The organism is Massilia sp. TS11, from assembly GCF_022012445.1.
In the GTDB taxonomy this organism is placed as follows: domain Bacteria; phylum Pseudomonadota; class Gammaproteobacteria; order Burkholderiales; family Burkholderiaceae_D; genus Telluria.
Window position 1 is genome coordinate 563,685 of sequence record NZ_JAKLTS010000001.1, and the last position, 169,907, is coordinate 733,591.

Here is a 169,907-nt window from a genome sequence, read left to right on the forward strand (position 1 = left end):
TGCCCGACGTCTATCAAGGCGCGCCGACGGCCGTGACCCTGCTGCTGGGCGGTGCGCCCAAGCTGGCTGCGTTTGCCATCTGCATCCGTCTGCTGGTCGAAGGGCTGATGCCGCTGGCCCTGCACTGGCAGCAGATGCTGGTCGTGCTGGCCGTGCTGTCGCTGGCGATCGGTAACCTGACCGCCATCGCCCAGTCGAATCTGAAGCGCATGCTGGCCTATTCGACGATCGCCCAGATGGGCTTCGTGCTGCTCGGTCTGGCTTCGGGCGTGGTCGGCATCTCGAATGCCAACGCGGTCGACGCCTATGGTTCGGCGATGTTCTATGCGATCACCTATGTGCTGACCACGCTGGCCTCGTTCGGCCTGATCATGCTGCTGGCACGCGCCGGTTTCGAAGCCGACGAACTGGCCGACTTCAAGGGCCTGTCCAAGCGCAATCCCTGGTTCGCCCTGATGATGACGGTGGTGATGTTCTCGCTGGCCGGTATCCCGCCGCTGGTGGGCTTCTGGTCCAAGCTGGCCGTGCTGCAGGCCGTCGTCAACACCCAGCAGGTGTGGCTGGCCGTCCTGGCCGTGCTGTTCTCGCTGATCGGCGCCTTCTACTACCTGCGCGTGGTGAAGTGCATCTGGTTCGATGAGCCGGCTGACCAGAACGCGATCGGCGTGCCGGGCGACATGCGCTTCGTGCTGTCGATCAATGGCCTCGGCCTGCTCGTGCTGGGCCTGTTCCCGGGTCCGCTGCTCAACGCCTGTAGCGCCGCCATCGCCCGCATGCTGTCGGCCTGATGGACGTATCTTCTGCAAGCTGGTTGGTGATCATCAGCGCCCTGGTGGCCGCCAACCTGCCTTTCCTCGATGGCGTCGTGCTCGGCGTCATCCCTTTCAAGCGCAGCAAACCCTTCTTTCTGCGCCTGCTCGAAGCGACTGTTCTATACTTCGCCATCGGGGGCCTGGCCCGTCTGCTCGAGGGCCAGATCGGCACCGTGTTCAGCCAGAACTGGGAGTTCTACGCGGTCACGGCCTGCCTGTTCCTCGTGCTCGGTTTCCCCGGCTTCGTGCTGCGCTATCTGCGCCGCCGCGCCGCCTGATTCACCCACCTGGAGTTCGCATGGATCTGACCGAATCCCGGATCGACGGGACGATCGCCTATGAGGGCCATTTCCTGAAAGTGGCCAAGGACCGCATCCGCCTGCCCGATGGCAGCGAGGCCCAGCGCGAGTACATCCTGCATCCGGGCGCGGTGGTGGTGCTGCCCGTGTTCGAGGACGGGCGCGTGCTGATGGAGCGCCAATACCGCTATCCGCTGCGGCGCAGTTTTATCGAATTCCCGGCCGGGAAGATCGACGCCGGCGAAAGCGACCTCGTTTGCGCCCAGCGCGAGCTGCAGGAGGAAACCGGCTACACGGCCAGCCAGTGGCAGCATGTGTGCACAATCCACAATGCGATCGCCTATTCGGACGAGCGGCTCGAGCTGTTTCTGGCGCGCGGGCTGACCGCCGGCACGCCGCGGCTCGACGAAGGCGAATTCCTCGAAACCTATACCGCCACCGTGCCCGAACTGCTGGCCCAGGTGCGCGCCGGCCAGATCACCGATGTGAAGACCGTCATCGGCATTTTCTGGCTCGACAAACTGGCGGCCGGGAACTGGTCGCTGTGAAATGGCTTGCGCTGCTGCTGGCCGCGTGCTGCATGGCACCGGCCTGGGCGGCGCGCACGCCGTTTCAGGCGCGCTGCGAAGACAGCATCAGCAAGACCATCAGCGTGCTCAATGTGCGCCAGAACGGTTATTCGATCGACACCAGCCAGTCGTTTCGCACGCTCGGCCAGATGCACGGGCCGGACGCGCGCCATCCGTATGTGCTGGGCCTGACGCGGGCCGAGTCGCGCGTGGCCGTGAATGTCGACGGCCCCATCCTCTACGACAGCCTCAGTGGCTACGAATGTGTGGCCCCGCACATCGAGGTCTCGCTGTTCTATGTTCCAATCATTGTCTACGTGGGGCGCGAGTTCGCGCCGGGCAGTTGTGCCTACAAAGAAATACTTGCCCACGAAATGCGGCACCTCAACACCTATTTCGACTATTTGCCGAAAGTGGAGGCAGTCGTCCGCGCGGCCCTGTCCCGCCGTTTTGAGGGCAAGCCGCTGTACGCGCCGGCCGGGCAGGCCAAGGCCCTGCTGGCGCACGAAATCGATACCGGCTGGATCCCGTACATCAAGGCCGAACTGGCCAAGGTCGAGACCCTGCAGGCCGCCATCGATTCGCCGGCCGAGTATGAGCGCCTGAGCAAAGTTTGCCAAGGTGAGGTACAGTTAATTCTCCATAGCGCGACCACCAAGAGCCGTCCATGAGCAGCCCCGCCGCCCGTTATTTCGCCCTGATTCCGGCCGCTGGCGTCGGTGCGCGCATGGGCAGTGAGCTGCCCAAGCAATACCTGCCCGTGCTCGGCGAGCCGATGCTGCGCCGGACCGTGCAGGCCTTCCTGGCCAGCCCCTACATTGCCCACACCTATGTGGTGGTCAGTCCCGAGGACCCGTATATCGCCAGCGCCTTGCCGGACGGTGCCGTCAGTCTGCTGCGCTGTGGCGGGGCCAGCCGGCTCGAGTCGGTGCGCAATGGCCTGGCCGTGCTGGCGGAAACGCTCGGCCCGGCCGACTGGGTGCTCGTGCACGATGCCGCGCGTCCCGGCCTGACCCCGGGCCTGATCGCCCACCTGATTGAACGTGTCGGCGACGACCCGGTCGGCGGCCTGCTGGCTCTGCCCGTGGTCGACACCGTCAAACGCGCCGCCGACGGCGTGGCCGCGGCGACCGTGCCGCGCGCCGGCCTGTGGCTGGCCCAGACCCCGCAAATGTTCCGCTACCAGCTGCTGTGCCAGGCGCTGGCCGCCGCCACCGACCCCGAGGCCGTCACCGACGACGCCAGCGCGGTCGAGGCGCTCGGCCACGCGCCGCGCCTGGTCGAAGGACATCCCCGTAATCTGAAAGTGACGCTGCCGGCAGATCTGCGTATCGCCGAAATGTATCTGGCCGCGCCGTAACGCATTGGTGACACCATGGCTCTGACTTCCTACAACCCGACCCCGCCGCTGCGCATTGGCCAAGGCTACGACTGCCACGCCCTGGTCGAAGGGCGCAAGCTGATCATTGGCGGCGTCAGCATTCCCCATAAAACCGGCCTGTTCGGCCATTCCGATGCCGACGTGCTGCTGCACGCCATCATCGACGCCCTCATCGGCGCGGCCGGCCTGGGCGACATCGGCAAGCATTTTCCCGACACCGACCCGATGTTCGCCGGGGCCGATTCGCGCGTGCTGCTGCGCGAGGCGGCCAACCGCGTCGTCGCGACCGGCTACCTGATCGGCAATATCGACGCCACCATCATCGCCCAGGCGCCCAAGATGGCGCCGCATATTCCGCAGATGGTCTCGCGCATCGCCGAGGACATCGGCGTCTCGCCGGCCCAGGTCAATATCAAGGCCAAGACCAACGAAAAACTCGGCTACCTCGGGCGCGAGGAGGGCATCGCCGCCGAGGCCGTGGCCCTGTTGCTGCGTAATCCCAACGCTTGACGGCGCCCGGCGGGCGTTGGATGATGGCTGTTCCACATCTCAGGAGCAGTCATGTCCATCCTACTTGCCGTGGCCGTGCTGGCCGCCGGGCTGGCCGTGTGGAGCCGGCTCGCCCCCGAGGCTTGGTACCGGGCCGGAATCCAGCTCGAGCGCCGCCTGTCCGGCCTGCGCAGCGAGGCGGCCGTGGTCGAAGGCCTGCGCATCCCGTATTGCACGGGCGGGCAGGGCGAGCCGCTGCTGCTGATCCACGGTTTCGCCGGCGACCGCGATAACTTCACCCGCATCGCCCGCTATCTGACCCCGCACTACCGCCTGATCATTCCCGATCTGCCCGGATTCGGCGAGGCCGCCCGCGCGCCCGAGGCCGGATACATGATGACTGACCAGGTGCGCCGCCTGCACGGGCTGCTGACCCAGCTCGGCATCGGCCACGTGCATGTGGGCGGCAACAGCATGGGCGGCTTCCTGGCGGCGCAATATGCGGCCACCCACCCCGAGCTGGTGCGCAGCGTCTGGCTGCTCGATCCGGCCGGCACCCTGAAGGCATACGATCAGCCCCTGATCCACCACTACGAAGCGACGGGCGAGATGCCGCTGCTGCTGCAGGACCCCAGGCAGTTCGACACCCTGATCGATGCGACCACGACCGTGCGCCCCTGGCTGCCCGGATTTGCCCGGCGCGCGCTCGGCCTGCGCGCCGCGCGCGACTACACGCTGCACTGCGAGCTGATGCGCCAGATGCGCATCTCCCCGCTGCTGGACGAGCAATTCCGCGCGATACCCGCGCCAGCGCTGGTGGTGTGGGGCGAGCAGGACCGCGTGCTCAATCCCGAGGCAGCCGGCCCGACCGCCGCCTTATTCCGGGACGCCAGCATCCGCATCATGCCCGGCATCGGCCATCTGCCGATGCTCGAGGACCCGCGCAGCACCGCCGCCGACTACCTCGCCTGGCGCCAAACCAAGTCCTAAACCCGACGAAACCCGACGGGGTCAGGTCCGGCAATCGGACATCGAAGGCACTTTTTTGCCGCCTGCTTGTCACGCGAGGCGCTTGACCGCGCTGCGCCGAAAAAGTTCTCAAATGTCCGATTGCCGGACCTGACCCCGTTTGGGATGTCTTGCGGGCGTTGACCGTGAGGCGGCGAAAAAGTTCTCAGATGTCCGATCGCCGGACCTGACCCCGTTTGTGTGTAGATACACTATAATGCTCGGATGCGTGCATCTACACCTGTTTCTGCCACCTGTACCTGTAATGCCTTGCGTAAGCTGACGCGCACGGTGTCGCGCGTGTATGACCAGCACCTGGCCGCCGCTGGGCTGAAGGTCACCCAATATTCGCTGCTGGTGAATATTGGACGCACGCCGGGGCCGCTGGCTGAGCTGGCCAACCGCCTCTCGCTCGAACGCACGACGCTCTCGCGCAATCTGAAACCCTTGCTCGATGCGGGCTGGGTCCAGGTGGTGCCGGGCGCCGATAGCCGCACCCGCATCGTCAGCCTGACCGCAGCCGGACGCGCGACCGTGTGCCATGCGCGCCGCGCCTGGGAGGCGGCCCAGGCAGCCGTCCACGCGGCCCTCGGCGCCGAGCAGGTCGCGGCCCTGCACGCTATGCTTGCTTCTTCCCTGATCCAACTGAGTCCCTTGCTTGAGGAGTCCGGCCATGCCGACCCAGACTGAAATGAGCCCGCGCGCCGCCTGGCTGCTGATCCTTGCCAGCGCTGCGATCCTGATGATCACCATGGGCGCGCGCCTGACCACGGGTCTGTTCATCTCGCCGATTAACACCTCGACCGGCCTGGGCATCGCCTCGATCAGCTTCGCCGCCGCCATCGGTCAGTTCGTCTGGGGCGCGGCGCAGCCGGTGTTCGGCGCCGTGGCCGACAAATACGGGTCGGTAAGGGTGATCATCCTCGGCGCGCTGCTGCTGGCAGCCGGCACGGCGCTGACGCCCTACATGCATTCGCAGCTCGGCCTGATCGTGACGATGGGGATCCTGTCGGCCGCCGGCGCCGGCGCAGGCAGCTTTTCGATCCTGATCGGCGCCACCGCCCAGCGCCTGCCGCCCGAACGGCGGCCGTTCGCCTCGGGCTTCATCAATGCCGGCGGCTCCTTCGGCCAGTTTGTGTTCTCGCCGCTGATGCAGGCGATTATCAGCAGCGTCAGCTGGGTGGCGGCGATGTGGACGATGGCGATCGCCACGCTGGCGACGATTCCGCTGGCCTGGCCGCTGCGCCGCCGCACAGCCGCGCCGGTGGCCGGTGCGCCGGCCGCGCCGGTCGAGGGCAAGACGCTCGGCCAGCAGGTGCGCGAGGCCCTGCGCGACCCCAGCTATCTGTACCTGCACATCGGCTTTTTCACTTGCGGCTTTCACGTTGCCTTCCTGGTCACCCACTTGCCGGGCGAGGTGCAGATCTGCGGCCTGCCGGCCTCGGTCTCGGCCACGGCCCTGGGCTTGATCGGTCTGTTTAATATCGCTGGCAGCCTGACGGCCGGGGCCCTGTCGGCGCGCTACCGCATGAAATGGCTGCTGACCGGCATCTACGCGGCGCGCGCCATCATCATCAGTCTGTACCTGATCGCGCCGAAGACGGCCACCACCTTCTACATCATGGCCTGCGCGCTCGGCTTCACCTGGCTGGCGACGGTGCCGCCGACGGCCGGCCTGGTCGGCAAGCTGTTCGGCACGCGCTACTTGGCGACCCTGTTCGGCCTGACCTTGCTGTCGCACCAGACCGGCGGCTTTTTCGGCGCCTGGCTCGGCGGCCTGGCCGTCAGCCGCTACGGTGACTACAACTGGATGTTCTACGCCGATATCGTGCTGGCCATCCTGGCGGCCCTGATCAATGTGCCGATCCGCGAGGCCAAGGTGCTGCGCACGGCCATGGCCAGCTGAGCATGGCGCGCGAGCCCTGGCTGTATCGGGAAGTGGCGGTGCGTTCGGTGCGCGCCGCCGATGGCAGTGTGCGCCTGGCGCCGCTGCCGGGCCAGGCCTTTGCCAGCACCATGCGCGTGCACGCCGCGCGCGCCCTGTGCGATCTGGCGCGCTATCCGCTCGGCTCCTGCTTTCTGCTGCAGGCGCGCCTGACTGACCGCGGCGGTGAACCCTATCTCTACAGCTGGCACGGCGATCCGGTCCAGCTGCTGGGCGCCGAGGAGGCGGCGCGCTTTCTCGAGGCCTACCGGCGCCTGCGGGTCTGAGTTTTTCTGGCTATGATGGTGGTACACGCCACCCCATCAGAAAGGAGCTCCGCCATGGCTACGAAAAAAGTCGCTGTGTTTGTCGGCAGCCTGCGCAAGGATTCGTTCACGCGCAAGGTCGCCAAAACCCTGATCGCGCTGGCCCCGGCCTCGCTCAGTCTGGAGATCGTCGAGATCGGCGATTTGCCGCTGTACGACCAGGACCTCGACGTCAGCCCGCCGCTGGCCTACACGGAGTTCCGCAACAAGGTGGCCAGCGTCGACGCCTTCCTGTTCTGCACGCCCGAATACAACCGCTCGGTGCCGGCCGTGCTGAAAAACGCCATCGATGTCGGCTCGCGCCCCTACGGCCACAGCGTCTGGAGCGGCAAGCCGGGCGCCATCGTCTCGGTGTCGCCGGGAGCGCTGGGCGGCTTTGGCGCCAACCACCATCTGCGTCAGTCCATGGTTTTTTTGAACGTGCCCCTCATGCAGCAGCCCGAGGCTTACGTTAACCACATCGGCAACCAGTTCGATGGCGATCATCTGACCAATGAGGCCACGCGCGAGTTCCTGCAGAAGTACATTCTTGCCTTTGCGGCTTGGGTAGAACGCAACACTGATTAACATCCGGCAAAGCAGCAGGTAGAATGACTGCGAGGGAATTCCGTTTGATTCGTCGTCATTTTTACAAATCTAGCAATGTCATCAAACGGCCGGATATTTCGAACGCGCGAGACCCACAAGGGGATCCAGACCGACATCGCCTATTCCGAAAAGCGGGCGGCGACGCGGCGCCCCTTGGCGGTCAACGCGCGCCTGCACCGGGAAGGGGGCGCGAGCCTGCCGGCCCGCACGCTCGATGTCAGCAGTACCGGCATCAGCCTGCTGGTCGGGCAATCCCTGCCTTTCCATGAGCCCTGGACGATCAGCTTTGATATGTTTGTCGAGGGCCAGCCCCACGCCGTCAGCCTTCTGGCCGAAGTGCAGCAGATGATCGTCGGCTCCGACGGCGTGCGCATCGGCTTCCAGTTCAAACGCATGAGCATGGCGTCGATGATTGCCATTTCCCGCTATGTGGGCGAGGGCGCCACGCTCTGTCATTTCTGAGAGCGCAGCATGATTCAACTGCATGGTCTGGACCACCTGGTCCTGCGTGTGTCCGATGCCGACACGATGATCCGCTTTTACTGCGAGGTATTGGGCTGCCGGCTTGAACGGCGCCAGGACGATATCGGCCTGATTCAGCTGCGCGCCGGCATGTCGCTGATCGATCTGGTGCCGGTCGACGGCAAGCTCGGTCGCGCCGGCGGCGCCGCGCCCGGGCGCGAGGGGCGCAATCTCGATCACTTCTGCCTGCGCGTGGAGCGCTTCGATGAAGCGGCCATCCGCGCCCACCTGGCCGCGCATGGGGTGGCGGCCGGTCCGCTCGAGTCGCGCTATGGGGCCGAGGGCGAGGGCGTGTCGATGTACCTGGACGACCCCGAAGGCAATACCGTGGAGCTGAAAGGCCCGCCCACGCCGCTCGCATAGGCTGCGCCTATCGCCGCGATAGAAACGTATCGCTTGCTAATGTATCGTGCGCGATATAATATGCGTCTCATGCAATCGCACCCCGATCTCCTGAAACTCGATGCCCAACTGTGCTTTGCGCTGTACTCCGCGCAGCTGGGCATGAACAAGGTCTACCGCAAGGCCTTGCGGGCGCTCGGCCTGACCTATCCGCAGTATCTGGTCATGCTGGTGCTGTGGGAGCAGGACGGGCAGCGCGTCTCGGATATCTGCGCCCAGCTGTTTTTGGAGACCACCACGCTCACCCCGCTGCTCAAGCGGCTGGAGGGGCAGGGCCTGGTCAGCCGCCAGCGCAGCGCGGAAGACGAGCGCCAGGTCATCGTCAGTCTGACGCCGGCCGGGCGCGCGCTCAAGCAGCGCGCCAAGGCGGTACCGGCCTGCGTGGCGGAGGCGGTGTCGTGTTCGATGCAAGAGATTGCCGACCTGCGTGACAAGCTGCATGCCCTGCGCGGGCGCTTGTTCGCAGCCGATTAAACGCTGTATCAGTTTTTCTAATATATCGCACGCGATATAAGCGGGTGCGATATTGTCAACCAAGGAGAAAGTCATGTCGATCGAAAAAGTCCTCTACCAAGCCCACGCCCACAGCACCGGCGGCCGCGATGGCCGCACCACCGCCAGCGATGGCAAGTTCGATCTGCAGCTGAGCACCCCGCGTGAACTCGGCGGCGCCGGCGGCCCGGGCACCAATCCGGAGCAGCTGTTCGCCGCGGGCTACAGCGCCTGCTTCATCGGCGCGCTGAAGTTCGTCGCCATGCGCGACAAGCTGCCGCTGCCGGCCGATACCAGCATCGACGCCACCGTCGGCATCGGCCAGATTCCGAATGGCTTCGGGATCGAAGTCGAACTGCGCGTCAGCATGCCGGGTGTGGAGCGCGCCGTGGGTGAAACCCTGCTCGAACGCGCGCACATCGTCTGCCCCTACTCGAACGCCACGCGCGGCAATATCGACGTGCGTCTGCTGCTGGTCTAAACAGCCGGCGCCCCCAGGCCGAAGCAGGCGCGCAGCAGCGGAATGCGGCGCACCAGCGCGAACAGCGCAAAGCTCAGGCCCAGGGTCAGCACCATGATGACCACGCCCTCGATGCACGGCGCCAGGCGCACCGGCTTGAGGGCGTGCGCGATCACGACGATCAGGGTCTGGTGCGCGATATACACGGGGAACACGGCCTCGGTCAGATAGCGCCGGCGCGGGCTGTCGACATTCAGGTGGGTGCGCGCGAAACCGCAGGCCGCCACGATGGCGCTCCAGGCGCACAGCGCATACACGGCGCGCTGGATGGCGCGCACGGTGTCCGGCACATCTTTGATCAGCGCCTCCGGAATCGAAAAATAGATCACCAGCGCGGCCCAGCAGGTGAGGGCGGTGCCGAGCGCGGGCCAGCGCAGCTCGGCCATGCTCTGCCAGGCGCGCGCCTCGGTGGCCAGCAGCGCGCCGAGCATGAACAGCAGCCCATACTGGGCATGGTTATACCAGTCGTGCACCAGGTCGTGGGTGGACGGGTAGGCGCCGACCAGGGCGATGCGCGCCAGTGCCAGCGCCGCCCAGGGCAGCACCAGCATGCGCCAGCCCTGGAGCCAGCCGGCCAGGCGCGCACCCCAGGCGGCCAGGCGCGAAGTGGCCAGCAGGCCAAGCGCGCCAAACAGCATGCAGTACACCCACAGATAGGCCACGAACCACAGATGGTTCCAGGTCGGCAGCGTCAGACAATCGCTGCCGCGGCAGAAGCCATGGTAGGCGCTGAAGTACAGGCGCAGGAAGTCGCCGTAGCTGCCCGCATAGGCCACTTTTTCCACCACCTCCAGGTAGGGCTGGGGCGGCACCACCACCGCCATGCCAAACGCCAGCGGCAGCAGCAGGCGCAGACTGCGCTTGGCCATGAAGCGCGCCGCCGACAGCTTGTGCAGCAGGCAGCGCGCGGCCACGCCCGACACCAGAAACAGCAGGCCCAGTCGCCACGGCGAGGACAGCATCATCAGCGGTTCCAGCGCGTCCGAGGCGAACGGGCTTTTCACGTGCCAGTCCCAGCTCACGTAGTACATGCCGGTGTGGTAGGCGATCAGCAGGAAGAAGGCGAAAATCCGCACCCAGTCGAGAAAATACAGGCGTTGTGTGTTCATGGTTGTCTCCGGAATGGAATGGAGACAGCCTAAAAGCGCTGCGTGCGTGCGGCCAGCGTCGTGGGGCGAAGCGGGGGCGGGCCGGGGCGAAGCGGGGTCAGGCCGCCTGCAGACGGGCCAGCACGGCGGCGCGGAACTGGCGGCTCAATGGCGCGCGGGCGCCGCCGCGCAGGGCGATCTCGCCATCGCCCTTGTCGTCGGTGTGCAGGCGTTCGACCCAGGCCAGCTGCACGGCGGCGCGCCGGTGGCAGCGCACGAAGCCCGGGCCCAGGCTGTCGAGCAGGCCGGCCAGGCTTTGGCGCAGCAGCGGTGCGCCGTCGGGCGTATGCAGCACCACGTAGTTGTCGGCCGTCTCCAGCCATTGGATGTCGCTGGTGCGCACCACGCGGGTGGCGCCCCGTTCGCTCACCAGCAGCTGGGCCACGGCCGGCAGCGGCGGACGTGCGGCGCTGCCATGCAGGCGTTCGCGCAGGCGTGCCAGGGCGCGCGCCAGGCGCGCCTGGTCATACGGCTTGAGCAGGTAGTCGATGGCGTTGGCATCGAAGGCGGCCAGCGCGTACTGGTCGAAGGCGGTGACGAACACGATCAGCGGTGCCGGCTCGGGCAGCGAGGCCGCCAGCTCCAGGCCCGAGACCTCGGGCATCTGCACGTCGAGGAAAAGCGCGTCCGGACGCTGGCGCCCGATCCGTTCCAGCGCGTCCAGCGCGTCCGGCGCTTCCTCCACCAGCGTGATGCCGGCTTCCTGGGCCAGCATGCGGCGCAGCTTGTCGCGCGCGGGGCGCTCGTCGTCGACGATCAGCACGTGCATGGCAGGCGCAGTTCGGTCAGCACGCCGGCCGGGGCCAGCTCGCTCAGATGCAGGCTGGCCTGATCGCCATACAGCATGGCCAGGCGTTCGCGCAGGTTCTTCAGGCCCAGGCCCGGGCGTTCGCCGGGGACGAGGCGGCCGCCGTCATCGGCCAGGCGCAGCAGCAGCGCGCCCTCGGCCAGGGTGGCGCGGATCTGGATGGCGGTCGGCTCGCGCCGTTTCTCCACCGTGTGCTTGAAGATGTTTTCGATCAGCGGCTGCACGCTCATGACCGGCACCAGGCAGGCCAGGGCGGCCGGCTCGATGTCCCAGTCGATGCTGGCGCGCTCGCCAAAGCGCGCCAGCATCACGGCCGCATAGCCGCGCGCGATGCGCAGTTCGTAGTCGAGCGTGGTGGTCGGCTGGTCGCCGGCGTCGAGCGCGGCGCGCAGGGTGTCGGCCAGCTGGATCAGCACGGCGTCAGCCTTGTCGACGTCGCTGTGCATCAGCGAGGACACGGTATTGAGCGCGTTGAACAGAAAGTGCGGCTGCATCTGCTGGGTCAGGCGCGCGAGCTGGGCCTGGCGCAGCGCCGCCTTTTCGCGGGCCGCGGCCAGCTGGTCTTCGGCCCAGGCGCGGTAGCTCAGCATGCCGAAGGCGATCAGCATGAACAGCAGGTAGAACACCGAGATCTTGAGCGACTCGTAAAGCACCACCTCGCCCCAGGGTTCATGCCGGTACTCGGCGCCGGCCAGCGCATACACGCCATGGCGCAGGCTGAAGGCGGCCGGCGTGAACACCAGCCAGTACACGGGCAGCCAGGCCAGCATGCGCGCGAACCAGCGCAGCGGCTGGGCCACCAGCGGATCGAAACGGCGCGTCAGGCGGCGCTGCACCAGCAGCAGCACGGTCAGCGCCACGGCCGACGAACTCTCCCACAGCACCGGCTGCCAGTAGGCCTGGCCGCCCTGGCGCCGGTAGTCTTCCAGGGCCACGGAAATCAGCATGACCCAGAACAGCAGCCAGGCGGCGCCCAGCACGCGCAGGCTGCGCCGGGGCGAGGGGAAGGGCGCAGGCAGGCGGCTCATTCCTCGTCCAGATCGTCGTCCTTGACGGCCTTGCCGCGCTCGGCGTCGAGCGCGCCCTGCTGGCTGCGTGCCGCCGCCAGAAAGCTGTCGACAGTGCGCTCCTGGCTCACGCGCAGCGCGGGCGGCAGCAGCACCGCCATGTACAGGTCATCGGCCGGAGTGCCGAGGCGCTGCTGGTTCGACATCAGGTCGAGCCCCGCCACCAGGCCAAACAGAATGCCGCAGGCGCCGGCGAAGCGGCGCGGGTGGTGCGGCTTGATGGTGGTGAAGTGGAAGTACAGGGTGGCGCTGGCGATCAGAATCGCGGCCAGGGAGCCGAAGCGCGTGATCCAGTCCCAGGAAAACGCGAAGGCCAGCACGCTCGAAGCGTATTTGTAGACGAGGGTCGCGGCCAGCGCCGCGCCGAGGATGAACAGATGGCGCCCGAAGCGCGCGCCGCGTCCGAACAGGCGATTGGCGAAGGCCCAGACGCCGGCCCACAGCAGACCGGCCAGCACGCCACCGGCCAGCCACTGCAGATAGCGCAGCGGCTGGAAGGACTGGGTGTCGTTCTGCCAGACCGTGGCCAGCATGAACAGGGCCACCAGCAGCAGACCGCTGACGCCGGGCAGGGCGCCCTCCCAGCCGTGGTTGGTGCGGTCCACCAGCTCCGCAGCGACCGGATAATCGGCCGCGCGCACGCGCAGATTGGTATGCCCCATGCGCACCACGGTGTCGCCGTCGAGCGCCAGCTGATGCACGCGGCGGCCGCGGTGCACGGTGCCGTTCTGGCTGCCCAGGTCGCGCAGCTGCAGGCCGCCCTCGGGCGTGGCCTCGATCAGCGCGTGGTGGGCGCCCGTGTGGGCGTCGTCAAGAATGAAGTCGCAGTCGTAGGCGCGGCCGATGCGGATCGGCAGGCGGTCCACGCGCTGGCGGTGCAGCACGTCGCCATTGCGCGCCAGGACTTCGATGTGCCAGGGACCGTTCATGGCTGGCCGCCTTTCGACAGGGCGCTGAGGAAGCTGCGCGTGACGCGCATGCCATTGTCGAACGAGACGCCGTTCACATCGAGCCGGCTTTGCAGGCTGGCGCGCGGGTCGTCGACGGTGGCCGTCAGCAGGGTGAAGTCGTACAGGCCGGCGAACTTGCGGTAGGCGCGCATGCACAGCACGGCGCGCACGGGCAGGGCGCCATTGCGCACAAAGCTTTCGGTGCAGCGCGGCGCCGTCAGGCGGGTATCGCGGCCGCCGCCCAGGTTCCGTTCGCGGAACTGGCTCGAGGCCAGCGCGGCGAAGCGCAGCGTGTCGAGGGTCTTGGCGCGCAGGTAGCGGTGATGGATGTTGACGTGGCCGGTCTGCTGGTTCTCGGCGATGTAGATGGCCGACTCCATATTGCAGGCCATGCCGTCGTCGCTGAAGCTGCCCTCGGTGCGCGCGTTCGGGTAGCCCCAGCAGCGGATCTGGTCCGACTCGCGCACCGGCACCATGTAGGGCCCCAGGGCCTTGAGCGAGAACGGGCTGTCGAGCAGGCGGCTCACCAGATTCTGCTGGTGCGCCAGCAGCTGCTGGCCGATCACGGTCTTGAAGTCGGCCGGCGGCGCTTTTTGCTGCTCCACCTGGCGCAGCAGCTCCTGCGCGTGGCGGGCCGGCACCAGAAAGCTGACCAGCTCTCCGTCGCGCCGCTTGGCCACGTTGACGCCGACCACGGTGCCATCGGCCGTCACATTCGGCCCGCCGCTCATGCCGGCGTTGATCGGACCGGTGAACAGCAGCTGGTCGTAGAAACTGCGCTTGATGACGCCGTTGTAGGCGCCCTCGGAAATGGCAAAGCCCAGGTCGAGCGGATTACCGAGCGAGTACAGGTACTGGCCCTGGCCCAGACGCGCGCTGGTCTCGGGCAGATTGAAAAAGCCGCTGCCGGCGCGCGTGATGCGCACCACGGCCAGGTCGTGCAGCACGTCCACGGCCAGTAGTTCGACCGGGCCGCTGCGGCCGTCGGTATCGGAGAACTCGCCGACATAGGTCTCGGGGCTGATCGCCAGCTGCGACACGACATGGTAGTTGGTGACCACCAGGCGGCTGGTCCCGACCAGGAAGCCGGAACCGACCGAGGCCTGACTGCGCCCGCTTTTCACGAGAATGCGGATCTGCAGCAGGTCGGCCTTGGCGGCCGCATACAGCTTCTGCGCGGCCGAGGAGGGAGGCGGCAGGCTGTCGTCCACCACTTCGGCGGCGACGGCCCGGGCGCTGCCCACGCACAGGTTCAGGGTGAGGAGCAGTGCGGCAAGCGGGGCAAATTTCATGCGGTCCGGTAGTGGGGCTGGCGGTCGGTTGACGCGCCTAGCATACCGGATTTGGCGCGCTTAGAGTTGGCCGTCTTCTGCGACCGGTTCGGGCTGGGCCGACATCAGGTGGCCCAGTTTCAGCGCCTTGGTGTCGAGGTAGCGCGCGTTGAAGGCGTTGCGGTTGACCAGCAACGGCACGCGCTCGACCACCTGGATGCCGAATTTTTCGACGGCGGCGATCTTGCGCGGGTTGTTGGTCATCAGGCGCAGCTGGGTGATGCCGAAGTGGGCCAGCATCGGCTGCACGAGCGCGTAGTCGCGCTGGTCGGCGTGAAAGCCGAGCTGCAGATTGGCTTCGACCGTGTCGGCGCCGGCTTCCTGCAGGCGGTAGGCGCGGATCTTGTTGACCAGGCCGATGCCGCGCCCTTCCTGGCGCAGATACAGCAGGATGCCGCGCCCGGCCTCGGCGATCTTGCGCAGGCCGCCTTCGAGCTGGGCGCCGCAGTCGCAGCGCTGCGAGAACAGCACGTCGCCGGTCAGGCACTCGGAGTGGAAGCGCGCCAGCACTGGCTGGCCGTCGCCGACCTCGCCCAGCACCATGGCCAGATGTTCCTTGCCGCTGCCGCGCTCCACGAAGGCGTGCAGGGTGAACTGCGCCCACGGCGTGGGCAGGGCGCAGGAGGTGGCGTAATCAAGGACGTCGGTGCTCATGGACTGTGCTTCTTCAATGCGTAAGAACGGAAGTTTACCGGAAATGGGGCGAGCCGTCCCGAGTCGCCCCTCTAGCATCAGGCGGGCAGGTCGAACAGCAGCACTTCGGCGTCGCTGGCCTGGTCCAGCACCACACTGGTTTCCTCACTCAGTTTGGCGGCGTCGCCGGGGCCGAGCGCGGTGCCGTTCACGCTGATCTGGCCGCGCACCACGTGCACATAGGCCTTGCGCGCGCTGGCCAGCGTGTACTCGATGCGCTGGCCCGGCACCGGCAGGGCGGCGAACAGACGGGCGTCCTGGTGGATGCGCACCGAGCCCTCGCGCCCATCGGGCGAGGCGATCAGGCGCAGCCGGCCCAGCTTGTCGGACGGGGCGAAATGGGCCTCCTCGTAGCCGGGGGCGATGCCGCGCTCGTTCGGTGCGATCCAGATCTGCAGGAAGTGCACAGGCTCCTGGCGCGAGTGGTTGTACTCGCTGTGGCGCACGCCGCTGCCGGCGCTCATGCGCTGTACGTCGCCCGGACGCAGCACCGAGCCATTACCCATGCTGTCCTTGTGTTCGAGCGCGCCGTCCAGCACGTAGGAGATGATCTCCATGTCGCGGTGGCCGTGGGTGCCGAAGCCCATGCCGGGCGCGACGCGGTCCTCGTTAATCACCAGCAGGGGGCCGAAGCCGGTGTGCTCGGGGTCGTAATAGTCGGCGAAGGAAAAGCTGTGCTGCGATTGGAGCCAACCGTGATCGGCGCGGCCGCGCTCAGTGCTATGACGAATTTGCAACATGATGATCTCCTTGAACGGTTTCGAAGGTTTCGAAGCTATGTTTCGCAGTATAGAATCGAAACGCTTTCAAAAAAAACGGAAAATATCGGCCGCTATCATCGAAAATATCGAATATGCTGAAACTCTCGCTCGACGCCCTGCAGGTACTCGATGCCATCGCCCGGCGCGGCTCGTTTTCGGGGGCCGGGGCCGAGCTGCACCGGGTGCCCTCCACCATCTCCTACACGGTGGCCAAGCTCGAACAGGATCTGGACGTGCAGCTGTTCACGCGCCACGGGCCGCAGGTGCGCCTGACGGCGGCCGGGCGCGAGCTGCTGGCCGAAGGGCGCCAGCTGCTGCTGGCGGCCGAGGAGCTCGAATACCGCGTGCGCCGCGTGGCCCAGGGCTGGGAGACCGAATTCGCGCTCGGCCTCGATGGCAGTGTCGATCCGGCCCTGCTGGAGACCGATCTGGCCGACTTCTATGCACTCAACTGCGGCACCCGCCTGCGCATCGCCAGCGAAAACCTGACCGGCACCTGGGAGGCCCTGCTCGAACGCCGCGTCGACCTGCTGATCGGCGCGGCCGGCGAGGGCCCGCCCGGCGGCGGCTATGTGGCCGAGGAGCTGGGCAGCCTGCGCTTTGTGTTCTGCGTGGCGCCCCAGCATCCGCTGGCGAGCGCGCCCGAGCCGCTGACCGGCGCCGTGCTGGCTGCGCACCGCGCCGTGGTGGTGGCCGATTCGGCGCGCCGGCTGGCGCCGCGCACGGTGGGCCTCTTGCTCGGCCAGGACAGCCTGACCGTGCCCGACATGCGCGCCAAGCTGGCCGCCCAGTGCGCAGGCCTGGGTTTTGGCTTCCTGCCCGAGCCGACGGCGCGCGCCGCCATCGCGCGCGGCCAGCTGGTGGCGCGCCACGTGGAGCAGGGCCGCGCCGACGAACGCTTCTTTCTGGCCTGGCGCAGCGGCGACGACGGTCAGGCCCTGCGCTGGTGGCGCGCGCGCTGGCGCGGGCCGGACGCCTTCGCCCGTCTGCTGGCCCATCTCCCCGGCGTATAGCCTTCGCAAGGGGTCTCGGGGTAACATAGGCAGAGATGTCATAACTTTGGCCAGTACGATGAATACTTTGAACGCAGCACCGCTGGTGTTTTTTCAGGTTCTCGCCGACCGCAACGGCGTCCCCGCGGCCCTGCTGTTCCAGTCTGGTCCCGGCCCGGTGCAGGCCCTGACGGTGCTGGCCGAAGATGAAGCCTTCGACAGCCTGAGCGCGCAGTTCCCCTGTCTTTACCCGATCGCGTCCGACGCGGCCCTGGCCGAGGCCCTCAACGTGGCCGGCTGGAAGGCGCTCGACACCATCACCGTGCATGTCACCGATGAAGCCTTCAGCAAGGACCTGCCGCCCCAGGTGGCCTGGGTCGGCGGCGCCTGGTGCATGACGCCGCCGCTCAAGGCCCAGGGCCCGCAGGCCGCCTCGCGCGCGCTGGCCCTGCAGCTGGTGCAGAAGGTGGCGGCCGACGCCGACACCCACGAAATCGAGGCCCTGCTGCGCCAGGACCCGACCTTGTCCTATCACCTGCTGCGCCTCGTGAATTCGCTCGGCATGGGCACCGGCCGCAAGATCACCAGCTTTTCGCAGGCCATCCTGATCCTCGGCCGCCAGCAGCTGCGCCGCTGGCTCAATCTGATGCTGTTTGCGGCGCGCCAGGGCGACGTGCGCTCGCCGATGCTGCTGGCGCGCGTGGCCGTGCGTGCGCGCATGCTGGAGCTGCTGGCCAAGGCGCGTGGCCTGGACCGCAGCGTGCAGGAACAGGGCTTCATGGCCGGCATGTTCTCACTGCTCGGCGTCCTGTTTGGCATGCCGCTCGACGAGGTGCTGGCCCCGCTGGCCATCAGCGAGGCCGTGGCCGGTGCGCTGCTGCGCCAGGAGGGTGAACTGGGCGATCTGCTGAAACTGGTGGAACTGGCCGAAGCCGGCCAGTTCGAGGCCCTGGCCGCGGGCCTGGCGGCGCAGCAGATCAGCCGCGAGGATTTCAATGATGTGGTGGTCGACGCCTTCAGCTGGATGCTGGGCGTGGTGAAGGAGAGCTTGGGAAGCGGGCATGGCTGACACGACCCTCGACTTGTGCATGGCTCTGGCCCGTGCCGCGCGCTCCCAGGAGGGCGCGGCGCTGGCGCAGACATTGGACAAGCTCGATGCGGCCCTGGCCGAACTGCGCGCCGCGCAGGCGCCCGACCGGCTGCGTGCCCAGCACGCGCACACGTTTGCCTCCTCGCCCGAGCCGGTCATCGTGCTCGACATGGCCGGCTACCTGACCGGCTGGAACCGCGCGGCCGAAAACCTGTTTGGCTACACGGCCGATGAAGCCATCGGCCAGCACGTGCTGTTCCTGTATGCCGAGGATGACGACAGCCCCGGCATCAATGAACTCTTCCTCGAGGAAGCCAGCGCAGTGATGGAAGTGCGGCGCCGGAAGAAGGACGGCGAAGTGATCTGGGTGCGCATGGCGCTCTCGCTGATCAACGACGACGCCGAGGAACCGGTCGGCATGCTCGTGCATCTGACCGAGGTCGGCGCCCAGCTCAGTATCGAAGACAAGGTCCAGCTGCACGCCCGCATCATCGACGAATCCGACCAGGGCGTGCTGATCACCGACGGCCAGGAGCGCATCGTCTCGATCAATCAGGCCTTCACCGACATCACCGGCTACACGGCCGAAGATGCGATCGGCCAGACGCCCGACCTGCTGCGCTCGGGCGCCCACGACGCCGAGTTCCGCGCGCGCGTGCGCGCCGCCATGCGCGGCGAAGGCCCTTGGCGCGGCGAGATCGTCGGCCGCCGCAAGAACGGCGAGCTGTTTCCGCAGTCGGTGACGATCAGCGTCGTGCGCGACGAGCGCGGGCACATCACCCATACCTTCTCGATCTTCTCCGACATCTCGGTGCACAAGGATGCCGAGGCGCGCATGCAGCGCATGGCCAACTACGACAATCTGACCGGTCTGCCGAACCGCAATCTGTTCGGCCAGCTGATGGGCCAGGCCCTGACCGAGGCGCGCCGCTCGCACGAATACGGCGCCCTGATGATGATCGACGTGACGCGCGTGGGGTCGGTCTCGGATACGCTCGGCCACGACGTGGCCAATGAACTGATTATCGAAGTGGCGCGCAAATTCCGCGCCACCATGCGCGACGCCGACATCCTGGCGCGCCTGGAGGGGACGCGCTTCGCCGTGGCCCTGCCGCATATCGAAAAGCGCGAACACGCCGGTATCGTCGCGCAAAAGCTGATCGCCACCCTGGTGCAGCCGGTGCAGCTGGCCGCGCACACGCTGCAGGTGGGCGCCAATATCGGCATCGCCGTCTTCCCCGAGGACAGTCTGGATGCGACCTCGCTGCTGCGCTTCGCCGATGTCGCGATGGGCAAGGCGGCCCAGGCGGGCGACGCCGGCTTCCTGTTCTACCGCGAGGAGATGGACCAGCGCGCCAAGGAGCACCTGCGCCTGGAGACCGAGCTGCGCCACGCGCTGTCGACGCGCCAGCTGGAGCTGCACTACCAGCCCAAGGTCAGCCTGCGCAGCGGCCGCATCGTCGGCGCCGAGGCCCTGATCCGTTGGCGCCACCCGGAGAAGGGCATGATCTCGCCGGGCGTGTTCATTCCGCTGGCCGAGGAAACCGGCCTGATTCTCGATATCGGCAGCTGGGTGCTGGAAGAAGCCTGCCGCCAGATCAAGGAGTGGAAGGACGCCGGCCTGGCGATGCCGCCAATCGCCGTCAATCTGTCGGCGCGCCAGTTCGATCCGGGCCTGCCACGCCGGGTGTCCGATGTGCTGGACCGCTATGCCGTCAGCCCCGAACAGCTGATGCTCGAAATTACCGAGAGCCTGCTGGTGCGCGGCGCCGACACGGTCGTCTCGATCATGAATGAACTGGTGGCCATGGGCCTGGCCCTGGCGCTGGACGACTTCGGCACCGGCTATTCGAGCCTGGCCTATCTGAAGAAATTCCCGATTTCGACACTGAAGATCGACCGCTCCTTCGTCATCGGTCTACCCTACGAAGAAAACGACTGCGCGATCGCGCGCGCCATCGTCACTATGGCCCAGCAGCTGCGCCAGGAGATCGTGGCCGAAGGGGTGGAGACGGCCGAGCAGATGGCCTTCCTGCGCGACCTCGGCTGCGACCAGCTGCAGGGCTATCTGTTCAGCGCCGCGGTCACGGCCGACGAATTCGTGCGCATGCAGACCGAGGGCCAGCGCCTGGCCTTCGGGCGCTAGGCGCGCGCCTCAGCGGCGCAGCGGCTGCAGCAGGCCGCGCAGATTATTGTGGTCGAGTTCATACATGAGGGCCAGCAGCTCGCCCAGCTCCCCGCGCGGGAAGCCTTCACGCGCAAACCAGCCCAGATAATGCCCAGGCAGCTCGGCCAGCACCCGGCCCTGATAGCGGCCGTAGGGCATGGTCCGGGTGAGCAGCAGCTCGAGTTGGTGGGGCTTGAAATCCATGGTGCGCAGGTGGGGGCCGGGCGCCGAGTGTGCCCGCCGCTGCGCGCGCCGTCAAGGCGGTATAATCGCGCATCCTTTTAGCGAGACGACAAGCATGGCTTCATCCCACGACAATCTCAGCATGGCAGTGTTCTGCGACTTCGAAAACGTCGCTCTGGGCGTGCGCGACGCGAATTACGAGAAGTTCGATATCAAGCCGGTGCTCGAGCGCCTGCTCCTCAAGGGCAGCATCGTGGTGAAAAAGGCTTACTGCGACTGGGACCGTTACAAGGGCTTCAAGGCGCCGATGCACGAGGCGAACTTCGAGCTGATCGAAATTCCCCATGTGCGCCAGTCGGGCAAGAACTCGGCCGACATCCGCCTCGTCGTCGACGCGCTCGACCTGTGCTACACCAAGTCGCACGTCAATACCTTCGTGATCGTCTCCGGCGATTCCGACTTTTCGCCGCTGGTGTCCAAGCTGCGCGAGAACGCCAAGATCGTGATCGGCGTCGGCGTCAAGCAGTCGACCTCGGACCTGCTGGTGTCGAACTGCGACGAATTCATTTTCTATGACGACCTGGTGCGCGGCCGCGAAGGCGCCAAGCGCGACCAGCGCCAGTCGACCGCCAAGCGCACGCCGGAAGAGGAAAAGCGCCGCAAGGACGAAATGGAAGCGCGCCGCTCCCAGGCCATCTACCTGGCCGTGCAGACCTTCGAAGCCATGATCGCCGAGCGCGGCGACAGCGGCAAGATCTGGGCCTCGCTGCTGAAGGACGCGATCAAGCGCCGCAAGCCGGACTTCAGCGAGTCCTACTGCGGCTTCCGCACCTTTGGCAATCTGCTCGAGGAAGCCCAGCACCGCGGCATGCTGGAAGTGGGCCGCGATGAAAAATCGGGCGCTTATGTCTACCGCAGCAGCGGCGCCGCCCGCATCGAACCGCCGCAGGCCGAAGCGATGGCCGCCGAGGGTCTGCCGGCCGAAGACCTGAATCAGACGCCGGAGACGGTGGAAGCGGCCCAGGCCGACGATGCCGCGCTGCTGGCCGAGGCGCCGGCACGCGCCTTCAAGCAGCATGAGCCGCGCCGCAAGGCACGCGGCGGCCAACGCCAGGGCAAGCAGCCGACCGCCGCGACCGAGGCCGTGGAGGCCGAGAGCGAGACCGTGCCGGAAGCCGCCGTCGCCGAGGCGCCGGTCGCCGACAGCGCCGATGTACCGGCCAAGGGCCGCTCGCGCCGTGGCCGTGGCGGCCGTGGCCGCGACAGCGCCAAACCGGCCAAGGAGGAGGGCGCGCCGGTGGCGGCCGTCGCCGAGGCACCGGCGCCCGCACCCGTAGCCGACGTGCCAGCCGAAGCCAAGCCCAAGGCCGCGCGCGCACCGCGCAAACCGAAGGCCGCTGTCGCTGAAGGCGACGCCGGCGAGGCCGCGGCCAAGCCGCGCAGCCGCGCGCGCAAACCCAAGGCCGCCGCCGAGTAAGCGCCGCCCAGCCACGGACCATGTCGCCCGTTCTCCTGTTTGGCATCCTGCTGGCCTATTTCGCGCTGCTGCTGCTGGTGGCGCGCATCACGGCGCGCGGCGCCACCAATGAGAGCTTCTTCATTGGTAACCACAACAGCAACTGGATGCTGGTGGCCTTCGGCATGGTGGGCACCACCCTGTCCGGCGTCACCTTCGTCAGCGTGCCCGGCGCGGTCGGGCGCGACGCCTTTGGCTATCTGCAGATCGTCATCGGCTACGCGATCGGCTATGTCAGCATCGCCTACGTGCTGCTGCCGCTGTACTACCGGCTGCAGCTGACCTCCATCTACCGCTACCTCGAAGTGCGCCTGGGCCGGCGCGCCTATCTGAGTGGCTCGGCCTTCTTCATCCTGTCACGCCTGCTGGGCGCCACCGCGCGCCTTTATCTGGTGGTGAACATCCTGCAGGCCATCATCCTCGACAGTCTGGGCGTGCCGTTCTGGCTGTCCACGCTGGTGATTCTGGCGATGATCCTGCTGTACACCTACCAGGGCGGCGTCAAAACCATCGTCTGGACCGACACCCTGCAGACCACCTGCATGCTCGGCGGCCTGGTGATCTGCAGCTTTTATCTGCTCGATGCGCTGCAGCTCTCGCCCATGCAAAGCCTGGTGCAGATGCAGGAACGCGGCCTGGCGCGCGTGTTCACCTGGGACTGGGCCAGCCCGAACAATCTGTGGAAGCAGATCGTGGCCGGCGCCTTCATCACCCTGACCATGACCGGGATGGACCAGGAGATGATGCAGAAGACGATCTCGGTGAAGACCCTGCGCGACTCGCAGAAGAACATGCTGACGCTGACCGTGGTGCTGGTGGTCGTGCTGGCGCTGTTCCTGTTCCTGGGCGGGCTGCTGCATCTGTTTGCGGCCCAGGCAGGCGTGACGGCCAGCGGCGACAAGCTGTTCTCCGCCGTCGTCATGGGCCATATGCCGGCCGCCGTACAGGTGATCTTCCTGGTGGCGCTGATTTCGGCCCTGTTCCCGAGCGCCGATGGCGCCATCACGGCGCTGACCTCGAGCTTTTGTATCGACATCCTCGGCATCCAGCGCCGCGCCGACCTGAGCGAGGCGCAGCAGGTGGCGCTGCGCCGCCGCGTGCACCTGAGCTTTGCCGCCGCCTTCCTGCTGCTGGTGCTGGTGTTTAAATGGGTCGATGAACCGAGCATGATCGCGGTGCTGCTGAAGATCGCCGCCTACACCTATGGCCCGCTGCTTGGCCTGTTCGCCTTTGGTATCCTCACGCGCCGCACGCCGCCCGAAGCCTGGGTGGTGCCGGCCGTGCTGTCCGGCCCTGTGCTATGCGGCCTGCTGGACGCCAGCCAGCACCTGCTGTTCGCGCACTACCGCGTCGGCCTTGAAATGTTGGCCATCAATGGCCTGATCGTCTTCCTGGCGCTGCTGGCCGCGCCGGACACGTCGTCCGCTTCCCCCAAGGAGAGCCCATGAGCCTCAAGCCCCTGTCCCTGATTGGCCGCGTGTGGCGCGGTTTCTGGAGCGCCGTCGATTCCACCCGCCGCGCCACGATGAATCTGCTATTCCTGATTCTGGTGGTGGCGATCGGCTGGGGCATGTTCGCCGGCGGCGTCAAGCCGCTGCAGGACAAGACGACGCTGGTGCTGCGCCTGTCGGGCGTGGTGGTAGAGCAGCACACGCTGAACGTGCGCGAATCCCTGCTCTCCAGCGTCAACGGCGACGGGCGCAAATCGATCCAGCTGCGCGACGTGCTGACCGTGCTCGATAAGGCTGCGGCCGATCCGAGCATCGGCATCATCTTCCTCCAGCTCGATGAACTCGATGGCGCCAGCATGCCGCAGCTGCGCGAAATGGGCCTGGCGCTGGAGCGCGCCAAGCAGGCTGGCAAAAAGGTGCTGGCCTGGGGCGGCAATTTCGACCAGCGCCAGTATCTGCTGGCCGCGCATGCCAGCGAGGTCTATCTGCACCCGATGGGCGCCGTCGTCATCGAAGGTCTGGGCCGCCACCGCAACTACTACCGCGACGCGCTCGAGAAACTGGGGGTGACCGTCAACGTGATGAAGGTCGGCACCTACAAGAGCTTCGCCGAGCCCTACATCGGCAACGGTCCTTCGCCGGCGGCCGCCGAAGCCGACGCCTTCCTCTACAACGGCCTGTGGAGCACCTACACGAGCGAGGCCGAAAAGGCGCGCAAGCTGACGCCGGGCGCGGTGATGGCCTATATCGACGGCATGCCGGCCCTGATGGAGGAGTTCAAGGGCGACGCGGCCAAGGCGGCGCTCAAGGCCAAGCTGATCGACGGCCTGAAAACGCCCGACGAAATGCGCGAGTACGTGATGAAGCTCGGCGCGCGCGACGCCGAGGGCAAGAGTTACCGCAAGATCGCTTTCGATGAATACCTGATGCGCCAGCGTCCCAAGCTGTTTGGCGATGCCGTGGCCGTGATTGTCGCCCAGGGCAATATCGTCGATGGCGTCAGCGGCCCCGGAAATACGGGCGGCATTTCCACCGCAAGCCTGATTCGCCGCGCGCGCGAAGACAGCCAGGTCAAGGCCGTGGTGCTGCGTATCGACTCGCCTGGCGGCAGCGCGTTTGCGTCGGAACTGATCCGGCGCGAACTGGAAATCACGCGTGCGGCCGGCAAACCCGTGGTGGTGTCGATGGGCGGCGTCGCAGCCTCGGGCGGCTACTGGATTTCGATGGCGGCCGACGAAGTCATCGCCGACCCGGCCACCATCACCGGCTCGATCGGTGTTTTCGCCATCCTGCCGACGCTGGAGAAAACCATCGACAAGCTGGGCGTGCACACGGCTGGCGTCACCACCACCTGGCTGGCCGACGCCTACAACCCGCTGCGCCCGCTGGACCCGAAGGTGGCCAGCCTGATTCAAAGCAGCGTGGGCCACATCTACGACGAATTCACGCGCCGTGCCGCGCAGGCCCGCAAAACCACGCAGGACAAGATCGACGCCGTCGGCCAGGGCCGCGTGTGGACCGGCGCCCAGGCCAAGGAGCGCGGCCTGATCGACCGCCTGGGCAGCTATCAGGATGCGATCAAGGCCGCCGCCCAGCGCGCCAAGCTGCCCGAGGGCTACCGGGTCAGCTACGTCGAACGCGAGACCTCGCGCCTGGAGCGCGTGCTCGAAATGCTGGGTGTGTCGCAGACCCTGGCACTGAAGATCGAAACGACGCTCGGCCTGGGGCCGGTGCAGCTTCCGCTGCCGGGCGCCGCCAGCGAAGCCGTCGGCCGCGATCTGCGCTGGCTGGCCGACGTGACCGAACACCGCAAGCCGTTTGCCGTGAGCGCGCACTGTCTGTGCGAACAACCATAAGACTATCCACACCACCGGAGAGAATCGATGATCAAGTCCATCCTCGTGCCTGCCGTCCTGCTCGGCGCCGCCACCAGCGCGCTCGCGGACGAAGGCCAGTGGCAGCCGCACCAGCTGCCGCAGCTGAAAGCCGAACTCAAAAAGATCGGCATCACCATCCCGGCAGAGAAGCTGGCCGATTTGTCCAAGCACCCGATGAGCGCCATCGTCTCGCTCGGCGGCTGCTCGGCCTCCTTCGTCTCGCCCGATGGCCTGATCGTCACCAACCACCATTGCGCTTACGGCGCCATCCAGCGTAATTCCACGGCCAAGAACAACTACATCGTCAACGGCTTCCTGGCCAAGACGCGCGCCGAAGAACTGCCGGCCGGCCCCAACTCCCTCGTCTACGTGACCGACAAGGTGGAGAACGTGACCGAGCGCGTGCTCAAGGACCTCGGCCCGAAAATGAGCGGTCGTGAGCGCTACGAGACCGTCCAGAAGCGCATCAAGGCCCTGATCGCCGAGTGCGAATCGGACAAGGCCTACCGCTGCTCGGTGCCGAGCTTCCACCGCGGGATGGAGTACTACCGCATCCGCCAGATGATGATCCGCGATGTGCGCCTGGTGTACGCGCCGTCCGACCAGATCGGCAATTACGGCGGCGAGACCGACAACTTCGAGTGGCCGCGCCACACCGGCGATTTCTCCTTCATCCGCGCCTACGTGGGCAAGGATGGCCGTCCGGCCGATCCCTCGCCGGACAATGTGCCTTACCGTTCCAAGGACTTCCTGGTCGTCTCGGCCGAGGGCCTGAAGGCGGGCGATCCGATTCTGCTGGCCGGTTATCCGGGCCGTACCAGCCGCTATCGTCTGCCGGCCGAAGTGCGCTGGAACCGCGACGTGAACTTCCCGCTGCGGATCGCCGAAATGCAGGCCGATATCGACACCATGCACGCCGCCACCAAGGGCAACAAGGAACTCGACGTGCGCTACGCCAGCGTGGTGAAGGGCATCTACAACACGCTCAAGCGCACCACCGGCTTCCTCGACGGCTTCAAGCGCAAGGACATCGCCGGCATCAAGGAGGCCCAGGACGCCGAGTTCCGCGCCTGGCTGGCCAAGCAGGGCGACGGCGGCAAGCAGATGCTGGCCGAACTGGAAGCCGTGATCGCGGCCGATATCGCGCTGCAGGGCGAGGAATTCGCCTGGTCGGTGGCGACCAATAGCGACCTGCTGAAGTCCGCGCGCACCCTGTACCGCCTGGCGCTCGAGAAGCAGAAGCCCGATGCCGAGCGCGAAGGCGGCTACCAGCAGCGCGACGTCTTCATGATCAAGGCGCGCATGACGCGCCTGGAGCAGTCGTTTGACGCCGGCGTCGACCAGGCCCGCTTCGGCGCGGCGCTGGCCCGCTACAGCAAGCTGCCGGCCCACCCGCAAGGGCTGGATGCGCTGCTGCCGAAAGACGTGGGCGCGCTGTACCAGGGCTCGCAATTGGCGCAGACCGCGCGCCGCCTGGAGTGGATGGAGAAGGCGCCGGCCGACTTCAGCGCCGCGAACGACGCCTTCATCCAGCTGGCCGTCAAGCTGCATGACGTCGGCATGAACCTGGAAAACCGCCGCAAGGAAGTGGACGGCAACCTGGAACGCGTGATCCCGCAGTACATGGCCGCCGTCATCGCCTGGAAGAAGTCGCAGGGCAAACCGGTCTACCCGGATGCGAACGGCACGCTGCGCGTCACCTATGGCACGGTATCGCCGTACTCGCCGCGCGACGGCGTGAGCAAAGGCCCGTTCACCACGGTGGAAGGCATCGTCGAGAAGTACACGGGCGAGGGCGAGTTCATGGCCCCGGCCAATCTGCTGCAGGCCATCAAAGAGAAGCGCTACGGCCAGTTCAAGGACCCGGTGCTCGGCACCGTGCCGGTCGACTTCCTGTCCAGCGCCGATACCTCGGGCGGTAACTCCGGTTCGGCCGTGATGAACAAGCGCGGCGAGCTGATTGGCCTGAACTTCGATTCGACCTACGAATCGGTCAGCAAGGACTGGTACTTCGATCCGCAGATCACGCGCGCCATCCACGTCGACATCCGCTACATGCTGTGGGTGATGAAGGAAGTCGACCATGCCGACAACCTGCTGAAGGAAATGCGCATCAAGTATCCGGCCAAGCCCTGATGGATGCGCTCAACGCCAGCATCGTCCTGCTTGGCTTTGCCACCACGCCGCTCGAGCTGGTGGCCTTTGTGCTGGCCTTGGCCACGGTCGCGCTGAACATCCGCCAGGTCCATTGGGCCTGGCTGTTTGCGATCCTGTCCTCGCTGCTGTACGGCGTGGTGTTCTACGACGCCCGCCTTTACGGCGACATGGGCCTGCAGGGCGTGTTTGCGGCGGTGTCGGTGTGGGGCTGGTACCAGTGGCTGCGCGGCGGGCCGCAGCAGGACACGCTGCCGGTATCGGCGCTGGACCGGCGCGGCATGGCCCTGTCGGTCGGCGCCTGGCTGCTTGGCTATGTGCTGCTGGCGGCTTTTCTGGCCCGCTTCACCAATACCGACGTCCCGCATATCGACGGTTTTCTGACGGCGGGCAGCCTGGTGGGCCAGGTTCTGCTATCGCGTAAGAAGATCGAAAACTGGCATACCTGGATCGTGGTCGACGTGCTCTACGTCGGCCTCTACGTGTACAAGCATCTGGCCCTGACCGCCATTTTGTATGGCGTGTTCGTGGTGCTGGCCGTGGCCGGCCTGCGCGCCTGGCGCAAGGAGCTGCCCCAGTGACGGTGCGCCGCATCGCCATCCTGGGCGCCGAATCGACCGGCAAATCCACGCTGGCCGAGGCCCTGGCCGCCCACTACGGCACCGTGTGGGTGCCCGAGTATCTGCGTGAATTTGTCGAGACGACGGGGCGCGTGCCCTTCGAGCACGACCAGTACCCGATCGCGCGCACCCAGATCGAACGCGAAGCCGCGGCGGCCGCCCGCGCGCGCGGCTACCTGTTCTGCGATACTACGCCGCTGATGACGGCTCTGTATAGCCTGCATTACTGGGGCAGGGTGGACCAGCAGCTGGCGGCGCTGGACGCGCGCCACGACTACCATCTGACCGTCGTCACCGCGCCCGATCTGCCGTGGACGGCGGACGGCCTGCAGCGCGAATCCGAGGCCGTGCGCGACCGTGTGCATGGCGAAGTGCTGGCCACACTGGCCGCGCGTGCGATTCCCTACGTGCTGGTGCGTGGATCGTTGACAGAGCGGGTAGCAACTGTGGTGGCTGCCCTCAGTATGCGGTAATTGGGCTTCCTCAATCCTACTCGGCGAAAATCAGCGGGAAAAATTGCGTATTAGACATCTTCAGTGTTAAGAAATTAGAATTGTTGAGCAAAAGTATTTATTTCTCCTGTACTATGTTCAATATCTAGCTCTCTTCGTCGATCCCTGTCAGTGGCATGTGGCGAATACAGCTCAATTCCAAACTTCACTGAAAGCTGCCTTGTATGAAGAAGGTCTTCTTGTCGTATAGCTGGGATAGCACTATTCACCGCGAATGGGTCCGTAAGCTTGCCGATGCTTTAGAAGAATACGCGGAATTGCATGTCATCTGGGATGGCTATGACCTCGACGCACTAGTCGATAAGAATAAATTTATGGAGTCGGGGATTTCCGACGCCGATTTCGTCGTCGTTGTCGCGACAGCTAATTACAAAGCCAAAGCAGATAGCCGTGCTGGTGGTGTCGGGATCGAAACTTATCTCGCATCAGCTGCCCATTGGGAATCGCTGCAAACATCGGGGAAGACCAAAGTATTGGTTGCTCTGCGTGAGAAAGGGGCGACCCCTACCTATCTCGCGGGGCAGCTGTATATCGACTTCAGCGATGATCAGAAGTTTCCTGACGCGCAAAGCGAGTTGCTTCAGCTCTTTTCGAGTATGCGGCGAGTGAGCCGTCCACCGAAGCGCCGTACTTTAGCTGCGGATGAGCATCAATATAGCTTCACCAAGGTAGAAGATCTGATTCGAATTTGCCATCCAAGACGACGGCAAATTGTCGGCAGTGTGACAGGCACAGATTTTTCTGGCGGCAATCGCATTAAATACGAGTTGTGGGAGACGAAAAATCCGCTGGTCGGATATTTTTTGGCGCTTTCGTCGAGTAGTAATATCACCCAGACGACCAATCATGCGATTGACCAGTTACGGCAAGCAGACATCAATCCAATTGAAATCACAGTATTGCGCCCGCGTGCTGCCCGTGGCGAGACTTCGCTTATCTCTGGCTTGTTCGCTGCTGCTGGCTTCCGCACCAAGGTGCACGAGTACACCTATAAAGACTACCTTTGGGAATTCTGTATTGATGATGATCTAAAAAGCGTTGATGAGCCTGCAGAAATTCCGAACTATACCGATCAAAGTGTAAAGTTCGTCAGTGAAGATGGTGACGATTGTGTAGCGCCCTCGGCCGCTGATCATATTGTCAGTTTGTTGACGACGCCTTCATCTACCTGTGCGCACCTGGTTGTGGCACCCGGTGGGATGGGGAAGACCTCACTTTGCCTTTCTGTTGCCGTGAAACTGCACAGTCGGAAGGACTTGAAGTCGACCGTGGTGCTTATTCAGGCTGAGTCAATTCGCCGTCATGTGGCCGAAAATGGTGCGATTTCTGGCCGCATCGATTCAATGTTCTCGTTGTACGAAATGTATGCAAAGTGCAATCATTTCGACCATATTTTCGACAGAAATACTTTCGAACTTGCTTTCCTAAGCGGAAACCTAATCGTCATTATCGATGGTTTGGATGAGTTTGTATCATTGTTTCCTGAGCGCTTCAATCTCGACACTTTCCTCCAATCCCTTGAGAACTTTCACAACGAGCTTGGCAGCAGCGCGGTTCTTCTGACCACTCGAAATTCCCATTTGGTGGATGAAGTAAAGCTGGACGAGTTGGGAATCTTGAGACTCGACTTGCTGGGATTTGATCATGCAGCCTGCCAGCGCTACTTGAGCCGGCGTTTTCGACCCTATGGCGAGATTGGGCACGCCATCGCCGATAGAGTCCAAAGCCGGATTGACAAAACCCTATTTCTAGATCCCGAGAGTCGGGTTGTTCCCTTCTTTGCCGATATTGCGGCGACGGTAGCTGAGGACGGGTTCAAGAGCGGGGACTCAGAGGAGTTCGCCGTCATACAGGATAAGACGCCTTATCCGTCCAATAATGAATTGACTGACCACATCATCTTTTCTGTGATGCGCAGGGAGCAGATTCGCCACGGTCTTGATTTGTCGGTGGCGGACGTCGTGCATCTGATCACCGAGCTTATCGTCGAGAATCCCAAGGGATGGCCACGTCAGGAGTTGCTTGAGCGTTTGATGCTCCTCTACGATTCGCGCGGCCCGGCACTCGCTGAAAAGATCGCGCTGAACCCGCTCTTGCTCCACAACGGAGAGATGCTGGAGCTCCGTTACTCGTTCTTGTCGTCATATTTTGACGTCATTGGGATATTGAACGGTATTGAACAAGTCAGCGTCGAACGGACCTTCGTCCGATCCTTGGCGCGCCTTTCTGTCGAGTCCAATGAGTTCCGCGACGTGCGGCGCTATTTCGCTCAGCGCGTGACCGCCTCCTTCGCATGCTTTCATCACCTGATTTCGAGGTTGCGGAGCGAATACCAGCGCCTGCAAGGCGGAAGCCACCCCAATGGTCAACTTGAAATCGAGCAGTTCCGCCGCGCGATTGCTGCCTTACTGTGCATCGCTGCAATTTCCCGCGGCGGGTCGGCTCAGCACACGACCGACCTTCTTCTTCAGCTGTATGACGTGGAGCGGAAGTCCCCGGAAACGGCAGTCACTGTGAGTGGTCTATTTTTGCATGGCGAGTTTCCGCCAATTGATTTCTCTAACCTGACAATATCAGATTCGCGCTTTGGAAATTACAGGAACTTCCTTGCGTCTAAGTTTTCAGAGACTAAGTTCATCTATTGCACTTTCGAGCACTGCTACAACCCGGCAATCCATTCATCTTCCTTATCGCCTTCCTGTTTTGATCCTACCTGCGATGTGGGCGACTTGAATGAGTTTATCGCCTTGGTGAAGGCAGGCAAGCATGATGAGGGGAAGTTGCTCGAAACCGAGGTTCGACGATTCCTGCATTCCTTTTTCAAAGGTGATCGTTTTACCGACAACAAGACTGAGTACATCAAATTCTCTAATCGGGTGCCTGGACTGAGTGAAAAAGGCTTCTCCAAAATGGTTGCAGAGGGCTTTATAGAGGTGAAGATTCACAAGGAAGTTGCCACATTTTATGAAATCGCCAACGGTTTTAGACCTAGCGTCCGAAGGCTGCTCGCCGATAATTATCCAGATGCCACGATGAAGAAGTTCTTCGCATTTGTACGAGGGTGATTCACAGCGCGAAATTTGTGCGCTTCAAGGTTCGGTGATAAATTCGGCAGTTATATACTGAGATTTGCCAGGCTTTGGAGATGTGCATGCGCCTACTTTCCGCAGGTTGTCTGCTGCTTCCCGCCCTGGCCTGGGCCGACACCGGCTACTATCTGGTGACGACCTATCCGGTCGAAGGCGAAAAGACAGTCGACTACAAATACTGGAAGGCGCGTCCGACGGGCGTGCCGCAGCGTAGCTCGCCCGAAGTCGGCGTGAGCCTGAACGTGAACGGGCGTTGGTACACGGAGTTTGGCGGCGTGTGGTTCGACTGCGCCTGCACCGGCGGCCGCAGTTTCGCCTCCTACTACTGGCAGAACGACGTGATGCTCACGCAGGGCCAGTACGATGTCGACGTCGCCTTTCACACCAAGATCGACCGCATGCACGACAGCGCGCGCGGCTATGGCTTCGAATGGGGGCCGGTGCTGCAGACCGAGATCGGGCGCACCCAGCTGAACTTCAACCTCTTCATCCAGCGCGATCTGCGCGGCGTGGCCAATGTGCCGGCCGAACTGGTCTACCAGGCGCAGGTCAAATACCATCACAAGCCGGCGCTGTCGTTCGGCGTGCAGGCCTTCGGCGAGGTCGGCCCGTGGCAGCACTGGCTGCCGCGCGCGCGCCAGTCGCACCGCATCGGCCCGGCCATCTTCAGCGAGATCGACGAAGGCGGCAAGCCGCGCTGGAAGCTGGAGGCGGCCATCCTCACCGGGAAGAATTCGGGCCGCACCGCCAAATCGCTGACGGCGCGCGTGCAGTACCTGTTCTGATCCGGAGCGCCCTGGCCGGGGCCAGGGCGTTATCCGCGCCCGATCAGAAGTCGAGCGTGGCCGACAGCTTCACGGTCCGCGACAGACCCGGCATCAGGTAGCCGCCCAGCGCCGGCGTCACATCACGCCAGTAGAACTTGTTGAAGGCATTGTCGACAAAGGCGCGCACCGTCACGGCCGAACCGCCGACGCGGGTGGCGTAGCTGGCGCCCAGGTTGACCACGTGGTAGTCGGGCACGAAGGTGGTGTTCTCGACGTCGAAGGCCTTCTTGCCCGAGTACTGCCATTGGGCCGACAGCTTCAGGCCAGGCACGCCGTCCACCTCCAGGTCGCCCCATACCAGCGAGCGTAAGGCCGGCACGTCGGTCACGCGCTTGCCGTCCATGCTGGCGATACCGGTGCCCGATTCGCGCGTATTCAGCGCCGTGGCCGACACGCCGTAATCGATCGCCCCCTGTTTGCCCTGCACGGCCAGTTCCAGGCCGCGGTGGCGGTCTTCGCCGCTGCGCACGAAGGTGTTGGCGCTATTCGTAAATTCCAGGCCCTTGCTGATGTCGAACAGTGCGGCCGTCACGGCCAGGTCCTTGCCCAGCTGCGCCTTGAGGCCGATTTCAGCCTGCTTCGAGCGGCTCGGCGACAGGGCCTTGTTGGCGTTGGTGGTGCCCACCGGCGCCACGCCGCCGTGCTCCATGCCCTGGGCGACGCTGGCGTACAGGTTCAGACCCGCGGCCGGCGTGAATACCAGCGCGGCATTCGGCAGCACGAAGCTTTCGTCGGTGTGGGCCTTGGCGTCGATGTCGTCGCGCCCGGCCTGCACCACGCGCACGCCTGCGTGCAGCTTCCATTGGTCGTTCAGGGTCAGGATGTCCTGGGCGAACAGGGCCGACTCCTTTTCGGTGCGGCGCGTGTAGACCGGGCCCGTATGCGGATTGCCCGGCGCCGGCGGCACCACGCGGTTGCGGTAGATGTTGGAGACGCCGGCGTAGTCGTAGACGTAGTCGCCATACTGGTCCTTGCGGCGCAGGGTGGAGGCGCCGAAGCTCAGGGCGTGCGCGCCCAGGCTCCCGCGCAGCATGGCCTGCAGGGCCCACGGCGATTTCTTTTCGCCTTCGCTCTGGTAGTCGTAGACATCATAGTCGCCGTTGGCGCAGTAGCCGGGCCACAGTTCGGCGCTCGAGCAGCCATACGGGAAGGCGGTGAAGTCGTCGCGCTTGAACCAGTGGCGGTTGGCGCTGAAGCTGGCCTGCCAGCCGCCGTCGAGGGCGATCTCGAGGCGCGCGCCGAGGTTGCCGCTGCGGGTGTCGACCGGCTTGGTCCAGGGCTGATTGTTCAGCAGCGTGTCGGCTGACACGCCGCGCGGCAGGCTGCGGTTGTTAATCAGCTGGTAGCCCGGCACGGTGATCTGCGATTTATGCTGGTAGTCGCCATCGATGGCCAGCACGACGCCCGGCGCCAGGCGGAAGTCGAAGGCGGCCGAGACGAACTGGCGCTCGCCGTCGGCACCCTTGACCTGCGAGCGGATACGTTCGGCTGCGGCATTGAGGCGATAGCCGAAGCGCGTGTCCTCGAAGCGGCCGCCCAGGTCGAGGGCGGCATACAGGGTGCCGCGCTCGCTGACCGAAGCCGTGGCCGAGCGCAGGGTGCTGGCCGTGGGACGCTTGGTCACGTAGTTGATGATGCCGCCCGGCGCAGCCACGCCAGCCTGCAGACCGGCCAGACCTTTGAGCACCTCGATGCGCTCCTTGTTTTCGAGCGGGATCTGGGCGTCGGCCGGGATCGCGAAGCCGTCCTTGCGGTAGCTGCTGGCGTTATCGAGCGTGTAGCCGCGGATCGAGAACTGCTCCGCGTAGCCGACCGCGTTGTAGGCGTCGCCCACGCTTGCGTCCAGGCGCATGGCCTGGGTGGCGAGGGTGATGCCGAGGTCTTTCAGCTGCTCGCCGGAGATCACCGTGATGGCGGCCGGGGTCTGCATGACCGGGGCGTCGCCGAAACCGCCGACGGAGGCGCGTTCGCTGGCGGCGGCTTTGCTGCCGGTGACGATCACTTCGGGCAGGGTTTGCTGGGCGGCCGCGTGGGCGCAGACGAGCTGGGCGATGGCGAGGGCCAGCAGGGTGGGGGTAAAGCGGGTTTTCATGGTGTTTGCTCTCAAAACGGCCAGCGCAGGAGCAAACAAAGAAGGGTGACAGACTTTGCGCTTTCCTTCGCTGGCATTATCCAGATCAGGTACGGAGGGTATTTCTCACCCGGCGCGAACAAAGCGCGCCAGGACCCCTAGCGAATGTCTATTTTAACACGGGCGCGGCGCGCCCGCCGTTCAGCGTGCCAGTTCGAGCGCCTGGCGCGCCACATCGGGCGTCACGTCGCGCGCTTCGCCCAGCTTGGTCAGGCGGTGCGCTTCGAGCGCCTGCACGACGCCGTCGACGGCGCTGGCGTCGAGGCCGTAGTCGGCCAGGCGGGTCGGCACGCCCATCTGGGCGAAGAACTGCTCGGTGCGGGTGATGGCCGCTTCGATGCGGGTGTCCTCGTCGCCGGCGCGCAGGCCCCACACGCGTTCGGCGAACTGCAGCAGCTTGGCGCGCTTGGCCGCTTTACGCACGCGCAGCATGGACGGCAGCACGATCGCCAGGGTCTGGGCGTGGTCCAGACCATACAGGGCGGTCAGCTCGTGGCCCAGCATGTGGGTGGCCCAGTCCTGCGGCACGCCGACGCCGATCAGGCCATTCAGGGCCAGGGTGGCGCTCCACATCAGGTTGGCGCGTACGGCGTAGTCCTCGGGCGTGGCCAGGGCCTTGGGGCCTTCTTCGATCAGGGTCTGCAGCAGACCTTCGGCGAAGCGGTCCTGCACCGGCGCGTCGGCCGGGTAGGTCAGGTACTGCTCCATCACGTGCACGAAGGCGTCCACCACGCCATTGCCGACCTGGCGCGCGGGCAGGCTGAAGGTCTTGCTGGGGTCGAGGATGGCGAAGCGCGGGAACACGGCGCGGCTCATGAAGGCGCGCTTTTCCTGGGTGGCGCGGCGCGTGACCACGGCCGCGCTATTGGTTTCGGAGCCGGTGGCCGGCAGCGTCAGCACCACGCCCAGCGGCAGGGCACGCTGCACGGCGGCGCCGCCCTTGTCCATGATGGTCCAGGGTTCGCCGTCGAAGCACAGGGCGGCCGCGACGAATTTGCTGCCGTCGATGACGGAGCCGCCGCCCACGGCCAGCAGGAAATCGACCTGCTCGCGGCGCGCCAGCGCAATCGCGCCCTCCAGGGTTTCGAGCGTGGGATTGGGCTCGATGCCGCCGAACTCAAACACGGTGTGCCCGGCCAGGGCCGCGCGCACTTCCTCGTAGGTGCCGTTGCGCTTGATGCTGCCGCCGCCATAGAGCATCAGCACGCGTGCGCCGGCCGGCACCAGGCGCGCCAGCGCGCTGATCTGGCCCTGGCCGAACAGGACCTGGGTGGGATTGTGGAAGTCGAAATTAAACATGGTGGACACTCCTGAATTCGATCCCGCTATTTTATCGCGCCGTCTTGCCTGAGGTGGGAGCGTGGGCTAGGATGGCGCTTCACTGTAAGGAGGACGCCGCATGGCGCATCAGGAATACCACGAAGACGCCGAGGCCCTGCCGGCCCCGACCCGCGACATGCACCGCGCGCTGCAATCGCTGCGCGCCGAACTCGATGCGGTGGACAGCTACAGCCAGCGCTTCGAAGCCTGCACCGACCCCGAACTGAAACGCGTGCTGGCCCACCTGCGCGAGGCGAAAAAAGAGCATGCAGCGATGCTGATGGAGTGGATCCGCCGGCGCGATGTGCCGTTTGCCACGCGCATGAAGGATAGCCTGTTCAAGGCCGGGCCGATCACCGCCCAGTACCGCGACGACGAGGACACGCCGGCCGAATAAAGCCTCAGTGCAGGCCGAAGCGGGCCAGGTAGTCGGCGTGCGGCCCCAGGCCCACGCGTGAGCGGCGCACGTCGATATTCTCGGGATCTTCCACCGGATACAGGTGCAGCTTGCCGCTGGCATCGCCGCGCAGCTGGGTGCCGTACAGCTGCGGTGCTCCTTCGTTCATGCGGACGCGGTCTTCAGCCAGGGCCAGCAGATCGAGCGCCAGCTCGTTGGCTTCGGCCGCTTCGCGCATCAGCGGCAGGCAGCGGCGCAGGAAATCGGCCTCGCCGTGCTGGGCGATGAAGAAGGCCGCCTGCGCGCCATTGGCCCCGACCACGCTCTCGCGCGGCCAGCCGATGCGGGCGATGATCGCTTCCAGCTGCTTCTGGTTGGCGCGGTCGATCTGGCGCATACGCTCGTCGTTGCCGTCCTCGTTGCGGTTCTGGCGCACGGCGCGGTCCTGGCGCAGCATGGCTTCCAGTTCGGCGGCGGTGGCCGCTTCCGGCGCAGGACTGCGGTAGGCGCGCAGACGCGGACCGTGCAGGCCGGGACCGACCATGAAGCTGCGCGCCCCGGTCTGCATGCCGGAGCCGCTGGCGATGGCCGCATAGTAGCCGGGTTCGAGGTCGACGCGGAACACCCCGTCGACAGCGTCGGCATACACCGGGCGCCCTTCGTTGACGCGGAAGATCACGGCACGCATGCGCAGCGGCGCCATCCCGGGCGGGAAGCTGATGTGGCCCAGCACCTCGGTCGCCCAGGCCGGCAGGGCCAGCGCGGCCAGCAGGGCGGCCAGCGCGCGCCTCATGCGACGAAGCGCGCGAAGGCAGGCAGGTCGACGTTGCCGCCGCTGATCAGCACCCCGACGCGCAGGCCGGCCACCGGCACCACGCCATGCAGGGCGGCGGCGGCCGCCAGGCAGCCGGTCGGCTCCACCACGATCTTCATGCGCTCGGCGAAGAAGCGCATGGTCTCGATCAGCTGGGCGTCGCTGACGGTGACGATGTCGTCCACCAGACGCTGGATCACGCGGAAGTTATGTTCGCCCACGTGGGTGACCTTGGCGCCGTCGGCGATGGTGTCCGGCACCGGGATGTGGATGATGCGGCCGGCGCGCAGCGACTGCTGGCCGTCGTTGCCCAGCTCGGGCTCGACGCCGATCACGCGGCAGGCCGGATTCAGGGCCTTGGCCGCCAGTGCGCAGCCAGCCAGCAGGCCGCCGCCGCCGAGGCAGACCAGCAGCAGGTCGAGCGCGCCGGCGTCTTCGATCAGCTCCTTGGCGGCCGTGCCCTGACCGCAGATCACGTCCGGATGGTCGTAGGGCGGAATCAGGGTCATGCCGCGTTCGGCCGCCAGGCGCCGGCCGATCTCCTCGCGGTCTTCCTTGTAGCGGTCGTAGGTGATGACTTCACCGCCGTACTCGCGCGTGGCGGCCACCTTCAGGGCCGGCGCGTCGTGCGGCATGATGATGGCCGAACGGATTCCGAGCAGGCTGGCCGACAGGGCGATGGCCTGGGCGTGGTTGCCGGACGAGTAGGTCAGCACCCCGGCCGCGCGCTGGGCGGCGTCAAAGCGCATCAGCGCGTTGTAGGCGCCGCGGAACTTGAAGGCGCCCATGCGCTGCAGGTTCTCGGCCTTGAAGAACAGCTGGCCGCCGCTGCGCGCATTGGCGGTGCGCGAGGTCAGCACCGGCGTGCGGTGGGCGGCGCCGCGCAGGCGTTCGGCGGCGGCTTCGATATCGGCGTAGGTCAGGTCAGTCATGGATACGGGCGGTGGGGTTCAGCGCTGGCGCGCCATACGTTCGAGCAGTTCGCGTTCCTCGTGCGCGACCTCGGCGCCGAAGTCTTCCGGTTCGAAGACCTGGCGCAGTTCGACCATGTCGGCGTCCGAGGCGGGGATCTTGCCCAGCCAGGACAGGGCTTCCTCGCGCGAGGCGACCTTGATCATCCAGTAGCCGCCGAGCAGGCGCTCGCCGGGGAAGGGGCCGGGCGTGATGCTGGCGACGCCATCCCGGAAGGTGGCGCGCGCGCCCAGCGCCGAGGGCTGGAGGCCGTCGCCGGCCAGCAGCACACCGGCATCCACCAGGGCCGCGTTGTACTGCATCATGGCCTGAATCTGGGCTGCGCTCGGCATCGCGCCGGCTTCGGCCTGGGGGCCGGGGTACATCAACATCATGAATCGCATGCGGGTCTCCTGAGTGAGGCCGCGTCTCAGGCTGCGGGCGGGAAGGCGAGATCGATCGCCAGGCCGCCGCCGGCGCGGTTGCGCAAGTGTAGCTCAGCTTCGTGACGCGTGATCACCCGGTTCACAATCGCCAGGCCCAGACCGGCGCCGTTGGCCTGGCCGCGCGCCGTGTCGAGGCGGGTGAACGGACGCAGCATCTGCTCGAGCTGGTCGTCCGGCACGCCGCTGCCGTGGTCCTGCACGGTGACCAGCACGCGCTTGCCGGCCGCCGTGGTGCTCAGGCGCGCGAAGATCTCCATCTCGACGAAGTCCATGCCGGGCGTCTTGCCGTAACGGCGGGCGTTTTCGATCAGATTGCTGATCACGCGTTTCAGGTCGGTCGGATTGCCCTTCACATGCAGGTCCGGATCGATGTCGACCAGCAGCCGCAGCTCGCTGATGCGGCTGGCCTCCTGGGCCACCTCGGCCAGCAGGGCCGACAGGTCGAGCACGGCGAAGCTGCTGCTCTCGGTCGGTTTGGCGTAGTCGAGGAACTGGGCGATGATCGCGTCCATCTGGGCGATATCGGACTGCATGCCCTCGCGCGCCTCGGGCGGCAGGTCGGCCATTTCGACTTCGAGCTGCATGCGCGCCAGCGGCGTGCGCAGGTCGTGCGAGATGCCGGCCAGGATGACGGCGCGGTCGGACTCGATGCGCGCCAGGTCGTCGACCATCTGGTTGAAGCTGCGGTTGGCTTCCTGCACCTCGATCGGGCCGGTTTCGGGCAGCGGGGTGGGGCGCTGGCCACGCGCGATGTCGCGCGCGGCGGCCGTCAGGCGCGCCAGCGGCAGGTTGACCAGGCTGGTGAGCAGGGCCGCGACGATCAGCGACAGGCCACCGACCAGGGCCGCCCAGCCGACCCATTGGGCGCGGCTCAGGCCATCGATGCGCTCGCGGTCGACCATCAGCCAGTATTTGTCGTCGTCGATCTTGAAGCTGACATAGAAGCCGGGCACGCCGTTGACGCGGCGCGAGAAGCGCGTGTCGCGTCCGAGTTTGGCCTTGACCAGGGCTTCGATGTCTTCCATCAGCGGGGTGTCGGGCGGCGGCTCGACCACGTCGGTCGGCTCCAGCAGGGTGATGCGGATGCCCTCGTTGGACACCAGCTCGAACAGCAGTTCGCGGCGCAGCTCGGGCGCCGAGTGGGTGAGGGCGGCGTGGGTGATGGTGACCACCGAGATCACCTGGGCCGCCATCTGCTGCGCCTGCGGGCCGCGCTGGACGACACTGATCATGCCGATCCAGGAGGCCATCGACACCGAACACAGCAGGGCGAGCAGGGCGAAGGTCCGCCAGAACAGCCCGCCGCTCAGCCAGCGCAGGCGCAGGGCGGCGGTACGCGATCCAGGCACTAGCGCGGCTGCCCTTCAGGAATGAAGACATAGCCCAGACCCCAGACGGTCTGGATATACAGCGGGCTGGACGGATCGGGTTCGATCAGCTTGCGCAGGCGCGAAATCTGCACGTCGAGCGAGCGGTCGAACACTTCATATTCGCGCCCGCGCGCCAGTTCCATCAGCTTTTCGCGGCTCAGCGGCTGGCGCGCATGGCGCGCGAACACTTTCAGCACCGAAAATTCGCCGGTCGTCAGGGGCACGGTCTGGCCGCTCTTTTTCAGCGTGCGCGTGCCCAGGTCGAGCACGAATTCGCCAAATTCGAAGGTCTGCGGGGTTTCCGAAGGCGCGCCCGGAATCTCGTCCGGCCCCTTGCGGCGCAGCACGGCGCCGATGCGGGCCACCAGTTCGCGCGGGTTGAAGGGCTTGGGCAGGTAGTCGTCGGCGCCCATTTCGAGGCCGACGATGCGGTCCACATCCTCGCCCTTGGCGGTCAGCATGATGATCGGGGTCTGGTCGCCGGCGCCGCGCAGGCGGCGGCAGATCGACAGCCCGTCTTCGCCGGGCAGCATGAGGTCGAGCACGAGCAGGTCGTAGCGTTCACGCAACCACAGCTTGTTCATGGACGGGGCCGAGTCGGCCGTCACCACCTGGAAACCCTGTTCGGTCAGGTAGCGGCGCAGCAGGTCGCGCAGGCGCACGTCGTCGTCCACCACCATGATCTTGGCCGAATGGGCCGGAGTCGTTGCAGTACTCATGTTTTCGGAATTGTCAGAAAGAGTGGCGCTATGGTAACTTCTAAACGCGTTCGCGTCTGACGCTGCGCAAAGGCATTACAAAGTGTTACAAACTTTACCCCTTTGCCCTTCTGCCCGTCGCGGAATACACATACACTGGCACTGAAGCATCGAGGCAAGACAGTTTAATTGTTTATATGGCATCAAGGAAGAGGCACAGCATGAAGACCGCAGCACAGCAATCCAGCGTCAGCCTGCCGGCGCGTGGACAGGGGCGTCAAAGCGCCTGGCTGCTGTTGGCCCTGCTGAGCGCCAGCCTGCCGTCCTGGGCCGAACCGGGACGCGACGAACGCCAGCCGCCCCAGCGTCAGGAAGCCGCGCGCGAGCGCCCGGCCCCGCGCCAGGACAATCCGCCGCCCCAGCGCGCCGAACGCCAGCCCCCGCCCCAGCAGCAACAGCCGCAGCCGGACGTGTTCCGCCGCGACGGCCGTCTGACGCCCGACGAACGCGGCGACCTGCGCCGCCAGATCAAAGAGGCCGGTCAGGAACTCTACCAGTCACAGCCCCAGCGCCGCTGAACTGCGCGCGTTTCAGATGTTGTCATGGCGTCTGTTGTAATGACGCCAAAGCAAGACTTCTTAAAAATTTCGGAAACTTTGTGAATTCGTGCATTTGCTCGCCTTGACGTGTTACGCTACGCAAAACGTAGAATCACGGGTTGCATGAAAGCTAAGTTCAAGGTGTTGGATGGCGATCAATACTGAAGTTGGCCAGGCGCCAGCGGCAGATGTGGGCCGCCCCGCGCCAGGCGGGGCCGGGCACGGTATCGTCAAACGACGCGATGGCGTGTTTGTCGATCCGGCGCTGCTCGGCGCCGACTTCCAGGCGGCGGTCAACGACATCTTCTTTTCCAACCGCTATTTCGCCGGCCTCAATTACACGGTCTTCATCAAGGTGCTGTACGACTGCGGCCCGGATTTGCCGCGCTCGCGCACCGGCGACGCGCTGATCCGCTTTGCGGCGGACATCATGGACTTCCTGCCCGAGCGCCAGGCGCTCTATCACGCGGTGAAGATCGACAGCGGCTCGGCCGACTATTATTTCCAGCCCGTCTACCTGGCCGATCCCGATAATCCGGAACGCGAAGGCGCGCCGACCCAGCTCGACTTCGACGAATTCGTGGCCGATATGTGGGTCAAGGGCATCCGCTTCGGTATTGACGAGAACGCCGTGCGTGCGGCGATTGCCTCGGGAAAGACCGACCGCGTCGTGGTCGCCCGCCGGCTCGAGCCGGTGCCGGGCCGCGACGCCCAGATTCTCGAAGTCTCGACCGATATCCACCGCAATGACGCGCCGCGTCAGCTGGCCAATGGCCGGCTCGACCTGCATTCATTCCAGAACCGCTTCCCCCAGGTAAAGAAGGGCGAGCGCCTGCTGCGCAAGGTCCCGCGCGAGGCCGGCACGCTCGGCTTCGAGATGTCCGGCATGCCGATCGAGCCGCCGGTCCCCAAGGACGTCGACCTGCACCAGCTGGCCGGTCTGGGCACGGTGGTGGAGAATACGGAAGAGGGCGAATTCCTGCTGTCCCAGCTGACCGGCTTCCTGTCGATCGACCGCAAGAGCAATCAGCTGTCGGTGGACGATAAGATCGTCAGCCGCGATGGCGTGTCGGTGCGCACGACCGGCAATCTCATGCTCAAGGGCAACTTCGAGGAGTTTGGCGAAGTCCAGGAAAAGCGCATCATCGAGGGCGAAAGCATCACCGTCCATGCCGACGTGTTCGGCAACATCATCTCGCGCGGCGGCTTCATCATGCTGCACCAGAACCTGATCGGCGGCACGGCCACGAATGCCGACGGCGACATCAAGGTGCTCGGCATCGGCTCCAATTCCACCCTGCAGACGGTCCAGGGCGAGATCTCGCTCAAGCGCGCCGAAAGCTGCGTGATTTCAGGCACGCGCGTGGTGATTGAACAGGCGGCCAATTGCGAAATCATGGCCGACGAGGTCGTGATCACGCGCGCCGAAGGCTGCTCGATCGCGGCGCGCAAGGTGACGATTGAAGCGGCCGGTCCGCGCAAGCAGAGCGAAATGACGGTCAGCGTGATGGTGCCCGACAGCGCCCGCCTGGACGAGGAAATCGCCGAGCTGACCCAGCGCGTCAACGATTTCGACGCGATGCTGCAAAAGCGCAAGGCGGAAATGGACGCGCTGACCAATCTGCCCGATGTCCGCAAGTATCTGATGCTGGCGACCAAGGTGCGCAAGAAGGAACTGGTGCTGACGCCCGAACAGGTGCCGCAATTCCAGAAGATGGCCGTGGCCGTCGGGCCGGCGCTGAAGGCGATCGGCAAGATTTCACTCGACGTCAAGGCGCTCGAGGATGGCAAGCAGGCCGGCACCGAAAAGATCACCGAGCTGGTGCTGGCCAAGAATGCGGTGTCCGGCGGCAGCATGGTGCAGATCAAGGAAGTGTTCGGCGACACCATCGTGCGCAAGATGAAGATCGCGCCCGACGCCGAGCGTGTCTATGATCTGCCGGCCAAGGACATCAAGGTCCGTCTGCGCGGTCCGGGCAGTGTCAAGGACACCATCTTCAACGGCGCGCGCGGCAGCGTCCAGTGGGACGCCGACGCCCATCTGTGAGCCGGCTCAGTCCGCGGCCGGCGCGTTGAGCGTGGCAAAGCAGGCCAGGGCCTCGGGCGACAGGCCGCGGAACAGGCGCGGGTCGCCGGTGGCCAGACGCTCCGCCTCGGCCAGCAGCTTCATCTTCGACAAATAATCCGACAGGGCCAGCAGCTGGCCCAGCGGCGAGAGGCGCGCGCCTTTCTGTACATTCCCCTGTTCGCCCACGGCCGCGATCACGGCGGGCGGGAAATCCCACTCGCGCCCGATGTTGACGGCCAGTTCGCGCGCAATCCCCATCAGCTGCGAGGTGAACAGGACCGAGCCGATGCCCTTGCCATCCTTGGCGCTCTGGTCGAGGATGCGCAGGCTGACGATCAGGCCGACATTCTGCAGCAGACCAGCGAGAAAGCCCTCGAACGGGTCGGCGCCGAGGCTGGCGGCCAGGCTACGGCTGGCGACGGCGCAGCGTTCCGACTGGTCCCACAGGCGCGGCGCGATGCTGCGCGTGAACGGGCCGGAGTTGACATCGATAATCGGGCGGAAGGCCACCGTGGTGATCAGCTGGCGCAGCCCCTCCTGACCGATGACCATGACGGCGTGCTCGACGCTGCCGATGTGCTGCCCATTGCCCAGAAACGAAGAATTGGCCAGGCGGATGATGGCTGCGACCAGCACCACATCGTGCGAGATCATGCGCGAGAGCTGGGCGCCGGAGAAGCTGTCGCTGCGCAGGCTCTGCATCAGTTGCGGAATCAGGCCCGGCATGCGGCGCACCAGAGCCGCGCCCGACTGCTGGCCCTGCAGGATGGCGAGCAGAGCATCGATGACCTGGGTTTCGACGGGCGTCAGATCGAAGCCGCCGCTCTCGGCGGTGTTAAACAGCCAGTGATAGAAGTTCTCGTTGACCGTATCGCGCTGGTCGAATTGCAGCTGACTGGGCGTAGCGGCCGGTGCCAGCGTGGGCGCAGGCGCCGGTGCGGGCGCCACCGGCCGGGGCGCCGGGGCAGGCGCGCGGGCGCCGGAGAACAATCGTTTGACCCACTCGTACATGATGCTCACGCCTGCAGATGTTGCTTGCAGCGTAACACCCGCAATTGACCACAGTCAACGGCTGTTGGCAGCGCTGTGGCTACCATGGCCCGTGGCGTTTTGCACTATGGAAAGGGGGACGGCATGCACGATTACCTGAGTTTCCATTTGGGCGGGCTCGAGTACGGAGTCGCATTTGCGCAGGTGCGCGAGTTGCGCATGCTGCAGTCGCTCGAGCGCTTCATGGCCGATGGCGAGGTGATCAACGGCGTGGCGGTCTCGCGCGGCGTGGTGATACCGCTGGTCGACATGCGCGTGGCGTTCGGCAGCCAGGGCAAGGGGCCGACCGACGTGATCGTGCTGCAATTGCGCGATTGCGTGATCGGCGTGGTGGTCGACGGCGTGACCGATGTGGTGCGGATCGACCCGGCCCAGGTGACGCTGGTGAGCGGCGCACCCGACTACCTGCCCGGCATCGCCGAGGTCCAAGGGCGGCGCCTGATCCTGGTCGACATGGACCGCCTGATGCAGGTACGCCGCCGCGCCGCCAAAGCCGCCTAAGAAACCAAACGGTGTCAAACCAAACGGTGTCAGGTCCGGCAATCGGACATCGCCGAACTTTCTCGCCGCGGGAAGGTCAGCGCTGGATGAAGACCGTAATTTGTGACGGAAGTTCGACGATGTCCGATTGCCGGACCTGACACCGTTCAGGATTGATTGCCGGACCTGACACCGTTCAGGATTTAGCTGAGGGCGTCGAGTTGCTCTTGCAGGCTCAGCCACTCTTCTTCGAGCTGCTCGAGCTGCTTGCTGATGCTGGCTTGCTCGGCCAGCGTGGTCTTCAGGCGCTCTTTTTGGTCGGCTTCGTAGATGGCGCTGGCGCCGAGCTCGGCGTCGAGCGCGGCCTTGCGCGGGCTGAGCTTGGCCATCTCGGCGTCCACCTTCTTCAGGCGTGCTTCGAGCGGCTTGCGCTGGCTCGACAGGCGCTGGCGCGCTTCCGCTTCGAGGCGTTTCTGCTCCTTGCGGTCGAGCGCCGGACCGCCCTGCGGGCGCGACGCCTCGGCCGCCGCCTGGGCCTGGGCCAGCTTGGTCTCGAATAGCCATTGCTTGTAGTCGTCGAGGTCGCCGTCAAACGGCTGCAGCTGGCCGTCGCTGACGATCATGAATTGGTCGGTCGTCGCGCGCAGCAGATGGCGGTCGTGCGAGACCAGCACCAGCGTGCCCTCGAACTGGGCCAGGGCCATGGTCAGGGCTTCGCGCGTTTCGAGATCGAGGTGGTTGGTCGGTTCGTCCAGCAGCAGCAGATTGGGACGCTGCCAAACGATCAAGGCCAGCGCCAGGCGCGCCTTTTCGCCGCCCGAGAAGGGGGCGATCGGGCTACTCACCATCTCGCCGGGGAAGTTGAAGCCGCCGAGGAAATTGCGCAGCTCCTGCTCACGCACCTCGGGCGCGATCTTCATCATGTGCCACAGCGGCGACTCGTCGTGGCGCAGCATCTCGACCTGGTGCTGGGCGAAGTAGCCGATCTGCAGACCCTTGCCCAGTGTGGCCTTGCCGGCCAGCGGTTCGAGCGCGCCGGCGATGGTCTTGATGAAGGTCGATTTGCCGGCGCCGTTCTGGCCCAGCAGGCCGATGCGCTGGCCCATCTGCAGCGTGAAGTTGATGCGCTTGACGACCACGCGCTCGCCGTAGCCGGCGTCGACATCCTCCAGCACCAGCAGCGGATTGGGCGCGGCGGCCGGCTCGCGGAATTCGAAGGAGAAGGCGGCGGCCGCGCGCAGCGGCGCCAGCTCCTCCATCTTGGCCAGCGCCTTCATGCGGCTCTGGGCCTGGCGCGCCTTGGTGGCCTTGGCGCGGAAGCGGTTGATGAAGGACTCGAGGTGGGCGCGCTCGCGCTGCTGCTTTTCGATGGCGGCGGCGGCCAGCACCAGGTGGGCCGCGCGCTGGCGTTCGAAGTCGGTGTAGTTGCCGCTGTAGCGTTTGAGCTTGCGCTCGTCGATGTGCACGACCACATTCACGATCTCGTCGAGGAAGTCGCGGTCGTGCGAAATGATGATCAGGGTGCCGGCATAGCGCTTGAGCCAGTCCTCGAGCCAGATGATGGCGTCCAGGTCCAGGTGGTTGGTCGGTTCGTCCAGCAGCAGCAGGTCGGAGGGGCACATCAGGGCCTGCGCCAGATTCAGGCGCATGCGCCAGCCGCCCGAGAACGAGGCCACTGGCATCTGCATCTGGGCCAGGGTGAAGCCGAGGCCGAGCAGCAGCTGCTCGGCGCGCGAGCTGACCGTGTAGGCGTCGGCGTCGGCCAGGGCGCTGTGTACGTGGCCGAGGGCGATGCCGGTCTCGGTGCTGTGCGGCGCCGACTCGAGCTGCGCCAGTTCGGCCTGCAGGCGGCGCAGTTCGGTGTCGCCGTCGATCGCATAGTCGAGGGCCGTGCGTTCGAGCGCCGGGGTCTCCTGGGCGACGTGGGCCACGCGCCATTTGGCGGGGAAGTCGATGTCGCCCTGGTCGGCGTGGATGTCCCCGCGCAGCATGGCGAACAGGCTGGATTTGCCGGCGCCGTTGGCGCCCACCAGGCCGATGCGGTCGCCCGGATTGAGCGTGAGATCAACCGATTCGAACAGCGGCTTGGTGCCGCGCATCAGGCTGACATTGGTAAATCGGATCATGCGGCTTACAGCTTCAGTTGGTCGGCGGTCAGCAGGAATACGGCGCCGTCGCCGGCGCTGGTGGACAGCCAGGTCAGGCCCATGTCGCCAAAGGCGGCTTCGGCAAACGCGGTCTCGTTGCCGATTTCGACGATCAGCAGACCGTCATCGGTCAGGCGCTCGGCGGCACCGGCCACGATGCGGCGCACCAGGTCCATGCCGTCGGCGCCGCCGGCCAGTGCGAGCTGCGGCTCTTTCAGATACTCGGGCGGCAGCTTGGCCATCGAGGCGCTGTTCACGTAGGGCGGGTTGGTGACGATGATGTCGTACTTGCGCGCGGGGAGGGCGGCGTACAGGTCCGACTGGTGCAGGCTGACGCGCTGCTGCAGCTGGTAGTCGGCCACGTTGCGGCGCGCGACGTCGAGCGCGTCCGGCGAGATGTCGACCGCGTCCACCTGGGCATTCGGGAAGCAGTCGGCCAGCATGATCGCCAGGCAGCCCGAGCCCGTGCACAGTTCGAGGATGGCGGTGACTTCCTCCGGCTCCGGCACCCAGGGCGCAAAGTGGTCGGGAATCAGTTCGGCGATGAAGGAGCGCGGCACGATGGTGCGCTCGTCGACATAGAACTTGTAGTGCCCGAGCCAGGCCTCGTTGGTGATATAGGCGGCCGGTACGCGCTCGCTCACACGGCGTTCGATCACGGCCAGCACGTGGGCGATTTCCTCGTGCAGCAGCACGGCGTCGAGGAAGGGATCGAGGCGGTCGAGCGGCAGCTTGAGCGTATGCAGAATCAGGTAGGCTGCTTCGTCAAAGGCTTCGGCGCTGCCGTGGCCGAAGAACAGCTTGGCGCCGTTGAAGCGGGTGATCGCGTAGCGCAGCAGGTCGCGAACGGTGGTGAAAGGGGTCGTATTCATGGCGTTAGCAGGTTCTCCAGCGTGCGGCGGTAGATATTCTTCAGCGGGTCGATGAAGCGCAGTTCGATGTGTTCGTCGATTTTGTGGATCGAGGCATTGGGCGGGCCGAATTCGATCACCTGCGGGCAGATGCGGGCGATGAAGCGGCCGTCCGAGGTGCCGCCCGTGGTCGACAGCTCGGTGTGCACGCCGGTTTCGGCCAGGATGGCGCCGGACAGCGCGTCCGACAGCGGCCCCTTGGGCGTGAGGAAGGGCTGGCCGGACAGCTTCCAGTCGATCTCGTAATCGAGATTGTGCTGATCGAGGATGGCGTGTACGCGCGCCTGCAGGCCGTCGGCCGTGGACGCGGTCGAAAAGCGGAAGTTGAAGTCGATGTGCAGGGCGCCCGGAATGACGTTGTTGGCGCCGGTGCCGGCATGGATATTCGACATCTGCCAGGAGGTCGGCAGATAGTAGGCATTGCCTTCGTCCCAGCGCTCGGCCACCAGGTCGGCCAGGGCCGGCGCGGCCAGGTGGATCGGGTTGCGCGCCAGCTGCGGATAGGCGATGTGGCCCTGCACGCCCTTGATGGTCAGCTTGCCATTGAGGGAGCCGCGCCGGCCATTCTTGATCATGTCGCCCAACACGTGGGCCGAGGTGGGCTCGCCCACCAGGCAGTAGTCGATGCCGATGCCGCGTTCTTCGAGCGCGTCGACGACGACCACGGTGCCGTCAGTGGCGGGGCCTTCTTCGTCGCTGGTGATCAGAAAACCGATCGAGCCGCGGTGGTCCGGATGGGCGGCGAGGAACTCCTCGCAGGCCACCACCATCGCTGCGATCGAGGTCTTCATGTCGGCCGCACCGCGCCCATACAGCTTGCCCTCGCGCCGGGTCGGCGTGAACGGGGCCGACTGCCATTGCTCGAGCGGGCCGGTGGGCACCACGTCGGTGTGGCCGGCGAACACGAACAGCGGCGCGGCCGTGCCCTTGCGCGCCCACAGATTGGTGACGCTGCCGGAGACGATGGTCTCGCACACGAAGCCGAGCGGCTCGAGCAGGGCGATCAGGCGCTGCTGGCAGCCTTCGTCCTGCGGCGTGACCGAGGACAGGGCGATCAGCTCCTCGGTCAGAGCCAGCGTGCGGGAGGGCGCGTGGCTCATACGAACAGCGCCGCGTACTGGGCGTCCTTGAAGCCGACCGTGATGCGGCCATCGCAATCGAGCACGGGGCGCTTGATGACGGAGGTCGTTTCCAGCATCAGCTCGAGCGCGCTGGTGGCGTCGACCACGGCGGCCTGGCGCGCCTCGGGCAGGCCGCGCCAGGTCGTGCCTTTTTTATTCACCAGGACTTCCCAATCGACCTGGGCGAGCCAGGCGGCAGCTGTGGCGCGCTCCAGGCCCTGCTTTTTGAAGTCGTGGAAGACGGCCTCGTGGCCGTGTTCGGCCAGCCAGGTGCGGGCCTTTTTAACGGTGTCGCAGTTCGGGATGCCGTAGAGGGTGATGCGCATGGTGATGGGGGAATGGTGCCGGTTTTTGTGTAACCCGGCAGGATACCATAGCGCGCATGCAGACACGATTTTGATGTCGCCCGGCGCGCGCTTTCGCTATATTGGCGCCTTCCGTTTGCTACCTCGACTCCGTATGCAGTCTTGTCCCATCTTATGCCGTGGCGTGCGCAAAGCCTTCGGGCCGCACCAGGTGCTCGCCGACGTCGACCTCGCCGTCCCCGAGGGCAGTATCTTCGCCTTCCTGGGGAATAACGGGGCCGGTAAATCCACCCTGATCCGTTTGCTGACCGGCCTGCTGGCCGCGGATGCGGGCGAGATCGCCATCTTCGGGCGCGACGTGCAGCGCGAGCGCGAAGCCGTGCTGCGCCAGATCGGCGTGATCGTCGATGCGCCGGTGTTCTATCCGAATCTGCATGCCACCGAATTCCTCAGCATCGTCTGCATCGCCAAGGACCTGGCGCGCAGCGAGATCGGACGCGTGCTGGCCTTGGTCGGCCTGGCCGATGTGGGGAGGCGCCTGATCGCCAATTACTCACTCGGGATGAAGCAGCGCCTGGCCTTGGCCGCGGCCCTGCTGGGCAATCCGCGCCTGCTGGTGCTGGACGAGCCGACCAATGGCCTCGACCCGGAGGGCATGCTGGCCATGCGCGAGCTGATTGTCGGCCTGCCGCGCGCGACCGGCTGTACGGTGTTCGTCTCCAGCCACCTGCTCGATGAAGTGGAGAAGATGGCGACCCACGTGGCCCTGCTGCGTGCAGGCCGCATCCAGGTGCAGGCGCCGCTGGCCGAACTGCATGCGGCGGCCGGCGAGCTGCACCTGCAGGTGGCCGATGCGGCTGCGGCCTGCGCGGCGCTGGCCGGCTTCGCGGTCGACGCGCTCGGTCCGGACGCGGTGCGCGTGCGCGCCATCGAGCCGCTGGCGGCCAGCCAGGTGCATACGCTGCTGGTGCAGGCGGGCGTGCCCTTCTATCAGTCCGTGCACCGCCGCCCCAGTCTGGAAACCTGGTTCATGGAGGCCCACCATGCTTAAGCTGCTGCGTATCGAACTGCTGAAGATCCGGCGCTCGCTGGCCCTGCTGATGCTGGTGGCGATTCCGCTGGTGGTGGTGGTCTTCAATGTGCTGGTGCTGACCCACCGCGGCAATCTGGCCGCGCTGCGCGCCGAACAGGTCGGCGGCTTCTGGATGTCGCTGGTGGCGCTGTGGGCCTTCTTCATGCTGCCGCTGTTCGTGGCCCTGACCACCGGCCTTCTCAACGGGCAGGAGCACCGCAACCAGAGCTGGCGCCTGATGCTGACGCTGCCGCTGTCGGCGCGCCGCCTGTATCTGGCCAAGCTGCTGCTGGCCTGGGCGTTTGCGGCGGCCGGCTCGGGCCTGCTGCTGCTGATGGGCGCACTGGCCCTGCTTGGACTGAGCGCCTTTGGCCTCGATGTGCGCAGCATGTGGGATACGCCGCTGCTGACGATCTGGGGCCAACTGGCCCTGGGCTGCCTGCCGGTGGTGGCGATCCAGCATGCGATCGCCTGGCGCGTGGCCAATCTGGTGGCGCCGCTGGCGACGGCCGTGCTGGCGACGATGATGATCACCCAGGTGGCCAGCTCACGCTACTGGGTCTGGCTGCCCTGGGACTATGCGCTGATGGCGGTGGCCGGGCGCAAGACCGGTGCGCCCGAATTTGCGATGGTGCTGGCCGCCTGCACCGGCATCGCGGCCATCACGCTCGGCTGCTTCGCCCTGGCGCGCCGGGTGCGCGCCTGATTCACACGTTGAGGGTGAACTCGGTGAATGAGGTCGACGAGGCGGCCGGCGGCGGCGCCTCGCTCGCGCTGGGCGCGGGCGCCTGGCCCGCCTTGTCGGCGCTGCCCGCATTCTGATTGTTCAGCAGCCAAAGCAGGTTGGTGGCCGAATCGGCATTCGCCAGCGCCTCTTCCTGGCTGATGGCGCCGTCGTTGACGAGCTTGAGCAGGGCGGCCTCGAAGGACTGCGAGCCCGGCGACAGGCTCTTTTCCATGGCCTCCTTGATCTGGCCGATCTCGCCCTTTTCGATCAGGTCCGACACATAGCGCGTGTTGACCATGATTTCGACGGCGGCCTTGCGCAAGCCGCCGTCCTTGGTTTTCACCAGGCGCTGCGAAACGATGGCCTTGACCGTGGTCGACAGGTCCTGCAGCAGGGCCGGGCGGTTCTCGATCGGATAGAAGCTGATGATGCGGTTAAGCGCGTTGTACGAGTTATTCGCATGCAGCGTGGCCAGCACCAGGTGGCCCGACTGGGCGTAGGCGAGGGCGGCGGCCATGGTTTCGCGGTCGCGGATTTCGCCGATCAGGATGCAGTCCGGCGCCTGGCGCATGGCGTTCTTCAGGGCCGTGTAGAAGCTCTTGGCGTCGCTGCCGACTTCGCGCTGGTTGACGATCGACTTCTTGTTGACGAACTGGTATTCGATCGGGTCTTCAAGCGTCAGGATGTGGCCCGCTTTTTCCGCATTGCGGTGGTCGAGCATGGCCGCAATCGTGGTCGATTTGCCGGAGCCGGTGGCGCCCACCAGCAGCAGCAGGCCGCGCTTTTCCATGATCAGTTCGGACAGCACGGGCGGCAGGTCGAGCGATTCAAGCGCCGGTATATCCTGCGGGACGAAGCGGAATACGGCGGCGAAGGTGCCGCGCTGGACAAAGGCCGACAGGCGGAAGCGCCCGAGGCCGGGCACCGATACTGCCATGTTCAGCTCATGCTCTTTTTCCAGCTCCGCCATCTGCTCGGCCGTGGCGATTTCGGCCAGCAGGGCGCGGATATTCTCGTTCTCGAGCTTCTGCTGGTTGACCGGCACCATATTGCCGTTCAACTTGATATTCACGGGAGAGCCCACCGAAAAGAACATGTCCGACGCGCCCTTGTCCTTCATGAGCTGGAACAGCCGCTCCATCGCCATGATCCACCCTCCCGAAATGTTGTAATGGCGTTATCTTACACGCCACGCAGCAGTTCGTTAATCCCCGTTTTGGCGCGCGTCTGGGCATCCACGCGCTTGACGATGACGGCGCAGTACAGGCTGTGCGAGCCGTCGGCCGCCGGCAGCGAACCGGACACCACCACCGAGCCGGCCGGCACGCGCCCGTACATGACTTCACCGGTGCTGCGGTCGTAGATCTTGGTGGACTGGCCGATGTACACGCCCATCGAGATGACCGAGTTCTCTTCGACGATCACGCCTTCGACGATTTCCGAACGCGCGCCGATGAAGCAGTTGTCTTCGATGATGGTGGGGTTGGCCTGCATCGGTTCGAGCACGCCGCCGATGCCGACGCCGCCCGACAGGTGCACGTTCTTGCCGATCTGGGCGCAGGAGCCGACCGTGGCCCAGGTGTCGATCATCGCGCCTTCATCGACATAGGCGCCGATGTTGACGTAGGACGGCATCAGCACCACGTTCTTGCCGATGAAGGAGCCGCGCCGCGCCACGGCCGGCGGCACCACGCGGAAGCCGCCCTTGGCGAAGTCCTCGGCGCTGTAGTGGGCGAACTTGGTCGGCACCTTGTCGTAGAACTGCATGGCGCCGCCTTCCATCGGCACGTTGTTATCCAGCCGGAAGGAGAGCAGCACGGCCTTTTTGATCCACTGGTTGACGACCCACTGGCCGCTGTCCTTCTGGGCCACGCGCAGGCTGCCGGCGTCGAGCCCGGCCAGCACTTCGGCCACGGCCGCGCGCACCTCGGCGCTGGCATTGGCGGGCGTGATCTCGGCGCGCTGGTCCCACGCCTGTTCGATGATGGTCTGGAGAGTCATATTGGTTTATGCAGAAAGGGTTTGACAGAATTGGACGATGCGCTGGGCCGCTTCGAGGCCTTCGGCGGTTTCGGCGACAAGCGCCATGCGCACGCGCCCGGCACCGGGGTTGATGCCGTGGGCTTCGCGTGCCAGATAGCTGCCCGGTAGGACAGTGACATTATAGTCGGCGTACAGACGGCGCGCGAACTCGGTGTCGCTCAAGCCGGTGCGGCTGACATCGGCCCACAGGTAGAAGCCGGCGTCAGGCAGCTGCACGTCCAGCCAGGGCTGCAGCAGCGGGGTGATGGCGGCGAATTTGGCGCGGTACTGGGCGCGGTTCTCTTCGACGTGGGCCTCGTCGCTCCAGGCGGCGATCGAGGCCTGCTGCACCGGCGGGGCCATGGCGCCGCCGTGGTAGGTGCGGTACAGCAGGAACTGCTTGATCAGGCGGGCGTCGCCGGCCACGAAGCCGGAGCGCATGCCCGGCACGTTCGAGCGTTTGGACAGGCTGGAAAACACGATCAGGCGCGCATAGTCGTCGCGCCCGAGCTGGCGCGCGGCCTGCAGCGCGCCCAGCGGGGCCGTGTCGCCATGGTAGATCTCGGAATAGCATTCGTCGGACGCGATCACGAAGCCGTGGCGCTCGGACAGGGCGAACAGCTCGCGCCAGGCATCGAGGTCGAGCACGGCGCCGGTCGGATTCCCGGGCGAGCACACGTACAGCAGGGCCACGCGCTGCCAGACCGCGTCCGGCACGCTGGCGTAGTCGCAGCCGAAATTGCGGGCCGGGTCGGAATTGACGAAATAGGGCGTGGCGCCGGCCAGATAGGCGGCCCCTTCGTAGATCTGATAGAAGGGGTTGGGGCAGACCACGAGCGACTGGGCGGCCGGGTCGATCACCGTTTGGGCCAGGGCGAACAGGGCCTCGCGCGAGCCGTTCACCGGCAGCACCTGGGTGGCGGCGTCGGGCGCCGGGATGCCGTAGCGGCGTGCGATCCAGCTGGCGATGGCGGCGCGCAGCGCTTCGCTGCCGGCCGTGGCCGGGTAGGCCGCCAGACCGCCCAGATGGTCGGCCAGGGCCTGTTTGATGAAGGCCGGGGTCGGGTGTTTGGGTTCACCGATGCCCAGGCTGATCGGCTTGAGCGCGGGGTTCGGCGTCACGCCGGCAAACAGCTGGCGCAGTTTTTCGAACGGGTAGGGCTGGAGTTTCGCGAGATGTGGGTTCATAGCCGATCCATTATAACGACGGGACCGGATTGCTGCTGACGGCCCCGTGCTAGCCGCGCGCGGCCTGTTCGCGCCAGGCGCCGGGGTTCATCCCGGCCCACTCCTTGAAGGCGTGGCTGAAGGCGCTCTGTTCCTGATAGCCGAGCAGGAAGGCGATATCGACCAGCGACAGGCCGGGTTGGCGCAGATAGTCCTGGGCCAGGGCGAAGCGGGCCTGGTCGAGCACCTGCTGGAAGCTGGCCCCGGCCTCGGCCAGCTTGCGCTGCAGGGTGCGCGGCGACAGCTCGAGCGCCTCGGCGATGCTGGCCAGGCGCACCCGGTCCTGGGCCAGGTTGCGGATCACGGCGGCGCGCACCTGGGCCACGATGTCGTCCTGTTCGAGCGCGCGCCGCGCCAGCAGCTGTTCGGCGTGCTGCTGCAGGATCGGATACAGGCCGACGTCGGCATTCGGCACCGGCCAGGCGAGGATGGCGGCGTCGAAGCGGGCGCTGTGGCTGGGGGCGTCGAATTGCGGGGCCACGCCCAGCACGCGCACGTATTCGTCGAGCGGCGCGCCGGGGCCGTGCATGAACGATATCGCCGCCTCGGGCAGGGTCTGGCCGGCCAGCCAATTGCCAAACGTGCGGATGCCGGCGAAGACGCTTTCGGCCAGGTGGCGCGAGGCGCTGCCGAAATTGCTGGTCCAGGTGTAGCAGGCGCGCTCGCCGTCCACGCTCAGGGCCGAGCGGCCCAGGTCATGCGCGAGGATTTCATAGCGCGCCGTCTGCTGCAGGGCCTGGGCAAAATCGCGGCAGGACAGCAGGATCAGGCCATACACGGAATAGGTGCCGAGTTTGACGCGTTCGCCCACGTGCAGGCCGAAATGCGCATCGTCGGCCAGCGTGGCGCCCACTTCCAGTAGCTGCACATAGGTGCCGGCGGCGAGCGAATCGGGCAGGGGATCGAGCGCGCCCGCGGGCAGGCCGGCGGCCAGGGCCAGGGCCTGCGGCGTGACGCCGCGCGCGGCCGCCGCCTCCAGCAGCGGCTGCAGATAGGACCCGGTCACGCGGCGTTTGTCAGGCAGCGCGGCTGGCATGATCGAACAATTCCAGTGTCATGAAAGCGCAATACGCCGCATCGGCGAATCCCTAAGCTATCGGTGGGCGAAGTATAAGGGAAATTGCACATGAAACGATGGAATGGCTGGGGCGATGAAAGCATCGCTTTCGCACTCAATCCGCAGGCGCTGGATTTTCTGCGCGCGCAGGTCGGGCCGGGCCAGGCGCATGAGGACGCGGCGCTGGCGGCCGTGTGCGCGGCGCTGCCCGCATCGCGTCTGGCGCCGCATCCGCTGTTCGACCAGAGCGCCGAGGCGCGCGTGCGCCACGCGCTTGGCCAGAGTCTGCCGGACTGGCTGCGCCTGCGCTATGGCCGCATCGGCGCCGTGCCGGACGCCGTGGCCTATCCGGAGAGCGCGGCCGAGGTGCGCGCCGTGCTCGATCTGGCGGCCGCCGCCGGTGCGCTGGTGATCCCCTACGGCGGCGGCACCAGCGTGGTCGGCCATCTGAGCGTGCCGGAAGGCGGCGCGCCCGTGATTTCGCTCGACATGGGGCGCATGCGCGCGCTGCGCGAGCTCGATCGCGAGGCCCGCCTGGCCACCTTCGAGGCCGGCGTGCTGGGGCCGGACCTGGAGGCGCAGCTACGCGCCCACGGCTACACGCTGGGCCATTTTCCGCAGTCGTTTGAATACTCCTCGCTCGGCGGCTGGGTGGTCACGCGCTCCTCGGGCCAGCAGTCGCTGCGCTATGGCCGGATCGAGCAGCTGTTCGCCGGCGGGCGCGTGGAAACGCCGCGCGGCCCGCTGGTGCTGCCAAGCTTTCCGGCCTCGGCCGCCGGGACTGACCTGCGCGAGATCGTGCTCGGCTCGGAGGGCCGCATCGGCGTGCTGACCGAGGCCACGGTGCGCATCTCGCCGCTGCCCGAGGCCGAAGTCTTTCACAGCGTGTTCTTCCCCGACTGGGGCAGCGCCCAGGCCGCGACGCGCACGCTGGCGCAGGCGCGCCTGCCGCTGTCGATGCTGCGCCTGTCGAATGCCACCGAAACCTTGACCATGCTGGCCCTGGCCGGGCATCCGCGTCTGGTCGGTCTGCTGGAAAGCTGGCTTGCGCTGCGCGGCTGCCGCAGCGGCAAATGCATGCTGATGATCGGTGTGTCCGGCGCAGCGGCGCAGGTGCGCCAGACTCTGCGAGCGGCCCTGGCCAGCTGCCGCCGCCACGGCGGCGTGGCCATGGGGCGCGCGCTGGGCGAGAAATGGAAGCAGAACCGCTTCCGCAATGTCTACCTGCGCAACGCGGCCTGGGAGCACGGCTACGTGATCGACACGGTGGAAACGGCCGTCGACTGGCCGCGCGTGACGCCGATGATGCAGGCGCTGGAGGAGGCCGGGCGCGCCGCGCTGGCGGGCTTTGGCGAGCGCGTGCACACCTACACCCACCTGTCGCACCTGTATGCCGAAGGCGCCAGCGTCTACACCACCTATGTCTACCGGCTGGCCGGCCGCTACGAGGAGGATCTGGCGCGCTGGAGTGCGCTCAAGGCGGCCGCCTGCGCCGCCATCGTGGCCCATGGCGGCACCATCAGCCACCAGCACGGGGTGGGGCTCGACCATGCGCCGTATCTGGAAGCGGAAAAGGGCGCGGCCGGACTGGCGGCGATGCGCGCCGTCTTCCAGCATTTCGATCCCGAGGGGCGCATGAACCCGGGCAAACTGGTGCAGCCATGAGGCGCCCGCCCTTGTCCGAGCTGGCGCGCCAGCCCTGGGACCTGCTGGTGATCGGCGGCGGCATCACCGGCGCCGGCATCGTCTTCGAGGCCGCGCGGCGCGGCCTGCGCGCGCTGCTGGTGGAGCAGCGCGACTTCGCCTGGGGCACCTCGAGCCGCTCCTCGAAACTCGTGCACGGCGGCCTGCGCTATCTGAAGCAGGGCCAGTTGCACCTGACGCGGGAATCGGTGCGCGAACGCCAGGCCTTGATGCGCAGCGCGCCCGGCCTCGTGCAGGCGCAGGGCTTTGCCTTTGGCGATTACGCCGACGGCAAAATGTCGCGCCGCCTGTTCCTGCTGGGCCTTGCCATCTACGATTGGCTGGGCGGCCTGCGCGAACGCCACTATCTGGCGCTGCAGGACTTCCTGATGCTGGCGCCGAATGTGGCGCGCGGCGGTCTGCTCGGCGGCATGCGCTACACCGACGCCAAGACCGACGACGCGCGCCTCGTGCTGCGCGTGCTGCAGGAGGCGCGCGCGGCTGGGGCCAGCGTCATCAATTATGTGGCGGCCGATGCGCTCGTGCGCGATGCGGCTGGCCGCGTGGCCGGCGCCCGCCTGCGCGATGTGCGCAGCGGCGAGGACGCGCAGGTGGCGGCGGCCGTGGTGATCAACGCCACCGGCGCCTGGGCCGAGCGCCTGGGCAGCGCCCCGCAGGCGGGTCTGAAACTGCGCCCGCTGCGCGGCAGCCATCTGGTGCTGCCGGCCTGGCGCCTGCCGCTGGCCCAGGCCGTGAGCCTGATGCACCCGGCCGACGGCCGCCCGGTGTTCGCCTATCCGTGGGAAGGGGCGACCCTGGTCGGCACCACCGATGTCGACCACGGCGCCGACCTGCAGCAGGAGGCGCGCATCACGCGCGCCGAACTCGATTATCTGCTGGCGGCCCTGCGGCACCAGTTCCCCCAGCTGGCCCTGGGCGAGGACGATGTGCTGGCCAGCTTCGCCGGGGTGCGCCCGGTGCTCGACAGCGGCCAGGCCGATCCGTCCAAAGAGACGCGCGAGCATGCGCTGTGGCTGGAGCCCGGCCTGCTGACGGTCGCGGGCGGCAAGCTGACCACCTTCCGTGTGATCGCGCTCGACGTGCTGCGCCGGGTGGCGTCGCAGCTGCCGCACTGGCACGGCGACCTGCGCGCGCGCCCGGTGTTTGAGCGCGCGCCAGTCCTGCGCGATGCGCGCGGCCTCGGTCCGCAGGCGCAGGCGCGCCTGCTGGGGCGCTATGGCGCGCAGGCCCAGGACCTGATCGACGCCGCCGCCCCGGATGAACTGGAGCCCATCCCCGGCACAGAGACCCTGTGGGCCGAGCTGCGCTGGGCCGCGCGCCACGAGGACGTGCAGCAGCTGGACGACCTGCTGCTGCGCCGCACCCGGCTTGGCCTGCTGCTGCGCGCGGGCGGGGCCGCGCATGCCGAGCGCCTGCGTGCGATCTGCCAGCCGGAGCTGGGCTGGAGCGCCGAGCGCTGGGCTGCCGAGTGGCGCGCTTATCTGGCATTATGCGAACAAAACTATAGCCTGCCCAAGGTAGACGACCATGGCTGATCCCCTGATTCTCGCGATCGACAACGGCACCCAGAGCGTGCGCGCCATCCTGTTCGACCTGCGCGGCGAGATCGTGGCCAAGGCCCAGGTGCCGCTGGAAGCCTACTTCTCCGTGCATCCCGGCTGGGCCGAACACGATGCCGAGGCCTATTGGGAGGCCGTGTGCGAAGCCTGCCGCCGCCTGTGGCAGGACGCGCCGCAGGAGCGCGCGCGCGTGGCCGGCGTGGCGATTACCACCCAGCGCGCCACAGTGGTGAATCTGGATGCCGACGGCCGTCCGCTGCGCCCAGCCATCACCTGGCTCGATCAGCGCCGCACCGAGTCCTATCCGCCGATCGGCCCCTTATGGCGCGCGGCCTTCAAGCTGGCGCGCGTCGAGGACACGATCGCCTACTTCCGGGGCGAGGCCGAAATCAACTGGATCCGCGCGGAGCAGCCGGACATCTGGGCGCGCACCGATAAATTCCTGCTGTTGTCCGGCTATCTGAACTACCGCATGACGGGGCGTTTCGTCGACTCGACCGGGGCTCAGGTCGGCTACATCCCGTTCGACTACAAACGCCAGCGATGGGCCGGCGCGCGCGACTGGAAATGGCAGGCGCTGGCGGTCAAGCCATCGATGCTTCCGGAGCTGGTGGCGCCCGGCACCAGCATCGGCAGCATCAGCGCTGCCGTCGCCGCCCAGACCGGGATTCCCGAAGGCCTGCCGGTACTGGCCGCCGCCGCCGACAAAGCCTGCGAGGTGCTTGGCGCCGGCTGCGCCGAAGCCCACATCGGCTGTCTGTCCTACGGCACCACGGCCACCATCAACACCACCAGCGCGCGCTATGTCGAGGTGACGCCGTTTCTGCCGCCGTATCCGGCCGCGATCCCGGGCATGTATTCGACCGAAGTGCAGATCTTCCGCGGCTACTGGATGGTCAACTGGTTCAAGGAGCAGTTTGGCCACCACGAGCAGCTGCGCGCCGGCGTGCTCGGGGTGGCGCCCGAGGCGCTGTTCGATGAACTGGTCGACGCCGTGCCGCCCGGCTCCATGGGCCTGATGCTGCAGCCCTACTGGAGCCCGGGTATCCGCGTGCCGGGGCCGGAGGCGAAGGGCGCGATCATCGGCTTTGGCGACGTTCACACGCGCGCCCACGTCTACCGCGCGATTCTGGAGGGGCTGGCCTACGCGCTGCGCGAAGGGAAGGAGCGCACCGAAAAGCGCAGTGGAGTTGCGATTCGCGAGCTGCGCGTCTCCGGCGGCGGCTCGCAGAGCGACGCGGCGATGCAGCTGACGGCCGATATTTTCGGCCTGCCGACCGCGCGCCCGCACGTGTACGAAACCTCGGGTCTGGGCGCGGCCATCGACGCCGCCGTGGGCCTGGGCCTGTATCCGGATTTTGCCCACGCCATGCGGGCGATGACGCGCGTCGGCCGCGTGTTCATGCCCAACCCGGAGCACGTGCGCACCTACGACGCCTTGTACAAGCAGGTCTACCAGAAGATGTATGCGCGCCTGCAGCCGATGTATGCGCGCATCGCCGCCATCACCGGCTATCCGAAGCGCTAGCTGACCAGGGACTTGACGGCTTCCCAGGCGGCGCTGTTCGAGCGCACGCCTTCGACCCGATTGCGCCCGCCTTCCTTGGCGCTGTACATGGCGCGGTCGGCCGCTACGAACAGCGACGCGACTTCGTCCAGCGCGCTGGGCAGCATGGTCGCCACGCCGATCGACAGCGTGACCCAGGGCGAACAGGTGGAGCCCGGATGCGGGTGGCGCAGGCCTTCCACGTGGGCGCGCACCTTTTCGGCCAGGGCCAGCGCGTCCTCATGCCCGGTTTCGGCGAACAGGATCACGAACTCCTCGCCGCCGTAGCGCGCCGCCAGATCGGTCGGGCGCGCCGCGAACTGGTCGATGGCCTGGGCCACCTGGCGCAGGCAGGCGTCGCCGGCGGCGTGGCCAAGGCCATCGTTATACAGCTTGAAGTGGTCGACATCGAGCACCAGCAGCGACAGCGGGCAGCTGGAGCGCACGGCGCGCTGCCATTCGTGCTGCAGCACGGTGTCGAAATGGCGCCGGTTGGCGATCCCGGTCAGGTCATCGAGGCGGGTCTCGCGCTGCAGCGCGTCCTTGCTGCGCTGGTGGTGGCTGATATCGTGCAGCAGGCCGAGGAACAGCTGTTCGCGCCCGAACATCGGCGTCAGCGTGAAGTCGATCGACAGGGCGCGGCCGTCGCGGTGATTGACCGTGACCTCGCGCGCGCCATGCTGGTGGGCGGTGCCCGGGTCGGCCGCATAGCGCTTGAAGAAGCTCTGGTAATCGGCCGCCACGGCCGGCGAAAACAGGGCGCTGATCGCTTGCCCGCGCAGCTCGCCCGGCGCGTAGCCGAGGAAGCTGTCGCAGGCCGGATTGGTGGCCTGCACGCGGCCGTCGGCGTCAAAGATGATCAGGCCCTCGGCCATGCTGTTGACGATGGTGCGCAGGCGCTCGGCCTGTTCGCGCTGCAGCTCGGCGAACTGGCGGATCTGCAGCTGGGTGCGCACGCGCGCGCACACTTCGGCCATGCGCAGCGGCTTGGCGATGTAGTCGACGGCGCCGCTGTCGAAGCCGGCCACGACATCGTCGGCCTCGTTCTTGGCGCTCATGAAGATCACCGGTATCTGGGCCGTGGCCGGATGCGCCTTCAGGCGCTGGCAGGTGGTAATCCCGTCCAGGCCCGGCATCACCACGTCGAGCAGGATCAGGTCGGGATGGACGCGGCGCGCGATGCTGAGCGCGCGCTCGCCGTGGTCGGCCACGAAGGTCTGATAACCCTGCTGGGCCAGCATCTTGCGCAGCAAGGCCAGATTGGCGGGCGCGTCGTCCACGATCAGAATCGTGGCATCGCGCGCGGGGGCGGTGGACGTCAGAAATTCCATGTTCCGGATCATACCTTGCCTGCTCGATAGTTGGTTGCCGAAATGTAAGAAAATCCTGTGGGCGCGGCGGGGCTTGCCAAGCGCGGGCCTGAATGCCATGCTGGCGCCCCGTTTCGCATCAAGGAAAGCCATGCATAAACTCGAAGGCAAAGTCGCGCTGATCACCGGCGGCAGCAGCGGCATCGGTCTGGCCAGCGCCCGCCTGTTCCGCGCCGAGGGCGCCAGCATCGTGCTGACCGGGCGCGATCCGCAGGCGCTCGCGCAGGCGGCCGCGGAACTCGGCGGCGACACCCTGGCCCTGGCCAGCGATGCGGCCGACCTCGCTCAGATCGATGCGCTGATGGCGGCCGTGCAGGCGCGCCATGGCCGGCTCGACGTGCTGTTTCTGAATGCCGGTGTGGCCACGGCCGGACCGATCGAGACGGTCACGCCCGCGCAGTTCGACAGCATGATGGACACCAATGTGAAAGGCGTGTTCTTCACGATTCAGAAGGCCTTGCCGCTGATGGGCAAGGGCGCCAGCATCGTGGTGACGACCTCGATCACCAATCAGCTCGGCTCGCCCAACTTCCCCGTGTACGGGGCCAGCAAGGCGGCCCTGCGCTCGCTCGTCAAATCGCTCGGACTGGCGCTGATCGGGCGCGGCATCCGCATCAATGCCCTGAGCCCGGGGCCGATCGCCACGCCGATCTTCGACCGTTTCGGCCTGCCGCCGGGCGGGGCCGATGCGGCGCGCGCCGCGATCACGGCCAAGTCGCCCAGCCAGCGCTTTGGCGAGCCGGAGGAAGTGGCGCGCCTGGCCCTGTTCCTGGCCAGCAGCGACGCCAGCTATCTGGTCGGCGAGGAAGTCGTGATCGACGGCGGGATGAGCCTGCTGTAAGCCTCAGAAGTTGTAGATCGCCTGCAGCGTCAGCGCGCGCGGCGCCATCGGCAGGTCGTTCGGAATCGACAGGCCAGGCGCCAGGCTCGGCTCGCGCACATCGGCATTGAAGACATTGCGCAGCGCGGCGGCGACGTCCCAGCGCTGTTTGCCGCGGTTGCTGCGCAGGCTCAGGTCGGTCGTGGTGTAGTCGGCGATCGGCTTGCGGGCGTCGCCGGCGGCGCGTGCGCGCCCGCCCACATGGTTGAGCTGCACGCTGGCCACCATCGCGGCCAGCGCCTGCCAGTCGGCGCGCAGATAGGCATGCGTGTGCGGCGCATAGCCGGCGTCGGTATTGGTCGCCTCGTCGGTCGAGTGCTGGCGCGCCAGGTTGAAGATCAGGCGCAGCGCGTGGCTCGGGGTCCAGGTCGCCTCGAGCTCGCCGCCGCGCCCGTTCTGGCCGCCCGTATTCGCATAAGTCGAGCCGGTGCCGGCGATGGCATTCGGTACCGTGCGGATGATGTTGTCCATCGCATAGCGGTACAGGTTCAGGTTCACCTGCAGCGTGGGCGCCGCCTGCCAGGCCACGGCCATCTCGAGGGTGCCGTTCTTCTCCGGGCTCAGATTCGGGTTGCCCAGCGAGACGGGATTGCCCTGACCATAGGCCTCGACGAAGGAGGGCGCGCGGAAGGCGCGCCCGTACAGCAGCTTGGCCGTGACATTCAGCGAGGCGTCCCAGACCAGGGCCAGGCGCGGATTGGTGGTGCCGCCGAAGTCGGAATAGCGGTCATGGCGGATGCCGGCCGTCACCGTCCAGTCGGGGGCGAACTGCCATTCATCCTGCAGATAGGCGTAGTCGATGCGGCGCAGGTGCGGCTGCACAAAGGGCGAGACCAGCGAGGTTTCGATCACGCTCGGCAGCGGAATCGGCGTGCCGCCCTTGGTGTAATTGAAGTTGCGCGTCTCGTAGACGCGGTACATGTTCAGGTCGTCGTGGCCGACGCCGAGGCGCAGATTGTGGCCGACCCAGCCGGCGTAATTGACGAAGGCCTGCAGGCGCCACTGGCGTTCCCAGGTATCGGGGCCGCCGAACATCCCGGCCGGGAAGCTGCCGGTGGGCAGGGTCGCGCCCGGCGGCAGCAGCTGGAAATCGACGGGCGAGGCCTGCAGATACTTCATCGTGCTCAGCACGGCGCCGGCCGTCCAGTCCTTGTCGGCCAGATTGTCCTGCCAGGACAGGTCGGCCATATAGCGTTCGCTGCGCGCGCGCCCGACCGGGTCGAGCGCCTGGGCCACCCCGGCCCCGCTGCCGAGGTCGTAACGCACCTTGGCGCCGGCGCGCAGGCGCCATTTGTCGTACTGGACGTCGAGATTGGCGTCGAGCGCCTTGGCGCCGACATTCACCGGTCCCGGAGCCAGGCTGGCGCGGGTGCCGAACAGGCTGTCATTGCGGCTCTGGGCATCGGCGCCGACGATGCTGCGAAAGCCATCGGTGCTGCCGGCGCGCAGATAGGCGGCGACGCTGGCCGCGCCGACTTTGCCGCCATGCTGGAGCCAGACGTCGCGCGTCTGGAAGGCGCCGGCGCGCACGCCGGCTTCGGTGCCGCCGATGTCGGCCGCATTCTTGGTGATGATATTGATGACGCCCGAGAAGGCGTCCGAGCCGTACAGGGCCGAGCCGGGGCCGCGCAGAATTTCGATGCGGGCGATATGGTCGACCGGATAGCCGCCCCACAGATTGCCCTTATTCCCCTGGAACAGGGTGGTGATCGGCACGCCGTTCTGCAGCACCAGAATCTGGGGCGTGAACTGGCTGACGATGCCGCGCACCACGTACAGCGGCGAATACATATTCGCGCCGCGGTTGACATGCACGCCCGGCACGGTCTCGAGCACCTGGTCGAGGTCGGTGGCGCCCATGGCCGCGATGTCCTGGGCCGTGATCACGGTGGCCACGGCCGGTGCACGGCGCAGCGACTGCTGGGCGCCGGTGGCGATCGACACGGTCGCCTTGTCGCCATACACGAGGGCCAGCTCCTCCTCGTCCGTGCCGCCGGCCTGCTGTGCCTGGGCTGACAGGCTGCAGCCGAGCATGGCGGCCAATACGCTCAGACGGAGGTGTGCGGTAGTGCGGCTCATGTACTCTCCCAGACGGTGATATCGTGATTTTTGATTAATTGTATCTACAGGGCGGGATTTGTCACTATGCAATTTGTCACGTGTCGGCCGGGGGCCACGTTCGCTCGGCCAGGCCGGCGTAGGCAACGGCCGCGCAGGGCACCGGAAACAGGCTGGCTTCGGGCTTGGCGGCGGCATCGGCCGCGCACGGCGGCATGCCGGCCAGGAAGGTCGGCACGCGCAGCATCTGGTAGTCGCGCAGGCCCAGGCCCATGTCGGCCAGCAGGGCCGCATGCAGGGCCGCGAAATTCATGCGCAGCTTGGGATAGCGCGGCTGCAGCACGGCCTCGACCTGCCAGGCCAGGCGCACATGCGGGCCCTGGTCGAGGCCATTGGCGCGCGCCAGGTCCATGATCACCGGCAGGCGCTCGTCGATATTATTGATCGGGCGGCCGTAGCCGTAGATGCGGCGCTGGGCCTTCTCGGCCAGCACCCAGGCGCCCAGTTCGGCGCCGCCGTCGACGGCGCGGCCCAGGCGCAGCAGGAAGTCGAGCGCGCGCAGGCCGGCCTGGCCGCCGTACAGCGTGGCCTCGGACAGGGCCAGGCCGGCGGCGATGCCGAGGTTGCTGCTGCTGCGCTGGCTGGTGGCCAGGGCGGCCACGCGGTTATTCCACAGGCGCGTGTCGGGATAGCTGGTGACCACCCAGATGCCGTGCACCATGCGGATCTGCTGGGGCGTGAACTGGCGGCCGGTGATGGCGAACAGATACAGGCCGACCCAGTCGCTGTCGCGCAGTTCGGCGTGCAGGTCGCGCCCGCGGAATACCGTGTGGCTGCCCGGGTAACAGGCGCCCATGGCCGTGTGCAGGCGCCCGGCCTGGCTGGCGAGAAATTCGGGCCCGCGTGTCATGCGTCCTCCGCGTCGTCGAGCTGGATCTGGTAGAAGGGGAAGCGGCGGTAGCCCTCGGCGCGCTGTTCGAGCGCGTGGGCGGCCGCACCGGGCAGGCGCAGCAGCAGAAACAGCAACTCGCCCGCTTCCGGGCTCAGCTCCAGGTCGGCAAACGCGGCCGCGGCGATGCCGCTCAGCGCGAGCGGATAACCGATCTGCGCGGCCAAGGTGTCGGCCTCGGCCTGCAGCCATTGCAGGCGCGGGGTGGCGGCCGTGTCGGCCAGCACCTGCAGCAGCTGGCGCCGGCTCAGCGGCAGGCTGCGCCCGTGCGGGTCGAAGCCGGGCACATGCTCGCGGTCGGGAAAGGCCTCGACCGGATCGCAGGGCGCGGGTGCGGCCAGCGCGGCCCAGGCCGCATGATGGGTGCCGCACTGCTGCCAGGCCTGCATGGCATCGAACACCTCGCGCGCGCCACCGCTGCGGCCGGCGCCGACGGCCAGCGCCGCCATCAGGCTGGCCGCCGCCATCGAGCCGCCGACGCCGCCGCACATGGCGGCATGCACGGACGGGTCGCGCGGGCCGGGATTGGCCAGCGCCAGGGCCAGCTGTTCCAGCATGTCGCGCTGGCGCCGCGGCGGCAGCGTGTCGCGCCACAGCAGCAACAGCATATCGACCCAGCGCGCCTGGCCGAGCATCTGGCCGAACACGTCGTAGCCGCGGCACAGCGCGCGCCGGGTGGCGAAGGGATTATCGGGTTCCGGCTCCTCGTGCCAGATGCGGGTGTGGATGACGTCGGCGGGATCGATATCGCTCATGGGGGTCTCAAAGATTGCCGTCGGCCAGCACGCGCATGCGCGCATTCATCGGCGGGATTTCTTCGCCATCGAGGCGCACGTCGAGCACGGTCGGGCCGTCGCGCAGCAGCAGGGCGTCGACGTCGAGCGCCTGCAGGTCGGCCGCGCTGTCGATCACCACGCCGTGGGCGCCGAGGGCGCGCGCCAGCAGGGCGAAATCGGTGAACGGCATGTCGCAGCCGATCTGCTCGGCCTTGGCCAGGCGCTGGCCGTGCTTGACCATGCCGAGCGCGCGGTCGTTGAGCACGACGAAGATCACGGCCAGGCGCTCGGCCACGGCGACCGAGATCTCCTGCCCGTTCATCAGCACGCTGCCGTCGCCGGTGATGCAGACCACCGGCGCCAGCGGATTGGCCACGGCGGTGCCGACGGCCGCACCAATGGCCCAGCCCATGGCGGCGAAGTTCATGGTCTGGCGCAGCCAGCCGCCGGTGGCCTGGCGCTGGCCGGGGCCGCGCTTGCGGTTGCCGCCGCCGAGGCGGCGCTCGCCCATGCGGCGGTCGGGCGGCATCAGGTAATGGGTGGCCCAGGCGATCGAGTTGCCGGTGTCGGCCAGGAAGCGCGTGGTCGGCGGGAACATCTGCGACAGCTCCTTCATCAGGCGCTGCGGCTTGATCGGCACCGCATCCGAGTGGTAGGCGGCCGGGGCCGCGAACAGGCTGTCGCGCTCGAACGGCACTTCGGCCGCCATCGGCTTGACGCCGTCGATGTGCACGCGCGCCTCGTGGATGCGTTCGACCAGGCGGTTGAAGATGGCGCGGATATTGCCGCGCAGGTGGTAGCGCGCCATCGGCGTGCGCGCCAGATTGTCTTCCGACTCGTCGATGTGGATCAGGCGGTCATTGAGCAGGGCCTCGCACCAGCCGCCGGTATTCCATTCGCCCATGCTGGAGCCGATCGCCAGGATCAGGTCGACCTCGGGGTCGCGCAGCAGGGCCTCGGCCGTGGCATGGCCGCCGAAACCGAACACGCCGCGAAACAGCGGATGCTGGGGACTGGCCAGGCCCTTGCCGTCCGGGGTGGTGACGAAGGTGGCCTGGGTCAGCTGGGCGAACTGCAAAATCGCGTGGATGCCTTCGCCGCAGCCGCCGCCGATCAGCAGCACGATATTGCGCGCGCCGTCGATCAGTTCGCGCAGCTGCTCGACCTGCTCGTCGTCGATCAGGGCCGAGGGGCGCAGCAGGGTCTGCAGATTGTAGATGCTCTCGTGCGGCGCGCAGGGCTTGCGGAACACGTCGACCGGCACGGTCAGGTGGACCGGGCCGCGCGGCGTGCGCAAGGCGCGCTGCAGGGCCGTGACCAGCTTGGCCTCGAGCTGCTTGGCATGCGAGACCAGCGAGTTGTAGCGCGTGCAGTGGCGGAACATGCCGAGCACATTGACGCCCGTGCAGGCCGATTCCTGCAAGGGATTCTTGCCGAACGAGGGCAGGGCCGGCTGGCCGGTGATCACCAGCAGCGGCACATTATTGTCGAAGGCATTGGCCACGCCCGTGATCAGATTGGTGGCACCCGGACCCGAGGTGGCGATGCAGACGCCGAGCTTGCCCGTTTCGCGCGCATAGCCGTCGGCCATGAAGGCGGCCCCGGCCTCGTGGCGCGCCAGCACGTGCTGGATGCCGCCGCGGCGGGCGCTGCGCGCCAGCGCGTTGTAGACCGGCTCGATGGCGCCGCCCGGAATGCCGAACACGTGGTCGACCCCGAGCTGTTCGAGATAGGAGACCAACAGGTCCGCCATGTCCACCGGTGATGTGTGCGGCGCGGCCATAGGCGGCGCGGCCCGTGACATCTGGCCGATGTCGGGCGTGATGAGGTCTAGCACAGACACTCCCCCTGTTTTGACAGAAATCGAATTTGTTTTGAAGCAAGTCGCTTGTCAGACGAATCTTACAACAAAACAGGGGTTAATTTAGAGGAAAAATAAAATTTACCGATTTCGCAACACCGGTTTGGACGCAGGGCGCCAGCCACACGGACCGGCGCCCTGGGGGGGGGCTTACAGCATGTCGGCGATCAGTTTGCCGAGGATGGCGATGCCTTCGCGGATGCGCTCGGGCGGCACGGTCACGAAGGACAGGCGCAGGGTATTGGTTTCCGGCGCATTCGCGTAGAAGGGCGCGCCCGGCACGAAGGCGACCTTGTGTTCGATGGCCTTGTCGAGCAGCTTCATGGCGTCGATCTGCTTGGGCAGGGTGACCCAGATGAACATGCCGCCATCCGGGCGGGTCCAGGAGGCGCTGGCCGGGAAGTGCTCATCCATCGCCTCGAGCATCACGCGGCACTGGTCGCCGTAGAGCTTGCGGATGGTCGGGATGTGCTCGTCGAGGAAGCCGTCTTTGACGACCTCATGCACGACCATCTGGGTCAGCTGGGCCGTGTGCAGGTCGGTGGCCTGCTTGGCCAGTTCGATGCGGCGCGCCAGCGCGGCCGGGGCCACCACATAGCCGAGGCGGATGCCCGGGGTCAGCACTTTCGAGAAGGAGCCCATGTAGATGACGCCTTCCGGATTCATATTCAGCATCTTGGGCGAGGGCGCGCCCGTGTAGGACAGCGAACCGTAGGGATCGTCCTCGATCAGCGGCAGGCCGAGCTTGGCGCAGGTTTCCACCAGTTCCAGGCGGCGCTCGACGGACAGCGAGCGGCCGGTCGGGTTCTGGAAGTTGGGCAGGGCGTACAGCAGGCGGGCGCCGTCGGCCACGGCGTGCAGCGAGGCCGGCACCAGGCCGTGCTCATCGGTGGCGACCGAGGCGAATTCCGGGCGGTAGACCGAGAAGGCCTGCAGCGCGCCCAGGTAGGACGGGGTCTCGACCAGCACCTTGCTGCCTTCGTCGACCAGCACCTTGCCCAGCAGGTCGAGGCCCTGCTGCGAACCGGAGACCATGATCACCTGCTCGGTCTTGATCGTGCAGGTCGGGGTCGAAAGCGAGGCGGCGACCCATTCGCGCAGCGGGGTGTAGCCGTCGGTCGGGCCGTACTGCAGGGCGACCTTGCCGCTTTCGCTGAGCACCTTGTCGAATGCCGCCTTCATGCGTTCCACCGGGAAGGTGGCGGGCGAGGGCAGGCCGCCGGCGAAGGAGATGATCTCCGGACGCTGGGTGACCTTCAGGATCTCGCGGATGAAGGAGCTTTGCAGGGCGGCGGCGCGTTCGGAAAAGCGCCACTGGATCGGGTTCGGGTTCTCGATTTTCATACAGGTCTCTCGTGTTATCGCAGGCTTGTGGCCGCTGGTGGTGCGGACGCCACCGGGTAGGCAACGCCCGGGGATACGGTTTATTCGATTTCGGCGATCATTTCAATTTCGACGCAGGCGCCCATCGGGATCTGGGCCACGCCGAAAGCCGAGCGCGCGTGCTTGCCGGCCGCGCCGAACACTTCGCCCAGCAGCTCGGAGCAGCCATTGGTCACCAGGTGCTGCTCGGTGAAGTCGGGCGTGGAGTTCACCAGGCTCATCACCTTGACGATGCGCTTCACCCGGTTCAGGTCGCCACCGCAGGCGGCCTGCAGGGTGCCGATCAGGTCGATCGCGATGCTGCGCGCGGCCTGCTGGCCCTCGGCGGTCGTGACATCCTTGCCCAGCTGGCCAGCCCAGACCGTGCGGTCGGCGCGGCGCGCGATGTGGCCGGAGATGAACACGAGGTTGCCGGTCTGGACGTACATCACATAGGCGGCGGCCGGGGTGGCCGGCGCGCTCAGGGTGATGCCAAGGGCCTGCAGTTTGTCGGTGTAGGACATGGTGGCTTCCAAAAAAATCGGGGAAAAGGCTTATTTTACACCTGGCCGGCGCACCTGGGCCCGCCGCCCGGCGGCCACCGTGGCGATCACGCCGAGGGCGAACAGGGCATGCACTGGCTGCAGACGCTCGCCAAGAAGTACGGCGGCGCCGAGTAAGCTGAAAAACGGCTGGAGTAGCTGCACCTGCCCGACCCGGGCGACCCCGCCCAGGGCCATGCCGCGGTACCAGAAGAAGAAACCGAGGAACATCGAGAAAACGCTGACGTAGGCAAAGCTGGCCCAGGCGGCGGCGCTGGCATGCGGCTGCCATGCGGGTCCAAGCTGCCAGAGCAGGGCGGTCAGTGCGAAGGGCGCGCTCAGCACCAGCGCCCAGCAAATGACCTGTTCGCCGCCCATTGTCGATGACAGGCGTCCACCTTCGGCGTAGCCGGTGGCGGCCAGCAGCACGCCGCCGAGCAGCAACAGGTCGGCCGCATGCAGACTGCCGCCGCCTTGGAACAGCGCGAAGCCGACCACCAACAGAGAGCCGAGGAGCGCGAAGATCCAGAAGCGCCGCCCTGGACGTTCGCGTCCGCTCAAGGTCACCAGGACTGCCGTGGCAAGCGGCAGGACACCAATCAGAATGGCGCCGTGGCTGGCCGGCAGGCTGTGCATGGCAATCGATGTTAGCCAGGGAAAGCCGATCACGCAGCCGCCGGCAATCAGCGCGAGCGGGCGCCAGGTGTTACGCGGAGGCAGAGGCGCACGCACGATCAGTAGCCAGACCGCGCTCAGCAGGGCTGCGACGAGCGCGCGCCCGAGTGCGACAAATGCAGGGTCGAGTTCGGCAACCGCCAGACGCGTCAGCGGCATGGTCATGCTAAAGATGAGTACGGCAACGAAGCCATACAGCAGTCCGAGGGTGTCCGGCGCCAGGCCGGGACGGGTGGCAAGGGCGGCGCGCATCTCAGTCTCCGAGCAGGACATCGCGCATCAGGCTGGCGTCGACATTGGCGCCGGTCAGCGGCAGGCCGACGCGCAGGCCCTGCAGGCGTCCGGCCGCCTGCCACTGGAGGGCGGCGGCGGTGGCGGCCGCGCCGGCCCCTTCCGCCAGATTATGGGTGCTGCGGTAGAGCAGGCGCATGGCGCGCGCCACCTCGTCGTCGCTGACCTGCACGATCTCATCCACATGGGCCTGGATGTGGACCCAGGAATCGGGATCGGGCACGCGGCAGGCCATGCCGTCGGCCAGCACGGTGCTGACCGGGGCTTCGCACAGGCGGCCCTCGGCCAGGCTCAGCGCATAGGCCGGGGCGTGCGCCGAGACCACGCCGACGATGCGGGTGCGCAGGCCGAGCGCCTGGCGCGCGGCGATGGCGGCGCAGATGCCCGAACCCTGGCCGATCGGCACGAACACCAGGTCGAGGCCGGGCTGGGCGCGGAACAGTTCGAGCCAGTAGCTGGCCACGCCGGCCACCAGGTCCGGGTGGTAGGACGGCACGATGTGCAGGCCGTGAGCGGCGGCCAGCGCACGCGCATGCTCGCGCGCTTCCTGGAAATCGGCGCCGTGCTCGATCAGGGTGGCCCCGAGCGCGCGCATGGCAGCGTTCTTTTCCAGATTATTCCCGCGCGGGACGACGATGGTGGCGGCCAGGCCGACCCGGCGTGCGCCATTCGTCACGGCCTGGCCGTGGTTGCCGCGGGTGGCCGAGATGATGCCGCTGCAGTGCGGCTCACGCGCCTGCAGCCGGGCCGTGTAGACGACGCCGCCGCGCGCCTTGAAGGCGCCGAGCGGGGTATGGTTCTCGTGTTTGAGCCAGGTCTCGGTGCCGAGCGCGGCATTGAGCAGGGGCCAGCTGTACTGGGGCGTGGGCGGCATGGCGGCATACACCAGGCGGGCGGCGGTCTCGATCTCGGTCAGGGTCGGCAGGGTCATCATGGTCTCGCGGTCTTGCGGGTGTTCCCACCCGCGGGGTTTATTGCTATCCTAGCGAAAAACACCGATACACCACCAGTACAGTTCATCGTATACTTCTCAACACTGTGACGGTCAAATGACCAATACACCGGGAAACCTGCTACCCGCCCTGTCGCGCGAATCGGGCGAGGCCTTGTCCGAGCAGATCGTGCGCGCCGTGGCCGCCCGCATCGACGACAAGCTGCTGCGCGCCGGCGCGCGCATGCCTTCGATCCGCCAGTTCGCCAGTCTGCACGCGGTCTCGGCCTTCACTGTGGTGGCGGCCTACGACAAGCTGGTCGCCCAGGGTTATCTGGAAAGCCGGCGCGGGGCCGGTTTCTTCGTGCGCGAGCGCGCGCCCCTGCTGCACCAGGCCGGCAAGGGGCGGGCGCGCGAGGCGCTGGGCCAGCCGCTCGACGTGGTCTGGCTGGTGCGCAATATGTTCCGCCAGGTGCCGCTCGAGCGCGTGCCCGGCGCCGGGGTGCTGCCGGTCGAGTGGCTCGACGGCCAGGCGGTGGCGGCGGCCCTGCGCGACATCAGCCGCCAGCACAGCAACCACCTGCTCAATTACGGGCTGCCGCAGGGCTTTCTGCCGCTGCGCCAGCAGCTGCAGCTGAAGCTGGCCGAGATTGAAATCGCCGCCGCGCCCGAACAGTTTGTGACCACGGTCGGGGTGACCCAGGCGCTCGACCTGGTCGCGCGCGAGCTGCTGCGCCCGGGCGACACGGTCTTTGTCGATGATCCGGCCTGGTTCCTGATGTTCGGCTCGTTTGCGGCCCTGGGCGCCAAGGTGATCGGCATTCCGCGCCTCGGCGACGGGCCCGACCTGGCGCAGCTGGCCGCCCTGGCCGCCGTGCACAAGCCGCGCATGTATGTGATCAACTCGATCCTGCACAACCCCAGCTCGTCCTCGCTGTCGGCGGCCAAGGCCTTCCAGGTGCTGAAAATTGCTGAGGAGCATGATTTCGTCATCGTCGAGGACGACATCTACTGCGATCTGCACCCGGGTGCGGCCGTGCAGAGCGCGATGCGCCTGGCCGCGCTCGACCAGCTGCGGCGCGTGATCTACCTGGGCGGCTTTTCCAAGAGCATGGCCGCGAATTTGCGCGTGGGCTTCATCGCCACCAGCCGCGAGCGCGCCGAGCGCCTGGCCGACCGCAAGATGCTGGCCACCCTGACCACCTCGGACATCGGCGAGCGGGTGGTCTACAAGATTCTGTCCGAGGGCCTGTACCGCAAGCACACCGAGCGCATGCGCGCCCGGCTCGACGCCCTGCGCGCGCCGACGCTGCGCCGCATCGAAGCGCTGGGCATGCGCGTGGTCAACCCGCCCACGGCCGGCATGTTCGCCTGGGTCGATACGGGGCGCGACACCAATGTGCTGACCGAAAAGGCGCTGGCCGAGGGCTGGCTGCTGGCCCCGGGCAGCCTGTTCTCGCCACGCCAGCTGCCGTCGACCCTGATGCGCCTGAATCTGGCCAATCTGGGGGCGGAAGGGCTGTGGCAGTTCTTTGCCCGCGAATTTGCGCGCAGCCCCTATTGAAATGGGCGCACACGCCCCCATATGCGGCGCGTCTGCGTAACCCTTAAAAGAGGAAATGAGAATGGGCGTTGTTGCCGAAAAAGAAACCCTTGGATTCCAGGCTGAAGTCAAACAGCTGCTGCACCTGATGATTCATTCCTTGTACTCCAACAAGGAAATTTTCCTGCGAGAACTCATTTCGAATGCCTCGGACGCGGCCGACAAGCTGCGCTTCGAAGCCATCAACAACGATGCCTTGTACGGCGACGACCACGAACTGGCGATCCGCGTCAGCTTCGACAAGGCGGCGCGCACGATCACCATTTCGGACAACGGCATCGGCATGAGCCGCGAGGAGGCGATCAACCACCTGGGCACGATCGCCAAATCGGGCACCAAGGAATTCTTCGGCAAGCTCTCGGGCGACCAGCAGAAGGACGCGGCCCTGATCGGCCAGTTCGGCGTGGGCTTCTACTCGGGCTTCATCGTGGCCGACAAGATCACGGTCGAAACGCGCCGCGCCGGCACCGAGGCCAGCCAGGGCGTGCGCTGGGAGTCCCAGGGCGAGGGCGATTTCAGCGTCGAAATGATCGACAAGCCGAGCCGCGGCACCGACATCATCCTGCACCTGCGCGAGGGCGAGGACGAGTTCCTCAACACCTGGAAGCTCAAGTCGATCATCCAGCGCTATTCGGACCACATCTCGCTGCCGATCCGCATGCGCAAGGAAGAATGGGACGAAGAGAAGAAGGAAACCGTGCTCAAGGATGAGTACGAGGCCGTCAACCAGGCCAATGCCCTGTGGGCGCGCAGCAAGAGCGAGATCACGCCCGAGCAGTACGAGGAGTTCTACAAGCACGTCTCGCACGACTACCAGGCCCCGCTGACCTACACCCACAACCGCGTCGAAGGCCGCAGCGAGTACACCCAGCTGCTGTACGTGCCCAGCCACGCTCCCTTCGATCTGTGGGACCGCAGCAAGCGCGGCGGCATCAAACTGTATGTGAAGCGCGTGTTCATCATGGACGACGCCGAACAGCTGATGCCGACCTATCTGCGCTTTATCAAGGGCGTCATCGATTCCAACGACCTGCCGCTGAACGTCTCGCGCGAAATCCTGCAGGAGTCGCGCGATGTGCGCGCGATCCGCGAAGGCTCGACCAAGCGCGTGCTCGGCATGCTCGAGGAACTGGCCAATGCCGACGAGCAGGACAAGAAGGACAAGTACACGCGCTTCTGGAAGGAATTCGGCCAGGTGCTGAAGGAAGGCATCGGCGAGGACAGCATCAACAAGGAGCGCATCGCCAAGCTGCTGCGCTTTGCCTCGACCCACAATGACAGCGACGAACAGTCGGTGTCCTTCGGCGATTACCTGGGCCGCATGAAGGAAGGCCAGGACAAGATCTATTACGTGACGGCCGACTCGTTTGCCGCCGCCAAGAACAGCCCGCATCTGGAAATCTTCCGCAAGAAGGGCGTCGAGGTGCTGCTGCTGACCGACCGCGTCGATGAATGGATGCTGTCCTTCCTCACCGAGTTCGACGGCAAGGAGCTGGTGTCGGTGGCCAAGGGCGGCCTCGACCTCGGCAAGCTCGAGGACGAAGCCGAGAAGAAACAGCACGAAGAGACCGAGACCCAGTACAAAGAGCTGGTCGAGAAGATGAAGACGACCCTGGCCGACAAGGCCAAGGACGTGCGCGTGAGCTTCCGCCTGACCGATTCGCCGGCCTGTCTGGTGGCCGACGAGCACGACCTGTCGGGCAATCTGGTGCGCATGCTGAAGGCCGCCGGCCAGCAGGCGCCCGAATCCAAGCCCATCCTCGAGATCAACCCGAACCACCCGCTGGTGACCCGTCTCAAGTACGAAGACGCGGAGAGCAGCCAGTTCGGCGACTGGTCGCACATCCTGTTCGACCAGGCCCTGCTGGCCGAGGGCGGTTCGCTGGCCGATCCGGCCGCGTTTGTGAAGCGGATCAACGAATTGCTGCTCAGCAAGTAACATTCCGTTACATTTCTACGACAGCGTGGGCGCCTGCGGGCGCCCTTTTTTTTCGTCTTTCTCTAGGGGAAACGGAGATGTCTTACAGATAAAGACAATCTTTAAGTAAAAACACTTAGAAACATTGCGTGCTTTTGGCTTTACATAACTTTACAATAGGACGGAATTGATATTTACGCTGTAGAGCTTGCCCGTGATCGAGTTTGCCCCGTCGCCCCTCATTGCCCTGCCAGAGCAGTCCCGCCCGCGTGGCTTTCGCGCCTGGCGCGATCAGGCCAAGCTGCGCCTGCGCGAGTGGCAGAACCCGCTGGTGGCGCGCCGCTGGAAGGGGCTGCGCGCCGATCTGCCGGTGCTCAGCGAATGCTGCGCGATCGTGCCGCGCATGCCCTACAAGCTTTATGTGCCGTATTTCTCCACGCGTCTGTCGCCCCATTGCCGCCTGGACGCCCTGGCCGTGCACTACCGGCTCATGGATCAATGGGGCGTCGGCGGCCTGCTGCTGCGCGCGGCGCGCCAGGCCGTGACCCTCGGTCATTTGCCGGGCAAGAGCGGCCAGGCCTATGCGCTGCGCCTGCAGGCCTGCCATGCCTTGATGCGCGAAGGCGAACTGGTGCTGCAGCTGGCGCTGGACGGCTGCATGATCTATGCGGTCGCCTTCACCTTCATGGAAGAGCGCGGCGAACGTGTGCTGGCCCTCGGTTGCGTGCAGGGCGGCAATAGTGAGGATGCGCAGGAACTGGTGCGCCAGGCCACGCGTGATCTGCACGGTCTGCGCCCGAAGAATCTGCTGATGCGCGTGCTGCGTGATCTGGCCGCGCGCGCCGGCTGCGCGCGTCTGGTCCTGGTCGGCAATGCCAACCGCGCCGTGACGCGGCCCATCCGCGATGGCAAGGTGTTTGCCGATTACGATGCATTCTGGGAAGAATGCGGGGCCAGCCGCCGTGCCGACGGCGACTATGCGCTGGCGCCCGAGCGGGCCGGCGCCAGCGACCTGAGCGAGGTGGCCTCAAAGAAGCGCGCCGAAGTGCGCCGCCGCGACAGCCTCGCCATCGAGGCCAGCGCCGCCGTCGGCAGCGCCCTCCATCTCGACTGAGGCGGTCGCCTCAGAGCGCCGTGCGCAGGGCGAACAGCTCGGGGAAGAGCACGACGTCCAGCATCTTGCGCAGATAGGACACGCCGGCCGTGCCGCCGGTGCCAGTCTTGAAGCCAATCACCCTTTCGACCGTCGTCACATGGCGGAAACGCCAGAAGCGGAAGGCGGTCTCCATGTCGACCAGTTTTTCGGCCAGCTGATACAGGGCCCAATGCGTGTCCGGGTCCTGATACACGGCCAGCCAGGCGGCCTTGACCGACTCGTCGGCCGCGGTCGGGCGCGTCAGGTCCGGCTGCAGGCGCGCCGCGTCGATGGCAAAGCCCTGGCGCGCCAGCAATTGCACGGCCTCGTCGTAGAGCGAGGGCGTGTGCAGTTCGCGCTCGAGGCGCGCATGCACCTCGGGCAGCTTGGCGTGCACGGCCAGCATCTGGGCGTTCTTGTTCCCCAGGATGAATTCGATTTCGCGGTACTGGTAGGACTGGAAACCCGAGGACGCGCCCAGATAGGGGCGGATGGCCGTGTATTCGGACGGGGTCATCGTGGCCAGCACATCCCAGGCGTGGTTCAGCTGGTCCATGATGCGCGCCACGCGGGCCAGCATCTTGAAGGCCGGCTCGAGCTGGTCGGCGCGCACCAGATCGCGCACGGCGTGGATTTCGTGCAGCATCAGCTTCATCCACAGCTCGCTGGTCTGGTGCTGGATGATGAACAGCATCTCATTGTGGTTGGGCGAGCGCGGGTGCTGGGCCGTCAGGATCTGCTCCAGCCCCAGGTAGTCGCCATAGCTCATGGCCTGGCTGAAGTCCATCTGGGCGCCATGCCAGTGGGCGCCGGGTTTGCTCGTATCAGTCATGCTGGTCCTCAAGTCACCGCATGGCGGTGGGCGTGGATATCGTAGTCTTGCTGGTCGAGCAGGGTGTGAAGGATGTCGACCGCATCCCAGACGTCGCTGTAGCGCGTGTACAGCGGCGTGAAACCAAAGCGCATGATGCCCGGCTCGCGGTAGTCGCCGATCACGCCGCGCCCGATCAGGGCCTGGATCAGCGCATACGCATGCGGATGCGCGAGGCAGACCTGGCTGCCGCGCTGGGCATGGGCGCGCGGCGTCACCAGGCTCAGCGGGTAGGCCGCGAGGCGCGTCTCGACCAGCTCGATGAACAGGTCGCTCAGGGCCAGGGACTTGGCGCGGATGGCCGTCATGTCGGTGCGGGCAAACACGTCGAGCCCGCATTCGACCAGGGCCAGCGACAGCACCGGCACCGTGCCGCACAGGGCGCGCCGGATACCGTCGACCGGGGCGAAGCGGCTGTCCATCGCGAACGGGTTGGCATGCGACCACCAGCCCGACAGCGGCTGGCGGAAGGCGGCCTGGTGGCGCTGCGGCACCCACAGGTAGCCGGGCGCGCCCGGGCCGCCGTTCAGATATTTATAGGTGCAGCCGACCGCCATGTCGGCCCCGGCCGCATGCAGGTCGACCGGCACCGCGCCGGCCGAGTGGGCCAGATCCCAGATCACCAGGGCGCCGCGCGACTGGGCTGCGCGCGTAAGGGCGGCCATATCGTGCTGGTAGCCGGTGCGGTAGTTCACATGGGTCAGCATCAGCACGGCCGTATCGGCATCGACGGCGTCCAGCACCTGTTCGGGCGTGTCGACCAGCACCAGCTCATGGCCCTGGCCGAGCCAGCCGGCCAGGCCCTCGGCCATGTACAGATCGGTGGGGAAATTGGCGCGTTCGCTGACGATGCGCTTGCGCCCGCTCGCGGCCTGCATCTGCAGACAGGCGGCCAGGGCCTTGAACAGATTGACCGAGGTGGTGTCGGTGATCACGATCTCGCCGGGCGCGGCGCCGACCAGGGGCGCCAGCTTGTCGCCCAGGCGGGCGGGCAGGGTGTACCAGCCGGCCGTGTTCCAGCTCTTGATCAGATCGCGTCCCCATTCCTCGCTCACCAGCTGGGCGGCGCGCTGGGCGGCGGCTTTCGGGCGCGCGCCCAGCGAGTTGCCATCTAAATAGATCACGCCCTCGGGCAGGTCGAAGGCGTGGCGCAGGGCGGCCAGCGGATCGCTGGCGTCGCGGTCGAGACAGTCTTGACGGGTCGTCATCATCGGCTTTCAGAGAGAACGCAGGATGGCGCGCACGGGCGAGGCGTCCATGCCGGCCAGTTTCAGGGGCAGGGCGACCAGTTCATAGTCGCCCGGGGCAATCGCGTCGAGCACCAGGCCTTCGAGGATGGCCAGGCCATGGCGGCGCACGGCATGGTGGGCGTCCAGGGTCTTCGAGTCTTGCGGGTCGAGCGAGGCGGCGTCGGTGCCGATCAGGCGCACCCCGTGGCTGGCCAGCAGGGCGATCGCGGCCGGGCTGAGCGCGCAGAAGCCGGCATCCCAGGCCGTCTGCGGGGCCGTGCGGTAGGTGCGCAGCAGCACGCGCGGCGGACAGCCGTCCAGCTGGCCGGCCAGATCTGGCACATCCACGAGCTTGTTGTCCAGACAGTGAATCACACGACAGGGGCCGATATACGGCTCTAATCCCACCTCGGCAATGCTCTGGCCTGCGGCATCATAGTGACTGGGCGCATCGGCATGGGCGCCCAGATGGGTCGTCATCGTCATCTTGCTCACATGAACTGGGCAGGACGGGCCGATCGCCCAGGTGGCGCTGGCGCTGAAAGGCGTGTCGCCGGGCCAGACGGGCAGGGCGGGTGAAATCGTGGGGCTGATGTCCCACAAACGGGCGGTCTCCATCGTTTTTTGGATGAAATTTTAGTTGAGGCCTGAAATAAGCCGCGAAGTGTGCCCAGTTTAACAAGATTCTTTTCGGCCGGGGTGAATTCTTGTTCGCCTTATTCGGGAATATAGCCAAATAAAATGCGGCATTTAGGCTTATTTAGAGAATATTGTAGTTTTGTGCGTTTTTTTTCGATTTCACCCTAAAGTTCCCGCCAGGGCTGCCGTTACCCGAATCAGATACGGCGCAAAGTGTTGCGAAAAGGCTTCACAAAATTATTTTAAAAATTTTTTTGCGAAACCCTAAAGTTCTCAAAATCGCTGCCGTTAACCGTATCGAACATCGCATTCCTTTCCCTGTTTTCATAGGGAAAATCCTCCAGTCGGGTGGGGTCTGTAAGACAGATTCCTACAAGGCCGTCCGCCGTCATTCCTACCCAATTTCCAGACTTCGGCCTATGGCTGAAAATTTCCTGCGCAAGCATGATCTGTCTCACCGGCAACCGACACACACAAACTGACAGCCGGAACCAATGGATCGAAGGAGATGGAAATGACTGCGAATGACATGATGGCTGAAATCCGCGACGCCAATCTCAGCTACCTGATGCTGGCCCAGCAAATGATCCGCGCCGACAAGGCCACCGCGATCTTCCGTCTGGGTGTTTCGAAAGATATCGCCGACCTGATCGAAGGCATGAGCAATGCCCAGATCCTGAAACTGGCTGGCGGCAATATGATGCTGGCCCGCTTCCGCTTCGATGACGCGACCATCCTGTCGATGTTGACCAACTACAATAAGGATCGTCAGCTGGCCCAGAGCCACGCCGCCATCCTGATGGCTGGCCAACCGGCGGAAGAAATCGCCTAAGCAGACTGATAAGCGAGCGGGAGAGAAAAATGAGCAAGAAGAGCGTCGTGACCGAAGCCCAGGAAATTCAGCTGGCCATCGAACTGATCAACCTCGGGGCGCGCCTGCAGCTGCTCGAAACCGAAGTCTCGCTCTCGCGTGAGCGTCTGCTCAAGCTGTACAAGGAACTCAAGGGCGTGTCGCCGCCGAAAGGCATGCTGCCGTTCTCGACCGACTGGTTCCTGACCTGGCAGCCGAATATCCACGCCTCGCTGTACATGAATATTTACAACTTCCTCGTTGAGCACGCTGGCATCAGCGGCATCGAGGCAGTGATGAAAGCTTACAAGCTGTATCTGGAACAGATGCCGCCGGAACCCGGTGAAGAGCCGCTGCTGTCGCTGACGCGCGCCTGGACCCTCGTGCGTTTCTTCGGTAGCAAGATGCTGCTGATGGCCCCGTGCAAGTGCTGCCAGGGCAAGTTCGTGGTCGACGCCATGGACCTCAACCACGATTACGCCTGCGGCCTGTGCCATATGCCCTCGCGCGCTGGCAAGACCAAGAAGGCCAAAGAGGCCGCGCTCGCCGCCTGATGCCGGCCCCGTTTCCCTCCTCTTCGAAAGGCGGCGCGTGAGCGCCGCTTTGTCGTCCTCGCTGGCACGCTTTTGGCGGGCGCCGGCGGTCCAGGCCCTGTACATCCAGGCCTGCATGTTTCCCGTCACTTTGCTGATTGTGTATGCACTGGCGCGCCAGTTCGGCCCCTTGTCCTATCTGGCCGTGGCCCTGGTGCAGGGCGTGCTGGCCATGGGCATGACCTGGCTGCGCGGCCTGGCCAGCTGGTGGCGCCCGATCCAGTTCGCCTTTCCGCTCTGTCTGGTGGTGGTGGACGCCTATGATCTGCCGCCCAGTCTGTTCCTGACAGCCTTCCTCGGATTAGTCCTCGTCTACTGGTCGACCTATCGCACCCAGGTGCCTTACTACCCGTCCGGCGCGGCCGTGTGGGAAGCCGTGCTGGCCGAACTGCCGCCCGGACCCTGCCGGGTGATCGATATCGGCAGCGGCCTTGGCGGTGTTTCCCTGTTCCTGGCCGCGCGCCGTCCCGATGCCGAGGTCTGGGGCGTCGAACTGGCGCCGCTGCCCTGGGCCGTGGGCGCCGTGCGTGCGCGCCTTGCCGGCAGCCGCGCGCGGATGTTGCGCGGTGATTATGAACAACTGCATTTCGGCGATTTCGATCTCGTCTTCGCCTATTTATCGCCGGCCGCCATGCCGGCTCTGTACGACAAGGCGCGCGCCGAAATGCGCCCGGGCAGCCAGCTGTTCAGCTATGAATTCGCGGTGCCCGGCCACCCGGCCACCCGCATCCTGAATGTTGGCAAAAGGAAACCTTTGCTTCACGGATGGAAATTCTAGGCGCCGAGAAACCTTTTTCACTTGCCGGGCGAGCCAAGTCCAGTTATTGTAGTTTCCGAGGCAAAATTTGTTGAATCGGAGCGCTATTCGCGATACAGTCGGCGCGCTTTTTGCCTGAAAAGCGTATCGCATCGCGTGATAAAGGAGAAGCGTACTTGTTCGTTATTGTCGGATACCTCATCGTTTGCGGTTCCGTCTTCGGTGGCTTCGCCCTGTCGGGCGGTCACCTGGCCGCGCTGTTTCAGCCGCTGGAGCTGCTGATGATTGGTGGCGCCGCCGTCGGCGCTTTCCTGGTCGGTAACAATACGAAGGCGATCAAGGCCACGCTCAAGGCCCTGCCCACCGTGTTCAAGGGCTCGCGTCACAACAAGGACCTGTACATGGAACTCATGTCCCTGTTGTTCGACGTGCTGTCCAAGGTGCGCAAGGAAGGTCTGATGTCGATCGAAGGCGACATCGAAAAGCCCGAAGACAGCCCCCTGTTCTCGAAATATCCGTCGGTACTGGCCGACCACCATATCGTCGAATTCATGACCGACTATCTGCGGCTCATGGTGTCCGGCAATATGGATGCCTTCCAGATTGAAAACCTCATGGACAATGAGATCGAGACCCACCACCACGAAGGCGCGGTGCCGGCCCACTGTATCGCCAAGCTCGGCGACGGTATGCCGGCCTTCGGTATCGTGGCCGCGGTGATGGGCGTCGTGCATACGATGGAGTCGGTCGGTATTCCGCCGTCCGAACTGGGGATGCTGATCGCCCACGCCCTGGTCGGTACCTTCCTCGGGATTCTGCTGGCCTACGGCTTCGTCGGTCCGCTGTCCTCGCTGCTCGAACAGAAGCTCGAAGAAGAAGCCAAGATGTTCCAGTGCGTGAAGGTCACGCTGCTGGCTTCGCTCAATGGCTATGCACCGGCCCTGGCCGTGGAATTCGGCCGCAAGGTGCTGTACTCGACCGAGCGCCCGACCTTCGCCGAGCTGGAAGAGCACATCAAAAAATCCAAGTCGAAGTGATGGTGAGCAGTCATGGCTGAAGAAGGCCTCCGGCCGATTATCGTCAAGCGCATCAAGAAGGGCGGCGGTGGACACCACGGCGGCGCCTGGAAGATCGCTTACGCCGACTTCGTGACGGCGATGATGGCCTTCTTCCTGCTGATGTGGCTGCTCGGTTCGACCACCAAGGGCGACCTCAACGGGATTGCTGAATATTTCAAGACGCCGCTCAAGGTGGCCATGTCGGGCGGCGAGGGCAGTGGTGACAGCTCGTCCGTGATCCAGGGCGGCGGCACCGATCTGACGCGCCGCACCGGTCAGGTGAAAAAGGGCGAGACCACGCCCGTGAAGAAAACCTATGACCTGATCGCCGCCAAGGCCCAGCTGGAAAAGGAAGAAGCCCAGAAGCTCACGGCCCTGAAGTCGAAGATCGAGGCGACCATCGACGCCAGCCCGCAGCTGAAGAAATACAAGAAGCAGTTGTTGATCGACATCACGATGGAAGGCTTGCGCATCCAGATCGTTGACGAGCAGAATCGACCGATGTTTGCGGCCGGCCGTTCCGAACTGCAGCCTTACATGCATGACATCCTGGTCGCGATCGGCGATCTGCTCAACGAGGTGCCGAACAAGATCGGCCTGTCGGGCCACACCGATGCGACGCCCTTCCTGTCGGAAGAGGGCTACAGTAACTGGGAGCTGTCGGCCGATCGCGCCAACGCCTCGCGGCGCGCGCTGATCCAGGGCGGCATGAAGGAAACCAAGGTGCTGCGCGTGGTCGGTCTGGCCTCCGCCGTGCCGCTGAACAAGGTCGATCCGTTTGAGCCGATCAACCGCCGCATCAGCATCCTGGTCATGAATAAACGCACAGAAGAAGAAATCACGCGCAAGGCTTCCCTCCACACGGAAGAGGAAGACGACAGCGTGGCGCCGCCGGCCGCGCCCTCGAAATGAGGGTGGCTGCCAGGCCATTTTGTAGGGGAGTCCGATGAGTAAGAAAAAGGTGTTAGGCCCGCATGTTCGGCGGCTGATGTCCGGCATTTCCGAACACGGCAAAAAGCACTTGACCGAAGCGGAAACCGACCTGATCCAGACCGAGCTGCTGCTGGAAGAGGCGATTGAAAAGCTGACCAGTAATTTCATGGCGATTCATCAGGCGGTCACGGCACGCCAGCAAAGTATCGATACCTTGCTCGCCGGCGGCAGCCTGAGCGAGGAGGAGCGCGCCGCCCTGGCCGGGATGAGCAGCGAGATCGGCGGCTATGTGAATGCCGCCATCACCAGCATGCAGTTCCAGGACATGACGGCCCAGCTGCTCGACCGCACGCTGAAACGCGTGACCGGCCTGCGCGAATTCCTCGGCACGCTCGGCGTGCACGGCGCCGATCTGGTGCCCGAAAGCGGTACCGATGAAATCGTCGATCTGATCGGCAAAGTCAGCATGACCCTGGCGATCCAGTCGCTCGAATTGCGCAGCGAGCTGCGCAAGGCGGTCAATCAAAAACATTTGGAAAGCGGCGACATCGAACTGTTCTGAGTTCGTGATCACTCGTGATAACAAGGGCCCTGCCCGGATTTGATAGTGGGAGCAAAGATGGCTAAAACAATACTCGCAGTCGACGATTCCAGTTCCCTGCGCCAGATGGTGGCTTTTAGCCTCAAGGCCGCAGGCTATGCGGTGATCGAAGCGGTCGACGGCCAGGACGGTCTGGAAAAGGCCAAGAACCAGACGGTCGATCTGGTCCTGACCGACCAGAACATGCCGCGCATGGACGGCCTGTCGCTGATCAAGCTGCTGCGTGGGCTGCAGTCCTACCAGAAGGTGCCGATCCTGATGCTGACGACCGAGTCCTCGGACGAGATGAAGGCCAAGGGCCGCGCGGCCGGGGCCAATGGCTGGCTGGTCAAGCCGTTTGATCCGCAGCGCCTGATCGAGGTGGTGAAAAAGGTCATCGGCTAAAGCGCCGCCACGAGAAGAAGAAACGACGGAGTGTCACCATGAGCATCGACATTAGCCAGTTCTTCCAGGTCTTCTTTGATGAAGCCGAGGAACTGCTGGCTGAAAAAGAAAGGCTGCTGCTGGGCGTGGACGTGGAAAATCCGGATCCCGAGGATCTGAACGCGATTTTCCGTACGGCCCACTCGATCAAGGGCGGCGCCTCCACCTTCGGCCTGACCGATATGACCGAGGTGACCCACGTGCTGGAATCCCTGCTGGACCGCATCCGCAAGGGCGAAATGGCGCTCACGTCAGAACACGTGGACGCCTTCCTGGCCGCCAAGGACATCCTCAAGATGCAGCTCGACGGCCACCGCAATGGCGCCGCCGTCGATCAGGACGCGGTGGCGAATGTGCGCATGATGCTGCAGGAATTGTCGGAAGGGGCGGGCACGCCGCCGGCCCACAGCAGCACCCCGTCCTTCATCGCCTCCGGCATGGAAGCGGCCGAACACCACCAGGGCGGCGCGCACCGCTACCGGATCGAGCTGCCGCAGGTGCCGCAGCGCGACATCAATGCCCTGGCCGCCGAACTCGGCCTGCTGGGCCGCATCAGCGTGATGCCCCTGCCCGAAGACCGCACGGCCCTGACCCTGACCACCAATGAGCCGCTGGACAACATCATCGCGATCTGCTCGTTCGTGCTCAATCCCGACGACCTCAAGATCTTCGAAGCGCCGGCCCTGACGCCGGAGCAGGAAGCCAAGGAAAAAGCCGAGCGCGACCGCATCGAGAACGAGCAGGGCTATGGCTTCTTCGATCCGGTCGCCCCCGACACGGCCAAGGCCGACGCCGACAAGAGCGACGAGGAGCGCGGCTACGGCTTCTTCCAGCCGATCGAACAGATCCGCGCCCAGGCGGCCCAGGCCGCCGCGCCGGCGGCCGCCCCCACGCCCGAGGAAGCCGAAGCGAGCAAAGCCGCGGCCGAGGCCGCCCACGAGAAGAAGGCCGCCGCCAAGGCCGCGGCCGGCAATGCCGCGCATGGCGCCGGCGCCGAGTCCTCGTCGATCCGGGTGTCGGTCGAAAAGGTCGACCAGCTGATCAACCTGGTCGGCGAACTGGTGATCACCCAGGCCATGATCGAGCAGCGCTCGGGCAGCCTCGACCCGATGGAGCATGAACGCCTGCTGTCCTCGGTGTCCCAGCTGACGCGCAATACGCGCGACCTGCAGGAAGCCGTGATGTCGATCCGCATGATGCCGATGGACTTCGTGTTCTCGCGCTTCCCGCGCATGGTGCGCGACCTGGCCCACAAGCTGGGCAAGAAGATCGACTTCATCACGAATGGCGCCGCCACCGAACTCGACAAGGGCCTGATCGAACGCATCGTCGATCCGCTGACCCACCTGGTGCGCAATTCGATCGACCACGGCATCGAAATGCCGGAAGTGCGGCGCGCCGCCGGCAAGAGCGAAGCCGGGCGCCTGTTCCTGTCGGCCGGCCATCAGGGTGGCAATATCATCATCGAAGTGTCCGACGATGGCGGCGGCCTGAACCGCGAGCGCATTCTCGCCAAGGCCCAGCAAAATGGCCTGCCCGTGTCCGACAGCATGAGCGACGAGGACGTCTGGCAGCTGATTTTCGCGCCCGGCTTCTCGACCGCCGAAGTGGTGACCGACGTGTCCGGCCGCGGGGTCGGCATGGACGTGGTCAAACGGAATATCGCCCAGATGGGCGGCACCGTCGACATCCGCTCGGCCAAGGGCTTCGGCACCACGATCACGATTTCGCTGCCGCTGACCCTGGCCATCCTCGACGGCATGTCGATCCGCTGCGGCGAGGAGATCTACATCCTGCCGCTCGGCTTCGTGGTCGAGTCGCTGCAGCCGGTCAAGGACGACATCAAGGAAATCTCGGGCAAGGGCCGCGTCATCAAGGTGCGCGGCGAATACCTGCCCCTGATTCCGCTGTACCAAATGTTTGACATCACCCCGCGTTTCACCGATCCCTCGGAAGGCATCATCGTCATCCTTGAATCGGATGGACGCAAGGCCGGCCTGTTTGTGGACGAGCTCGTGGGCCAGCAGCAGGTGGTGGTCAAAAACCTGGAATCGAATTACCGCAAGGTCACGGGGATTTCCGGGGCCACCATCCTGGGCGATGGCGGCGTGTCCCTGATTCTGGATGTGTCGGCCGTGATGCGGTCCTCGCGCCAGCTCAGCGATGAAGTGATCTATTCGTAAGCAGAATTTTTTATAAGAAGGAAAACACTATGTCCCTTAGCGCACAATCGGCCATCAAGTCCACCGACGGTCTGGGCAACGAATTCCTGGCTTTCAAGCTGGGCTCGGAAGAATACGGCATCGACATCCTCAAGGTGCAGGAGATCCGCGGCTATGAAGCCCCAACCCGCATCGCCAATGCGCCCGAGTTCATCAAGGGGGTGATCAATCTGCGCGGCATCATCATCCCGGTGGTGGACATGCGCATCAAGTTCAACCTCGGCACCCCGACCTATGACCAGTTCACCGTCGTGATCATCCTGAACATCTCGGGCCGCGTGATCGGCATGGTGGTCGATTCGGTGTCCGACGTGACCACCCTCACGCCCGAACAGATCAAGCCGGCCCCGGACATGGGCGCCGCCTTCGACGCCCAGTACATGATCGGCCTGGGCACGATCGAAGAGCGGATGCTGATTCTGGTCGATATCGACAAGCTGATGTCTTCGAGCGAAATGGGCCTGGTCGACAAGCTGGCTGCCTGAATCACACCGCCAAACAACACACACAAAAGGGGAGTGGGTGATGGATTTGCGTAATTTTAAGATCGGTACACGGCTGGGCATGGGCTTCGGCGCCATCCTGCTGATTCTGGTGGTGACGGTCGCGATGACGGCCTTCCTGAACTACAACAACAAAGCCACCTTGCGGAAAAACCTCGATGTCACCGGCGCCAAGCTGCTGCAGGCCTCGAACATGAAGAGCGCCATGCTGGAAACCGGCCTGGCCATGCGCAACATCGGCCTGCAGGCCGACGTCGAGCTGATGCAGAAGGAAGAGCAGAAGGTCAAGGAACAGCGCAAGAAGTACGACAGCGCGCGTGACAAGCTGCAGAGCCTGGGCCTGGACGATGGCGAGAAGAAGATTCTGGCCGATATCGCCAAGCTCGACGCCGACGTCGACGCCGCCTTCAAGGAAGCGATCGGCCAGGTGCTGGCCTTCAACTCCGAAGGCGGGGCCAAGGTCATCGCCACCCGCATCGACCCGCTCAACAACCAGACCCTGGCGGCCCTGAACAAGCTGGTCGACATCCAGCAGGCGGCCGAGAAGGACGCCGTCGACAAATCCGTCAAGTCCGACAACCAGCTGCTGATGCTGCAGCTCGGCCTGACCCTGGCCGCCGTCGCGCTCGGCGTGGTCGGCGCCTACGCGACCACGCGCTCGATCACGCGGCCGCTGGCCGGCGCCGTCGAAGTGGCGCAGAAGGTGGCCAATGGCGATATCTCGATGAATATCTACATCGCCGGCAATGACGAGACGAGCGAACTGTTCCAGACCCTGAAGGACATGACGGGCAGCCTCGCGCGCACCGTCGGCGATGTGCGTCTGGGCACCGAGACGATCACCGTGGCCTCGCAGGAAATCGCCCAGGGCAATGCCGACCTGTCGGCGCGCACCGAATCCCAGGCCTCCTCGCTCGAAGAAACGGCGTCCTCGATGGAGGCGCTGACCTCGACCGTCAAGCAAAATGCCGACAATGCGCGCCAGGCGAATCAGCTGGCCGTGTCGGCCTCGTCGGTGGCGGAGAAGGGCGGTACCGTGGTCAGCCAGGTGGTCGAGACCATGGGCGCGATCAAGGACTCCTCGCGCAAGATCGTCGACATCATTTCCGTCATCGACGGCATCGCCTTCCAGACCAATATCCTGGCCCTGAATGCGGCCGTGGAAGCGGCGCGCGCGGGCGAGCAGGGGCGCGGCTTTGCCGTCGTCGCCGGCGAGGTGCGCAATCTGGCCCAGCGTTCGGCCAGCGCCGCCAAGGAGATCAAGGCCCTGATCGACGACTCGGTCGAGAAGGTCGACTCCGGTTCCAAGCTCGTCGATGAAGCCGGCCAGACGATGGAACTGATCGTCACCTCGATCCGCCAGGTGGCCGACATCATGGGCGAAATCACGGCCGCGACCGCCGAGCAGAGCGCCGGCATCGAGGAAGTCAATGCCGCCATCACCCAGATGGACGAAATGACCCAACAAAACGCAGCGCTGGTGGAAGAAGCCGCCGCCGCTGCCATGAGCATGCAGGAGCAGGCCCAGAAACTGGCCGAAGCCGTCGCCATCTTCCAGTTGGCTGACGCGCAGATGCGCCGCGCACTGCCCACCCCGGCACCGGTGGTGAAGGCAGCGCCCAAGGCGATGGCCGCGCCGCGACCCGCGATTGACAAACCGAGCGCCCCAGCCCCGGCGCCCGCAGCGAAAAAGAAAGCGGCCCCGCCGCCGAGCAACGACGACTGGGAAGAGTTCTGACACTCGCCGGCCTGGCGCCGCCAGGCCGCCACTCGCGTGCACTGAAGCTTTATGGATACCGTCAAAGAATTTAATTTTACGCACCACGACTTTGAACGTGTCCGTTCGATGATCTACAAGCGGGCGGGGATTGCGCTCGCCGATAGCAAGCAGGAAATGGTGTACAGCCGCCTGGCGCGCCGCTTGCGCGCCACCGGCATCAACTCCTTCCAGAAATACCTGGACGACCTGGAAAACGGCCGCCTCGGGGATGAATGGGAGAGTTTCACCAATGCCCTGACCACGAACCTGACCTCGTTTTTTCGCGAAGCCCACCACTTCCCCGTGCTGGCCGAGCATGTCAAACACCTGCACGAGCGCCCGATCCAGATCTGGTGCTCGGCCAGTTCCACCGGGGAGGAGCCGTATTCGATCGCGATGACCGTGTGCGAGGTGTTCAACACCTTGCACCCGCCGTGCCAGATCATCGCCACCGACATCGACACCAATGTGCTGAACACGGCCGCCAATGGGGTCTACACGATGGACCGCATCGAGAAGATGGCGCCCGAGCGCGTGCGCAAGTTCTTCCTGAAAGGGAAGGGCGAGCAGGAAGGCCTGGTGCGCGTGCGTCCGGAACTGCGCAGTCTGATCACCTTCAAGCAGCTGAACCTGCTGGCCGACAGCTGGCCCGTGCAGGGGCCGTTCGACGCCATCTTCTGCCGGAATGTGATGATTTATTTCGACAAGGGCACCCAGCGCAAGATTCTGTCGCGCTTCGTGCCCCTGATGAAACCGCATGCCCTGCTGTTTGCCGGTCATTCCGAGAACTTCTTGTATGTGTCGGACGCGCTGCGTCTGCGCGGCAAGACCGTCTACGAGCTGGATGAGCACGCCCGTGCCCATGCCGGCCGTTCAGCGTAGCGAGGAAGCCGATGGACCAAAACAAGCAATTCGCGACCAATGTGTACTACGATCGCACTTTCGACTGCGACGCCGCCAAGATCTTGCCAGGCGAGTACTACTACACGAACAAGGACATGCTGATCGTCACCGTCCTCGGTTCCTGCGTGTCGGCCTGCATCCGCGACCGCGTCAGCGGCCTGGGCGGGATGAACCACTTCATGCTGCCCGACGGCGGCGGCGATGTGAATTCGCCGGTGTCGGCCTCGATGCGGTATGGCACCTTCGCGATGGAGGTGCTGATCAACGACCTGCTCAAGGCCGGGGCCAAGCGCGAGAACATGGAAGCCAAGGTGTTCGGCGGCGGCGCCGTGCTGCGCGGCTTCACGGCGATCAATGTGGGCGAGCGCAATGCCGCCTTTGTGATCAATTATCTGAAAACGGAAAAGATGCGGATCGTCGCCGAGGACTTGAACGATGTCTATCCGCGTAAAGTGTATTTCTTCCCCAGGACAGGCAAGGTGCTCGTGAAGAAACTCATGCAGACCCATAATGATACGCTGGCCAAGCGCGAACTCGATTACGCGAGCCGGCTCAAGGTCGAACCCGTCGGCGGGGAAATCGACCTGTTCTAAGAGAAGAGATTGCCATGAAAATCAAGGTCCTGATCTGCGACGATTCGGCATTGATCCGCAGTGTGATGACGGAAATTATCAGCCAGCAGCCCGACATGGAAGTGGTCGGCGTGGCCCCCGATCCGCTCGTCGCGCGCGAGCTGATCAAGCAGACCAATCCGCATGTGCTGACGCTCGACGTCGAGATGCCCAAGATGGACGGGCTCGACTTCCTCGAGAAGCTGATGCGCCTGCGCCCGATGCCGGTGGTGATGGTGTCCTCGCTGACCGAGCGCGGTTCCGAAATCACCATGCGCGCGCTCGAACTGGGCGCGGTCGACTTCGTCACCAAGCCGAAGATTTCGATCCAGAGCGGGATGCGCGAGTATGCCGAGCTGATCGCCGATAAGATTCGCGCCGCCGCCAAGGCGCGCATCAAGCCGCGCACGATTCCCAAGCCGGGCGAGCAGGGCCACGCGCCGCTGCCGGCCCTGCGCAATCCGCTGACCTCGTCGGAAAAGCTGATCATCATCGGCGCCTCGACCGGCGGCACCGAGGCGATCCGCGAATTCCTCATGCAGATGCCGTCCGACTGCCCGGGCATCCTGATCGCCCAGCACATGCCGGAAGGCTTCACGTCCTCGTTCGCCAAGCGCCTCGACTCGCTTTGCAAGATTTCGGTCAGCGAAGCCAAGGGCGAGGAGCGGGTGCTGCCCGGCCACGCCTACATCGCGCCCGGCCACTCGCACCTGCAGCTGGCCCGGTCGGGCGCCAACTACATCACCCGGCTCGACCATGGCGAGCCGGTCAACCGCCACCGGCCCTCGGTCGACGTGCTGTTCCGCTCGGCGGCCCAGAACGCCGGTAAGAACGCGGTCGGGGTGATCCTGACCGGCATGGGCAAGGACGGGGCCCAGGGCATGTTGGAGATGAAGAATGCGGGGGCGTATAATTTTGCCCAGGACGAGGCGTCCAGCGTGGTCTTCGGCATGCCGCGCGAGGCCATTGCGATCGGCGCCGCCCACGAAGTCGGCGCCCTGCAGGCCTTGCCAGGGATGGTGCTCGGGTACCTGGCCCAGCACGGCAGCCGCGCCCTGCGTGTGTGAACCACAATCGACAGTTTTTACAAAAAAATCCGACGCTTTTTCGCAGTAAGAAATGCTATTCTATGGTCTGCTTCGGCAGACCCGTTTATCACCAACCCGAGACCAAGAAACAACGGAGTAATTCATGGCTGATCCAAAGATGCGCTTTTTAGTGGTAGACGATTTCTCGACGATGCGCCGCATCGTCCGGAATCTGCTCAAAGAACTGGGTTACGCCAATGTCGATGAAGCCGAAGATGGCGTGATGGCCCTGGCCAAACTGCGCAGCGAACCTTTCGATTTCGTCGTGTCCGACTGGAACATGCCGAATATGGACGGGCTGACCATGCTGCAGAATATCCGCGCCGATCCCCAGCTGGCCAAGCTGCCGGTGCTGATGGTCACGGCCGAAGCCAAGAAGGAAAACATCATCGCTGCCGCCCAGGCCGGCGCGAATGGCTATGTGGTCAAGCCCTTCACGGCCGCCACCCTCGACGAAAAGCTCAACAAGATTTTCGAAAAGCTGGGCGCAGCCTGATGCCCCCGCGGTGCGCCGTCCGCCGGGCGGCGCACCAGCCCCGGCCGCGCGCCCCCAGACCGCCGGCGGCCTGGTCTTTTTGATCCCCACCCATGATCAACTCCAATTTCATCGTCCGCGAGCCCCTGCTCGACCCGAAACAGCGCGTGATCGGCTACGAATTGTCGTGGCAGCAGCACGGGCGCCCGGCGCCCAGCGCGGAAGAGCTGGAAGACCTGGTCGGTTTTGTGGCGGGGGAGGTCTGCCATGAAGACCATGGCTGGCTGCTGCGCGACAAAGTCCTGTTCCTCGATGCCGTGCCGGCCATGCTCTCGCTCGATGCCCTGCATGCGCTGCCGCCCGAGCACACGGTGCTGACCCTGAAGGCGGCCGATCTGGCCCATCCCGACACCCTGGCCGCGGCCCAGGGCCTGCGCGCCGGCGGCGTCGGCATCGCCCTGCGCGACGGCGGCGACCTGTCCCATCTGGGCAAGAACCTGGCGGCCAGCTGCTCGTATATCGAAGTGCGCTTCTCGGGCGCCGATGTGGCGACCCAGGCGCGCAATTATGCGGCCGTGAAGACGGCCGGGGTGCGCGTGGTCGGACGCCCGGTCACCACCTGGGCCGATTTCGACGCCTGCGCCGCGCTTGGCCTCGACGCCTTTGTCGGCAAGCTGCACCTGACCCCGCGCCCGGGCAACCCGGTCAAGGGCATGAATCCGGCCCAGACCATCATCCTGCAGCTGATGCAGATGGTGCAGGCGAACGAAGACATCCCCAAGATCGAAGGCGTGCTCAAGCGCGACCCGGCGCTCAGCTACAAACTGCTGCGCTTCATTAACTCGGCCGGTTTCGGCGCCGCCCGCGAAATCCAGTCGCTGCGCCAGGCCATCGCCATGCTCGGCTATTCGCCGCTGTACCGCTGGCTGACCCTGCTGCTGGCCACGGCCTCGACCAGCGGCTATTCGCCGGTGCTGATGGAAACGGCGGTCGTGCGCGGCCGCCTGACCGAGCTGCTCGGCCAGCATGTGCTGGGCCGCGGCGAGGCCGAACACCTGTTCGTGGCCGGCATGTTCTCCCTGCTCGACCGCCTGCTCGGCCTGTCGATGAAGGAAGTGCTCGACACCATCCAGCTGCCCGAGGCGGTGGTGGCGGCCCTGCTCGAACGCAGCGGTAAATACGGTCCCTACCTGGCCCTGGCCGAGGCCTGCGAGCTGAATTCGGCCTTGGTCGCCTCGCTGGCGGCGGCCGTCAATATCCAGCCCGAAGAAGTCAACGCCTACCACCTGCAGGCCCTGTGCTGGGCCCAGAGCATCCAGGCCTGACCCGTCTGAAAGCCTGAATTGGGGCCGTTTCGGCCCCTTCTTCGCGCCATCGCGGCGCGTCCGCTTCGCCTACCATTGTGTTAATCCCAGGCTTGGCCTGACACATTTTGGAACGAGGAGCACACCATGAGTTTTCAACAAGGTTTAAGCGGTCTGAAGGGCGCTTCGCTGGCCTTGGAAACGATCGGGAATAACGTCGCCAACGCCAACACGGTCGGCTTCAAGGCCGGTACCGCCCAGTTCGCCGATTCGTATGCGACCTCGATCAATGCTTCCTCGACTACCAATTCCGGCCAGGGCGTGGGTGCCGTGCACGTGGCGCGGCCGCAGACCCAGGGCCATATCTCGCAGTCGGAAAACCCGCTCGACATGGCGATCAACGGCCAGGGCTTTTTCCGCATCGTGCGCAATGGCCAGGTCCAGTACACGCGCAACGGCCAGTTCTCGCTGTCCAAGGACGGCACCATCGTCAACAGCCAGGGCGCGGCCCTGACCGGCTATCCGGTCAATGGCGAAGGCCAGATTCTGGGCGGCGCCCCGGTCGCGCTGCGTCTGAACACCGGCAATATCGCCGCCAGCGCCACCAAGAGCCTGGCCGCCAAGGTCAACCTCGACGCGCGCGGCGAGATCCCGAACCCGAGCAAGGGCTTCGATCCGAACGATCCGCTGACCTATAACGCGCGTTCCTGGACCCAGGTGTATGACACCCTCGGCCAGAGCCACGATTTCTCGATCTACTATGTGAAAACGGCCCCGGGCGTGTGGGACGTGTATGCCTCGAACGACGGCGTCGAGCTCAAGGACGAGGCTGTGCTGCAGGTGCTGAAGAGCGATGCCGCTGTTCAGGCCGCCGCACTCGACTACCAGAAAGCGGCCGCGGCCGTGCCGATGGACGATGCGGCCAAGGCCCTTGTCAAGGCAGCCGCCAAGGCCTATGGCGACGCCGCCATGACGGCGATTGAAACCCAGGCCACGGCCGAGGGCGCGACGGCCGAACAGATCGACGCCGTGCGCCAGGCCGTGCAGGCCGACGCCACCGGCGCCGCCAATCTGCCGGGCGCCTCGCCGACCACGATCAACACGGCCATCGCCTCGGCCCTGCGCATGACCCCGAAAAAGGTCGGCACCCTGGCCTTCAAGGACGATGGCACGATCGATTCGGTGAATTCCTCGGAACAGCCGATTTCGCTCGAAATCCCGATGGATCCGAGCAGCGGCGCCGCCGCGCGCCAGACGGTGTCGGTCGCCTTCACCGGCAGCACCCAGTTCAGCTCGGCCTTCATCACGGGCGGCATCAGCCAGGATGGCCGGCCGCAGGGCAATCTGCTGCGCTTTGCCGCCGACGAGCACGGCATCATCCAGGGCCAGTACAGCAATGGCGTGGTGCAGGCCCTCGGTCAGGTGGTGCTGGCCAACTTCCCCAATTCGGACGGCCTGCAGTCGATTTCGGATAATGCCTTCGCGGCCACCGACGCCTCGGGCGTGCCGCAGATCGGCACCCCGGGCACGGGCAGCTTCGGCTCGGTCAATGCGTCCTCGGTCGAGGACTCGAATGTGGACGTGACGGCCGAACTGGTGGCCATGATCACGCTGCAGCGCTTCTACCAGGCCAATGCCCAGGCCATCAAGACCGAAGACTCGATCCTGCAGACCATCATCAGCCTGCGTTAAGGCTTAGATTTCGAGGTTGTCGATCAGGCGCGTCGTCCCGAGCTTGGCCGCGGCCAGCACCACCAGCGGGGTGTGCTGGGCGAGGTCGCCGGTCGAGGGCGGCTGCAGGTCGTTCTGCTTGCGGATCGACACGTAGTCGGGCTGCCAGCCGCGCGCGCGCAGGCGCTCCATCGCCGTGCGCTCGAGCACGAACACATCATCATGGCCGGCGCGCATTTCCTCGGCCACCCAGCTCAGGGTCTGGTACAGGGCCGGCGCTTCGGCGCGCTCGGTCGGCGACAGGTACATATTGCGCGAGGACAGGGCCAGGCCGTCCTCGGCGCGCCAGGTTTCGGCCGCCACGATCTCGGTCGGCAGGGCGAACTGCTTGGCCATATTCCGGATGATCATCAGCTGCTGGTAGTCCTTCTTGCCGAACACGGCCACGCGCGGCTGCACGCAGGAAAACAGCTTGAGCACGACGGTCGTCACGCCGGTGAAGAAGCCGGGGCGGAACTCGCCCTCGAGCGCATTGCCCAGGCCGGCCGGCGGCTGCACGCGGTATTCCTGCGGCTCCGGATACATGTCCTTTTCGGTCGGCGCAAACAGCACATACACGCCTTCCTTTTCCAGCTTCTCGACGTCGGCGTGGAAGGTGCGCGGGTATTTGTCGAAGTCCTCGTTCGGACCGAACTGCAGGCGGTTGACGAAGATCGAGGCGACCACCGGGTCGCCGTGCTTGCGCGCCAGGCGCATCAGCGACAGATGGCCTTCGTGCAGATTGCCCATGGTCGGCACAAAGGCCGTGCGCAACTGGCCCGACAGCTGGTCGCGCAGTTCTTCAATGGTCGAGATGATTTTCATGGCTTCTTTCTTCAGGCCGGGGAATAGGCGAGGCGCACATAGATGGGCGCGAACGGTTCGGCCTGGGTAATTTCAATCAGGGTTTCCTTGGCCAGCTCGAGCATGGCGACGAAGTGCACGACCACCACCGGCACGCTGGCGCCGAGTGCAAACAGTTCCGAAAACTCGACGAAGCGGGCCGACTGCAGCTGGCGCAGAATCGCCGACATGTGCTCGCGCACCGACAATTCCTGGCGGCTGATGCGGTGGTGCTGGGTCAGCTTGGCGCGCTTGAGCACATCGAGCCAGGCGCGCTGCAGGTCCTGCAGATCGCACTCGGGCCAGCGCGGCGTCAGGCTCTGTTCGATATGCAGCTCGGGACTGAAGAAGTCGCGCCCGACCTGGGGCAGCACCCCGAGTTCATAGGCGGCCAGCTTGATCTGCTCGTACTCGAGCAGGCGGCGCACCAGTTCGGCGCGCGGGTCGCCGGCCTCGTCTTCCAGGGTCTGGCTTTTCTGCGGCAGCAGCATGCGCGACTTGATCTCGATGAGCATGGCCGCCATCAGCAGGTATTCGGCGGCCAGTTCGAGATTGCGTGCGCGGATCTGCTCGACATACTGCAGATACTGCAGCGTGACCTGGGCCATCGGAATGTCCAGGATGTTGAAGTTCTGCTTGCGGATCAGGTAGAGCAGCAGGTCGAGCGGGCCCTCGAAGGCATCGAGGAAGATTTCGAGCGCGTCCGGCGGAATGTAGAGGTCGGTCGGCAGCTGCAGCAGGGGCTCGCCGTACAGGCGGGCCACGGCGGCATCGGCCGCGGCCTGGGCCGGGTCGGGCGACGCCGCAGCGGCCGGGGCCAGATCTTCCGCCATGGACGCGATCAGCGCAGCTTGTTCTGGTAGACGTAGGGCTGCTGCTTGACCGTGGATTCGCGCACGCGCGCCTGTTCCGCCAGCGTCTGCGGGGCTTTATCCCACAGCAGGGCACGGCCTTCGCGCTGCTTTTCTTCCAGGTCCGGACGCTGGGCTTTCAGTTGCTTGATGAACTGGTCGTGGTCCGACACGTACATGCTGAATTGTTTCGTGAGTTTCATGACTTGGGTGGAAAAAAAGGATCCGAACGTCTATTTTACCGCGCCGGGCGGGGGCGGCCTAGTGTTGCAATGCAGAAAACCACATCAGAGCCCGTCGCCCACGCTCTTGCGGTAGGCCGGGGCGCGGCGCGCGCGGCTGGCCTGCTCGAAGGCATAGGCGTAGCGCAGCAGCTGGGCGTCGGCAAAGGCGCGGCCGACAAAGGACAGGCCGATCGGCAGCCCGCCCAGATAGGCGGCCGGCACCGTGATATGCGGATAGCCGGCCACGGCGGCCGGGCCGCTGAAGCCGCCCGTGCTCTGGTCGCCGTTGATGGGGTCGATCAGCCAGGCCGGGCCGCCACTGGGCGCGACCAGGGCGTCGAGCTTGTTTTCATCGAGCACCTTGTCGATGCCCTCGGCGCCCGCATAGCGGCGGTTATTGGCCAGGGCGTCGCGGTAGACCTGGCTGTCGAGCCCGCCTTTTTCCTGGGCGCGGATCAGCAGCTCCTGGTCGAAATAGGGCATTTCCTTGTCCTTGTGCGCCTCGTTGAAGGCGATCAGCTCGGCCAGATTGCGCACCGGCGCGCCCTGGCCGAATTCGGCCAGGTAGGCGTTCAGGTCGGCCTTCAGCTCGGTCAGCAGGACTTCGAGTTCGCTGGCGCCGTATTTGTCGGCATTCGGCAGGTCGACCTCGACCACGGTGGCGCCCTGGGCCTTGAGGATGGCGACGGCGGCGTCGATCTGCTCCCACACGCGGCGGTTGCTGACGCGCGCGTTTTTCACATAGCCGAGGCGGGCGCCGCGCAGGCCCTGCGGGTCGAGGGCGCGCAGGTAGTCGCCGATCTGGCGCGCGCCGTCGACGGTGATGGCGTCGCGCGTATCCGGCCCGGCCAGCACCGACAGCAGCAGGGCGGCGTCGGCCACATTGCGCGTCATCGGCCCGGCCGTGTCCTGCGAGTGGGCGATCGGCACGATGCCGTCGCGGCTGACCAGGCCGAGCGTGGGCTTGAAGCCGACCAGGCCGCAGCGCGAAGCGGGCGAGACGATCGAGCCATCGGTTTCGGTGCCGACCCCGAGCGCGGCCAGGCTGGCCGCGATGGCCGCGCCGGTGCCGGCGCTGGAGCCGCTGGTGTTGCGGTCGAGCGCATACGGATTGCGCGTCTGGCCGCCGCGCGCGCTCCAGCCCGAGGTCGAGCGGCTCGAGCGGATATTCGCCCACTCGGACAGATTGGTCTTGCCGAGGATGACGGCGCCGGCCGCGCGCAGGCGCTGCACGATGTGGGCGTCGCGCGGGGCGCGCGCGCCGAGCAGGGCGAGCGAGCCGGCCGTGGTCTGCATCTTGTCCTGGGTGGCGATATTGTCCTTGATGAGGACCGGCAGGCCGTGCAGGGGGCCGCGCGGGCCCTTGAGCTTGCGTTCGCGGTCGAGTTCAGCGGCAATCGCCAGCGCATCGGGATTGATTTCGATAACGCTATTGATCTTCGGGCCGGCCTGGTCGATGCGGCGGATGCGTTCGAGATACTGGCGCGTCAGGCTCAGCGAAGACTGCTTGCCGCTGGCCAGCAGGGCCTGCAGTTCGGTGGCGGAACGTTCGGCGATGTCAAAGCCCTTGGCCTGGGCGGGCAGGGCGGAGAGGGCGACGGCGGCACTGGTCAGAAAGCTTCTGCGGTCGAGGGACATGGTGGTCTCAATGGCGGAGCAAACGCCGCATCACCGAAGGCGGCGGTTCGCTGGGGTTGGCGTGGGAATACTCAAGTTCTTCGGCCAGCTCGAAACCATAGGCCGCGTACAGGTCCAGCAGGCGCGGCTGGTCGGCGCGCACGGCCAGGCGCAGTTCGGCCACGCCGCTGGCCTGGGCCGCGTGGATCACGGCTTCGAGCAGGTGTTGGGACAGATTGTGGCCGCGGTAGGCCGGGAGCACCCCCATGCGCAGGATTTCCCAGACGGCGGCATTGGCGTCGAGCGGCAGCCAGCGCACCGAGGCGGCCGGCGCGCCATCGGCCTCGAGCACGAAAGCCCCGCCGGCGCGCAGGTCCTGCAGCACGCGGGCCGGGCTTTCCTGATGGCCGGAAGAGCTCGGCGCGACCTTGCCCGCCCAGCTGGCGCGGGTCAGATCGGCTAATAGCGGGGCATCGTCGTCGCTGGCCTGGCGTACCACGAGGTCCATGCGCGGCCTTTAGCGGATGCGCATGCCCGGTTCGGCGCCGGGCCAGGGCTGCAGCACGTAGACGCCCGGATTGGCTTGTTCATCGGCGGCCGAGGCGGCCAGCACCATGCCTTCCGAAACGCCGAACTTCATCTTGCGCGGGGCCAGATTGGCCACCAGCACGGTCAGCTTGCCAACCAGATCTTCCGGCTTGTAGTGCTCCTTGATGCCCGAGAAGACATTGCGCAGGCGGCCTTCGCCCGCGTCCAGGGTCAGGCGCAGCAGCTTGGTCGAGCCTTCGACCAGCTCAGCGTTGACGATCTTGGCGATGCGCAGGTCGACCTTCATCAGGTCGTCGATCTTGATTTCCTCGGCGATCGGCTCGATGCTGCTGGCGGCGGCCTCGGCCGGCGCGGCAGCTGCCGTGTCGGGCGCGGCCGGCTTGTCGAACAGGTTCTCGACCATCGTGGCGTCGACGCGCGTCATCAGGTGGCTGTAGGCGCCGATCGTGCGGCCCAGCATCGGTTCCCAGGCCTGGCCATTGGCCACCTGCAGCTGGGCCCAGTCGTAGGCGCCGTCGCCGAGGAAGGCCTGGACTTTGGCGGCCACGGCCGGCAGCACCGGCGACAGCAGGATCGAAATCTGGCGGAACAGGATCAGGGCCGTCGTGCAGACCTCGTGCAGCTCGGCCGTCTTCTCGGCGTCCTTGGCCAGCACCCAGGGCTTGTTCTCGTCGACGTACTGGTTGGTGATGTCGGTAATTTCCATCACTTCGCGCAGGGCCTTGCCGAATTCACGCGCCTCGAAATGGGCGGCGATGCTGGCCTGGCGTTCGCTGCCGTCGTCTTTCAGCAGGGCCTTGCGGATCCAGCCGATGGCCGTGTCCGACAGTCCGCTGGCCAGCTTGCCCTCGAATTTCTTGTTGATGAAGCCGGCGCAGCGCGAGGCGATATTCACGTACTTGCCGACCAGGTCGGAGTTGACGCGCGAAATGAAATCTTCGCCCGTGAAGTCCAGGTCCTCGACCTTGGCATTGAGTTTGAAGGCCAGGTAGTAGCGCAGCCATTCCGGGTTCATGCCCAGTTCCAGGTAGCGCAGCGGCGAGATGCCGGTGCCGCGCGACTTTGACATCTTTTCGTTGTTGACCGTCAGGTGGCCGTGCACGGCGACTTTGAGCTTGTCGATGATCGGATGGCCCGAGAACTTCAGCATCGTCGGCCAGAACAGCAGGTGGAAGGAGACGATGTCCTTGCCGATGAAGTGGATCTGCTCGGTATCCGGATCGCGCAGCAGGGCCTCGTAGTCGAGGCCTTTCTTGCCGCAGTAATTCTTCAGGCTGGCCAGATAGCCGACCGGCGCGTCGAGCCAGACGTAGAAGAATTTGTTGGGCGCATCCGGAATCGGGATGCCGAAATAGGGCGCGTCGCGCGAGATGTCCCAGTCGGCCAGCTTTTCGCCGTGTTCGCCGAGCCACTCGCTGACTTTGTTGACCATCTCGGGCTGCAGGCGGCCCGGCGTGTTCAGCCAGTCCTTGAGGAAGCCGTGGCAGCGCGGGTCCGACAGCGCGAAGAAATATTGTTCCGACGGTTTCAGCACCGGGGCCGAGCCGGTGAACACCGAGTACGGGTTCTTCAGCTCGGTCGGTTCATAGGCAGCGCCGCAGACTTCGCAGTTGTCGCCGTACTGGTCCTTGGCGCCGCACTTCGGGCATTCGCCCTTGATATTGCGGTCGGCCAGGAACATGCCCTTGACCGGGTCGAAGAAGCGGTCGACCGTGCGCGTGACGATCAGGCCGGCGTCGCGCAGCTTGCGGTAGATGGACTGCGACAGTTCGACGTTCTCGGGCGAATCGGTCGAGTGCCAGTTATCGAAGGCGATGTGGAAACCGTTCAGGTACTTGGGGCGGCCGGCGGCGATCTTGGCGACGAATTCCTGCGGCGTGATGCCTTCCTTTTCGGCCGCGATCATGATCGGCGTGCCGTGGGTGTCGTCGGCGCCGACGAAGTGGACCTCGCGCGGACCGTTGCCATCGTTCTGCATGCGCTGGAAGCGGACCCAGATGTCGGCCTGGATGTATTCCATCATGTGGCCAATATGGAAGGCGGCATTCGCGTAGGGCAGGGCGGTGGTAACGAACAGCTTGCGGGTCATGGTTTGTGTTGGTGGAAAGTGAATCAACGAAAAATGCATTTTACGCTAAACTGGCGGTCCCCTCACGGAGAATGGCATGAGCATTACTGTTGAAGACGCAAAAACCGCACTGTCGCACATCATCGATCCCAACACGGGCAAAGATTTCATCAGCAGCAAATGCGTGAAGCAGGCCAAGGTCGACGGCCAGGCCATTTCGGTCGAGATCGAAGTCGGCTATCCGGCCAAGAGCCAGGTCGCCGCCCTGCAGCAGCTGGTGCAGGACAAGCTGGCGGCCCTGCCGGGCGCTGGCAGCGTGCAGGTGCAGGTCGGCTGGAAGGTCGTCTCGCACACGGTGCAGCGCGGCCTCAAGCTGATGCCGAATGTGAAAAACATCATCGCCGTGGCCTCGGGCAAGGGCGGGGTCGGCAAGTCGACCACGGCCGTGAACCTGGCCCTGGCCCTGGCGGCCGAAGGCGCCAGCGTGGGCGTGCTCGACGCCGACATCTACGGCCCCTCGCAGCCGATGATGCTGGGCATCAGCGGCCAGCCGGAAAGCAAGGACGGCAAGACCATGGAGCCGCTCGAGAACCACGGCATCCAGGTGTCCTCGATCGGCTTCATGATCGATCCGGACGAACCGATGGTCTGGCGCGGCCCGATGGTCACCCAGGCCCTGACCCAGCTGCTCGAGCAGACCAACTGGCGCAACCTCGATTATCTGGTCGTCGACATGCCGCCGGGCACCGGCGACATTCAGCTGACGCTGTCGCAGAAGGTGCCCGTCACCGGCGCCGTCATCGTCACCACGCCGCAGGACATCGCCCTGCTGGACGCGCGCAAGGGCCTGCGCATGTTTGAAAAAGTCGGCATCCCGATCCTGGGCGTGGTCGAAAACATGAGCACCCATATCTGCTCGAACTGCGGCCATGTGGAACCGATCTTCGGCGCCGGCGGCGGCGAAAAGATGTGCGGCGACTTCCATGTCGACTTCCTCGGTAAGCTGCCGCTGCAGCTGTCGATCCGCGAGCAGACCGATTCCGGCAAGCCGAGCGTCGTGGCCGAGCCCGATGGCGCCGTGGCCGCCATCTACCGCGACATCGCGCGCAAGGTGGCCGTCAAGATTGCGGAAAAAGCCAAGGACATGAGCAGCAAGTTCCCCAGCATCGTCATCAAGAACGACTAGGCGCGCTGCCTTGGCGGCCCGGGGCGCGGGCGCGGTACAATAGCGGCTTTTCCATTCGAAGCACAGCCATGACCGTTCGTACCCGATTCGCTCCGAGCCCGACGGGCTTCCTCCACCTGGGCGGCGCCCGCACCGCCCTGTATTCCTGGGCCTTTGCGCGCCACCACGGCGGCACCTTCATCCTGCGTATCGAGGACACGGACCTGGAGCGCTCGACGCCGGAGGCCGTGCAGGCCATCATCGACGGCATGCAGTGGCTCGGTCTGCAGCATGACGAAGGCCCGTTCTACCAGATGCAGCGCATGGACCGCTATCGCGAAGTCGTGCAGCAGATGCTGGCGGCCGGCACGGCCTACTACTGCTACTCCTCGCCCGACGAAGTGGAAGCCATGCGCGAGCGCTTCCGCGCGGCCGGCGAAAAGCCGCGCTACGACGGCACCTGGCGTCCGGAGCCGGGCAAGACCCTGCCGCCGGTACCGGCCGATCGCAAGCCCGTGGTGCGCTTCAAGAATCCCCTCGACGGCGAGGTCAGCTGGAACGATCTGGTCAAAGGCCCGATCACGATCTCGAACAAGGAACTCGACGACCTCGTGATCGCCCGTCCGGATGGCACGCCGACCTATAACTTCTGCGTGGCCGTGGACGATTGGGACATGCGCATCACCCATGTGCTGCGCGGCGACGACCACGTCAACAATACCCCGCGCCAGATCAATATTCTGCGCGCCATCGGCGCCACCCTGCCCGAATACGGCCATCTGCCGATGATCCTCGGCGCCGACGGCGAAAAGCTGTCCAAGCGCCACGGCGCCGTCAGCGTGATGGAATACCCGGCCCAGGGCTTCCTGCCCGAAGCCATGCTCAACTACCTGGCGCGCCTGGGCTGGAGCCACGGCGACGACGAGATCTTCTCGATGGAGCAGTTCTGCGCCTGGTTCGACCTCAGCAATATGTCGCGCTCGGCCGCCCAGTTCAATAACGAGAAGCTGGCCTGGCTGAACAACCACTACATCAAGCAGGCCGACAATGCGCGCCTGGCCGAGCTGGCCCGTCCGCAGATGCTGGCCCAGGGCGCCGTGTTCGAGAACGCGCCCGAGCTGGCCGCCGTGCTGGGTCTGATGAAGGAGCGCGTCCAGACCATCAATGAGCTGGCCGATGCGGCCATGCTGTTCTACCGCACGCCGCAGGCGCCGGCCGAGCTGCTGGCCCAGCATCTGACCGTGGCCGTGAAGCCGGCCCTGGCCGCCTTTGCCGAGCGCTGCGCAAGTGTCGAGTGGAGCAAGGAAGCCCTGAGCGCTGCGCTCAAGGAAGTGCTGGCCGCACACGGTCTGAAGATGCCGCAGCTGGCCATGCCGCTGCGTCTGCTGCTGACGGGTCAGCTGCAGACGCCGGCCATCGACGCCGTGCTGGTGCTGTTCGGACGCGCCACTGTGCTGGCCCGTATGCAGGCCGGTCTGTGAGCAGGGCAGGGGGCGTGAAAAAGTTTCGCAAAACACTTTGCATTCTGCCCTAGCCCCGCTATAATTCTGCTTCTTCGCGCAAACGGGGGTATAGCTCAGCTGGGAGAGCGCTTGCATGGCATGCAAGAGGTCAGCGGTTCGATCCCGCTTACCTCCACCAGTTTAGCGAAGAAATGTTGTCGTCCGGGTCCCCATCGTCTAGAGGCCTAGGACATCACCCTTTCACGGTGAGTACCGGGGTTCGAATCCCCGTGGGGACGCCAAACAACGGCACGACAACGCAGGCCTGGATGCCGCCAACATCCAAACAGGGCAAAGATTTTGTCCCCATCGTCTAGAGGCCTAGGACATCACCCTTTCACGGTGAGTACCGGGGTTCGAATCCCCGTGGGGACGCCAGTATCTGGGGGTATAGCTCAGCTGGGAGAGCGCTTGCATGGCATGCAAGAGGTCAGCGGTTCGATCCCGCTTACCTCCACCAGAGTAGTAAGGTCATAGACTGTCCCCATCGTCTAGAGGCCTAGGACATCACCCTTTCACGGTGAGTACCGGGGTTCGAATCCCCGTGGGGACGCCAGCATATTTGGGGGTATAGCTCAGCTGGGAGAGCGCTTGCATGGCATGCAAGAGGTCAGCGGTTCGATCCCGCTTACCTCCACCAAGTCGGAAACCGGAGCAGACCACCGCGAACGCGCGGAAAGGTGCTCCGGTTTTTGTTTTGGCGTCTACCAGAAGCCGGGCGCCAGCCCGAAGGACAGGGCCATCGGCAGCATGCCAGCCGCCTGCCCGGCCATGGGCTGCAGGCCGACCGCGGCCAGCGTGTCCGGCAGGCCGAGGCCGGTGCGCGTCGGATCGCCGACATTGATCGGCCGCGCACTGAGCTTGATGATCTGGAACAGCCGCTCGACCCGCTCCGCGCTGCGCGCCTTGTAGGGCCCCTGAAAATCCGGATGGTGGGCCAGCACCAGGGCCGCCAGGCCAGTGACGTGGGGCGCCGCCATCGAGGTGCCGTCCCAGACCGCAAAATTATTCGACGGTACCGAGGAGACGATGGCCACGCCAGGCGCGCACACGCCGATCTGCGGGCCATAGCAGCTGAATTTGGCGGCGAAGAAGCCGTTGACGTCGACGAAAGGCGTCAGGGTTTCGGTGTGGTAGCTATCGGCCGGGAATTCATTGAGCTTGCCGATGGCCGACACCGCCAGCACATTCGGCGACGAGGCCGGATACTGCACGGGCCCGCCTGAATTGCCGGCCGCGACGATGCAGGCCACACCGGCGCGGCGCGCACGCACGATCTGCTGTTCCAGCGCCTCCGACACATCGGCCCCGCCCAGGCTCAGATTGACGACATCGATCTGCTGGTCGATGCAGTATTCGAGCGCGTCGATCAGCTGGCTGATCTGCCCGCCCGGGAAGAGCTTGCAGGCATGGATTTCGGCGTCGGGCGCGAAGCCGCGGATGCCGAACGCGGCATCGCTGCCGGCGATGATGCCGGCGCAGTGGGAACCGTGGCCGAGGCTGTCTTCGGTCCAGCCCTGGGGATTGGTTTTTTTGTTGATGATGTCAAAGCCCGCATGGATGCTTTTCAGGTCCAGGTGGGTGGTGGCCGCGCCGGAATCGATGATGGCCACGCGCACGCCCTGGCCGCGGTAGTTCTGCGGCAGCTGGTCGAGGCGCATGGCCTTCTGGCCCCAGCCGTAGCAGGCCTGGCCCGGGAAATTGGGCAGGGCCGGCCAGTTGGCGATCGGGCGCAGGGTGACCACATTCATGTCGTCGGGGCTGAGGTCGGGCGATCGCTGGTAGTAGCTCCAGTAATCGCAGCGCGGCTTGATGTAGAGCGCGCTGATCGAGCCGGCCGTTTCGCCGAACAGCGAGAGTGTGGCCTGGCCGTTGGCATCGGTGCTGGCCGTGGCCGGCAGCATCGCGCCAAACACATACACGTCGGCGTTCGGCACCGGGCTGCCATCGGGCGCCAGCACCGAGATGGCGACATTGAACATCGGCCCGCTGGTCGGCACCACCGGGGTGACCAGGGCCGGCTGGAATTGGCGGCTGTCGTGCAGCACCAGGTGTTGGTCGCGCTCGACGACGAGACGGCCCTGGGCCTGCTGGTGCAGGATGCCGGCCTTCTGCTCGGTCATGCGTGCGACCAGCACGCCGGGCGCGGCATTGCTGCTGGTGCTCATCGTGTCGAGCACCTGGCGCGGGCCGACGCTGTCGACGATGTCGATGTCGGGACTATTGCGCAGCGCCTGCTCGATGGCGGCATAGGCGAGCGGCTGGATATTCATTGCCTGCAGCGCCGGCCCGGGCTGGCGCGCGGCGATCAGGAATTGCGATTTGCGTTGAGAGACGGGACGCGCAGTGGTGGCCATGGCTGGCTCTCCTATTGGAACATGGACAGCGGCCGGTCCGGCTCCAGAATCAGGCGGCCGTCCTGCTTCAGTTGTTCGCCCAGGGCGGCAGCGCTGGTGCTGCTCATTTCCAGCACCAGGGTATGCGGGTCGTCGCTGGGGCCGATGCGGTCGATGACGCGCACGGTCGGGTCGAGCCGGGGAATCAGCTCATGCAGGGCGCGGTTGTCGCCGCGGCTGCGCACCAGATAGCGGGCGCGCGTGGGGGGAATCGGATCGGACATGCTGCCTCCTGGGTGGGAAAAACCGCCGCACCGCGGTGCGGCGGCCGCGGTGCTTAATGCATGGTCTGCGGCAGGTAGCCGCCCTGGCCCTGCTGCCATTGCTGCTGCTGGGCGTAGGCGGCCAGCATCGGATCGACCGAGAACGGCAGCATGCCGCCCAGCTGGCTGGCGATGCCGCCCACCGTATTGCCGATCTGACGGTGGCCGAACAGGCCGCCGATGGCGCCGCCGAGCGGCTGCGCGACCGAGCCGATCAGGTTGCCGAAGAAGCCCTGCGGGGCTAGCTGGCCCTGTTGCCCGGCCAGTGCCTGCGCCAGCTGCGCCTGTTGTTGTTGCTGCGCATACGCAGCCTGCAGCGGATCGACCGAGAACGGCAGCATGCCGCCCAGCTGGCCGGCAATGCCGCCGATGGTGCTGCCCAGCTGGCGGTGGCCGAGCATGCCGCCGACCGTGCTGGCGATCGGCTGGGCCACCTGGCCGAGCAGATTGCCGAACCAGCCCTGCGGCGCCATCTGCCCGCCTTGCTGGCCGAGGCCGGCCTGCTGCTGCATCTGCTGCTGGAGTTGCTGCTGCTGTTGCAGATGCTGCTGCAATTGCTGCTGCTGGATCCATTGCTGAAGCTGCTGCTGAAGCTGTTGTTGTTGCTGCTGCTGTTGCTGTTGCTGAAGTTGCTGCACCTGCTGGGCGTAGGCGAGGCTGGCCGGATCATTCGAGAACGGCAGCAGGCCGCCGCCGATACCGCCAGCCATCTGGCCGATTTGATGGCCGAGCTGCTGGTTGCCGAACACACTGCCGATGCCGCGGCCGATCAGACCGCCCAGCGGTGCGCCGATGAGACCACCGAAGAAACCTTGTGGTTGCAGGGAGTTGCCATAAGCTTGGGAAAAGTCTTGCATGTCGTGCTCCATTGTTGGTGTTGTGCAGGGAAGCGCGTGTGGCACAGCGCCAGACGCGTAGCTTGGAGTAGACGTATGGGGCGAAGTTCGGCGACACCTGCATATTTTTCATCGGCTATGATCATGGGTATGAAAGCCCGTTTCTCCCTCGATCTGTTCTGCCGCGTGGTCGACAATTACGGCGACATCGGCGTCTGCTGGCGCCTGGCGCGCCAGCTCGTGCGCGAGCATCAGCTCGCCGTCACGCTGTGGGTCGATGATCTGGCCAGTTTCCAGCGCCTGTGCGCGCAGGTCGATCCGGCCGCAGCCTGCCAGCAGATCGAAGGCGTCGCCGTGCGCCACTGGAACGGGGCGGCGTTTGCCGCCTACGTGTGCCCGGACGTCGTGATCGAAGCCTTTGCCTGCGACCTGCCCGAGGCCGTGCTGGCGGCCATGCTGGCCGCGCCGCGCCCGCCGCTGTGGCTGAACCTCGAATACCTGAGCGCCGAAGCCTGGGTCGAGGACTGTCATGCGCTGCCCTCGCTGCACCCCTCGGGCAAGCTGCGCAAGTATTTTTTCTTCCCCGGCTTTAGCGCCCGCACCGGCGGCCTGCTGTGCGAACGCAGCCTGAGTGCGCGCCGCAACGCGTTTCAGAACGATGGCGCGGCCCGCGCCGACTTCCTCGCCGGTCTCGGCATCCGGCCGGCGCCGGGCGCGCATCTGGCCACACTGTTCTGCTACCCGAGCGCACCCGTGGGCGCCATGCTGCGGCGGCTCGACGCCAGCGCCACACCCTGGCATCTGGTCGTGCCCGAGGGCGTGGCCACGGCCGCGCTGGCGGACTTCGCGCCGCAGCGCCTCGCCATCAGCGTGCTGCCCTTTGTGGCCCAGCACGAGTACGACCGCCTGCTGTGGGCGGCCGATTTCAATTTCGTGCGCGGCGAGGATTCGTTTGTGCGCGCCCAATGGGCCGCGCGGCCCTTCGTCTGGCAGATCTATCCGCAGGAAGAGGGCGTGCATCTGGTGAAGCTGGCCGCCTTCCTCGCGCGCTATGGCGGCGGGTCCGATCTCGTGGCCGCCAGCGCCTTCTGGAATGGCGATGGCGGCGATGCCGATGCGCTCGGGCGCTGCATGCACGCGCCCGAATTGCAGCAACACGCGAAAGATTGGGCCGAAAGCCTGGCAAAAAATGGGGATTTGGCCAGCAATTTAGTCGAATTCATCGGGAAAATGGGTTAGAATAGTGGGCTTAGCGTCCGCCAGGACCAGCCATTCACTCTCATTACCCCGCACATTCGCTATGAAAACCGCACAAGAACTCCGCGTCGGCAACGTCGTCATGATCGGCTCCGAGCCGATGGTTGTCGTGAAGTCTGAATTCAGCAAATCGGGCCGTAACGCCTCGGTCTGCAAAATGAAACTGAAGTCGCTGCTCAACGAAACGCGTCTGGAATCGGTCTACAAGTCGGATGAAAAATTCGACGTGGTGACCCTGGAGCGCAAGGAAGTGACCTTCTCCTATTTCGCCGATCCGCTCTACGTGTTCATGGACGCCGACTACAACCAGTACGACGTGGAAGCCGAGAACATGGAAGACGCCATCAACTTCCTGGAAGATGGCATGCCCTGCGAATGCGTGTTCTACAACGACAAGGCCATCTCGGTCGAACTGCCGACCACCGTCGTGCGCGAAATCACCTACACCGAGCCGGCCGTCAAGGGCGACACCTCGGGCAAGGTGCTGAAACCGGCCAAGATCGCCACCGGCTTTGAAGTCCAGGTGCCGCTGTTCGTCGAAACCGGCGACAAGATCGAAATCGACACCCGCACCGGCGAATACCGCAGCCGCGCCAAGTAAGCCCGCGCCGCACCCCGAAAAAGCACGCTACGGCGTGCTTTTTTTTCGCCCAGAAAAAATGGGGTCAGACCCCATTTATCCGCCGAGAAAAATGGGGTCTGACCCCGATTTGTTTGGCGGGCAAGTTTGGGCGCCTGAACCAAAGCGGGGGCGCGCTTGTCGAAGCTGTGGCGATGGGGCGCTGGCCCATCTATTGCAAACTCTGATAGCGCGACGATGATTTATTAGCCTTGCTGATCCTATGGCCCGTAACCTGGACGTCGCGCTGCTGCGCAGTTTTCTTTACGTGGTCGAATCCGGCTCGATGGCGGAGGCCGCCGCACGTCTGCACCAGTCGCAGGGGGCGGTCAACCAGCAGATCAAGCGGCTTGAACTGCTGCTCGGGGTGGAGCTGCTGGTGCGCGACATCGGCCAGGCCCAGCCGACGGCGGCCGGCCAGCGCCTGCTCGACAAGGCGGCCCAGCTGGTGGCCCTCAACGACGAACTGCTGGCCGAAATGCGGGCGCCCGAGGTGCGCGGGGCCTTGCGTCTGGGCGTACCTTTCGACCTCGTCGGTTCGCACATGGCGCCCGTGCTCGAGGCCTATGGGCGCGCCTATCCGCAGGTGGCGGTGTCGCTCGTGACGGCCGCCTCGAGCGAATTGCTCAAGGCCATGGTGCGCGGCCAGCTCGATCTGATGCTGCTGGAGGAAGCCTTGCCGCGCTGCCAGGGGGAACGCCTGATGGTGGACCGCCTGGCCTGGGTCGGCGCGCGCGGCGGGGCGGCGGCAGCCAAGCGTCCGCTGCCGGTTTGTCTGGTGTCCGAAACCTGCGCGTTCCGGCCCGATATCTTTGCCGCGCTCGACCGGGCGGGCATCCATTGGCGTCTGGTGTTTGATAACGCGAGTCTGGATGCGGCCAAGGTGGCCGTGCGTGCCGATCTGGCTGTCACCGTCTGGCTCTCCTCCACCGTGCCCGACGATCTGGAACGCCTGCAGGGCGGGGCCGCGTTGCCCGAATTGCCCGAGATGGCGATCTGCCTGCAACTGGCCAAGGGCAAGCCGGGCCCGGCCGCGCTGGCCATGGCCGATGCGATCCGCGCGGCCTACCGGGCCCGCCAGCGCAATGCCTGAGATATGTACATTAAGACAAATTTCAGAAACAGACAGCCCGCGCTTTCGCTAAGCTAGCCGCTTTCCAACCAAGGAGGGATGCGATGCGCAAGTGGATCATGGGGGCGGTAGTGGTGGCGGCGGCAATCGGCAATGCAGCGGCGCAAACGGCGCCGGCCAAATTGCCGGAAAGCGTGTATCTGCCGATGCAGATGGAAGCCGGCGTCTGGGATGCCGAGGTGACCTTCTACAGCAATGACCAGCCGAGCGGCACGGCCAAGGGGGTGCAGGTCAATAAGCTGCTGGTCAATGGCCATTGGGTGACGAATGAATTCAAAATTCCGGCCACCGACAAATTCCCCGCGTATGAAGGCCATGGCGTGTGGGGCTATGACCCGGTCGCCAAAACTTATGTGAATACCTGGGTCGATACGAATGACGTGGCAACGCGCACCGATTACGGCTACTGGAATGAAAAAGAATCGACGATGGTCTGGTCGAGCAAATTCAATGATGGCGCTGGCCATTTCATCGATTACCGCATGACCGAGGAATTCAAGGGCAATACGCGGATCTTCAGTTTTTATCAGCTCGGGATCGTGAAACCGAATCCGCACCCGCTGGTGCGGATTGTGTTCACCAAGCGCCCGGCGTAAAACTCAGACCGCGAGCAGCCGCAGTTTGAAGCTGCGGCCCTTGATATTGGCGGCCTCGCCGTCGCCATCGGCCAGCAGGCGCGCGCAGGCATCTTCGGCCAGGTCGCGCGCCACTGCCACATAGGTGTGGAACTCGGTGACGTGGATCTTGCCGACCTGCTCGCGGGTCAGGCCGGCCACGCCGCTGAGCGCGCCCATCACATCGCCGGGACGCAGCTTGTGGCGTTTGCCGCCGGCAATCACGAGTGTGCGCATCGGCGCCGGCACGGCCTCGGCCACCGGCAGCGCCTCCCAGTCCGCCAGCGCGACGCTGATCTGCATGAGCTTCTCAATCGGCGCCACGAAGCGTTTTTCGCTCGGCGCCACCAGGCTCAGGGCCAGACCGCTGCGCCCGGCGCGGCCGGTACGGCCGACGCGGTGCACGTGCACGTCGGGACGGCGCGACAGATCGGCATTGATGACGGCGTCGAGCCCGGCGATATCGATGCCGCGCGCGGCCACATCGGTGGCCACCAGCACGCTGCAGCTGCGGTTGGCAAACAGCAGCAGGGCCTCGTCGCGGTCGCGTTGTTCAAGTTCGCCGTACAGGGCGCGCACGCTGAAGCCGGCCTGGTGCAGGGCATCGGCCAGTTCCTGGCAGTGCACGCGCGTGTTGGCAAACACCAGCGTGGATTCGGGGCGGTAATGTTCGAGCAGGCGCACCACGGCGGCGGCGCGCGCCTCGGGCGCAATCGCGTAGAACTGCTGCACGATGGCGGGCCCGCTGGCCGCGCTGGCAATGCGCACTTCGGCCGGGTCCTGCAGATACTGGGCGCGCAGCGCGCTCGTGTCGGGCGGGAAGGTGGCCGAGAACAGCAGGGTCTGGCGGTGGGTCGGGCAGGCGCGCGCAATCGCCAGCATGTCTTCCTCGAAACCCATGTCGGTCATGCGGTCGGCTTCGTCCAGCACCAGCAGGCGCAGGCGGCGCAGGTCGAGCGTGCCCTGGCCCAGGTGATCGCGCAGGCGGCCCGGGGTGCCGACCACGATGTGGGCCCCATGTTCGAGCGAGGCGGCCTGGGGCCGCAGCGGGGCGCCGCCGCACAGGCTCAGAATCTTGATATTGCCGATCGCGCGCGCCAGGCGGCGCAGTTCGGCCGCGACCTGGTCGGCCAGTTCGCGCGTCGGGCACAGCACCAGGGCTTGCACGGCGAACAGGCTGGGATTGAGGCGCTGCAGCAGGCCAAGGCCGAAGGCGACCGTCTTGCCGCTGCCGGTGGCGGCCTGGGCCAGCACATCGCGGCCTTCCAGAATCAGCGGCAGGGTGGCCGCCTGCACCGGCGTCATGCTGGCAAAGCCGAGCTGCTCCAGATTGCTGAGGACGGCGGGCGAGAGGGACAGGGTGGCGAATGCGCTCATGCGGGGCTCCAGATCGGCAAGCCGGTCAGATCGAGGCCGGGATCGTGGCGCCAGACCGGCAGGCCGCTGGCATCGGTTTCTTCAAGAAAGCTCAGTTGTTCCTGCGCGGGCAGGGGCTTGCGGCCGCGTTTGGCGGCCGGTGCTGCGGGTTCGGGCTGCTGCGGCGCCGCCACCTGGGGCAGGTCCAGGCCGGGCAGTTCGCCCGTCGCGTGGTCTCGTTTATCTCTCATGGCGGGGCCGAAAAAACAAAAGCCCGGCTGCGAGAGTCGGGCTTGTGCATGTGTTCTGGTTGCGGGGACAGGACTCGAACCTGTGACCTTCGGGTTATGAGCCCGACGAGCTGCCAACTGCTCCACCCCGCGTCTGAAGGCAAGAATTATACACGCTGGGGGCGCAAGATGCAAGGTCGGGTTTTTCATTGTTGGCCGTAGCGGCGCCGGATCGCTTCCAGCGTGCCTCTGCGCTCGAGGCGGGTGATGGCGGCGTCGATGCTGGCCACCTCGGCCTGGCTCACGCTCTCCTTGTTGAACATCAGGTGCACGGGCGCGCGCGCCGCCGTGAAGGGCAGATGCACGACCGGCAGGTTTTCCAGCCGCGCCTGATAGTGGACGGCAGCGTCGTCGCCCATCAGCACATGGGCGCGCCCGGCCGCCAGCATCTTGATGCCCTGGCTGAAGCTGCTGAACTCGTGCAGCAGGCCGGCCGCGCGCAGCTTCGGCTCGGCCGCCGCGTACTGGGCGCCATACCAGCCCAGACGCGGCACCAGCACGCTTTCGCGTTGGGCCAGCAGGGCCTCGAAGCTGAAACTCTGGCGCAGGCGGGCGGCGTGTTCGGGCAGGGTGAACAGGCCGACTTCCTCGAACCGGTAGGGCTGGGAGAACCAGGCCTGCTGACGCCGCTCGGGCGTGCTGGAGGCGGCCATCATCAGATCGGTTTTGCCCTGGTTGAACAGGCTGAGGCGGCGTGCCACGGGCAGCGCCGGTTCGAACACGATGGTGCAACCGGCTTCCTTCAGGATGGCCTGCACGAGCTCGATGTCGAGGCCGCCGATCTGGTTGCCGGCGATGATGGTGTAGGGCGGCCAGTGCTCGGCATTCAGATGCAGTGGGCGGCTGCAGGCCGCCTGGGCCGCTGGCGCCAGCGCAGCCGTGGCCAGCAGCATAGCGGTCAGGGTGGGCGCCAGGCGCATGGGGAACAATCCTCGAGTGTGCTGCTTGCAGGTTGCCACAGCTGTCAGCAAAGTCAAGCGCTGCGCAGGCGCCACAGCGAGGTGGTTTCGGCAGCGCGCGCGGCGTGCAGCGGATCGCTGACGTCGCGGCTGCGCGGATGCTGCGGCTTGGTGTCGATGCGGCCAGCCACCACCAGGCCGGCGGCGCCGATCCAGTCGAGCAGCTGAGCGCGGCTGCGCAGGCCGATCTTTTCGGCCAGGTCGGACAGAATCAGCCAACCTTCGCCGCCAGGATTCAGGTGGGCGGCCAGGCCGTCGAGGAAGCCGCGCAGCATGCGGCTGTCGGGATCGTAGATCGCGTATTCGAGGGCGGCGCTGGGGCGGCCCGGCAGCCAGGGCGGATTGCAGACGACCAGATCGGCGCGGCCGGCCGGGAACAGGTCGGCTTCGATGATGCTGGCCGCAAGGCCCAGGCGCGCCAGATTCTCGCGTGCGCAGGCCAAAGCACGTGCGTCCTGGTCGGTGCCGGTGACCGTCAGGCCGCGCTTGGCCAGCACGGCCGTCAGCACGCCGGTGCCAGTGCCGATGTCGAAGGCGCTGCGCGCGCCCGCCGGCAGGGCGGCATCGGCCACCAGCTGCACATACTCGCCGCGGATCGGCGAGAACACGCCGTAGTGCGGGTGGATGCGCGCGCCGAGGGCCGGAATGTCGACGCCGTTCTTGCGCCATTCATAGGCGCCGATCACGCCAAGCAGCTCGCGCAGCGACAGCACGAAAGGCACGGTCGGCGCGCCATACACCTGTTCCAGCGCGGCGCGCGCATCGGGGGCGCGGCGCAGGGCGATGCTGTAGTCGGCCTGCACCGGCAGCAGCAGCATGCCGAGAATGCGCGCGCGCTGGCCCTGGGCCTGGCGCATCTGGTGGAAGGCCGTCAGCAGATCGGGCGCGGCGACCGCCGGTTTGCGTTTGGCGCGCGCGTCGATGCGGCGCGCCAGCGCCTGCAGCAACTGGCGGCCGTTGTGGTAGTCGCCGCGCCAGAGCAGGGCCGTGCCTTCGCAGGCCAGCTTGTAGGCCTGGTCGGCCGGCATGCGGTCGTCGGCCAGGACGACTTTGCGCGGGGCCGGCACGCCGCTTTCGGCGCGCCAGGCGGCCGTGCGCTGCTGGCCGTCTTCGGTCCAGGCGATGGTGGCGGCGGCGTCCATATCAGTGATGGTGCACCCAGTTCAGGTCGTCGGAGGCCAGATAGTCGGCCACGGCCTGCGGATTGCCGGTGGCGTGGCGGCGCACTTCGCCGCAATCGCAGATGCCCATGTAGGGCTGGATGTGCGAGCAGGCCGAGACTTTCTGCAGAAAGACCTTCACCGTCTTGCCGCACTGCGTGCACTTGAAACTCAGGGTGCGGGGCGCTTTCAGGAGATGCATGCTGGGGTCCGGGTAAAAGCCGGTATTTTACGCGATCTCGATGCGGCTGCTGCCGCCGCCCAGCGGCTGCACCTGCACGCGTACGGCGATCCGTTCGGTCATCTCCTGCACATGCGAGATGACGCCGACTTTGCGGCCCAGCGCCTGCAGGCCGTCGAGGGCGTCGAGGGCGACCCGCAGGGTCTCGCTATCGAGGCTGCCGAAGCCCTCGTCGATGAACAGGCTTTCGACGCGCACGCGGTTGGCCGACAGGGCCGCCAGGCCGAGCGCCAGCGCCAGGGCCACGAGGAAGGTCTCGCCGCCCGACAGCGAATGCACGGCGCGCAGTTCGCCGCCCATGTCCTGATCGCGCACGGCCAGGGCCAGCGCGCCCTGGCCGCCCAGGCGCACACGTTCGAGCCGGTAGCGGCGCGCCAGCTGCAGCAGGTGTTCGTTGGCGTAGGCGAGCAGCACGTCGAGCGTGAACTGCTGCGCGTAGTTGCGGAATTTTTTGCCGTCGGCGGAACCTATCAGCTCGCTCATCATGGCCCAGCGCTGGGTGATGGCCTGCTGGGCGGCCAGGCGCTCCAGATGGCTGGCGGCCAGCTGGCGGCGCTGGTCGTCCTGATCGCGCTGATGGCGCAGGGCGGCGCAGGCGCCGTGGGCCTGCTGCCAGGCGGCGTCGGCGGCCTGGAAGCGGCTGGCAGCGCTGGCGGCGTCGCTGTCGGCCAGGGCCGGCCGCTGGGTCTGATGCTCGGCCGCGCGCGCAAAGCGCTCGCGGTGCACGCTGGCCGCATCGGCGCTGGCCTGCTGCAGATCGTTCAGGGCTGCGCGCTCGGCCGCCACCCACGCGGGGCTGTGCGCGAGCTGGGCTTGCAGCTGTTCGGCCGTACAGGCCTGCGCGGCGCACCAGTCGGCCAGCGCCTGGTCGGCGGCGGCGGCGGCGCTGATGGCCGCGGCGTGCTGCTGCTGCGCGTGCGTGCGGCTGGTCGCGGCGGCGCTTTCCGCCTGTGCGGCGCTATCGCGCGCCTGCTGCTGCGCGGCCTGGGTCTGTTCGGCCGCGGCGAGAGTGGCGCGCAATGCCGCTTCCACCGTGCTGGTGGCGCGGCCGCCGAACAGCGCCGCGCGTGTGGCCTGAGCTGCGCTGTGGCGTTGCTGCTGCTGCGTATGCTGGCTCTGCGCCTGGGCCAGGGCGAGGGTGGCGCGCTGCTGGCGTTCGCAGGCGGGCGCGCGGGCGGCCGCCACTTCCTTCAGCGTGGCCTGGGCAGTGGCCAGTGCGCTCTGTTGGGCCGACCAGGCGGCCGCGCGCTTGGCGCAAGCCTCCTCGAAGGCCTGCGGGTCTGCCCGCCAGGCCGCGCGCCAGGCCGGATCGGTAAAGGCTTCGTCCAGTTCGGTCTGGCGCGCGCTCAGGCTTGCGCTGCGTTCGTCCAGGGTGTGGCGCAGGCGGGTCTGCTCGGCCTCGGCCGCGCTGGCGGCCAGAGTGGCGGCATGCAGCGTGGCCTGGGCCGCAGCCAGCGCCTGCTGGGCGAGGATGTCGGCTTCCTGCGCCTGCTGCGCGGCCCGGCGCGCCGCCTCCAGGCGCGCTTCGTCTTCGGTTAGCTGTGCGAGGGCGGCGTCCAGCGCCGCGCGCAGTGCGGCCAGCGGCGTGCTGGCAAGTTCCGCACGCAGCGGCAGGGCGTCCCAGGCGGCGCCATGGGCGGCGCTGGCTTGCGCATGGGTGGCGATGTCTTCGCCCATGGCCGCCATTTGCTGGGTGCTGGCGGCGATCGTCGCTTCCAGGCTGGCGCGGTGGCGTGCGTTGGCGTCGAGGGCGGCGCGCGCCGCTTCGGCGTCCTGGCTCAGGGTCTGGGTCAGGTCGGCCAGGCGCGCCTCGGCTCCGTGCAGGGGATGCTCGGTGCTGCCGCATACGGGGCAGGCGTCGCCGTCCTGCAGCTGCTGGCGCAGGGCCTGCACATTGTCGGTGGTGGCCAGCAGGGCGAAACGCAGGGACTTGTCGGCCTGGATGCTGGCGGCTTCGAGCGCGGGCGCGGCGGCGCGCGCCGCTTCCAGAGCGCTGCGGGCGCTGGCGATCTGCTGCTGCAGTTCGTGCTGGCGGCTGGCCAGCTGCTGGCCGCTGGCGGCCAGGCGCGCGCCCTCGGCCTGCAGCAGCTCGGCGGCGGCCAGTTCGCGCTCACGCGTTTGCAAGGCGCTGCGGCGCTGCTGCACGGCTGCGCTGTCGATGGCCTGCAGGGCGGCGTCGGCGTCGCGCCGGCTGGCGGCGCTCAGGTTGGCGGCATCGCTGGCCTTGCGCTGCGCTTCCGTCGCGCTGCCAAGGCCAGCCGCGGTGGCGCCGGCTTTGGCTTGCGCCTGCGCCGCCGCGCTGGCGGCTTGATCGACGGCGTCGGCCGCTGCGCGCAGTTGCGTGAGCAGGCGCTGCCAGCGCGGCCATTGCTGCGCCAATGCGCTATCGGTCTGGTGCGCCGCCAGCCATGCCTCGGCGGCGCTGGCCTGTGCGCTGGCGTCGCCGTGGCGGGCATCGAGGGCGGCCAGCGCCGCCTGTGCGGCGTCGGCTTCGGCGGTGGCGCCGGCCAGGGCCTGGGCCGTCTGCTCCAGCTGTTCGGCCTGGGCCTGCAGGCTGGCGTCCAGGGCCTTGGCCTGGTCGAGCTGCGGCTGCGCCTCGCGCAGGGCGGCCTGGGCGGCCTGCACGGCCTGTTGTGCCTCAGTCAGGGCGGCGCGGCTGCTGCTGGCGCGCTGACTGGCGGCCTGCCATGCCGCTTCGCTGTCCTGCACGGCTTGTGCTGCCGCCTGTACGGCAGCGCCGCAACGCGTCTGTTCCTGCACCAGCGGGCGCGCTTGCTGGGCCTGGTCGATGGCGGCCAGCTGCTGCTGGCGCGCGGCGGCATCGGTCAGCGCCTGCTGGGCGGCGGCGAGGGCGGCGGCGCTGGCCTCCTGGGCCTGGGTCAGGCGCTGCGCCTCCTGCCACCAGCGCAGCGCCTGGTCGGCCTGCTGGCGTGCCTGCTCGCTGGCCTGCAGCTGCTGCTCGGCCTCGGCACAGGCCGTGTCGAGGGCGCTGCGGGCGGCCGGGTCGAGCGGCTGCTGGTGCGCCATTTCCTGGGTCAGCAGGCGCAGCGCCTCCTGCTCCTGCTTGCAGCGCTCGAAGGCGCGCACCGACAGCTGGCTGTAGATCACGCTGCCGGTCAGGGTTTCGAGCAGCTCGCCGCGTTCGTTTTCGTCGGCGCGCAGGAAGGTGGCAAAGTCGTTCTGGGCCAGCAGCACGGCGCGCGTGAACTGGTCGAAGCTCAGGCCGATGCGGGCCTGGATTTCGGCCAGCACCTCGGTATTGGTGCCGCCGATCGGACTGCCCTCGGGCAGGCGCTTGAGGCTGTGACTGGCCTGCTGGATGGCGCCGGTGGCGCGTCGGCGCGCACGCCACACGCTCCAGCTGGCGCGGTAGGCGTGGCCGTCGTGGCCGATGAAATCGACTTCGGCCAGGCCTTCGGCGCAGCCGCGCCGCAGCAGGTTGCGCGGGTCGAGCGCGTGGATGGTCTCCTCGCCGACATCGGGAATCGTGAGGCCGGCGCGATTGGTTTTTTCCAGCCGCGGGGTGCGGCCGTACAGGGCCACGCAGAGGGCGTCGAGCAGGGTGCTCTTGCCGGCACCGGTGGCGCCGCAAATGGCGAACAGGCCGCTACTGGCCAGCGGCTCGCTTTGGAAGTCGACCTCGAAGGGGCCGGCCAGCGCGGTCAGATTGCGCCCGCCGATGCGCAGGATCTTCATGCGCCCTCCGCCAGCAGCAGTTCGGCGAAGGCCTGGGCCAGCTCGGGCGGCGGCGCCTGCTGGTAGCGCTCCGCGTACAGGCGGGCGAACACGTCCTGCGGCGCCATCAGGCGCAATTGGTCGACGCTGAGGGCGGGCACGGTGTCGGGCGCAGCCGGCGCGGCGCGCTGCGGATCGATTCGCGCCAGCCGCACGGCTTTGCCGGCCAGCGCCTGTTCGATCTCGGCGCGCAGGCCGGGCAGGGGCTTATCGAGCAGCACGCGCACTTCGAGAAAGGGCTGCAGCGCGGCCTCGGTGGCGGGCAGGTCGAGGGCGGCCAGCGCTGCCAGCACCTGATCGAGCGGCGCGTGGCGCGCCGGTACGCGCAGCAGCGGCACGGCGCGCGGCACGGGCAGGGCGCTGATCTCGCAGCCGGCCGCGCCCAGGTCGACCCGCAGCACCTGATGGGGGTAGTCGATTTCGGAGAAGGACAAGGGCAGCGGGCTGCCGCTGTAGCGCACCGTCGGCCGTCCGACCTGCTGGGCCAGATGCAGGTGGCCCAGCGCCACGTAGTCGATCTCGGGACCGAACAGGCTGGCGGGCAGGGCCTCGCTGCCGCCGATGACGATGCGGCGTTCGGAGTCGGGCGAGGCCTGGGTCTGGGCCAGATGGCAGTGGCCCATGGCGATCAGCGCCTGGCCGCTCTGGCGCAGCTGCAGCGCGTGGCTGGCCGCCTGCTGATACAGGGCGGCGATGCCGGCCAGGTAGGGATCTTCCGCGCCGTCCACGCGCGCCACGTCGCCCGGCCGCAGGAAGGGAATGGCCAGGCACCAGGCGGCGACGGCGCCGCTGGCGTCGCGCAGGGGCAGCACCAGACGCGCCACATCGATGCTGCCATCGGGCTGGCGCGGCACCGGGCCGACCAGCACCACGCCGCTGTCCTCCAGCAGCGGCTGGGGTGCTTCCAGCCGCTGGGGCGAGTCGTGATTGCCGGCGATGACGACGATCTGCAGGCGCGGCAGGGCGCATCGCGCCTGCTGCAGGAAGCGGTAGAACTGGCGCAGCGCGCTGGCCGGCGGATTGCTGTTATCGAAAACGTCGCCGGCGATCAGCAGGGCGTCCGGCTGCTCGCGCTGGAGGGCGGCCAGCAGCCAGTCGAGAAAATGCTGGTGTTCGGCCTGGCGTTCGAAGTTGTGGAAGCTCTGGCCCAGGTGCCAGTCGGAGGTGTGCAGCAGTCGCATGCCGCTACTATAGCCGAAGCGGCTCTCAGGCGGCGCTGCGGAAGGTGTTGCGGCCGGCCTGTTTGGCCTGGTACAGGTGGACGTCGGCCTGTTTGAGCAGGGCCTCGGGCGCCAGCTCGCCGCTGCGATAGAAGGCCACGCCTATGCTGGCCGAAATCGCGACGCGCACGCCTTCGAGGTCGAACGGCTGCTGCATCACCTGCACGATCTTGGCGGCGATGTGGCGCGCATCCTCCTCGCGCGTGAGCTTCTCCATGATGACCGTGAATTCGTCGCCGCCGAGGCGGGCGATGGTATCGGTGGCGCGTAGCGCATGCGTCAGGCGCGCGCCGAAAGTCTTCAGCAGCTGGTCGCCGACGTCGTGGCCGTAGGTGTCGTTGACGGGCTTGAAGCGGTCGATATCCATGTACATCACGGCCATCAGCTGGCCGTGGGCGGCACTGGTCTGCATGGCGTCGGCCAGGCGCAGCATGAAGCCGGCGCGGTTGGTCAGTCCGGTCAGCGGGTCGACCTGGGCCAGCTTGATCAGGCGGTTCTTCTCGCGCTTGACGTGGCTGACGTCGTGGCGCATCACGTGAAAGCCGATCACGCGCGCATTGTCGGTGTCGCGCTGGGGGATGTAGTTGACGTCGATATAGCGTTCCTCGCCATCGACCACGTCGACGTCCTCGAAGTGCACGGTCTCGCCCTGCAGCACCCGCTCGATATATGGCTGGATGCGCGCGTAGTGGGCGTCGCCGATGACGGCGCGGATGCTCAGGCCGTGCATGTTCTGATCCTTCCAGCCGAATTCGCGCTCGTAGGCGCTGTTGTAGAAGCGGTAGGTCTGGTCGGCGTCGATGTAGGCGACCATGGTCGGCAGGGTGTCGGCGATGGTGCGCAGGCGCGCCTCGCTTTCGCGCAGGGCGATTTCGGCCCCGCGCAGGGAGGTGATGTCGTCCACCGTGCCGACCAGGCCGGCGGTGGCGTCGTTGATCCGCACCGGCGCGAATTTCATCGAGGTCCAGACGATGCGGCCATCCGGATGCTGGCAGCGCAGCACGCCCTGGTAAGGCTCGGCCTTGTCGCATAGCTGGGCCAGGGCCTGGCGCAGCAGGGCCAGGTCTTCGGGGTGGATGGCGCGCAGCCAGCCTTCGCCCAGGGCCGCCGCGCGCGCCAGCCCGGTGATGGTTTCGAAGGTCGGGTTCACATAGGTGCAGTGGCCGCTGGCGTCGGTGCGCAGCAGGCCAAGCGGCGAGGCATTCGCAATCGCCGCCAGTTCGGCCTCGCTGGCGCGCAGGGCGAGGGCCTGGGCGCGGCGCTCGGTGATGTCTTCGGCGATGGTCAGCAGGTAGGCGTGCTCGGCATGCTCGTCGGCCAGCGGCACCGACAGCGTGTGCAAAAAGCGCTGGCTGCCGTCGCGCCGGGTGAAGGGCAGGGCTTCGTATTCGGCCACCGGCAGGCCGTCGCGCAGCTGGCGCGTGGCCGGGGTGTCGGGCGGCAGCGGGAAGTAGCGCGCCGAGGGGCCGCCCAGCACCTGTTCGGCCGGATGGCCGGTGATCTGCTCGGCCGCGTGGTTCCACACCAGCAGGCGGCCGGCGCTGTCGGCGCGCGTGCTGCTCACGCAGATCAGCTGGGGCAGATGTTCGATCAGCGACTGCAGGAAGCTGCGCTGGTCGAGCACTTCGATCTCGGCCCGCTTGCGCGCCGTGACGTCGCGCGTGGTGATGGCCACGCCGTCGCGCAGCGGCACCACTTGGTGGTGCAGCCAGCGGCGCGGCAGGCTGGTGAAGCTGGCTTCGAATTCCTCTTCCAGCGCCTGGCCGCTTTCGACCACCTGCACATAGCGGTCGAACAGGCCGGTGCTGCGGCATTCGGGCAGGCCCTGGCTGGCCAGGGCGCCGAGCAGACGCTCGCGCGGCTGGCCGATCATGTCGGCGCAGCGCTGGTTGATGGCGGCGATCACGAAGTCCTCGATGCGGCGGCCGCGCCGCACGGCCTTCAGAATCATGAAGCCATTCAGACTGCCTTCGGCGGCGGCGCGCAGCACGGCCTCGGCCTCCTGCGCCAGCTTGACCGATTCGGCCAGCCGCCGGTTCTGGTCCATCAGCAGGGCGGTGACGGTGACAATCAGCACGCTGGCCGCGGCGGTCACCCACAGATAGATGGCGCGGTGGCGCATGAAGCGTTCAAGCGCCAGTTGCTCGGTGATGCCGACCACCGCCTCCAGTCCGTAGCGCGGAATCTCGCGCGCGCTGTAGATGCGGGCCACACTGTCGAGCGGTCGCAGCGGCAGCAGCTCCTGCACCGGCAGGCTCGGGTCCAGCCGGTGCTGGAAATGCACGCTGTCGGAGATGAACAGGCGGTCGCGCACGCGCCCGGTGGACAGACCGCTGCCAGGGCTGATCAGGAGCAGGGCGCCATCGTCTTCCATGTTCAGGCGGTCGTAGTCGTCGATGAAGAAGGCCGGGTCGACCAGCAGCATGACGGCGCCGGCAAAGCTGCCGTCCGGGCCATCGAGCCGGCGCGCCACCTGGATCTGCCACTTGTGGGTGGCCGCTTCGTAGACGGCGGCGCCCGCACCCGCGCCGTCGCCCCCGCCCATGCGCAGTTGCTGGAACCACGCTTCACTTGCGGCGCCGCGCTGCGGGTAGCCGTTGGCGCTGTCGGTCAGCCGGCCGGCGCTGTCGAACAGCGCCACCGGCAGGTCGAGCCGGGCCGGCAGCACATTGTCGAGCAGGCCGCCGCGCCGCGTGAATTCCGCCAGCGGCATGTGCCCGCCCGATTCCTCGAACTTCAGTTTGTAGACCTGGGCCGCATGCTCGGTCTGGCGCAGCACATGGCTGACGTGTTCGGCCAGGCTCTGGGCCAGGGTCTGGCTGCGCGCGACCGCATCGTGGTGGGCGGCCTCGCGCTCGACGCTGATCTGATAGGCCACGGCACTCCAGATCGCGAGCAGCAAAGCGGCGGCGAAGGCCGGCAGCAGCAGGGCCCGCGACAGGCGGCGCACGTGGCGCAGGAGTGGGCTATTCGTGGTCAAGGCCTTGTGAGTATTTCAAGTCAGTGATCGAAAGGGCAACCGGTCCGCGACAGGCCTATTGTGCGCAGATTTTGCGCGCTATGGATCACCGCATTCAAAAAAAATGAGCGTTTTAGCCACAGTCTGGCGCGTTACAATGGCCGCTTTTCCGTCTCCCCGCACCCGATGAACGGTCTGACTCTTTCGCTCCCGGCCGCGCGCGCCCTGCATCTGGCCGCCCAGGGCCTGCTGCGTCCGCGCCGCCAGCGCGCCCGCAAGGACGATGTGCTCGATGCCATCCGCACGCTCGGCGTGCTGCAGATTGATACCATCAGCGTGGTCGCGCGCAGTCCTTATCTGGTGTTGTGGAGCCGTCTGGGCGACTACCAGGGCCAATGGCTGGAAGAGCATCTGGCCGAGGGCCGGCTGTTTGAGTACTGGGCGCACGAGGCCTGCTTTGTGCCGATCGAGGACTACCACCTGATGCGCCACCGTATGCTGGATCCGGCCGGGATGGGCTGGAAGTACCCGGTCAAGTTCCTGCGCGAGCGCCGCGACGAGGTCGAGCAGGTGCTGGACCATGTGCGCACGCGCGGGCCGGTGCGCTCGCAGGATTTCGCGCGCCGCGACGGCAAGGGCGGCGGCTGGTGGGAGTGGAAGCCGGAAAAGCGCGCCCTCGAAGCCCTGTTCACCACCGGCCAGCTGATGATCGCGCGGCGCCACAACTTCCAGCGCGTGTACGACCTGCGCGAACGCGTTCACCCGTCTTGGCACGACGGCCTGCTGCCGCCGCGCGCCGAAGTCGAACGGGCACTGGCCCTGCGCAGCGTGCGCGCGCTTGGTCTGGCGCGCGCGGCCTGGGTACCCGACTACTACCGCACGCGCCGTCCGCATGTCGATCTGGCGGCGCTGGCGCGCAGCGGCCAGTTGCTGACGGCGCGCGTCGACGGCTGGGACGACCCGGTCTACATCCACCCCGATCTGGCCGAGCTGGCCGCGGCCGCCGCCGATGGCGCGCTCAAGCCGACCGCCAGCAGCCTGCTGTCGCCGTTTGATCCGGTGGTCTGGGACCGGCGCCGCGCGCGCGAGCTGTTCGACTTTGACTACCGGCTCGAGTGCTACACGCCGGCGCCGCAGCGCCGCTATGGCTATTTCGTGCTGCCGCTGCTGCGGCGCGGGGTGCTGGTCGGCCGGGTGGACGCCAAGGCGCACCGCCAGGCGGGGCGTTTCAGCCTGCTGCGGCTGGAGCTGGAAGCGGGCGTGCGCCCGTCGGCGGCGCTGGCGGCCGACCTGGCCGACGCCATCACGCGCTGCGCGCGCTGGCACGCCTGTCCCGAGGTGGAACTGGGCCAGGTGGAACCGGCCGCCTTTGCGCCGCTGCTGGCGGCTGCCCTGCGCGAGGAGGCCTGATGCTGCCGGCCGCACCGCAACACCTGGTGGACGCCGATGGTCAGCCGCTGCTGGGCCGCTACCGTGGGCTCGCGCACAGCTTCGACTGGGCCGCGCTGGCCGCGCCGCATGGCCGCAGCGCCCTGTGGCGGCGCTTTCATCACAAGCGCTGGCATTATGTCGCGCTGGCCAGCGACAGCGTGTTCTGCGCCGTCGCCATCGTCGACGTGGGCTGGACCAGCACCGCCTTTGCCTATGTGTTCGAGCGTGGTTCGCAGCGCGTGATTGCCGCCTACTCACAGGATGCGCTGCCCGGTCTGGGCGCGCGCGTCGGCGCGCATGCGCGTGCGGCCAGCCATTACCGCATGCCGGGCCGGCGCATCGCGCTGCTGCCGCAGGCCGAACACGATTATCTGCTGGAGCTGGAAACGCCCGGCCTGGCCATCAGCGCGCGTTTTGGCGGCCCGGCGCCGCAGCTGCTGGCCGTGGGGCCGGTGGCCGGCGGCAGCATCCATGCGACGCAGAAGTCGGGCGGCATGCCCTTGAGCGGCCAGGTGTGCGCGGGCGGGCAGCTGTTCTCGCTCGATGGCGGGGTGGCCAGCTGCGACTATTCGAATGGTCTGCTGGCGCGCGATACCGACTGGCGCTGGGCGTCGGCGCACGGCTTGGAGATCGGCTTCAACCTGCAGGCGGGCTACTTTGGCGCCAACGAAAACGCCCTCTGGCTCGACGGCCAACTGATCGCGCTCGGCCCGGCCGAATTCGTGTATGACGCGGGCGATCCGATGGCGCCCTGGCAGGTGCGCAGCGCCTGCGGCCTGCTCGATCTCGTGTTCACTCCGCACGGTTTGCGGCGCGAGGACAAGGACCTGCTGGTGGCCGCCAGCCGCTACGTGCAGCCGATCGGCGTGTTCGATGGCGTGGTGCGGGCCGCGCCCGACGCGCCGGCGCGCCAGGTGCGCGCGCTGGCCGGCGTGACCGAGGACCACCGTTCGCGCTGGTGATCAGTCGAGCGTCTGGCGGTAGCGCTTGAGGGCGACGGCGCCGGCTCCAGTCATGAACAGCAGGATCGGCCACAGCTCCTGCCAGATGTCGGCCGCCGAATTCCCCTTCAGCAGAATGCCGCGCACGATGCGCAGAAAATGCGTCAGCGGCAGCACTTCGCCGATGGCCTGGGCCCAGGGCGGCATGCCGCGGAACGGGAACATGAAGCCCGACAGCAGCATCGAGGGCAGGAAGAAAAAGAAGGTCAGCTGCATCGCCTGCAGCTGGTTGCGCGCCAGCGTGGAGAAGGTGAAGCCCACAGCCAGATTGGCCGCGATGAAGGCCACCAGCACGGCCGACAGCAGCGCCAGCGAGCCGACCATGGGCACGTCGAACAGCAGCTTGGCCAGCACCAGAATCACGCTCACCTGCACATAGCCGATCAGGATGTAAGGCAGGATTTTGCCGACCATGACTTCGCTCGGCCGGGCCGGTGTGGCCAGCAGATTCTCCATCGTGCCACGCTCGGTCTCGCGCGTCATCGCCAGGGCCGTCATCATCACCATCGTCATGGTCAGGATCACTCCGATCAGGCCGGGCACGATGTTATAGCGCGCCAGGCCGTCCGGGTTGTAGCGGCGCTGGATGCGCAGGTCGAAGGGTTCGGGCTGGGCGTGGCCGGCGCCCAGCTCGCGCCGGATCACCTGCTGGCTCACGCCGGCGACGGCGGCCAGCGCATTGCCGGAGGCCGATGGATCGGTGGCGTCGGCCGCCAGCAGCAGGCCGGGGCGCTCGCCGCGCAGCGTGCGCCGCTCAAAGCCGGGCGGGACCACCAGCAGGAACTGGACCTTGCCGTGTTCGAGCAGCTGGTCGCCGGCTGCGCTGTCGGCCGGTGTCGCCTCGAGCGCGAAATAGCGCGAATTCTGCAGACCCTGGGCGATGGCGCGCGACAGGCGGCTGTGGTCCTGGTCGAGCACCGCCAGCGGCAGGTGCTTGGGATCGGTGTTGATGGCGAAGCCAAACAGCACCAGCTGCACGATCGGCACCGCCACCATCATGGCAAAGGTCAGGCGGTCGCGCCGGATCTGGCGGAACTCCTTGATCAGGATGGCCAGCAGGCGGGCGATGGACAGGCCGGCGATGCGCATCTCAGGCCCCTCCCGCGTTGTCGGGCGCGCCCTGCATCAGGGCGATGAAGACGTCTTCCAGATTCGGGTCGGCGCGCGTCACGCGCAGGCCCTCGGCCATCAGCACGTCGTCGACGCGGGCCAGGGCGGCGTCGAGCCGGGCCTCGCTGGCTGCCGCCAGGTGCAAGGTGGCGCCGAACGAGCCGACGCTGTGCAGCTCGGGGTCGGCGCGCAGGCGCTGGGCCAGCGCGGCCAGGGCCGGACCGGGGCCGCTGATCTCGCGCGCCGCCAGCCCCGCCCGGGCGATCAGTTCCGGCCCGCTGCCGCGCGCCAGCAGACGTCCGTAGCAGATGTAGGCCAGCGCATGGCAGCGCGCCGCTTCGTCCATGTAGTGGGTCGAGACCAGCACCGTCAGGCCGCCGGCCGCCAGTTCATGCAACTGGTCCCAGAACAGGCGGCGCGCCTCCGGGTCGACCCCGGCGGTCGGTTCGTCGAGCAGCAGCAGGCGCGGCTCGTGCAGCAGGCAGGCGGCCAGCGCCAGGCGCTGCTTCCAGCCGCCCGACAGGGCGCCGGCCAGCTGGCGCCGGCGCGTGGCCAGACCCAGTTGTTCGAGCGTGGCGGCGACTTTGGCGCGCCGCTGCGGCACCTGGTAGATGCGCGCGATGAAGTCGAGGTTCTCCTCGATACTGAGGTCGTCGTACAGGCCGAAGCGCTGGGTCATGTAGCCGACCTGGCGCTTGATCGCGCGCGCCTGGCTGCGGATGTCCAGGCCCAGGCAGCTGCCGCTGCCGGCGTCCGGCGTCAGCAGGCCGCAGATCATGCGGATCGTGGTGGTCTTGCCGCTGCCGTTGGGGCCGAGGAAGCCGTAGATCTGGCCGCGCGCCACCTGCAGGTCGACCGCGTCGACCACGGTGCGCTCGCCATAACGCTTGGTCAGGCCGCGTACATCGATGATGGTCTCGCTCATGGGGCGGACGGGGCGAGGCGCACTTCCAGCGGCTGGCCCGGATGCAGGCGGGTGGCGCTGCCCGGTTCGGGCTGGGCCTCGACCATGAACACCAGGCTGGCGCGGTTCTCCTTGCTGTAGATAAGGGGCGCGGTGAACTCGGCCTCGCGCGCGATGTAGCTGATGCGCGCGGCCAGCGGCGCCGGGCAGCCGTCGCAGCGCAGCGTGACCGGCTGACCGAGCTTGATCGTGCCGAGCACGGTCTGGGGGACGAAGAAGCGCGCCCGCACATACTCGGGCACCAGCAGGCTGACGACCGGCTGGCCGGCCGCCACCAGCTCGCCTTCGCGGTAGAGCAGGTCGGCCACGGCGGCATCGCGCGGCACGCGCACGGCCTTCTGATTGAGCTGCCAGTCGGCCTGGGCGAGGGCGGCGCGGGCCGCCTCCACGTCCTGACGGGCGGCGGCGATTTCCTGCGGGCGGGCGGCCAGGGCGGCCACGCGCAGCGCGGCGCGCAGCTCGTTGACGCGCGCCGTGTCGCGCTCGGCGGCGGCGCGCGCGTCGTCCAGGCTGGCCTGGGCCACAAACTGGGCCGACTGCAGGCGCTGCACGCGCGCCAGCGCCGCCTGCGACTGGCGCTGGGCCGCTTCGGCCTGGGCCAGCTGGCTGGCGGTGACGGCCACTTCATCCGGGCGCCGGCCGCTGAGCAGGTTCGCCAGCGCCGCCTCGGCGCGCTGCAGGCGGGCCTGGGCGGCCAGGCGCGCGGCCTGTTCATTTTCCTGCTCCAGCGCGAAGGCGAGGGCGCCGGCCTTCACTTGCTGGCCGCGCTGCAGGTGCAGCTTGGCCAGGGTGCCGCCGACCGGGCTCGCCAGGCGCACGTAGTCGGCTTCGGCATAGCCGGGGAAGTGGTCGGAAGGGGCGGGCTGGCAGGCGGCCAGGCCCAGACAGGCGGTGATACAGGCGAGGAGGGCGCGCGTCATGGCGGAGTGGGTTTCTTAAGCTGGCTCAACGTTAGCATAAAAAACACAGCCGAGGCCAAGGCGCTTTGCGAAAACGCAAAGCAGATCAAACGTGCGGCCCCTATCCTTGTCGTTCCAACCAAAGTGTCCACCCAGGAGATTGCATGTTGACAGGTACGTATGCCATGGTGGCCCTCTCGCTCGAACATAATCAACTGCAGGCTGAGGTACTTGCCCTGCAGCAGCAAATTCAGGACGATTTCCTTTACCAAAGCACGCTGTCGGACGCAGCGGTCAGGCGCTGCTGCGCCGAGCTGGGCCGCCTGCTGCGCCAGTGCCAGCAGCGCAAGGCCACGCGCCACCTGTATCCGGCCCTGCGCGGCCAGGGCGCGGGCCAGGCCCTGCTGGCCCAGGCCGAGGCCTGGCAGGCGGCGGCTCAGGCGGCCCTGCGCGACGCCGAAGCGGCCAGCGGCGCCGCCAATGCGGCGGCCGTCAGCGCCCGCTGCGCCTGTCTCGATACGGTCTGCAGCGCGCTGCTCGAACGCCTGACGCTCGAAGAACAGCATCTGCTGCCGCTGGCGCGCGCCCGCCTGTCGGAGGAGTGCTGGTTTCAGCTGGCCCACCAGATGCTGGCCGAGGCCGCCGCCACCCCGGGCGGGGACGGCCGCGCCGCCGCCCGCACCGCCGCTGCCGCGCGCGCATCGATCTGAGGCCTGTGCGCCCCGAGTGGCGCGCTTCTTGATATGATTGTGCTTTCACTATTGGCTGCACGTCATGTTTGAATTCCTGAAGCGCGACACGGACCCGACCGAGGGCACACCGGCGCCCGCCGCCGACAGTGCCAGCGCACGCGCCCAGCAGGCGGAACAGCTCAAAACCCTGGCCGGGGACGAGGCCGCTGCGGCCGCCTTCGTGCTGCGTTCCGAGTTTTCCGAACTGCGCCTGGCTGCGGCCGAGCACATTCACTCGCGCGCCCTGCTCGAGCAGGTCCACGCCGCCATCCGCAATACCGACCGCCGCGTGGCCAAGCTGCTCCAGGGCCGGCTCGACGCGCTGCGCCACCACGACATCGAAATGGCGCGCGGCCAGGCCTGCATCGCCCAGGCCCAGGCCCTGCTGGCCGATGACAAGCTGACGCCCAACCGCGTGGCCGAACTCGATCAGCAATGGTCGGTCATCGCCGCGCCCGAGCTGGCGCCCGCCTACCAGGCCGTGCATGCGGCCCTGTCCGCGCGGATCGAGGCCCAGGTGGCCCTGCAGCGCGGCGTGATCGACCAGCTGGCCGAGCTGCGCAAGCTGGCCGAACGCCTGCCCGAGCCCGCGGCGCGCGCGGCCCGCCTGGCCGAGCTGGGCGGCGCGTTCGAGGCGGCCCAGACCGCGCCCGAAGCCGCCAGCCTGCCGCGTTCCCTGCGGCAGGACTTTACCGCCGAGCTGGCACGCCAGCAGGCCTTGTTGGCCGCACCGGCCGCGCCAGCCCCGACCGAAGCGCCCGCCGCCGCGCCGGCGCCGGCCGCCGAGAAGCGTCCGCCCAAGCCGCCGCGCGCCGCGCCGACCGAGGCCACGCTGGCCTTCCTCGGCACGCTCGAGGGCCTGGAAACGGCCCTGAAAGAGGGCCATCTGCACGTCGCCGCCGATCTCGACAAAGTGCTCAAGGACATGAAAGGCGTGCACCTGAGCGCCGCCCAGCACGAGCATCTGGCCGCCGTCCGGGCCGAGCTCAAGCGCATGAACGACTGGGCGCGCTGGGGCGGCAATATCTCGCGCGAAGAACTGATCAAGGCAGCCGAACAGCTGCAGCAGGACAAGCCGGCCATGGCCGAACTGGCCAAAAAGGTCGGCGCCCTGCGCGAGCGCTGGAAGGCGCTCGACGCCCAGTCGGGCCATGCGCCCAAGGGTTTGTGGGAGCGTTTTGACGCCGCCTGCACCAAGGCCTATGCCCCGGCCGCTGCCCACTTCAAGCAGCTGGCCGAAGAGCGCCACGCCAATGCCGAGAAGGCGCGCGCACTGTTGAGCGCCGCCCAGACCGAGGCCGCCAATGCGGGCGCCGACTGGCGCCACTTGGCCGGCAGCGTCACGCGCCTGCGCCAGGCCTGGCAGCGCCTGGGCCCGATCGACCGCAAGGAAAAGAAAAAGCTCGACACCGACTTCGCCGCTGTCATGGCCGTGCTGGAGCAGCCGCTGGCGTCCCAGCGTCAGGCCGAACTGGCCGAACGCGAAGCCCTGATCGCCGAAACCGAGGCGCTCAAGCCGGGCGAGCGCCACACGCTCGACGCCATCCGCCGCCTGCAGGAACGCTGGCAGGAGCGCGCGCGTGCTTTGCCGCTCGAACGCAAGGACGAGCAGGCCCTGTGGCAGCGCTTCCGCGCCGCCTGCGACAAGCTGTTCAACGCGCGCAAGCAGCACGCCCACGCGGCCGACGCCGAGCGCAAGGACCATCTGAAAGCCAAGGAAGCCTTGTGCGCGACCCTGGAAGCGGCCGCCGGCGACGCCCAGGCCGCGCGCATCCTGCGCGAGGTGGCCGAGCAGTGGCGCGCCGTCGGCCCGGTGCCGCGCGCGGCCGAGGCGCGGCTCGATAAACGCTATCAGGCCGCCGTCGGCGCCATTCAGAAGCAGCTGGACGCCGCGCGCCGCCAGGCCAGCCTGGCCCAGGCCAGCGCCGTGCGCGACAAGCTGCGCCTGGTGCAGGCCCTGGAAAACGCCATCGCCGAGGGCGGGGCGGAAGACGACTGGGCCGGCCGCTGGGCCGCGCTGGCGCCGCTCGGCGGCGAACTCGACAAGCTGCTGCAGGCCCGCTTCGATGCCGCCCTGGCCGCCTGGAATGGCGCGCGTGACGCCTATGCCGCCACCCTGCGCGCCAACCGCGAGCGTCTGCTGCAGGACGTGCTGCGCCTCGAGATCGTGGCCGGCGTCGATTCCGGTGCCGACTTCGCGCGCGAGCGCCTCAAGCTGCAGGTCGAAGTGCTGCAGTCCTCGCTCAAGTCGGGCCAGAAACCGCTGGCGCCGGCCGCCCAGCTGCTCAAGCTGGCGGCCACGCCGGCCCTGACCGACGCACGCACCGCCTCGCGCATCGAACAACTGTTCCGCCGCGTCGGCAAGGACGGTAAATGAAGCGGGTGCAGGTTCAGACCGAGGATTTTGATCTGACGGCCGAACTGGCCGCCCTGCGCGCCGGCGATGCACGCGTGGGCGCCGTCGTCAGTTTTGTCGGCACCGTGCGCGACATGAACGAGGGCGCCAGCGTCGCCACCATGGAGCTCGAGCACTACCCGGGCATGACGGAAAAGGCGCTGGAAGCCATCCTGGACGAGGCCCACCAGCGCTGGCAGCTGTATGGCGCCAGCGTGATCCACCGCGTCGGCCCGCTGCGGCCGATGGACCAGATCGTGCTGGTGGCCGTCAGCAGCGCCCACCGCGGCGAAGCCTTCCAGGCCTGCGAATTCATCATCGACTACCTGAAGACCGACGCGCCGTTCTGGAAAAAAGAGCAGACGCCCGCGGGCGCGCGCTGGGTCGATGCGCGCCTGAGCGACGACAGCGCCAAGGCCAAATGGGGAACGGCATGAGCTGGCTGGCGGTCGGCCTCGGCGCGGCCCTGGGCGCCTGGGCGCGCTGGGGCCTGGCCCTGTGGCTGGGCGCGCTGCACGCGAATATCCAGATGGGCACCCTGGCCGCCAACCTGATCGGCGGCTACCTGATCGGCTTTGGCCTCGGCTTCTTCGGCGGCCACCCAGCGCTGGCGCCCGAATGGCGCCTGTTCGCCATCACCGGCTTCCTCGGCGGGCTGACCACCTTCTCCAGTTTCTCGGGCGAGTCGATGGTGCTGCTCCAGCGCGGCGAGTTCGGCTGGGCGCTCCTGCATTCGGGCCTGCATCTGCTGGGTGCGCTGGCCTGCTGCTTCGCCGGACTGGCGACCTACAAAGCCCTGAGCTGAACAGGGTCTTGAATTCGCCGCAGGGCGGCCTTATGTTGTGTAGTAACGACATCAAGGAGCTTAGCCATGCGGCAAGACAAACTGACCACCAAACTCCAGGAAGCCCTGGCCGACGCCCAAAGCCTGGCCGTCGGCAGCGACAATCCTTACATCGAGCCGGTTCACCTGCTGGCCGCCTTGCTCAATCAGGACGACGGCGCCGCCCGCTCGCTGCTGCAGCGTGCGAACGTCAATGTCGGCGGGCTGGCCCAGGCCCTGAAGGGCGCGATGGAGCGTCTGCCCAAGGTGTCCGGCACGGGCGGCGAGGTGCAGGTCAGCCGCGAATTCGTGGCGGTGCTCAACCTGGCCGACAAGGAAGCCCAGAAGCGTAACGATAAATTCGTCTCGAGCGAGATGGTGCTGCTGGCCTTCGCCGACGATAAATCCGAAGCCGGCAAGCTGGCGCGCGAGCATGGCCTCAACCGCAAGTCGCTCGACAGCGCCATCCAGGCCGTACGTGGGGGCGAGGGCGTGCAGTCGCAAGACGCCGAAGGCCAGCGCGAAGCCCTGAAAAAATTCACCCTCGACGTGACCGAGCGCGCCCGCCTGGGCAAGCTCGATCCGGTGATCGGCCGCGACGACGAAATCCGCCGCGCGATCCAGGTGCTGCAGCGCCGTACCAAGAACAATCCGGTGCTGATCGGCGAGCCGGGCGTGGGCAAGACCGCCATCGTGGAAGGCCTGGCCCAGCGCATCGTCAATGGCGAAGTGCCGGACACGCTGAAGAACAAGCGCGTGCTCTCGCTCGACATGGCGGGCCTGCTGGCCGGCGCCAAATACCGCGGCGAGTTCGAGGAACGCCTGAAAGCCGTGCTGAACGAACTGGCCAAGGATGAAGGCCAGACCATCCTGTTCATCGACGAGATCCACACGATGGTCGGCGCCGGCAAAGCCGAAGGCGCCATGGACGCGGGCAATATGCTGAAGCCGGCACTGGCGCGCGGCGAGCTGCATTGCATCGGCGCGACCACGCTCGACGAATACCGCAAGTACATCGAGAAGGACGCCGCGCTCGAACGCCGCTTCCAGAAAATCCTGGTCGAGGAACCGAGCGTGGAGGCGACCATCGCCATCCTGCGCGGCCTGCAGGACAAGTACGAACTGCACCACAAGGTGGAGATCACCGACCCGGCCATCATCGCCGCGGCCGAACTCTCGCACCGCTACATTACTGATCGCTTCCTGCCCGATAAGGCGATCGACCTGATCGACGAAGCGGCCTCGAAGATCAAGATCGAGATCGACTCCAAGCCGGAGGTGATGGACAAGCTCGAACGCCGCCTGATCCAGCTGAAGATCGAGAAGGAAGCCGTCAAGAAGGAAAAAGACGAGGCCTCCAAGCGCCGCCTCGAACTGATCGATGAGGAGATCGCCCGCCTCGAACGCGAGTACAACGACTTCGAGGAAATCCTCAAGGCCGAAAAGGCCGTGGTGCAGGGCTCGACCCACATCAAGGAGGAAATCGAGCGCGTCAAGTTCGAGATGGAGGAAGCCAAGCGCCAGTCGAACTGGCAGAAGGTGTCGGAACTGCAGTACGGCCGCCTGCCCGATCTGGAAGCGCGCCTGAAAAAGGCCGAAGCCTCGGGCGAGGGCGCCGAGCAGGCCAAGCCGCGCCTGCTGCGCACCCAGGTCGGCGCCGAGGAGATCGCCGAGGTGGTCTCGCGCGCGACCGGCATTCCGGTCTCGCGCATGATGCAGGGCGAGCGCGACAAGCTGCTGCACATCGAGGACGAGCTGCACAAGCGCGTGGTCGGCCAGGATGAGGCAATCACCGCCGTGGCCGATGCGATCCGCCGTTCGCGCGCCGGCCTGGCCGATCCGAATCGTCCGTATGGCAGCTTCATGTTCCTCGGCCCGACCGGGGTCGGCAAGACCGAACTGTGCAAGGCCCTGGCCAGCTTCCTGTTCGACAGCGAGGATGCGCTGATCCGCATCGACATGAGCGAATTCATGGAGAAGCATTCGGTGTCGCGTCTGATCGGCGCGCCGCCGGGCTATGTCGGCTACGACGAAGGCGGCTATCTGACCGAGGCCGTGCGCCGCAAGCCCTACAGCGTGATCCTGCTCGACGAGGTCGAGAAGGCCCACCATGACGTGTTCAATGTGCTGCTGCAGGTGCTCGACGACGGCCGCATGACCGATGGCCAGGGGCGCACGGTGGACTTCAAGAACACCGTCATCGTGATGACCTCGAATCTGGGCTCGCACAAGATCCAGTCGATGGACACGGAAGATCCGGCCTTGGTCAAGCTCTCGGTGATGGCCGAGGTGCGCGGCCACTTCCGGCCTGAGTTCATCAACCGGATCGACGAGATCGTCGTCTTCCATGGCCTCGATGAGAAGCATATCGGCAGCATCGCCAAGATCCAGCTGGCGAATCTGGAAAAGCGCCTGGGTGCGATGGAGATGCAGCTCGACCTCTCGGACGCTGCTCTGCAGAAGATCGCCGAAGCCGGTTTCGATCCGGTGTATGGCGCCCGTCCGCTCAAGCGCGCGATCCAGCAGCAGATCGAGAATCCGATCTCGAAGCTCATCCTGCAGGGCAAATACGGCCCGAAGGACACGATCCACGTCGCGGTCGACGGCGGCGAGCTGCGCTTCAGCTAAGCGCGAATACAGGGCGGGCCTGCGGGTCCGCCCTTATGCCGTCTGGCGTGCGAAAAAGCGCGACGGCGGCTCGCCGAAGGTCTTTTTAAACATCGCGCTGAAGGCCGACTGGCTGGCATAGCCGAGTTCCTGCGCCACCCGCGCCAGCGGCAGGCCGCGCGCGATCAGCGGCGCCGCATGGGCCAGCCGCACCTGCTGGCGCCACTGGGCAAAGCCCATCCCCAATTCCTTGTCGAACAGGCGCGCCATCGTGCGCTCTGAGGCGCCGGCGCGCGTAGCCAGTTCGGCCAGCGTGGCCTCGGTGCCGGGCGCATCGAGCAGCACCTGGCACAGGGCCTGCAAGCGTTTATCGCGTGGCATCGGCACGCGCAGCGGGCGTGTGCGCGAGCGCGCCAGCTCGTCCAGCACCAGATCGGCCAGCAGGGCGGCGCGGCGGTCCTCGTCCTCGCACTGGCCGAGCGCCAGCATGGCCTCGCGCAGCAGCGGACTGACGGCGACGGCCACGCATTCTTCGCCGGCGAACAGGGCGCGGCTCGGGTGCACGCACAGCACGCGCATCTGGGCCGGACCGAGATTGGCGACCGTGTGCTCGATGCCGGGCGCAATCCAGATCGCGCGCTCGGGCGGCACGATCCAGCTCGACCCGGCCGCCGTCACCCGCATCACGCCGGCGCGCGCCCAGGTCAGCTGGGCATAGCTGTGGCGGTGCGGACGGATGGCGCCGGCCTCGCGCAGATCGCGTGCGCCGGGCCGCACGGGCTGGGCCAAGGTGGGGCCATCCTTGTCATCGCGGATGCGGGTATCGGTCAGTATGGTCAGGGCCATGCTTTGGCGGTTTGGCGATAAAGATTGTCATTCTAGTGTGAATCGGACGCCGCCGTTTTTTCTACACTATGCCGGTCCCCCTACCGGAGCAATGCATGAAACAGTTGTCGCAGGATGCGCGCGTGATCGGCGTGATTGGCGTGGCGCATGGCGTGTCCCACTTCTTCCATCTGATTCTGGTGGCCCTGTTCCCCTGGATCCGGCCCGCCTTTGCCCTCAGCTATGCGGAACTCGGTCTTTTGATGACGGTGTTCTTTGTCGTCTCCGGCATCGGGCAGGCGCTGGCCGGCTTTGTGGTCGACCGGGTCGGCGCGCTCAAGGTGCTCATGGCCGGGCTGGCCTGTCTGGCCCTGAGCGCCCTGGTGCTGGCGGGGGCGGCCTCGTATCCGATGCTGCTGCTCGGCTCGCTGTTGGCGGGCCTGGGCAACAGCGTGTTCCATCCGGCCGACTACAGCCTGCTGAACCACCATGTGTCCAAGCCGAATCTCGCGCATGCGTTTTCCGTACATGGCATCAGCGGCAATCTCGGCTGGGGCTCGGCGCCCCTGCTGCTGGGCGCTGTGGCGGCCGTGGCCGGCTGGCGCGTGGCCCTGCTGACGGCAGCCGCTCTGCCGCTGCTGATGCTGGTGGTGCTGGCGGCCGAACGCGCGCGCCTGGAGTTCGCGCCGGTCGCCCATGCGGCAGGCGGGCAGGGCGGGGCGCTGGCCTTTCTGCGCCTGCCGGCCGTGTGGATGTCGTTCGGTTTCTTTTTCCTGACGGCGGCGGCGCTGTCGGGCATCCAGGGTTTCGCCTCCAGCGCGCTGGTTAGCACCTATGGCATCAGCCTGGCCACGGCCACGGCCGCGTACTCGGGCTATATGTTCGCCTCGGCCGGCGGCATGGTGGTGGGCGGCTTCCTGGCGGCGCGCGCCCGCAGCCACGACCGCACGATCGCCGGCGCCTTCACCCTGGCGGCCCTGCTGGCCCTGCTGCTGGCCAGCGCCACTGTGCCGGCCTGGTCGGTTGTGCCCCTGCTGGCCGTGATCGGCTTTGCCTCGGGCGTGGCCGGTCCCTCGCGCGACCTGCTGATCCGCGCCGCCGCGCCGCGCCATGCGACCGGGCGCGTGTACGGCGTCGTGTATTCGGGCCTGGACAGCGGCCTGGCCCTGGGGCCGCTGGCTTTCGGGCTGATCATGGACGGCGGCCATCCGCACTGGGTGTTCATCGGCGTGGCCCTGTTCCAGTTTCTGGCGATCGCCACGGCGGTCGGGGTTGGCTCGGAGGGACGCGCGGCCGCCGTGCAGAAGGCTTAGAATCGGCACAAACCTTTTCACCTACCAGGAGCCACCATGTCTTTTGCCACCACCGACCTGTGCGACGACCACCCCGAACTGCTCGAGGACGGCCGCCTGCTCGTGCTGCCACCCGTGTTCAAGCACTGGGGCCAGCACCGGCGTTTCTGCGGCCCGATCACGACCCTGCGCGTGTTCGAGGACAACGCCCTCGTGCGCGCCACCCTGGAAGCGCCCGGGCACGGCCATGTGCTGGTGATCGATGGCGGCGGCAGCCTGCGCCGCGCCCTGGTTGGCGGCCAGCTCGGCCTGCTGGCGCAGAACAATGGCTGGGCCGGCATCGTGATCGACGGCTGCGTGCGCGACACCGATGAGCTGAATGCCTGCGCGGTCGGCATCCGCGCCTTGGCCGCGATTCCCCAGCGCAGCGCGCGCCAGGGCGTGGGCGAACGCAATGGCCGCATCAGCGTGGCCGGCGTGGCCGTCAGCCCCGATGACTGGTGCTATGCCGATGCCGACGGCATCCTGATTGCGCGCCAAAAGCTCGCCTGAGTGGCGGCGATACAACAGACGGGCCGCGCAGTTTTAGAGGCTTTCCTCCAAATTTTCTTCAAAACGGGCCCGCGCGGCCCGTTTTTTCATCTGTTGAGATCGCGGTTTCATATCGTGGAATATGCAGCATGGCGATCCGCTGTTTTGCTTCCATTTTGAGAAATGGTGTTTCGTATCATGGGATAGAAAAATTAAGTCATTGAAAAATAACGAAATAAATTTACTTGTATGTCTTATATAAGACTATTGCTGCGACGCGCAAACAGGCCTAGGATATCTCTAACGGATTTCATTTCTTGATTCATCTGCCTCAAAGGAGAAGACCATGGCGACTCGTGAACAGCAAATTGCAGCCCTCCAACATGACTGGGACACCAACCCGCGCTGGAAAGGCGTGAAGCGCAACTACACGGCGGCGGACGTGGTGCGTCTGCGCGGCTCCCTGCAGATCGAGCACACGCTAGCCAAGCGCGGCGCCGAGAAGCTGTGGAACCTGGTCAACAACGAGCCCTTCGTCAACGCCCTCGGCGCGCTGACCGGCAACCAAGCCATGCAGCAGGTGAAGGCTGGCCTGAAGGCCATTTACCTGTCCGGCTGGCAGGTGGCGGGCGACGCCAATCTGGCGGGCGAAATGTATCCCGACCAGTCGCTGTATCCGGCCAACTCGGTGCCGATGGTGGTCAAGCGCATCAATAACACCTTCCAGCGCGCCGACCAGATCCAATGGTCGGAAGGCAAAGACGACATCGACTTCTTCGCGCCCATCGTGGCGGACGCCGAAGCCGGTTTCGGCGGCGTGCTGAACGCATTCGAACTGATGAAATCCATGATCGAAGCGGGCGCCTCCGGCGTGCACTTCGAAGACCAGCTCGCTTCCGTGAAGAAGTGCGGCCACATGGGCGGCAAGGTGCTGGTGCCGACCCGCGAAGCCTGCGAAAAGCTCAACGCCGCGCGCCTAGCCGCCGACGTGATGGGCACCTCGACCCTGGTCATCGCCCGTACCGATGCCGAAGCGGCTGACCTGCTGACCTCGGACGTGGACGACAACGACCGTCCGTTCTGCACGGGCGAGCGCACGGTGGAAGGCTTCTACCGCGTCAAGCCGGGCCTCGAGCAGGCCATCTCGCGCGCCCTGGCCTATGCCGAGTACGCCGACCTCGTGTGGTGCGAAACCGGCAAGCCGGACCTGGCCTTCGCCAAGGCCTTCGCCGACGCCGTGCACGCCAAATTCCCGGGCAAACTGCTGGCCTATAACTGCTCGCCCTCGTTCAACTGGAAGAAAAACCTGGACGACGCCACGATCGCCAAATTCCAGAAAGAACTCGGCGCCATGGGCTACAAGTTCCAGTTCATCACCCTGGCTGGCTTCCACTCGCTCAACTACGGCATGTTCAACCTGGCCCACGGCTATGCCCGCCGTCAGATGTCGGCCTTCGTCGAGCTGCAGGAAGCCGAATTCGCCGCCGCCGAGAAGGGCTTCACCGCCGTCAAGCACCAGCGCGAAGTCGGTACCGGCTACTTCGATGCCGTGACCCAGACCATCCAGCAAGGCCAGTCCTCGACCACGGCCCTGCACGGTTCGACCGAGGATGAACAGTTCTTCGATAAGAAGGTCGCCTGAGTCTGCTGATTCAGCGTTTGTCCGTCAGCTGTATGTTGCGCCACCGCGCCTTGCGCCCGGTGGCGCTTTTTTTGCGGGATAATGCCGGTTGAATCCTAGAAACCGGAACCCGTATGCTTTCTTATCGCCACGCCTTCCACGCGGGCAATCACGCCGACGTCCTCAAGCACTTTGTGCAGATGCAGCTGCATCACTATCTGAACCAGAAGGACGTGGCCTACACCTATGTCGATACCCATTCCGGCGCTGGCCTGTACGCGCTGGACGGGCGCGACGCCAGCAAGACGGCGGAGGCCGAGACCGGCATCGCGCGCCTGTGGGGGCGCAGCGATTTGCCGCCGGCCCTGGCCGAATACGTCGACCTCGTGCGTGCGCTCAATCCCAGCGGCAAGCTGCGCTACTATCCGGGCTCGCCCTATGTGGCCGAGCGCTGCGCGCGCGAGCAGGACCGCCTGCGCCTGTTCGAGCTGCATCCGGCCGACGTCAAACTGCTGGGCGATAACTTCCGTCAGCTCGACAAGCATGCGGCCGAGCAGGGCCAGCGCCCGGCGCGCGGCAAGCGTGTGCTGATCGAGCACGGTGACGGCTTTCTCGGTTTGAAGGCGCAGCTGCCGCCGCCCTCGCGCCGCGGTCTGGTGCTGATCGATCCGCCGTATGAAGTAAAAGACGATTACAAACGCGTGTTGACCACCTTGCAGGATGCGCTCGGGCGTTTTTCGACCGGCACGTATGCGGTCTGGTACCCGGTGCTGCAGCGGGTCGAGGCGCGCCATTTCGCCGACCGCCTGAAGACCCTGCCGTGCAAGGAATGGCTGAACGTCAGCCTGGCCATCTCCGGCCCGATGCCGGATGGTATCGGCCTGCACAACAGCGGCATGTTCATTCTGAATCCGCCCTATACCTTGCAACCCCTGCTGAAGGAAGTGCTGCCTTATCTGGTCCAGGTGCTGGGACGCGATGCGGGCGCCGGTTTCGTGCTCGAAAGCGGCACGCCGCTGCCGGCCACGCGCATGGCGCCCGGGGCCGCACGCCCCGGTCAGCGAGCACAAGCTGGGCGTCCTGTCAATTCTCATAAGTCAACAGGCTTTGCCACGCGTGCAAAAAAAATAGTACCCAAATGAAATTGTTGAGTACTTTTCGGTAGTATAGTTTCGTTATTACGGACCTAAAACGTCCAAAAATACACAACGATGCTAGGTACTTAGGGGGTTTTACATGTCGAATGGGGCACCGGCTGCTACCGCGGAACCGGAAAAACTGTCTGACGACTTCTTTTTGGCGCGCCAGCCGATCCTGGGCCGCGACCAGATGCTGGTGGCCTTCGAGTTGCTGTTCCGTAGTGCGAATGTCAGCACCTCGGGCGTGACCGATGATGCCACCGCGACCGCCTCCGTGATTTCCCATGCCGCCCAGCTCGGCATGGATCATGTGGTCGGTCAAAACCGTGCCTTCGTGAATGTCGATGCGGTGGTGCTGCAAAGCGACTTCATCCGCTTCCTCGATCATGAGAAGGTCATTCTGGAAATCCTCGAGACGGTCAAGGCGACCGACGAGGTCATCGCCCGCGTCCGCGAGCTGAAGGAGCTCGGCTTCGTGTTCGCGCTCGACGATGTGATCAGCGCCTCCGAGGACGTGAAGAAGCTGCTGCCCCTGGTCGATGTGATCAAGGTCGACCTGATGGGCGTCAACGAAGCCCAGCTGACGGCCCTGGCGCGCGTGTTCAAGGGCTCGGGCAAGAAGCTGCTGGCCGAGAAGGTCGAGACGCGCAAGGACTTCGAAACCTGCAAGGCGCTCGGTTTCGACTATTTCCAGGGCTATTACTTCGCCCGTCCGGTTGTGCTGACCGGGAAGAAGATTGCGCCCTCGCAGATGGCCATCATGGGCCTGCTCGATCTGATCAATTCGGACGCCGACACCAAGGACATCGAACTGGCGGTCAAGCGCGACCCGCTGATCAGCATGAACCTGCTGCGTCTGGTGAATACGCCGGCCGCCGGGGTCAGCCGCAAGATCGATTCGGTCGCCCAGGCCCTGATGGTGTTGGGCCGCAAGCAGCTGCAGCGCTGGCTGCAGATTCTGCTGTACGCCCAGCCGGGCGGCAATGTCGAGTTCACCTCGCCGCTGCTGCAGCTGGCCACCACCCGTGGCAAGCTGCTGGAACTGATCGTGCTCGAAGTGACGGGCAAGAAGCAGCAGGCCGAGACTGCCTTCACGGTGGGCATCATGTCGCTGATGGACACGCTGTTCTCGATGAGCATGCCCGACATTTTGAATACCGTCGCCGTCACCGACGAGGTGCGCGAAGCCCTGGTCAGCCGCGGCGGTCAGCTGGGCGACATGCTGACCCTGATCGAACTGCTCGAAGGCACCCACAAGAGCCCGCAGCTGAAGGATGTCATGGACCGCCTCGGCCTGTCGCCGGTGCAGGTGCGCGACATCCAGCTGGCGGCCTTCAACTGGGTCACCGAGCTGTCGCAGGAAGTGCAGTAAGCCGCTTCAGGCCAGCAGCAAAAAGACGCTCGGCTTCTTGTGGAAGTCGGGCGTTTTATTTTGGGCCAGATCGGCCTTCCAGCGCGCCGCGCTCTGGGTGCGGATGGTCTCGCTCGGCAGGCTGATGTCGGTGGCCACGCACAGCAGGGTGCTGCCCTGGCAGTGGCTGGCCAGGGCCTCGAGCATGGCGCCATTGCGGTAGGGCGTCTCGATGAAGAGCTGGGTCTGCTTTTCGGCGCGCGAGCGCTGTTCGAGTTCCTTGATGCGCTTGGCGCGCAGGGCGGCATCGGTCGGCAGATAGCCGTGGAAGGCGAAGCTCTGGCCGTTCAGGCCCGAGGCCATCAGGGCCAGCAGCAGCGAGGAGGGGCCGACCAGCGGGCGCACCGGAATGCCATGCTGGTGGGCCAGGCGCACCAGGTCGGCGCCGGGATCGGCCACGGCCGGCACCCCGGCCTCGGACAGCAGGCCGGCGTCGTGGCCGGCCAGCAGCGGGGCCAGCAGGGCGGCGAGGGCGGCCGGCGGGGTGTTCACGTTCAGCTCGCCCATCTGGATCTCCTGCAGCGGGCGCGCCAGCGGCTGCTTGGCGCCGACCAGCTTCAGGAAGGCGCGCGCCGATTTGGCATTTTCGACAATGAAATGCGAGAGGCTGGCGGTCTGGGCCAGCACCAGCGGCGGCAGCACGCTGTCGAGGTCCTCGGTGGCGCCGAGGGTGTTCGGGATCAGATACAGGGTTCCGGTCATGGTCAGGCGCTAAAGAAGGGCATGCCGGCGCGGCGCAGCATGCTGGTCAGGGCGATCAGCGGCAGGCCGGTCAGGGCGGTCGGGTCGCTGGTGTCGATGGCGGACAGAATGGCGATGCCAAGGCCTTCGTTCTTGGCGCTGCCGGCGCAGTCGTAGGGCTGCTCGAGGCGCAGGTAGGCGTCGAGTTCGGCGTCGGGCAGGTCGCGCACGGTCACAAAGGTCTGCACGTTCTCGCGCTGCAGGGTGCCGCTGCAGCCGTCCCACAGGCACAGGGCGGTGTGGAAGGTGACGCGCCGGCCGCGCATCATTTGCAGCTGGGCCAGGGCGCGCGCATGGTCGCCCGGCTTGCCGATCTGGATGCCGTCGAGCGTGGCGACCTGGTCGGACCCGATCACCAGCGCGCGCGGCGCGCGTGCGCCGACCGCGCGCGCCTTGGCCTCGGCCAGGCGCAGGGCGGTGGCCTCCGGGGCCTCGTCGGGCAGCGGGGTTTCGTCGACCTCGGGCAGCATGACTTCGAAGGGCAGGCGCAGGCGGCTCAGAAGTTCGCGGCGGTAGGCCGAACTCGAGGCCAGGATCAGGCGGGGCAGGGCAGGCATCAGAAAGTCTTTGACTCGGCAGAAGAAAGCCTGTTATTATCGCAGGTTTTCCGGGGAAGTTTTCTGAAAATGAGTGCTTTTGTCATCGACGCCTTCGAGTTTTGTCGAAACAATGGCCGGCGCGAGGGGCTGACGCCGCTCGCCGACATGACCCGGTTGAGCAAGGAATGTGTGGATACCGCGGGCGAGATCGCCTGGTCGCTGGTGGGGAGCACCTCGGCGCAGGGTTTTCCGCAGATTCTGTTGTCGGTGAAAGGGACGGTGCGCCTGCAATGTCAGCGCTGCATGGCCCCGATGGCCTTCGAGATCGACTCCAGCACGCTGCTGATGCTGGGGAAGGACGATGCCGATGCCGACCAGATTGAAGAAATCATCGACGACGAGAGCGTCGATGTGATCGTGGGCAGCCGCCAGTGCGACATCCGCGATCTGATTGAAGATGAAGCCCTGCTGGCCCTGCCGCAGGCGCCGAAACACGATGTCTGTCCGGACACTGCGCTGCTGGACAGCGTGAATCGTGATAAGGCCTCGCCCTTTGCCGGCTTGAAGGCCCTGCAATCCAAAGAATAGGCAGTACGTAAAGGACGTGGTCATCACGTAAGAGAAGTCTCATGTAGTCGAGTGGTAAAAACGCGCATGTATTTGCTAGTCGACTGTGTTAGAATTTTAGAACTTAAGCATTAGGAGTCATCATGGCTGTTCAACAGAACAAGAAATCCCCGTCGAAGCGCGGCATGCACCGCTCGCACGACTTCCTCACCGCCCCGAACGTGGCCATCGAGCCGACCACGGGCGAAACCCATCTGCGTCACCACATCAGCCCGAACGGCTTCTATCGTGGTCGCAAGGTCCTCAAGACCAAGAACGACGAGTAATCGACGTCTCTGTACTGAGGCAAGACAAGGCGGTGCAACGTATCTGCGTAGCGCCGCTTTTTCTTTGTGAGCATCGCCGGCTGCACGGCGGTTCACCAGCGGACACATGACAATTACAATTTCCATCGACTGCATGGGCGGAGACCACGGCCCGGCAGTGACGATTCCCGCATCCCTTTCTTTCCTAAAACTCGAACAAACGGCCCGGCTGATCCTGGTCGGCAAGGAAGAAGCGATCCGCGCGGAGCTCAAGAAACACCACGCCGAGCAGGACCCGCGCCTGCAGATCCTGCATACGGATGAGGTTGTGGAAATGGACGACCCGATCGAGGTGGCGCTGCGCCGCAAGAAAGGGTCGTCGATGCGTAAAGCCATTGAACTGGTGCGCGACGGCGAAGCCCAGGCCTGTGTTTCGGCCGGCAACACCGGCGCCCTGATGGCCGTCTCGCGCTACGTGCTGAAAACCATGGCCGGCGTCGACCGCCCCGCCATCTGCTCGATCCTCCCCAACCGCAAGGACGGCCCGACCTATACGCTCGATCTGGGCGCGAACGTCGACTGCGAGCCGCACCACCTGCACCAGTTCGCCATCATGGCCTCGGTGCTGGTGACGGCGCTCGAAGGCATTGAACGGCCGAGCATCGGCCTGCTGAATGTGGGGACCGAGGACATCAAGGGCAATGAGGTGGTCAAGGCCACGGCACGCCTGCTGCAGGCCGACCACGAACGTGGCGCCCTGAACTTCTACGGCAATGTGGAAGGCAATGATATTTTCAAAGGCACGACCGACATCGTCGTCTGCGACGGTTTTGTCGGCAATGTCACGCTGAAGGCGATCGAAGGCCTGGCCCGCTTCATCAAGGAAGTGATGACCACGGAATTCAAGCGCAATCCGCTGACCATGCTCGGCGCCCTGATCGCCAAGGGCGCGCTGAATGCCATTTCGAAACGCCTGAATCCCTCGCGCTACAACGGCGCCAGCCTGCTCGGTCTGCGCGGCCTGGTCGTCAAGAGCCATGGCGGCGCCGATGCCTATGCCTTCGAATGGGCGATCCGGCGCGCCTTCGAGGGGGCCAATCACAATCTGCTCGGCACCTTGGCCGCCAAGATCACCGAGCTCATGCCGCGCGATGCCGACCCGGCGCCGACGGGCATGCCCAACTGAAGAGAATTCACGGGATGACTTTGTACAGCAAAATTATTGGTACCGGCAGTTATCTCCCCGCCCAACGCGTCACCAACCAGGACCTGGCCGAACAACTGGCGGCCAAGGGCATCGAGACCTCGGACGAGTGGATCGTGACGCGCAGCGGCATCTCGGCGCGCCACTACGCGGCGCCCGAACAGCAGTCGTCCGACCTGGGCGTGGAAGCGGCGCGCCGCGCGCTCGAGGCGGCCGGCCTGGCGCCGACCGATATCGACATGGTGATCGTGGCCACGTCGACGCCCGACCACTACGGCAATTTCCCCAGCACGGCCTGTGTGGTCCAGCGCAAGCTGGGCATGCACAACCAGAGCGCCGCTTTCGACGTCTCGGCGGTATGCTCGGGCTTCGTGTATGCGCTGAGCGTGGCCGATGCCTTCATCCGTTCGGGCCAGCATAAGAAAGTGCTGGTGATCGGCGCCGAAGTGTTCTCGCGCATTCTCGACTTTAACGACCGCACCACCTGCGTATTGTTCGGCGACGGCGCCGGCGCCATCGTGCTCGGCGCGTCCGACACGCCGGGCATCCTGGCCAGCAAGCTGCACGCCGACGGCCGCCATGGCGACATCCTGTGCGTGCCCGGTCACCTGAACAATGGCGCCATCGCCGGCTCCAGCTATCTGTACATGGACGGTCCGGCCGTGTTCAAGCTGGCCGTGTCGGTGCTCGAGCAGGTCGCCAACGAGGCCCTCGAACAGGCCGGTCTGCAGAAGGAAGACATCGACTGGCTGATTCCGCACCAGGCCAATATCCGCATCATGAAGGGCACGGCCAAGAAGCTCGGCCTGCCCGAGGCGCGCATGGTCGTCACCGTGGATGAGCACGGCAACACCTCGGCCGCCTCGATTCCGCTCGCCCTCGACGCCGCCGTGCGCGATGGGCGCGTGCAGCCGGCCCAGAAGGTCATGATGGAAGGCGTGGGCGGCGGCTTCACCTGGGGCGCCGTCCTGGTCCAGATGTAAGAAGAAGGAAACAACATGAGCAAATTCGCATTCGTATTCCCGGGCCAGGGTTCGCAGGCCATCGGCATGCTCAATGGCTTTGCCGGCAATCCGGTCGTGGCCGACACCGTGGCCGAAGCCTCGGACGCCCTCGGCCTCGACCTGGGCAAGCTGATCGCCGAGGGCCCGAAGGAAGCCCTGGACCTGACCACCAATACCCAGCCCGTCATGCTGACCGCGGCCGTGGCCGTGTACCGCGCCTGGATCGCGGCCGGCGGCAAGGCCCCGCAGCTGGTGGCCGGCCACAGCCTGGGTGAATATTCGGCCCTGGTGGCCGCTGGTGTGATCGCCTTCCGCGACGCGGTGCCGCTGGTGCGCTTCCGCGCCCAGGCCATGCAGGAAGCGGTGCCGGTCGGGCAGGGCGGCATGGCCGTCGTGCTCGGTCTGGACGCCGAGGCCGTGCGTGCCGTCTGCGCCGAAGCGGCCGCGGCGGTGCCGGGCGAAGTGATCGAACCGGTCAACTTCAATGAGCCGACCCAGATCGTTATCGCCGGCCACAACGGCGCCCTCGAGAAAGCCTGCGAGATTGCCAAGGCCAAGGGCGCCAAGCGCGCGATGAAGCTGGCCGTGTCGGCGCCTTTCCATTCCTCGCTGCTCAAGCCGGCCTCGGACCGTCTGCGCGAGTACATGGCCGGGATCGCCTTCGCGCCGGCCCAGATCGATGTCATCAACAACGTCGATGTCGCCATCGTGCGCGATCCGGCCGCCATCCAGGATGCCCTGGTGCGCCAGGCCGCCGGCGCCGTGCGCTGGGTCGAAACCATGCAGAAGATGGCCGCCGAGGGCGTCAGCCAGGTGATCGAATGTGCGCCCAGCAAGGTGCTGATCGGCATGGCCAAACGCATTGACGGCAACCTCGCCGGTGAAGCCCTGGTCGACCAGGCTTCGCTCGAACGCGTGCTCGGCACGCTCTAAGACAACAAGAAGGAGTTCGCATGAACCTCACGAATCAAGTGGCGCTGGTGACCGGCGCCTCGCGCGGCATCGGCAAGGCGATCGCGCTGGAACTGGTGCGCCAGGGCGCCAAAGTGGTCGGCACCGCCACCACCGAAGCCGGGGCCGAGGCCATCAGCGCCTATCTGGGCGAGCACGGCAAGGGCATGGTGCTGAACGTCACCAATGCCGAGCAGTGCGCGGCGGTCGTCGATGAAGTCAGCAAGACCTTCGGCAGCCTGTCGATCCTGGTCAACAATGCCGGCATCACCAAGGACCAGCTGGCCATGCGCATGAAGGACGAGGAGTGGGACGATGTGATCGCCACCAATCTGACGGCCGTCGGCCGCCTCGCGCGTCTGGTCCTGCGCGGCATGATGAAGGCGCGTCACGGCCGCATCATCAATATCACCTCGGTGGTCGGCGCGGCCGGCAATCCGGGCCAGATGAATTACGCTGCCGCCAAGGCCGGCGTGGCCGGCATGACGCGCGCGCTGGCGCGCGAGATCGGCAGCCGCAATATCACGGTCAACTGCGTGGCCCCGGGCTTCATCGATACCGACATGACCAAGGTCCTGTCGGAGGAACAGCATGCGGGTCTGCTTGGTCAAATTCCTTTGGGCCGTCTCGGCCAACCGGAAGACATCGCCCATGCGGTGGCCTTCCTGGCCGGCCCCACGGCCGCCTACGTGACCGGCACCACGCTGCACGTGAACGGCGGCATGTTCATGAATTGAGGGACGTAGGCGGGAAATCGTAGTAGCTTCGGCGCTGTAGGAAGCAGATGCCGAAAATCGTAACAAGGCGCGCAAACCTGCTAAAATGCGCGCACTTTCCGAATCACACACAATGGAGCCTTAACATGTCGGATATCGAACAACGCGTCAAAAAAATCGTTTCGGAGCAACTGGGCGTTGCAGAAGCAGACATCAAAACCGAATCCTCGTTCGTTGACGACCTCGGCGCTGACTCCCTGGACATCGTGGAACTGGTGATGGCCCTCGAAGACGAATTCGAGATGGAAATCCCGGACGACCAGGCTGAGAAGATCACCACCGTCAAACAAGCCATCGAGTACGCACAGGCCCACGTCAAGGCCTAAGCCTTCGCAGGACTCTGGGAGAATCGCTTGAGCCGTACCTCTCTTCGCCGCGTCGTTGTCACAGGTCTGGGGGCGGTGTCTCCCATCGGTAACACCGTTGCCGACACCTGGAAGGCGGCGCTGGCAGGCACTTCGGGTGTCGCCACCATCACCCATTTCGATGCCTCCGGTTTCACCACGCATTTCGCGGCTGAGGTGAAAGGCTTCAATATCGAGGATTACATCCCCGGTAAGGAAGCCCGCCATATGGATACCTTTATCCATTTCGGCATGGCCGCCGGCATCCAGGCGCTGCAAGATTGCGGCATTGAAGTCACCGAGGCCAATGCCGAGCGCATCGGCGTCATGATCGGTTCCGGTATCGGCGGCCTGCCGCTGATCGAAGCGACCAAGGATGACTACAACGCGCGCGGTGCACGCCGTATTTCGCCTTTCTTCGTTCCCGCCTCGATCATCAATATGATCTCGGGCAACCTGTCGATCAAGTACGGCCTGAAGGGCCCGAACCTGTCGATCGTGACGGCCTGTACCACCGGCCTGCACTGCATCGGCGCGGCCGCCCGCCTGATCGAATACGGGGATGCCGACGTCATGATCGCCGGCGGCGCCGAATCGACCGTCTCGCCGCTGGGCCTCGGAGGCTTTGCCGCCGCCCGTGCCCTGTCGACCCGTAACGACGACCCCGCTACCGCCTCCCGTCCCTGGGACAAGGACCGCGACGGTTTCGTGCTGGGCGAAGGCGCCGGCGTGATGGTGCTCGAAGAATATGAACATGCGAAGGCACGCGGCGCCAAGATCTACGCCGAAGTGCTGGGTTTCGGCATGAGCGCCGACGCCTATCATATGACTTCGCCGCTCGAAGATGGTTCGGGCGCCAGCCGCTGCATGGTTTCGGCCATGAAGTATGCGGGCGTGAATCCGGACCAGGTCCAGTACGTGAACGCCCATGGCACCTCGACCCCGCTCGGCGATGTGGCCGAAGTGCAGGGCATCAAGCGCACGTTTGGCGAGCATGCCAAGCAGCTGGTGGTCAACTCGACCAAGTCGATGACCGGCCACCTGCTCGGCGGCGCCGGCGGCCTTGAATCCGTGTTCACCGTGCTGGCCGTGCATCACCAGGTCTCGCCGCCGACCATCAATCTGTTCAACCAGGACGAGCAGTGCGACCTGGACTTCTGCGCCAACACGGCGCGCGAGATGAAGATCGATGTGGCGGTGAAGAACTCGTTCGGCTTCGGCGGCACGAACGGCACGCTGGTCTTCGGAAAAGTGTGAACTTTCAGCGCCCCCTCCTGTCCTAGGAGAGGGCGCTGATGCATGGCGGCGGCGTGGCCCGCCGCGTGCAGCCCGGCATGGTGCCGGCGTCTCGATACTCAATCCCTGAGGTGCATCCTCATGACGGTGATGACCGTCGTTGCCCCGTCGCGTCGGTTACGCGCGCTGGTGCTCGCCTTCGCCCTGTTGCTGCTGGGCGCGGGTCTGGCCTGCGCGCTCGGCGTGCTCGGCCCCTTGCGCTGGCCCTGGCTGGCGGGCGGGGCCTGCTTCGGCGCGTCCATGGCGCTCGTCGGCACGGTCTTGCCAGTGGGCACGCCGCGCGTGTGCACGCCGCACGTGTGCATGCCGCGCCAGATTGAGCTAATCGCACCCGGCACGCTGCGCCTTTCGGTACAACCTCAGGACGGCGCCGCGCAGATCTGGCGTCTCGCGCCCGGCACCACGGTGTGGCCGGGCTTGCTTTTACTGGCCTTGCGCAATGCGCAGGGCGGCCGCCTGGCCGTCGCGCTGATGAGCGACAGCCTGGCCCCCGCCGATTTTCGCGTGCTCGCGCGTGCCTGTCTGGCATGCGCCACGCAAAAGGCGGGAACTTATTGCGATGAGCCAACTCTATAGGATGGTGGCAGTGACGACGGAACGCGAGTGTGATTCTTTGCTGGTGGCGCGGGTCCAGGGTGGGGACCGCCAGGCCTTCGACTTATTGGTCGCCAAGTACCAGCGCCGGCTGATGCGCCTGGTGTCGCGCCTCGTGCACGACCCGGCCGAGGCGGAAGACGTGGTGCAGGAGACCTTTATCAAGGCGTATCGTGCGCTCGCGCATTTTCGCGGCGAGTCGGCCTTCTACACCTGGCTGTACCGGATCGGCATCAACACGGCCAAAAACGTGCTGGTGACGAATGGACGGCGCACGCCGAGCGCGGGCGATGCTGATCATGAACAAGCGGAGGGCTTTGAGGACGCCGACCAGCTGAGAGACATCAACACCCCCGAATCTCTGCTTGCAAGCAAGCAGATCGCTTATACAGTGAATGCAGCGATGGACTCGCTGCCTTTGGAATTAAAAACGGCCATTGTGCTGAGAGAGATAGAAGGACTGAGTTACGAAGAGATATCGGAAATCATGTCGTGTCCGATCGGGACAGTGCGCAGCCGCATTTTTCGGGCGCGTGAGGTCATCGCCGAAAAGCTGCGGCCGCTGTTGGATGTTCCGGTTGACAAGAGGCGTTAGCTCTGGCGAAGTGAAAACATGGACACGAGTAAAAAAATTCGCGAGCACATATCTGCCCTCGGCGACGGCGAACTGCCGGACGAGGATGTCGAATTAGGCCTGGCGGCCCTGCGCACCGAGGTCGGCGCGGCCGCCTGGCGCAGCTATCACCGCATCGGCGATGCGCTGCGCGCGGCCCCGGCGCCCGAGCTGAGCGCGGGCTTCGAGGCGGCCCTGGCCGCGCGTCTCGATCAGGAAACGCCGCCCCACAAGCCGGCCGCCCGCGCGCCGGCCGCACCTGCGTCCGAGGCCGACACGGCGGCGCCGCTGTCGGCCACCGGCCCGGCGGCCAGCTAGCGCAGGTGGCTGGCTCGCTTTCACTTCCGGTTTCGCTTACCATGGCGGGGCGCGCGCCGCGCGCCTGTGTAACTTTGCTCGTCCACAATGAAATTTCTCCTCGGTAGCAAATCCCTTGCGGCGGTCCTGATCGCCGGCGCCGCTTGCGTGGCGCAGATGCCGGCCCAGGCGGCCGAACCGGCCGCCAGTCTGGTCAGCGGCCTGCCTGACTTCACCGATCTGATCGACAAGGTCAGTCCGGCCGTGGTGAACATCCGCACGACCGAGAAGGTTCAGCGCAACAATGCGCCGAGCGAGGAGGAAATGCAGGAATTCCTGCGCCGCTATTTCGGCGTGCCGGGGTCGCGCCAGAAACCGGCCCCGGACCAGAAGAAAAAGACGCCCCAGCCGCTGCCCGACGAGGAAGTCGACCGCGGTGTGGGCTCGGGCTTTCTGATCTCGGCCGACGGCTATGTGCTGACCAATGCCCACGTGGTCGACGGCGCCGACGATGTGATCGTCACCCTGACCGACCGCCGCGAACTCAAGGCCAAGGTGCTCGGCGCCGACGAGCGCACCGACGTCGCCCTGCTGAAGGTCGAGGCCAAGGACCTGCCGCATCTGAGCAAGGGCGATTCGAACAAGATCCGCGTGGGCGAGTGGGTGATTGCGATTGGCTCGCCGTTCAACCTCGAAAACACGGTTACGGCCGGCATCATTTCGGCCAAGATGCGCGACACCGGCGACTATCTGCCCCTGATCCAGAGCGATGTGGCTGTCAATCCCGGTAATTCGGGCGGCCCGCTGATCAATATGCGCGGCGAGGTGATTGGCATTACCTCGCAGATCGCCACCATCTCGGGCGGCTACAACGGCATTTCCTTTGCCGTGCCGATCGACGAGGCCATGCGTGTGGCCGAGGAAATCAAAAAGAGCGGCAAAGTCACGCGCGGGCGCATCGGCGTGCAGATCGGGGAAGTCTCGAAGGAAGTGGCCGAGGCCCTCGGCATGGGCAAGCTCAAAGGCGTGGAAGTGACCAATGTGGAGCAGGGCGGTCCGGCCGACAAGGCCGGCCTGCGCGTCGGCGACATCATCCTCAAGTTCAACGGCAACGTGATCGAAAAGACCACCGACCTGCCGCGTCTGGTCGGCAGCGCTGCCATCGGCAGCAAGGCGGCGCTGCAGATCTGGCGCCAGGGCGCGACCCGCGAGATGCAGGTGGCGATCGCCCTGGCCGACGAGGACAAGGCCAAGCGCGCCGGCAAGGCCAAGGCCGAGCCGGTCACGAATGCGCTCGGCCTCCAGGTCGGCGACCTCAACGAAGGCGAGCGCAAGGAACTCGGCATCAGCGGCGGCGTGCTGGTCGAGGCCGCCGATGGCGCTGCCGCGCGCGCCGGCATCGAGGAGGGCGATGTGATCTTGCAATTGAACAACACCGAGATCAAGGATGCTCACCAGTTCAATGCCCTGGTGGCCAAGCTGGACCCGAAAAAGGGTGTGGCCGTGCTCGTGCGGCGCGAGGACCAGACCCAGTTCCTCAGCATCCGTCCGCGCCAGTAAGCCATGCGTTTCACCCTGTATTCGCGCAGCTACTGCCACCTCTGCGAGGACATGCTGACGGCCCTGCTGGCCATGCAGACGGCACCCGGCCAGTTCACGGTCGAGGTCATCGATGTCGACGCCGATCCGGCCCTGGTGGCGCGCTTCGACGAGCTGGTGCCGGTGCTGTTTGGCCGGCTCGATCAGCCCGAACTCTGTCATTATTTCCTCGACAAGCAGGCCGTGGCCGCCTATTTGGCCACGGCCGCGCCGTGAAAAACGGACTTTTCACTCTGGAATGCGGTAAAATGCCGGGTTTTCCAAGGCGCGCACGGTCGCCTTCCACGGCATTGAATTCCTGAATGAAGAACATCCGCAATTTCTCCATCATCGCTCACATCGACCACGGCAAGTCGACCCTGGCCGATCGCATCATCCAGCTGTGCGGCGGCCTGTCCGACCGCGAGATGGAAGCCCAGGTGCTCGACTCCATGGACCTCGAGCGTGAGCGTGGCATCACCATCAAGGCCCAGACCGCGGCGCTCAAGTACAAGGCGCGCAACGGCGAGGTCTACAACCTGAACCTGATCGACACCCCGGGCCACGTCGACTTCTCGTACGAAGTCAGCCGCTCGCTGTCGGCCTGCGAAGGGGCGCTGCTGGTGGTCGACGCCTCCCAGGGCGTGGAAGCCCAGACCGTGGCCAACTGCTACACGGCGCTCGACCTCGGCGTGGAAGTGATTCCGGTGCTGAACAAGATCGACCTGCCGAGCGCGAATCCGGAAAACGCCATCGGCGAGATCGAGGACGTGATCGGCATCGAAGCCGGTGACGCCGTGCGCTGCTCGGCCAAGACCGGCCTCGGCGTGGAAGACGTGCTCGAAGACCTGATCGCCAAGGTGCCGCCGCCCAAGGGCGACCCGGAGGCCCCGCTGCAGGCCCTGATCATCGACTCCTGGTTCGACAACTATGTGGGCGTGGTGATGCTGGTGCGCGTGGTCAATGGCACTTTGCGTCCGAAGGAAAAGATTCTACTGATGGCGACCGACTCCCAGCACCTGACGGAGAACATCGGCATTTTCACGCCGAAGTCCGTCTCGCTGCCCGAGCTGTCGGCCGGCCAGGTCGGCTTTGTGATTGCGGGCATCAAGGAACTGACGGCCGCCAAGGTGGGCGACACGATCACCCATGTGGCGCGCCCGGCCGAGAAGCCGCTGCCCGGCTTCAAGGAAGTCCAGCCCCAGGTGTTCGCCGGCCTGTTCCCCGTCGAAGCCAACCAGTACGACGCGCTGCGCGACTCGCTCGACAAGCTCAAGCTCAACGACGCCGCCCTGATGTACGAACCGGAAGTCTCGCAGGCCCTGGGCTTCGGCTTCCGCTGCGGCTTCCTCGGCCTGCTGCACATGGAAATCGTGCAGGAGCGCCTCGAGCGCGAATTCGACATGGACCTGATCACGACGGCGCCGACCGTGATCTACGAGGTCGTCATGCGCGATGGCACGGTCATCAATGTGGACAACCCGTCCAAGATGCCGGAACCGTCCAAGATCGAGGAAGTGCGCGAGCCGATCGTCACCGTCAATCTGTACATGCCGCAGGAATACGTCGGCAATGTGATCACCCTGTGTACGGGCAAGCGCGGCATCCAGATGGACATGAGCTACCACGGCCGCCAGGTCAAGCTCGTGTACGACATGCCGATGGCCGAAATCGTGCTCGACTTCTTCGACCGCCTGAAATCGACCTCGCGCGGCTATGCCTCGATGGACTACGAGTTCAAGGAATACCGCGCCTCGGACGTGGTCAAGGTCGACATGCTGATCAACGGCGACCGCGTCGACGCCCTGGCCATCATCGTGCACCGTGCCAATGCGCCGTACCGCGGCCGTGCCGTGGCCGCCAAGATGCGCGAACTGATTCCGCGCCAGATGTTCGATGTGGCCATTCAGGCTGCGATCGGCTCGAACATCATCTCGCGTGAAAACGTCAAGGCCATGCGCAAGAACGTGCTGGCCAAGTGCTATGGCGGCGACATCACGCGGAAGAAAAAACTGCTCGAGAAGCAGAAGGCCGGTAAGAAACGCATGAAACAAGTGGGCTCGGTGGAGATTCCGCAAGAAGCCTTCCTGGCAATCCTCCAAGTGGAAGAGAAATGAGCCTGCAAGCGCTGTTAGTCAATTTCCCCATGATCCTGTTCGTCGCGATGATCGTGACGGGCATCATCTGGTGCATCGACACCTTCCACCTGGCCAAGCAGCGCCGCGCCGCCGCCGACGCCGCCCTGGCCGACTTCGACGCGCGCAATGCCAAGCTGGTTGCCGATGGCATCAAGGTCGACACCAGCAGCCGCAGCTCGATCGAAGCCGCGCTGCTGCGCCAGCCGACCTGGATCGAATACTCGGGCGCCTTCTTCCCCGTGATCGCGGCCGTGTTCGTGCTGCGTTCCTTCCTGTTCGAGCCCTTCAAGATCCCGTCCTCGTCGATGGTGCCGACCCTGCTCGTCGGCGATCTGATCGTCGTGAACAAGTTCACCTATGGCATCCGCCTGCCGATCGTTAATAAGAAAATCATCGAAATTAACAATCCCCAGCGTGGCGACGTGATGGTGTTCAAATATCCGAACGATATGAGCCAGGATTACATCAAGCGCGTGATTGGCGTTCCTGGTGATAAAATTACGTACAAAAACAAGCGCCTAACGGTGAATGATAAAGAGGTTTCTTACACGCCCATGGATGACTACCTGGACGAGGAGCGCCCGATCTATCACAAGCAGCTCACCGAAAACCTGAACGGGGTGCCGCACCGCATCCTCGTGACGGAGGGCGCACCGACGGTTAACTTGGATGGCGTGCAACAGTTTCCTCAGCGTCAGGCTTGCGTCTACAATGAGGAAGGCTTCACCTGTATCGTTCCGGAAGGTAACTACTTCATGATGGGCGATAACCGCGATAACAGCCTCGACAGCCGTTACTGGGGTTTCGTGCCGGACGCTAACATCGTGGGCAAGGCGGTCGCCATCTGGATGAACCTGGGCGATCCGAAGCGGATTGGCGGTATTCACTGAAAGGGCAAGGCGCAATGAAACGTCTGAACACCATGTCGCAGCGCGGCATCTCCCTCTCCGGGCTGATTTTCGGCATCATCGGTCTGGCCCTGCTGGCCATCCTGGCGATGAAAGTGCTGCCCACGGTGGCCGAATACCGCGGCATCAAGGATGCCATCGTGCTGGCCAAGAATACCAATGGCTCGGTGCGCGATATGCAGCTGGCTTTCGACAAGCAGGCCGATATCAACAACATCAGTTCGATCACGGGCAAGGACCTGATGATCACCAAGGACAATGGCGAGACCGACATCTCGTTCAGCTACGAAAAACGCATTGCCCTGTTTGGTAACGTGAGCCTGGTCATCGCCTATGAAGGCACGACGGCAAAATCGGGCGTGGTCGCCGCCAAGCAGGAATAAGACCCGACCCAATGAATCTCCAGCTACTGCAAACGCGCCTCGGTTATACGTTCAAGGACATTACCCTGCTCCAGCAGGCCTTGACGCACCGCAGCCATAGCAGTACGCACAACGAAAGGCTGGAATTCCTTGGCGACTCCGTGCTCAACTGCGTGGTCGCCAACATCCTGTACGAACGCTTCACCCAGCTCGACGAGGGCGACCTGTCGCGCCTGCGCGCGAATCTGGTCAAGCAGCAGTCGCTCTACGAAATCGCCCAGAAGCTCGAACTGTCGCAGTTCCTGCGCCTGGGCGAAGGCGAGCTGAAGTCGGGCGGTTTCCGCCGCCCCTCGATTCTGGCCGACACCCTCGAAGCCCTGCTCGGCGCCATCTTCCTCGATACCGGTTTCGATGCGGCGCGCGACACCATCCGCGCCTTCTACATCCCGATTCTCGACTCGGTCGATCCGCGCACCCTGGGCAAGGACGCCAAGACCCTGTTGCAGGAATTCCTGCAGAGCAAGAAAGTCTCGCTGCCGCAGTACAACGTGGTGGCCACGCACGGCGCGGCTCACAGCCAGGAATTTGAAATTGAGTGCCTGGTGCCTAAACTGGGGATACAGGTGTTCGGCCGGGGCGGCAGCCGCCGCGCGGGCGAGCAGGCGGCCGCCAAGCTGGCCCTCGACGTGGCCCAGCAGGCGCTGGCCAAATCTCCGGGACCGGGCCGCAAGCCGCGCCAGCGTTCGGCCCAACTGAAACTGGCCGGTATCGCCACCATCCAGGGCGAATTGGACGTAGACCATGAGTGACACCCCTTTCCGCTGTGGCTATATCGCCATTGTCGGGCGCCCGAATGTGGGCAAATCGACGCTGATGAACGCCCTGATCGGCGCCAAGGTCAGCATTACCTCGCGCAAGGCCCAGACCACGCGCCACCGCATCACCGGCATCCAGACCCATGACGACGCCCAGTTCGTCTACGTCGACACCCCGGGTTTCCAGACCCGCCATGCGAATGCCCTCAACAAGACGCTCAACAAGACCGTCACCAATACGCTGACCGCGGCCGACGTGATCTGCTTCATCATCGAAGCAGGCACCTTCGGCCCGGCCGACCAGCAGGTGCTCGACCTGCTGCCGAAAAACGTGCCCGTGATCCTGGTGATCAACAAGTCGGACACGATGAAGGACAAGGCGCGCCTGATGCCCTTCGCGGCCGAGGTGGCCGGCAAGCGCGCGTTCGCCGCGGTTGTGCCGGTGTCGGCCAAGGCGCGTTTCCAGCTCGACGCGCTCGAAGGCGAAATCAAGAAGCACCTGCCCGAGCAGGACGCGATCTTCGACGCCGACGACATCACCGACCGCAGCGAGAAATTCCTGGCCGCCGAAATCGTGCGCGAAAAGCTGTTCCGCCTGATGGGCGACGAGCTGCCCTACACGAGCACGGTGCTGATCGAGCAGTTCGAGCAGGAGGGCGCGCTGCGCCGCATCTTCGCGGCGATTCTGGTCGAGCGCGACGCGCACAAGGCCATGGTCATCGGCAACAAGGGCGCGCGCCTGAAGGAGCTGTCGACCCAGTCGCGGCTGGACATGGAAAAGCTGTTCGGCGGTCCGGTCTACCTGGAAATCTGGGTCAAGGTCAAATCCGGCTGGGCCGATAACGAAGCGGGCTTGCGCGCCTACGGATACGAGTAGCCGTGAACCAGCTAGCCGACGCCGGGAATCTGGCTGCACCGAAACGCAGCCGCCCGGCCGCGCGCGACCTGCGGGTGCTGGGCCAGCCCGGCTTTGTGCTGCACAGCTATCCCTACAAGGAAACCAGCCTCATCGTTGAGATGTTCACGCGCGACCACGGCCGCATCGGCCTGGTGGCCAAGGGTGCCAAGCGGCCCCATTCGCGCCTGCGCGGCGTGCTGCAGACCTTCCAGCCGCTCAATACCTCATGGTCCGGCAAGGCCGAACTGCGCACCCTGATCGATGCCGAATGGGTGGGCGGCCTGCTGCCGCTCGAAAAGACCGCCTTGCTGTGCGGCTTCTATCTGAACGAGCTGCTGGTGAAACTGGTGGCGCGCGACGACCCCCATCCGGCCCTGTTCGACCATTATGTGTCGACCCTGAACCAGCTGGCCCATGGCGAACCGGCCCAGATCGTGCTGCGCAAGTTCGAGCGCGCGCTGCTGAAGGAAACCGGGGTCGCGGCCGATCTCACGCGCTGCACCAGCACGCGCGCGCCAGTTGCGCCAGAATGCTGGTATGTGGTGGACCCCGAGCGCGGGCCGCGCCCGGCCGAGGCCGGCGACAACTGGCCGCGCGTCGAAGGCCGCACCCTGCTGGCGATGGAGGCCGAGGACTATGCCGCGGCCGCCACCCAGCAGCAGAGCAAGCAGCTGATGCGCTTCCTGCTGGCCCACCACCTTGGCGGCGCGCCCCTGAACACGCGCCAGATTTTGATCGACCTGATGCAGATTTAATGTCTATGAGCTTCTTGCAACCGACCGGCAGCACCCTCGACCTTGGCGTCAACATCGACCACGTGGCCACCTTGCGCAATGCGCGCGGCACCGCCTATCCCGATCCGGTGCGCGCCGCCGTGCTGGCCGAGCAGGCCGGCGCCGACGCCATCACCCTGCACCTGCGCGAAGACCGCCGCCACATCAAGGATGCCGACGTGCTGGCGATCCGCCCGCAGCTGATCACGCGCATGAACCTGGAAGCGGCCGTGACGGCCGAGATGATCGATTTCGCCTGCCGCGTCCGGCCGCAGGACGTCTGCCTGGTGCCCGAGCGGCGCGAGGAAGTGACGACCGAAGGCGGGCTGGACGTGGTGCGCTACTACAAGGAAGTCGAGGCGGCCGTGCGCCAGCTGCAGGGCGAGGGCATCCGCGTGTCCCTGTTCATCGATGCCGACGAGCAGCAGATCGCCGCCGCCGCCGCCGTCGGCGCGCCCGTGATCGAACTGCACACGGGCCGCTATGCCGACAGCGAAGGCGCCGCCCAGGCCCAGGAGCTGGCGCGCATCCGCGCCGGCGTGGCCACAGGCGTGCGCCATGGCCTCAAGGTCAATGCCGGCCACGGCCTGCATTACACGAATGTGCAGGCGGTCGCCGCGATCGCCGATATCGCCGAGCTGAACATCGGCCACGCGATCGTCGCCCATGCCGTTTTCGTCGGCTGGGAAAATGCCGTGCGCGAAATGAAGGCCATCATGCTGGCCGCCCGTTACGGCACCGAGGTGAAATGATCTACGGGATCGGCACCGACATCGTGCGCATTGCGCGCATGGCCGAGGCCCTGGCCCGCAGCGAGCGTTTCGCCGCCAAGGTGCTCGGTCCCGAGGAGTTGCAGGAATTTGCCGCCCGCCGCGCGCGCGATCCGCAGCGCGGCCTGGCCTATCTGGCCACCCGCTTCGCCGCCAAGGAAGCCCTGGCCAAGGCCCTGGGCACCGGCGTGCGCGGCGTGATGACTCTGCCCGCCGCCCAGATTCTGAACACGCCCGAGGGCAAGCCCTATCTGCAGTGCGATGCCGCCCTCGGCGCTGAGTTGCAGGCGCGCGGCCTGGCCGCCCAGATCAGCCTGAGCGACGAGGCCGAGTATGCCGTCGCGTATTGCATCCTGACCCAGAACGCCGCATGAGCACGCATAAGGAAGAAGTGCTGGCCCTGGTGGCCAAGCTGCCCAATCTGCCCGGCGTCTACCGGTATTTCGATGCCGACGATCAGGTGCTGTACGTGGGCAAGGCGCGCGACCTGAAAAAGCGCGTGTCCAGCTATTTCCAGAAGACCCTGACCAGCCCGCGCATCGCCATGATGGTCGAGAAGATCGCGCGGCTGGAAACGACGGTCACCCATACCGAGGCCGAAGCCCTGATCCTGGAAAACAACCTGATCAAGGCGCTCAAGCCGCGCTACAACATCCTGTTCCGCGACGACAAGTCCTACCCGTACCTGAAGCTGACCGGGCAGGAGATTCCGCGCATGGCCTATTACCGCGGCGCCGTCGACCGCAAGAACCAGTATTTCGGCCCCTTCCCGAACGCCTGGGCCGTGCGCGAGTCGATGCAGATTCTGCAGAAGGTGTTCATGCTGCGCACCTGCGAGGACACGGTCTTCCACAACCGCACCCGGCCCTGCCTGCTGCACCAGATCCACCGCTGCAGCGGTCCCTGCGTGGGCGCGATCAGCAAGGAAGACTACCTGGCCGATGTCGAACACGCCGCCAAGTTCCTGCGCGGGCGCCAGACCGAAGTGCTGGCCGAACTCGAAACCAAGATGCACGGCTTTGCGGCCGAGCTGAAGTTCGAGCAGGCGGCCGCCGTACGCAACCAGATCCAGTCGCTGGCCAAGGTGCTGCAGCAGCAGGCGATGGAGTCGACCGACGACGCCGACGTCGACATCATCGCTGTGGTGGTGCAGGGCGGACGCGCCTGCGTCAATCTGGCCATGGTGCGCGGCGGCCGCCATCTGGGCGACCGCGCTTACTTCCCGACCCAGGTCAGCGAAGCCATGGTGGGCGAGGGCAGCAGTATCGAAGCCGAAGTGCTGGCTGCCTTCATCGCCCAGCACTATGGCGACAGCTTCATCCCGGGCACGCTGATTTTGAACACTGATTTCGACCAGCCCGAGCTGATGGTGGCCCTGACCGAGCAGTGCGGGCACCGCATCCACCTGGTGTTCCAGCCGCAAGGCCAGCGCCGCCAGTGGCAGGAGCTGGCCCAGAAAGGCGCCGAGATTGCGCTGGCGCGCCTGCTGTCCGAGCAAGGATCGCAGCAGGCGCGCACGCGCGCCCTGGCCGAGACCCTGAGTCTGGACGACGCCGATCTCGAGACCCTGCGCGTCGAGTGCTTCGACATCAGCCATACGCAGGGCGAAGCGACCCAGGCCTCGTGCGTGGTGTTCCACCACCACCAGATGCAGAACGGCGAATACCGGCGCTACAACATCACCGGCATCACGCCCGGCGACGACTACGCCGCCATGCGCCAGGTGCTGCTGCGCCGCTACGAAAAAGTGGCCAATGGCGACGGCGTGATGCCCGACATCGTGCTGATCGACGGCGGCAAAGGCCAGATCGAAATGGCGCGCCAGGTGTTTGTCGAGCTTGGTCTGGACACCAGCCTGATCGTCGGCGTGGCCAAAGGGGAAGGGCGCCGCGTCGGCCTCGAGACCCTGGTCTTCGTCGACGGCCGCAGCCCGCTCGAGCTGGGCAAGGAATCGGCCGCGCTGATGCTGGTCGCCCAGATCCGCGACGAGGCCCACCGCTTCGCCATCACCGGCATGCGCGCCAAGCGCGCCAAGGCGCGCACCAGTTCGCGTCTGGAGGACATCGAAGGGATCGGCGCCAAGCGGCGCGCCAAGCTGCTGGCGCGTTTCGGCAGTCTGAAGGGCGTGGCCAATGCCAGCGTGGAAGAGCTGATGACGGTGGAAGGCATCTCCACCCAGCTCGCCGAGGAAATTTACAAACAGCTGCACTAATGCAGCTGTGCATGTAGACTAGCGCCAAAATAAAACAGATAAGCGAACATGCCTGTCAATATACCGATTTTGCTGACCTGGCTGCGGATGGCCCTGATTCCGCTGGTGGTCGGCGTCTACTACCTGCCGCCGCACTGGCTGCCGCGTTCGGATGCGAACCTGGCGGCCACCATCGTCTTCATCGTCGCCGCCGTCACCGACTGGTTTGACGGTTTTCTGGCGCGGCGCTGGAACCAGACCTCGGCCTTTGGCGCCTTCCTCGATCCCGTGGCCGACAAGCTGATGGTGGCGGGCGCGCTGCTGGTGCTGGTCCAGCTCGACCGCGTGAATGCGGTCGTGGCCTTCATCATCATCGGGCGCGAGATTGCCATTTCCGCCCTGCGCGAGTGGATGGCCCAGATCGGCGCATCCAAGTCCGTGGCCGTGCACCAGATCGGCAAGGTCAAGACCACGGCCCAGATGGTGGCGATTCCGATGCTGCTCTACGATGGCATGCTGTTCGGGGCGATCGACACCAATTACTGGGGCAACCCGCTGCTGCTGATTGCCGCCGTGCTCACGGTGGTGTCGATGTTCTACTATCTGCGCCTGGCCTGGCCGCTGATCAAGGAAAAATCAGGCCAACTGTAAGGAGGTCTCATGAAATCCAGTATCGCCATGGCCAGCCTGCTGCTGGCCACAGCGGCCCAGGCCCAGGTCAGTGGCCAGGTGACGATCACGGCCGGTTCGCCCGATTTTTACGGCCGCATCGAGATCGGCAATCTGCCCCGGCCGACCGTGATCTACCAGGAGCCGCGCATCGTGCGGCCGCCCAAGGTGGTGGTCGCCGAGCCCCTGTATCTGCGCGTGCCGCCCGGCCACATCAAGCACTGGGACAAGCACTGCGCGCGCTACCAGGCCTGCGAGCGGCGCGTCTATTTCGTGCAGGAAGACTGGTACAGCAGCGTCTACGCCCCGGCCCAGCGCGGCGAGGGCCGGCCCGACGAGCGCGGTCCCGGCAAGGACCACGGCAAAGGCCACGGCAAGCACAAAGACTAAAAATATCCACCCAAACAAATCGGGGTCAGACCCCATTTGTTTGCGCGGCAAGCCCTTTCTGTACAGATAAATGGGGTCTGACCCCGATTTGTTTGGATTACAATGAAAGGCATCATGATTGCTCGGCGCACAGCTTGTCTGGCGGTCCTGGCTGGCGGATGGCTGGCGGGGATGGGTGTTGCCCGGGCCGATAGTCAGAGCCTGCATTTTGTGATGGAACCTCTGCCGCCCTTCGTCATCGATGCGGGCGGGAAGCCGGCCGGTCCCTTTCCCGAGATTGTCAACGCGGCCTGTGCGCAACTGAAACTGCGCTGCGTGTTCGAAATGCTGCCCTGGCGGCGCGCCTATGCGCTGGCGGAGCGCGGCGTGGTCGATGGCATCTTTGTGCTGGCGCGCACGCCTGAGCGCGAACAGGTCTTTCACTTCACCATCCCTGTCGTGCAGTCCGCGTATGCGCTGTTCGTGCGCCAGCACAGCAGCCTGCACTACCGTCAGGCGGGCGACCTCAGCGGCTTTACCCTGGCGGCCTATGGGCCGTCCTCGACCTCGCGCGCGGCGCAAGAGCTGGCACGCCTGGTGCCGGATCTGCACGTCGAGATCGAGGTCGATATTCCTTCGGTATTGCGCAAGCTGGCGGCCGGCCGCTATGGCGAGCAGGGCGCGGCGCTGATCAACATCGATGTCGGCAATTACCTCGTGCAGCGCGGCTATCCGGGCTCGCTGCGCGTGGCCGGCGAGGTGCGCAAGGTCGGCTATGGCATCGCGCTGTCGCGCGCGCGCCAGTCGACCGAACAGCTCGAACGCTTTAACGCGGCCCTGCATGAACTGCTGCGGCAGGGCACGATTCGCAGCATTAGCGAACGCTACGGCCTGCATCCGGCGACGCCCTGAACTTCGGCGCCGCGCTCCGGTCGAACCGGAATCAGGCACAGGAGATGAGGCGCGATGCAAACCCAGCTGTTTGGTGAAATGCCCGATGGCCAGCCGGTGCACCAGTTCGTTCTCGATAACGGGCGCATCGCCGTGCGGCTCATCGAATATGGCGCAGCCATCACCCACTTGTTCACGCCCGACCGCCATGGCGAGCGCGGCGATATCGTGCTGGGCTTCGACGCGCTCGCGCCCTATCTGGCGGGCAGCCCTTACTTTGGCGCCGTGGTCGGGCGCTATGCCAACCGCATCGCCCACGGCCGCTTCGTGCTGGACGGCCAGACTTACGAACTCGCCTGCAATAATGGCGCGCATCACTTGCATGGCGGCCGTGCCGGTTTTGACAAACGCCTGTGGCGCGGCGAGCCCATGGGCGAGCATGCTGTCTGCTTCCACTACCACAGCGCCGATGGCGAGGAAGCTTATCCCGGCAATCTGCGCGTGCGCGTGCATTACGCGCTCGATGCGGCCGACAGCCTGCTCGTACAGTACGAGGCCGTGACGGACCGGGCCACGCCCTGCAATCTGACGCAGCACACTTACTTCAACCTGGCCGGCAGCGGCGACATCCTCGCGCACACCTTGTGCCTGCCGGCCGAGGTGCTGACGCCAATCGACGCCGGTCTGATTCCCCTGCATGCCAGCATGCCGGTGGCGGGCTCGCCGTTTGATTTCCGCCATGCCCATGCGATCGGGGAGCGCATCGCGGCCGACGATGCGCAGCTCGCGCGCGCCGGCGGCTACGACCACAATTTTGTGCTGCTGCCGGAGGCTGCGGTGCGCCTGTGCGATCCGCTCAGCGGGCGCAGCCTGACCTTGCACACGAGCGCGCCGGGCATTCAGTTCTACAGCGGTCAGCAGCTCGATGGCAGTCTACGGGGCAAGGGGCGGGTCTTTGGCGCCCACAGCGGTCTGTGTCTGGAACCGCAGTTCTTCCCGGATTCGCCGAACCGGCCGGATTTCCCGTCCTGCATCCTGCGTCCGGGTGCCGTCTACCGCAGCCAGACGCGTTATGTGTTCGCCTAGGCGCATACGGTTTTCGTATCGCTGCGCCGAAAAAAGTCATTAGTCAGGCCTGGCGCCGCTGACTAGACTGCCCGCTCCGATTGTCATGCGAGGAGTGGGGATGTCCGCCGCCAAGCCGTTTGCTGTGTTCTTCTCGGAGTCTGGCCGCCACGCGCGGCATTGGCTGATGCTGCTGCTGTGCTGCCTGTCCCATGCCGCTGCGGCGGTGGAGTTCGACAATCCGCTCGTGCGCCAGCGGGCCGATCCGCACGTCCTCCTGCATACCGACCACCAGTACTACTTCACGGCCACCGTGCCCGAGTACGACCGCATCGAACTGCGCCGCGCTTCCGACCTGAATCAGCTCGGACAGGCGCCGGCCAAGGTGGTCTGGCGCAAGCACGACAGCGGGCCGATGAGCTACCACATCTGGGCGCCCGAGCTGCACCGCATCGATGGCAAGTGGTACATCTATTTCACGGCGGGCCGCGCCGACGCGCACTGGGAAATCCGCCCTTATGTGCTGGAGAACGCGTCGCCCGATCCGCTGCAGGGTGACTGGAAAGAGCTGGGCCAGGTGCGGATCGGCTGGGAAAGCTTTGCGCTCGACGCCACCACCTTCAACCACAAGGGGCGGCGCTATTTTGTCTGGGTCCAACGCGGCCGCACGCCCGAGGAAGGGCAGGGCACAAATATCTACATCGCGCCGATGCGCAGCCCGACGCTGCTGGCCGGGCCCGCCGTGCTGCTGACCAAACCCGAGTATGACTGGGAGCGCGTCAAGTTCGCCGTCAACGAGGGGCCGGCCGTGCTGATCCGCCATGGCAAGGTGTTTCTCAGCTACTCGGCCAGCGCGACCGATGCGAACTATGCGATGGGCCTGCTGACGGCCGATGCCGAGGCCGATCTGCTCGATCCACGCGCGTGGAAAAAATCGCCGGTGCCGGTGTTCAAGAGCTCGCCGGCACACGGCCAGTACGGGCCGGGCCACAATAGCTTCACCACCACGCCGGACGGCAAGACCGACATCCTCGTCTACCATGCGCGCGACTACCGCGACATCCAGGGCGACCCGCTGAAGGACCCGAACCGCCACACGCGCGCCCAGCGCATCGATTGGGATGCGGCCGGGTTGCCGGTATTCGGCGAGCCGGTCGCCGACCGTGGCCAGATCGCCGCCAAGCCCCTGTTCCGCGACCCGATTTTCGATGGCGCGGCCGATCCGGTCGTCGTCCATGCAGGCCCCGACCGCTGGGTGATGTTCTACACCAACCGGCGCGCCAATGCCTATGCGCCGGACGGCGTCAGCTGGGTGCATGGCACCCAGATCGGCATGGCCGAGTCGCGCGATGGCGGCGCGCACTGGACCCATCTTGGCGTGGCCGATATCGAGATCCCGCCCGAGCTGGGCGGCGATCAGGCGACGCTGTGGGCGCCCGACGTCGTGCGCGACGAGCAAGGTAACTGGCATATGTTCCTGACCGTGGTGCCCGGCATCTTCAGCGACTGGAAGCACCCGCGCCACATGGTCCACCTGCGCAGCCGCAATCTGCAGCGCTGGGAAGACGCGCAGGCGATTCCTCTGCCGACCCAGCGCGCCATCGACGCCAGTCTCGTGCGTTTGCCCGAGGGCGGCTGGCGCATGTTCTACAACAACGAGGAGGACAAGAAGTCGATCTGGTATGCCGACAGTCCCGACCTCGTGCACTGGAACGACCGCGGCAGGGCCGTGGGCGACCAAGGCGGCGAAGGCCCCAAAGTCTTCCGCTGGAAGCAGGCCTGGTGGATGATCACCGATGTCTGGGCGGGCCTGGCCGTCTACCGTTCGGACGATGGCCTGCACTGGCAGCGTCAGCCGGGCAATCTGCTGGCCGAGCCGGGCAAGAGCGCCGATGATCAGGTCAAAGGCGGACATGCCGATGTGGTCGTCGTCGGCGAGCGCGCCTGGCTGTTCTACTTCACCCATCCCGAGCACAAGGACAAGAGCCCGATGCTCAGCTATGCGCAGCGGCGCAGCAGCATCCAGGTGGTCGAGCTGCAGGAGCGCGACGGGCAGCTCAGCGCCGAGCGCGACGCGCCCACCCGCATCGCCCTGCGCGCCGACTAAGATCCCCAGCGGAAAAATGGGGTCTGACCCCATTTTTGCTCAGGGGATTGAGCGTTTGCGGCGGTGGTGTTGTGCGCGCCGCACGCCGATGCTCAGGCCGCTGATTTTTTCCCGCGCGCCGGTATGCGCGGGATGTCCGACAGTTAGTATGGACACGCTGTTTCATGTTCGGCACTTTGCCGGCGCACACCCGGTCCGACTACCCGCTTCGGACTTCTGGCTGGCGACACCCACCGGTGCGCCGGCACGCCTGCCGCGCCGCCGTTCTGCCCCCTCTGCTCCTGTGTGCGATACGCCTTGCGCGTCGTCGGGGCCGCGTTTTGCCTGGCGCCAGAGGGACAGCGCACTTTCAACATCCATAAGGAGAGATCCGCAATGCGGCTTACTCAAGTACAACTGGGCGTGCTCGCCATGCTCGGCGCCCTGCAGGCGCAGGCGCAGCAAGTGCCTCAGCCTGAAGACAATACCGTGATCGTGACGGGCTTTCGCGCCAGTCTGAACAACGCACTCAATACCAAGAAGAACGCCGACGGCATTGTCGACGTGATCAAGGCGGAAGACATCGCCAAATTCCCCGACGCCAATCTGGCCGAATCGCTGCAGCGCGTGCCCGGCGTCTCACTCGCCCGCGGCGACGGCGGCGAAGGCAAGCAGATCACCGTGCGCGGCCTGAATGCGGGCTTTACGCGGGTGCGTATCAATGGCATCGAGGCGGTGACCGCGACCGGCGCCTCGGACATCAATGGCTCGACCAACCGCAGCCGCGCGTTTGACTTCTCGGTCTTCGCCTCCGAACTGTTCAACAGCCTCGAGGTGCGCAAGACCTCCGAAGCGGCGGTCGAAGAAGGTTCGCTCGGCGCCACCGTCGATCTGCGCACGGCCCGTCCGTTCGACTTCAAGGGCCGCACCTTCAGTATCGGCGGCCAGGAGTTCTACAACTCGCTGTCGGGCAAGACCCAGCCGCGCCTGTCGGCCCTGGCCTCGAACCGCTGGGAGACGGCCTTCGGCAAGATCGGCGCCCTGGTGTCGCTCGCCCACTCGCGCCGTACGGCGGTGGAGGAGGGCTATGAGGCCGTCGATCTGGTCTCGGCCAATGTCAACAATGGCTTCTGCTCGCCGCTCGGCGTGAGCCCCCAGGCCCCGGGCAATAGCGCGGTGAAAGGCATCGATGCGCTCAACTGCGGCGTGGGCGCCCCGCGCCTGTCGGACGCGACGGCGTATAACGCGGTGGTCGGCCGCACCGATGATTTCGGCGGCACCCTGACCACGGCAGTGCCGGGCTCGGGTGCTTTCCATCCGCGTATCCCGCGCTATCGCCGTTCCCAGACCGATTATGAACGCAGCGGCCTGACCAGCTCCTTCCAGTGGCGCCCGGACAATACGAGCGAACTGAATCTGGACCTGATGGGCGGTAAGTTCTCGAACTACCGCTACGACAACTACATCTCGGCCATTTCCTTCGGCCGCGACATGGGGCAGAACGGCAAGCCGCAGACCTCGATTGTCGACGCCCACTTCAATTCGAACGGCAGCTGGGATTACGGCAAATTCAACGCCGTCGATATCCGCTCGGAAGGCCTGCTCGACGTCTACTCGACCCTGTTCAAACAGGCCGTGGTCTCGGGCCGCAAGGACTTCAGCGAGCGTCTGAAAGTCGACTTCATGAGCGGCATCTCGGATTCGCGTCTGAAGGAACCGCAACGCGCGACCGTGCAGATCGACTCGCCGAACGCGAACGGCTTCAGCTGGGACTTCCGCAACAACCGCAATGTGCCGTCGCTGAATTTCGGCATCGACGTGGCCAATCCGAATAACTTCAGCTTCGGCCCGCAGGACGCGAATGGCACCGTGCACGGCAACTTCGTCGGCCGCTACCTGCTGACCTCGAACCGGCTGCAGACCAATGCGCTCAATGGCAGCTACGAGCTGAACGACAACTTGACGTTCAAGGCTGGCCTGTCGGCGCGCAAGAACAGCTGGTTCAACTATGAGGCGAGCTCGGGCGGCATTCCGACCCAGGCCCTGCCGGCCGGCACCAGCCTGTCGAGCCTGACGCGCCAGATCACGGGCTTTGGCGATGGCCTCGGCGGCAGCGGCGTGCCGACCAGCTGGAGCGCGATTGATCTGAACAAGTTCCTGGCCGTCTACAACATCGAATGCCATTGCGCGCAAGTGGCGCTGTCGCCCTACGACATGGCGTCGCAGATCAAGCGCTCGGTCGACGAGAAGATCAATGCCCTGTATCTGATGGGCGACTTCAAGTACGAGATCGCCGGCATCGCGCTGCGCGGCAATGCCGGTGTGCGCGGCGCCGACACCACGACGACTTCGCAACAGCTGATCAATGTGGCCGGGGTGCTCAAGCCGCGCGTGGTCGAGCACAAGTACCGCGACTGGCTGCCGGCCGTGAATCTGACGGCCGCGCTGCCCAAGGATGTGATGCTGCGCTTCTCGGCGGGCAAGACGCTGTCGCGCCCCGAGTACGTGGATCTGGCCCCGGCGGCCACGGTGTCGATCGCCGGCCAGTCGGTCACGATCGGCAATCCGGAGCTCGATCCGATCCGCGCCAATACCTATGACCTGCAGGCCGAGTGGTACTACGACAAGAACGCGATGGTGTCCTTCGGTGTCTTCCACAAAGACATCAAGACCTATATCCAGCGCGTCAATGAGCGTGCCAGCTACGCGAGCCTGGGCTTGCCCAACGAGTTCCTGACCTCGAGCGGCTGTTCGATCACGGGCGGTACGCCGGCCTGCCAGGTGCTGCCGACGACCGATGTGGCCGTGAGCCGCATGGTCAACACCAAGGGTGGTCCGCTCGACGGTTTCGAGTTCAATCTGAATGCCCCGTTCAATTTCCTGCCGGGCATTGGCAAGAACTTCGGTGCGCTCGTCAACTACACCCACGTGAAGTCGCAGATCACCTACATCACGCGGGTGGACAATCCGAACACGCCGGCCAACGAGCTGCTGACCGAGAAGGCCAATTTCGTCGGCCTGTCGCCCAACGCCTACAATCTCACGCTGTACTACGAAGATCCGAAGTTCAGCGCGCGCGTGTCGGCGGCCCACCGTTCGTCCTACATCCGCGAGGTGCTGGGCAATGTGCAGGGCAGTGACTACACGATGGCGGACGCGTCGACGAATATCGACTTCAGCGTGTCCTACAACATCACGCCGAGCCTGCGCCTGTCCTTCGAGGGCCAGAACCTGACCGACCAGCCGCTACGCTACAGCAAGGACACCCAGCGCAACGACACTCTGCTGTACGTGCACACCGGCCGTTCCTTCATGCTGGGTCTGAACTACAAGTTCTGATCCGTCTTTTCCGCTAAG

160 protein-coding genes, 7 tRNA genes and 1 riboswitch (1 of these 168 only partly in view) are annotated in these 169,907 nt (G+C 66.0%); of the genes, 107 read left to right on the top strand and 60 right to left on the bottom strand.

Annotation, left to right across the window (positions count from 1 at the left end; genetic code table 11):
- The 15 genes from nuoN to LZ005_RS02695 all read left to right on the top strand — a co-directional run.
- On the top strand, positions 1 to 788 hold the 3' portion of the coding sequence (gene nuoN, locus LZ005_RS02625; protein WP_237804389.1) for an NADH-quinone oxidoreductase subunit NuoN. 697 nt of this gene lie to the left of the window's left edge; 788 of the gene's 1,485 nt are visible here — the last part of the coding sequence; its start codon lies off the left edge, out of view; its stop codon occupies positions 786 to 788.
- On the top strand, positions 788 to 1,090 hold the full coding sequence (locus LZ005_RS02630; protein ID WP_237804391.1) for a DUF2818 family protein: 303 nt from the start codon (positions 788 to 790) through the stop codon (positions 1,088 to 1,090). Before nuoN ends, LZ005_RS02630 begins: the two co-directional genes overlap by 1 nt.
- Before the next feature lie 20 nt (positions 1,091 to 1,110).
- Positions 1,111 to 1,659 carry an NUDIX domain-containing protein gene (locus tag LZ005_RS02635; RefSeq protein WP_237804393.1) on the top strand — a complete coding sequence of 183 codons (549 nt, stop codon included), beginning with the start codon at positions 1,111 to 1,113 and terminating at the stop codon, positions 1,657 to 1,659.
- On the top strand, positions 1,656 to 2,351 hold the full coding sequence (locus LZ005_RS02640; protein ID WP_237804395.1) for a hypothetical protein: 696 nt from the start codon (positions 1,656 to 1,658) through the stop codon (positions 2,349 to 2,351). Before LZ005_RS02635 ends, LZ005_RS02640 begins: the two co-directional genes overlap by 4 nt.
- Entirely contained in the window at positions 2,348 to 3,040 is a 693-nt protein-coding gene (gene ispD, locus LZ005_RS02645) for a 2-C-methyl-D-erythritol 4-phosphate cytidylyltransferase (RefSeq protein WP_237804397.1), read from the top strand. The genes LZ005_RS02640 and ispD overlap by 4 nt, the downstream gene beginning before the upstream one ends.
- Positions 3,041 to 3,055: 15 nt before the next feature.
- Positions 3,056 to 3,571 (top strand): 2-C-methyl-D-erythritol 2,4-cyclodiphosphate synthase, encoded by a 516-nt coding sequence (gene ispF, locus LZ005_RS02650; RefSeq protein ID WP_237804399.1) that lies wholly within the window; start codon positions 3,056 to 3,058, stop codon positions 3,569 to 3,571.
- 51 nt (positions 3,572 to 3,622) lie between these two features.
- Complete coding sequence (locus tag LZ005_RS02655) at positions 3,623 to 4,540, top strand: alpha/beta fold hydrolase (protein WP_237804400.1); 918 nt, start codon at positions 3,623 to 3,625, stop codon at positions 4,538 to 4,540.
- Positions 4,541 to 4,828: 288 nt separating this feature from the next.
- Positions 4,829 to 5,248 carry a MarR family winged helix-turn-helix transcriptional regulator gene (locus tag LZ005_RS02660; RefSeq protein ID WP_237804402.1) on the top strand — a complete coding sequence of 140 codons (420 nt, stop codon included), beginning with the start codon at positions 4,829 to 4,831 and terminating at the stop codon, positions 5,246 to 5,248.
- Positions 5,232 to 6,464, top strand: coding sequence for an MFS transporter (locus LZ005_RS02665; RefSeq protein WP_237804404.1), 1,233 nt, complete (start codon positions 5,232 to 5,234; stop codon positions 6,462 to 6,464). The genes LZ005_RS02660 and LZ005_RS02665 overlap by 17 nt, the downstream gene beginning before the upstream one ends.
- 2 nt (positions 6,465 to 6,466) lie before the next feature.
- Positions 6,467 to 6,769 (top strand): hypothetical protein, encoded by a 303-nt coding sequence (locus LZ005_RS02670; protein ID WP_237804406.1) that lies wholly within the window; start codon positions 6,467 to 6,469, stop codon positions 6,767 to 6,769.
- Between the two features lie 54 nt (positions 6,770 to 6,823).
- Entirely contained in the window at positions 6,824 to 7,375 is a 552-nt protein-coding gene (locus LZ005_RS02675) for an NADPH-dependent FMN reductase (RefSeq protein ID WP_237804408.1), read from the top strand.
- Between the two features lie 75 nt (positions 7,376 to 7,450).
- On the top strand, positions 7,451 to 7,858 hold the full coding sequence (locus LZ005_RS02680; protein ID WP_269106460.1) for a PilZ domain-containing protein: 408 nt from the start codon (positions 7,451 to 7,453) through the stop codon (positions 7,856 to 7,858).
- Between the two features lie 9 nt (positions 7,859 to 7,867).
- Positions 7,868 to 8,281, top strand: coding sequence for a VOC family protein (locus LZ005_RS02685; RefSeq protein ID WP_237804412.1), 414 nt, complete (start codon positions 7,868 to 7,870; stop codon positions 8,279 to 8,281).
- Positions 8,282 to 8,341: 60 nt separating this feature from the next.
- Positions 8,342 to 8,794, top strand: coding sequence for a MarR family winged helix-turn-helix transcriptional regulator (locus LZ005_RS02690; RefSeq protein ID WP_237804414.1), 453 nt, complete (start codon positions 8,342 to 8,344; stop codon positions 8,792 to 8,794).
- Positions 8,795 to 8,867: 73 nt separating this feature from the next.
- Positions 8,868 to 9,293: an organic hydroperoxide resistance protein gene (locus tag LZ005_RS02695; protein ID WP_237804416.1), complete on the top strand. Its 426-nt coding sequence runs from the start codon at positions 8,868 to 8,870 to the stop codon at positions 9,291 to 9,293.
- Here LZ005_RS02695 and LZ005_RS02700 read toward each other — a convergent pair.
- The 7 genes from LZ005_RS02700 to LZ005_RS02730 all read right to left on the bottom strand — a co-directional run bounded on the left by LZ005_RS02700 (position 9,290) and on the right by LZ005_RS02730 (position 16,069).
- Complete coding sequence (locus tag LZ005_RS02700; protein ID WP_237804418.1) at positions 9,290 to 10,441, bottom strand: acyltransferase family protein; 1,152 nt, start codon at positions 10,439 to 10,441, stop codon at positions 9,290 to 9,292. The two genes, LZ005_RS02695 and LZ005_RS02700, sit on opposite strands and share 4 nt — an antisense overlap.
- A 97-nt stretch (positions 10,442 to 10,538) precedes the next feature.
- Positions 10,539 to 11,249: a LytTR family DNA-binding domain-containing protein gene (locus LZ005_RS02705; protein WP_237804420.1), complete on the bottom strand. Its 711-nt coding sequence runs from the start codon at positions 11,247 to 11,249 to the stop codon at positions 10,539 to 10,541.
- Positions 11,237 to 12,316, bottom strand: coding sequence for a sensor histidine kinase (locus tag LZ005_RS02710; protein WP_237804422.1), 1,080 nt, complete (start codon positions 12,314 to 12,316; stop codon positions 11,237 to 11,239). Before LZ005_RS02710 ends, LZ005_RS02705 begins: the two co-directional genes overlap by 13 nt.
- Positions 12,313 to 13,284, bottom strand: a complete 972-nt coding sequence (locus LZ005_RS02715; RefSeq protein WP_237804424.1) for an FHA domain-containing protein — start codon at positions 13,282 to 13,284, stop codon at positions 12,313 to 12,315. Before LZ005_RS02715 ends, LZ005_RS02710 begins: the two co-directional genes overlap by 4 nt.
- Complete coding sequence (locus LZ005_RS02720) at positions 13,281 to 14,597, bottom strand: serine protease (RefSeq protein WP_237804426.1); 1,317 nt, start codon at positions 14,595 to 14,597, stop codon at positions 13,281 to 13,283. The genes LZ005_RS02715 and LZ005_RS02720 overlap by 4 nt, the downstream gene beginning before the upstream one ends.
- A gap of 60 nt (positions 14,598 to 14,657) precedes the next feature.
- A complete protein-coding gene (ribA, locus tag LZ005_RS02725) occupies positions 14,658 to 15,290 on the bottom strand; it encodes a GTP cyclohydrolase II (protein ID WP_237804428.1) in 633 nt (210 codons plus the stop codon).
- Between the two features lie 77 nt (positions 15,291 to 15,367).
- Complete coding sequence (locus LZ005_RS02730) at positions 15,368 to 16,069, bottom strand: pirin family protein (protein ID WP_237804430.1); 702 nt, start codon at positions 16,067 to 16,069, stop codon at positions 15,368 to 15,370.
- Between the two features lie 113 nt (positions 16,070 to 16,182).
- On the opposite strand from LZ005_RS02730, the gene LZ005_RS02735 reads away from it, so the two are divergent.
- The 3 genes from LZ005_RS02735 to LZ005_RS02745 are packed head-to-tail and all read left to right on the top strand — an operon-like array spanning position 16,183 to position 20,318.
- Complete coding sequence (locus LZ005_RS02735) at positions 16,183 to 17,103, top strand: LysR substrate-binding domain-containing protein (RefSeq protein ID WP_237804432.1); 921 nt, start codon at positions 16,183 to 16,185, stop codon at positions 17,101 to 17,103.
- A 58-nt stretch (positions 17,104 to 17,161) separates the two neighbouring features.
- Positions 17,162 to 18,151: an EAL and HDOD domain-containing protein gene (locus LZ005_RS02740; RefSeq protein ID WP_237804434.1), complete on the top strand. Its 990-nt coding sequence runs from the start codon at positions 17,162 to 17,164 to the stop codon at positions 18,149 to 18,151.
- A complete protein-coding gene (locus tag LZ005_RS02745; protein ID WP_237804436.1) occupies positions 18,144 to 20,318 on the top strand; it encodes a bifunctional diguanylate cyclase/phosphodiesterase in 2,175 nt (724 codons plus the stop codon). Before LZ005_RS02740 ends, LZ005_RS02745 begins: the two co-directional genes overlap by 8 nt.
- A 9-nt stretch (positions 20,319 to 20,327) precedes the next feature.
- Here LZ005_RS02745 and LZ005_RS02750 read toward each other — a convergent pair whose 3' ends face one another.
- Complete coding sequence (locus LZ005_RS02750) at positions 20,328 to 20,543, bottom strand: DUF3820 family protein (RefSeq protein ID WP_237804438.1); 216 nt, start codon at positions 20,541 to 20,543, stop codon at positions 20,328 to 20,330.
- Positions 20,544 to 20,637: 94 nt separating this feature from the next.
- Here LZ005_RS02750 and LZ005_RS02755 point away from each other — a divergent pair, with 94 nt between their 5' ends.
- From LZ005_RS02755 to LZ005_RS02790, 8 genes are all read left to right on the top strand, one after another.
- Positions 20,638 to 21,999: an NYN domain-containing protein gene (locus tag LZ005_RS02755; protein WP_237804440.1), complete on the top strand. Its 1,362-nt coding sequence runs from the start codon at positions 20,638 to 20,640 to the stop codon at positions 21,997 to 21,999.
- A gap of 20 nt (positions 22,000 to 22,019) precedes the next feature.
- On the top strand, positions 22,020 to 23,486 hold the full coding sequence (locus LZ005_RS02760; protein ID WP_237804442.1) for a sodium:solute symporter: 1,467 nt from the start codon (positions 22,020 to 22,022) through the stop codon (positions 23,484 to 23,486).
- Positions 23,483 to 25,345 carry a signal peptide peptidase SppA gene (gene sppA, locus LZ005_RS02765; RefSeq protein WP_237804444.1) on the top strand — a complete coding sequence of 621 codons (1,863 nt, stop codon included), beginning with the start codon at positions 23,483 to 23,485 and terminating at the stop codon, positions 25,343 to 25,345. The genes LZ005_RS02760 and sppA overlap by 4 nt, the downstream gene beginning before the upstream one ends.
- Positions 25,346 to 25,372: 27 nt before the next feature.
- Complete coding sequence (locus LZ005_RS02770) at positions 25,373 to 27,502, top strand: S46 family peptidase (RefSeq protein WP_237804446.1); 2,130 nt, start codon at positions 25,373 to 25,375, stop codon at positions 27,500 to 27,502.
- Entirely contained in the window at positions 27,502 to 28,101 is a 600-nt protein-coding gene (gene pnuC / locus LZ005_RS02775) for a nicotinamide riboside transporter PnuC (RefSeq protein ID WP_237804448.1), read from the top strand. The genes LZ005_RS02770 and pnuC overlap by 1 nt, the downstream gene beginning before the upstream one ends.
- Positions 28,098 to 28,613, top strand: a complete 516-nt coding sequence (locus tag LZ005_RS02780) for an ATP-binding protein (RefSeq protein WP_237804450.1) — start codon at positions 28,098 to 28,100, stop codon at positions 28,611 to 28,613. Before pnuC ends, LZ005_RS02780 begins: the two co-directional genes overlap by 4 nt.
- A 203-nt stretch (positions 28,614 to 28,816) precedes the next feature.
- Entirely contained in the window at positions 28,817 to 31,717 is a 2,901-nt protein-coding gene (locus tag LZ005_RS02785) for a toll/interleukin-1 receptor domain-containing protein (RefSeq protein WP_237804452.1), read from the top strand.
- 86 nt (positions 31,718 to 31,803) lie between these two features.
- A complete protein-coding gene (locus LZ005_RS02790; protein ID WP_237804454.1) occupies positions 31,804 to 32,526 on the top strand; it encodes a hypothetical protein in 723 nt (240 codons plus the stop codon).
- Between the two features lie 43 nt (positions 32,527 to 32,569).
- On the opposite strand, the gene LZ005_RS02795 is transcribed toward LZ005_RS02790, so the two are convergent.
- Both LZ005_RS02795 and LZ005_RS02800 read right to left on the bottom strand, forming a co-directional pair.
- The gene (locus LZ005_RS02795; protein WP_237804456.1) at positions 32,570 to 34,660 is read right to left on the bottom strand and encodes a TonB-dependent siderophore receptor; all 2,091 of its coding nucleotides are present in this window, start codon (positions 34,658 to 34,660) and stop codon (positions 32,570 to 32,572) included.
- A 45-nt stretch (positions 34,661 to 34,705) separates the two neighbouring features.
- A riboswitch (TPP riboswitch) is annotated at positions 34,706 to 34,809 on the bottom strand.
- 31 nt (positions 34,810 to 34,840) lie between these two features.
- Positions 34,841 to 35,998 (bottom strand): iron-containing alcohol dehydrogenase, encoded by a 1,158-nt coding sequence (locus tag LZ005_RS02800; protein WP_237804458.1) that lies wholly within the window; start codon positions 35,996 to 35,998, stop codon positions 34,841 to 34,843.
- A 100-nt stretch (positions 35,999 to 36,098) separates the two neighbouring features.
- Here LZ005_RS02800 and LZ005_RS02805 point away from each other — a divergent pair, with 100 nt between their 5' ends.
- Positions 36,099 to 36,416, top strand: coding sequence for a ferritin (locus LZ005_RS02805; protein WP_237804460.1), 318 nt, complete (start codon positions 36,099 to 36,101; stop codon positions 36,414 to 36,416).
- Between the two features lie 4 nt (positions 36,417 to 36,420).
- Here LZ005_RS02805 and LZ005_RS02810 read toward each other — a convergent pair whose 3' ends face one another.
- From LZ005_RS02810 to ompR, 5 genes are read right to left on the bottom strand one after another with little or no spacing between them, the layout of a single operon-like run.
- Positions 36,421 to 37,209 carry a DUF6624 domain-containing protein gene (locus LZ005_RS02810; RefSeq protein ID WP_237804462.1) on the bottom strand — a complete coding sequence of 263 codons (789 nt, stop codon included), beginning with the start codon at positions 37,207 to 37,209 and terminating at the stop codon, positions 36,421 to 36,423.
- Positions 37,206 to 38,162 carry a threo-3-hydroxy-L-aspartate ammonia-lyase gene (locus tag LZ005_RS02815; RefSeq protein ID WP_237804464.1) on the bottom strand — a complete coding sequence of 319 codons (957 nt, stop codon included), beginning with the start codon at positions 38,160 to 38,162 and terminating at the stop codon, positions 37,206 to 37,208. The genes LZ005_RS02810 and LZ005_RS02815 overlap by 4 nt, the downstream gene beginning before the upstream one ends.
- Positions 38,163 to 38,180: 18 nt before the next feature.
- Positions 38,181 to 38,585, bottom strand: coding sequence for a YciI family protein (locus LZ005_RS02820; RefSeq protein ID WP_237804466.1), 405 nt, complete (start codon positions 38,583 to 38,585; stop codon positions 38,181 to 38,183).
- Positions 38,586 to 38,611: 26 nt separating this feature from the next.
- Positions 38,612 to 39,976 carry an ATP-binding protein gene (locus LZ005_RS02825; protein WP_373889289.1) on the bottom strand — a complete coding sequence of 455 codons (1,365 nt, stop codon included), beginning with the start codon at positions 39,974 to 39,976 and terminating at the stop codon, positions 38,612 to 38,614.
- Positions 39,976 to 40,716: a two-component system response regulator OmpR gene (gene ompR / locus LZ005_RS02830; protein ID WP_237804468.1), complete on the bottom strand. Its 741-nt coding sequence runs from the start codon at positions 40,714 to 40,716 to the stop codon at positions 39,976 to 39,978. Before ompR ends, LZ005_RS02825 begins: the two co-directional genes overlap by 1 nt.
- A 200-nt stretch (positions 40,717 to 40,916) precedes the next feature.
- Here ompR and LZ005_RS02835 point away from each other — a divergent pair, with 200 nt between their 5' ends.
- Positions 40,917 to 41,273, top strand: a complete 357-nt coding sequence (locus tag LZ005_RS02835) for a hypothetical protein (protein WP_237804470.1) — start codon at positions 40,917 to 40,919, stop codon at positions 41,271 to 41,273.
- A gap of 169 nt (positions 41,274 to 41,442) precedes the next feature.
- A complete protein-coding gene (locus LZ005_RS02840; RefSeq protein WP_237804471.1) occupies positions 41,443 to 43,341 on the top strand; it encodes a flagellar assembly protein A in 1,899 nt (632 codons plus the stop codon).
- Positions 43,342 to 43,347: 6 nt separating this feature from the next.
- On the opposite strand, the gene LZ005_RS02845 is transcribed toward LZ005_RS02840, so the two are convergent.
- Positions 43,348 to 44,373, bottom strand: a complete 1,026-nt coding sequence (locus LZ005_RS02845) for an HDOD domain-containing protein (protein WP_237804473.1) — start codon at positions 44,371 to 44,373, stop codon at positions 43,348 to 43,350.
- A 123-nt stretch (positions 44,374 to 44,496) separates the two neighbouring features.
- Between LZ005_RS02845 and LZ005_RS02850 the strand changes: the two genes are divergently transcribed.
- Positions 44,497 to 44,913, top strand: coding sequence for a chemotaxis protein CheW (locus LZ005_RS02850; RefSeq protein ID WP_237804475.1), 417 nt, complete (start codon positions 44,497 to 44,499; stop codon positions 44,911 to 44,913).
- Positions 44,914 to 45,095: 182 nt separating this feature from the next.
- On the opposite strand, the gene LZ005_RS02855 is transcribed toward LZ005_RS02850, so the two are convergent.
- From LZ005_RS02855 to LZ005_RS02870, 4 genes are read right to left on the bottom strand one after another with little or no spacing between them, the layout of a single operon-like run.
- Positions 45,096 to 47,018: an ATP-binding cassette domain-containing protein gene (locus LZ005_RS02855; RefSeq protein ID WP_237804477.1), complete on the bottom strand. Its 1,923-nt coding sequence runs from the start codon at positions 47,016 to 47,018 to the stop codon at positions 45,096 to 45,098.
- Between the two features lie 5 nt (positions 47,019 to 47,023).
- Positions 47,024 to 47,911, bottom strand: coding sequence for a 50S ribosomal protein L3 N(5)-glutamine methyltransferase (prmB, locus tag LZ005_RS02860; protein WP_237804479.1), 888 nt, complete (start codon positions 47,909 to 47,911; stop codon positions 47,024 to 47,026).
- Complete coding sequence (gene dapE, locus LZ005_RS02865; protein ID WP_237804481.1) at positions 47,908 to 49,050, bottom strand: succinyl-diaminopimelate desuccinylase; 1,143 nt, start codon at positions 49,048 to 49,050, stop codon at positions 47,908 to 47,910. Before dapE ends, prmB begins: the two co-directional genes overlap by 4 nt.
- Positions 49,047 to 49,397, bottom strand: coding sequence for an arsenate reductase (locus LZ005_RS02870; protein ID WP_237804483.1), 351 nt, complete (start codon positions 49,395 to 49,397; stop codon positions 49,047 to 49,049). The genes dapE and LZ005_RS02870 overlap by 4 nt, the downstream gene beginning before the upstream one ends.
- Positions 49,398 to 49,560: 163 nt before the next feature.
- On the opposite strand from LZ005_RS02870, the gene LZ005_RS02875 reads away from it, so the two are divergent.
- Both LZ005_RS02875 and LZ005_RS02880 read left to right on the top strand, forming a co-directional pair.
- Entirely contained in the window at positions 49,561 to 50,427 is an 867-nt protein-coding gene (locus LZ005_RS02875; RefSeq protein ID WP_237804485.1) for an ATP-binding cassette domain-containing protein, read from the top strand.
- Positions 50,420 to 51,154 carry an ABC transporter permease gene (locus tag LZ005_RS02880; RefSeq protein ID WP_237804487.1) on the top strand — a complete coding sequence of 245 codons (735 nt, stop codon included), beginning with the start codon at positions 50,420 to 50,422 and terminating at the stop codon, positions 51,152 to 51,154. The genes LZ005_RS02875 and LZ005_RS02880 overlap by 8 nt, the downstream gene beginning before the upstream one ends.
- A gap of 1 nt (position 51,155) precedes the next feature.
- Here LZ005_RS02880 and LZ005_RS02885 read toward each other — a convergent pair whose 3' ends face one another.
- The 4 genes from LZ005_RS02885 to LZ005_RS02900 are packed head-to-tail and all read right to left on the bottom strand — an operon-like array spanning position 51,156 to position 55,460.
- Positions 51,156 to 52,322, bottom strand: coding sequence for a PilT/PilU family type 4a pilus ATPase (locus tag LZ005_RS02885; protein WP_237804489.1), 1,167 nt, complete (start codon positions 52,320 to 52,322; stop codon positions 51,156 to 51,158).
- A gap of 35 nt (positions 52,323 to 52,357) precedes the next feature.
- The gene (gene dapD / locus LZ005_RS02890; RefSeq protein WP_237804491.1) at positions 52,358 to 53,176 is read right to left on the bottom strand and encodes a 2,3,4,5-tetrahydropyridine-2,6-dicarboxylate N-succinyltransferase; all 819 of its coding nucleotides are present in this window, start codon (positions 53,174 to 53,176) and stop codon (positions 52,358 to 52,360) included.
- A 6-nt stretch (positions 53,177 to 53,182) separates the two neighbouring features.
- Positions 53,183 to 54,385 carry a succinyldiaminopimelate transaminase gene (dapC, locus tag LZ005_RS02895; protein ID WP_237804493.1) on the bottom strand — a complete coding sequence of 401 codons (1,203 nt, stop codon included), beginning with the start codon at positions 54,383 to 54,385 and terminating at the stop codon, positions 53,183 to 53,185.
- Between the two features lie 49 nt (positions 54,386 to 54,434).
- Entirely contained in the window at positions 54,435 to 55,460 is a 1,026-nt protein-coding gene (locus tag LZ005_RS02900) for an AraC family transcriptional regulator (protein WP_237804495.1), read from the bottom strand.
- Positions 55,461 to 55,550: 90 nt separating this feature from the next.
- Between LZ005_RS02900 and LZ005_RS02905 the strand changes: the two genes are divergently transcribed.
- From LZ005_RS02905 to LZ005_RS02915, 3 genes are read left to right on the top strand one after another with little or no spacing between them, the layout of a single operon-like run.
- Positions 55,551 to 57,146: an FAD-binding oxidoreductase gene (locus LZ005_RS02905; protein WP_237804497.1), complete on the top strand. Its 1,596-nt coding sequence runs from the start codon at positions 55,551 to 55,553 to the stop codon at positions 57,144 to 57,146.
- Positions 57,143 to 58,720 carry a glycerol-3-phosphate dehydrogenase/oxidase gene (locus LZ005_RS02910; RefSeq protein WP_237804499.1) on the top strand — a complete coding sequence of 526 codons (1,578 nt, stop codon included), beginning with the start codon at positions 57,143 to 57,145 and terminating at the stop codon, positions 58,718 to 58,720. Before LZ005_RS02905 ends, LZ005_RS02910 begins: the two co-directional genes overlap by 4 nt.
- Positions 58,713 to 60,272, top strand: a complete 1,560-nt coding sequence (locus tag LZ005_RS02915; protein ID WP_237804501.1) for an FGGY-family carbohydrate kinase — start codon at positions 58,713 to 58,715, stop codon at positions 60,270 to 60,272. Before LZ005_RS02910 ends, LZ005_RS02915 begins: the two co-directional genes overlap by 8 nt.
- Here LZ005_RS02915 and LZ005_RS02920 read toward each other — a convergent pair.
- Positions 60,269 to 61,621 carry a diguanylate cyclase domain-containing protein gene (locus tag LZ005_RS02920; protein ID WP_237804503.1) on the bottom strand — a complete coding sequence of 451 codons (1,353 nt, stop codon included), beginning with the start codon at positions 61,619 to 61,621 and terminating at the stop codon, positions 60,269 to 60,271. The two genes, LZ005_RS02915 and LZ005_RS02920, sit on opposite strands and share 4 nt — an antisense overlap.
- Positions 61,622 to 61,751: 130 nt before the next feature.
- Between LZ005_RS02920 and LZ005_RS02925 the strand changes: the two genes are divergently transcribed.
- On the top strand, positions 61,752 to 62,501 hold the full coding sequence (locus LZ005_RS02925) for an SDR family oxidoreductase (protein WP_237804505.1): 750 nt from the start codon (positions 61,752 to 61,754) through the stop codon (positions 62,499 to 62,501).
- A gap of 3 nt (positions 62,502 to 62,504) precedes the next feature.
- Here LZ005_RS02925 and LZ005_RS02930 read toward each other — a convergent pair whose 3' ends face one another.
- From LZ005_RS02930 to LZ005_RS02965, 8 genes are all read right to left on the bottom strand, one after another.
- On the bottom strand, positions 62,505 to 64,619 hold the full coding sequence (locus tag LZ005_RS02930; RefSeq protein WP_237804507.1) for a TonB-dependent siderophore receptor: 2,115 nt from the start codon (positions 64,617 to 64,619) through the stop codon (positions 62,505 to 62,507).
- Between the two features lie 76 nt (positions 64,620 to 64,695).
- Positions 64,696 to 65,508, bottom strand: coding sequence for a hypothetical protein (locus tag LZ005_RS02935; RefSeq protein ID WP_237804509.1), 813 nt, complete (start codon positions 65,506 to 65,508; stop codon positions 64,696 to 64,698).
- Positions 65,505 to 66,302: a citryl-CoA lyase gene (locus LZ005_RS02940; protein WP_237804511.1), complete on the bottom strand. Its 798-nt coding sequence runs from the start codon at positions 66,300 to 66,302 to the stop codon at positions 65,505 to 65,507. Before LZ005_RS02940 ends, LZ005_RS02935 begins: the two co-directional genes overlap by 4 nt.
- A gap of 7 nt (positions 66,303 to 66,309) precedes the next feature.
- Positions 66,310 to 68,160, bottom strand: a complete 1,851-nt coding sequence (locus LZ005_RS02945; protein ID WP_237804513.1) for a thiamine pyrophosphate-binding protein — start codon at positions 68,158 to 68,160, stop codon at positions 66,310 to 66,312.
- Positions 68,161 to 68,334: 174 nt separating this feature from the next.
- Positions 68,335 to 69,528: a PLP-dependent aminotransferase family protein gene (locus LZ005_RS02950; RefSeq protein ID WP_237804515.1), complete on the bottom strand. Its 1,194-nt coding sequence runs from the start codon at positions 69,526 to 69,528 to the stop codon at positions 68,335 to 68,337.
- A gap of 80 nt (positions 69,529 to 69,608) precedes the next feature.
- A complete protein-coding gene (locus tag LZ005_RS02955) occupies positions 69,609 to 70,070 on the bottom strand; it encodes a RidA family protein (protein WP_237804517.1) in 462 nt (153 codons plus the stop codon).
- A gap of 30 nt (positions 70,071 to 70,100) precedes the next feature.
- A complete protein-coding gene (locus LZ005_RS02960) occupies positions 70,101 to 71,015 on the bottom strand; it encodes a DMT family transporter (RefSeq protein ID WP_237804519.1) in 915 nt (304 codons plus the stop codon).
- Between the two features lies 1 nt (position 71,016).
- Positions 71,017 to 71,985: a threonine dehydratase gene (locus LZ005_RS02965; protein WP_237804716.1), complete on the bottom strand. Its 969-nt coding sequence runs from the start codon at positions 71,983 to 71,985 to the stop codon at positions 71,017 to 71,019.
- Positions 71,986 to 72,103: 118 nt separating this feature from the next.
- Here LZ005_RS02965 and LZ005_RS02970 point away from each other — a divergent pair, with 118 nt between their 5' ends.
- The 3 genes from LZ005_RS02970 to LZ005_RS02980 all read left to right on the top strand — a co-directional run bounded on the left by LZ005_RS02970 (position 72,104) and on the right by LZ005_RS02980 (position 76,620).
- Complete coding sequence (locus LZ005_RS02970; RefSeq protein ID WP_237804521.1) at positions 72,104 to 73,549, top strand: PLP-dependent aminotransferase family protein; 1,446 nt, start codon at positions 72,104 to 72,106, stop codon at positions 73,547 to 73,549.
- A 61-nt stretch (positions 73,550 to 73,610) separates the two neighbouring features.
- Positions 73,611 to 75,527: a molecular chaperone HtpG gene (gene htpG / locus LZ005_RS02975; protein WP_237804523.1), complete on the top strand. Its 1,917-nt coding sequence runs from the start codon at positions 73,611 to 73,613 to the stop codon at positions 75,525 to 75,527.
- Positions 75,528 to 75,720: 193 nt separating this feature from the next.
- Positions 75,721 to 76,620 (top strand): DUF535 family protein, encoded by a 900-nt coding sequence (locus LZ005_RS02980; RefSeq protein WP_237804524.1) that lies wholly within the window; start codon positions 75,721 to 75,723, stop codon positions 76,618 to 76,620.
- A gap of 10 nt (positions 76,621 to 76,630) precedes the next feature.
- On the opposite strand, the gene kynA is transcribed toward LZ005_RS02980, so the two are convergent.
- The 3 genes from kynA to kynB are packed head-to-tail and all read right to left on the bottom strand — an operon-like array spanning position 76,631 to position 79,359.
- On the bottom strand, positions 76,631 to 77,473 hold the full coding sequence (kynA, locus tag LZ005_RS02985) for a tryptophan 2,3-dioxygenase (RefSeq protein WP_237804526.1): 843 nt from the start codon (positions 77,471 to 77,473) through the stop codon (positions 76,631 to 76,633).
- Positions 77,474 to 77,481: 8 nt separating this feature from the next.
- The gene (gene kynU, locus LZ005_RS02990) at positions 77,482 to 78,720 is read right to left on the bottom strand and encodes a kynureninase (RefSeq protein ID WP_237804528.1); all 1,239 of its coding nucleotides are present in this window, start codon (positions 78,718 to 78,720) and stop codon (positions 77,482 to 77,484) included.
- Between the two features lie 9 nt (positions 78,721 to 78,729).
- The gene (kynB, locus tag LZ005_RS02995; RefSeq protein WP_237804530.1) at positions 78,730 to 79,359 is read right to left on the bottom strand and encodes an arylformamidase; all 630 of its coding nucleotides are present in this window, start codon (positions 79,357 to 79,359) and stop codon (positions 78,730 to 78,732) included.
- Between the two features lie 535 nt (positions 79,360 to 79,894).
- On the opposite strand from kynB, the gene flhD reads away from it, so the two are divergent.
- The 16 genes from flhD (at position 79,895) to LZ005_RS03075 (ending at position 95,152) form a co-directional block, all read left to right on the top strand.
- Positions 79,895 to 80,212, top strand: coding sequence for a flagellar transcriptional regulator FlhD (gene flhD, locus LZ005_RS03000; protein WP_237804532.1), 318 nt, complete (start codon positions 79,895 to 79,897; stop codon positions 80,210 to 80,212).
- 29 nt (positions 80,213 to 80,241) lie between these two features.
- Positions 80,242 to 80,784: a flagellar transcriptional regulator FlhC gene (flhC, locus tag LZ005_RS03005; protein WP_237804534.1), complete on the top strand. Its 543-nt coding sequence runs from the start codon at positions 80,242 to 80,244 to the stop codon at positions 80,782 to 80,784.
- 37 nt (positions 80,785 to 80,821) lie between these two features.
- Positions 80,822 to 81,601: a class I SAM-dependent methyltransferase gene (locus LZ005_RS03010; protein WP_237804536.1), complete on the top strand. Its 780-nt coding sequence runs from the start codon at positions 80,822 to 80,824 to the stop codon at positions 81,599 to 81,601.
- Between the two features lie 155 nt (positions 81,602 to 81,756).
- A complete protein-coding gene (motA, locus tag LZ005_RS03015) occupies positions 81,757 to 82,617 on the top strand; it encodes a flagellar motor stator protein MotA (protein WP_237804538.1) in 861 nt (286 codons plus the stop codon).
- Positions 82,618 to 82,629: 12 nt separating this feature from the next.
- A complete protein-coding gene (motB, locus tag LZ005_RS03020) occupies positions 82,630 to 83,550 on the top strand; it encodes a flagellar motor protein MotB (protein ID WP_237804540.1) in 921 nt (306 codons plus the stop codon).
- 76 nt (positions 83,551 to 83,626) lie between these two features.
- Complete coding sequence (locus tag LZ005_RS03025; RefSeq protein ID WP_237804542.1) at positions 83,627 to 84,133, top strand: chemotaxis protein; 507 nt, start codon at positions 83,627 to 83,629, stop codon at positions 84,131 to 84,133.
- 57 nt (positions 84,134 to 84,190) lie between these two features.
- Positions 84,191 to 84,556: a response regulator gene (locus LZ005_RS03030; protein ID WP_237804544.1), complete on the top strand. Its 366-nt coding sequence runs from the start codon at positions 84,191 to 84,193 to the stop codon at positions 84,554 to 84,556.
- 38 nt (positions 84,557 to 84,594) lie between these two features.
- Positions 84,595 to 86,778 (top strand): chemotaxis protein CheA, encoded by a 2,184-nt coding sequence (cheA, locus tag LZ005_RS03035; RefSeq protein WP_237804546.1) that lies wholly within the window; start codon positions 84,595 to 84,597, stop codon positions 86,776 to 86,778.
- A gap of 29 nt (positions 86,779 to 86,807) precedes the next feature.
- Complete coding sequence (locus LZ005_RS03040; RefSeq protein WP_237804548.1) at positions 86,808 to 87,302, top strand: chemotaxis protein CheW; 495 nt, start codon at positions 86,808 to 86,810, stop codon at positions 87,300 to 87,302.
- Between the two features lie 40 nt (positions 87,303 to 87,342).
- Positions 87,343 to 89,058: a methyl-accepting chemotaxis protein gene (locus LZ005_RS03045; RefSeq protein WP_237804550.1), complete on the top strand. Its 1,716-nt coding sequence runs from the start codon at positions 87,343 to 87,345 to the stop codon at positions 89,056 to 89,058.
- 51 nt (positions 89,059 to 89,109) lie between these two features.
- Complete coding sequence (locus LZ005_RS03050; RefSeq protein WP_237804552.1) at positions 89,110 to 89,961, top strand: CheR family methyltransferase; 852 nt, start codon at positions 89,110 to 89,112, stop codon at positions 89,959 to 89,961.
- 11 nt (positions 89,962 to 89,972) lie between these two features.
- Entirely contained in the window at positions 89,973 to 90,575 is a 603-nt protein-coding gene (gene cheD, locus LZ005_RS03055) for a chemoreceptor glutamine deamidase CheD (RefSeq protein WP_237804554.1), read from the top strand.
- 14 nt (positions 90,576 to 90,589) lie between these two features.
- On the top strand, positions 90,590 to 91,660 hold the full coding sequence (locus LZ005_RS03060; protein WP_237804556.1) for a chemotaxis response regulator protein-glutamate methylesterase: 1,071 nt from the start codon (positions 90,590 to 90,592) through the stop codon (positions 91,658 to 91,660).
- Positions 91,661 to 91,784: 124 nt separating this feature from the next.
- Positions 91,785 to 92,177, top strand: coding sequence for a chemotaxis response regulator CheY (cheY, locus tag LZ005_RS03065; protein WP_237804558.1), 393 nt, complete (start codon positions 91,785 to 91,787; stop codon positions 92,175 to 92,177).
- Positions 92,178 to 92,269: 92 nt separating this feature from the next.
- Entirely contained in the window at positions 92,270 to 93,481 is a 1,212-nt protein-coding gene (locus tag LZ005_RS03070; protein WP_237804560.1) for an EAL and HDOD domain-containing protein, read from the top strand.
- A 126-nt stretch (positions 93,482 to 93,607) separates the two neighbouring features.
- Complete coding sequence (locus LZ005_RS03075; RefSeq protein ID WP_237804561.1) at positions 93,608 to 95,152, top strand: flagellar hook protein FlgE; 1,545 nt, start codon at positions 93,608 to 93,610, stop codon at positions 95,150 to 95,152.
- A gap of 3 nt (positions 95,153 to 95,155) precedes the next feature.
- Here LZ005_RS03075 and panC read toward each other — a convergent pair whose 3' ends face one another.
- The 6 genes from panC to metG form a co-directional block, all read right to left on the bottom strand.
- Positions 95,156 to 95,995 carry a pantoate--beta-alanine ligase gene (gene panC / locus LZ005_RS03080; protein ID WP_237804563.1) on the bottom strand — a complete coding sequence of 280 codons (840 nt, stop codon included), beginning with the start codon at positions 95,993 to 95,995 and terminating at the stop codon, positions 95,156 to 95,158.
- Positions 95,996 to 96,006: 11 nt separating this feature from the next.
- Positions 96,007 to 96,846: a ScpA family protein gene (locus LZ005_RS03085; protein ID WP_237804565.1), complete on the bottom strand. Its 840-nt coding sequence runs from the start codon at positions 96,844 to 96,846 to the stop codon at positions 96,007 to 96,009.
- A gap of 8 nt (positions 96,847 to 96,854) precedes the next feature.
- A complete protein-coding gene (locus tag LZ005_RS03090; protein ID WP_237804567.1) occupies positions 96,855 to 97,067 on the bottom strand; it encodes a DUF3460 family protein in 213 nt (70 codons plus the stop codon).
- Between the two features lie 84 nt (positions 97,068 to 97,151).
- Positions 97,152 to 98,726, bottom strand: coding sequence for an amidase (locus LZ005_RS03095; RefSeq protein ID WP_237804569.1), 1,575 nt, complete (start codon positions 98,724 to 98,726; stop codon positions 97,152 to 97,154).
- 7 nt (positions 98,727 to 98,733) lie between these two features.
- Entirely contained in the window at positions 98,734 to 99,213 is a 480-nt protein-coding gene (locus LZ005_RS03100) for a GNAT family N-acetyltransferase (protein WP_237804571.1), read from the bottom strand.
- 9 nt (positions 99,214 to 99,222) lie between these two features.
- Positions 99,223 to 101,343 carry a methionine--tRNA ligase gene (metG, locus tag LZ005_RS03105; protein ID WP_237804573.1) on the bottom strand — a complete coding sequence of 707 codons (2,121 nt, stop codon included), beginning with the start codon at positions 101,341 to 101,343 and terminating at the stop codon, positions 99,223 to 99,225.
- 76 nt (positions 101,344 to 101,419) lie between these two features.
- On the opposite strand from metG, the gene apbC reads away from it, so the two are divergent.
- The 8 genes from apbC to LZ005_RS03145 all read left to right on the top strand — a co-directional run bounded on the left by apbC (position 101,420) and on the right by LZ005_RS03145 (position 104,629).
- Complete coding sequence (gene apbC / locus LZ005_RS03110) at positions 101,420 to 102,508, top strand: iron-sulfur cluster carrier protein ApbC (protein WP_237804575.1); 1,089 nt, start codon at positions 101,420 to 101,422, stop codon at positions 102,506 to 102,508.
- Between the two features lie 68 nt (positions 102,509 to 102,576).
- The gene (gene gltX, locus LZ005_RS03115; protein ID WP_237804577.1) at positions 102,577 to 103,968 is read left to right on the top strand and encodes a glutamate--tRNA ligase; all 1,392 of its coding nucleotides are present in this window, start codon (positions 102,577 to 102,579) and stop codon (positions 103,966 to 103,968) included.
- Positions 103,969 to 104,052: 84 nt separating this feature from the next.
- Positions 104,053 to 104,128: transfer RNA gene (locus LZ005_RS03120), tRNA-Ala, on the top strand.
- 27 nt (positions 104,129 to 104,155) lie between these two features.
- A tRNA-Glu gene (locus LZ005_RS03125) sits at positions 104,156 to 104,231 on the top strand.
- Between the two features lie 60 nt (positions 104,232 to 104,291).
- Positions 104,292 to 104,367 (top strand) — tRNA-Glu (locus LZ005_RS03130).
- A 6-nt stretch (positions 104,368 to 104,373) separates the two neighbouring features.
- A tRNA-Ala gene (locus LZ005_RS03135) sits at positions 104,374 to 104,449 on the top strand.
- A gap of 20 nt (positions 104,450 to 104,469) precedes the next feature.
- Positions 104,470 to 104,545, top strand: a tRNA-Glu gene (locus LZ005_RS03140).
- An 8-nt stretch (positions 104,546 to 104,553) separates the two neighbouring features.
- Positions 104,554 to 104,629: transfer RNA gene (locus LZ005_RS03145), tRNA-Ala, on the top strand.
- A 64-nt stretch (positions 104,630 to 104,693) separates the two neighbouring features.
- On the opposite strand, the gene LZ005_RS03150 is transcribed toward LZ005_RS03145, so the two are convergent.
- Genes LZ005_RS03150 through LZ005_RS03160 form a run of 3 tightly spaced genes read right to left on the bottom strand, consistent with a single transcriptional unit; the run spans position 104,694 to position 107,505 of the window.
- Positions 104,694 to 106,346 carry a S8 family serine peptidase gene (locus tag LZ005_RS03150; RefSeq protein WP_237804579.1) on the bottom strand — a complete coding sequence of 551 codons (1,653 nt, stop codon included), beginning with the start codon at positions 106,344 to 106,346 and terminating at the stop codon, positions 104,694 to 104,696.
- An 11-nt stretch (positions 106,347 to 106,357) separates the two neighbouring features.
- Entirely contained in the window at positions 106,358 to 106,609 is a 252-nt protein-coding gene (locus LZ005_RS03155; protein ID WP_237804581.1) for a hypothetical protein, read from the bottom strand.
- Between the two features lie 53 nt (positions 106,610 to 106,662).
- Positions 106,663 to 107,505 carry a hypothetical protein gene (locus LZ005_RS03160; protein ID WP_237804583.1) on the bottom strand — a complete coding sequence of 281 codons (843 nt, stop codon included), beginning with the start codon at positions 107,503 to 107,505 and terminating at the stop codon, positions 106,663 to 106,665.
- A 129-nt stretch (positions 107,506 to 107,634) separates the two neighbouring features.
- On the opposite strand from LZ005_RS03160, the gene earP reads away from it, so the two are divergent.
- From earP to LZ005_RS03180, 4 genes are all read left to right on the top strand, one after another.
- The gene (gene earP / locus LZ005_RS03165) at positions 107,635 to 108,723 is read left to right on the top strand and encodes an elongation factor P maturation arginine rhamnosyltransferase EarP (protein WP_237804585.1); all 1,089 of its coding nucleotides are present in this window, start codon (positions 107,635 to 107,637) and stop codon (positions 108,721 to 108,723) included.
- Positions 108,724 to 108,784: 61 nt separating this feature from the next.
- The gene (gene efp / locus LZ005_RS03170) at positions 108,785 to 109,342 is read left to right on the top strand and encodes an elongation factor P (RefSeq protein WP_237804587.1); all 558 of its coding nucleotides are present in this window, start codon (positions 108,785 to 108,787) and stop codon (positions 109,340 to 109,342) included.
- Positions 109,343 to 109,583: 241 nt separating this feature from the next.
- Complete coding sequence (locus LZ005_RS03175) at positions 109,584 to 110,453, top strand: LysR substrate-binding domain-containing protein (RefSeq protein ID WP_237804589.1); 870 nt, start codon at positions 109,584 to 109,586, stop codon at positions 110,451 to 110,453.
- An 83-nt stretch (positions 110,454 to 110,536) separates the two neighbouring features.
- Complete coding sequence (locus LZ005_RS03180) at positions 110,537 to 111,088, top strand: DUF1579 family protein (protein ID WP_237804591.1); 552 nt, start codon at positions 110,537 to 110,539, stop codon at positions 111,086 to 111,088.
- A gap of 3 nt (positions 111,089 to 111,091) precedes the next feature.
- Here the strand turns inward: LZ005_RS03180 and dbpA are convergent, their stop codons facing one another.
- From dbpA to LZ005_RS03225, 9 genes are all read right to left on the bottom strand, one after another.
- Entirely contained in the window at positions 111,092 to 112,483 is a 1,392-nt protein-coding gene (gene dbpA, locus LZ005_RS03185) for an ATP-dependent RNA helicase DbpA (protein WP_237804593.1), read from the bottom strand.
- Positions 112,480 to 112,713, bottom strand: coding sequence for a hypothetical protein (locus tag LZ005_RS03190; protein ID WP_237804594.1), 234 nt, complete (start codon positions 112,711 to 112,713; stop codon positions 112,480 to 112,482). The genes dbpA and LZ005_RS03190 overlap by 4 nt, the downstream gene beginning before the upstream one ends.
- Positions 112,714 to 112,769: 56 nt before the next feature.
- Positions 112,770 to 112,845 (bottom strand) — tRNA-Met (locus LZ005_RS03195).
- A 53-nt stretch (positions 112,846 to 112,898) separates the two neighbouring features.
- Positions 112,899 to 113,672, bottom strand: coding sequence for an ABC transporter substrate-binding protein (locus LZ005_RS03200; RefSeq protein ID WP_237804596.1), 774 nt, complete (start codon positions 113,670 to 113,672; stop codon positions 112,899 to 112,901).
- A gap of 53 nt (positions 113,673 to 113,725) precedes the next feature.
- Entirely contained in the window at positions 113,726 to 114,853 is a 1,128-nt protein-coding gene (locus LZ005_RS03205; protein WP_237804598.1) for a class I SAM-dependent methyltransferase, read from the bottom strand.
- A gap of 1 nt (position 114,854) precedes the next feature.
- Positions 114,855 to 115,073, bottom strand: a complete 219-nt coding sequence (locus LZ005_RS03210; protein WP_237804600.1) for a hypothetical protein — start codon at positions 115,071 to 115,073, stop codon at positions 114,855 to 114,857.
- Positions 115,074 to 115,100: 27 nt separating this feature from the next.
- Positions 115,101 to 118,808 carry an AAA family ATPase gene (locus LZ005_RS03215; RefSeq protein ID WP_237804602.1) on the bottom strand — a complete coding sequence of 1,236 codons (3,708 nt, stop codon included), beginning with the start codon at positions 118,806 to 118,808 and terminating at the stop codon, positions 115,101 to 115,103.
- The gene (locus LZ005_RS03220) at positions 118,805 to 120,028 is read right to left on the bottom strand and encodes an exonuclease SbcCD subunit D C-terminal domain-containing protein (RefSeq protein WP_237804604.1); all 1,224 of its coding nucleotides are present in this window, start codon (positions 120,026 to 120,028) and stop codon (positions 118,805 to 118,807) included. Before LZ005_RS03220 ends, LZ005_RS03215 begins: the two co-directional genes overlap by 4 nt.
- Positions 120,029 to 120,053: 25 nt before the next feature.
- Entirely contained in the window at positions 120,054 to 123,047 is a 2,994-nt protein-coding gene (locus LZ005_RS03225) for a PAS domain S-box protein (protein ID WP_237804606.1), read from the bottom strand.
- Positions 123,048 to 123,212: 165 nt separating this feature from the next.
- On the opposite strand from LZ005_RS03225, the gene LZ005_RS03230 reads away from it, so the two are divergent.
- Together LZ005_RS03230 and LZ005_RS03235 are read left to right on the top strand one after the other, a co-directional pair.
- Positions 123,213 to 124,436, top strand: a complete 1,224-nt coding sequence (locus tag LZ005_RS03230; protein ID WP_237804608.1) for a winged helix-turn-helix domain-containing protein — start codon at positions 123,213 to 123,215, stop codon at positions 124,434 to 124,436.
- Positions 124,436 to 125,419 (top strand): DUF2804 domain-containing protein, encoded by a 984-nt coding sequence (locus tag LZ005_RS03235; protein WP_237804610.1) that lies wholly within the window; start codon positions 124,436 to 124,438, stop codon positions 125,417 to 125,419. Before LZ005_RS03230 ends, LZ005_RS03235 begins: the two co-directional genes overlap by 1 nt.
- On the opposite strand, the gene LZ005_RS03240 is transcribed toward LZ005_RS03235, so the two are convergent.
- The 3 genes from LZ005_RS03240 to LZ005_RS03250 are packed head-to-tail and all read right to left on the bottom strand — an operon-like array spanning position 125,420 to position 128,452.
- Complete coding sequence (locus LZ005_RS03240; protein WP_237804612.1) at positions 125,420 to 126,547, bottom strand: ABC transporter permease; 1,128 nt, start codon at positions 126,545 to 126,547, stop codon at positions 125,420 to 125,422.
- Between the two features lies 1 nt (position 126,548).
- On the bottom strand, positions 126,549 to 127,493 hold the full coding sequence (locus LZ005_RS03245) for an ABC transporter ATP-binding protein (protein ID WP_237804614.1): 945 nt from the start codon (positions 127,491 to 127,493) through the stop codon (positions 126,549 to 126,551).
- Positions 127,490 to 128,452, bottom strand: a complete 963-nt coding sequence (locus LZ005_RS03250) for an HlyD family secretion protein (RefSeq protein WP_237804616.1) — start codon at positions 128,450 to 128,452, stop codon at positions 127,490 to 127,492. Before LZ005_RS03250 ends, LZ005_RS03245 begins: the two co-directional genes overlap by 4 nt.
- A gap of 143 nt (positions 128,453 to 128,595) precedes the next feature.
- On the opposite strand from LZ005_RS03250, the gene LZ005_RS03255 reads away from it, so the two are divergent.
- The 5 genes from LZ005_RS03255 (at position 128,596) to clpB (ending at position 135,008) form a co-directional block, all read left to right on the top strand.
- Positions 128,596 to 129,141: a hypothetical protein gene (locus LZ005_RS03255; RefSeq protein ID WP_237804618.1), complete on the top strand. Its 546-nt coding sequence runs from the start codon at positions 128,596 to 128,598 to the stop codon at positions 129,139 to 129,141.
- A gap of 64 nt (positions 129,142 to 129,205) precedes the next feature.
- A complete protein-coding gene (locus tag LZ005_RS03260; RefSeq protein WP_237804620.1) occupies positions 129,206 to 131,539 on the top strand; it encodes a DUF349 domain-containing protein in 2,334 nt (777 codons plus the stop codon).
- Complete coding sequence (moaE, locus tag LZ005_RS03265; RefSeq protein WP_237804622.1) at positions 131,536 to 131,994, top strand: molybdopterin synthase catalytic subunit MoaE; 459 nt, start codon at positions 131,536 to 131,538, stop codon at positions 131,992 to 131,994. Before LZ005_RS03260 ends, moaE begins: the two co-directional genes overlap by 4 nt.
- Entirely contained in the window at positions 131,991 to 132,362 is a 372-nt protein-coding gene (gene crcB / locus LZ005_RS03270) for a fluoride efflux transporter CrcB (protein WP_237804624.1), read from the top strand. The genes moaE and crcB overlap by 4 nt, the downstream gene beginning before the upstream one ends.
- 66 nt (positions 132,363 to 132,428) lie before the next feature.
- On the top strand, positions 132,429 to 135,008 hold the full coding sequence (gene clpB, locus LZ005_RS03275) for an ATP-dependent chaperone ClpB (protein WP_237804626.1): 2,580 nt from the start codon (positions 132,429 to 132,431) through the stop codon (positions 135,006 to 135,008).
- Positions 135,009 to 135,041: 33 nt separating this feature from the next.
- Here the strand turns inward: clpB and LZ005_RS03280 are convergent, their stop codons facing one another.
- A complete protein-coding gene (locus tag LZ005_RS03280; protein ID WP_237804628.1) occupies positions 135,042 to 135,833 on the bottom strand; it encodes a helix-turn-helix transcriptional regulator in 792 nt (263 codons plus the stop codon).
- 95 nt (positions 135,834 to 135,928) lie between these two features.
- On the opposite strand from LZ005_RS03280, the gene LZ005_RS03285 reads away from it, so the two are divergent.
- From LZ005_RS03285 to LZ005_RS03305, 5 genes are all read left to right on the top strand, one after another.
- Complete coding sequence (locus LZ005_RS03285) at positions 135,929 to 137,125, top strand: MFS transporter (protein WP_237804630.1); 1,197 nt, start codon at positions 135,929 to 135,931, stop codon at positions 137,123 to 137,125.
- Positions 137,126 to 137,161: 36 nt separating this feature from the next.
- Positions 137,162 to 137,656: a ribonuclease E activity regulator RraA gene (rraA, locus tag LZ005_RS03290; RefSeq protein ID WP_237804632.1), complete on the top strand. Its 495-nt coding sequence runs from the start codon at positions 137,162 to 137,164 to the stop codon at positions 137,654 to 137,656.
- A gap of 325 nt (positions 137,657 to 137,981) precedes the next feature.
- On the top strand, positions 137,982 to 139,277 hold the full coding sequence (gene aceA / locus LZ005_RS03295; protein WP_237804634.1) for an isocitrate lyase: 1,296 nt from the start codon (positions 137,982 to 137,984) through the stop codon (positions 139,275 to 139,277).
- Positions 139,278 to 139,390: 113 nt separating this feature from the next.
- Complete coding sequence (locus LZ005_RS03300; protein ID WP_237804636.1) at positions 139,391 to 140,398, top strand: 23S rRNA (adenine(2030)-N(6))-methyltransferase RlmJ; 1,008 nt, start codon at positions 139,391 to 139,393, stop codon at positions 140,396 to 140,398.
- Positions 140,399 to 140,492: 94 nt separating this feature from the next.
- Positions 140,493 to 141,767: an EAL and HDOD domain-containing protein gene (locus LZ005_RS03305; RefSeq protein ID WP_237804638.1), complete on the top strand. Its 1,275-nt coding sequence runs from the start codon at positions 140,493 to 140,495 to the stop codon at positions 141,765 to 141,767.
- A gap of 6 nt (positions 141,768 to 141,773) precedes the next feature.
- On the opposite strand, the gene LZ005_RS03310 is transcribed toward LZ005_RS03305, so the two are convergent.
- Together LZ005_RS03310 and LZ005_RS03315 are read right to left on the bottom strand one after the other, a co-directional pair.
- Entirely contained in the window at positions 141,774 to 142,508 is a 735-nt protein-coding gene (locus tag LZ005_RS03310) for an SAM-dependent methyltransferase (protein WP_237804640.1), read from the bottom strand.
- A gap of 2 nt (positions 142,509 to 142,510) precedes the next feature.
- Positions 142,511 to 143,104, bottom strand: coding sequence for a Maf family nucleotide pyrophosphatase (locus tag LZ005_RS03315; RefSeq protein ID WP_307727763.1), 594 nt, complete (start codon positions 143,102 to 143,104; stop codon positions 142,511 to 142,513).
- Positions 143,105 to 143,173: 69 nt separating this feature from the next.
- Between LZ005_RS03315 and LZ005_RS03320 the strand changes: the two genes are divergently transcribed.
- From LZ005_RS03320 to LZ005_RS03460, 28 genes are all read left to right on the top strand, one after another.
- A complete protein-coding gene (locus tag LZ005_RS03320) occupies positions 143,174 to 143,674 on the top strand; it encodes a DUF177 domain-containing protein (protein ID WP_237804642.1) in 501 nt (166 codons plus the stop codon).
- Positions 143,675 to 143,796: 122 nt separating this feature from the next.
- The gene (gene rpmF, locus LZ005_RS03325; protein WP_237804644.1) at positions 143,797 to 143,979 is read left to right on the top strand and encodes a 50S ribosomal protein L32; all 183 of its coding nucleotides are present in this window, start codon (positions 143,797 to 143,799) and stop codon (positions 143,977 to 143,979) included.
- Positions 143,980 to 144,085: 106 nt separating this feature from the next.
- Positions 144,086 to 145,144 (top strand): phosphate acyltransferase PlsX, encoded by a 1,059-nt coding sequence (gene plsX / locus LZ005_RS03330; RefSeq protein ID WP_237804646.1) that lies wholly within the window; start codon positions 144,086 to 144,088, stop codon positions 145,142 to 145,144.
- A 14-nt stretch (positions 145,145 to 145,158) separates the two neighbouring features.
- The gene (locus LZ005_RS03335) at positions 145,159 to 146,145 is read left to right on the top strand and encodes a beta-ketoacyl-ACP synthase III (RefSeq protein WP_237804648.1); all 987 of its coding nucleotides are present in this window, start codon (positions 145,159 to 145,161) and stop codon (positions 146,143 to 146,145) included.
- A 15-nt stretch (positions 146,146 to 146,160) separates the two neighbouring features.
- Positions 146,161 to 147,099: an ACP S-malonyltransferase gene (gene fabD, locus LZ005_RS03340; protein WP_237804650.1), complete on the top strand. Its 939-nt coding sequence runs from the start codon at positions 146,161 to 146,163 to the stop codon at positions 147,097 to 147,099.
- A 20-nt stretch (positions 147,100 to 147,119) separates the two neighbouring features.
- Positions 147,120 to 147,854 carry a 3-oxoacyl-ACP reductase FabG gene (gene fabG / locus LZ005_RS03345; RefSeq protein ID WP_237804652.1) on the top strand — a complete coding sequence of 245 codons (735 nt, stop codon included), beginning with the start codon at positions 147,120 to 147,122 and terminating at the stop codon, positions 147,852 to 147,854.
- A 125-nt stretch (positions 147,855 to 147,979) separates the two neighbouring features.
- Positions 147,980 to 148,219: an acyl carrier protein gene (acpP, locus tag LZ005_RS03350; RefSeq protein WP_237804654.1), complete on the top strand. Its 240-nt coding sequence runs from the start codon at positions 147,980 to 147,982 to the stop codon at positions 148,217 to 148,219.
- Between the two features lie 27 nt (positions 148,220 to 148,246).
- Positions 148,247 to 149,494: a beta-ketoacyl-ACP synthase II gene (fabF, locus tag LZ005_RS03355; protein ID WP_237804656.1), complete on the top strand. Its 1,248-nt coding sequence runs from the start codon at positions 148,247 to 148,249 to the stop codon at positions 149,492 to 149,494.
- A 120-nt stretch (positions 149,495 to 149,614) separates the two neighbouring features.
- Positions 149,615 to 150,109 (top strand): protein YgfX, encoded by a 495-nt coding sequence (locus tag LZ005_RS03360; protein ID WP_237804658.1) that lies wholly within the window; start codon positions 149,615 to 149,617, stop codon positions 150,107 to 150,109.
- Positions 150,110 to 150,119: 10 nt separating this feature from the next.
- Entirely contained in the window at positions 150,120 to 150,722 is a 603-nt protein-coding gene (rpoE, locus tag LZ005_RS03365; RefSeq protein ID WP_237804660.1) for an RNA polymerase sigma factor RpoE, read from the top strand.
- 18 nt (positions 150,723 to 150,740) lie between these two features.
- Positions 150,741 to 151,058, top strand: a complete 318-nt coding sequence (locus LZ005_RS03370; RefSeq protein WP_237804662.1) for a sigma-E factor negative regulatory protein — start codon at positions 150,741 to 150,743, stop codon at positions 151,056 to 151,058.
- A gap of 87 nt (positions 151,059 to 151,145) precedes the next feature.
- Positions 151,146 to 152,597 (top strand): Do family serine endopeptidase, encoded by a 1,452-nt coding sequence (locus tag LZ005_RS03375; protein WP_373889290.1) that lies wholly within the window; start codon positions 151,146 to 151,148, stop codon positions 152,595 to 152,597.
- Positions 152,598 to 152,600: 3 nt separating this feature from the next.
- Positions 152,601 to 152,852, top strand: a complete 252-nt coding sequence (locus LZ005_RS03380; RefSeq protein ID WP_237804664.1) for a glutaredoxin family protein — start codon at positions 152,601 to 152,603, stop codon at positions 152,850 to 152,852.
- 86 nt (positions 152,853 to 152,938) lie between these two features.
- On the top strand, positions 152,939 to 154,732 hold the full coding sequence (lepA, locus tag LZ005_RS03385) for a translation elongation factor 4 (protein WP_237804666.1): 1,794 nt from the start codon (positions 152,939 to 152,941) through the stop codon (positions 154,730 to 154,732).
- Positions 154,729 to 155,643 (top strand): signal peptidase I, encoded by a 915-nt coding sequence (lepB, locus tag LZ005_RS03390; protein WP_237804668.1) that lies wholly within the window; start codon positions 154,729 to 154,731, stop codon positions 155,641 to 155,643. Before lepA ends, lepB begins: the two co-directional genes overlap by 4 nt.
- A 14-nt stretch (positions 155,644 to 155,657) precedes the next feature.
- On the top strand, positions 155,658 to 156,044 hold the full coding sequence (locus LZ005_RS03395; protein WP_237804670.1) for a DUF4845 domain-containing protein: 387 nt from the start codon (positions 155,658 to 155,660) through the stop codon (positions 156,042 to 156,044).
- Positions 156,045 to 156,055: 11 nt separating this feature from the next.
- Positions 156,056 to 156,832: a ribonuclease III gene (gene rnc, locus LZ005_RS03400; RefSeq protein ID WP_237804672.1), complete on the top strand. Its 777-nt coding sequence runs from the start codon at positions 156,056 to 156,058 to the stop codon at positions 156,830 to 156,832.
- Positions 156,825 to 157,715, top strand: a complete 891-nt coding sequence (gene era / locus LZ005_RS03405) for a GTPase Era (protein WP_237804674.1) — start codon at positions 156,825 to 156,827, stop codon at positions 157,713 to 157,715. Before rnc ends, era begins: the two co-directional genes overlap by 8 nt.
- Entirely contained in the window at positions 157,706 to 158,491 is a 786-nt protein-coding gene (gene recO, locus LZ005_RS03410; RefSeq protein ID WP_373889296.1) for a DNA repair protein RecO, read from the top strand. Before era ends, recO begins: the two co-directional genes overlap by 10 nt.
- A 5-nt stretch (positions 158,492 to 158,496) precedes the next feature.
- On the top strand, positions 158,497 to 159,261 hold the full coding sequence (gene pdxJ, locus LZ005_RS03415) for a pyridoxine 5'-phosphate synthase (RefSeq protein ID WP_237804678.1): 765 nt from the start codon (positions 158,497 to 158,499) through the stop codon (positions 159,259 to 159,261).
- On the top strand, positions 159,258 to 159,653 hold the full coding sequence (acpS, locus tag LZ005_RS03420) for a holo-ACP synthase (RefSeq protein ID WP_237804680.1): 396 nt from the start codon (positions 159,258 to 159,260) through the stop codon (positions 159,651 to 159,653). The genes pdxJ and acpS overlap by 4 nt, the downstream gene beginning before the upstream one ends.
- The gene (uvrC, locus tag LZ005_RS03425) at positions 159,650 to 161,491 is read left to right on the top strand and encodes an excinuclease ABC subunit UvrC (RefSeq protein ID WP_237804682.1); all 1,842 of its coding nucleotides are present in this window, start codon (positions 159,650 to 159,652) and stop codon (positions 161,489 to 161,491) included. The genes acpS and uvrC overlap by 4 nt, the downstream gene beginning before the upstream one ends.
- A 48-nt stretch (positions 161,492 to 161,539) precedes the next feature.
- The gene (gene pgsA / locus LZ005_RS03430) at positions 161,540 to 162,121 is read left to right on the top strand and encodes a CDP-diacylglycerol--glycerol-3-phosphate 3-phosphatidyltransferase (protein WP_237804684.1); all 582 of its coding nucleotides are present in this window, start codon (positions 161,540 to 161,542) and stop codon (positions 162,119 to 162,121) included.
- 9 nt (positions 162,122 to 162,130) lie between these two features.
- Positions 162,131 to 162,529, top strand: coding sequence for a hypothetical protein (locus LZ005_RS03435; protein ID WP_237804686.1), 399 nt, complete (start codon positions 162,131 to 162,133; stop codon positions 162,527 to 162,529).
- A gap of 213 nt (positions 162,530 to 162,742) precedes the next feature.
- Positions 162,743 to 163,420 (top strand): ABC transporter substrate-binding protein, encoded by a 678-nt coding sequence (locus LZ005_RS03440; protein WP_237804688.1) that lies wholly within the window; start codon positions 162,743 to 162,745, stop codon positions 163,418 to 163,420.
- A 54-nt stretch (positions 163,421 to 163,474) separates the two neighbouring features.
- Entirely contained in the window at positions 163,475 to 164,485 is a 1,011-nt protein-coding gene (locus LZ005_RS03445) for an aldose epimerase family protein (protein WP_237804690.1), read from the top strand.
- A gap of 100 nt (positions 164,486 to 164,585) precedes the next feature.
- On the top strand, positions 164,586 to 166,571 hold the full coding sequence (locus LZ005_RS21730; RefSeq protein WP_307727764.1) for a family 43 glycosylhydrolase: 1,986 nt from the start codon (positions 164,586 to 164,588) through the stop codon (positions 166,569 to 166,571).
- A 375-nt stretch (positions 166,572 to 166,946) separates the two neighbouring features.
- Positions 166,947 to 169,889 (top strand): TonB-dependent receptor, encoded by a 2,943-nt coding sequence (locus tag LZ005_RS03460; RefSeq protein ID WP_237804692.1) that lies wholly within the window; start codon positions 166,947 to 166,949, stop codon positions 169,887 to 169,889.
- Positions 169,890 to 169,907: the final 18 nt, after the last annotated feature.

Excerpts from the sequence above, each read along its gene's own strand:
- LZ005_RS02790 (WP_237804454.1), top strand. The coding sequence starts at position 31,804 with ATGCGCCTACTTTCCGCAGGTTGTCTGCTGCTTCCCGCCCTGGCCTGG.
- kynA (WP_237804526.1), bottom strand. The coding sequence starts at position 77,473 with ATGACTGATACGAGCAAACCCGGCGCCCACTGGCATGGCGCCCAGATG.
- fabG (WP_237804652.1), top strand. The coding sequence starts at position 147,120 with ATGAACCTCACGAATCAAGTGGCGCTGGTGACCGGCGCCTCGCGCGGC.
- dapD (WP_237804491.1), bottom strand. The coding sequence starts at position 53,176 with ATGACTCTCCAGACCATCATCGAACAGGCGTGGGACCAGCGCGCCGAG.
- LZ005_RS02815 (WP_237804464.1), bottom strand. The coding sequence starts at position 38,162 with ATGACTGACCTGACCTACGCCGATATCGAAGCCGCCGCCGAACGCCTG.
- panC (WP_237804563.1), bottom strand. The coding sequence starts at position 95,995 with ATGAAAATCATCTCGACCATTGAAGAACTGCGCGACCAGCTGTCGGGC.
- LZ005_RS03435 (WP_237804686.1), top strand. The coding sequence starts at position 162,131 with ATGAAATCCAGTATCGCCATGGCCAGCCTGCTGCTGGCCACAGCGGCC.
- LZ005_RS03315 (WP_307727763.1), bottom strand. The coding sequence starts at position 143,104 with ATGCCTGCCCTGCCCCGCCTGATCCTGGCCTCGAGTTCGGCCTACCGC.
- pgsA (WP_237804684.1), top strand. The coding sequence starts at position 161,540 with ATGCCTGTCAATATACCGATTTTGCTGACCTGGCTGCGGATGGCCCTG.
- LZ005_RS02730 (WP_237804430.1), bottom strand. The coding sequence starts at position 16,069 with ATGTTGCAAATTCGTCATAGCACTGAGCGCGGCCGCGCCGATCACGGT.
- cheA (WP_237804546.1), top strand. The coding sequence starts at position 84,595 with ATGAGCATCGACATTAGCCAGTTCTTCCAGGTCTTCTTTGATGAAGCC.
- gltX (WP_237804577.1), top strand. The coding sequence starts at position 102,577 with ATGACCGTTCGTACCCGATTCGCTCCGAGCCCGACGGGCTTCCTCCAC.
- LZ005_RS03245 (WP_237804614.1), bottom strand. The coding sequence starts at position 127,493 with ATGAGCGAGACCATCATCGATGTACGCGGCCTGACCAAGCGTTATGGC.
- lepB (WP_237804668.1), top strand. The coding sequence starts at position 154,729 with ATGAGCCTGCAAGCGCTGTTAGTCAATTTCCCCATGATCCTGTTCGTC.
- LZ005_RS02655 (WP_237804400.1), top strand. The coding sequence starts at position 3,623 with ATGTCCATCCTACTTGCCGTGGCCGTGCTGGCCGCCGGGCTGGCCGTG.
- LZ005_RS02900 (WP_237804495.1), bottom strand. The coding sequence starts at position 55,460 with ATGCCAGCCGCGCTGCCTGACAAACGCCGCGTGACCGGGTCCTATCTG.
- LZ005_RS03060 (WP_237804556.1), top strand. The coding sequence starts at position 90,590 with ATGAAAATCAAGGTCCTGATCTGCGACGATTCGGCATTGATCCGCAGT.
- LZ005_RS02820 (WP_237804466.1), bottom strand. The coding sequence starts at position 38,585 with ATGCGATTCATGATGTTGATGTACCCCGGCCCCCAGGCCGAAGCCGGC.
- LZ005_RS03050 (WP_237804552.1), top strand. The coding sequence starts at position 89,110 with ATGGATACCGTCAAAGAATTTAATTTTACGCACCACGACTTTGAACGT.
- LZ005_RS02940 (WP_237804511.1), bottom strand. The coding sequence starts at position 66,302 with ATGAGCGATATCGATCCCGCCGACGTCATCCACACCCGCATCTGGCAC.
- LZ005_RS03210 (WP_237804600.1), bottom strand. The coding sequence starts at position 115,073 with ATGCATCTCCTGAAAGCGCCCCGCACCCTGAGTTTCAAGTGCACGCAG.
- LZ005_RS03100 (WP_237804571.1), bottom strand. The coding sequence starts at position 99,213 with ATGGACCTCGTGGTACGCCAGGCCAGCGACGACGATGCCCCGCTATTA.
- LZ005_RS02740 (WP_237804434.1), top strand. The coding sequence starts at position 17,162 with ATGAATACTTTGAACGCAGCACCGCTGGTGTTTTTTCAGGTTCTCGCC.
- apbC (WP_237804575.1), top strand. The coding sequence starts at position 101,420 with ATGAGCATTACTGTTGAAGACGCAAAAACCGCACTGTCGCACATCATC.
- LZ005_RS02705 (WP_237804420.1), bottom strand. The coding sequence starts at position 11,249 with ATGCACGTGCTGATCGTCGACGACGAGCGCCCCGCGCGCGACAAGCTG.
- kynB (WP_237804530.1), bottom strand. The coding sequence starts at position 79,359 with ATGGAGACCGCCCGTTTGTGGGACATCAGCCCCACGATTTCACCCGCC.
- LZ005_RS03375 (WP_373889290.1), top strand. The coding sequence starts at position 151,146 with ATGAAATTTCTCCTCGGTAGCAAATCCCTTGCGGCGGTCCTGATCGCC.
- LZ005_RS03380 (WP_237804664.1), top strand. The coding sequence starts at position 152,601 with ATGCGTTTCACCCTGTATTCGCGCAGCTACTGCCACCTCTGCGAGGAC.
- earP (WP_237804585.1), top strand. The coding sequence starts at position 107,635 with ATGAAAGCCCGTTTCTCCCTCGATCTGTTCTGCCGCGTGGTCGACAAT.
- LZ005_RS02680 (WP_269106460.1), top strand. The coding sequence starts at position 7,451 with ATGTCATCAAACGGCCGGATATTTCGAACGCGCGAGACCCACAAGGGG.
- LZ005_RS02970 (WP_237804521.1), top strand. The coding sequence starts at position 72,104 with ATGACCAATACACCGGGAAACCTGCTACCCGCCCTGTCGCGCGAATCG.
- LZ005_RS03200 (WP_237804596.1), bottom strand. The coding sequence starts at position 113,672 with ATGCGCCTGGCGCCCACCCTGACCGCTATGCTGCTGGCCACGGCTGCG.
- LZ005_RS02700 (WP_237804418.1), bottom strand. The coding sequence starts at position 10,441 with ATGAACACACAACGCCTGTATTTTCTCGACTGGGTGCGGATTTTCGCC.
- LZ005_RS03235 (WP_237804610.1), top strand. The coding sequence starts at position 124,436 with ATGCTGCCGGCCGCACCGCAACACCTGGTGGACGCCGATGGTCAGCCG.
- LZ005_RS03370 (WP_237804662.1), top strand. The coding sequence starts at position 150,741 with ATGGACACGAGTAAAAAAATTCGCGAGCACATATCTGCCCTCGGCGAC.
- plsX (WP_237804646.1), top strand. The coding sequence starts at position 144,086 with ATGACAATTACAATTTCCATCGACTGCATGGGCGGAGACCACGGCCCG.
- LZ005_RS03190 (WP_237804594.1), bottom strand. The coding sequence starts at position 112,713 with ATGAGAGATAAACGAGACCACGCGACGGGCGAACTGCCCGGCCTGGAC.
- LZ005_RS02715 (WP_237804424.1), bottom strand. The coding sequence starts at position 13,284 with ATGAACGGTCCCTGGCACATCGAAGTCCTGGCGCGCAATGGCGACGTG.
- LZ005_RS02760 (WP_237804442.1), top strand. The coding sequence starts at position 22,020 with ATGTCGCCCGTTCTCCTGTTTGGCATCCTGCTGGCCTATTTCGCGCTG.
- LZ005_RS03175 (WP_237804589.1), top strand. The coding sequence starts at position 109,584 with ATGGCCCGTAACCTGGACGTCGCGCTGCTGCGCAGTTTTCTTTACGTG.
- cheD (WP_237804554.1), top strand. The coding sequence starts at position 89,973 with ATGGACCAAAACAAGCAATTCGCGACCAATGTGTACTACGATCGCACT.
- LZ005_RS03255 (WP_237804618.1), top strand. The coding sequence starts at position 128,596 with ATGTTGACAGGTACGTATGCCATGGTGGCCCTCTCGCTCGAACATAAT.
- LZ005_RS02925 (WP_237804505.1), top strand. The coding sequence starts at position 61,752 with ATGCATAAACTCGAAGGCAAAGTCGCGCTGATCACCGGCGGCAGCAGC.
- LZ005_RS03310 (WP_237804640.1), bottom strand. The coding sequence starts at position 142,508 with ATGACCGGAACCCTGTATCTGATCCCGAACACCCTCGGCGCCACCGAG.
- LZ005_RS03360 (WP_237804658.1), top strand. The coding sequence starts at position 149,615 with ATGACGGTGATGACCGTCGTTGCCCCGTCGCGTCGGTTACGCGCGCTG.
- LZ005_RS02880 (WP_237804487.1), top strand. The coding sequence starts at position 50,420 with ATGCTTAAGCTGCTGCGTATCGAACTGCTGAAGATCCGGCGCTCGCTG.
- LZ005_RS02915 (WP_237804501.1), top strand. The coding sequence starts at position 58,713 with ATGGCTGATCCCCTGATTCTCGCGATCGACAACGGCACCCAGAGCGTG.
- LZ005_RS02955 (WP_237804517.1), bottom strand. The coding sequence starts at position 70,070 with ATGTCCTACACCGACAAACTGCAGGCCCTTGGCATCACCCTGAGCGCG.
- LZ005_RS02855 (WP_237804477.1), bottom strand. The coding sequence starts at position 47,018 with ATGATCCGATTTACCAATGTCAGCCTGATGCGCGGCACCAAGCCGCTG.
- LZ005_RS02635 (WP_237804393.1), top strand. The coding sequence starts at position 1,111 with ATGGATCTGACCGAATCCCGGATCGACGGGACGATCGCCTATGAGGGC.
- LZ005_RS02885 (WP_237804489.1), bottom strand. The coding sequence starts at position 52,322 with ATGGCGATGGAGCGGCTGTTCCAGCTCATGAAGGACAAGGGCGCGTCG.
- moaE (WP_237804622.1), top strand. The coding sequence starts at position 131,536 with ATGAAGCGGGTGCAGGTTCAGACCGAGGATTTTGATCTGACGGCCGAA.
- fabD (WP_237804650.1), top strand. The coding sequence starts at position 146,161 with ATGAGCAAATTCGCATTCGTATTCCCGGGCCAGGGTTCGCAGGCCATC.
- LZ005_RS02670 (WP_237804406.1), top strand. The coding sequence starts at position 6,467 with ATGGCGCGCGAGCCCTGGCTGTATCGGGAAGTGGCGGTGCGTTCGGTG.
- LZ005_RS03070 (WP_237804560.1), top strand. The coding sequence starts at position 92,270 with ATGATCAACTCCAATTTCATCGTCCGCGAGCCCCTGCTCGACCCGAAA.
- LZ005_RS02920 (WP_237804503.1), bottom strand. The coding sequence starts at position 61,621 with ATGGAATTTCTGACGTCCACCGCCCCCGCGCGCGATGCCACGATTCTG.
- LZ005_RS03230 (WP_237804608.1), top strand. The coding sequence starts at position 123,213 with ATGAACGGTCTGACTCTTTCGCTCCCGGCCGCGCGCGCCCTGCATCTG.
- LZ005_RS03150 (WP_237804579.1), bottom strand. The coding sequence starts at position 106,346 with ATGGCCACCACTGCGCGTCCCGTCTCTCAACGCAAATCGCAATTCCTG.
- LZ005_RS03180 (WP_237804591.1), top strand. The coding sequence starts at position 110,537 with ATGCGCAAGTGGATCATGGGGGCGGTAGTGGTGGCGGCGGCAATCGGC.
- LZ005_RS03285 (WP_237804630.1), top strand. The coding sequence starts at position 135,929 with ATGAAACAGTTGTCGCAGGATGCGCGCGTGATCGGCGTGATTGGCGTG.
- kynU (WP_237804528.1), bottom strand. The coding sequence starts at position 78,720 with ATGACGACCCGTCAAGACTGTCTCGACCGCGACGCCAGCGATCCGCTG.
- LZ005_RS02960 (WP_237804519.1), bottom strand. The coding sequence starts at position 71,015 with ATGCGCGCCGCCCTTGCCACCCGTCCCGGCCTGGCGCCGGACACCCTC.
- LZ005_RS03040 (WP_237804548.1), top strand. The coding sequence starts at position 86,808 with ATGTCCCTTAGCGCACAATCGGCCATCAAGTCCACCGACGGTCTGGGC.
- metG (WP_237804573.1), bottom strand. The coding sequence starts at position 101,343 with ATGACCCGCAAGCTGTTCGTTACCACCGCCCTGCCCTACGCGAATGCC.
- LZ005_RS03460 (WP_237804692.1), top strand. The coding sequence starts at position 166,947 with ATGCGGCTTACTCAAGTACAACTGGGCGTGCTCGCCATGCTCGGCGCC.
- LZ005_RS03260 (WP_237804620.1), top strand. The coding sequence starts at position 129,206 with ATGTTTGAATTCCTGAAGCGCGACACGGACCCGACCGAGGGCACACCG.
- flhD (WP_237804532.1), top strand. The coding sequence starts at position 79,895 with ATGACTGCGAATGACATGATGGCTGAAATCCGCGACGCCAATCTCAGC.
- flhC (WP_237804534.1), top strand. The coding sequence starts at position 80,242 with ATGAGCAAGAAGAGCGTCGTGACCGAAGCCCAGGAAATTCAGCTGGCC.
- ribA (WP_237804428.1), bottom strand. The coding sequence starts at position 15,290 with ATGAGCACCGACGTCCTTGATTACGCCACCTCCTGCGCCCTGCCCACG.
- LZ005_RS03085 (WP_237804565.1), bottom strand. The coding sequence starts at position 96,846 with ATGGCGGAAGATCTGGCCCCGGCCGCTGCGGCGTCGCCCGACCCGGCC.
- LZ005_RS02755 (WP_237804440.1), top strand. The coding sequence starts at position 20,638 with ATGGCTTCATCCCACGACAATCTCAGCATGGCAGTGTTCTGCGACTTC.
- LZ005_RS03320 (WP_237804642.1), top strand. The coding sequence starts at position 143,174 with ATGAGTGCTTTTGTCATCGACGCCTTCGAGTTTTGTCGAAACAATGGC.
- LZ005_RS02685 (WP_237804412.1), top strand. The coding sequence starts at position 7,868 with ATGATTCAACTGCATGGTCTGGACCACCTGGTCCTGCGTGTGTCCGAT.
- dbpA (WP_237804593.1), bottom strand. The coding sequence starts at position 112,483 with ATGAGCGCATTCGCCACCCTGTCCCTCTCGCCCGCCGTCCTCAGCAAT.
- LZ005_RS03250 (WP_237804616.1), bottom strand. The coding sequence starts at position 128,452 with ATGACGCGCGCCCTCCTCGCCTGTATCACCGCCTGTCTGGGCCTGGCC.
- LZ005_RS02785 (WP_237804452.1), top strand. The coding sequence starts at position 28,817 with ATGAAGAAGGTCTTCTTGTCGTATAGCTGGGATAGCACTATTCACCGC.
- LZ005_RS03240 (WP_237804612.1), bottom strand. The coding sequence starts at position 126,547 with ATGCGCATCGCCGGCCTGTCCATCGCCCGCCTGCTGGCCATCCTGATC.
- LZ005_RS02695 (WP_237804416.1), top strand. The coding sequence starts at position 8,868 with ATGTCGATCGAAAAAGTCCTCTACCAAGCCCACGCCCACAGCACCGGC.
- rpmF (WP_237804644.1), top strand. The coding sequence starts at position 143,797 with ATGGCTGTTCAACAGAACAAGAAATCCCCGTCGAAGCGCGGCATGCAC.
- LZ005_RS21730 (WP_307727764.1), top strand. The coding sequence starts at position 164,586 with ATGTCCGCCGCCAAGCCGTTTGCTGTGTTCTTCTCGGAGTCTGGCCGC.
- LZ005_RS02770 (WP_237804446.1), top strand. The coding sequence starts at position 25,373 with ATGATCAAGTCCATCCTCGTGCCTGCCGTCCTGCTCGGCGCCGCCACC.
- LZ005_RS03045 (WP_237804550.1), top strand. The coding sequence starts at position 87,343 with ATGGATTTGCGTAATTTTAAGATCGGTACACGGCTGGGCATGGGCTTC.
- dapE (WP_237804481.1), bottom strand. The coding sequence starts at position 49,050 with ATGAGCCACGCGCCCTCCCGCACGCTGGCTCTGACCGAGGAGCTGATC.
- LZ005_RS02720 (WP_237804426.1), bottom strand. The coding sequence starts at position 14,597 with ATGAAATTTGCCCCGCTTGCCGCACTGCTCCTCACCCTGAACCTGTGC.
- crcB (WP_237804624.1), top strand. The coding sequence starts at position 131,991 with ATGAGCTGGCTGGCGGTCGGCCTCGGCGCGGCCCTGGGCGCCTGGGCG.
- htpG (WP_237804523.1), top strand. The coding sequence starts at position 73,611 with ATGGGCGTTGTTGCCGAAAAAGAAACCCTTGGATTCCAGGCTGAAGTC.
- ispF (WP_237804399.1), top strand. The coding sequence starts at position 3,056 with ATGGCTCTGACTTCCTACAACCCGACCCCGCCGCTGCGCATTGGCCAA.
- aceA (WP_237804634.1), top strand. The coding sequence starts at position 137,982 with ATGGCGACTCGTGAACAGCAAATTGCAGCCCTCCAACATGACTGGGAC.
- LZ005_RS02735 (WP_237804432.1), top strand. The coding sequence starts at position 16,183 with ATGCTGAAACTCTCGCTCGACGCCCTGCAGGTACTCGATGCCATCGCC.
- era (WP_237804674.1), top strand. The coding sequence starts at position 156,825 with ATGAGTGACACCCCTTTCCGCTGTGGCTATATCGCCATTGTCGGGCGC.
- efp (WP_237804587.1), top strand. The coding sequence starts at position 108,785 with ATGAAAACCGCACAAGAACTCCGCGTCGGCAACGTCGTCATGATCGGC.
- LZ005_RS02745 (WP_237804436.1), top strand. The coding sequence starts at position 18,144 with ATGGCTGACACGACCCTCGACTTGTGCATGGCTCTGGCCCGTGCCGCG.
- LZ005_RS03445 (WP_237804690.1), top strand. The coding sequence starts at position 163,475 with ATGCAAACCCAGCTGTTTGGTGAAATGCCCGATGGCCAGCCGGTGCAC.
- LZ005_RS02835 (WP_237804470.1), top strand. The coding sequence starts at position 40,917 with ATGAAGACCGCAGCACAGCAATCCAGCGTCAGCCTGCCGGCGCGTGGA.
- LZ005_RS02630 (WP_237804391.1), top strand. The coding sequence starts at position 788 with ATGGACGTATCTTCTGCAAGCTGGTTGGTGATCATCAGCGCCCTGGTG.
- LZ005_RS02690 (WP_237804414.1), top strand. The coding sequence starts at position 8,342 with ATGCGTCTCATGCAATCGCACCCCGATCTCCTGAAACTCGATGCCCAA.
- LZ005_RS02750 (WP_237804438.1), bottom strand. The coding sequence starts at position 20,543 with ATGGATTTCAAGCCCCACCAACTCGAGCTGCTGCTCACCCGGACCATG.
- LZ005_RS03440 (WP_237804688.1), top strand. The coding sequence starts at position 162,743 with ATGGAACCTCTGCCGCCCTTCGTCATCGATGCGGGCGGGAAGCCGGCC.
- LZ005_RS02910 (WP_237804499.1), top strand. The coding sequence starts at position 57,143 with ATGAGGCGCCCGCCCTTGTCCGAGCTGGCGCGCCAGCCCTGGGACCTG.
- LZ005_RS03095 (WP_237804569.1), bottom strand. The coding sequence starts at position 98,726 with ATGTCCCTCGACCGCAGAAGCTTTCTGACCAGTGCCGCCGTCGCCCTC.
- LZ005_RS03215 (WP_237804602.1), bottom strand. The coding sequence starts at position 118,808 with ATGAAGATCCTGCGCATCGGCGGGCGCAATCTGACCGCGCTGGCCGGC.
- LZ005_RS02710 (WP_237804422.1), bottom strand. The coding sequence starts at position 12,316 with ATGAGCCGCCTGCCTGCGCCCTTCCCCTCGCCCCGGCGCAGCCTGCGC.
- LZ005_RS02950 (WP_237804515.1), bottom strand. The coding sequence starts at position 69,528 with ATGAAAATCGAGAACCCGAACCCGATCCAGTGGCGCTTTTCCGAACGC.
- LZ005_RS02905 (WP_237804497.1), top strand. The coding sequence starts at position 55,551 with ATGAAACGATGGAATGGCTGGGGCGATGAAAGCATCGCTTTCGCACTC.
- ompR (WP_237804468.1), bottom strand. The coding sequence starts at position 40,716 with ATGAGTACTGCAACGACTCCGGCCCATTCGGCCAAGATCATGGTGGTG.
- LZ005_RS02810 (WP_237804462.1), bottom strand. The coding sequence starts at position 37,209 with ATGAGGCGCGCGCTGGCCGCCCTGCTGGCCGCGCTGGCCCTGCCGGCC.
- LZ005_RS03395 (WP_237804670.1), top strand. The coding sequence starts at position 155,658 with ATGAAACGTCTGAACACCATGTCGCAGCGCGGCATCTCCCTCTCCGGG.
- LZ005_RS03025 (WP_237804542.1), top strand. The coding sequence starts at position 83,627 with ATGTCCGGCATTTCCGAACACGGCAAAAAGCACTTGACCGAAGCGGAA.
- LZ005_RS02930 (WP_237804507.1), bottom strand. The coding sequence starts at position 64,619 with ATGAGCCGCACTACCGCACACCTCCGTCTGAGCGTATTGGCCGCCATG.
- LZ005_RS02795 (WP_237804456.1), bottom strand. The coding sequence starts at position 34,660 with ATGAAAACCCGCTTTACCCCCACCCTGCTGGCCCTCGCCATCGCCCAG.
- lepA (WP_237804666.1), top strand. The coding sequence starts at position 152,939 with ATGAAGAACATCCGCAATTTCTCCATCATCGCTCACATCGACCACGGC.
- rraA (WP_237804632.1), top strand. The coding sequence starts at position 137,162 with ATGTCTTTTGCCACCACCGACCTGTGCGACGACCACCCCGAACTGCTC.
- rnc (WP_237804672.1), top strand. The coding sequence starts at position 156,056 with ATGAATCTCCAGCTACTGCAAACGCGCCTCGGTTATACGTTCAAGGAC.
- dapC (WP_237804493.1), bottom strand. The coding sequence starts at position 54,385 with ATGAACCCACATCTCGCGAAACTCCAGCCCTACCCGTTCGAAAAACTG.
- cheY (WP_237804558.1), top strand. The coding sequence starts at position 91,785 with ATGGCTGATCCAAAGATGCGCTTTTTAGTGGTAGACGATTTCTCGACG.
- motB (WP_237804540.1), top strand. The coding sequence starts at position 82,630 with ATGGCTGAAGAAGGCCTCCGGCCGATTATCGTCAAGCGCATCAAGAAG.
- LZ005_RS02675 (WP_237804408.1), top strand. The coding sequence starts at position 6,824 with ATGGCTACGAAAAAAGTCGCTGTGTTTGTCGGCAGCCTGCGCAAGGAT.
- sppA (WP_237804444.1), top strand. The coding sequence starts at position 23,483 with ATGAGCCTCAAGCCCCTGTCCCTGATTGGCCGCGTGTGGCGCGGTTTC.
- uvrC (WP_237804682.1), top strand. The coding sequence starts at position 159,650 with ATGAGCACGCATAAGGAAGAAGTGCTGGCCCTGGTGGCCAAGCTGCCC.
- LZ005_RS03090 (WP_237804567.1), bottom strand. The coding sequence starts at position 97,067 with ATGAAACTCACGAAACAATTCAGCATGTACGTGTCGGACCACGACCAG.
- LZ005_RS03300 (WP_237804636.1), top strand. The coding sequence starts at position 139,391 with ATGCTTTCTTATCGCCACGCCTTCCACGCGGGCAATCACGCCGACGTC.
- ispD (WP_237804397.1), top strand. The coding sequence starts at position 2,348 with ATGAGCAGCCCCGCCGCCCGTTATTTCGCCCTGATTCCGGCCGCTGGC.
- LZ005_RS02845 (WP_237804473.1), bottom strand. The coding sequence starts at position 44,373 with ATGTACGAGTGGGTCAAACGATTGTTCTCCGGCGCCCGCGCGCCTGCC.
- LZ005_RS02805 (WP_237804460.1), top strand. The coding sequence starts at position 36,099 with ATGGCGCATCAGGAATACCACGAAGACGCCGAGGCCCTGCCGGCCCCG.
- LZ005_RS03155 (WP_237804581.1), bottom strand. The coding sequence starts at position 106,609 with ATGTCCGATCCGATTCCCCCCACGCGCGCCCGCTATCTGGTGCGCAGC.
- LZ005_RS03205 (WP_237804598.1), bottom strand. The coding sequence starts at position 114,853 with ATGGACGCCGCCGCCACCATCGCCTGGACCGAAGACGGCCAGCAGCGC.
- LZ005_RS02850 (WP_237804475.1), top strand. The coding sequence starts at position 44,497 with ATGCACGATTACCTGAGTTTCCATTTGGGCGGGCTCGAGTACGGAGTC.
- prmB (WP_237804479.1), bottom strand. The coding sequence starts at position 47,911 with ATGAATACGACCCCTTTCACCACCGTTCGCGACCTGCTGCGCTACGCG.
- LZ005_RS03335 (WP_237804648.1), top strand. The coding sequence starts at position 145,159 with ATGACTTTGTACAGCAAAATTATTGGTACCGGCAGTTATCTCCCCGCC.
- LZ005_RS03030 (WP_237804544.1), top strand. The coding sequence starts at position 84,191 with ATGGCTAAAACAATACTCGCAGTCGACGATTCCAGTTCCCTGCGCCAG.
- LZ005_RS03305 (WP_237804638.1), top strand. The coding sequence starts at position 140,493 with ATGTCGAATGGGGCACCGGCTGCTACCGCGGAACCGGAAAAACTGTCT.
- pdxJ (WP_237804678.1), top strand. The coding sequence starts at position 158,497 with ATGAGCTTCTTGCAACCGACCGGCAGCACCCTCGACCTTGGCGTCAAC.
- LZ005_RS02870 (WP_237804483.1), bottom strand. The coding sequence starts at position 49,397 with ATGCGCATCACCCTCTACGGCATCCCGAACTGCGACACCGTTAAAAAG.
- LZ005_RS03075 (WP_237804561.1), top strand. The coding sequence starts at position 93,608 with ATGAGTTTTCAACAAGGTTTAAGCGGTCTGAAGGGCGCTTCGCTGGCC.
- LZ005_RS02800 (WP_237804458.1), bottom strand. The coding sequence starts at position 35,998 with ATGTTTAATTTCGACTTCCACAATCCCACCCAGGTCCTGTTCGGCCAG.
- LZ005_RS02965 (WP_237804716.1), bottom strand. The coding sequence starts at position 71,985 with ATGACCCTGCCGACCCTGACCGAGATCGAGACCGCCGCCCGCCTGGTG.
- LZ005_RS03280 (WP_237804628.1), bottom strand. The coding sequence starts at position 135,833 with ATGGCCCTGACCATACTGACCGATACCCGCATCCGCGATGACAAGGAT.
- acpP (WP_237804654.1), top strand. The coding sequence starts at position 147,980 with ATGTCGGATATCGAACAACGCGTCAAAAAAATCGTTTCGGAGCAACTG.
- LZ005_RS03220 (WP_237804604.1), bottom strand. The coding sequence starts at position 120,028 with ATGCGACTGCTGCACACCTCCGACTGGCACCTGGGCCAGAGCTTCCAC.
- LZ005_RS02665 (WP_237804404.1), top strand. The coding sequence starts at position 5,232 with ATGCCGACCCAGACTGAAATGAGCCCGCGCGCCGCCTGGCTGCTGATC.
- LZ005_RS02935 (WP_237804509.1), bottom strand. The coding sequence starts at position 65,508 with ATGACACGCGGGCCCGAATTTCTCGCCAGCCAGGCCGGGCGCCTGCAC.
- clpB (WP_237804626.1), top strand. The coding sequence starts at position 132,429 with ATGCGGCAAGACAAACTGACCACCAAACTCCAGGAAGCCCTGGCCGAC.
- LZ005_RS03160 (WP_237804583.1), bottom strand. The coding sequence starts at position 107,505 with ATGCAAGACTTTTCCCAAGCTTATGGCAACTCCCTGCAACCACAAGGT.
- acpS (WP_237804680.1), top strand. The coding sequence starts at position 159,258 with ATGATCTACGGGATCGGCACCGACATCGTGCGCATTGCGCGCATGGCC.
- pnuC (WP_237804448.1), top strand. The coding sequence starts at position 27,502 with ATGGATGCGCTCAACGCCAGCATCGTCCTGCTTGGCTTTGCCACCACG.
- LZ005_RS02840 (WP_237804471.1), top strand. The coding sequence starts at position 41,443 with ATGGCGATCAATACTGAAGTTGGCCAGGCGCCAGCGGCAGATGTGGGC.